General features: G+C 63.4%; 217 protein-coding genes, 1 tRNA gene, 2 pseudogenes and 1 riboswitch (2 of these 221 running past the window's edge). Of the genes and pseudogenes, 109 read left to right on the forward strand and 111 right to left on the reverse strand.

The features are described 5' to 3' along the window. The 6 genes from AC1DYC_RS19935 to AC1DYC_RS19960 all read right to left on the reverse strand — a co-directional run. Positions 1–4971, reverse strand: the start of a protein-coding gene (locus tag AC1DYC_RS19935; protein WP_477409236.1) for an LEPR-XLL domain-containing protein. 24975 nt of this gene lie to the left of the window's left edge; 4971 of the gene's 29946 nt are visible here — the first part of the coding sequence; its start codon is at positions 4969–4971; its stop codon lies off the left edge, out of view. A gap of 108 nt (positions 4972–5079) precedes the next feature. After that, positions 5080–5862: a SapC family protein gene (locus AC1DYC_RS19940; protein WP_477409238.1), complete on the reverse strand. Its 783-nt coding sequence runs from the start codon at positions 5860–5862 to the stop codon at positions 5080–5082. Positions 5863–5961: 99 nt separating this feature from the next. Continuing rightward, positions 5962–6900: a radical SAM protein gene (locus tag AC1DYC_RS19945; protein ID WP_477409240.1), complete on the reverse strand. Its 939-nt coding sequence runs from the start codon at positions 6898–6900 to the stop codon at positions 5962–5964. 18 nt (positions 6901–6918) lie between these two features. Continuing rightward, positions 6919–7782 (reverse strand): hypothetical protein, encoded by an 864-nt coding sequence (locus tag AC1DYC_RS19950; RefSeq protein ID WP_477409242.1) that lies wholly within the window; start codon positions 7780–7782, stop codon positions 6919–6921. After that, on the reverse strand, positions 7775–9211 hold the full coding sequence (locus tag AC1DYC_RS19955; RefSeq protein ID WP_477409244.1) for a nucleoside/nucleotide kinase family protein: 1437 nt from the start codon (positions 9209–9211) through the stop codon (positions 7775–7777). The genes AC1DYC_RS19950 and AC1DYC_RS19955 overlap by 8 nt, the downstream gene beginning before the upstream one ends. Beyond that, positions 9208–10269, reverse strand: coding sequence for a methyltransferase (locus tag AC1DYC_RS19960; RefSeq protein ID WP_477409246.1), 1062 nt, complete (start codon positions 10267–10269; stop codon positions 9208–9210). The genes AC1DYC_RS19955 and AC1DYC_RS19960 overlap by 4 nt, the downstream gene beginning before the upstream one ends. A 185-nt stretch (positions 10270–10454) precedes the next feature. Between AC1DYC_RS19960 and AC1DYC_RS19965 the strand changes: the two genes are divergently transcribed. The 6 genes from AC1DYC_RS19965 to AC1DYC_RS19990 all read left to right on the forward strand — a co-directional run bounded on the left by AC1DYC_RS19965 (position 10455) and on the right by AC1DYC_RS19990 (position 19282). Continuing rightward, the gene (locus tag AC1DYC_RS19965; RefSeq protein ID WP_477409247.1) at positions 10455–11759 is read left to right on the forward strand and encodes an outer membrane protein; all 1305 of its coding nucleotides are present in this window, start codon (positions 10455–10457) and stop codon (positions 11757–11759) included. 280 nt (positions 11760–12039) lie between these two features. Continuing rightward, entirely contained in the window at positions 12040–12363 is a 324-nt protein-coding gene (locus AC1DYC_RS19970; protein ID WP_477283608.1) for a DUF3467 domain-containing protein, read from the forward strand. A gap of 11 nt (positions 12364–12374) precedes the next feature. Next, positions 12375–14258: an efflux RND transporter periplasmic adaptor subunit gene (locus AC1DYC_RS19975; protein WP_477409249.1), complete on the forward strand. Its 1884-nt coding sequence runs from the start codon at positions 12375–12377 to the stop codon at positions 14256–14258. A gap of 39 nt (positions 14259–14297) precedes the next feature. Continuing rightward, positions 14298–16451, forward strand: a complete 2154-nt coding sequence (locus AC1DYC_RS19980; RefSeq protein ID WP_477409251.1) for a PqqD family peptide modification chaperone — start codon at positions 14298–14300, stop codon at positions 16449–16451. Beyond that, a complete protein-coding gene (locus AC1DYC_RS19985; RefSeq protein WP_477409253.1) occupies positions 16444–18432 on the forward strand; it encodes a preprotein translocase subunit SecA in 1989 nt (662 codons plus the stop codon). The genes AC1DYC_RS19980 and AC1DYC_RS19985 overlap by 8 nt, the downstream gene beginning before the upstream one ends. Positions 18433–18445: 13 nt before the next feature. Continuing rightward, positions 18446–19282, forward strand: a complete 837-nt coding sequence (locus AC1DYC_RS19990) for an efflux RND transporter periplasmic adaptor subunit (protein WP_477409255.1) — start codon at positions 18446–18448, stop codon at positions 19280–19282. 1 nt (position 19283) lies between these two features. On the opposite strand, the gene AC1DYC_RS19995 is transcribed toward AC1DYC_RS19990, so the two are convergent. Next, positions 19284–19820 carry a TetR/AcrR family transcriptional regulator gene (locus AC1DYC_RS19995; RefSeq protein ID WP_477409257.1) on the reverse strand — a complete coding sequence of 179 codons (537 nt, stop codon included), beginning with the start codon at positions 19818–19820 and terminating at the stop codon, positions 19284–19286. A 150-nt stretch (positions 19821–19970) separates the two neighbouring features. Between AC1DYC_RS19995 and AC1DYC_RS20000 the strand changes: the two genes are divergently transcribed. Both AC1DYC_RS20000 and AC1DYC_RS20005 read left to right on the forward strand, forming a co-directional pair. Further along, positions 19971–21266, forward strand: a complete 1296-nt coding sequence (locus tag AC1DYC_RS20000) for an efflux RND transporter periplasmic adaptor subunit (RefSeq protein WP_477409259.1) — start codon at positions 19971–19973, stop codon at positions 21264–21266. Beyond that, the gene (locus tag AC1DYC_RS20005; RefSeq protein WP_477409261.1) at positions 21263–24346 is read left to right on the forward strand and encodes an efflux RND transporter permease subunit; all 3084 of its coding nucleotides are present in this window, start codon (positions 21263–21265) and stop codon (positions 24344–24346) included. The genes AC1DYC_RS20000 and AC1DYC_RS20005 overlap by 4 nt, the downstream gene beginning before the upstream one ends. Positions 24347–24510: 164 nt before the next feature. On the opposite strand, the gene AC1DYC_RS20010 is transcribed toward AC1DYC_RS20005, so the two are convergent. After that, entirely contained in the window at positions 24511–24972 is a 462-nt protein-coding gene (locus AC1DYC_RS20010; RefSeq protein ID WP_477305793.1) for a L,D-transpeptidase, read from the reverse strand. 345 nt (positions 24973–25317) lie between these two features. Between AC1DYC_RS20010 and AC1DYC_RS20015 the strand changes: the two genes are divergently transcribed. Together AC1DYC_RS20015 and AC1DYC_RS20020 are read left to right on the forward strand one after the other, a co-directional pair. Further along, the gene (locus tag AC1DYC_RS20015) at positions 25318–25650 is read left to right on the forward strand and encodes a hypothetical protein (RefSeq protein WP_477409263.1); all 333 of its coding nucleotides are present in this window, start codon (positions 25318–25320) and stop codon (positions 25648–25650) included. 34 nt (positions 25651–25684) lie between these two features. After that, entirely contained in the window at positions 25685–25855 is a 171-nt protein-coding gene (locus AC1DYC_RS20020) for a hypothetical protein (protein ID WP_477283625.1), read from the forward strand. Positions 25856–25926: 71 nt separating this feature from the next. On the opposite strand, the gene AC1DYC_RS20025 is transcribed toward AC1DYC_RS20020, so the two are convergent. After that, entirely contained in the window at positions 25927–26631 is a 705-nt protein-coding gene (locus AC1DYC_RS20025; RefSeq protein WP_352766275.1) for a response regulator transcription factor, read from the reverse strand. Between the two features lie 45 nt (positions 26632–26676). On the opposite strand from AC1DYC_RS20025, the gene AC1DYC_RS20030 reads away from it, so the two are divergent. After that, on the forward strand, positions 26677–27453 hold the full coding sequence (locus AC1DYC_RS20030; protein ID WP_477409265.1) for a response regulator: 777 nt from the start codon (positions 26677–26679) through the stop codon (positions 27451–27453). Positions 27454–27568: 115 nt separating this feature from the next. After that, complete coding sequence (locus AC1DYC_RS20035; protein WP_477409267.1) at positions 27569–29656, forward strand: GAF domain-containing sensor histidine kinase; 2088 nt, start codon at positions 27569–27571, stop codon at positions 29654–29656. Positions 29657–29897: 241 nt separating this feature from the next. Here AC1DYC_RS20035 and AC1DYC_RS20040 read toward each other — a convergent pair whose 3' ends face one another. Further along, on the reverse strand, positions 29898–30278 hold the full coding sequence (locus tag AC1DYC_RS20040) for a hypothetical protein (protein ID WP_477409269.1): 381 nt from the start codon (positions 30276–30278) through the stop codon (positions 29898–29900). A gap of 246 nt (positions 30279–30524) precedes the next feature. Further along, positions 30525–30785: a hypothetical protein gene (locus tag AC1DYC_RS20045; protein ID WP_477409271.1), complete on the reverse strand. Its 261-nt coding sequence runs from the start codon at positions 30783–30785 to the stop codon at positions 30525–30527. Here AC1DYC_RS20045 and AC1DYC_RS20050 point away from each other — a divergent pair. Continuing rightward, positions 30784–31986 (forward strand): aromatic ring-hydroxylating oxygenase subunit alpha, encoded by a 1203-nt coding sequence (locus AC1DYC_RS20050; protein ID WP_477409273.1) that lies wholly within the window; start codon positions 30784–30786, stop codon positions 31984–31986. The two genes, AC1DYC_RS20045 and AC1DYC_RS20050, sit on opposite strands and share 2 nt — an antisense overlap. 203 nt (positions 31987–32189) lie before the next feature. Here AC1DYC_RS20050 and AC1DYC_RS20055 read toward each other — a convergent pair whose 3' ends face one another. Continuing rightward, a complete protein-coding gene (locus AC1DYC_RS20055; RefSeq protein WP_477409275.1) occupies positions 32190–33602 on the reverse strand; it encodes an aminotransferase in 1413 nt (470 codons plus the stop codon). 315 nt (positions 33603–33917) lie between these two features. Here AC1DYC_RS20055 and AC1DYC_RS20060 point away from each other — a divergent pair, with 315 nt between their 5' ends. Genes AC1DYC_RS20060 through AC1DYC_RS20070 form a run of 3 tightly spaced genes read left to right on the forward strand, consistent with a single transcriptional unit; the run spans position 33918 to position 36782 of the window. Further along, the gene (locus tag AC1DYC_RS20060; protein WP_477409277.1) at positions 33918–34835 is read left to right on the forward strand and encodes an ABC transporter permease; all 918 of its coding nucleotides are present in this window, start codon (positions 33918–33920) and stop codon (positions 34833–34835) included. After that, positions 34832–35656 (forward strand): ABC transporter permease, encoded by an 825-nt coding sequence (locus tag AC1DYC_RS20065; RefSeq protein WP_477409279.1) that lies wholly within the window; start codon positions 34832–34834, stop codon positions 35654–35656. Before AC1DYC_RS20060 ends, AC1DYC_RS20065 begins: the two co-directional genes overlap by 4 nt. Before the next feature lie 52 nt (positions 35657–35708). Beyond that, positions 35709–36782, forward strand: coding sequence for an ABC transporter ATP-binding protein (locus tag AC1DYC_RS20070; protein ID WP_477305815.1), 1074 nt, complete (start codon positions 35709–35711; stop codon positions 36780–36782). Here AC1DYC_RS20070 and AC1DYC_RS20075 read toward each other — a convergent pair. The 5 genes from AC1DYC_RS20075 to AC1DYC_RS20095 form a co-directional block, all read right to left on the reverse strand. Beyond that, on the reverse strand, positions 36746–38056 hold the full coding sequence (locus tag AC1DYC_RS20075) for a flavin monoamine oxidase family protein (RefSeq protein WP_477409281.1): 1311 nt from the start codon (positions 38054–38056) through the stop codon (positions 36746–36748). The two genes, AC1DYC_RS20070 and AC1DYC_RS20075, sit on opposite strands and share 37 nt — an antisense overlap. Further along, positions 38053–39129 carry an extracellular solute-binding protein gene (locus tag AC1DYC_RS20080; protein WP_477409283.1) on the reverse strand — a complete coding sequence of 359 codons (1077 nt, stop codon included), beginning with the start codon at positions 39127–39129 and terminating at the stop codon, positions 38053–38055. The genes AC1DYC_RS20075 and AC1DYC_RS20080 overlap by 4 nt, the downstream gene beginning before the upstream one ends. A 114-nt stretch (positions 39130–39243) precedes the next feature. Then, the gene (locus tag AC1DYC_RS20085; protein ID WP_477409285.1) at positions 39244–40326 is read right to left on the reverse strand and encodes an ABC transporter substrate-binding protein; all 1083 of its coding nucleotides are present in this window, start codon (positions 40324–40326) and stop codon (positions 39244–39246) included. A 51-nt stretch (positions 40327–40377) separates the two neighbouring features. Next, positions 40378–41043 carry a transcriptional regulator BetI gene (gene betI, locus AC1DYC_RS20090; protein WP_477409287.1) on the reverse strand — a complete coding sequence of 222 codons (666 nt, stop codon included), beginning with the start codon at positions 41041–41043 and terminating at the stop codon, positions 40378–40380. Between the two features lie 27 nt (positions 41044–41070). Further along, on the reverse strand, positions 41071–41871 hold the full coding sequence (locus tag AC1DYC_RS20095) for a methyltransferase domain-containing protein (RefSeq protein ID WP_477409289.1): 801 nt from the start codon (positions 41869–41871) through the stop codon (positions 41071–41073). A gap of 195 nt (positions 41872–42066) precedes the next feature. On the opposite strand from AC1DYC_RS20095, the gene AC1DYC_RS20100 reads away from it, so the two are divergent. Genes AC1DYC_RS20100 through AC1DYC_RS20115 form a run of 4 tightly spaced genes read left to right on the forward strand, consistent with a single transcriptional unit; the run spans position 42067 to position 46780 of the window. Next, complete coding sequence (locus tag AC1DYC_RS20100) at positions 42067–43686, forward strand: phytoene desaturase family protein (RefSeq protein WP_477409291.1); 1620 nt, start codon at positions 42067–42069, stop codon at positions 43684–43686. Then, positions 43673–45238 (forward strand): phytoene desaturase family protein, encoded by a 1566-nt coding sequence (locus tag AC1DYC_RS20105; RefSeq protein ID WP_477409293.1) that lies wholly within the window; start codon positions 43673–43675, stop codon positions 45236–45238. Before AC1DYC_RS20100 ends, AC1DYC_RS20105 begins: the two co-directional genes overlap by 14 nt. Before the next feature lie 55 nt (positions 45239–45293). Beyond that, on the forward strand, positions 45294–46529 hold the full coding sequence (locus AC1DYC_RS20110) for an aminomethyl transferase family protein (RefSeq protein WP_477409295.1): 1236 nt from the start codon (positions 45294–45296) through the stop codon (positions 46527–46529). Positions 46530–46531: 2 nt separating this feature from the next. Continuing rightward, entirely contained in the window at positions 46532–46780 is a 249-nt protein-coding gene (locus AC1DYC_RS20115; RefSeq protein WP_477409297.1) for a hypothetical protein, read from the forward strand. Between the two features lie 3 nt (positions 46781–46783). Here AC1DYC_RS20115 and AC1DYC_RS20120 read toward each other — a convergent pair whose 3' ends face one another. From AC1DYC_RS20120 to AC1DYC_RS20135, 4 genes are all read right to left on the reverse strand, one after another. Next, positions 46784–47842: a dipeptidase gene (locus AC1DYC_RS20120; protein ID WP_477409299.1), complete on the reverse strand. Its 1059-nt coding sequence runs from the start codon at positions 47840–47842 to the stop codon at positions 46784–46786. Between the two features lie 231 nt (positions 47843–48073). Next, the gene (locus tag AC1DYC_RS20125; protein ID WP_477409301.1) at positions 48074–48373 is read right to left on the reverse strand and encodes a GNAT family N-acetyltransferase; all 300 of its coding nucleotides are present in this window, start codon (positions 48371–48373) and stop codon (positions 48074–48076) included. Beyond that, complete coding sequence (locus AC1DYC_RS20130) at positions 48366–48998, reverse strand: alpha/beta hydrolase (protein WP_477409303.1); 633 nt, start codon at positions 48996–48998, stop codon at positions 48366–48368. Before AC1DYC_RS20130 ends, AC1DYC_RS20125 begins: the two co-directional genes overlap by 8 nt. A 4-nt stretch (positions 48999–49002) precedes the next feature. After that, on the reverse strand, positions 49003–49935 hold the full coding sequence (locus tag AC1DYC_RS20135; RefSeq protein WP_477409305.1) for a VOC family protein: 933 nt from the start codon (positions 49933–49935) through the stop codon (positions 49003–49005). A gap of 221 nt (positions 49936–50156) precedes the next feature. On the opposite strand from AC1DYC_RS20135, the gene AC1DYC_RS20140 reads away from it, so the two are divergent. Beyond that, positions 50157–51713: an alkaline phosphatase family protein gene (locus tag AC1DYC_RS20140; protein WP_477409307.1), complete on the forward strand. Its 1557-nt coding sequence runs from the start codon at positions 50157–50159 to the stop codon at positions 51711–51713. Positions 51714–51812: 99 nt separating this feature from the next. Here AC1DYC_RS20140 and AC1DYC_RS20145 read toward each other — a convergent pair whose 3' ends face one another. Next, the gene (locus AC1DYC_RS20145; RefSeq protein WP_477409309.1) at positions 51813–53144 is read right to left on the reverse strand and encodes a PRC-barrel domain-containing protein; all 1332 of its coding nucleotides are present in this window, start codon (positions 53142–53144) and stop codon (positions 51813–51815) included. Between the two features lie 255 nt (positions 53145–53399). Between AC1DYC_RS20145 and AC1DYC_RS20150 the strand changes: the two genes are divergently transcribed. Beyond that, the gene (locus tag AC1DYC_RS20150; RefSeq protein ID WP_477409311.1) at positions 53400–54320 is read left to right on the forward strand and encodes a diacylglycerol/lipid kinase family protein; all 921 of its coding nucleotides are present in this window, start codon (positions 53400–53402) and stop codon (positions 54318–54320) included. Between the two features lie 26 nt (positions 54321–54346). Here AC1DYC_RS20150 and AC1DYC_RS20155 read toward each other — a convergent pair whose 3' ends face one another. After that, the gene (locus AC1DYC_RS20155) at positions 54347–54541 is read right to left on the reverse strand and encodes a hypothetical protein (RefSeq protein ID WP_352585274.1); all 195 of its coding nucleotides are present in this window, start codon (positions 54539–54541) and stop codon (positions 54347–54349) included. Between the two features lie 166 nt (positions 54542–54707). Here AC1DYC_RS20155 and AC1DYC_RS20160 point away from each other — a divergent pair, with 166 nt between their 5' ends. Continuing rightward, positions 54708–56228 carry a sensor histidine kinase gene (locus AC1DYC_RS20160; RefSeq protein WP_477409313.1) on the forward strand — a complete coding sequence of 507 codons (1521 nt, stop codon included), beginning with the start codon at positions 54708–54710 and terminating at the stop codon, positions 56226–56228. Between the two features lie 20 nt (positions 56229–56248). On the opposite strand, the gene AC1DYC_RS20165 is transcribed toward AC1DYC_RS20160, so the two are convergent. From AC1DYC_RS20165 to AC1DYC_RS20175, 3 genes are all read right to left on the reverse strand, one after another. Then, positions 56249–56710 (reverse strand): hypothetical protein, encoded by a 462-nt coding sequence (locus tag AC1DYC_RS20165; protein ID WP_477409315.1) that lies wholly within the window; start codon positions 56708–56710, stop codon positions 56249–56251. Between the two features lie 12 nt (positions 56711–56722). Beyond that, complete coding sequence (locus tag AC1DYC_RS20170; RefSeq protein ID WP_181058073.1) at positions 56723–57049, reverse strand: ElaB/YgaM/YqjD family protein; 327 nt, start codon at positions 57047–57049, stop codon at positions 56723–56725. Between the two features lie 121 nt (positions 57050–57170). Continuing rightward, positions 57171–57932, reverse strand: a complete 762-nt coding sequence (locus AC1DYC_RS20175) for a Crp/Fnr family transcriptional regulator (protein WP_477305855.1) — start codon at positions 57930–57932, stop codon at positions 57171–57173. Between the two features lie 350 nt (positions 57933–58282). Between AC1DYC_RS20175 and AC1DYC_RS20180 the strand changes: the two genes are divergently transcribed. Beyond that, positions 58283–58600, forward strand: coding sequence for a response regulator (locus tag AC1DYC_RS20180; RefSeq protein ID WP_477409630.1), 318 nt, complete (start codon positions 58283–58285; stop codon positions 58598–58600). Positions 58601–58645: 45 nt separating this feature from the next. On the opposite strand, the gene AC1DYC_RS20185 is transcribed toward AC1DYC_RS20180, so the two are convergent. Together AC1DYC_RS20185 and AC1DYC_RS20190 are read right to left on the reverse strand one after the other, a co-directional pair. Next, positions 58646–59197: an RNA polymerase sigma factor gene (locus tag AC1DYC_RS20185; RefSeq protein ID WP_477262968.1), complete on the reverse strand. Its 552-nt coding sequence runs from the start codon at positions 59195–59197 to the stop codon at positions 58646–58648. 3 nt (positions 59198–59200) lie between these two features. Further along, positions 59201–59404 (reverse strand): NepR family anti-sigma factor, encoded by a 204-nt coding sequence (locus AC1DYC_RS20190; protein ID WP_477409317.1) that lies wholly within the window; start codon positions 59402–59404, stop codon positions 59201–59203. Positions 59405–59617: 213 nt separating this feature from the next. Here AC1DYC_RS20190 and AC1DYC_RS20195 point away from each other — a divergent pair, with 213 nt between their 5' ends. From AC1DYC_RS20195 to AC1DYC_RS20220, 6 genes are all read left to right on the forward strand, one after another. Further along, on the forward strand, positions 59618–60412 hold the full coding sequence (locus AC1DYC_RS20195; RefSeq protein WP_477409318.1) for a response regulator: 795 nt from the start codon (positions 59618–59620) through the stop codon (positions 60410–60412). A gap of 225 nt (positions 60413–60637) precedes the next feature. After that, a complete protein-coding gene (locus AC1DYC_RS20200; RefSeq protein ID WP_023670098.1) occupies positions 60638–60805 on the forward strand; it encodes a DUF1328 domain-containing protein in 168 nt (55 codons plus the stop codon). 167 nt (positions 60806–60972) lie between these two features. Further along, positions 60973–62010, forward strand: coding sequence for a sensor histidine kinase (locus AC1DYC_RS20205; protein WP_477409320.1), 1038 nt, complete (start codon positions 60973–60975; stop codon positions 62008–62010). A 181-nt stretch (positions 62011–62191) separates the two neighbouring features. Further along, on the forward strand, positions 62192–62374 hold the full coding sequence (locus tag AC1DYC_RS20210; RefSeq protein ID WP_477409322.1) for a hypothetical protein: 183 nt from the start codon (positions 62192–62194) through the stop codon (positions 62372–62374). 150 nt (positions 62375–62524) lie between these two features. After that, positions 62525–62851, forward strand: a complete 327-nt coding sequence (locus AC1DYC_RS20215) for a hypothetical protein (protein WP_477409324.1) — start codon at positions 62525–62527, stop codon at positions 62849–62851. 83 nt (positions 62852–62934) lie between these two features. After that, the gene (locus tag AC1DYC_RS20220; RefSeq protein WP_112559509.1) at positions 62935–63177 is read left to right on the forward strand and encodes a YMGG-like glycine zipper-containing protein; all 243 of its coding nucleotides are present in this window, start codon (positions 62935–62937) and stop codon (positions 63175–63177) included. A 38-nt stretch (positions 63178–63215) separates the two neighbouring features. On the opposite strand, the gene AC1DYC_RS20225 is transcribed toward AC1DYC_RS20220, so the two are convergent. The 4 genes from AC1DYC_RS20225 to xylF all read right to left on the reverse strand — a co-directional run bounded on the left by AC1DYC_RS20225 (position 63216) and on the right by xylF (position 68354). Next, positions 63216–64862 carry a CHASE domain-containing protein gene (locus AC1DYC_RS20225; RefSeq protein ID WP_477409327.1) on the reverse strand — a complete coding sequence of 549 codons (1647 nt, stop codon included), beginning with the start codon at positions 64860–64862 and terminating at the stop codon, positions 63216–63218. Positions 64863–65027: 165 nt separating this feature from the next. Further along, positions 65028–65840, reverse strand: coding sequence for an ATP-binding cassette domain-containing protein (locus AC1DYC_RS20230; RefSeq protein WP_477409329.1), 813 nt, complete (start codon positions 65838–65840; stop codon positions 65028–65030). A gap of 11 nt (positions 65841–65851) precedes the next feature. Continuing rightward, positions 65852–67168: a sugar ABC transporter permease gene (locus AC1DYC_RS20235; RefSeq protein ID WP_477409331.1), complete on the reverse strand. Its 1317-nt coding sequence runs from the start codon at positions 67166–67168 to the stop codon at positions 65852–65854. Between the two features lie 145 nt (positions 67169–67313). Further along, complete coding sequence (gene xylF / locus AC1DYC_RS20240) at positions 67314–68354, reverse strand: D-xylose ABC transporter substrate-binding protein (protein WP_477409333.1); 1041 nt, start codon at positions 68352–68354, stop codon at positions 67314–67316. Between the two features lie 268 nt (positions 68355–68622). On the opposite strand from xylF, the gene AC1DYC_RS20245 reads away from it, so the two are divergent. Continuing rightward, positions 68623–69858: an ROK family protein gene (locus AC1DYC_RS20245; RefSeq protein WP_477409335.1), complete on the forward strand. Its 1236-nt coding sequence runs from the start codon at positions 68623–68625 to the stop codon at positions 69856–69858. A gap of 30 nt (positions 69859–69888) precedes the next feature. Here the strand turns inward: AC1DYC_RS20245 and phoB are convergent, their stop codons facing one another. From phoB to AC1DYC_RS20280, 7 genes are all read right to left on the reverse strand, one after another. Beyond that, positions 69889–70578 (reverse strand): phosphate regulon transcriptional regulator PhoB, encoded by a 690-nt coding sequence (gene phoB, locus AC1DYC_RS20250; protein ID WP_010911896.1) that lies wholly within the window; start codon positions 70576–70578, stop codon positions 69889–69891. A gap of 16 nt (positions 70579–70594) precedes the next feature. Next, a complete protein-coding gene (gene phoU / locus AC1DYC_RS20255; protein WP_477409337.1) occupies positions 70595–71299 on the reverse strand; it encodes a phosphate signaling complex protein PhoU in 705 nt (234 codons plus the stop codon). 41 nt (positions 71300–71340) lie between these two features. Further along, positions 71341–72165 carry a phosphate ABC transporter ATP-binding protein PstB gene (pstB, locus tag AC1DYC_RS20260; RefSeq protein ID WP_112559514.1) on the reverse strand — a complete coding sequence of 275 codons (825 nt, stop codon included), beginning with the start codon at positions 72163–72165 and terminating at the stop codon, positions 71341–71343. A gap of 17 nt (positions 72166–72182) precedes the next feature. Further along, on the reverse strand, positions 72183–73499 hold the full coding sequence (gene pstA / locus AC1DYC_RS20265; RefSeq protein ID WP_477409339.1) for a phosphate ABC transporter permease PstA: 1317 nt from the start codon (positions 73497–73499) through the stop codon (positions 72183–72185). Continuing rightward, the gene (gene pstC / locus AC1DYC_RS20270; protein ID WP_477409341.1) at positions 73496–74956 is read right to left on the reverse strand and encodes a phosphate ABC transporter permease subunit PstC; all 1461 of its coding nucleotides are present in this window, start codon (positions 74954–74956) and stop codon (positions 73496–73498) included. Before pstC ends, pstA begins: the two co-directional genes overlap by 4 nt. 96 nt (positions 74957–75052) lie before the next feature. Beyond that, positions 75053–76081, reverse strand: a complete 1029-nt coding sequence (locus AC1DYC_RS20275) for a PstS family phosphate ABC transporter substrate-binding protein (RefSeq protein WP_477409343.1) — start codon at positions 76079–76081, stop codon at positions 75053–75055. Between the two features lie 493 nt (positions 76082–76574). Continuing rightward, the gene (locus AC1DYC_RS20280) at positions 76575–81068 is read right to left on the reverse strand and encodes a PAS domain-containing protein (protein WP_477409632.1); all 4494 of its coding nucleotides are present in this window, start codon (positions 81066–81068) and stop codon (positions 76575–76577) included. Positions 81069–81326: 258 nt separating this feature from the next. Between AC1DYC_RS20280 and AC1DYC_RS20285 the strand changes: the two genes are divergently transcribed. Continuing rightward, entirely contained in the window at positions 81327–81683 is a 357-nt protein-coding gene (locus tag AC1DYC_RS20285) for a hypothetical protein (RefSeq protein ID WP_477409345.1), read from the forward strand. Positions 81684–81766: 83 nt separating this feature from the next. On the opposite strand, the gene AC1DYC_RS20290 is transcribed toward AC1DYC_RS20285, so the two are convergent. Then, entirely contained in the window at positions 81767–82666 is a 900-nt protein-coding gene (locus AC1DYC_RS20290) for a DUF2865 domain-containing protein (RefSeq protein WP_477409347.1), read from the reverse strand. A 289-nt stretch (positions 82667–82955) separates the two neighbouring features. On the opposite strand from AC1DYC_RS20290, the gene AC1DYC_RS20295 reads away from it, so the two are divergent. Further along, positions 82956–83171, forward strand: coding sequence for a hypothetical protein (locus tag AC1DYC_RS20295; protein ID WP_477409349.1), 216 nt, complete (start codon positions 82956–82958; stop codon positions 83169–83171). A gap of 9 nt (positions 83172–83180) precedes the next feature. Here the strand turns inward: AC1DYC_RS20295 and AC1DYC_RS20300 are convergent, their stop codons facing one another. From AC1DYC_RS20300 to AC1DYC_RS20310, 3 genes are all read right to left on the reverse strand, one after another. Further along, entirely contained in the window at positions 83181–83549 is a 369-nt protein-coding gene (locus tag AC1DYC_RS20300) for a hypothetical protein (protein WP_477409351.1), read from the reverse strand. A gap of 233 nt (positions 83550–83782) precedes the next feature. Then, complete coding sequence (locus AC1DYC_RS20305; RefSeq protein ID WP_477409353.1) at positions 83783–84667, reverse strand: glutathione S-transferase family protein; 885 nt, start codon at positions 84665–84667, stop codon at positions 83783–83785. Positions 84668–84692: 25 nt separating this feature from the next. Beyond that, positions 84693–85274: a VOC family protein gene (locus AC1DYC_RS20310; RefSeq protein ID WP_477409355.1), complete on the reverse strand. Its 582-nt coding sequence runs from the start codon at positions 85272–85274 to the stop codon at positions 84693–84695. A 1112-nt stretch (positions 85275–86386) separates the two neighbouring features. On the opposite strand from AC1DYC_RS20310, the gene AC1DYC_RS20315 reads away from it, so the two are divergent. After that, positions 86387–87097, forward strand: a complete 711-nt coding sequence (locus tag AC1DYC_RS20315; protein WP_477409357.1) for a pentapeptide repeat-containing protein — start codon at positions 86387–86389, stop codon at positions 87095–87097. 129 nt (positions 87098–87226) lie between these two features. Here AC1DYC_RS20315 and AC1DYC_RS20320 read toward each other — a convergent pair. From AC1DYC_RS20320 to AC1DYC_RS20330, 3 genes are all read right to left on the reverse strand, one after another. Then, positions 87227–87301, reverse strand: a tRNA-Glu gene (locus tag AC1DYC_RS20320). Positions 87302–87393: 92 nt separating this feature from the next. Beyond that, positions 87394–87801 carry a VOC family protein gene (locus tag AC1DYC_RS20325; RefSeq protein WP_477409359.1) on the reverse strand — a complete coding sequence of 136 codons (408 nt, stop codon included), beginning with the start codon at positions 87799–87801 and terminating at the stop codon, positions 87394–87396. Between the two features lie 36 nt (positions 87802–87837). Further along, entirely contained in the window at positions 87838–88221 is a 384-nt protein-coding gene (locus tag AC1DYC_RS20330; protein ID WP_477409361.1) for a fimbrial protein, read from the reverse strand. Positions 88222–88247: 26 nt separating this feature from the next. On the opposite strand from AC1DYC_RS20330, the gene AC1DYC_RS20335 reads away from it, so the two are divergent. Continuing rightward, positions 88248–89288 carry an RluA family pseudouridine synthase gene (locus AC1DYC_RS20335; RefSeq protein WP_477409363.1) on the forward strand — a complete coding sequence of 347 codons (1041 nt, stop codon included), beginning with the start codon at positions 88248–88250 and terminating at the stop codon, positions 89286–89288. A gap of 188 nt (positions 89289–89476) precedes the next feature. Continuing rightward, a complete protein-coding gene (gene rpoH, locus AC1DYC_RS20340; protein ID WP_142869964.1) occupies positions 89477–90388 on the forward strand; it encodes an RNA polymerase sigma factor RpoH in 912 nt (303 codons plus the stop codon). A gap of 288 nt (positions 90389–90676) precedes the next feature. On the opposite strand, the gene AC1DYC_RS20345 is transcribed toward rpoH, so the two are convergent. The 4 genes from AC1DYC_RS20345 to AC1DYC_RS20360 all read right to left on the reverse strand — a co-directional run bounded on the left by AC1DYC_RS20345 (position 90677) and on the right by AC1DYC_RS20360 (position 93201). Next, positions 90677–91549 (reverse strand): MBL fold metallo-hydrolase, encoded by an 873-nt coding sequence (locus AC1DYC_RS20345; RefSeq protein WP_477409365.1) that lies wholly within the window; start codon positions 91547–91549, stop codon positions 90677–90679. Between the two features lie 144 nt (positions 91550–91693). Continuing rightward, complete coding sequence (locus AC1DYC_RS20350; RefSeq protein ID WP_352556588.1) at positions 91694–92353, reverse strand: peroxiredoxin; 660 nt, start codon at positions 92351–92353, stop codon at positions 91694–91696. Between the two features lie 197 nt (positions 92354–92550). Further along, positions 92551–92916 carry a cell division protein ZapA gene (locus AC1DYC_RS20355; protein WP_023670127.1) on the reverse strand — a complete coding sequence of 122 codons (366 nt, stop codon included), beginning with the start codon at positions 92914–92916 and terminating at the stop codon, positions 92551–92553. Between the two features lie 12 nt (positions 92917–92928). After that, positions 92929–93201 (reverse strand): DUF4164 domain-containing protein, encoded by a 273-nt coding sequence (locus tag AC1DYC_RS20360; protein WP_023670128.1) that lies wholly within the window; start codon positions 93199–93201, stop codon positions 92929–92931. Between the two features lie 262 nt (positions 93202–93463). On the opposite strand from AC1DYC_RS20360, the gene tkt reads away from it, so the two are divergent. From tkt to AC1DYC_RS20410, 10 genes and pseudogenes are all read left to right on the forward strand, one after another. Beyond that, positions 93464–95455: a transketolase gene (tkt, locus tag AC1DYC_RS20365; RefSeq protein WP_477409367.1), complete on the forward strand. Its 1992-nt coding sequence runs from the start codon at positions 93464–93466 to the stop codon at positions 95453–95455. A 157-nt stretch (positions 95456–95612) separates the two neighbouring features. Then, entirely contained in the window at positions 95613–96623 is a 1011-nt protein-coding gene (gene gap / locus AC1DYC_RS20370) for a type I glyceraldehyde-3-phosphate dehydrogenase (RefSeq protein WP_477235784.1), read from the forward strand. A gap of 195 nt (positions 96624–96818) precedes the next feature. After that, positions 96819–98695 (forward strand): annotated as a pseudogene (locus AC1DYC_RS20375) (potassium/proton antiporter). 123 nt (positions 98696–98818) lie between these two features. Next, entirely contained in the window at positions 98819–100015 is a 1197-nt protein-coding gene (locus tag AC1DYC_RS20380) for a phosphoglycerate kinase (protein ID WP_477409369.1), read from the forward strand. A gap of 128 nt (positions 100016–100143) precedes the next feature. After that, positions 100144–101169: a class I fructose-bisphosphate aldolase gene (locus tag AC1DYC_RS20385; RefSeq protein WP_477409371.1), complete on the forward strand. Its 1026-nt coding sequence runs from the start codon at positions 100144–100146 to the stop codon at positions 101167–101169. A 176-nt stretch (positions 101170–101345) separates the two neighbouring features. Further along, positions 101346–102089 (forward strand): DUF899 domain-containing protein, encoded by a 744-nt coding sequence (locus AC1DYC_RS20390; protein ID WP_477409373.1) that lies wholly within the window; start codon positions 101346–101348, stop codon positions 102087–102089. Positions 102090–102149: 60 nt separating this feature from the next. Further along, a complete protein-coding gene (locus AC1DYC_RS20395; RefSeq protein WP_477409375.1) occupies positions 102150–102863 on the forward strand; it encodes an SGNH/GDSL hydrolase family protein in 714 nt (237 codons plus the stop codon). A gap of 215 nt (positions 102864–103078) precedes the next feature. Next, positions 103079–103753, forward strand: a complete 675-nt coding sequence (locus tag AC1DYC_RS20400) for a hypothetical protein (protein WP_477409377.1) — start codon at positions 103079–103081, stop codon at positions 103751–103753. Continuing rightward, positions 103740–104768 carry a hypothetical protein gene (locus AC1DYC_RS20405; protein ID WP_477409379.1) on the forward strand — a complete coding sequence of 343 codons (1029 nt, stop codon included), beginning with the start codon at positions 103740–103742 and terminating at the stop codon, positions 104766–104768. Before AC1DYC_RS20400 ends, AC1DYC_RS20405 begins: the two co-directional genes overlap by 14 nt. Beyond that, positions 104765–106399, forward strand: coding sequence for a Dyp-type peroxidase (locus AC1DYC_RS20410; RefSeq protein WP_477409381.1), 1635 nt, complete (start codon positions 104765–104767; stop codon positions 106397–106399). Before AC1DYC_RS20405 ends, AC1DYC_RS20410 begins: the two co-directional genes overlap by 4 nt. 62 nt (positions 106400–106461) lie before the next feature. On the opposite strand, the gene AC1DYC_RS20415 is transcribed toward AC1DYC_RS20410, so the two are convergent. Next, on the reverse strand, positions 106462–106623 hold the full coding sequence (locus AC1DYC_RS20415) for a hypothetical protein (protein ID WP_477409383.1): 162 nt from the start codon (positions 106621–106623) through the stop codon (positions 106462–106464). Positions 106624–106826: 203 nt separating this feature from the next. Here AC1DYC_RS20415 and AC1DYC_RS20420 point away from each other — a divergent pair, with 203 nt between their 5' ends. The 3 genes from AC1DYC_RS20420 (at position 106827) to AC1DYC_RS20430 (ending at position 108377) form a co-directional block, all read left to right on the forward strand. Then, positions 106827–106997, forward strand: coding sequence for a hypothetical protein (locus tag AC1DYC_RS20420; RefSeq protein ID WP_477283758.1), 171 nt, complete (start codon positions 106827–106829; stop codon positions 106995–106997). 183 nt (positions 106998–107180) lie between these two features. Then, a complete protein-coding gene (locus tag AC1DYC_RS20425; RefSeq protein ID WP_477409385.1) occupies positions 107181–107591 on the forward strand; it encodes a hypothetical protein in 411 nt (136 codons plus the stop codon). Positions 107592–107657: 66 nt separating this feature from the next. Beyond that, positions 107658–108377 (forward strand): helix-turn-helix transcriptional regulator, encoded by a 720-nt coding sequence (locus AC1DYC_RS20430; RefSeq protein WP_477283761.1) that lies wholly within the window; start codon positions 107658–107660, stop codon positions 108375–108377. Positions 108378–108437: 60 nt separating this feature from the next. On the opposite strand, the gene AC1DYC_RS20435 is transcribed toward AC1DYC_RS20430, so the two are convergent. The 3 genes from AC1DYC_RS20435 to AC1DYC_RS20445 form a co-directional block, all read right to left on the reverse strand. Then, on the reverse strand, positions 108438–109130 hold the full coding sequence (locus AC1DYC_RS20435; protein ID WP_032931999.1) for a DUF1013 domain-containing protein: 693 nt from the start codon (positions 109128–109130) through the stop codon (positions 108438–108440). Positions 109131–109454: 324 nt separating this feature from the next. Continuing rightward, positions 109455–109595 carry a DUF1127 domain-containing protein gene (locus AC1DYC_RS20440; RefSeq protein WP_023670143.1) on the reverse strand — a complete coding sequence of 47 codons (141 nt, stop codon included), beginning with the start codon at positions 109593–109595 and terminating at the stop codon, positions 109455–109457. 295 nt (positions 109596–109890) lie between these two features. Further along, entirely contained in the window at positions 109891–110901 is a 1011-nt protein-coding gene (locus tag AC1DYC_RS20445) for an NAD(P)H-quinone oxidoreductase (protein WP_477409387.1), read from the reverse strand. 112 nt (positions 110902–111013) lie between these two features. Here AC1DYC_RS20445 and AC1DYC_RS20450 point away from each other — a divergent pair, with 112 nt between their 5' ends. The 3 genes from AC1DYC_RS20450 (at position 111014) to AC1DYC_RS20460 (ending at position 112857) form a co-directional block, all read left to right on the forward strand. Continuing rightward, a complete protein-coding gene (locus tag AC1DYC_RS20450; RefSeq protein WP_477409634.1) occupies positions 111014–111208 on the forward strand; it encodes a DUF1192 domain-containing protein in 195 nt (64 codons plus the stop codon). A gap of 75 nt (positions 111209–111283) precedes the next feature. Then, complete coding sequence (locus AC1DYC_RS20455) at positions 111284–112561, forward strand: MFS transporter (RefSeq protein WP_477409636.1); 1278 nt, start codon at positions 111284–111286, stop codon at positions 112559–112561. Between the two features lie 32 nt (positions 112562–112593). Further along, on the forward strand, positions 112594–112857 hold the full coding sequence (locus AC1DYC_RS20460) for an ArsR/SmtB family transcription factor (protein WP_477305933.1): 264 nt from the start codon (positions 112594–112596) through the stop codon (positions 112855–112857). Between the two features lie 29 nt (positions 112858–112886). On the opposite strand, the gene AC1DYC_RS20465 is transcribed toward AC1DYC_RS20460, so the two are convergent. The 4 genes from AC1DYC_RS20465 to AC1DYC_RS20480 all read right to left on the reverse strand — a co-directional run bounded on the left by AC1DYC_RS20465 (position 112887) and on the right by AC1DYC_RS20480 (position 115314). Continuing rightward, positions 112887–113351, reverse strand: a complete 465-nt coding sequence (locus AC1DYC_RS20465) for an SRPBCC family protein (RefSeq protein WP_477409389.1) — start codon at positions 113349–113351, stop codon at positions 112887–112889. An 11-nt stretch (positions 113352–113362) separates the two neighbouring features. Further along, positions 113363–113701: an ArsR/SmtB family transcription factor gene (locus AC1DYC_RS20470; RefSeq protein WP_477409391.1), complete on the reverse strand. Its 339-nt coding sequence runs from the start codon at positions 113699–113701 to the stop codon at positions 113363–113365. A 5-nt stretch (positions 113702–113706) separates the two neighbouring features. Then, the gene (locus AC1DYC_RS20475; RefSeq protein WP_477409393.1) at positions 113707–114363 is read right to left on the reverse strand and encodes a glutathione S-transferase family protein; all 657 of its coding nucleotides are present in this window, start codon (positions 114361–114363) and stop codon (positions 113707–113709) included. Between the two features lie 117 nt (positions 114364–114480). After that, positions 114481–115314: an alpha/beta fold hydrolase gene (locus tag AC1DYC_RS20480; protein ID WP_477409395.1), complete on the reverse strand. Its 834-nt coding sequence runs from the start codon at positions 115312–115314 to the stop codon at positions 114481–114483. A 102-nt stretch (positions 115315–115416) separates the two neighbouring features. Between AC1DYC_RS20480 and AC1DYC_RS20485 the strand changes: the two genes are divergently transcribed. The 3 genes from AC1DYC_RS20485 to AC1DYC_RS20495 all read left to right on the forward strand — a co-directional run bounded on the left by AC1DYC_RS20485 (position 115417) and on the right by AC1DYC_RS20495 (position 116894). Next, on the forward strand, positions 115417–115944 hold the full coding sequence (locus tag AC1DYC_RS20485; protein WP_477308696.1) for a winged helix-turn-helix transcriptional regulator: 528 nt from the start codon (positions 115417–115419) through the stop codon (positions 115942–115944). A 79-nt stretch (positions 115945–116023) separates the two neighbouring features. Then, the gene (locus AC1DYC_RS20490; RefSeq protein ID WP_477308694.1) at positions 116024–116263 is read left to right on the forward strand and encodes a hypothetical protein; all 240 of its coding nucleotides are present in this window, start codon (positions 116024–116026) and stop codon (positions 116261–116263) included. 199 nt (positions 116264–116462) lie between these two features. After that, the gene (locus AC1DYC_RS20495; RefSeq protein ID WP_477409397.1) at positions 116463–116894 is read left to right on the forward strand and encodes a GlcG/HbpS family heme-binding protein; all 432 of its coding nucleotides are present in this window, start codon (positions 116463–116465) and stop codon (positions 116892–116894) included. A gap of 12 nt (positions 116895–116906) precedes the next feature. On the opposite strand, the gene AC1DYC_RS20500 is transcribed toward AC1DYC_RS20495, so the two are convergent. From AC1DYC_RS20500 to AC1DYC_RS20515, 4 genes are all read right to left on the reverse strand, one after another. After that, positions 116907–117308, reverse strand: a complete 402-nt coding sequence (locus AC1DYC_RS20500; RefSeq protein ID WP_477308690.1) for a hypothetical protein — start codon at positions 117306–117308, stop codon at positions 116907–116909. A 162-nt stretch (positions 117309–117470) separates the two neighbouring features. Further along, positions 117471–118418 carry an agmatinase gene (locus tag AC1DYC_RS20505; RefSeq protein WP_477409399.1) on the reverse strand — a complete coding sequence of 316 codons (948 nt, stop codon included), beginning with the start codon at positions 118416–118418 and terminating at the stop codon, positions 117471–117473. A gap of 218 nt (positions 118419–118636) precedes the next feature. After that, a complete protein-coding gene (gene rpmF, locus AC1DYC_RS20510) occupies positions 118637–118819 on the reverse strand; it encodes a 50S ribosomal protein L32 (RefSeq protein ID WP_008834724.1) in 183 nt (60 codons plus the stop codon). A gap of 141 nt (positions 118820–118960) precedes the next feature. Next, positions 118961–119668: a biosynthetic peptidoglycan transglycosylase gene (locus tag AC1DYC_RS20515; protein ID WP_477409638.1), complete on the reverse strand. Its 708-nt coding sequence runs from the start codon at positions 119666–119668 to the stop codon at positions 118961–118963. Positions 119669–119799: 131 nt separating this feature from the next. Between AC1DYC_RS20515 and AC1DYC_RS20520 the strand changes: the two genes are divergently transcribed. Further along, positions 119800–120717: a polyprenyl synthetase family protein gene (locus AC1DYC_RS20520; RefSeq protein WP_477409401.1), complete on the forward strand. Its 918-nt coding sequence runs from the start codon at positions 119800–119802 to the stop codon at positions 120715–120717. Positions 120718–120756: 39 nt separating this feature from the next. On the opposite strand, the gene AC1DYC_RS20525 is transcribed toward AC1DYC_RS20520, so the two are convergent. Beyond that, the gene (locus tag AC1DYC_RS20525; RefSeq protein ID WP_477409403.1) at positions 120757–121758 is read right to left on the reverse strand and encodes an NADP-dependent oxidoreductase; all 1002 of its coding nucleotides are present in this window, start codon (positions 121756–121758) and stop codon (positions 120757–120759) included. Between the two features lie 66 nt (positions 121759–121824). After that, on the reverse strand, positions 121825–122640 hold the full coding sequence (locus tag AC1DYC_RS20530; protein ID WP_477409405.1) for an oxidoreductase: 816 nt from the start codon (positions 122638–122640) through the stop codon (positions 121825–121827). Positions 122641–122743: 103 nt separating this feature from the next. On the opposite strand from AC1DYC_RS20530, the gene AC1DYC_RS20535 reads away from it, so the two are divergent. Next, positions 122744–123328: a TetR/AcrR family transcriptional regulator gene (locus AC1DYC_RS20535; protein WP_477409407.1), complete on the forward strand. Its 585-nt coding sequence runs from the start codon at positions 122744–122746 to the stop codon at positions 123326–123328. A gap of 109 nt (positions 123329–123437) precedes the next feature. Here AC1DYC_RS20535 and AC1DYC_RS20540 read toward each other — a convergent pair whose 3' ends face one another. From AC1DYC_RS20540 to AC1DYC_RS20555, 4 genes are all read right to left on the reverse strand, one after another. Continuing rightward, a complete protein-coding gene (locus tag AC1DYC_RS20540) occupies positions 123438–124331 on the reverse strand; it encodes an aminoglycoside phosphotransferase family protein (protein WP_477409409.1) in 894 nt (297 codons plus the stop codon). Between the two features lie 161 nt (positions 124332–124492). Next, positions 124493–125350 (reverse strand): sigma-70 family RNA polymerase sigma factor, encoded by an 858-nt coding sequence (locus AC1DYC_RS20545; protein WP_477409411.1) that lies wholly within the window; start codon positions 125348–125350, stop codon positions 124493–124495. Further along, a complete protein-coding gene (locus tag AC1DYC_RS20550) occupies positions 125350–125829 on the reverse strand; it encodes a carboxymuconolactone decarboxylase family protein (RefSeq protein ID WP_477308677.1) in 480 nt (159 codons plus the stop codon). Before AC1DYC_RS20550 ends, AC1DYC_RS20545 begins: the two co-directional genes overlap by 1 nt. 115 nt (positions 125830–125944) lie before the next feature. After that, positions 125945–126838: a LysR family transcriptional regulator gene (locus tag AC1DYC_RS20555; RefSeq protein WP_477409413.1), complete on the reverse strand. Its 894-nt coding sequence runs from the start codon at positions 126836–126838 to the stop codon at positions 125945–125947. A gap of 112 nt (positions 126839–126950) precedes the next feature. Here AC1DYC_RS20555 and AC1DYC_RS20560 point away from each other — a divergent pair, with 112 nt between their 5' ends. Further along, the gene (locus tag AC1DYC_RS20560) at positions 126951–127166 is read left to right on the forward strand and encodes a tautomerase family protein (RefSeq protein ID WP_477409415.1); all 216 of its coding nucleotides are present in this window, start codon (positions 126951–126953) and stop codon (positions 127164–127166) included. 124 nt (positions 127167–127290) lie between these two features. Further along, positions 127291–129633, forward strand: a complete 2343-nt coding sequence (locus AC1DYC_RS20565) for a response regulator (RefSeq protein WP_477409417.1) — start codon at positions 127291–127293, stop codon at positions 129631–129633. On the opposite strand, the gene AC1DYC_RS20570 is transcribed toward AC1DYC_RS20565, so the two are convergent. From AC1DYC_RS20570 to AC1DYC_RS20590, 5 genes are all read right to left on the reverse strand, one after another. Beyond that, a complete protein-coding gene (locus tag AC1DYC_RS20570; protein WP_477409419.1) occupies positions 129634–130386 on the reverse strand; it encodes a Stf0 family sulfotransferase in 753 nt (250 codons plus the stop codon). Positions 130387–130442: 56 nt separating this feature from the next. Next, entirely contained in the window at positions 130443–130994 is a 552-nt protein-coding gene (locus tag AC1DYC_RS20575) for a chloramphenicol phosphotransferase CPT family protein (protein WP_477409421.1), read from the reverse strand. A 15-nt stretch (positions 130995–131009) separates the two neighbouring features. Continuing rightward, the gene (locus AC1DYC_RS20580) at positions 131010–131870 is read right to left on the reverse strand and encodes a transglycosylase SLT domain-containing protein (RefSeq protein ID WP_477409423.1); all 861 of its coding nucleotides are present in this window, start codon (positions 131868–131870) and stop codon (positions 131010–131012) included. 4 nt (positions 131871–131874) lie between these two features. Beyond that, on the reverse strand, positions 131875–133128 hold the full coding sequence (gene ispG / locus AC1DYC_RS20585) for a flavodoxin-dependent (E)-4-hydroxy-3-methylbut-2-enyl-diphosphate synthase (RefSeq protein WP_352556619.1): 1254 nt from the start codon (positions 133126–133128) through the stop codon (positions 131875–131877). 295 nt (positions 133129–133423) lie between these two features. Continuing rightward, a complete protein-coding gene (locus AC1DYC_RS20590) occupies positions 133424–133603 on the reverse strand; it encodes a YdcH family protein (protein WP_095487303.1) in 180 nt (59 codons plus the stop codon). 239 nt (positions 133604–133842) lie between these two features. Between AC1DYC_RS20590 and AC1DYC_RS20595 the strand changes: the two genes are divergently transcribed. Beyond that, complete coding sequence (locus AC1DYC_RS20595) at positions 133843–134046, forward strand: YdcH family protein (RefSeq protein WP_112559568.1); 204 nt, start codon at positions 133843–133845, stop codon at positions 134044–134046. A 23-nt stretch (positions 134047–134069) separates the two neighbouring features. Here the strand turns inward: AC1DYC_RS20595 and AC1DYC_RS20600 are convergent, their stop codons facing one another. Continuing rightward, positions 134070–134873, reverse strand: a complete 804-nt coding sequence (locus AC1DYC_RS20600) for an IclR family transcriptional regulator (protein ID WP_477308661.1) — start codon at positions 134871–134873, stop codon at positions 134070–134072. Positions 134874–135032: 159 nt separating this feature from the next. Between AC1DYC_RS20600 and AC1DYC_RS20605 the strand changes: the two genes are divergently transcribed. From AC1DYC_RS20605 to AC1DYC_RS20630, 6 genes are all read left to right on the forward strand, one after another. Continuing rightward, positions 135033–135872 (forward strand): transporter substrate-binding domain-containing protein, encoded by an 840-nt coding sequence (locus AC1DYC_RS20605; protein WP_477308659.1) that lies wholly within the window; start codon positions 135033–135035, stop codon positions 135870–135872. 72 nt (positions 135873–135944) lie between these two features. Beyond that, entirely contained in the window at positions 135945–136610 is a 666-nt protein-coding gene (locus AC1DYC_RS20610) for an amino acid ABC transporter permease (protein ID WP_436261721.1), read from the forward strand. Position 136611: 1 nt separating this feature from the next. After that, positions 136612–137262: an amino acid ABC transporter permease gene (locus AC1DYC_RS20615; RefSeq protein ID WP_477409425.1), complete on the forward strand. Its 651-nt coding sequence runs from the start codon at positions 136612–136614 to the stop codon at positions 137260–137262. A 4-nt stretch (positions 137263–137266) separates the two neighbouring features. Next, entirely contained in the window at positions 137267–138061 is a 795-nt protein-coding gene (locus AC1DYC_RS20620) for an amino acid ABC transporter ATP-binding protein (RefSeq protein WP_477409427.1), read from the forward strand. 117 nt (positions 138062–138178) lie between these two features. After that, positions 138179–138640 (forward strand): RidA family protein, encoded by a 462-nt coding sequence (locus AC1DYC_RS20625; protein ID WP_477409429.1) that lies wholly within the window; start codon positions 138179–138181, stop codon positions 138638–138640. Positions 138641–138660: 20 nt separating this feature from the next. Then, positions 138661–139866, forward strand: a complete 1206-nt coding sequence (locus AC1DYC_RS20630; RefSeq protein ID WP_477409431.1) for an aminotransferase class V-fold PLP-dependent enzyme — start codon at positions 138661–138663, stop codon at positions 139864–139866. A 65-nt stretch (positions 139867–139931) separates the two neighbouring features. Here the strand turns inward: AC1DYC_RS20630 and AC1DYC_RS20635 are convergent, their stop codons facing one another. Then, entirely contained in the window at positions 139932–140288 is a 357-nt protein-coding gene (locus tag AC1DYC_RS20635) for a hypothetical protein (protein ID WP_477409433.1), read from the reverse strand. Positions 140289–140365: 77 nt separating this feature from the next. Between AC1DYC_RS20635 and AC1DYC_RS20640 the strand changes: the two genes are divergently transcribed. The 8 genes from AC1DYC_RS20640 to AC1DYC_RS20675 all read left to right on the forward strand — a co-directional run bounded on the left by AC1DYC_RS20640 (position 140366) and on the right by AC1DYC_RS20675 (position 146633). Continuing rightward, positions 140366–140653, forward strand: coding sequence for a hypothetical protein (locus AC1DYC_RS20640; protein WP_477409435.1), 288 nt, complete (start codon positions 140366–140368; stop codon positions 140651–140653). A 46-nt stretch (positions 140654–140699) separates the two neighbouring features. Then, positions 140700–141239, forward strand: coding sequence for a sigma-70 family RNA polymerase sigma factor (locus AC1DYC_RS20645; protein WP_477409437.1), 540 nt, complete (start codon positions 140700–140702; stop codon positions 141237–141239). After that, the gene (locus tag AC1DYC_RS20650) at positions 141236–142132 is read left to right on the forward strand and encodes an anti-sigma factor family protein (protein WP_477409439.1); all 897 of its coding nucleotides are present in this window, start codon (positions 141236–141238) and stop codon (positions 142130–142132) included. The genes AC1DYC_RS20645 and AC1DYC_RS20650 overlap by 4 nt, the downstream gene beginning before the upstream one ends. A 78-nt stretch (positions 142133–142210) precedes the next feature. After that, positions 142211–143200 (forward strand): TIM barrel protein, encoded by a 990-nt coding sequence (locus tag AC1DYC_RS20655; protein WP_477409441.1) that lies wholly within the window; start codon positions 142211–142213, stop codon positions 143198–143200. After that, entirely contained in the window at positions 143197–144072 is an 876-nt protein-coding gene (locus tag AC1DYC_RS20660; protein WP_477409443.1) for a MurR/RpiR family transcriptional regulator, read from the forward strand. Before AC1DYC_RS20655 ends, AC1DYC_RS20660 begins: the two co-directional genes overlap by 4 nt. Next, positions 144069–144962, forward strand: coding sequence for a ribokinase (locus tag AC1DYC_RS20665; RefSeq protein ID WP_477409445.1), 894 nt, complete (start codon positions 144069–144071; stop codon positions 144960–144962). Before AC1DYC_RS20660 ends, AC1DYC_RS20665 begins: the two co-directional genes overlap by 4 nt. Positions 144963–145062: 100 nt before the next feature. Next, complete coding sequence (gene purE, locus AC1DYC_RS20670) at positions 145063–145560, forward strand: 5-(carboxyamino)imidazole ribonucleotide mutase (RefSeq protein WP_181057916.1); 498 nt, start codon at positions 145063–145065, stop codon at positions 145558–145560. Then, complete coding sequence (locus tag AC1DYC_RS20675; protein WP_477409447.1) at positions 145557–146633, forward strand: 5-(carboxyamino)imidazole ribonucleotide synthase; 1077 nt, start codon at positions 145557–145559, stop codon at positions 146631–146633. The genes purE and AC1DYC_RS20675 overlap by 4 nt, the downstream gene beginning before the upstream one ends. Positions 146634–146680: 47 nt before the next feature. Here the strand turns inward: AC1DYC_RS20675 and AC1DYC_RS20680 are convergent, their stop codons facing one another. Next, positions 146681–147109: a lysozyme inhibitor LprI family protein gene (locus tag AC1DYC_RS20680; RefSeq protein WP_477409449.1), complete on the reverse strand. Its 429-nt coding sequence runs from the start codon at positions 147107–147109 to the stop codon at positions 146681–146683. Between the two features lie 239 nt (positions 147110–147348). Between AC1DYC_RS20680 and ykgO the strand changes: the two genes are divergently transcribed. From ykgO to AC1DYC_RS20700, 4 genes are all read left to right on the forward strand, one after another. Next, positions 147349–147474 carry a type B 50S ribosomal protein L36 gene (gene ykgO / locus AC1DYC_RS20685; RefSeq protein WP_006327841.1) on the forward strand — a complete coding sequence of 42 codons (126 nt, stop codon included), beginning with the start codon at positions 147349–147351 and terminating at the stop codon, positions 147472–147474. A gap of 113 nt (positions 147475–147587) precedes the next feature. Continuing rightward, complete coding sequence (locus tag AC1DYC_RS20690; protein ID WP_477409451.1) at positions 147588–148175, forward strand: tetratricopeptide repeat protein; 588 nt, start codon at positions 147588–147590, stop codon at positions 148173–148175. A gap of 140 nt (positions 148176–148315) precedes the next feature. Beyond that, positions 148316–149383, forward strand: a complete 1068-nt coding sequence (locus tag AC1DYC_RS20695; protein WP_477409453.1) for an alpha/beta fold hydrolase — start codon at positions 148316–148318, stop codon at positions 149381–149383. A gap of 7 nt (positions 149384–149390) precedes the next feature. Further along, entirely contained in the window at positions 149391–149855 is a 465-nt protein-coding gene (locus AC1DYC_RS20700) for a hypothetical protein (protein ID WP_477409455.1), read from the forward strand. Between the two features lie 4 nt (positions 149856–149859). Here the strand turns inward: AC1DYC_RS20700 and pyk are convergent, their stop codons facing one another. Together pyk and AC1DYC_RS20710 are read right to left on the reverse strand one after the other, a co-directional pair. After that, complete coding sequence (pyk, locus tag AC1DYC_RS20705; RefSeq protein WP_477409457.1) at positions 149860–151305, reverse strand: pyruvate kinase; 1446 nt, start codon at positions 151303–151305, stop codon at positions 149860–149862. Further along, complete coding sequence (locus AC1DYC_RS20710; protein WP_112559583.1) at positions 151302–151790, reverse strand: DUF1036 domain-containing protein; 489 nt, start codon at positions 151788–151790, stop codon at positions 151302–151304. The genes pyk and AC1DYC_RS20710 overlap by 4 nt, the downstream gene beginning before the upstream one ends. A 245-nt stretch (positions 151791–152035) precedes the next feature. Between AC1DYC_RS20710 and AC1DYC_RS20715 the strand changes: the two genes are divergently transcribed. The 3 genes from AC1DYC_RS20715 to AC1DYC_RS20725 all read left to right on the forward strand — a co-directional run bounded on the left by AC1DYC_RS20715 (position 152036) and on the right by AC1DYC_RS20725 (position 154762). Continuing rightward, positions 152036–152833 carry an N-formylglutamate amidohydrolase gene (locus tag AC1DYC_RS20715; protein WP_477409459.1) on the forward strand — a complete coding sequence of 266 codons (798 nt, stop codon included), beginning with the start codon at positions 152036–152038 and terminating at the stop codon, positions 152831–152833. A 10-nt stretch (positions 152834–152843) separates the two neighbouring features. Beyond that, a complete protein-coding gene (locus AC1DYC_RS20720) occupies positions 152844–153152 on the forward strand; it encodes a DUF1244 domain-containing protein (protein WP_477409461.1) in 309 nt (102 codons plus the stop codon). A gap of 434 nt (positions 153153–153586) precedes the next feature. After that, a complete protein-coding gene (locus AC1DYC_RS20725; protein WP_477409463.1) occupies positions 153587–154762 on the forward strand; it encodes an MFS transporter in 1176 nt (391 codons plus the stop codon). Here AC1DYC_RS20725 and AC1DYC_RS20730 read toward each other — a convergent pair. Next, positions 154726–155634: a LysR family transcriptional regulator gene (locus AC1DYC_RS20730; protein ID WP_477409465.1), complete on the reverse strand. Its 909-nt coding sequence runs from the start codon at positions 155632–155634 to the stop codon at positions 154726–154728. The genes AC1DYC_RS20725 and AC1DYC_RS20730 overlap by 37 nt on opposite strands. Before the next feature lie 94 nt (positions 155635–155728). Here AC1DYC_RS20730 and AC1DYC_RS20735 point away from each other — a divergent pair, with 94 nt between their 5' ends. The 5 genes from AC1DYC_RS20735 to AC1DYC_RS20755 all read left to right on the forward strand — a co-directional run bounded on the left by AC1DYC_RS20735 (position 155729) and on the right by AC1DYC_RS20755 (position 160746). Beyond that, the gene (locus AC1DYC_RS20735) at positions 155729–156685 is read left to right on the forward strand and encodes an SDR family oxidoreductase (protein WP_477409467.1); all 957 of its coding nucleotides are present in this window, start codon (positions 155729–155731) and stop codon (positions 156683–156685) included. Between the two features lie 140 nt (positions 156686–156825). Next, positions 156826–157686: an FAD binding domain-containing protein gene (locus tag AC1DYC_RS20740; protein ID WP_477409469.1), complete on the forward strand. Its 861-nt coding sequence runs from the start codon at positions 156826–156828 to the stop codon at positions 157684–157686. Continuing rightward, positions 157686–158162: a (2Fe-2S)-binding protein gene (locus AC1DYC_RS20745; RefSeq protein ID WP_477308615.1), complete on the forward strand. Its 477-nt coding sequence runs from the start codon at positions 157686–157688 to the stop codon at positions 158160–158162. The genes AC1DYC_RS20740 and AC1DYC_RS20745 overlap by 1 nt, the downstream gene beginning before the upstream one ends. Before the next feature lie 3 nt (positions 158163–158165). Beyond that, the gene (locus tag AC1DYC_RS20750; RefSeq protein WP_477409471.1) at positions 158166–160436 is read left to right on the forward strand and encodes a xanthine dehydrogenase family protein molybdopterin-binding subunit; all 2271 of its coding nucleotides are present in this window, start codon (positions 158166–158168) and stop codon (positions 160434–160436) included. Between the two features lie 64 nt (positions 160437–160500). Then, positions 160501–160746, forward strand: a complete 246-nt coding sequence (locus AC1DYC_RS20755) for a MoaD/ThiS family protein (protein WP_477409473.1) — start codon at positions 160501–160503, stop codon at positions 160744–160746. 130 nt (positions 160747–160876) lie between these two features. Here the strand turns inward: AC1DYC_RS20755 and AC1DYC_RS20760 are convergent, their stop codons facing one another. The 4 genes from AC1DYC_RS20760 to AC1DYC_RS20775 all read right to left on the reverse strand — a co-directional run bounded on the left by AC1DYC_RS20760 (position 160877) and on the right by AC1DYC_RS20775 (position 164650). Then, complete coding sequence (locus AC1DYC_RS20760) at positions 160877–162073, reverse strand: NAD(P)/FAD-dependent oxidoreductase (RefSeq protein ID WP_477409475.1); 1197 nt, start codon at positions 162071–162073, stop codon at positions 160877–160879. Positions 162074–162200: 127 nt separating this feature from the next. Next, the gene (locus AC1DYC_RS20765; protein ID WP_477409477.1) at positions 162201–162995 is read right to left on the reverse strand and encodes an amino acid ABC transporter ATP-binding protein; all 795 of its coding nucleotides are present in this window, start codon (positions 162993–162995) and stop codon (positions 162201–162203) included. A gap of 4 nt (positions 162996–162999) precedes the next feature. Further along, a complete protein-coding gene (locus tag AC1DYC_RS20770; protein ID WP_477409479.1) occupies positions 163000–163740 on the reverse strand; it encodes an amino acid ABC transporter permease in 741 nt (246 codons plus the stop codon). Positions 163741–163756: 16 nt separating this feature from the next. Next, positions 163757–164650 carry a substrate-binding periplasmic protein gene (locus tag AC1DYC_RS20775; RefSeq protein WP_477409481.1) on the reverse strand — a complete coding sequence of 298 codons (894 nt, stop codon included), beginning with the start codon at positions 164648–164650 and terminating at the stop codon, positions 163757–163759. A gap of 134 nt (positions 164651–164784) precedes the next feature. On the opposite strand from AC1DYC_RS20775, the gene AC1DYC_RS20780 reads away from it, so the two are divergent. The 4 genes and pseudogenes from AC1DYC_RS20780 to AC1DYC_RS20795 all read left to right on the forward strand — a co-directional run bounded on the left by AC1DYC_RS20780 (position 164785) and on the right by AC1DYC_RS20795 (position 168174). After that, positions 164785–165465 (forward strand): GntR family transcriptional regulator, encoded by a 681-nt coding sequence (locus AC1DYC_RS20780; RefSeq protein ID WP_477409483.1) that lies wholly within the window; start codon positions 164785–164787, stop codon positions 165463–165465. Between the two features lie 16 nt (positions 165466–165481). Beyond that, positions 165482–165886, forward strand: a pseudogene (locus AC1DYC_RS20785) (molybdopterin cofactor-binding domain-containing protein); the annotation flags it as partial. A gap of 66 nt (positions 165887–165952) precedes the next feature. Beyond that, positions 165953–166192: a MoaD/ThiS family protein gene (locus AC1DYC_RS20790; RefSeq protein ID WP_477409485.1), complete on the forward strand. Its 240-nt coding sequence runs from the start codon at positions 165953–165955 to the stop codon at positions 166190–166192. 233 nt (positions 166193–166425) lie between these two features. Continuing rightward, positions 166426–168174 (forward strand): adenylate/guanylate cyclase domain-containing protein, encoded by a 1749-nt coding sequence (locus tag AC1DYC_RS20795; RefSeq protein WP_477409487.1) that lies wholly within the window; start codon positions 166426–166428, stop codon positions 168172–168174. A 51-nt stretch (positions 168175–168225) separates the two neighbouring features. Here the strand turns inward: AC1DYC_RS20795 and AC1DYC_RS20800 are convergent, their stop codons facing one another. Together AC1DYC_RS20800 and AC1DYC_RS20805 are read right to left on the reverse strand one after the other, a co-directional pair. Continuing rightward, positions 168226–169323 carry a polyamine ABC transporter substrate-binding protein gene (locus AC1DYC_RS20800; protein ID WP_477409489.1) on the reverse strand — a complete coding sequence of 366 codons (1098 nt, stop codon included), beginning with the start codon at positions 169321–169323 and terminating at the stop codon, positions 168226–168228. A 375-nt stretch (positions 169324–169698) separates the two neighbouring features. Next, on the reverse strand, positions 169699–170661 hold the full coding sequence (locus tag AC1DYC_RS20805; protein ID WP_477409491.1) for a cupin domain-containing protein: 963 nt from the start codon (positions 170659–170661) through the stop codon (positions 169699–169701). Positions 170662–170872: 211 nt separating this feature from the next. Here AC1DYC_RS20805 and AC1DYC_RS20810 point away from each other — a divergent pair, with 211 nt between their 5' ends. Beyond that, entirely contained in the window at positions 170873–171643 is a 771-nt protein-coding gene (locus tag AC1DYC_RS20810) for an alpha/beta fold hydrolase (RefSeq protein WP_477409493.1), read from the forward strand. 75 nt (positions 171644–171718) lie between these two features. Here the strand turns inward: AC1DYC_RS20810 and AC1DYC_RS20815 are convergent, their stop codons facing one another. Both AC1DYC_RS20815 and AC1DYC_RS20820 read right to left on the reverse strand, forming a co-directional pair. Continuing rightward, positions 171719–172027 (reverse strand): EthD family reductase, encoded by a 309-nt coding sequence (locus AC1DYC_RS20815; protein WP_477409495.1) that lies wholly within the window; start codon positions 172025–172027, stop codon positions 171719–171721. A 95-nt stretch (positions 172028–172122) separates the two neighbouring features. Beyond that, positions 172123–173004, reverse strand: coding sequence for a metal-dependent phosphohydrolase (locus tag AC1DYC_RS20820; RefSeq protein WP_477310979.1), 882 nt, complete (start codon positions 173002–173004; stop codon positions 172123–172125). A gap of 179 nt (positions 173005–173183) precedes the next feature. Between AC1DYC_RS20820 and AC1DYC_RS20825 the strand changes: the two genes are divergently transcribed. Continuing rightward, a complete protein-coding gene (locus tag AC1DYC_RS20825; protein WP_477409497.1) occupies positions 173184–174251 on the forward strand; it encodes a cyclic nucleotide-gated potassium channel in 1068 nt (355 codons plus the stop codon). A 68-nt stretch (positions 174252–174319) separates the two neighbouring features. Here AC1DYC_RS20825 and AC1DYC_RS20830 read toward each other — a convergent pair whose 3' ends face one another. From AC1DYC_RS20830 to AC1DYC_RS20855, 6 genes are all read right to left on the reverse strand, one after another. Next, on the reverse strand, positions 174320–174742 hold the full coding sequence (locus AC1DYC_RS20830) for a DOPA 4,5-dioxygenase family protein (protein ID WP_477409499.1): 423 nt from the start codon (positions 174740–174742) through the stop codon (positions 174320–174322). A gap of 106 nt (positions 174743–174848) precedes the next feature. Further along, a complete protein-coding gene (locus tag AC1DYC_RS20835; protein WP_477283885.1) occupies positions 174849–175007 on the reverse strand; it encodes a DUF3309 family protein in 159 nt (52 codons plus the stop codon). A gap of 97 nt (positions 175008–175104) precedes the next feature. Continuing rightward, positions 175105–178272 (reverse strand): efflux RND transporter permease subunit, encoded by a 3168-nt coding sequence (locus AC1DYC_RS20840; protein ID WP_477409501.1) that lies wholly within the window; start codon positions 178270–178272, stop codon positions 175105–175107. A 72-nt stretch (positions 178273–178344) separates the two neighbouring features. After that, entirely contained in the window at positions 178345–179529 is a 1185-nt protein-coding gene (locus AC1DYC_RS20845) for an efflux RND transporter periplasmic adaptor subunit (protein WP_477409640.1), read from the reverse strand. 909 nt (positions 179530–180438) lie between these two features. Beyond that, complete coding sequence (locus tag AC1DYC_RS20850; protein WP_477409503.1) at positions 180439–181569, reverse strand: patatin-like phospholipase family protein; 1131 nt, start codon at positions 181567–181569, stop codon at positions 180439–180441. A 218-nt stretch (positions 181570–181787) separates the two neighbouring features. Next, positions 181788–182876, reverse strand: a complete 1089-nt coding sequence (locus AC1DYC_RS20855) for a citrate synthase/methylcitrate synthase (protein ID WP_477409505.1) — start codon at positions 182874–182876, stop codon at positions 181788–181790. A gap of 92 nt (positions 182877–182968) precedes the next feature. Between AC1DYC_RS20855 and AC1DYC_RS20860 the strand changes: the two genes are divergently transcribed. Beyond that, positions 182969–184108 carry a citrate/2-methylcitrate synthase gene (locus AC1DYC_RS20860; RefSeq protein ID WP_477409507.1) on the forward strand — a complete coding sequence of 380 codons (1140 nt, stop codon included), beginning with the start codon at positions 182969–182971 and terminating at the stop codon, positions 184106–184108. Positions 184109–184130: 22 nt separating this feature from the next. Here the strand turns inward: AC1DYC_RS20860 and ftrA are convergent, their stop codons facing one another. Further along, positions 184131–185120 (reverse strand): transcriptional regulator FtrA, encoded by a 990-nt coding sequence (gene ftrA, locus AC1DYC_RS20865; protein WP_477409509.1) that lies wholly within the window; start codon positions 185118–185120, stop codon positions 184131–184133. A 97-nt stretch (positions 185121–185217) separates the two neighbouring features. On the opposite strand from ftrA, the gene AC1DYC_RS20870 reads away from it, so the two are divergent. Further along, positions 185218–185637 carry a rhodanese-like domain-containing protein gene (locus AC1DYC_RS20870; protein ID WP_477409511.1) on the forward strand — a complete coding sequence of 140 codons (420 nt, stop codon included), beginning with the start codon at positions 185218–185220 and terminating at the stop codon, positions 185635–185637. Positions 185638–185825: 188 nt separating this feature from the next. Then, entirely contained in the window at positions 185826–186302 is a 477-nt protein-coding gene (locus tag AC1DYC_RS20875; protein ID WP_477409513.1) for an N-acetyltransferase family protein, read from the forward strand. A gap of 24 nt (positions 186303–186326) precedes the next feature. On the opposite strand, the gene phaR is transcribed toward AC1DYC_RS20875, so the two are convergent. Further along, the gene (gene phaR, locus AC1DYC_RS20880) at positions 186327–186941 is read right to left on the reverse strand and encodes a polyhydroxyalkanoate synthesis repressor PhaR (protein ID WP_477283908.1); all 615 of its coding nucleotides are present in this window, start codon (positions 186939–186941) and stop codon (positions 186327–186329) included. 300 nt (positions 186942–187241) lie between these two features. Here phaR and AC1DYC_RS20885 point away from each other — a divergent pair, with 300 nt between their 5' ends. The 6 genes from AC1DYC_RS20885 to AC1DYC_RS20910 all read left to right on the forward strand — a co-directional run bounded on the left by AC1DYC_RS20885 (position 187242) and on the right by AC1DYC_RS20910 (position 195227). Beyond that, positions 187242–188426, forward strand: a complete 1185-nt coding sequence (locus tag AC1DYC_RS20885) for an acetyl-CoA C-acetyltransferase (protein WP_477409515.1) — start codon at positions 187242–187244, stop codon at positions 188424–188426. Positions 188427–188514: 88 nt separating this feature from the next. Beyond that, positions 188515–189240 (forward strand): acetoacetyl-CoA reductase, encoded by a 726-nt coding sequence (gene phbB / locus AC1DYC_RS20890; RefSeq protein WP_477409517.1) that lies wholly within the window; start codon positions 188515–188517, stop codon positions 189238–189240. A 708-nt stretch (positions 189241–189948) separates the two neighbouring features. Further along, a complete protein-coding gene (locus AC1DYC_RS20895; RefSeq protein WP_477409519.1) occupies positions 189949–193392 on the forward strand; it encodes a helicase-related protein in 3444 nt (1147 codons plus the stop codon). Positions 193393–193408: 16 nt separating this feature from the next. Next, positions 193409–193795 (forward strand): RNA-binding S4 domain-containing protein, encoded by a 387-nt coding sequence (locus AC1DYC_RS20900; RefSeq protein ID WP_477308908.1) that lies wholly within the window; start codon positions 193409–193411, stop codon positions 193793–193795. Between the two features lie 140 nt (positions 193796–193935). Further along, positions 193936–194274, forward strand: a complete 339-nt coding sequence (gene fdxA / locus AC1DYC_RS20905) for a ferredoxin FdxA (protein WP_027031582.1) — start codon at positions 193936–193938, stop codon at positions 194272–194274. A 371-nt stretch (positions 194275–194645) separates the two neighbouring features. Then, positions 194646–195227: a CarD family transcriptional regulator gene (locus tag AC1DYC_RS20910; RefSeq protein ID WP_111544498.1), complete on the forward strand. Its 582-nt coding sequence runs from the start codon at positions 194646–194648 to the stop codon at positions 195225–195227. 209 nt (positions 195228–195436) lie between these two features. On the opposite strand, the gene AC1DYC_RS20915 is transcribed toward AC1DYC_RS20910, so the two are convergent. The 3 genes from AC1DYC_RS20915 to AC1DYC_RS20925 all read right to left on the reverse strand — a co-directional run bounded on the left by AC1DYC_RS20915 (position 195437) and on the right by AC1DYC_RS20925 (position 197789). After that, positions 195437–196198 (reverse strand): amino acid ABC transporter ATP-binding protein, encoded by a 762-nt coding sequence (locus tag AC1DYC_RS20915; RefSeq protein ID WP_477336101.1) that lies wholly within the window; start codon positions 196196–196198, stop codon positions 195437–195439. After that, entirely contained in the window at positions 196195–196875 is a 681-nt protein-coding gene (locus AC1DYC_RS20920; protein WP_477308912.1) for an amino acid ABC transporter permease, read from the reverse strand. The genes AC1DYC_RS20915 and AC1DYC_RS20920 overlap by 4 nt, the downstream gene beginning before the upstream one ends. A gap of 140 nt (positions 196876–197015) precedes the next feature. Next, positions 197016–197789: an amino acid ABC transporter substrate-binding protein gene (locus tag AC1DYC_RS20925; RefSeq protein WP_477409521.1), complete on the reverse strand. Its 774-nt coding sequence runs from the start codon at positions 197787–197789 to the stop codon at positions 197016–197018. Between the two features lie 403 nt (positions 197790–198192). Here AC1DYC_RS20925 and AC1DYC_RS20930 point away from each other — a divergent pair, with 403 nt between their 5' ends. Then, positions 198193–199056, forward strand: a complete 864-nt coding sequence (locus AC1DYC_RS20930) for an RNA polymerase factor sigma-32 (RefSeq protein WP_477409523.1) — start codon at positions 198193–198195, stop codon at positions 199054–199056. Positions 199057–199225: 169 nt separating this feature from the next. Continuing rightward, positions 199226–201514: a caspase family protein gene (locus AC1DYC_RS20935; protein ID WP_477409525.1), complete on the forward strand. Its 2289-nt coding sequence runs from the start codon at positions 199226–199228 to the stop codon at positions 201512–201514. Between the two features lie 66 nt (positions 201515–201580). On the opposite strand, the gene AC1DYC_RS20940 is transcribed toward AC1DYC_RS20935, so the two are convergent. The 4 genes from AC1DYC_RS20940 to thiB all read right to left on the reverse strand — a co-directional run bounded on the left by AC1DYC_RS20940 (position 201581) and on the right by thiB (position 206936). Then, a complete protein-coding gene (locus tag AC1DYC_RS20940; RefSeq protein ID WP_436262084.1) occupies positions 201581–202987 on the reverse strand; it encodes a M48 family metalloprotease in 1407 nt (468 codons plus the stop codon). A 336-nt stretch (positions 202988–203323) separates the two neighbouring features. After that, positions 203324–204085: a thiamine ABC transporter ATP-binding protein gene (thiQ, locus tag AC1DYC_RS20945; protein ID WP_477409527.1), complete on the reverse strand. Its 762-nt coding sequence runs from the start codon at positions 204083–204085 to the stop codon at positions 203324–203326. Then, a complete protein-coding gene (gene thiP, locus AC1DYC_RS20950; RefSeq protein WP_477409529.1) occupies positions 204082–205689 on the reverse strand; it encodes a thiamine/thiamine pyrophosphate ABC transporter permease in 1608 nt (535 codons plus the stop codon). The genes thiQ and thiP overlap by 4 nt, the downstream gene beginning before the upstream one ends. Positions 205690–205928: 239 nt before the next feature. Next, on the reverse strand, positions 205929–206936 hold the full coding sequence (gene thiB / locus AC1DYC_RS20955; RefSeq protein WP_477409531.1) for a thiamine ABC transporter substrate binding subunit: 1008 nt from the start codon (positions 206934–206936) through the stop codon (positions 205929–205931). 43 nt (positions 206937–206979) lie between these two features. Next, positions 206980–207094: riboswitch (TPP riboswitch) on the reverse strand. A 104-nt stretch (positions 207095–207198) separates the two neighbouring features. Between thiB and AC1DYC_RS20960 the strand changes: the two genes are divergently transcribed. The 3 genes from AC1DYC_RS20960 to AC1DYC_RS20970 are packed head-to-tail and all read left to right on the forward strand — an operon-like array spanning position 207199 to position 209962. Then, complete coding sequence (locus AC1DYC_RS20960) at positions 207199–207843, forward strand: thiamine diphosphokinase (RefSeq protein WP_477409533.1); 645 nt, start codon at positions 207199–207201, stop codon at positions 207841–207843. Position 207844: 1 nt separating this feature from the next. After that, positions 207845–209665, forward strand: a complete 1821-nt coding sequence (locus AC1DYC_RS20965; RefSeq protein WP_477409535.1) for an ABC-F family ATP-binding cassette domain-containing protein — start codon at positions 207845–207847, stop codon at positions 209663–209665. A gap of 60 nt (positions 209666–209725) precedes the next feature. Next, positions 209726–209962: a type II toxin-antitoxin system CcdA family antitoxin gene (locus AC1DYC_RS20970; protein WP_477409537.1), complete on the forward strand. Its 237-nt coding sequence runs from the start codon at positions 209726–209728 to the stop codon at positions 209960–209962. A 23-nt stretch (positions 209963–209985) separates the two neighbouring features. Here AC1DYC_RS20970 and AC1DYC_RS20975 read toward each other — a convergent pair whose 3' ends face one another. Both AC1DYC_RS20975 and AC1DYC_RS20980 read right to left on the reverse strand, forming a co-directional pair. Beyond that, complete coding sequence (locus AC1DYC_RS20975) at positions 209986–211671, reverse strand: hypothetical protein (RefSeq protein WP_477409539.1); 1686 nt, start codon at positions 211669–211671, stop codon at positions 209986–209988. A 76-nt stretch (positions 211672–211747) separates the two neighbouring features. Further along, entirely contained in the window at positions 211748–213046 is a 1299-nt protein-coding gene (locus tag AC1DYC_RS20980) for an adenylosuccinate synthase (protein ID WP_477409541.1), read from the reverse strand. Between the two features lie 211 nt (positions 213047–213257). On the opposite strand from AC1DYC_RS20980, the gene AC1DYC_RS20985 reads away from it, so the two are divergent. Continuing rightward, positions 213258–214160 (forward strand): DMT family transporter, encoded by a 903-nt coding sequence (locus AC1DYC_RS20985; protein WP_477409543.1) that lies wholly within the window; start codon positions 213258–213260, stop codon positions 214158–214160. 55 nt (positions 214161–214215) lie between these two features. Here the strand turns inward: AC1DYC_RS20985 and serA are convergent, their stop codons facing one another. From serA to glmM, 5 genes are all read right to left on the reverse strand, one after another. After that, a complete protein-coding gene (gene serA / locus AC1DYC_RS20990) occupies positions 214216–215817 on the reverse strand; it encodes a phosphoglycerate dehydrogenase (RefSeq protein WP_477308936.1) in 1602 nt (533 codons plus the stop codon). 59 nt (positions 215818–215876) lie between these two features. Next, the gene (locus AC1DYC_RS20995; RefSeq protein ID WP_477409545.1) at positions 215877–217052 is read right to left on the reverse strand and encodes a phosphoserine transaminase; all 1176 of its coding nucleotides are present in this window, start codon (positions 217050–217052) and stop codon (positions 215877–215879) included. A 202-nt stretch (positions 217053–217254) separates the two neighbouring features. Continuing rightward, positions 217255–218028, reverse strand: coding sequence for an outer membrane protein (locus tag AC1DYC_RS21000; RefSeq protein WP_477409547.1), 774 nt, complete (start codon positions 218026–218028; stop codon positions 217255–217257). A 227-nt stretch (positions 218029–218255) separates the two neighbouring features. Continuing rightward, positions 218256–219092: an outer membrane protein gene (locus AC1DYC_RS21005; RefSeq protein WP_477409549.1), complete on the reverse strand. Its 837-nt coding sequence runs from the start codon at positions 219090–219092 to the stop codon at positions 218256–218258. 252 nt (positions 219093–219344) lie between these two features. Continuing rightward, positions 219345–220697, reverse strand: coding sequence for a phosphoglucosamine mutase (gene glmM / locus AC1DYC_RS21010; protein WP_477286652.1), 1353 nt, complete (start codon positions 220695–220697; stop codon positions 219345–219347). Between the two features lie 372 nt (positions 220698–221069). Between glmM and AC1DYC_RS21015 the strand changes: the two genes are divergently transcribed. Together AC1DYC_RS21015 and AC1DYC_RS21020 are read left to right on the forward strand one after the other, a co-directional pair. Continuing rightward, on the forward strand, positions 221070–222068 hold the full coding sequence (locus AC1DYC_RS21015; RefSeq protein ID WP_477409551.1) for a hypothetical protein: 999 nt from the start codon (positions 221070–221072) through the stop codon (positions 222066–222068). A gap of 243 nt (positions 222069–222311) precedes the next feature. Beyond that, complete coding sequence (locus tag AC1DYC_RS21020) at positions 222312–222764, forward strand: hypothetical protein (RefSeq protein WP_477409553.1); 453 nt, start codon at positions 222312–222314, stop codon at positions 222762–222764. Between the two features lie 73 nt (positions 222765–222837). Here the strand turns inward: AC1DYC_RS21020 and ppk2 are convergent, their stop codons facing one another. Together ppk2 and ftsH are read right to left on the reverse strand one after the other, a co-directional pair. Then, complete coding sequence (ppk2, locus tag AC1DYC_RS21025; protein ID WP_477409555.1) at positions 222838–223767, reverse strand: polyphosphate kinase 2; 930 nt, start codon at positions 223765–223767, stop codon at positions 222838–222840. Positions 223768–223947: 180 nt separating this feature from the next. Beyond that, a protein-coding gene (gene ftsH, locus AC1DYC_RS21030; RefSeq protein ID WP_477409557.1) for an ATP-dependent zinc metalloprotease FtsH crosses the window boundary here: on the reverse strand, positions 223948–224561 show its end. Its footprint extends 1312 nt past the window's final position; only the last 614 of its 1926 coding nucleotides appear in the window; its start codon lies off the right edge, out of view; the stop codon is at positions 223948–223950.

Below are 224561 nucleotides of genomic sequence, written 5' to 3' on the forward strand. Positions count from 1 at the left end.
CAGTTCGGCCGGCAGCAGGGCTTCGGTGTTGATCTTCTTCCACAGGCCGAAATCGGTGAAGTTGGTCGTGCCAAGGTTCACCGCCGTACCGTCGGCGCCCATATATTCATAAACGGCGCCCGGCTCGCCCGTCGTCTTCACCCAGTTGGCATTGGTGGCGAAGTTGATGCCGGTGAGGTCAGTAAGCGTGCCGCCGCCGGTGTAGCGGTAGATGACGCCGTCCTTCTGAACACGATCGCCCGTCGTGATCTGGACGCCGGTCGCAACAGCGCCTTCTTCGTCGAGATCGACTTCCGGCGTTTCGACCCTGACGCGGTCGCCGAGGATCATGGCCGGCGTGCCGGACTTGCTCGTGTATTTGATGTCGTCGAGGACGTTGCCGGCGATGGTGTTTAGAACGTCGGTGCCAAGCGTGTTTTCCACCTTGTTGTCGGCGCCGAGATTGGTCGTCGCTTCGATCGACGCGGCATCCTGGGCATGGACGTCGACGCTAACTGCGTCCGTCGAGCCGCCGGTAATCTTCGCGGTCGCACCGCTGCTGACCTTGTTGCCGGAGATGACCAGGCCGAGCGTCGACGACGACGCTTGCGCCAGCGCCTCGAACGCCGCCGAGGCATTGGCGTCGGCTGTGGCCACGATCTTCGCGCTCGAGATCGCCTCGACGACGAGCGCGGCGTCCGAAACAATGCTGGAACTGGCGATCGAAGCCTCGACCACGAACGGGTGCTGTTCGCGCAGCTGGGTATCGCCGGCGCCGACCGGTTCGGCGATGTTGTCGACCACGTCGCCAAGCAGCGTTTCGAGCGTGTTGAACAGCAGGTTGCTGCGCTCCCAGCCGATCGTGTTGTTGGCGATCTGCAGGGCGGCCGCCTTCTTGGCGCCCTCGCCGGTCGAGACCGTCGAGTTCTCGGAATTGATGAAGGAGCTGTTCTCGGCGTGCACGATGACGGCGCCGACCTTGTCGGCAACGGTGCCGACCGTGGCATCGACGATCTTGGCCGAGGTCTCACCCCGGATAAGATTGGTGGTGACGACCGCGCTTTGCGACTTGGTTCCGCCCGCGGAAGCAAGTTTCTTGAAGATGTAGCCCTTCGCACCCTTGGGCGCGATCTGCTCCATCAGCTTGTCCTGGTCGAACGGTCCGCCGCCCTTGGCGCTGTTGTAGACGTCGGCATTGGCCTCGATCGTGCCGGCCGAATCGGCTGAAACCGTAACCGTGTCCGCAAGTACCGTCGCCTGCGTCAGCAGCGCCTTGGCGCCGCCGCGCACATCGTTGAGTACGATGGCGATGCCGGTCGAGCCGGCGCTGGCCTGACGCAGATTGTATTTGTCGGTGATCACCGAATAGTCGAGATCCGGCTTCCACAGATCCTTGTCGGTGAAATCGACCTTGGTCAGGTCGAGCGACGGATTGTCGGCGCCAAGATAGGTGTAGACATCGCCCGGCTCGCCGGGGATCTCCTCCCAGTAGGTCTCGTCCGTGAAATCGTTGGCCGGGTCGGAAACCTTGAAGTCGACATGGTGCGGTCCAACGCCGACATATTTGTAGAGATGGCCGATGCTGCCCGGCGAGGACAACAGCACGATGTCGCCGGTGTTGACGTCGAGCGGCGTCTTCTTGCCGTCGGTGACCAGATCATAGTCGAGGCCGACGGTCGTGCCGTAGGCAACAGGCTTGATGATGCCGTCGGTGACCTTGCGGTCGGATTCGAGCTGGACGCCGAGCCCGTCTTCGACAAAGCGTTCGAGGCTGTGCAGGCCGCCGTCGCTGCTGGCTTCGGCCGAGCCGGTGATCTTGATGTTCGAATGCACCGTCGAATCGTCGTTGGCCGAAACAGTGATCGCCCCACCGGCGCTGACGGACTTCTTGGTCACGCCGCCATCGATCGTCGCTGTGGCCAGACGATTGACCTGGTTGTTGGCGAGCACAGCGGCCATGTTCTTGGCGGCGGCCTTGAGAACGCCGACATCCGTCGTGTTCTTCGAGATGTTGGTGACGGTGGTGTTGGCGACGCCCTTCGACATCGCGCTGACCAGCAGCGCGCCGGCCGCCGCGACGACAGAGTCGGTGACGTTGGCGCTGACCAGCACCGGCGTTTCATTCTGGAAGAATTGCGTGCCGATCAAGGCATCGAGCGTTGCCTTCTGCAGGGCCAGCGTGTTGCCGTTGAGCGTCGGCCCGGCGCCGAGCGTGAAGCCGATGATGTTCATCGCTTCGAGGCCGGTCGTCGACTTGGTACCGCCCTTGAACAGCCTGCCGAGCTTGCCGCGGCTGTCGATGTTGACGAAGATCGTGGCGTCGATGAACGTGTCGTCGGTCGCCGAAACCTTGACGTCGGCCGCATTGCTGGTGGTCACGGTGCTTTGCGATACCGAGGCCGTGGTCGAGCCGTTGACCACATTGGCGGCGAGCACGCCGCCCATGATCTTCTTGGCGCTGAGCGGATCGGTTAGGTCGTCGGCGGCATCGTCCTCGATCGGGATCGACTGCGCATAGGCGGCGATGTTGGTGGCATTGATCGCCGCGACGCTGACCGTGCCGGACGAAGTGATGGTCGACTGCTCGATCGAAGCGGTCGTGTTCTTCAGCACTTCATTGATGACGCTGACCCTGGCGATCAGCTTCTTGGCCGGTGCATCCGCGGCCGTGATGTTGGGCTGGAACGGTTCGGCATAGGCCGCCATGGTGGAGCGGTCCGCCGCAGCGACGCTCACGCCGCCCGCGCCCGCCGTGATCACGCTTTCGTCGATCTTGGCCGATGTATCGCCGGTCACCCGGTTCTCGGCATCGAGGCTGCTCGACGTATAGGTGGTGTTGCTGTCGGCAGAGACACTGAGGCCACCCGCCAGCACGGTGACGCCGCGCACCAGCGCCTTGGTCCCTTCAGACGCTTCGTTGGTGACCGAGCCGACCGAATCGGAAACCACTTCGTTGCGCACTTCGCCGCTGTTGGCGGCGGCGATCGAGGCATTGCCGTCGGCGTCGATCACCGTCGGATGCGTCGACACCACGGCGCTTTCCGGGCCGACGATAACGCCGGTCGTGCGCTGGACGAGCGTGTCGGAATCAAGCGCCGAGAACACCACGATCGTCGACAATGTCGGCAGGAACGCGTCTTTCTCCGTCTGCAGCGAAACGCGCACGAGGCTGTTGTCGCTCGCCGCAAGCGTCACTTCGGCCGCGCCGGTCGCTGTACCGCCATTCTGGATGATCTTGGCGGCGGCATCCATCGTCACCGTGGTGACGTTGGTGACGTTGACGTCGGAATGAACTTGCGAATTGCTGAACCCGGCGACGACGTTTTTCGCCATCGTCTCGAGGTCCTGCTCCACGATCTCGCCACGCGCCAGCGCGTCGGTGAAGGCCTGCGAAGCGGTGCTGAAGGCGCCGGTGGGATTGGTCGGCGAGACCGCCTTGATCTCATTGATGAGATCGGTCGAGATGCTGGTCAGGCTGAGGACGCTGTCGGGGATGACGACTTCGGTCAGTCCGAGGAAATTGGGGATCGGCACGCGGGTGACGATGATGTCGACATCGACGCCGGTGTCGGCCGTGGCGCTTACCGTCGAACCAGTCAGAGAAGCGGTCGCCGCCAGCGACACCGTCGATGTGTCGGCCAGGGTTGCAACGATGGTGCGCAGCGTCGTCTGGGCAACGCCATGCGCCTTCACCGTATTGACGGCGAGCGATGAAACGGTGATCGCCCCGGTCGCGGTCAGCGAGCCAGCGATGTTGACGGTTGCGGCCGCGCCGACGACCGCATTCAGCGCGTTGCTGACCGTGGCCGCGTCGATCGAAGTGCGCGCCCAGTCGATGGCCTCGAAGTCGATCGACTGCGCGCTGATGACCGCCGACGCGCCGATGTTGACGTCCTCGGCGCTGAGGCCGAGGCTGCCCGCGGTCGACACGGCTGAATTGACGGCGATCTCCTCGCCGGCATCCAGCATCAGGGAGAAGCCTGCATTGCTCGGCAGCGACGACAGCGTCGTCACATTGGCGCTGTCGCCGAGGTAGAGCCAGACTTTGCCGGTCGCGGCGGAATCGTAGTTGGTCCCGTCGATGATCACGCGCAGCGAGTTCGCGCCGTTCGCCTGCACGGCGACGTTCTTGTTGGCCGCCGCCGCCACAGTCGCCGAGCGGTCGACGACAAGCACGTCGCTACTGACGGCGAAGGGCTCCATGTTCTCGAAGGCCAGCGTCGAGCCATTCGGATTGGCGAAGGTGACTTTTCCGGAGCCATTGGCGCCGAGCGTGGCGCTGCTGGCGGCCAGGCCGCCCGAATAGACGATGGTATCGTGGCCGCCAAAGCCGCCATCCATCGTGCCGCTGAGTTTGCCGGCTGCCGCGATCGTGAACGTGTCGTTGTTGCCGTCTGCGCCCTTCAGGTTCTCCGTGCTGGAGAAGTTCACGTCGACCTTCGCGCCGGTGATGCTGCCGGCATTGTTGCCGCTCAGTGTCCAGGCTGCGTTGGCGGAGCTGTCGAACACCACCTTGTCGCTGCCGCCGGCGCCATTGAATGAGATGACCGGCACCAGCGTGTGGGTGCCGAACGAATCCTCGTCGATCTTCAGCGTGTCGTTACCGGCACCGCCGGCTATCGAAATGCTGGTCATCGTGCTGAGGTCGCCGAAGGCCAGCACCTTGCCGCCCTCGGTCTGGTCGATGATCTGGACCTGCTGGATGGTGGTGGCGACGTTGTTGACCGTCTGCACCTCTTCGAGCAGCCGGACCAGGATTTCATGGTCGACGCTTGGGCCGTCGGTTGCCAGATTGACGTTGAGGTCGGCGTTGAGCAGCAGGCGCGGCTCGAGCGGGTCGAAGATCAGCCGCACGCGGTCGGCGAGTTCGCGCTGCACGCGCGAGCCCTTGGCCAGGCGCGCCAGCTTGGCTTTCAGGATTTCAGAAAGCTTCGCTCGCCTGTGCGAGATAGGCCGACCGGAAATGCCTTCCGACTTGAACGGAAACGCCATCTTGGCTCACCCCCCGTCCGCCGGCCGCTTTGCAGCCGTCGAACGCCCCTGTCCAAATGCCCAATGCCCAAGCACTAAAAAGGGCGCAACGCTGCGCCCTTCCTCAAATCATGCGTCCGCAGGTTCCGGAGCTGTTTCCGGTTCAGGCACGTCATCCTTGCCCTTGAGCGCCCCCGCACCCATTCGTTCGGCTGTCGCCGACAGATGACGCATCGACTGCAGATGCAGATAGATCAGTTCCAGGTCGTCGGACCTGGCAAGCTCCGCCAGCTGGTCGCCCGACAGCGCCTTCAGCCGCTCGCGGTTGACCGCGAAGAAACCGGACAGCGTCAGCACCTTGCCGTCACGCAAGGTGAAACGCGCCTGCATGGATTCGAAAAGGTTGAGGTCGTTGAGGCGCTTGGTCAGCGCCTGCGTGCGCTGGAACTGCACCTGGTACGCCTGCAGGAAGCCAAGCACGTTCTGCAGATAGAGTGTGCGCTCGCCATCACCATCGAACAGTCGCTCGCCGCGGCCCTTGCGGTTGCAGCCCTCGAACTCCTCATCGACGCACAGCGTGAAGTTCATGCCGTCATCGGTGGTCGAGAACACGAAGGGATAGCGGCGCAGGAACGCCGGCACGTAGTGTCCGGCCCAGGATCCATCCGGATTGACGAAGAGATTTTCGCCATCGCGCACGCCAAGCAAAACGACTGGAATGATGTTGTCGCCCTGGCCAGCGAACACCACTGAATATTCGGCGGCAGCATTGGCGAATTCGGCGGCCATCAACGGCACCGAATTGACCTCGCGCGCAAACGAAAAATTGTTGCCGGTCCTGACCGACAGGTCGCCATGGCTTCGCTGCGATACTGGTACCGCACGCTCATATATTAGTAATTGCTTAACCATTAGCCGACCTCGAAAGCATATCGCCCTGAAAAAGGAATGCCATCAAGCGCCCCCGCCTGATTCATTTCTCCTGCGATTCAGGAAATTCTTAATTAGAATTTAGACTATGGTTTCCCCGAGGGCAACACCCTGTTTTGAACTATCGTTCAACGGAAACAGGCGATCGGCATGGTCGCCATGTCTTTTGACATAGGCGGTGTTGAGCCCAAGGCATTGAGTAGAGGCGCAATTGTCCCTGTAGGGGCACTGATAAAAGCCGTTCTTGGCAAATTCGTCCCAGAACGCCGGATCGATGTAAAGTTGCGGTTGATCGTTAACCAGAAGTAAAGAATCTTCGCCGAGCAAGCATTCGGGGAAGTTCTTTATTTCCACCGAACGGCCGAGTGCCTGGGCCCGACGCACCGCTTCCTTAAGGAACGGCAGCACATCCAAGTAGTTGGCAGCCAAGCCTTTTTCGTCGGTTTCGGCCATCGGCCAGTACAGCCAGAACTCCATCTGCGTCAGCCGCTTCAGATGCGCCAGCCTGTCGACGACGGCCGGCAAAAGTCGATAGCTGGCTTCGGTCACGACAGTGTTTGTAATGGTCGCGACATCTGGATACTCGTCGAGAATCTCGAGTCCAAGTACGGTCTTGTCGAATGATCCTTTGACCGTCGTAATTGTGTCATGGCTTATAGCGTCGCTTCCGGCGACGCTCACGAAAAATTCATCGACCCCGGCTTCGACGAGGCTGTGGCTGTAAGCCCGCCGTCCCAGATGCATGCCGTGAGTCTGAATCCGGACATGTTCGAAGCCCGCCGCGCGTGCCTGGCGGGCAAGATCAGGAAGGTCACGGCGAAGCGTGATTTCGGAGCCGGTGAGGATCAGGCCGGTCCATTGCCGCGTGCGTCTGTTGTGGGCGAGCAGATCGTGAAAACTTTCGTCGCTTTCGGGCGCCAGGCGATCCATCGTGCCCTCGATCATGCAATGCACGCATTTGAGGTTGCAGCGGAACTCCATCGTCAGCGAGACGTATTTGCTGTGGTCGTAGATCGACATCAAGCGCCCATCGGAAATCTACACCACGCCGTAATAGGCGCTTTTGAGGATTTCCACCCTGCCGTCGATCATACGATAATCGATGCCGACATCATAGAGCATGTGGTCGAGCCGCGTCCTGTGAGCGACGAGGAAGGCGCGGATGGCCTCGGGATAGCCCAGCCTTTCGACGAACCAGATCAGCTGGTCGATGCGGATACGGGAGAAGTAGACGCCGTCATTATACTTCTTGTTGGCGACGACGATGATGCCGCAATCCGTCAGTTCCGGCCACAGCACCTGCGAGACGTCGAGACCGTCGAGATCGAGATGCGCCGATGCCGCCACCTTGCCGACAATGTCATCCCAATCGTCCTTCGCATCGAAGAAATAATAGAGATTGTCGAAGCGCAGGCCGGCGGCGCTGAGCTGGTAGCAGAGGCCGGACGACACCATGCCGCTTGGGTTGCCGAGATAGACGCTGATCTCCTCGATGCTCCGCCTGCGTTCGCCAAGGGCCGCATCGAGATCGATCGAGAACATGAAATAGGGCCGCTTCGGGGAGAGACCAAGCGTCGACGGGGCATAGGGCTCCAGGGCACCCATCACCCGCTCGATCGAGACCTCGCGTTCCAGCCGCTCATAGTCGTAGAAATAGAGCTCCCAGCTGAAATCGGCGCCCTTCTGCTTGACGCCCCAGACAGTCTTGAACGGACCGATCTCGGTGCCGATCGCATTCACCATCTCGGCAAGCAGCGGCGGCGCGCCGAGCACGTCGAACGACTGCCAGAGCAGGGTCGAGGAGCGCAGCTTGCCGGCAGTGGCGGCCACCGGCTTGTAAGGCCACAGGCAGTAGTCGAAGAGCGGGTCGTCCGGCAGGGCCCAGTCGAGACGGTCAGCCACGGGCGGCCCCCTTCCTGGCTGCGGCGCCGAAATAGAGCGTGGCGAAATCCTGGCCGTTTCGGCCCAGGCCTCCTGACAGATGGCCGAGCGGCTGGCGAGCGATGCGCGACAGGAACGCGTCCAACTTGGCCGGCTCGATATCGTAGGCGCTGCCCATGCGCCTGATCGCCGGCTCAACCGCCTCGACCTCGAGGCCGGCAGAATAGAAGTTGATGTCGAAGGACTGCCGCGGCGAGCCGTCCTCGCGCACCTCCATGAAGAAGATCCGGTCTTCCGGACAGTGTGGAAGCGCCGCCTCGATCATGTGGAACGCCGCATCGACGGAAGGCGGCGTGCCGCCGTCCGGATGCAGCTTGCCGAGCCGGCTCCTGATCGCCGCGACGCCGCGCGCCTCCGCCGGCCAGAAATAGCGCGAAACCCGCGCCGATTGCGGATCGTCGGGCCGCCATTTGACGGCGACATGGACCAGTTCGGTGGCAGTCACGGCGCCTTTCGCCAGGCCGCGCCGGACCCGTCCGGAAAACTCCACATAGATCTTGTAGAGGCCGGCCTTGCCGCCCTCATAGCCGAAATGCACGATCTCGGCCTCGCCCAGGTGCTCGCTCAACATGGCAAGCATGGCTTCCGGCAGCGCCAGCGCGCGGGCGATGCGGGCAAGCCCGGCCTTGGCATCGGGGCCGAGCGAATCCTTGTGCACGATGGCAAGGAAGCGGTCTTCGTTGATCTCGCCATCGCCGAATTTGGCCGAGCGCTCCAGCCCGAACGGGCAGTTCAGCGCCTCGATCAGCGACAGCATGCGCCTGCCCGGCGCCTCGATCGGCGTCTGCTTCGGATCCCCCGCCTTGGCGAACAGGTCGATCCGCTGCAGGATCGCGACCATCGCCTCGTCGGCCAGTTGCTGCACCGGCGCGCGGCCGTCCAGGATGATGTCGGCGGCCGGCCGCACCCGCTCGCTCTGGACGGCATAGGTGCCGGCGATGAAGTCCGTGTAGTGCCGGAGATAGGAGTCCAGCCAGCCCATGAAGGCCGGCGCTTCGCCCGGCGTCGCGCGCGCCCTGCCGGCGGCCTCGCCGATCTTGCGGGCAAGCGCGATGTCGGGTGGCGTGTCGACCCAGATCAACGTGTCGATGAGCTTGCCGGTGGCGGCGTGCGCGCGCCCGAGCAGTGTGTCGAGCAGCACGCATTTCGGCCGCGGCGTCGCCTCGGCAAGCCGGATCAACTCCCGCACCAGCGGCTCTAGCATGATCTCGTCATAGTCCGAACCGCGCGCGATCCAGTCTCTGATCTTTTCCGGCGGCAGGCTGGTGACCATCTCGAAATCGTCATAGTGCAGCGCCGGCACGCCGAGCCGTTTCTGCAACGCCTTGGTCAGCGAGGTCTTGCCGCTGCCTGGATGGCCCGAGATCGCGACGATGGGCGCCCGGGTCATGGCTTTCTCGCGGTGATGAGGGCGAAAGGCATCTCGATGCCGATGGACTGGACGGCGATGTCGGCCAAGCCATGCCTGCCGAGTTCGCCCACGTAGAAATCCGGGCTGCGGAAGAATGGCAGGAAGACGAGGTTGGCGACCATCGAATAGGGCAGTCTGGCGCCTTTCAGCTCGATCGGCATGCGCTCGAAGATCACCATCTTGCCACCGGGATCGAGCGCATCGGCCGCCTTGCCGATGAAAGCGGCGGCATCGTCCTGCGGCCAATCATGCAGGACCGATTTGAAGCTGATGAGGTCGTGGCCAGCCGGCAGTGGATCGCGCCGGAGGTCGCCCTCGCAAAATGCGATCCGTGCCGCCTGCGGCGATGCCTGGACATGGCGGCGCCCGAGCGCGCAGACGACAGGCAGGTCGAAAACGGTCGCCTCGATTGCCGGGTTGCGCTCGCAGATCTGCCGGGCGAATTCGCCGCTGTTGCCGCCGACATCCAGGACGCGGCTGCTCTGCGCGAGATCGAGCCGGTCGAGACAGGCCGGCGCCTCGTATCGGCTGAGCGTCGTCGTGTAGCCCACCCATTGCGCCGCGGCATCAACGTTTTCCGGCGTCACCTCGAGGCAGCGATCATAGCGGAAAAGCTCGAACACTGCCGCGCGCGCCATGAACTCGGGGATGTCGGACAAAAGCTCGGCAAAAAGCCCGTGCACGTCCGGTGCGACCAGATTGGCGAACCAGAGTTTGGCCTCGAGCAGATCGCGAAGGGCGAGCGTGTCGCGGAAATCCGCGGTCAGGCGGATCGTGTCGCCGCCGCGAATCACGCCATTGCCTGCCAACAGCTGGAGAAGGAAGCTGAAAGCGTTTTCAGGCATCCCGGCCAGCCCGGCAAGCTCGCTGCGATCGACCGATTGCCGACTGGCGAGCCGGTCGATCAGCCCGCGCGAAAAGGCAAGCGCCAGAGCCCGCGCCTCGATCTCGGTTTCGAGGAAGCGGTCGACCTGCCGTATGGGATCGGAACGGCTCGCGCCCGATTCCTGCCTGATTTCGCGCCGACCAACCGTCATCCGTTTTCAGCTTTCCGTCGTCGTGTGCCAGCGGTGCTGCCAGGCAGGATAAGCAATCGTATTGTGGCAGATACGACACAGTACAAGGCAAGCTTATATTATCGGCCCGATCCCCGTGCCAATTTTTTGGCACATTTCGATATCGCGTGATACTCGCAAGATGGCGCTTATGGGGAGAGACTTGAATGGTTCGCAGTCTGTTTGCAGCATCGGTCGCGGTCGCTGCGCTTCTTAGTGCCACTTCACTGTCGCAGGCTGCCGACACCGTCGCGCCTGCGGCGGAGGTTAGCGGACCATCCTGGACCGGTTTTTTCATTGGCGCCCACGCCGGCGGCGCCTTCGGCAATATGGGCTACGATCAGCTTCCGGTCCTCCCCGGTGACGCCACGGTCAGCTATAATTTTGGCGCCGAGGACTTTGCTTACGGCGTGCATGGCGGTTTCGACTACCAGTTCTCCAATCGCTGGGTCGCCGGTTTCGAACTGGACTACACGCAAATCGACTCCGATTACTCGCCGTTCTCGTCCGGTGGTCTCGGAACCCTGGTCAAGGCCGACTCGATCTATTCGGCGTCGGGCCGCCTCGGCTATTTGATAACGCCCCAGACATTGATCTATGGCCGTCTCGGCTATGCCGGCATCAAGCTCGAAGCCGAACAGGGTTTTACCGGCACCGCAAGCAAGACGGTTGGCGCCACCGAAATCGGTGTCGGCGCCGAAACCTTCCTGTTCGGCAACCTGACCGGCCGCATCGAGGCGAACTACTACCAGGCGACCGACAAGTTCACCCTTGAGACCGACGGCGAATCCTTCGATCCGCACTATCTCCTGGTGACGGCCGGCCTGTCCTACCGCTTCAACGCCGACAGGGGCTCCGCCTATCCTGTGGAAGCCGCGCCCGACATGAACTGGAACGGCTTCTATGCCGGCCTCGACGGCTCCTACAATTTCGGCGCCATGCATCTCGACGTCGCCGTGGCCGGTTCGACCGCCGGCCCGTACGGTGCGCAGAGCTTCGGCGGCGGCGTCTTTGCCGGCTACAATTTCGTGCTTGGCTCTTCCTATCTGCTCGGTGTCGAAGCCGGTGCCGACTATGTCGATTTGAAGTTCGAGGATCCGGCGCAGAATTCGTCCGATCCGGCCGCGCCAAAACTGTTCGGCACCGTCCAGGGCGTCTTCGCAGTGACGGCACGCGCCGGCTACTTCGCCACACCCTCGACCCTGGTCTATGCCAAGGGCGGCTTTGCCGGCCTGACGGTCAAGGCCAATGACGAGTTCTTCGGCCTTGATGGCGGCGGCAGCAAGACATTGTCGGGCTACCAGGTCGGCGCCGGCGTCGAAGCCGCCTTGACCGACAAGCTCAGCCTGCGCGTGGAAGGCCTCTACACCAAGGCAGTCGATGGCTTCACCGTCGCCAACAGCCAGCCGAACCAGAACGAGTTGAAGCCGTCGCTGCTGACCGGCACGGTCGGTCTCGCCTATCATTTCTAGCGCGCGATCCCGGACATGCCGGGTCATGCGCAAGATCAAAATACTGCCGCGCAAGCCCGGTAACTGTAACCGCTAACTGTAGCGGCTGGTTTTGGCCCACGCGCCGCGAAGACAGCTTTCGGTCCAGTTCTATTTGAACTATTGTTTGCCCGGGCGCGCCGCCTGAAATCAGGACCGGCGCCTTTCTCGGGGCGAGAAACGATTAGAACCGGCAGTGCATGCGACAACCGTGGTTTCGGCCGCGGTTTTCAGGCAACGGCGACAAAGCGTGGGAGAACAAATGGCCAAGGCAGTATCGGCAAAGGCGGCAAAATCTGCGGCACCCGCCAAAGACGGCGGCAAGGAGCGCAAGGGCGTCCAGTGGCTGGAAGACCAGATGGCCACGCATTTCGCCAATGTCGTCAATGTTCAGGGCACGCGTGAGCAGGTCGACTTGTTCTTCGGCACCAACCGCACCTGGAACGTCGAGGACGGCGGCTCGGTTTCGGTCGAACTGTCCAACCGCATCATACTGACGCCGCTCGCGGCCAAGCGCCTGTGGACTGTGCTCGGCGGTGTGCTGCGCGAACATGAATCCCGCTACGGGTCCCTCATCGTCGAGTAGCAGCCCGGACAATGGCCAAGGTCACGCAGAGCGACGATGCAGGCATGGCGGAGGATGCCTCGTCCGCCAGCTCTTTGACGCTGCTGGCGCCCGCACTTTGGAAACGGCTTTCCGAAGCCGGCACATCTGAAGATCTCGCTACCGCGTGGCTAGCCTTGCAATGCAGCATGATCCCCGGCGCAACGAAGGGCATTGTACGCGTCGAGGCGCCGGGCGGGTTCCGGCTTTTGTCGGCATGGCCCGAAGTTGGTGACGAAGCCGCCGACCTCAAGGCCACGACCGAATTGGCGCTCACCGAACGCCGCTCCGTGGCGCGTGGCGCCACCGCCGAATCCGGCGCCAGGCCGTCGGTCGCCTTTCCGGTGCTGCTCGACGACACCATCATCGCCGTGGTCGCGGTCGGCATCGACGTCGCCAAGCAGTCGCAGGCCAAGGACGCGATGCGGGCCGCCATTCGCCAGATCCAGTGGGGCTCGGCCTGGCTGCGCGACCATCTGCGCGGCCAGCGCGCCAGCACCAATGTGCGCCAGCTCGACCGCTCGCGCGCCACGCTCGACCTGATCGCCTCGGTTCTCGATCATCAGCGCTTCGGGCCGGCTTGCATGGCGGCCGCCACCGAGTTGGCCATCCGCTTCGACTGCGCCCGCGTCAGCATCGGCTTTGTCCGGCGCGGCGCGGCCCGCGTCGCCGCCATTTCGCACACCGCGCAATTCGGCCGCCAGATGGGCCTGGTGCGCGCCATCGGCGCAGCCATGGACGAAGCCATCGACCAGCGCTGCTCGATCCTCTACCCGACCCGCGCCGACGAACCGATTGCCACCCACGCTCATGGCGAGGTCTCCCGGCTGCAACATGGCGGACAGGTTCTCACCGTACCCATGTTCGTCGTCGATGCCTTCATCGGCGCCGTCACCTTCGAGCGCCGCAACGGCCACGCCTTCGAGCCGGAGATCGTGCAGATCCTCGACATGATCGCCACCGCCATCGGGCCGATCCTCAACGAAAAACGGCTGAACGATCGCTGGCTGATCACCAAGGCCGCGGAATCGCTGTGGCAACAGATCAAGCGGCTGCTCGGGCCAGGCTATACCGGGCGCAAGCTCGCCGCGATCGCCCTGGCGGCAGCAGCCGCCTTCGGCTACTTCGCCACCGATACCTACCGCGTCAATGCCGACGCCCAGATCGAAGGTTCGGTCCGCCGCGCCGTCATCTCTTCCTATGACGGCTTCATCCAGGAGGCCAAGGCCCGCGCCGGCGATGTGGTGAAATCCGGCGACGAACTGGCAACGCTCGAGGATCGTGAACTGGCGCTCGAGCGGCTGCGCTGGGCAACCCAGCGCCAGCAATACAGCTTTGAATACGACAAGGCGCTGGCGACCCGGCAGCCGGCCACCATCAACGTCGTCAAGAGTCAGATCGACCAGGCCGACGCGCAGCTCAAGCTGATCGACGAGCAAATCGCCCGCACCCGGATCGCGGCGCCGTTCGACGGCCTCATCGTCTCCGGCGACCTCAGCCAGCGCATCGGCGGCTCGGTCAGCCGCGGCGAACTGCTTTACGAAATCGCGCCGCTGACCGACTACCGTGTTGTGATGCAAGTCGACGAGCGCCAGATCGCCGACGTCAGCGAAGGCCAGAAGGGGGAAGTCATCTTCGCCTCCCTGCCGGAAGAGCATTTCGACGTCGTCATCGCCAAGATCACGCCGGTCGCGCAAGCCAAGGACGGCAAGAACCTATTCCAGGTCGAGGGCAGCCTAACCAAGGCGTCGCCGCGGCTTCGACCCGGCATGATCGGCGTCGCCAAGATCGCGGTCGACGAGCGCCGGCTGGTCTCGATATGGATGCGGCCGGTGATCGAGTGGTGGCGCCTGGCCAGCTGGCGCTGGATGCCGTGACCATGCGACGCGACGCGCCACGATTCGCCGGGTGCTGACATGGCAAAGTCGCTGTTCAGCCCGTCCTGGTACCGCGTCGCCGAGCTGAAGCTGAGGCTGCGCCGGCACGCCGAGATCCACCGGCAGAAATTCCGCGGCGAGATCTGGTACGTCTTGCAGGACCACCAGACCGGACGTTTCCACCGCCTGTCGGCATCGGCCAATCTGATGATCTCGCTGATGGACGGCCGACGCACGCTGCACGAAATCTGGGATCTCGTCGGACGCCGCGCCGGCGACGATCCGCCGACGCAGGACGAAGCCATCCATCTGCTGGCCGAACTGCACGCGTCCGACCTTTTGCAAGGCGAACTTCCGCCCGACTTTCAGGAGCTGAGCGACCGCTCGGCCAAGCAGGCGCGCAACGAGGTGATGAACAGGCTGCGCAACCCGATGGCGCTGCGCCTGCCGCTGTTCGACCCCGACCGCTGGCTCGATCTCACCATGCCGCTGGTGCGGCCGCTGTTCACCATCTATGGGCTGCTCGCCTGGCTGGCGCTGGTCGGCACCGGCATCGCGCTGGCGGTGCTGCACTGGGCTGAGCTTACCTCCGACGCATCGGACCGTCTGCTCAGCGCCGGCAATGTCGCCCTGATCATCGCCATCTATCCGCTGGTCAAGACATTCCACGAGGCCGGCCACGCCTATGCCACCAAGGCCTGGGGCGGCGCGGTACACGAAGTCGGCATCATGCTGCTCATCTTCGTGCCGGCACCCTATGTCGACGCCACCTCGTCGACGGCGTTTCGCGAGAAATGGCGCCGCATCGTCGTCAGCAGCGCCGGCATCATGGTCGAGTTCGCGCTGGCAGCCGCCGCCATGATTTTCTGGGTCAACGCCGAGCCCGGCCTGGCGCGCGCCGCAGCCTTCAACGTCATGGTGATCGGCGGCATCTCGACTCTGTTCTTCAACGGCAATCCGCTGCTGCGCTTCGACGGCTATTACATCTTCGCCGACCTGATCGAGGTTCCCAACCTCGGCACCCGCGCCAACCGCTACTTTTGGTACCTGGTGCAGCGCTATTGCCTGGGCATCGCCAACATCGACAATCCGGCTTCGGCGCCGGGTGAGCGCAAATGGCTGTTCGGCTATGCCGTGCTGTCCTTCTGCTACCGCATCATGCTCAGCCTCACCATCGCCCTGCTGGTCGCCACCAAGTTGTTCTTCATCGGCACGTTGCTGGCGCTGTTCACCGTCTTCGGCACCGTGGTGATGCCGATTTTCAAGGGCCTCAAATTCCTGACCACGACGCCGCGCCTGCAGGGCCAGCGCGGCCGCGCCATAACACTGGTCGGCACTGCTGTCGCCGGACTGGCGACGCTGATCCTGCTCGTGCCGATGCCCTACGGGACGGTGGCGCAAGGTGTCGTCTGGATACCCGACCGCGCCGAAGTGCGGGCCGACACAGCCGGCATTGTCGCCGAGATCCTCAGCCCGCCGGATTCGATAGTGTCGGCCGGAACGCCGCTGCTGCGGCTGGAAGATCCCGGCATCAGCGGCCGCGTCGCGCTGATCGAGGCGCAGCGGCACGAATTGCAGCTGCGCTACGAGGCGGTGCGGTTTTCCGACCGCGTCGAGGCCGACGTTGTGCTCGAGCAGATCAAGAACATGGACGGCGTGCTCGCCTCGGTGAAGCAGCGCCGCGACGGGCTGGTCGTCAGCGCCCACGATGCCGGGCGCTTCATCCTGCCGAAGGCGGCGAACCTGCCCGGACGCTTCCTCAACCAGGGCGACCTGGTCGGCTATGTCGTGTCCAGCGCCACGCCGCAATTGCGGGTGATCGTGCCGCAAAGCGAAGTCGACCTGGTGCGCGCCCGCACCGACAGCGTCGACGTCCGCTATGCCGGCGAGACCGGAGCGCCGGTGCCGGCCCATATCAGCCGCGAGGTGCCGGCCGCGCAGTTCGACCTGCCGAGCCTGGCGCTTTCCGTCGAGGGCGGGGGCACCGTCGCGATGCGCTCCGGCGGCCAGGCCGGCGACAAGCCGCGCACGCTGGAAGGGCTGTTCGTGTTCGACGTAGCACCCGAGCGCGCCGAAAAGCACCTTCTGCTCGGCAGCCGCGTCTTCGTCCGCTTCGGCCATGGCAGCGAGCCGCTGATCTGGCGCTGGGTGCGCAGCGTGCGCCAGACCTTCCTGAGCCGCTTCAATGTCTGACGCCGCTTTGATCAGGCCGCCGCTGCCGGTTCTCTACGCCGAGCGCGAATATATCAAGAAAGCGCCGCTCGACGACTATGCTTCGCGCATCCTGGCTTTCGGCGTGGTGGCGGGTGCTTCGCGCCGCGCCCGCCGGCTGGCCGACATCGTGCCCAAGGCGGATGCCTTCGACGCCGAGATGCGTGCCCTGTCGGACGAGGCGCTACGCCTGCGGGCAAGACAGATATCGCTGTCGCTGAGGCGCAAGCGCGGCTTTCCCGAAGCCCTTGTCGCCGAATGCTTTGCCGTCATCCGCGAGCTTTCGGCCCGGCTGAGCGGCCGCCGCCATTATCCGGTGCAGATGATCGGCGCCTACGCGATGATCCGTGGCTATCTCGCCGAGATGGCGACCGGCGAAGGCAAGACGCTGACGGCCGCCCTTGCCGCCGGCACCGCAGCCCTTGCCGGCATGCCGGTGCATGTCGTCACCGTCAACGACTACCTCGCCAAGCGCGACGCCGAACTCACCCAGCCGATCTACGACGCGCTCGGACTGTCGGTCGGCGTCGTCATCGGCGGCCAGTCGATGCAGGAGCGGCAGGCCGCCTATCGTGCCGATATCACCTACTGCACCAACAAGGAGCTGGCTTTCGACTATCTGCGCGACCGCATCGTGTTGGGACAGCGCGATGGAAACCTGCGGCTGAAGATCGAAGGCTTGCAGGACGAGACCCCGCGGCTGACGAAACTGCGCCTGCGCGGCCTGCATTTCGCCATTGTCGACGAAGCCGACAGCGTGCTCGTCGACGAGGCGCGCACGCCGCTGGTCATCTCCGGCGAAGCCAAGGGCGAAATTTCAGCCGAGGCCGCGCAGGAGGCGCTTGAGCTTGCCGCCACGCTCGAGGCCGGCACCGACTACCACATGCTCAGCGAACAGAAGCGCGTGGTGCTGACCGACGCCGGCCGCGAGCGCATCGCCGACTTCGCCGAGGCGCATGGCAAGGAGTGGCGCGGCGTCATTGTGCGCGAGGAGTTTGCCCGCCAGGCGCTGTCGGCGCTGCATCTTTTCCATCGCGGCGAGGAATATCTAGTGCGCGACGGCAAGGTGCAGATCATCGACCAGCACACCGGCCGCCTGATGCCCGACCGCGCCTGGACCGACGGCCTGCATCAGATGATCGAGGTCAAGGAAAGCTGCAAGCCGTCGGCGCGGCGTACCACCATCGCGCGCATGACCTATCAACGCTTCTTCCGCCGCTACGGCCACCTCTCCGGCATGACCGGAACCGCGCGCCAGGTGGCGCGCGAATTCTGGAACGTCTACCGGCTGCCGGTGGTGACGATCCCGACGCACCGGCCCAGGCAGCGCAAGAACCTGGTCGACCGCGTGCTGCCTGACGAGGAGACGAAATGGCAGGTTGCCGTCAAGCGCATCGCCGAACTGCATGCCAAGGGCGTGCCGGTTCTGGTCGGCACCGGTTCGGTGGCCTGCTCGATGGTGGCCAGCGAGCATCTTGACCGCGCCGGGCTTCCGCACCTTGTGCTGAGCGCGGCGCAGGACAGCACCGAGGCCGCCGTCGTCGCCCAGGCCGGCGAACTCGGCCGCATCACCGTCGCCACCAACATGGCCGGGCGCGGTACCGACATCCATCTCGCCGACGGCGTCGAGGAACTCGGCGGATTGCACGTCATCATGATGGAGCGGCACGAGGCGCGGCGCATCGACGATCAGCTCGCCGGCCGCAGCGGCCGGCAAGGCCAGCCCGGCTGCTTCCAGGCGATCCTGTCGCTGGATGATGCGCTTGTCGATTTCGCCGCCAGCCGGTCGCTGCGGAGCTTGTGCCGTGCGGCCGCCCCCATCCTTGGCGAAGGCCCGTCGCGCTGGTTGCTGCGCCATGCGCAGCGCCGCGCCGAACGCGTTCACGCCGGCATGCGCAACGACCTCTTGCGCTCCGACGAAAAACAGAGCCGCACCCTTGCCTTCTCCGGCCGTCCGGAGTGAGCAACGTCAATCCATGAAGCATGACCCTATGAAGCCGATCGCAGCTATTGCCACCATCATTCTCTCTCTCGCCGCCTCTGCCGCGAGCGCCGAGGAGATGACGTTCGACTGCCTGGCCGAGCCGACGCAGCGCGTTCAGATCGGCAGCCCGGTCACCGGGCTGCTGGCGTCGGTCGATGTCGGCCGTGGCGCTCGCGTCAAGCCGGGCGATGTCGTGGCGCGGCTGGAATCGACGGTCGAGGAGGCCAATGTCGCACTGGCCCAGGCGCAGGCCGAAGCCGACGAAGCGATGCAGGCGCAGCAGACACGGCTGACGCTTGCCGAAGCCGATCTGGCGCGCTCGAGGAAGCTGGTCAACTCAGGCAACGTCGCCACCTCCAAGGTCGAGGAGCTGGAGGCCAATGTCGAGATCGCCAAGCGCGACCTCGACACCGAGAAGCGCAAGATGCTGCTGGCCGGGATCGAGCTTCGGCGCCAGCAGGCATTGCTCGACCGGCAAAGCATCCGCAGCCCGATCAAGGGCTTTGTCGCCGAGCAGAGCCTGCGCGCCGGCGAGTTCGTCCGCCAGGACAGCCCGATCATGACGATCGTGCAGATCGATCCGCTCTACGTCGAGGCCTATGTGCCGGTCACGCTGTGGGGAAAGATCGTCGTTGGTTCGCATGGCGGCGTCGTTCTGGACCAGCCGGACCGCAAGCGCCGCGATGCCTTCGTCACCGTGGTGGACAAGGTGTTCGATGCCGCCAGCGGCACCTTCGGCGTGCGCCTTGAACTGGCCAATCCCGACGATCTGATCCCGGCCGGCCAGCGATGCCAGCTCTCTTTCGACGCAGCGGCCACGACGCCCTGAGTTAACCCGCAATCTCGAGCAGCGCCGATACAAGCAAGCGGCGTTCGTCGGCGGAAAGCACGTCGGAATCGAACAGGCTCATGCTGCGCATCCCTTCGATGGCCAGAAAGCAGACCAGCAGCGCCTTGAGATCCGGCGTCTCGCTCTTCAGCCGCTGCAGCAGCTGCGACTTGAAGGCTTTTATCGGCGTCAGGAAATCCGGATCCTCGGCGATCGCCGAGAATATCCACGAGGCCGTCGGCTTCGGCTCCTCGCAGTCATCCGCCGAGAGCCGGATATAGGTGGCAAGCAGGCTCTCGCCGCTGGCGCCGGCGACGCGGCCCGATTCCAACGCCAGCTCGAAGGCGCGCAGGTAATTCTCCACCAGGCCCTGCATCAATTTGGCCTTGGTCGGAAAGTTGTAAAGCAGGCCGCCTTTCGACACGCCGGCGCGACTGGCGACGGCGTCCAGCGACAGGCTGCCGGGGCCGGCCTCGCGTGCTACGTCGGCGGCGGCGGCGAGTATCTTGTCGCGCGAATTTGCCCTTCGGGTTTTCATCGATCCCTTCCCCCCGCAAGAGCCTAGGCGGAATTGACAAGACCGTCCAGACGGTACAGTAAGTTCGCCGTCATTTGTAATCGGGACCCGCCCGCGGATAGGTGTCCCGATATACGGCTATTTTGCCGGACACCGCCGAGGGGACAGTTCGTGAAGCGCTTCATCACCATTACCGCAATTCTGCTTCTGCTCGCTCTGGTGTGCGCCGGCGTTGTCGGCTTCAACCTGTTCCGCGACCACATGATCAAGGAATTCTTCGCCACCATGAAGCCGCCGGCGACGACCGTGTCGACGGTTGTCGTCAAGCCTTCGGACTGGACGCCGGGCGTCGAGGCGATCGGCACGGTGCGGGCCGTGCGCGGCGTCGACCTGACAGTCGAGACCAGCGGCATCGTCAAGGACATCCTTTTCCACGCCAACCAGAAGGTGCCTGCGGATTCGGTCCTGCTGCAGCTTGACGACGCCGTCGAACGTGCCGATCTCGTGGCCGCCAAGGCACAGTCGGTGTCCGACCAGACGGCGCTGGAACGCGCGCTGGAACTGCAGCGGCGCGGCGTCGGCACGGATGCCACGCTCGATACCGCGCAAGCCGCTGCATCGGCCTCCGCCGCGCAGGTCAACAAGCTGCAGGCGGTGCTCGACCAGAAGCAGCTGACGGCGCCATTCGCCGGCACCGTCGGCATCCCCAAGATCGACCTTGGCCAGTATCTTTCGCCCGGCAACGCAGTGGTGACTTTGCAGGATCTGGACACCATGCGGGTCGACTTCTCGGTGCCCGAACAGCAACTGCCGCTGCTCAAGATCGGCCAGACGGTGCGACTCGGCCTCGGCGGCAGCGGTGGCGGCGTGGACATGCCGTTTGCCGGCGCCATTCGCGGCATCGACCCCAAGATCGATGCTTCGAGCCGCCTGGTCTCCGTACGCGGCGAAGTCGCCAACCCAGACGGCAAGCTGACGCCCGGCCAGTTCGTCCAGGTTCGCGTCGAGTTGCCGCAAGAGAAAAATGTCCTGTCCTTGCCGCAGACGGCATTGACGTCGAGCCTCTACGGCGACTTCGTCTTCGTTGTCGTTCCAGCGAAGCCGGCGGAAGGCGCCCCGGCCGCGAAACCCGAGGAAAAGCCTGCTGCAGGGGCCGACGCAGCAAAGCCGGCGGCAGATGCAAAGCCGGCCGACGCGAAACCGGCTGCCGAAGACGCCGCGGCGAAGCCCGCGGACAAGCCGGCTGTCGACCCCGCGGCAGGACCGGAGAAGCCGGCGCTCGTCCTGTCGCAGGTGTTCGTGAAGCCCGGCCGCCGCAACGACGGCATGGTCGAGATCATCGAGGGCATCAAGGCCGGCGACGAGGTCGTCACCGCCGGCCAAAACCGTCTCTTCAACGGCATGTCCGTTGCCGTCGACAACACCATTGACCCCAGCAAGTCGGCTAACCAGCAGGCTCAGCAATGAACGTTTCCGACATCTTCATTCGCCGGCCGGTGCTCTCCACCGTGCTGGCGTGCATGATCCTGCTCCTGGGTTTCCAGGGCATCTTCAACTTATCGATCCGGCAATATCCCAAGGTCGACGAGACGGCGATCACCATCACGACCGCCTATCCCGGCGCCAGTGCCGACCTGATCCAGGGCTTCATTTCGGCGCCGATCGCGCGCGCCGTCGCCTCAACCGAAAACATCGACTACGTCACCTCGTCGAGCCGGCCGTCTTCGAGCACCGTGGTCGTGCAGATGAAGCTCGGCTCCAACCCCGATGTCGCGCTGACCGAGGTGCTGTCCAAGGTGCAGGGCGTGCGCGGTACCTTGCCTGATGCCTCGAAGGACCCGGTCATCGTCAAGGGCACCGGTCAAGAATTCGCGATGATGTACATCTCGATGCAGAATCCGAACATGAGCAAGGAGCAGCTCACCGAATATATCGAGCGGGTGGTGCGGCCGCGCATATCGACGGTGGAAGGCGTTGCCGACGTGCAGATCTTCGGCGCCGAGGAATATTCGATGCGGGTCTGGATCGACCCGATCAAGCTCGCCGCGCGCGGCGTGACAGCGGCCGAAGTGCTGACCGCGATCAACAACTCCAATTTCCTGTCGGCGCCGGGCAACACCGAGAACGAATATGTCGTGTCGTCGATCACCGTGCGCTCGACATTGCAGACGCCGGAGGCCTTTGCCGAGCTGCCGTTGCGTTCGGTCGATGGCCAGGTGGTACGGTTGCGCGACGTCGCGCGCGTCGAACTCGGCGCGGAGAGCACCGACACAAGGGTGAGCTTCAACGGCAAGCCCGGCACCTTCCTCGCCATCTTCCCGACGCCAGCCGCCAACCCGCTGACCACAGCTGCGGCGATCACCAAGATCGTGCCGGTGATCCAGGACACGCTGCCGAAAGGCATGACCATCGAGGTCGTCTACGATTCCACCGAGCAGATCAGCGCTTCGATCGACGAGGTGTTCAAGACGATCGCCGAGGCGGTTGCCATCGTCATCGTGGTCATCCTGCTGTTCCTCGGTTCGTTCCGCTCGGTAATGATGCCCATCGTGACCATCCCGCTGTCGCTGGTCGGCGTCTGCTTCCTTTTGTTTGCGGTGGGATATTCGATCAATCTTCTGTCGCTGCTGGCCATGGTGCTGGCCATCGGCCTTGTCGTCGACGACGCCATCGTGGTGGTGGAGAACATCCATCGCCACATGGAGGAAGACCACATGTCGCCGATGCAAGCCGCCTTCAACGGCATGCGCGAGATTTTCTCCGCCATCGTCGCCATGACCATCACGCTGGCCGCCGTGTTCGCGCCGCTGGCCTTCACCGGCGGCCTGACCGGTGCGCTGTTCCGCGAGTTCGCGGTCACGCTGGCCGGCTCGGTGGTGCTGTCCGGCGTCATTGCCGTCACCATCACGCCGATGATGTCGGCGCGCCTGCTGAAGGCCGGCGCTCCCGGCCGCTTCCAGCGCATCGTCGACGGCACCTTCAGCCGTGTCGAGCACGTCTACGAGCGGGCGGTCACCGCCTCCTTGAGAAATCGGCCGGTGACACTGCTGATGGTCGTGGCACTGGTTGCGCTCACCGGCTTCATGTTCACCAAGACGTCGAGCGAACTGGCGCCGGAAGAGGACCAGGGCTTCCTGCTGTCGATCGTGACAGCGCCGCGCTATGCGACGTCCGACTACACCGAGACCTACGTCAACCAAATCCTCGGCCTGGTGAAGGACATTCCCGAAACCAGGGCGCAGTTCTCCGCTGTCGCCTTTGGCGGCGCGACCAACAGCGCCTTTGTCGGCTTCGCCTTCAAGGACTGGGCCGAACGCACGCGCAGCTCGAAGCAAATCCAGGAAGACATCCAGGGACGCCTCGCCAAGGTTGCCGGCGTCGAGGCCTTCGTCTTCGCGCCGCCGACGCTGCCCGGCTCCGGCGGCGGCCTGCCGATCTCCATGGTGGTGCGTTCGACCGGCGGTTCGGCCGAGGTCTACGAGGCGGCCGAGCAGATCAAGAACAAGGCGCAGGCCTCCGGCCGCTTCATCGTCGTGCAGAACTCGATGTCCTTTGACGCGCCACAGGTGACGGTGACCATCGACCGCGACCGTGCCGCCGCTCTCAACCTGCCGATAGCCGACATCGGCCAGACGCTGACGCTGCTGGTCGGCGGCGCCGAAGTGGCGCAGTTCGACCGTGACTCCAACAGCTACGACATCATCCCGCAGGTGCCGAAGGAATTCCGCGCCAATCCCGAAAAGCTCGGCGAGTATTTCGTGCGCAGCGTGACCGGCGAGATGGTGCCGCTTTCGGCCGTGGTGAAGATTTCGACCAACGCCTCGCCGGCCGCGATCGAGCAGTTCAACCAGCTGAATTCGGCAACGATATCGGCGCTGCCGCTTCCCGGCGTCACCACGGGCGACGGGCTGCAAACCCTGGAGAACCTTGCCAAGGAGAGCCTGCCCGAAAACTTCTTCATCGATTATTCCGGCCAGTCCCGGCAGGAGAAGGAGCAGGGCAACACGATCCTGATCGCGTTCGCCGCCGCCGTTATCGTCATCTACCTGGTGCTGGCGGCGCAGTTCGAAAGCTTCCGCGATCCGCTGATCATCATGATGGCTGTGCCGCTGTCGATCTTCGGCGCCATCGTGCCGCTCAATCTGGGGCTTGGAACGCTCAACATCTACACGCAGGTCGGCCTGATCACGCTGATCGGCCTCATCACCAAGCACGGCATTCTGCTGGTCGAGTTCGCCAACCAGCAACGCGAGAAGCACAAGATGTCGCGCAGGGAGGCCATCATAGCCTCGGCCAAGGTGCGCCTGCGGCCGATCCTGATGACGACGGCGGCAATGGCGCTCGGCGTCGTGCCGCTGATCGTGTCCAGCGGTGCGGGTGCGGCGGCGCGCTATTCGATGGGTCTGGTGATCTTCACCGGCATCCTGGTCGGAACCATGTTCACTTTGTTCGTAGTGCCGATGTTCTACACCTACATCGCCAGCAAGGACCTGCCGCACCACGCCGAGAAGCCGGACCCGAAACTGATGCCGGTCCCTGTGGACTAAGCACTCGGTGGAACTGCCAAGTGCAAAAAGAAAAAAGAGGCCGGAAGTTTCCGGCCTCTTTTTTTGACTGGATTGATTACCGCAAAGCTCCTGCTGGAGCTCCAGGGAGCCTGCGGTGAAGCGCGGCGTTGGCCAGACCTCACAACCGCTCCAACCGCAGTCTGCTACTTGACGATGACGATGCTGGTGTTGGTCGGGCCAAAGGTTTCGACCAGCTGGTAGAAGTCGGCGGCATTGTCGGGATGCAGCCGCACGCAGCCATGAGACGCCGGCTGTCCCAGCCGCTTGATCGCGTTGGTCGCATGCACGGCGTAGCCGCCGCTGAAGAACACCGAATGCGGCATCGGCGCGTTGTCGTATTTCTTCGAGTACCACATCTCGTGCATGCGGGTCGGCTTGAACGAGCCGGTCGGCGTGACATGCGCCCTGTCGCCGGTCGAGACCTTCCAGGCGAAGGTCGGCCGGCCGTCGACCAGCACTTCCATGGTCTGCTGCGACAGCGAAACACGCGCCACGATCTGGCTTGCCGCGGCATGGGCCGTGCTGTTGGCGGCGCCAAGCAGGAGCGTGGCGCCGGCAGCGGCGGCGGTGACGTTGATGAGTTTGGCGGAAATGGCTTTGTACATGATGGCTCCCCTTTGCCGGCCCGGCCGGCGTCAATTCGATGACCGCCTTATCCCTGCGTCATGTTTCAGGCAGACTTCGCTTGATGCTCGTTTGTGTTTCGAATCTGTTTCCTCTGGTTAACGAGCAAGAGGTCGAGGGGAGAAGCCAAGGAGGAGCTTCCCGTCTGTCCTGGGGCACTCGGGGCTGCGACCATACCGCCAAACGAAAGTGCGAATATCCATATATGAAAGCCGTTTAGCTTCGCTCGAAACCCACCTGCAACAAAGCGCGGCCCGGGCGGCATGATCTGGTTACAGGCCAACGGCACAGTCATCCCAACGAGAACAGCCGGCGCGAAAACGAAAATGAGCATCACACCGATCACCCTGTCCTGGCTTTTCAGGATCAGCATTGCCGCACTTGTCGTCGGCGGCATCGGCACAGTCGCCGGCACCCCGATGACGAAACTGGCGGTGATGAATTCGGGTGAGGTTTCGACGCTGCATGCCGCGCTGTTCATAGCCTTGGTCTGGATCGTCTCCAGTCTGCGCATCAACCGTCTCCGGGCCTTCTGGCGGGTCGGCCTTGGGTTGAAGTGGATGCGCGGCCCCTCCGGCAACTTGCTGCCGAGAGGACCGAAGGCCCGCGCCGCAGCGGGGGGCTCCGTGGGCGGCGCGGGCACTTCGGGTTTATCCTGAAGCACCCGCGGTTTTGATTTTTGGGGAATAACCGATGAAGACGAAATCTGCTGCCACGGTGCTTTCGGCACTGCTCTACGCACAGGGCCTGCTCGGCTTTGCCGGTCTCGTCACTGTTCTCCTGAAGGATCGCGCGCAGGCCTCCAGCGAAATCGTCGTCGCCAGCGAATTGCCGCCGGGACCATCGCTTCTGGTGGTGCGCTGACGCTTATGCATGCCGCCCAAGATTGCGCAGCTTTTTTGGGCGAGCCGCGAAACAATCCAGCCTTACTGCTCTCAGTCGGCGCGCTGCGTCGGCGGGTCGAATCGGTAGCCGGCACCGCGTATGGTGATGATGGTTTCGGTGTCGAGCTTGCGGCGCAGCCGCACGATGCGCGAATCGATCGAGCGGTCGAAGGCATCGGCATTTTCAGCCGGCGCCGCCGCAATGATGTCGTCGCGCGTCAGCACCTTGCGCGGGCTGGCCAGAAACAGCCGGAGCAGCGCCACCTGACCCGGCGACAGCTGCTCTTCCGCACCCGAGCGGTGCATGACGATGGCCGACCGCAAATCGACGGTGGCATTTTCCAGCACGATCAGTTCCTGGGCGGACCTGCCGCGCCGTGTCAGCAGGCCGCCAATGCGCGCGGCAAGCTCCCGGACATTGAGCGGACTCTCGACGACGTCGGCGGCGCCAAGCTCGAGCGCCAGCACCTTGTCGACCAGATCGGCCGGCCGGCAGATCAGGATGAAATCCGGCCCGGCCTTCCCGTCCACGCTCTGGCCGCCGCCATAACGCCTGAGCAGGTCCCGCCCCTCCGCCTGACTGACGCTATCGCCGACGATGACGACATCTATGCCCCCGGCCGAGAGCAGGGATTCGGCTTCCCAGGGTTGCCGCGCCTCGCGCACGTCATGGCCGCGCCGGTCGAGATGGTCGGCGAGATCGCCGGCCACCACATCGGCGACGGAAACCAGCGCGATGACGGATCGTGCAGCCATATTTTCTTCCCCTGCCCCTGCAACCGGATATGAGTGCTGGACATCATGTTTATACCCAATCTACTTTCTGCTGAAAGCGGGAGCGAGGCCATAGTGCGGGCACGAATTGTCATCGTCGAGGACGAGCCCGATCTCAGGGATGCGGTCGCCGAGTATCTCGGCGCCAATGGTTACGATGTGACCCAGGCCGGAAGCGCTGCCGAGGCGCGCACCTTGCTGGAGACCGAAGCGTTCAACCTGGCCATTCTCGACATCGCCATGCCCGGTGAGGACGGCCTGTCGCTCGGCCGCTGGCTGCGCTCGAAAATGCCGATCGGCATCATCTATGCCACGGCAGCCGGCACCGCGCTCGACCGCATTGTCGGGCTGGAGCTTGGCGCCGACGACTATATCGTCAAGCCGTATGAGTTGCGCGAGGTGCTGGCCCGGGTCCGCTCCGTGCTGCGCCGGGTTCCGCAACCGAGCCCGCCGCAGGCCGCGAAGGCGCAAGCCGATGGCGGGCGCCGGCTGAGCTTCGGTCAATTCCAGGCCGACCTCGACGGCAGGCTTGTCACCGGCGCCAATGGCGCCGTCATCGACATGGCCAAGAGCGAGTTCGACGTGCTGGAGGTTTTCCTGACCCGCGCCAACCGGCTGTTGACGCGGGCGGCGATCTCCGAAGCGATCGGCTTTGTCGAAGACCCGGAATCGTCGCGTGCCGTCGACATCCGCATCATGCGGCTGCGCAAAAAGATCGAGGCCGACCCGGCCAATCCGAAATTTTTGCGCACGGTGCGCGGCGAAGGTTATATCTTTTCGCTGCCGACCGGCGACGGACACTAGCAATTCCAGGAAAAGTGCGTAGCGGTTTTCTGTCCGGAGTTGCGTCGGAACAAAGAGATGGAACGGTGCACCGTTCTGGAGCCCTACCACCCACGGTCCTGTACAAATGGCTGACATGACTGCTGACCCAGTACGCATGGACTTGAAGGGCGTTCGCCAGGGCGCAGCGATGGCGGCCGTGCGTGTCGTGCGCCGGCTGCGCGAAGCCGGCGACTGGCAGCGCGAGATGGATACCATCCTGGAGACGCTGTGCGTGGCCATGCACTGCCAGCGCGGCATTCTGTTCAGGCTGCGCGAATTGCCCGGCCAGGGTTTCGCCCAGTCGGTCGCCGCCTACTGGATCGACCCGCGCTTCGGTGGCGAGCTGGCCTCGCCGACCGTGATCATGCAATCGATCGTCGATAACGACCCGCTGCTGGAGCGGATTGCCGAGGACGAGCGGCAAGGCAAGATCTTCGCCGGTCACACACGCAACCTCGACGGTTTCCTCAGGGCCGATTTCGAAAAGCAGCACATCAAATCGTTCCTGTCGGTGTCGGTGTTCGCCCACGGCCATCTGTGGGGCACGCTTGCGGTTAATGACTGCGTCAGTGAGCGTGAGTGGACCGACGAGGAAGAGGCGGCGCTGCACATCATCGCGCTCGCCATCGGCGACGCCATCGAGCGGTCGCCGTCGGATGCCCATGCCAGCGAAGTCATTCGCCGCACCATGCTGCAGGCCTCGCTCGACGCCATCATCGTCATCGACGAGACCGGCTCGATCATCGAATTCAATCCGGCCGCCGAAAAGATGTTCGGCTTCCAGCGCAGCGACATCCTCGGCAAGGACCTGCTCGATACGGTGGTGCCGGAATATTATCGCAAGGGCTATGTCTCGGGGGCCGAATACATGTCCGGCCGCGGCGCGCCGATGGTCGGCCAGCGGCTGGAGACGGTGACCCAGAATGCCGCCGGCGAAGTGTTTCCGATCGAACTGACCGCAACCGAGATGCGGGTTGCCGACCGCCACCTTATCTTCGGCTCGATCCGCGACCTGCGCGACAAGCTGCGCGCCGAGGAAGAGATCAACCGCCAGCGCGAGAAACTGCATCAGAACGAGAAGATGGCGGCGATGGGTTCGCTGCTGGCCGGCGTTTCGCACGAGCTCAACAACCCGCTCGCCGTGGTCGTGGCGCAATCGACGCTGCTGCATGAATTCGCCACCGACCCGCAGACCAAGGTGCGCGCCGAAAAAGTGCGCGCCGCCGCCGAGCGCTGCGGCCGCATCGTCAAGAGCTTCCTGTCGATGGTGCGCTTGCATCCCGCGGCGCAGGCCGAGACCGATCTCAACCAGGTGATCCGTGCTGCGCTCGAAGTGACCGCCTATGGCGCGCGCTCGAGCGGCATCATCATCGACACCGATTTCGCGCCCGGCCCGCTGCTGGCGATGGCCGATGCCGACCACGTGACGCAGGTGGCCGCCAATTTTCTCATCAACTCCCAGCACGCTCTGGCCGGCATCGGCGGCGACCGCCTGATCAAGGTGCGGACATTCCGCAGCGACCGTGGCAATCCCGGCTTTTCGGTCGAGGACAATGGACCGGGCATTCCCGAGGCGATCCGCGGCCGCATCTTCGAATCCTATTTCACGACCAAGCCGGTCGGCGTCGGCACCGGCATCGGCCTGTCGATCTCGAAGTCGATCATCGAGCGGCACAATGGCAATGTCTGGTTCGAGGAGGTATTGCCGCGCGGCGCGCGCTTCGTCGTCCAGCTGCCGGCGATCACCAGCGGTGCGGCTGCGGTCGGCGACAGCCCGACCCGTTCCAGCGGCTTGCGCCATGCGCTGATCATCGACGACGAACCCGACGTCGCCGGCTCGCTCTCCGACATCCTGGAATTGATGGGCATCAAATCGCGGATCGTACCGGCCTGGACGTCCGCGGCGGCGACCTTGACCGGCCACATGCCACCCGACATCGTCTTCTCCGACCTGCGCATGCCCGGCACCAGCGGCATAGCCATCTACCGCGAGCTGTTAGCCGAGCAATCGGCGCTCGCCAAACGCTTCGTGTTGGTCACCGGCGACCTGATCGGCGCCAAGGCCGAGATCGAAGCCTTGCCGGTGCAGCAGCGGCCGCAGATCCTGGAAAAGCCGTTCTCGACGCTGGACGTCCGCGGCGTGCTCTCCGCCATCGCCGACCAGGTGGTCGCCGCCGGCTGATTTTTTCTTCCGAAGCTGAAGCCGAGGGTCTACCGAGATTCGGGTCAGGCCGAGCCGAGAACGGTGGACGCCGAGAACCGGAGCGGAGCGTACTTAAAGTACGTGAGCACCGGAAGCGCAGGCGGCCATCGTTCCCAGGCCGGCCTCACCCGAATATCGATAGGCCCGGAAAAAAAGAGGCTCCCGACCGGCAGGACCGTCGGGAGCCAAGAAAGAGCGCGGGAGGAAGCGCTCGGGAGGTTCAGAAAACGTTGGGTGTCGTGGTCAGCGGCGCAGCGTTGGCGATCATGCGGATGGCGCGCGCCTTGTGCACACCGGACTGGGCGGCGATGACGCGCAGGCACTCCACGCTCTCGGCGCTCCAGGCCTGGCCCTTGCAGGCAAAATCGATTTCCGGCTCTGGCAGCCGGGCGGTCTTGATCGTGGTCGGCGCGCCCTGGACGACATTGGCCGGCGGGTTGAGCGAAGCGAAGGCCGGGCCGGAGGCCGGCGTCAGGAACAGGACGGCAAGAGCGCAGGCGCCCAGCATAGAGAACATCGCGACCGGATGGTCGCTGGCGCGCTTGCGCAGCGCCAGTTTGGCGCGCCGTTCATTGCTGGCGATCTCGGCTTTCGTATACATGTTGCTCCCCTTCGCTTTCTTATGAAACGAACTTAAACGCGCCTGGTAACGGGCGAATGATGCGCTTGGCTTGCCCGCGTAACAGGTTTGAAACAAGAAATTCGGGCATGTCCGGGCAGATCCGGTCATGTGCCGACGGCAGGGTTCGTTTGCGGTGCTGTTTCATGCGCGCAATCAAAACGTTGACGACAGGCGGGCCGTGAACGCAGCAAAGCCTATTGCTGGCCAGTCGAACTATGAACAAGCTCACACTGCGGATTGAATTTGCGACGGCAGGCACTTTTTCGTCCCCGGGCGGGGCCGCTTTTGCACGCCCAGCGGGGCCAAATCCACATGCCGAACAGCGATTTCACGACCTCGGGTAACGCCCGGATTTTCCGGGATTTTCCGGCTTCCGATTGGCTCATTTATGCCATCATGAATATTCCGATTTTCCACAAACCATTGCATTTCAAAGCAAAATATGATTTTATTGAATGAGTATTCAACAAAAGAAGAGCTTTCCATGAACCCGCACCTCCGTGACGTGGCGATCCCCAATGATTGGGACCGGCGAGGCCTGCCGGGCTGGAGTTATCACTCCGACGCGCTTCTCAAACTCGAGAAGGAATACGTCTTCCGCAACCATTGGCAGATCGCCGGACACGTCTCCGACGTGCCTGATACCGGCGACTATCTGACCATGGACGTGGTCGGCGAGCGGGCGCTAATCGTGCGCGGCAAGGACGGCGTCGTGCGCGCCTTCAACAACATGTGCCGGCATCGCGGCAGCCGCGTCGTCGCAGACAGCCAGGGCAGCTGCAAGAACGCGCTGGTCTGCCCGTTCCATGGCTGGGTCTACAATCTCGACGGCACGCTGCGCGGCGCTGCCCGCCCGCGCTCTTTCCCCGAACTCGACAAGACCGAATTCGGCCTGATGCCGCTCGACCTCGAGATATGGATGGGCTTCATCTTCATCCGCTTCCGCAAGGGCGGACCTCAAGCCTCGGTGGCCGAACTGTTGAAGCCGATCGAGGCCGAGATGGCACACTACAATGTCGCAGAGATGGTGCCGTCCTGGGGTATCTGGACGCAGAAGTCGCCGGTCAACTGGAAGTCGGTGCGCGACGTCGACAATGAAGGCTACCACGTCGCCATGGCGCATCCGGCGCTGCAGGATCTCTACGGCGCTACCTATTTCGACGAGCCGTTCATCAATGGCGTGTCTCGCTCCTTCGCCACCTACAATCCGCATGCCGGCCGGCGCTGGAGCGTGCGCGAATACATCAAGCTCACGCCCGACGCGTCGCATCTGCCGGAGCATCTGCGCAGGGCCTGGATCTATTACGGCATCTTCCCCAACAACGCCCTGTCGATCATGCCGGAATCGGTCCAGTTCTATCAGGAGTTCCCGCTGTCGACCGGGCAGACGCTGCTGCGCGGCGCCATCTACCGCTACCCCGACGAAACCAGGGAACAGGCCGCGGCGCGCTACCTCGCCTACCGCATCGACCGCGACACCATGAACGAGGATGTGCAGCTTTCCGTGTGGTCGAACGAGTCGATGATTTCAGACGCCTTCGAGGGTTTTTATCTCTCCGACCTCGAATATGGCGTGCGCACCCACCACGACCATCTGCGCAAGCAGATCCCGGTTCTGGGCCTGGAAACAGCGCCTGAGGAAAAGGACATGTGGAACCTCAACGAGGCGATGCGGTCTCAGGTGTAGGGCGGCGGCGGTGATCGCCCCTCTCCCCGTTCTACGGGGAGAGGATGCCGGCAGGCAGGTGAGGGGCAGCGCCGGCTTGTGAGATTGTCGCATCAACAGATGACAGTGAACGGCGGAGACATGGCCAACCGCCGATGTCGGCGCCGCCCCTCATCCGCCCTTCGGGCACCTTCTCCCCGTGAAACGGGGAGAAGGGAGAAGCTTCACCCCTGCCAGACCCCTTCCTTCCGCAGATCGTCCATGGTCCGCGAAATCCCCTCGCGCAGGATCGCCACCATGTCGTCGATCTGCTCGCGCGTAATGATCAGCGGCGGCGACATCACGCACATGTTGATCAGCGGCCGCACCAGCAGGCCAAGCTCGTGGCAGTGCGCGTCGATGCGCTTTCCGACATCCTTGTCCAGTTGCAGCGGGTCCTTGCTCTCGCGGTCGGCGACGCATTCGACGCAGCCCATCAGACCCATGCCGCGGACTTCGCCGACCAGCGGCAGTTCCTCCAGCGTCTTCAGCTGCGCCTGGAAATAGGGCGCGACGTCGCGCGTATGGGCAAGCACGCGGTCTTCGAGGATGTCGAGGTTCTTCAGCGCCACCGCGCAGCCGATCGGATGGCTGGTGTAGGTTAGGCCATGGCCGAACAGCGCGTCGGGATGGTTGGAGCGGCGCATATCCTGAAGCAGCCGCTCCGAGATGATGACGCCGCCGAGCGGGAAATAGCCTGAGGTGACGCCCTTGGCGAAGGTGATCATGTCGGGGTCGATGCCGAACACGTCGCCGGAGGCGAAGACATGGCCGAGCCGGCCGAAGCCGGTCACCACCTCGTCGGAGATATAGAGGATGTCGTTGTCCCTGCAGAGCTCGCGGATGCGCTTGAGATAGCCATCCGGCGGCACGACGACGCCACCCGAGGCCTGCACCGGCTCGCCGACAAAAGCGCCGATCTTCTCAGGCCCGACGCGGGCGACCGTGTCACGGAACTGATCGACCAGGAAATCGGTGAAGGCAGCTATGCTCATGCCTTTCGGCCGCCGGAACGGGTCGGGCGAGGACAGCTTGACCACCAGCTCGTCAGCGCCGTCCATCCAGTCGCGGTCGCGCGGCCGGCCATTGAGCGAGGCCGACAGATAGGTCGAGCCGTGATAGGCGCCGCCGCGGCTGAGGATCAGCTTCTTTTCCGGGCGTCCGCGCACATTGTTGTAGAACTGCATGAAACGCAGCGCCGTCTCGACAGCCGAAGAACCGCCGGTGGTGAAGAAGGTGTGGCTGAGATCGCCCGGTGCATGATCGGCAATGCGCTTGGCGAGTTCGGCCGAAGGCGCGTTCATCGTGTACCAGGGCGTGTTATAGGACAGCATCATGGCCTGGTCGTACATCACCCTGGCCAGCTCCTCGCTGCGGTGGCCGACATTGATGCACCACATGCCGGCCGGACCGTCGATCAGCCGCTTGCCCGTAACGTCGGTGATGTAGATGCCATCGCCTTCGCCGATCAGCGCGCGTGCTTCATTGCCGACAGAGCCGGCATAGGGCCAGGGCTGAACAAGATGGCGCTTGGCCAGCTCGATCGAATCGGCGTCGCCATCCAGTTCCATCGCTCTTAAGTCTCTTGCAGCCGCCATCATTGCCTCGCAGGTCTGGAACGTATTTTCGCCGGACACGAAACGAAGCGCCAAGCCTTGAAAAGCGGGCTTTCTTCACTTCATTTTGAATGTCTGTTCAATCAATATTACAGAAATAGCGCTTGATTTCAATCCACGGATGCGCTCATGATGAAAGAAAGCCGGCAAGCTTGGAGCGCGACCAGCAAAAGCGGTCATCGGTTTGGTTCGATCGCGCTCCGCAAAAAATTGGGAACAGGCAGCCGGCCCGGTCAATGGGAGCATCATGGCGGGACAGTTCGAGCCAGCAACCGAGATCACGCCCGGAGCGCTGCAATGACGGCGGCGGCCGAAGGGTCGCCCGTATTCGGCATGACGCGGGCCAGGCGAAACGCCCTTATGCAGTCCGAATCCGTCCAGGGCCTTGCCCTGATCAGCCCGACCTTAATCTATGCTTTGATCCTGCTGCTGGTGCCGATCCTGGTGGTGTTCGCCCACTCGTTCTGGACGCAGAACTACCTCACCATCGACCACACGTTCACGCTGGAAAATTACCGCATCGCGCTGACCGAGCCGATCTATCGCGATCTGCTCTGGCGCTCGCTCTACATCTCGCTGACGGTGAGCTTCTTCACCGTCATCCTCGCCTATCCCATCGCCTATTTCATTTCCTTCCACGGTGGCCGCCACAAGAGCCTGTGGCTGTTCCTGATCACCATCCCGTTCTGGACCAGCTATCTGCTGCGCGTGATGTCGTGGAAGGTGATCCTCGGCTATAATGGCGTGCTGAATTCCGGTCTGATGGGCCTCGGCATCATCGACGAACCGTCGACAGCACTGCTCTACAATTCGAGCGCCGTCATCATCACGCTCACGCACGCCTGGGCCGCCTTCGCCATCCTGCCGATCTTCGTCTCGCTGGAAAAGGTCGACCGCACTCTGGTCGAAGCTGCCACCGATCTCGGCGACGGCCCGCTGCGCTCCTTCCTGCGCGTGACGCTGCCGCTGTCGGCGCCGGGCGTCATTTCGGCCGCGCTCATCGTCATGATCCCGACCGTCGGCGACTACGTCACCCCGAGGCTGGTCGGCGGCAAGGATGGCGTGATGATAGCCAATGCCATCGAATCGCAGTTTCACAAAGCTTCCAACTGGCCGCTCGGGGCGGCACTGTCGGTGACCACCATGCTGGTCGTGACGCTGATGGCTGGCGCCACGGTGCTCATCATCCGCACCGCGCAGAGGCTGGCGCGATGACGGCGATGCGGCGCTTCCTTGGCGGCGGCTGGCTGTCCGCCTACGCCTTCCTCTACGTCGTCTTTCTCTATCTGCCCGTGATCTTCCTGCCGATCTTCTCGATCAACACCGCGCCGACGCCGAAGTTTCCCCTCACAGGCTATACGCTGAGATGGTACGAGGACCTGCCAAAGACGCCGGCACTGCTCGACGCCGCGTGGAACAGCCTGATCGTCGGCGTCTCTGCATCGGTGCTGGCGACGCTGCTCGGCGTCCTCGCTGCCCGTTCCATCACACGCTACCGCTATCCCGGCCGCCGCACCATCAACGGCCTGATCATGGCGCCGCTGGTGCTGCCGGAAATCATCCTCGCCATCTCCATGCTGCTGGTCATGCTGCAGCTCGGCCTCAGCCTGTCGCTGTTCACGGTCGTGCTGGGCCACGTCCTGATCTGCATCCCCTATTCGATGACGGTGCTGACCGCGGGCTTCGAAGGTTTCGACCGCAGCCTCGAAGAAGCCTCCGCCGATCTCGGCGAGAGCGCCTTCGGCACCTTCCGGCGGGTGACGCTGCCGATGGTGGCGCCGGCGATCATTTCCAGCCTGCTGGTCTGCTTCACCATCTCGCTCGACGAGTTTGTCATCGCCTTCTTCCTGACCGGAACCGAGACGACGCTGCCGATCTACATCTGGGGCCAGCTGCGCTTTGCCGCCAAGCTGCCGGGCGTGCTGGCGCTGGGCACGCTGCTGCTGGTTGCCTCCTTTGTCTTGATGACCGTTGCCGAGATCCTGCGCCGCCGTGCGGCCAGGCGCACCCAAAACGAGGGAGGCCTCTATGCCTGAGCCAACCCAGGCCGAACGGCCCCAATCTGATCGATCCCAAACTGACCGAGCGATGATCGAGATTCGCAGCGTCACCCGCAGCTACGGCGCCTTCAAGGCGCTCGACGACGCGACACTGACCATCAGGGAAGGCGAGTTCTTTTCGCTGCTCGGCCCCTCCGGCTGCGGCAAGACCACACTGCTGCGCATGATTGCCGGCTTCGACAACCCGACCAGCGGTTCGATCTCGGTCGGCGGCCAGTCGATGGAAGGCATCCCGGCCAACCGCCGGCCGACCAACATGGTGTTCCAGAGCTACGCCATCTTCCCGCATCTCAACGTCGAGCAGAATGTCGCCTATGGGCTGAAGCGGCTTAAACTGGGCGCGGTGGAAGAAAAGCGCCGCGTCGAGGAGGCGCTGGCGCAGGTGTCGCTGACCGGCCTGGGCAAGCGCCTCGCCACCGAGCTTTCCGGCGGCCAGCGCCAGCGCGTGGCGCTCGCCCGCGCTTTGGTGATGCGGCCCAAGGTGCTGCTGCTCGACGAGCCGCTGTCGGCGCTGGACAAGAAATTGCGCGAGCAGATGCAGGTCGAGCTGCGCCGCCTGCAGCAGGCGGTCGGCATCACCTTCGTGCTGGTCACCCACGACCAGTATGAGGCGCTGGCAATGTCCGACCGCATCGCCGTGATGTTCGGCGGCAAGATCGCCCAGGTCGCCTCGCCCAAGGAAATCTATCAGCGGCCGGTCAACCGTCAGGTCGCCGACTTCCTCGGCGGCATGAATTTCGTCAAGGCTCAGATCGTCGAGGAGAATGCCGCCTCGCTGGTCGTCGACACGCTGGGCTTCGGCCGTGTCAGGACCGACAAGCCGAAGGCCTTCGTGCGCAATGGCGGCGCCGCCACGCTAGGCATCCGACCGGAGCGCCTGCGTGTGCTGTGGGACAATACGACGGCCAAATTCGAGGTCGCCGGCAAGGTGGTCGAGCGCCACTATTTCGGCGAGATCACCCATCTGATCGTCGAGATACCGGGGCTGGAGAAGCCGCTGTCGGTGACCGAGACCAATGATTTCGGCGCCGATGATATCCCGGTCGGCACCTCCATCCGCCTCGCCTACGATCCCGAGGCCCTGGTGGCTATGGCGGACTGAAGCTCGGCTACGATCTCTTTGGCAGCGATGCGCCCCATCACGATCGCACCTTCCACATAGCCCGGAAAGGACGGCGACAGTTCCGATGATGCGAAATGGACAGGAGCCGCGCCGGCACGGATCGTGCGTTCGGCATCCCGTGCCGTCACATCGACAATGAGGTCGCTGTAGGCGCCGCCGCTCCAGTGGTCTTGGATCCAGTCGCGCTGGCTGAAATCGATAATGTCGACCGCGTCCGGACCAAGGGCGCTCACCAGCCTTGCCGTCACTTCCGCGCGCAGCTCAGCATCGTCGAGTGGGCGCCAGCGCAGTGCCAGCGGTCCGCCGACGAAGACGACCAGCGCAGCGTGGTCGATATCCTTGCTGGCGTCACAGGCGAACAGGCCCGGCAAATCGCGCCACATCACCATGCCGCACAGGTCGCGCTCGCGCCAAAACGGCGTGGAATAGCGCACCAGAATCTTGATCACCGCGCCGCTTTCCCAGACACCAAGCGCCTTCTCGAGGACCGCCGGCAAGGCCGGTGCGAAATCGAGCTTCGCGGCCGTCGCCGGTGGCAGCGCGACGAGCACTTTTCGCGCTTCGATGGCGCCGCTTGCCGAGACGACGCGAACCCCATGCGGCCCGTGCTCGATGCGCGTCACCGGTTCGTTCAACCGCACCCGGTCACCGAGATCGCCGGCCAGATCCTCGGCCAGCGACTGCATAGTGTCACGCAAGGAATACTGCAGCTCCGGCACCTCATTGGTGATGCGGCGGTCATTGTCGATCAGGTGCCACAGCGGCACTCTGTCCATCGCCAGGCACCACAGGCCTTCGATCATCGACCGGAAAGCCGTCTTAGCATCGGTGGGATCAGGCTGGCGTTCGAGCCAGGTGGCAACGCTCATGCCGGCGATCGAAGGGTCGTCCGGCTCGATCGCATTCATGCGCTCGCGGATCGCCATCGCGCCGTAATAGGTCCGCTCGGCCTGCTCGACCGACAGTGACGGATGGGTGATGAAATCGCCATCCACATAGGTCTCGACGAAGGCCTTGCCGCGGGCCGCTGCCAGCGCCGTCACCTCCGGCATGTCTTCACAGAAAAACTGGCCGCCGCTGTCGATCCATTCGCCAAGCCCGTTGCGAACCGCTTCGACCCTGCCGCCGACACGGTCGCGCGCTTCGAGCAGCACGACATCGATGCCGGCCTTTCTCAGCGCAAGCGCCGCCGACAGGCCGGTGAAGCCGGCGCCGACGATGACGACGTCGGTTCTTTCGATCTTGTCGCTCAATAGCCGGCCTTGATCTTCTCGAACTCCGTGACCATGCGCTGCTTGAGCTCGGGCGGCACCGGCTGCTGGAACAGGGTTTTGTCGAGGAACTTGTCGAGATTGTCGAAGCCGCGGTCGGTCAGCACCTGATGGTCGATCGCCGCCATGCCGGCGCTGTTGCCGTGACCGTAGCCGAAGGTCTTGACCAGATAGTCGGACACAGTATGCGCGTTGACCGCGCTGAGGAAATCATAGGCCTGATCAAGCTTGCCCGGCGCGTCCTTCATCAGGACATAGCCGCACACCCAGGTCGAAATGCCTTCCTTGGTGTCGCGGTTCATGGCGATAGGCATGCCTTGACCCTTGAGCGTCACGAAGGTCTCGTTCCAGCCCCAGACGAGGTCGACCTCATTGCCGGTAAAGGCCTGGTTGAGATCGGTGTCGTCGGTCCAGTAGAAGCGGATATTCTTGTGCACGTCGCGCAAGAAGGCGGACGCTTCCTGGAACTGCGCGTCGGTCATCTTGGTCCAGTCCTTGAGGCCGATGACCAGGCTTGCCAGCGCGTAGGCGTCGTCGACATTGTCGCCTATGGTGACGCGGCCCTTGAACTTAGGGTCGGCGAATATTCTCAGCGACTGCGCCTCTTGCGCCGTCACCTTGTCGGTGCGGTAGAGCAGCGATGTGTTGCCCCAGTCGAACGGCATGAACCACGCCTTGCCGTCGGCGGTGGTGGCAAGGTTCTTCATCGCCATGATGCCGGGATTGAGATCCTTCCAGCCGGCAATGCGGCTGGTGTCGAGCGGCTGCAGAATGCCGGCCTCGCGCCACTTGACCACGCTCTGCGAACAGGGATGCGCGATGTCGGCCTTGAAGCCGGCCCGCATCTTCTGGAAGGCTTCTTCCTCGTCGCCGAAGAAAGCGAAGGTCGGCTCGGCGCCGTATTTGGCAGTGTAGTCGGGATGCAGTAGCGGATCCTCATAGCCCGACCAGTCGAACACGACGAGGTCGCCACCACCTTCGGCATAAGCCAGCACGGCGCCGGCGCCGAGCGAAAAGGCGGCGGCAAGGGCAAGGCGGCGAAGCATGGAATTCATGGTGCGAAACTCCTCATCGCTAAAAGCAGCCGGGCGACGTTACGGAATTTCAGCGACCTTGGCGAGACCGTCTGCCCGCCTGAGTGACGGGCAGACGGGTCAGGCCGGAGGGGTTCAATAGCCCGCTTTGATCTTCTCGAACTCGGCGATCATCTTGAGCTTGAGCGCAGACGGGACCGGCGATTGGAACAGGGTCTTGTCGACGAATTTTTGCACGTCGTCATAGCCCTTTTCCTTCAGGATCGCCTGGTCGACACCGGCCATACCCTTGGCGTTGGCCTGGCCATAGCCCCAGTCCTTGACCAGCACCTTGGCGGTTTCCGGATCGTTGATGGCGTTCAGATAGTCATAGGCCTTATCGATGTTGCCGGGCGCGTCCTTGAACAGGACGTAACCGCAAACCCAGGTCGAGATGCCTTCGTCAGTGTCTTTCTTGGCCTTGATCGGCACACCGGCAGCGACCGACTGCACCGTCGCGTCGTTCCACGCCCAGGCGAGATCGACCTCGCCGCCGCTCAATAGCTGGACGACGTCGGTGGTGTCGGTCCAGTAGGAGCGAACATTCTTGTGCACCTGGCGCAGGAAGTCGGATGCCTGCTTGAATTGGTCGTCGGTCATCTTGGTCCAGTCCTTCAGGCCGATGGCGAGGCTGGCCAGCGCATAGGCGTCGTCGACATTGTCGCCGATCGAGACCCGGCCCTTGAATTTGGGATCGGCGAAGGCCTTTAGCGACTGCACATCCTTGGCGTCGATCTTGTCGGCGTTATAGGTGAGCTGGGTGTTGCCCCAGTCCCAGGGCATGAACCACGCCTTGCCGTCCGAGGTGGTGGCCAGATCCTTCATCGCCATGATGCCGGGATTGAGGTCCTTCCAGCCGGTGATCTTCGACGTGTCGAGCGGCTGCAGCAGTCCGGCTTCGCGCCATTTGGTCACGCTCTGCGAACAGGGATGGCCGAGATCGGCCTTGAAGCCGGAGCGCACCTTCTCGAAGGCTTCGTCCTCGTCGCCGAAGAAGGCGAAGGTCGGCGAGTCGCCGTTCTTCTCGACATATTTCGGGTGGAAGCTCGGGTCCTCATAGCCGGACCAGTCGAACACGATCAGATCCTTGTCGGCGGCTACCGCCAGCGCTGCGGCCGAAGCCGCCAGCGTTGCAGTCAGCGCCAATGTCAGTGTCAGGCGTCGGGCTATTCTTTTCATGCTGTTCCATCCTCTTTGTCGTTGTTGCCGGCTCGACTGGCCGGCTTCTGGTTATCCGTAGTGCTTGGGAAAGGCCGCCGCGAGGAAGGCATTCGCCGCTTGCAGCGCGGTTTCGCGCGTGGTGTCTTCGGTTCCCATCATCAGCCGCAGCCACAGCCCTTCCAGCATGGCCGACAGCGCCAGCGCCATGACCTGTGGCTCATAGCCATAGCCGCCGCTCTCTTTGAGCGTCGCACAAAGATCGATGAAGACCTGCTGGTAGTAAGCGTCGCGAGAACTGCTCAGCGCCTGATAGACCGGCCGCGACTTGGCCTCGCCCCAGAAAGCGAGCCAGGCGGCGAGCTTGCGTTTGTTGCAGATCGAGCGGTCGAAGTCGGCCCACACCAGCACCTGCAACTGGCGGGCCGGATCATCACCGGCTTTCTGGAGAGACGCACGCCAATGCGCCGAATACTCGTCATACATATGCTGCAGCGTGGCGATCAGCAGCTTCTCCTTGCTCTCGAAATGAAAGTTGACGATGCCGCGCGACAGGCCGGCGCCATCGGCGACATCGGCCATCGTCGTCTCCGCGTAGCCGCGCTTGGCCAGCGAATCGATGGTCGCCTCGATCAGTTGCAGCTGCCTCACCTCCTTCGACGCCTTGCGGCCGCGTTTTTCCGGTTCGGTTTTTCCGGGCGTGTCGGAGGATCGCTCGTCGCGCGCTGCAGCTTTCATCGGTGCCGTCATGCTCCACATTGCCGGCTACCCCACCATAGCCGGCTTCCACCCGCGAAGATGAGTGGGACGGTGCTCGCCACTGTCAAGCACCTTCTGCATGGCTTCCCAGGTTCGTATATTCTTGTCGACATAGGCCGCCCCAACCGCGGCCGCCGCGGTCCGGTAGAGTGGGCCTTTCAGCCTCTCCAGCTCACCGCGCGCGACCTCGCGATACCAGGGGTTGCGATCCCTTACGGTGACATCGGCAAAGCCGGCGCGGCGCATCGCCTGCGCATAGCGCGCCGGCGACGCCATGGCGAACGACAGGCCTTCCGCCGCGACATAGGCCTTCATGTCCGGTGACGGTTCGCCGTCATGGCCAATCAACCAGTCGGAGGCGGCAAAGACACCGCCCGGCTTCAGCACGCGAAAGATCTCGGCAAACAGCGCGCCCTTGTCGGGCACGTGCAGCAGCGCATCCTTGGAGAAGACGACATCGAACGAAGCGTCGGTAAAAGGCAGCGGCCCTGGCGGCGCCTGGATGAAGTTGGCTCGGTCTGAAAGCTCGCGCGCGGCGGCGCGTTTCATGGCCGCCTCGATCACCGGACGCTCGATGTCGAAGCCGGTAGCGTGGGCGGCGCCATGGCGCTCAACCAGATGCAGGGTGATGCCGCCGGAACCGCAGCCTATGTCGAGGATGATCTTGCCCTTCAACGAGAGCCCTTCGATCACCCGGTCGACTTCGTCCGGCCCGCCCGGCGACAGATAACCCTCGCCCCACAACGCCTCGAGGAAGCGGATGGCGGTGTCGTCATATTCCGGCTCGGCATCTGCCGCTTCGATCATCGAACCTCGGTCCCGTCAGCCGAATTCATCCCGTTCGATTGCCGGCAAAACGTAGCGCATATCAGAGAAAACGCAACACCATTTGTTGAACATTCATTCAATATGGCTGGACAAAATGCCGGCAGCCATGCCAAATTCCGCGCATTCGGGGACAAGATCACGCAAAAATGAACGCGGATCGCAAGGGAACACTGAATGAAAGCTTGGGATGCAATCATCATCGGCGGCGGACACAATGGCCTGGTCAACGCCTGCTACCTGCAGCGCGCCGGTCTTGATGTGCTGGTGGTGGAAAAGAACGACTGGGTCGGCGGCGCAGCCACCAGCCGCGAGCTGACGCCGGGTTTCCTCTACTCCAACTGCTCCTATGTCTGCTCGTTGTTCCGCCCAGAGATCATGCGCGACCTCGAACTGCCGCGCTTCGGCCTGCAGGTCATCTCCTATGAGGGCGGCGCTGTGTTCACCCGCGACGGCGACTACCTCGCCAACTACCGCGACCATGATGCCCACCGGCGCGAATTCGCCCGCTTCTCCAGGCGCGACGCCGAAGCCTATGACCGCTATTCGCGCGACGTGACGCGGCAGTGCCGCTTCATCCAGCCGCTGCTGATGCGCACCGCCCCCGACCCGACCAGTTTTCGGCCACGCGACCTCGGTGAGTTGCTCTATCTCGGCAAGAAGTTCGCCGGCCTGTCGGCTGAGGAAATGGCGCTGACCTTGCGCTTCTGGACCATGTCGATCTCGGAATTCCTCGACGAATATTTCGAGACCGACGTCATCAAGGCGAACTTCGCCCTGTCCGGTATCATCGGCACCGCGCTTGGGCCGATGTCGCCCGGCACGGCTTACGTGCTACTGCACCACTATATGGGCGAGGTCGATGGTTCCGTCGGCGCCTGGGGCTATGCGCGCGGCGGCATGGGCGCCGTCACCAAGGCACTCGCCGCCTCGTTCAAGGCCAGTGGCGGCACCATCCGCACCGGCGCCGAGGTCGACCATGTGCTGGTTGGCAGGGGCAAGGCCAAGGGCGTGGTGCTGGCCGGCGGCGAGGAGATTTACGGCAAGCTCGTCGTCTCCAACGCCGACGTCAAACGCACCTTCCTGAAACTGGTGGAGGAAAAGGACCTGCCCGACATTTTCCTGCGCCGGGTCAAGAACTTCAAGATTCGCGGCTCCTCCGGCAAGGTCAACATCGCGCTGGACTCCCTACCTGAGTTCCCGGCTTTGCCGAAGGACTCGCCGGTCTATCGCGGCGATATGCATTTCACCGATTCGATGGAGCGCATGGAACGCGCCTATGACGACTGGAAGGCCGGGCGCTGGTCGACGGACCCGTTCCTCGACATGGTCATCCCGACGACGCTCGACCCGACCATGGCGCCGCCGGGCAAACACTTCATGAGTTGCTTCGTGCAATACGCACCGCCCAAGGTGAACGGCCGCGACTGGACCGATGCCGATCGCGACGGTTTCGCCGAGAGCGTGGTCGCGCAGATTGCCGAATACTCGCCGGGTTTCCGCGACCGCATCGTCCATATGGAGGTGCGCACACCACGCGAAATCGAGGCCGAGGTCGGCCTCACCGAAGGCAATATTTTCCAGGGCGAACTGACCTTCGACCAATTGCTGTTCAACCGTCCGGTGCCGGGCTACGCGCAATACCGCTCGCCAGTCGGCGGCCTCTATATGTGCGGCTCCTCGACCCATCCCGGCGGCGGCGTCATGGGCGCACCCGGCCGCAATGCAGCCGCTGAAATCCTGCGCGACCTCGCCAAATCGACCTCGCATATGAGCCCGGCCCATGACGTCATTTGATGCAATCGTCATCGGCGGCGGCCACAACGGCCTTGTCGCTGCCGCCACGTTGGCGAAGGCCGGCCGCAAGGTGCTGGTGCTGGAAGCAGCAGTCGACGTCGGTGGCGCGGCGCGCACCGGAGAGTTTGCGCCTGGCTTTCGCGTCTCCTCGATCGCCCATGTGCTGAATCGCCTGCATCCCGATGTGGTGAAAACATTGGAGCTGGAAAAGCACGGGCTGCAAATCGCGCGCACCGACTTCATACCGTCGGTCGCCTTGTCGAAGGACGGCCCGCCGCTTGTCCTGCACGGCGCCTATGGCGAAGTGCTGACCGGCTCCACTCCGTCCGAGCAGTCCGCCTGGAAGGAATTGCGTGCCCAATTGCTGCGCTACGCCGGCATACTGAAGCCGTTCCTGTCGCGGCGCCCGCCTGATCTCGGCGGCATGTCGCTGCTTGAAACCGTAGGGCTTGGCCAAACCGCACTGGCGCTGAAAAAGCTCGGCAAGGAAGACATGCGCGACTTCCTGCGCGTTCTCCTGATGAACGTCGCCGACCTGCTCGATGAGCAGCTTGCCGATATCAGGCTGAAAGGCCTGCTCGCCTTCGACGCGACGCTCGGCAGCCATCTCGGCCCGCGCTCGCCGACCTCGCTGCTCGGCCTCTACTATCGGCTGGCCGGCGAGACCGGCGGTGCCGCCGGCGCGCAGATGCTGCCGAAGGGTGGTATGGGCGCGGTCGTCACCGCCATCCGCGCGGCGGCGGGAAAAGCCGGCGTCACCATCCGCACGGCCGCACCGGTGGCCAGGATCATCGTCGAGAAAGGCCGCGCCGTCGGCGTCGCCCTCGACAGCGGCGAAGTGCTGCGCGCCAGAACGATTGTCTCCGCCATCAATCCGGCGGCCACCATGATTGACCTCGTCGGGCCACGCGAGATCGACACCGGCTTCGTACGCAAGGTGAAAAACATCCGCATGAAGGGCGATGCGGCCAAGCTCCATCTGGCGCTCGACCGGCCGCCGCAATTTTCCGGCGTCGACGCCGCCAGCCATAAGGGCCGTCTGGTCATCGCGCCCTCGCCCGACCATGTCGAACGCGCCTTCAACCCGTCCAAATATGGCGAGTTCTCAGCCGAGCCGGTGATGGAGATCACGCTGCCCTCGCTTGCCGATCCGTCGCTCGCGCCAAACGGCGCCTGCGTGTTGTCGGCGGTGGTGCAATATGCGCCCTATGCGCTGAAAGAGGGCTGGGACGCAGGCCGGCCGAAATTCCTGAAGGCGATCATGACGCAGCTTGAGACCTACGCGCCGGGCATCGGGAAATCAGTGCTGTATACAGAGCTTTTGACACCGGCCGACATCGAGGCGCGCTACCGCATGCCGGGCGGCCACTGGCACCATGGCGAATTGCAGGCCGACCAGATGCTGATGTCACGACCGGTCTCCGGCTGGTCGGGTTATGGCACGCCGGTCGAAGGGCTGTTCCTCGCCGGGGCCGGCTCGCATCCGGGCGGCGGCGTTTCGGGTGCGCCAGGATTGAATGCCGCGAAGCGCATCATCGCGATGAAGGGGTGAGCATGATTTTGCAATTCGTTACCGCCGCACTCTACGGGCGCGAAGGATCGCTGTCATGAACCATCAGCCCACCATCAAATCATCGAAGGCCCGCAGCATCGCGCAGGGTCATTTCCGCACGCTACGCCTCGGCACGCCGTTCCAGGCGCGCATCGATGCGCTGGCGAAGACCCAGGACTGGTACAACTGGGCCGGCTACCGCGCGCCGCATTCGCTGTGGGACGAGGAGCTCGAATATTTCGCCATCCGCAGCCAGGCGGCGTTGTACGACATCTCGCCGATGACGAAATATCGCGTCGAAGGGCTGGATGCCGAAGCCTTCCTCGATCGCGTCACGCTACGCGATGTGACGAAGCTGAAACCCGGCCGCGTGCATTACACGGCTTGGTGTGACGATGAAGGTTTTGTGCTCGATGACGGCACGCTGTTTCGCCTGTCGCCGACGCGTTTCCGCCTGTGCTCGCAGGAGCGGCATCTGCCCTGGCTGCTCGACAGCGCGATTGGGTTCAATGTCGCAGTCGAGGAAGAGACCGAAGCCGTCGCGGGTCTCGCACTGCAGGGACCAACCTCCTTCGCCGTGCTGCGCGATGCCGGTTTCGCCGACGTCGAGAAATTGAAAATCTTCGACCTCGCCGAGTTCCCGCATGATGGCGGCGCGGTGACCATCTCGCGCACCGGCTTCACCGGCGATCTCGGCTACGAACTGTTCGTGCCGTCGGAAAAAGCGCTGAGCCTGTGGGACCGGCTGATGACCGCAGGCGAACTGCGTGGCATCCGCGCCATTGGCTACACCGCCCTGAACCGCGCCCGCCTCGAGGCCGGCCTGATCGTCGCCAACGCCGACTTCACCACCGCCGAGCATGCCATCCGCGCCGACCGCCTGCGCATGCCGGACGAGATCGGTCTCGGCTTCATGATCGACCTGGAAAAAGGCCATTTCAACGGCCGCCGCGCCATCCTCGAAACCCGCGCCAAGCGCAAGCTGCGCCATGTGCTGGTCGGGTTGGAGATCGAGGGCAATATCCCGGCCGAACATGCCATCGTCTACTACAAGAAAAGCCAGGAGGTCGGTCTGGTCAGCGCCGCCATGTGGTCGCCGATGGCCAAACGCAACATCGCCATCGCCTCGCTGGCGCGGCCCTACGGTGATACGATGGTGGAAGACCTCTGGGTCGAGATCTACGCCATGCGCGAGCTGCAGTATCAGAAGCTGATGAAGCGAGCCAAGGTGGTGGCGCGGCCCTTCATCAAACTCGACCGCCGCACCGCCAATCCGCCGGCGGATTTCTGATCATGGCCGACGAACCGGATGACGAGGCGGAAGCCGCCGAACAGTGGCAATTGGTCAACACGCCGCTCGGAGAAAAATGGTCCGGCCGCACCCGCTACGCCGCCGCCATGTTTTTCTACAAGCGCGGCGAGATGAGCGCCGAGACACTGGAGGTCTACCGCATCTGCGCGCGGCTGGATTCGGAAAACCCGCTGCCCATCATCAAGGATCGTGGCACCGGCCAGGATTGGCTGAAGCGCATGGGCGCTTAAGCCTCAGCCTATGGTTCTTTCGAGAACACTCAACCAATTGCGGTAGGCGATCTTCTCGATCAGCGCGCGGCCGAAGCCGCGTGCAGCGAGCGCATCGATCAGCTTCGGCAGGCCGGCGACGTCGCCGATGACCGCCGGGATCATCGCCCCGTCGAAATCCGAACCAAGCCCGACACCGTCCTCGCCGAGCGCCTGCAGCAGCGAATCGACATGGCGCACCATGATGTCGAGGCTGGTGTCCGAGTTCATCCTGCCGTCGTCGCGCAGGAAGCCGGTGGCGAAATTCAGCCCGACCATGCCGCCGGTCTCGCGGATGGCGCCGAGCTGCCAGTCGGTCAGGTTGCGCGAATGGGTGCAGAGTGCATGCACATTCGAATGGGTGGCGACCAGCGGCGCGTCGCTGAGTGCTGCGACATCGCGAAAGCCTTTCTCGTTGAGATGCGAGAGGTCGATCATGATCTTCAGCTGGTTGCAGGCCTTGACCAGTGCCTTGCCTGCATCGGTCAGTCCCGGACCAGTGTCGGGCGATGAGGGAAATCGGAACGGCACGCCATGGCCGAAAGCGTTGGGACGGCTCCAGACGATGCCGAGCGAGCGCAGGCCGGCTTCATAGAGCACGTCGAGCAACGTAAGCTCGGGGTCGATCGCCTCGACGCCCTCGATGTGGAACACGGCCGCGATCGAATCCTTTGCCATCGCCGCACGAATGTCGCCGGCACTGCGGCAGACAGTCAGAGCGCCTGCCCGCTCCAGGCGAAACAGGATCGAAGCCATGGCGATGGTGGAGTTCAGCGCGTCAGCGCGCGGCAGCTCGGGCGGCAAGGGCTCGTTGTCGCTCGGCGCCGGCGGCACCGCTGAGCGCTTGGCCTTCTCGACCGGAGGCGGGAAGATCGCGAACATGCCGCCGGCGAAGCCGCCCTTCTTGGCGCGCGGCAGATCGATGTGACCGCCCTGCGTCCCCTCGATGAACAGCTTTTCGACGTCCTTGTCTTTCGACTGGTACAGTCGCAGCAGCGTGTCGTTGTGGCCGTCGAAGACGGGGACGAGATCGGATTCGGTCATCAGGAAGCCATTCGATTGAGGAGCTGCAGGCGCAAACCGCGCCTGCGGGCGACACCTCTATCTAGGCAAGATGGGCCAAGCGCGCAAATGCCAGACGCGTGTTCGTTTTGTGGCTGAGCGGCTCCGATCCACCTGCCGGGTCCCCGCTGCTTCGCAGCGTCCCGGCGTTCGCCGACCTTTCATCGTGCCCCTGGCACGATGAATTCGCCTGCGGCGAACCGGCCGCTCACCCTATTGCTTCAGCACATCGGCCCATTCCGGATGGCGGCGGAACTGGGCGTTGGCGAACGGGCAGAGCGGAATGATCTTCTTGCCCACGGCCCGCGCGTCCTCGACGGCGCGGGTGACGAGCCGAAGCCCGGCACCCTGGCCACGAAACACGTCCGGCACTTCGGTATGGTCGATGATGAGCTGGTGCTCGCCGACCTTGGTGAAGGTCATCTCGGCCTCGGCGCCGCCCGGTCCGCGCAGGACATAACGGCCCTTCGAGCCGCGGTCCTCCAGTTCGATTTCAGGCAGTTGGTCAGGCATTGCTTGCTCCTTCAACCGGCGCGCCAGCGAAAAGCCGCCTTGCCGCTTCGATCTCGTTCGGCCGCACCTCGTGGCCACCATCGTGCCATTCCACTGTGACATCGGCGCCATCGGCGCGCAAATAGGCTTCCAGCCGCGACGTCAGATTGGGCGGGCAGATCGGGTCGCGCTCGCCGGCGGTCACCAGAATGCGACGGCCGGCAAGGCTGCCTTTCACCTCAGGTTCGAATGGAATCAGCGGATGCATCAGCACCGCGGCATCGAACAGGTCAGGCGCAGCGAACATCACGGAAGCCAGTATGTTGGCGCCGTTGGAGTAGCCGAGGCCCAGCACCGATGACGGCTTTGCCGCTTCCACCTGCGCCTTGATGAAACCGGCCATCTTGCCGGTCGCCCGCGCGAGGTCGTCCATGTCGTAGACGCCCTCGCCGGTGCGGCGGAAGAAGCGCGCCGCGCCATGTTCGGAGACATCGCCGCGCGGCGAGATGATAGTCGCCTGGGGCGCGAGGTCGCGCCCCAGCGACAGCAGCTGGGTCTCGTCCGCCCCGGTGCCGTGGAAGACGAAGAGCAGCGGGCCGCCGGGCGAACCCGGCAGCGCCTTGTGGATGTAAGCGTCCTTGCTCATCGTCTCAGCCTTCCAGCTTCTGCAGATGCTCTTCGAGATAGGGCCTCAGATGCTGATGCTGCGTCGGCAGTTTCAGCGCCTCGCCGAGATGGGCGGTGTCCTCGTCACGGTCGAAGCCCGGCTCGTTGGTGGCGACTTCGAACAGCACGCCGCCCGGCGTGCGGAAGTAGATCGCCCAGAAATAGTCGCGGTCGATCACCGGCGTCACGCCATAGCCCGTATCGATCAGCGCCTTGCGCACTTCGAGCTGTTTGGCGCGGTTCTCCACCGCGAAGGCGACATGGTGGACAGAACCGGCGCCGAGATTGGCGAAGCCAGCCGTCGGCAGCGATTCGATGTCGACGACATCGGCGCCGTTGCCGTTCTTGATGGCGAGACGGCTGACATTGCCTGATTTGTCGACCTCCTCGTAACCCATGAACTTCAACAGCTCTTCGGTGGCGCCGCCATCCTTGAGGCGCAGCGACACCGAGTGGAAGCCGCGGATCGCCTCATCGGCGGGAACACCGCCCTTCAGCCACGGCGCGCGGCAGTCGGCCTTGTCTTCTACCAGCGCGAAGCCGTCACCGTCGGGACCGGCGAAGGCGAGCCTTTTCTCGCCGAACGAATCGTCGCGGGAGAGACCCGTAACGCCTTCATCGGCGAAGCGCTTTTCCCAATAGCCGAGCGTACCCGCCGGCACCGAATAGGCCGTGGTGCCGACCTCGCCGACGCCGTGGCGGCCCCTGGCAATGTCCGGGAACGGAAAATACGTCATCACCGAACCCGGCGTGCCGTGCTCGTCGCCATAATAGAGGTGATAGACATCGGGCGCGTCGAAATTGACGGTCTTTTTGACCCGGCGCAGGCCGAGCTTGTGGGTGAAGAAATCATTGTTCTGGCGCGCATCGCCGGCCATTGAGGTCACGTGATGCAGGCCCTTGATCTGGTCGAGCATTGTCTTGCTCCTTCCCTTGGCGTTTTGCGGCCCTTGCCGCTGTCCACGCCTATATGAGGGGTCGCCCGGCAGCGGCAAAGGCGGCAAACTCAGAATGGAGTGTATCCTAATAGTGAACAGCAGAAAATTTACGTTCACCATTTCAGCAATGTCAACGGGCTTGCGCCACCGCCAAAATTCGGCTCACTGGAGCCTCTTCCCAGCATGAAGGATAGCGCAATTTGGCCGCGGAAAGCAGACGTCCGAACATCCTCCTGATCTCCTGCGACCAATGGCGCGGCGACTGTCTTTCGGCTGCCGGCCATCCCACGGTGAAGACGCCGAATACCGATGCGCTCGCCGCCGAGGGCGTCCTTTTCAAGCGGCATTACGGCGGCGCGGCGCCCTGCTCTCCGGCCCGCGCCTGCCTATACACCGGCCTCTACCAGATGAACAACCGCGTCTGCCGCAACGGCACGCCGCTTGACGCCCGCCACGGCAACATCGCGCTGTCGGCCCGCGCGCTCGGCTACGATCCGACGTTGTTCGGCTACACCGACGTGTCGTCCGATCCGCGTACGATGGCGCCGGGCGATCCCCGGCTGAAAAGCTACGAGGGCGTGCTGCCGGGCTTCAGCGTGCGCCAGTTCCTGCCCGAGCATCAGAAGCCGTGGCTGTCATGGCTGAAGGCGCGTGGCGTCGATGCCAGCGCGGGCTCTCCCGGCATCCATCGCCCCGTGGGTGAAACAACGGGCGACGCCGTCACCAACGCGCCGCCGGTCTATTCCAGGGACGAGACGCCGACGGCTTTCCTCGCCGGTGAATTCATCCGCTGGCTGGGCGAACAGGATGCGCCCTGGTTCGCGCATGTCTCCTTCATCAGCCCACATCCGCCCTTCATCGTGCCCGAGCCGTACAACACGCTGTATGATCCTGCGGACGGCCCTACCTTCCGTCGCCAAGAAAGCTGGCAGGCGGAAGCGGAAAGCCACCCCTATCTGGCCTACGACCTCGGCAGGCAAAAGCGGAGAGGTTTCCGCCCCGGCGTTGACGGCAAGGTGTGCGACTGGGGCGACGACAATCTCCGCGCCATCCGCGCTATCTATTATGGCATGATCTCGGAGGTCGACGCGCAACTCGGCCGCATCTGGCAAGCGGTCCAGGCTGCGAATGCCTGGGACAACACGATCATCGTGCTGACCTCGGACCATGCCGAGATGATGGGCGACCATTTCATGCTGGGCAAGGGCGGCTTCTTCGACGGCAGCTATCACATCCCGCTGATCGTGCGCGACCCGCGTCGCGGCAAGACAGCCGGATCGGTTGTCGATCGCTTCACCGAGGCCGTCGACATCTTCCCGACCTTGCTCGATCTGCTGGATGCCGACGCCCAGCCGCATCTCGATGGCCGCTCGCTGAAACCGTTCCTGGACGGCGAGGCATCAGGGGATTGGCGTGACGCGGCGCATTGGGAATTCGATTTCCGCTCGATTGCCGACGGCGAAGCCGAACGGCATTTCGACATCGGCTCGCGCCAGTGCAGCCTCGCCGTCATCCGCACGGAAAAATTCAAATACGTGCACTTCGGCGGCGGCTTGCCATCCTTGCTGTTCGATTTGGAGAAGGATCCGGGCGAGCTAGCCAATGTCGCCACCGACGCAGCGTATCTCAGCGTGCGGATTGAATTTGCGGAGCGGCTGCTCGCCTGGCGCGCCGAACATCTCGACCAGTCGCTGGCGCTGGCGGAGCTGACTGAGGATGGGGTCGCTGGGTATGTGGGTAGGGCAGTAGGGCAGTAGGGCAGTAGGGCAGTAGGAAAAGTATGGATAGGCAGTGCTGTCGCGCTCCCTAATTTTTATCCCTACTGCCTTACTACCGTACTGCCCTATTCCCTTCCTTCACTGCACCATCAACCGCTGCTGATCCCGCTTCTCGGCATAGCTGCCCTTGTCGTAGGCAGCCTGCGCTTGCAGTTGGTCCTTGGTGAAGTTGGTGTAGAGGTACTTCTTGCCGTCCTTGTCGGTCATGAATTTGAGCTTGTCCATGCCGATCGCGACCTCCTTGGCGCCGATGCCGAGGAAGCCGCCGACATCGACGATGACGGCATCCGGCTTGCTGTCGGGCGCCAGCACGACGTCGCCGATCTCACCAACCTTTTCGTCGTTGGCGCCATAGACGGTCGTGCCTTTCAGATCGTCGCCCCTGATCTCACCGACCGGCATTTCGGTCAGCATCGACTTGTCGATGGCCGCCGTCTGCGTCGGGTCAGTGGCCTTCATGTCAGGCGACTCGGCCGCCGGAGCCTCCGCCGTCTTGTCCATTGGCGCAGCCGTCTCAGCCGGAGCGGTCGCCGCAGGGGCCATGGCGGCCGGAGCAGCCGGCGCCCCGGCGTCGGACATCGTCGTCACCGGCACCGGATCATAGACCTTGCGGTCGAAATCCGGCTGCGCCTGCAGTTCTTCCTTGGTCGTCTGGGCCACCAGCCAGCGATCGCCATTCTTCTCGGCCCATGCGGCCTTGGCGAAATCATAGGTGACGTTCTTGGCGCCCATGCCGAGGAAGCCGCCGACGCCGATGACCAGCGACTGGGCCTTGCCGTCCTTGGTCAGCACGATGTCGTTGACGTCACCGATCTTCTCGGCATCGTCGGCGGTGCCGTTGTAGACGGTCTCGCCGATAATGTTGGTGGCGAGATTGCCATCAGCGCGCTTCACCGCGGGTTCCGACGGCGCCGCGTTCAAGTCGACGGGCTTCTGAGGGTCATTCTGAGCGCTGTCGGTAACGGCGGGCGCTGACGGCACCGGATCATAAGGTTTGCGGTCGAAGTCCGGCAGCGCCGTCAGCGCTTCCTTCGTCGTATCGGCAACCAGCCAGCGATCGCCGTTCTTCTCGACCCATTGCAGCTTGCCGTAGTCGAAGGCGACGTTCTTGCTGCCGATGCCGAGGAAGCCGCCTACGCCGATGACAGCGGATTTGACTTGGCCGTTTTCATCGAAGACGACATCGCTGATATCACCGATCTTCTGCGCATCGTCGGCGGTGCCGTTATAAACGGATTCGCCGATGATATTGGTCATCAGGGCGCCCTCGGCCTGCTGCGCTGCCGGCGCGATGGTGGCAGGGGCTTCAGCCGGTGCTGGGGTTGTCGCCGGCGCTGTCGTTGACTGCGCAAAAGCACCGGTGGCGATTAGCGTTGCAAGCGCGGTCGTCGCGAACAAAGTGCGGATCATGATTAAGTCTCCTCTTGCGTGATCTCGTGCGCGCCGCAACCGGCAGCCATTGCCGGGAGACCGAAAGCGGCGCCTCCAATGCGTTCACAACGTTGTGACAAGGCGCTTGTTCCGAAAAAACGGGGTTGTTGCCGCACCTCGGACAAGTCCGTGGAATCGCCCGACATTTCGGGCCGACCTATGGAACCTTTGTAAGGCTTGCCCGTTCCAGCCTGTGGCTGGGCATTCCGGCCCTAAGAAGAATACGGAGCGGGCATGCGATTTGCGGCGGTGCTGAACCGGGACGGCGGCACCTTGCGGACGACTGATCTTTCCGCGTTTTCGGACCGGATGCGCCAGACGCTTGAGGCGGCCGGCCATACCATCGATATCGACATCGTCGAAGGCAAGGACATTGTCGCGGCGCTCGACAAGGTCGCCTCGCGGCGCGCCATCGACGTGGTGCTGGCCGGCGGCGGTGACGGTACCATTTCAGCCGCTGCGGCGCGGCTGATGAACACCAAGAAGGCGCTGGCTGTCCTGCCAGCCGGGACGATGAACCTTTTCGCCCGCGGCCTGGGCATACCGCAGACCCTCGATGCGGCGCTGAAGTCCTTCGCCGACGGCGAAGTGAACGCGATCGACATCGCCAGCGCCAATGGCCGGCCTTTCGTTCATCAGTTCTCGATCGGCCTGCATGCCAGGATGGTGAAGCTGCGCGACGCCATGGAGTTTGCTTCGCGCCTGGGAAAGATCCGCGCTTCGGCAAAGGCCGCCTGGACGACGATCAACAATCCGCCCGCCATGAAGGTGACGTTGACGGTCGGCGACGCCGAGATCGTCACCCGTATCAGCGGCATCGGAATCTCCAACAATCTGTTCGGCGAGGGCCACCTGCCTTATGCCGACAATCCTGCCGGCGGCGTGCTCGGCATCTATGTCACCGTGGCGCGGCAGCGCGGCGAACTGGCCAGGGCCCTTTTCGATATGGTGCGCGGCCGGTGGCGCGACAGCGACCATGTCGAAATCCATCAGGCCGATAAGGCAGTCGTGAAAATCCACACCGGAAGCAAGAAATTCGGCGCCGTCATCGACGGTGAACTGGTCAAGCTGGAGCGCGAAACAACTGTGCAGATTCACCCCGGCGCGTTGAATGTTCTGGTTCCGGCGCGGGCTGCGCAGGCAAAGGCCGCCTGATGCGAGCGCCGAAGACGACGAGCGCTTCAGCCGCCGGCTGGCTGGTCCTGGCCAGCGGGCGCGCTCTGGTTGGCCGGAGCCCTGTTGTCGATCTTCTCGCCATAAATCTCGGCAGCGCCCCAGGCGATGAAGGCCAGCAGCAGCGCGGCGATCAGGATGCGCAGCCCATGCCAACCCCAGCGCCCCTGACGGGCTTTGTTCTCAGGGATGATCTTGGTCATTGGCGGCGTTCCCGTGGTGCAACTGCAAGCGTGGACAAAACCATGGCTGGCGAAACATGGTCGGGTAACGATTGCTTGCTACAAAAGTTCCGGGTCGCGAGGGCTGAGCAAGACGCGCGCCACTGCGGATGGGGCCTGCAAGCGAGGGGGCTTGGTGGATAGCAAGGTGGCGAAGCAGGCTGGTCTGCCGGTCGAGGTCCGCCGCGCCGTGGCGGCGCCGGAGCGGCTTGCCGTGCTGCACGGGCTTGAGGCGATCGACACCGCCGCGGATCCCGACTTCGACCGCATCACCGTTCTTGCCGCCGCGGTGATGCAGGCGCCCATCGCCCTAGTCACGCTGCTCGATACCGAACGACAATGGTTCAAGTCCTGTGTCGGTCTGGACGAGACCGAGACCGCCACCGACATCTCGTTCTGCGCCCACGCCATTGCCGCCGGCGACGAGCCTATGGTGGTGACCGATGCCAGCATCGATCCCCGCTTCGCCGCCAATCCGCTCGTGACCGGCGAGCATCATCTGCGCTTTTATGTCGGCGCGCCCATGGTGGTGGCCGGTGCTCGCATTGGCACCGTCTGCGTACTCGACCGAAAGCCGCATGACTTTCCCTCCGCGGCCGCACTCGCTCAGCTGAAGGCGCTGGCCGGCCTCGCCGCCAGCCTGTTTACGCTCAAGGACGCCACCCGTAGCGGCGCCATTGCCGCCGCGGCTTTGGCGCAGGAGGAAAAGCGCCGCGCCATTGCGCTCGATGCCGCCTCGCTTGCCAGCTGGGCCTGGGATATCCGCACCGACATGATCGAATGCGATGTGCGCCTGTCGGAGCTGTTCAACCTGCCACGCTCGAACCGGTTGCGGGCGCGCGACATACTGGGCGCCATCGACCCGCGCGACGTCTACCAGACCGAGACGCGCTTCCGCGACGCCTTGACCGGCAGCGACGATTATTTCGGCGAATACCGGGTCAAGGGCTTCGATCCGCCGCGCTGGATAGCCACCCGCGGCCGCGTCATCGAGCGCGACGGCGAAGGCAAACCGACGCTGATCTTCGGCGTCAATTACGACATCTCGGAACGCAAGCTCGGTGAGGAGCGGCAACGGTTGTTGCTGCGCGAGCTCAACCACCGGGTCAAGAACACGTTGGCGACGGTGCAGGCGCTGGCGACGCAGACCGTTCGCCACGCCCGCCGCCCAAGCGAATTCCTCGAAGCCTTCGGCGCCAGGCTGCAGGCGCTGGGCGCTGCCCATAACCTCTTGTCCGATCGCGAATGGCGCGGCATCGGCATCCGCGAACTGATGCAGATCGAGGTCAAGCCTTTCGATTCGGCCGAACAGCCGCGCATCGCGATCTCCGGCCCCGATCTGCTGCTTTCGCCCGACCAGGCGGTGGGCCTCGGCCTGATCATGCACGAACTGGCCAGCAACGCGCTGCAATACGGATCGCTGTCGGTGGGCTCGGGAAAGGTCGACGTCGACTGGAAAGCGCTCGGCAAGAAAGGCGCACGCCGCCTTGTGCTGACCTGGCGCGAAAGCGGTGGGCCCAAGGTCGATCAGCCCGAACGTCAAGGCTTCGGCTCGATCCTGATCCGCCGTAGCCTCGCCAAGGTTTTGTCCAGCGAGGTGGTCCACGAATTCCGTCGGGAAGGCGTATTCGCAGAAATATCGATGCCGCTGGAAGATCTGCCGAGCTGAAGCGTCGGGGGAGTTCGGGCCTACTCGGCCTCGTCGTCCGGATCGCCCGGTGGCGGTTTGACGTTTTCCTTGTAGATGGCATAGGCCACCAGCGCGATGATCGGTCCAAGGACAAGTTCCTTGCCGCCTTTCCCCTTGAGCAGCGACGGCAGTAAGGCAAGGGCCGCCGTGATGCCGAGCGCCTTCAGGTCGGCATTGCGCCTTCGTGCACGGCGACGGGCGCGCGTGCCGGCCGCCAGTTGATGGATGAGCAGGATGAGCCCGGCCAGCACCAGGAAGCCGGCCGCGAATCCCAGACATGCCGCCATCGGCCCATAGCGGTCGGCGGCCCAGATATAGGCCGCCCCCAAGAGAAACCCGAGACCGCACAGAGCCGCAACCGCGGCGAGCCCATAGACGACTGCCGCCGTGCGCGCGCGGCGCATGGCGGCAATGGCCTCACCCGAGGCCAAAGCCGAAATCAGCGATGCCAGCGTCCCCATGTCTAGCGAAAACTAGCGCCGGGCGAGAAGCGCAAACAGGAAGCCGACGCCGGCTGCAATGGCCAGCGAGGTCACCGGCTTTTCGCGCACATTGGCGGTGATCTGGGCCTCCAGATCCTTGGCGTTGCCGCGCAGGCTGTCGAAGGCGGCTTCGCCCTGGGCGCGCAACTGCTCGACGCCTTCGGCAGCAGCGCGCCGGGCTGTCCCGTAACCGTGCTCGCCGGTCTTGGCCAATTGCTTGGTGAGCTTTTCGATATCGGCCTTCAACTGCCTGATATCGGCTTCGAGGTCGGCATTCGTCTGGCTTTCGCCAGCGGTTTTTCCTGCAGCAGTTGCCATTCCCATAACTCCTTGCGTTTGCTTGGTTTCAAACGCCCCACACACGTCAAGGTTCCGAAGTCGGAGACCCTATCTATGAAAGGGCGTTTGCTTCTGTGAGTCCAGCCCAGCTGATCCCAGGTCAGATCAACGGCCGGCGACCTTCACCCAGCCCTTCCCAGCGCGCGAGGTCCTTCAGCGCGTCCCTGTCGATCACTTCGCAACCGCCGTCGCGCCAGGCGATGAGCTTGCGGTCGATCAGCTTGCGGATCGTCTTGTTGGTGTGGACCAGCGACAGGCCGAGCGTATCGGCGATGTGCTGCTGGGTGATCGGGATTTGCACCGGCGCCTTGCCGTTGAGCCCGACTACCGCCGCGCGGCTGGCGATAAAGGCGATGAGATAGGCCGCGCGCTCGATCGCCGTGCGCCTGCCGATGCTGAGCAAATTCTCGTCCAGCATGCGCTCCTCGCGCGATGCCATCCAGGTAATGTCGTAGGCAAGGCCCGGATGGTTGCGGTAGAGCTCGTGCAGGTTTTCGCGTTCGAAGACGCATAACAGCATCGGCGACAGCGCCTCGATTGAGTGTTGCATCTCACCAAGCAGGCTGCCCTGCAGGCCTATGAGATCGCCGGGCATGGAATAGTTCAGGATCTGGCGCCTGCCGTCCGATAGCAATTTATAGCGGAAGGCCCAGCCCGAAAGCACCGTATACAGATGAGCGCTGTGACTGCCTTCGACCAGCACCGTGGCGCCCTTGTCGACGGCCAGTTCGCCCTTCTTGAACGTGCTGACGAAGGCAAGCTCCTGCTTCTCAAAGTCCCGGAACACCTGCAACGGCCGGAGCGGGCACTTCTCGCACGGATATTGGCGGCTGGAAAAGGAACGACCGTTCTGGCCAGACATTTCGACCCCTCTTCGAACGCCCCTTCGACAGAGACTCTCTGCAACGCCTTTGTAAGGTCCGCGGTTCCGCCGCCGGCGATGGGCATGTCTTTTTTAAATGACAGGATGGCAAATAGCGATCATGACTCACTGCACTCCAGTGAGGCGAATTCGAAGCTCGCCTGGCGTTGGAGCAGACCCGGCGAGCGAATTTTTCGGATTAAGGCCACTGGCCATTCCCCCAAGGTCCGCGATGCGGTTGACTGGAGTCACTGAACCCGATGCCGCAAGAATTAAGGAGAGAATGCCAGGTGCCCCCATTGCTTGAGGGATTGCGAATTCTTGTCCTGGAGGATGAATTCCTGATCGCCATGGATGTCGAGCAGCTTTGCCGCGACCATGGCGCCGGCGACGTGGTGATTGCCCGCGATCTGGCCGAGATCGACGAGCAGACGGTCGCCGACAGGTTCGACGGCGTTATCGTCGACCTCATGCTGAGTGGAACGTCGACGCTCGACTTCGCCGCGCAACTGCAACAGGCGGGCACACCCTTCGTCTTTGCCTCCGGCTATTCGGACGCGGACGAGATCAAGGCGTCTTTCCCGGGCGTCCGACTGGTGACCAAGCCATATTCGGGAGACGACCTCGTCGAGGCGCTGGCCGTGGCCTGCGGCCGCGCGCCAGTCTGAAATGCCGTCGATGGGGACTTAGGAACCCGCAAACGGGCTCCGTTGTCAGGCGGCGTTCGAGCCGGTGACCTGGGACGAGATGGCATCCGGCCCGTATTCGTCTTCGCCGGAGATTTTCAGGATCTCCTGCAACCGCGTGCGGGCCCGGCTGACCCGGCTCTTGATCGTTCCGACCGCGCAGCCGCAGATCTCGGCAGCCTCTTCATACGAAAAGCCGGAAGCGCCGATCAGGATGATGGCCTCACGCTGGTCCTCGGGCAATTGCTCGAGCGCGCTGCGAAAATCCTTGAGGTCGAGCTGGCCGTGCTGGGCCGGATGAACGGCGAGCCTGGCGGTCATGATGCCGTCACTGTCCTGCACTTCGCGGCCGCGCTTGCGCATCTGCGAATAGAACTCATTGCGCAGGATGGTGAACAGCCATGCCTTGAGATTGGTGCCCGGCTGGAAGCTCTCATGCTTGTCCCAGGCCTTGACCAGCGTCTCCTGCACCAGATCGTCGGCCTTGTCGGCATTCTGCGTCAGCGACACGGCAAAGGCCCGCAGGCTCGGGATCGAGCCGAGCAAATCGGTCTTGAACCCTTGTGAGACAGCTGCCATGCCTCAGTCCTTCTTCTGTGCGGGTTCGGCCTGTTCCAGCTGGCTGAGCAACTGGGCGAAGCGATCCGGCACATTGTCGGAGACCAGCTCGTCATAATATTGTTTGAGTTTGCGGCCGATTTCCGAATTCGCCCCGAGCGGGTCGCCGGAATTGGCCCGGCGCCTGTCAGCGACGCCAGCCAGTGTTTCTTTATTCATGTCCTTCATTTCGCCCTTAAAATCCAGCGTCCCGAGCCGCCCTATTACACAACGCAAAGCGGCCCCCTCGTCTGGTTGCCCATCGCACCACAAACGTGGTCCCTGGAGATTCGTTCCACAACCCTCGGAACTTTTTCGCAAAACCCGCGTTTGTTTGCCGGGGCTTGCAATCAGCTTGACCTGGAATCTATGCAATCACGTCATCTGAGGGAGACGTCTATCATGAGCCTTTCCGCAACCATTGCTCCGCACCTGCCGTTCCTGCGCCGCTTTTCGCGCGCCGTTTCGGGATCGCAGGAGAGTGGCGATGCGCTGGTCGCCGCGATGCTCGAAGCTATCATCGCCGACGTCGACATCTTCCCCGAAGCGTCGAACGACCGCATCGCGATCTACAAGGTTTTCGCCAAATTGTTCACCTCCATTGCCATTCGCGTTCCGCAGGAGCAGGCGCAATCGGCATGGGAGCAGCGAGCCGCCGCCAATCTGAACGCCATTGCGCCACGGCCACGCCAAGCCTTCCTGCTGGTTGCGGTCGAAGGCTTTAGCGAAGACGAGGCGGCTGAAGTTCTCGATGTCGACGCCGGGGAATTCTCCGAACTGCTTGCCCAGGCGAGCAACGAGATTTCCCGCCAGGTGGCGACCGACGTGCTGATCATCGAGGACGAGCCGCTGATCGCCATGGACATCGAGGAAATGGTCGAGAGCCTCGGTCACCGTGTGGTCGGCACCGCCCGCACCCATGCCGAGGCGGTGGCGATGTTCGGCAAGACAAGGCCGAAGATGGTGCTGGCCGACATCCAGCTTGCCGACGGCAGCTCGGGCATCGATGCCGTTAACGAGATCCTGTCGTCGACCTCGGTGCCCGTGATCTTCATCACCGCCTTCCCCGAGCGTCTGCTGACCGGCGAGCGGCCCGAACCCGCTTTCCTCGTCACCAAGCCGTTCAATCCCGACATGGTCAAGGCGCTGATCAGCCAGGCGCTGTTCTTCGACCGGCAGGCCAAGGCCGCCGCCTGACATAATCTCCAACGTTCGCCGCATCCCGCGGCGTAGCCAGGCACTGGCGATCGTCCACCGGCGATCGCCAGTCGTCGTTCGTTGCATGCCGCGCTTGCATGGTCGCACTCGCGTGCCTGAATCAATTCGCGTCCGGGGCCCTTCCAAAGGCTGCCTTTTTCGGCAAAGGGTGGAACAAACACCAACCACCCACGTTCTTATCTCAGCATCGGAAGGAGACAGATCATGCTCTACTGGGCGCTCGTATTTCTGGTTGTGGCGATCATCGCCGGCGCGCTTGGTTTCGGCGGTATCGCCGGTACCTCCGCCGGCATCGCGCAAATCCTGTTCTTCATCTTCCTCGCCTTCCTCGTCATCTCGCTTCTGGCCGGCCTGTTCAGGCGGGCGTCGTAAGACCGGCAGCGAGCCAACACTGGAAGCCGCACCCCTCAAACGGTTTCCAGCCACCGCCGGGCGGTGTCCTCCCAAAGGGACACCGTCCGGCGGACCTGTTTCAGGGCTTACTTCAGGAACTGATTTCTGCGTGGATCGTTCAGCTTGAGTGGGTGGACAGGTGACTGATGCGTGCCAGAGGCGAGACAGGCGAAAGCGGGCGGAGTGACGAAGTCATAGCCCTGCATCCCGCTGAAAGCGGGATACAACTCGGCCGTGCCTTGCTCCACGCTCTGCACAATGCCGGCATTTCCGTTCTGTATCAGGACCGCGAGATGAAGACCGTGTGGGCGCGCAACATGCGAGAGCCATGGGATTCCGACACTGCGGACAGCAACGGCATCCTGCCGCCGGCCCAGGTCGAACACATCGACGCCGTGAAACGCCACGTCATCGCTTCCGGCAATCCCGAACGCCTCGAGCTCAGCGTTCCCACCGCCGAAGGCATCCGCTGGTTCCAGGTGTGGGTCGATGCCGATCGCGGCGATGGCGGCGATGTTCAGGGTGTTGTCACCACAATGGTGGAGACAACCGAGCAGAAACGCCGCGAACAGACGCTGAAGACGCTGTTGCGCGAGGTCAGCCACCGCTCGAAAAACCTGTTGGCCATCATCCAGAGCATTGCCACCCAGACCGGCCGCTATTCCGAGACATCGGACGATTTCCTGACGCGCTTTCGCGGCCGGTTGCAGTCACTGGCCTCCTCTCAGGATCTGGTGACGTCGTCGAACTGGCGGGGTGCTGCACTACGCGAGCTTGTCCGTGGCCAGGTCGTGCGCTACGGCGCCGATCCCGCACAGAGCCTGCGCTTCAATGGCGTCAACCCATACCTCAATCCCAACGCCGCGCTTCATATCGGCCTGGCCATGCACGAGCTCGCCGTCAATTCATTCAGCTACGGTGCCCTCGCGCGGCCGGATGGCTTTGTCGAGGTTACCGCCAATCTGTCGAACCTCACGGAGGCCGTTGATAAGCCGGCTTTGTCGCTGACCTGGGTCGAGGCCATCGTCGCCAATGACAATAGGCGCACCGAGAAACGCTTCGGCAGCGTTGCTCTCGAACGCGTCGTGCCGGCATCGCTGAACGGCACGGCGACACTGGAAATCACTGGCGACCGTCTCGAATATCGGCTTGTCGTTCCGCACGGCAATTTCGAAACCGAGTGATGGGCCGAATTTGCCTCAGAGCAATTCCGTCCTGAATTGCGTCAAGCAGAGAGCCCAGAGCGCCGGATTCCTTAACCCGCTGTTCACCATAAAGTCCGATGCTGAGGCTCCCAGAGATTGCCGGCTCTCGGCCGATTCAACCAACGCTTCGGCCGCGGCCTGCAACGCAAGTATGGGAGGAATGATCTTGACGGTTGCCGACATGAACAGGCTGGAACAGGCCGCCCGCGTCTCGATGAGCGGCTTTCAGGATCCGGACGCTTCCGCCACGCCTGCGCCGCACCCCTGGCATCCCTTGCTTCGCTTCGCCGCTGTCGCGTTCGTCGCCGCCATCGTGCTGATCTTGGCGTCGCAACTGGGCTGAGCCAGGGTCGCTCAAGTTCACACTGCTCCAAGTCAGGCTGAGCTGAGAGTCCGGTCTGGCTCCCTGGCCAGCCAATTATTAACGTCCCCAGCTTTCATCACAGGAACTTTGACGGCTGCAGACCGTTCTTATGGCGAGAGGATCCTCGCCGTGGAACACATCGCCGCTTTGCTTCTGGTTATCGGCTGTTCGAACAGCATGACGGAATGCCGCGAACTGCCGGTGCCGGTCAGCGTGTTCGAGACCGCGCAGGCATGCACCGCCGAGCGGCCTTTCGCCATGGGTGACGTGCAGGGTCAGGCTGAGCACGTCGTTGCCAAATGTCTTGCCGTCGATCCTGCCCTGGAGGACGACTACGACCAGATCGTCTGGAACGTGCGCCCTGACGGTTCGCTCGACGCATCCTTGCAGATTTCCAACGTCGTGGTTGCGTCGGATTTGACGCGCCCCGAAAAAGACTATCTTCGCCAACAATAAAATCGAGCGGGCAAAAGCCGTCATTTCATGCTAAATGGCGGCTGGAGCTTATTAAAGTGAGGACGAAAGTGAGGAGAGACTCAATGCGGAAATTGATTATTGCCATGGTTGCCGTGGTCGCCGTCAGCGGCTGCAGCACGACCGAACAGGACGTGGGTGTCGGTACGTTGGTTGGCGCCGGCGTCGGCGGCCTGGTTGGCGGCGGCAAGGGTGCGCTCATCGGCGCAGCCGTTGGTGCCGGTTCCGGTCTGCTGGTGCGCAACCTGCGCAATGGCTATTGCCAGTATCGCGACAATCGCGGCCGGCTTTACACCGCTCGCTGCTGATCCGCTTCAAAGCGTCAAACAATCGAGACGGAGACCGGCTAGCCGGTCTCCGTTTTTTTGCCTGTATCGGGCGGCGGGATCCTGATTTCCACCGTAAGTCCGTCAGCGCGAAAATCTCTGGCGATCGTGCCGCGCAATTCGCGCGTGACATTGAGATCGATCAGCTTGGTGCCGAAGCCGGTCTTGGCCGGCGCTTCTAGTTGCTTCTGCCCCGCCTCGCGCCAGTTCAGAACCAGCATCCTGCCGGATCCGCGCCCCTCGAACGACCAATCCACCTTCAGCGCGCCGACGGAATTGCCGGCCTCGCCATATTTCAGCGCATTGGTCGCCAGTTCGTGGAAGGTAAGGCCAAGCGCCTGCGTCGTCGTCTCGTCGAGCAGCACCTGAGGCCCTGACAATATCCCGTCCGGAAGCTCCTTGCCGAACACCTGGCCAAGCTCGATGCGAAGGAGATCGCCAAGGTCGGCCTTCTGCCAGCGCGAGCGCGTCAGCATGTCCTGAGACGCCGCCATCGCCTGCAGGCGGGCCGAGAAGGAGGAGGAGAATTCCTTTACGTCGGTGGCGTGTGCTGCCGTCTGGCGCGCGATCGCCAGCACCCGTGTGATCGAATTCTTGATCCGATGCTTCATCTCCTGCAGCATCAGATCCTTTTCGAGCAGGCTCTTTTCCGTCGTCTCGTGCAACAGCGACTTGGCGTCATAGGCGCGCTCCTGGTAGCGGGCCACCAGCGCTATGGCGCCGGCCAGGAGCAGCCCGAACAGGCCGAGCATCACCGGAATGGCGCGCGACGACGGCTGCGAGAAAGCGCTGGTCGGCCGAAACAGCACCGTCCACGGCCGGCCGGCGACGATGATCTTGCGCGTCACCAGCAGCCTGTCGCCAAAGCTCGAAACCGGCGGCGTTTCCGACTGGAACAGAAGATTGCCGGCGTCGACCTTGCCGTCATAGACCTCAGTGTTGACCGGCAGCAGCGGTGAGCGGCTGAGCGCGGTCTGGAACAGATCGCGGGCGCGGAAAGCGGCGTAGAGAAAGCCTGAAGTCGACGATCTGGACGCGTTGATGCCATCCGGCGCGGTTTCGACATTGAGCCTGACGAAGACCAGGAAGCCGGTAAAAGTCTGCGCCGCACCCGTGCCCTGGCCGAGTTGAACCAGACCGCTTGCATGCTGCGCGTCATCGGCCATCGCTTTTTCGATCGCTTCGCGCCGCACCGGTTCGGTGAACATGTCGTAGCCGATGGTCGACTCGTTGGAGGGGTCGAGCGGTTCGAACAGCACGATAGGCGTGCGCCAGGACTGTGACGAGTCCGGATAGACAGCGTGTGGCACGCCACGGTCGCGCAACATGTCGCGCTCGACCGCCGCTTCGTCGCCGGCTTTGGCCAGCCTGAGATAGCCGATGCCGCGCAGGCCGGCAAAATTGCTGTCGACATCGAGCGCACTGAAGAAGGCCTCGAATTCGCTTCGCGAAATCTCGCCATTGCGGGCGTCGAACAGTGCCTGCGTCGAGCGCAGCAGCGACAGATGCAGGTCGATGCGGCTTTCGATGCGGTTGAGCGCATCGTCGGCCGTCGCCTCGAATTTGATCCGTGCCGCCTCCTGGGTGGCGAAGTAGGCGAAGCCTGCCATCGTCAGGCTGATAAGCGCGACGGCAATGAAGGCGACGATCGGGAAAAACTTCTTCAAAGGATGCTGCGGCCCATGTCTCTGGGACCTTTATGGCACGTCACCGCGCCAACACAATGGCGAGGCCAAACCATCGTGACAGCTGGCACATCACGTTCCAGATGTTAGCCGGCTTATCGATCGCGCATCGGAGAAGATGACCGTCAGCCGATAATAGTGTTTGTCTCAGGCGGCGATCTTCAGCGCGCCCGGACCCGGAATGGCGCCGGGCGGACACTTGCCGAGGATGATCATGCCGAGCACCTCGTCCTGGGTGACGTCGGTGGTGCGCGCGGTACCGACGACCTGGCCGTTCTTCATCACGCAGACGCGGTCGGCAAGTTCGAACACGTCGTGGATGTCATGGCTGATCAGGAAGATGCCGATGCCGTCGGCCTTGAGTTGCTTGACCAGCTCGCCGACCTGCGCCGTTTCCTGCGGACCAAGAGCCGCCGTCGGTTCGTCCATGATCAGGATGCGCGCGTTGAACAGGATGGCGCGGGCAATCGCCACCGACTGGCGCTGGCCGCCCGACAGCTTGATCACCGGGTCTTTGAAGCGCTGGAAGCGCGGATTGAGCCGGCCCATCACCTTGCGTGCTTCGGCCTCCATGGCGACATCGTCGAGCGTGCCCCAGGCCGTCATGATTTCGCGGCCGAGGAACAGATTGGCGGCGGCGTCGACATTGTCGGCCAACGCCAGCGTCTGGTAGATGGTTTCGATGCCGTATTTCTTGGCATCGCGCGGGTTGGAAATCGAAGCCTCCTGGCCGTTGACGAAAATCTGGCCGGCATCGCGCTTGTAGGCGCCGGACAGGATCTTGATCAGCGTCGATTTGCCGGCGCCGTTGTGGCCAAGCAGCGCCATCACTTCGCCAGGGAACAGATCGACCGAGGCATCGTCAACGGCGCGGATGCCGCCGAAAGCGATCGAGACGTTGCGCATGTCGACCAGTGGCGTGCCCGCGGGAGCAGCGGAGGGAGCGGTTTTCTCAGTCATGATCGTTCTCCCTAAACCCGCTTGCGGTAGACGGTGTCGAGAAACACCGCGATGACGAGCACGGCGCCGACGACGATGCTCTGCAGCGGCGAGTCGACACCGAGCAGCACCATGCCGGACTGAAGCGACTGCATCAAAAGCGCGCCGAGCATGGCACCGATGATGGTTCCCGAACCGCCGGCGAGCGAGGTACCGCCGATGACGGCGGCGGCAATCACCAGCAGCTCGTCCAGCGTGCCAAGCGCATTGGTGGCCGAATTCAGCCGGGCCGATGAGATCGCCGCGGCGATCGTTGCCAGCACGCCCATGATCATGAACACCTTCATGGTGATCCAGCGCGTGTTGATGCCCGCCAGATTGGCGGCTTCCGGATTGCCGCCTATGGCAAAGACGTAGCGGCCGAAGCGCGTCCGGTTGGTGATGAACGTCATGACAACGCCGACCGCGATTGCCATGAGCACAGGAATGGCGATGCCATGCGCAATGAACAGTCCGCCATCGGGCACGGTGATGTTGTGGGCGGCCGCATAGCGGTTCACGATGCCGACCGGCCATGGATAGGAATTGGCCACCCACACCGCGCCCAGGATGATTGCGCAGGCAACGGTGCCCATCAGGGTTTCGGCCCAGACCGGGCGCAGCGGGAAGCGGAAGCGCTTGCGCTGCACGCGCCCGTTGAACAACGCAAACACCACGGCAAGGCAGGCGACGACGCCCACAACCCAGCTCCAGGTCGCGCCGATCGACCCGGCGGGACCACCGCCCATCAGCTGGAAAGTGGCGTCGAGCGGCGCCACGGTCTGGCCGCTGGTCACCCACCACGCTGCGCCGCGCCAGACCAACAGGCCGCCCAGCGTGACGATGAAGGCCGGCACTTCGAGATAGGCGATTATGAAGCCCTGGAAGGCACCGATGAGAAGACCGAGCGCCAGGCCGATGACCAAAGCCAGAACCCAGATCCACGGATTGCCGAGTTCCAGCCCGATGAAGCGCACCAGAAAGTGCACCTGGGCAAAGCCCATCACCATGCCTATCACCCCTTCGGCCGAGCCAATGGATAGGTCGATGTTGCGCATGACGATGACCAGCACCATGCCGCAAGCCATGATGGCGACGGCTGATGTCTGCACCGACAGGTTCCACAAATTGCGCGGCGTCAGAAAGAGACCACCCGACAGGATATGCAGGCCGATCCAGATGATCACCAGCGCGCCGATCATGCCGAGCATGCGGGTGTCGATCTCGGTCGCCTTCAGGAACCGGGCGACCGGGCCGAGTTCCGACGCACGCGCTGTGTCGGCCTGCGAAGGCGAGGTTGTGTCGGTCATGATGTCCTCCCAGCGGCTTGCCGTCTGACGCGGATGCCGGACCACAGCCTAGAAGTTAGCCGCCTCTGGCGGAAACACAAATCTTGTTGAGAAAACGCCGCGGCTTTGGGCCGCGGCGTCGATATCGAATGGAAACAGACCAAGCTTAGTTGCAGGCTGCGACGCTGCCGGCGGCGACGCCGGTGCAGACTTCGTCCTTCTTGATCCAGCCGGCGTCGATGACGACGTTGAGGTTGTCCTTGGTGATCGCGACGGGGGTCAAGAACAGCGACTTGACGGTGTTGCCGCCAGGCGTGGTGAAATCCTTGGCGCCGGCGATATCGCTCGTCTTCTTGCCGTCGGCGAGCTGCGAGGCGATCTCGGCGGCGTTCTTGCCGAGCTCGCGCGCGTCTTTCCACACCGATACGGTCTGGGTCCCGAGCGCGATGCGGTTCAGAGCGGCATGGTCGCCGTCCTGGCCCGAGACGGGAACCGTTCCGGCAAGGCCCTGCGCCGTCAGCGCGGCGACAACGCCGCCGGCGGTGCCGTCATTGGCCGCGACCACGGCATCGACCTTGTTGTCGTTGGCGGTCAGGAACTGTTCCATGTTCTTCTGCGCGTTGGCCGGCAGCCAGCCGTCCGTATAGGCTTCGCCGACATTCTTGATCTTTCCCGAGTCAATGGCTTCCTTGAGCACTTCCATCGAGCCCGCGAACAGGAAATCCGCATTCGGATCGGAGCCCGAGCCCTTGATGAAGACATAGTTGCCTTCCGGCTTGGCCTTGAACACTTCACGAGCCTGCATGCGGCCGACTTCCTTGTTGTCGAAGGTCAGGTAGAAGACGTCCTTGTTCTCGATCAGGCGGTCATAGCCGACCACCGGAATGCCTTCGTCCAGCGCCTTCTGCACCGCCGGGCCAATGGCGGAGGCATCCTGCGCCAGGATGATCAGCGAATTGGCGCCCTGCGAGATCAGGCTTTCGACGTCAGTCAGCTGCTTGCCGGGATTGGACTGCGCGTCGGCGGAAATATACTTGTCGCCGGCAGCCTCGATCGCCGCCTTCATCGCCGCTTCGTCGGTCTTCCAGCGCTCTTCCTGGAAGTTCGACCACGACACGCCGATGACCTTGTCCTTCGCCTGCGCGACCGACACCAGCGTCAGCGACATGGCGACACCCGCCAGCATGGCGGCTGCAAATCTGTTCATGTTAATCCTCCCTGCGCCGCGCGCGGCGCGACAAAACTGGCCCGAAGGCCGGCACACAGAGGCTCTATTTTTTCGAGCCTCGAAAAAATACTGGTCCAACGGCGAGGCGCTGTCAACATCGATTCTGATGGAATCTGATGGCCTCCGCGAATTTTTTCGAGACTCGCAATAAACAATGACAGCGCCGCCGGCTTCTGCCAATATTTGCGTAGCGCCCCTGACCGCCTTCATTATCATGAGGCGCGAGGAGGACCGGGAGGAAACAAAAATGTCGGTTGGAATCCGCCACGACGATTTGCGCCGTCGCAACCGTGCGATGGTGATTTCGGCCGTGCGCCGTGCCGGCCAACCGTCGCGGACCGAGATCGCGGCGACCACCGGCCTCAGCCATTCGACCATATCGGCGATCTCGTCGGATTTGATTGCGGAAGGCATCCTGGCCGAAAGCAAGCCCGGCGAGACCGGCGCGCTGAAACGCGGCCGGCCGCAGGTCGGCCTTGGCCTCAACCCGGAAGCGGCGGCGGTGATGACCGTGGTGCTGTCGCTGAACTTCCTCTCCGTCACCGTCATTGACTATGCCGGCCAGGTGGTCGCCGAGGAACAGCGCCGGCTCGACACGCTGACCATTTCGCGCGACGAACTGATCGGCGAATGCACTGCCATTGTCAGACGCCGGCTCGAGGATCCCGACCTCGACGTCCAGAGCGTCGCCCGCATTGCCATGGGCATTCAGGGCATCACCGATTCGCATGCGCGCGCCATGCTGTGGTCGCCGATCACACCGCTGACCGACATTGCCTTCGCCGACATACTGGAAGCGGAATTCGGCATTCCGGCCACCATGGAAAACGACTGCAACATGATGGCGGTGGCGCTGCAATGGCGCCAGCCTGACCGCTATCGCGACGATTTCATCGCCATCCTGCTCTCGCATGGCATCGGCATGGGGCTGGTGCTGAAGGGCGAACTGTTCACCGGCACCCATTCGTCCGGCGGCGAGTTCGGCCACATGATCCACCGGCCCGGCGGCGCGCTGTGCCGTTGCGGGCGGCGCGGCTGCGTCGAGGCCTATGCCGGCAACTACGCTATCTGGCGCAGCGCAAAGATGATGAGCGAGGATGCCGAACCGGTCGATGTCGGCGACGCCGACATGCGGGCGCTGGCCGCACGCGCCCGCGAGACGGATGGCCCGGAGCGCGAAGCCTATCGCAAGGCGGGCGAGGCGCTCGGCTTCGGCCTTGGCAGCCTGTTCGCGCTGATCGACCCCGCCCCTGTCGCCATGGTCGGTGTCAGCGCCGCCGCCTTCGACCTGATCGAGCCGGCATTGCGCGAGGCGATCGCCCAGACCGCCGGCGGCCAGCACTCGAAGTCGATCTCCTTCGACACCGAGCCCAACGAACTGCCGTTGATCCGCGAGGGCTGCGCCATGCGGGCGCTAAGCTTCGTCGACCAGGAGATTTTCGCGCCCGGCATTCAAGCGAAGACCGGCAAGCACGTCGCCTGAGAGGCCGGCGACGGCCCGGCGCGCCGGGCTCTAGTCTTCGCGGATGGCGTAGCCGGCGCCGCGGATGGTGCGGATGACGTCCGGCATGCGGCCATTGTTGACCGCCTTGCGCAAGCGACCGACATGCACGTCGACCGTGCGTTCGTCGATGTAGATCGTCTCGCCCCAGACATTGTCGAGCAGCTGGCTGCGTGAGAACACACGGCCGGGGTGGCGCATCATAAATTCGAGCAGGCGGAACTCGGTCGGCCCCAGTCGGATCTCGCTCTTCTTGCGGTAGACTCGGTGCGATTCACGGTCGAGCACGATGTCGCCGACCTTGAGCACGCTGGACAGGACTTCCGGCTTGGCGCGGCGCAGCAGCGCCTTCACGCGCGCCATGAATTCCGGCGTCGAGAACGGCTTGACCAGATAATCGTCGGCGCCGGTCGAAAGCCCGCGCACGCGGTCGCTCTCCTCGCCACGCGCGGTCAGCATGATGATCGGCAATCGCTCGGTCTCGGGCCGCATCCTGAGCCGCCGGCAAAGCTCGATGCCGGACACCGCCGGCACCATCCAGTCGAGCACCAGAAGGTCGGGCACATTTTCCTGCAGCCGGATTTCGGCCTCGTCGCCGCGCGTTACCACTTCGACCTGGTAGCCTTCGGATTCGAGGTTGTAGCGGAGGAGCACGCCCAGCGGCTCCTCATCCTCCACGACCATGATGCGTGGCGCAATCATCAGCAGTTCACCCTTGTCAGGCCGACGTGGCCATCGCCGTCTCGTCCTGCTTCGGGCGATTGGCAGGCAATTGCTGGCCGGTCAGCACATAATACGCATTTTCAGCGATGTTGGTGACATGATCGCCGATGCGCTCCAGATTCTTGGCGCAGAACAGAAGATGCGTGCAGGCAGTGATGTTGCGCGGGTCTTCCATCATGTAGGTCAAGAGTTCACGAAACACCGACGTGTATTTGACGTCGATGCGCTCGTCCTCATTCCTGAGCTTCGCCAGCGCGGCCGCATCGGCGGCGGCATATTCCTCGACCACCCCTTGCACCTGGATCAGCACCAGTTGTGCCATCGCATCGATGGAATGCGAGAGGTCGCGCGGCGTGACGCTCAAGCCCACAGTGCCGACGCGCTTGGCGATGTTCTTGGCGAGATCGCCGATGCGCTCGAGGTCGCCGGCCATGCGGATCGAACCGACCACGGCGCGCAGATCGTTGGCCATCGGCTGGCGCTTGGCGATGAGCGTGATGGCGCGGTCGTCGAGTTCACGCTGGCGCGCGTCCATGATGGCATCATCGGAAACCACACGCTGCGCCAGCGCGTTGTCCGACGTGAGCAGCGCTTTGGTCGAGCCGCTGACCATCGACCCGGCCAGATCGCCCATGTCGCGGATCAGCTTGCTGATCTGGCCCAACTCTTCATCGAAGGAGGCGACGGTATGTTCACCCATGATCCTGGTCCTCGTGCCTGAAAATTCAACCGCTGGACGGCTCAGCCGAAGCGGCCGGTAATGTAGTCCTGGGTGCGCTTGTCGTCGGGATTGGTGAACATCTTGTCGGTGGCGCCCTCCTCGACCAGGTAGCCGAGGTGGAACATCGCCGTGCGTTGCGACACGCGCGCTGCCTGCTGCATCGAGTGGGTGACGATGACGATAGTGTAGTTCTGGCGCAGTTCGTCGATCAGCTCCTCGACGCGGGCGGTGGCGATCGGGTCGAGCGCCGAGCAGGGCTCATCCATCAGGATCACTTCCGGCGAGACCGCGATGGCGCGCGCGATGCACAGGCGCTGCTGCTGGCCGCCGGACAGGCCAGTGCCGGGTTCCTGCAGGCGGTCCTTGACCTCGTTCCAGATCGCCGCCTTCTTCAGGCTCGACTCGACGATCTGGTCCATGTCGGACTTGCGCTTGGCCAGGCCATGGATGCGCGGGCCGTAGGCGACGTTCTCGTAGATCGACTTCGGGAACGGATTGGGCTTCTGGAACACCATGCCGACGCGAGCCCTGAGTTCGACGACGTCGATGTTCTTGTCGTAGATGTCGTCCTCATCGAGCGTGATCTTGCCGGTCACCCGCGCTGAATCGATGGTGTCGTTCATGCGGTTGAGGCAGCGCAGGAAGGTCGACTTGCCGCAGCCGGACGGGCCGATCAGCGCGGTCACCTGGTTTTGGCGGACGTCGAGATTGACGTCGAACAGCGCCTGCTTCTCGCCGTAGAACACGCCGACCTTGTCGCCGCGCATCTTGATCACTTCGTTCGACTTGGCGTTCATTTTGTCGCCCACTGCGTTTTCAAGGGACTGTTCGGTCATGATGTTCATACCAAATTGCCTTTTTTCTACCAGCGCCGCTCGAACCGGCGCCGAAGCACGATCGCGGTGATGTTCATGGCCATGAGGAAGACCAGCAGGATGATGATGGCGCCGGACATGCGCTCGACAAAAGCGCGTTCGGCCTCGTTTGCCCACATGTAGATCTGCACCGGTAGCGCGGTTGCCGGGTCGAAAGGTGTCTTCGGATAGTCGGCGACAAAGGCGACCATGCCGATCAGAAGCAGTGGTGCGGTCTCACCCAACGCGCGCGCCAGGCCGATGATGGTGCCGGTCAGGATGCCGGGCGCGGCCAGCGGCAGGATGTGCTGGAACACCATCTGCATCTTGGAGGCGCCAAGCCCAAGCGCTGCCGAGCGGATCGACGGCGGCACCGCCGCAAGGGCGGCGCGCGTGGCAATGATGATGGTCGGCAGCGTCATCAATGTCAGCACCAGGCCGCCGACGAAGGCGGCCGAGCGCGGCATGCCGAGGAAGTTGATGAACACGGCAAGCCCGAGCAGGCCGAAGACGATCGACGGCACCGCCGCCAGATTATTGATGTTGACTTCGATCAGGTCGGTGAAGCGGTTCTTCTTGGCGAATTCCTCAAGATAGATCGAGGCGGCGACGCCGATCGGCAGCGCCAGCAACAGCACGATCACCATCATGTAGAACGAGCCGATGATCGCCACGCCCATGCCCGACGTCTCAGGCCGGCTGGAGGCGCCATAGGTGAACAGGCCCGTATTGAAATGCTCGGCCATCACGCCATCGGCCTTGAGCTTGTTCATCCAATCGATCTGCTGGTTGGACACCTTGCGGCGGGCTTCATCGACACTGAGGTCGATCTGGCCCTTGAAGGCGGAGTCGAGATTGGCGGCGGCCAGGATGTTGACGTCACGCGTCGTGCCGATCACCGAGGGATCGGCGGCGACGATGTCGCGCAGCTGGACGCGGGCGCCCTCCGACAGGAAGCCCTTGAGCTTCAGCATCATCGGCTTGTTGGCGGGATCGATGCCGAGTTTGGCGACCAGTGCGTTTTCGGCGAGCTTGGGATAGTTCGCCTTGATCAGCACGTTCGGATCGGTGGCGCGCTTGCCGGAGGGATCGATCACCTTCTCGTCGAAGGTTATCGGCAGCGTCACCGTCGTCTGCCAGAAGGCGGTGTAGCCTTTCGAGACGATGGTGATCAGCATGATGGCCAGGAACGCCAGGCCGACCGAGATCGCAATCACACCATAGATGCGGAAGCGGCGTTCGGCGGCGTAGCGCGCCTTCAGCCCGATGTCGCGGCGCGGGCGCGCGACAGCACCCGCCATCGTGTCCAGGGGGATGTCGGTCATTCGTACTGCTCCCGGTACTTGCGCACGATGTAGAGGGCGACAATGTTCATCACCAGCGTCAGCGCGAACAGCGTCAGGCCGAGCGCGAAGGCGACCAGCGTCTGCGGTGAGTTGAACTCGAGATCGCCGGTCAGCTGGTTGACGATCTTGACGGTGATGGTCGTCATCGCCTCGAATGGATTGGCGGTGAGATTGGCGGCGACGCCGGCCGCCAGCACGACGATCATCGTTTCGCCGATGGCGCGCGACGCAGTTAGCAGGATGGCACCGACGATGCCGGGCAGTGCCGCCGGCAGGATCACCCGCTTGATCGTCTCCGAGCGCGTGGCGCCCAGGCCGAGCGAGCCGTCACGCATGGCGCGAGGCACCGCGGTGATGATGTCGTCGGACAGCGACGACACGACCGGGATCAGCATCACGCCCATCACCAGGCCAGCGGTGAAGATGCTCTGGCCCTGGATGAACGGCGAGCCGCCGGTGAGTGCCGCCGACAGGTCGCGCATGAATGGCCCGAGCGTGACCACGGCGAAGATGCCGTAGACGATGGTCGGGATGCCAGCCAGCAATTCCAGCGCCGGCTTGACCACCGAGCGCACGCTGCGCGAGGCATATTCGGACATGTAGACCGCCGACATCAACCCGACCGGCACGGCCACCAGCAGCGCGACGGCGGCAATGTAGAGCGTGCCGGCGAGAAGCGGGATCAGGCCGAACTGGCCCTGGCTGCCGCCCGAACCGGCGGCGGCGAAGCGCGGATCCCACACTGTGCCGAAGAAGAAGCTCATCGGCGACACGCTTTCGAAGAAGGTGATGGTCTGGAACAGCATCGACAGCACGATGCCGACCGTGGTCAGGATGGCGATGGTCGAGGCCGCAAGCAGCCCCCACAGCATCAGCCTCTCGACATTGTTGCGCGCCCTGGCGCGCGGCGCGATCTGCCGCAGCGCATAGAAGGCGCCGGCGATCGACAGTGCAAGTGTGATCACCGCGCCAAACAGGCCGAGCCTGTCCTGGACCTTGTTGGCCTCGACGGCGATCGGAATCATGTAGTCCTGCGTGTCGGTGGCCAGCGCCACGCCCTTGGCGATGAGCAACGGCTGCAATTCAGCGAAGGTGGCGGGAAGCGGCGTAGCGGCATCGAGCCGGCGCAAACCCTTGGCGAGGCTCTTCACCAGGCTGGCGTCGAGCGCTTCGCTGGCGACCTTGGAGTCGACAGTGCGTTCGGGCAAGGCGGCGTGGATGTGCCGGTCGAGATAGAAGGACGAGCCAATGTCCCAGACGGCGAGCAGCAGGACGGCAGGCAGGACGGCGAGCAGAAAGGCCCACCAGCCGTGGTAGTGGGCGCGCGAATGCGGCTTGACCTTGCCGGTATCCTGCGCCGCGGCGCGCTGGCGGCCGATCACGAAGGCGACCACGCCGATGGCAATGACTATGGCGAGTACGAGCAAGGACGACATCACCCACCCCAGGGAAAATTCAGATCGCCGCCGCCGTTGCGGCAAGCGGCAAAATCAGGGCGCGGATTTGGTCCGCGCCCTGATCCGGTCAGTTGATTACATCGTCTTTCCGGCGGCGAAGGCGTCGCGCTGGCTCTGACGCTCGGCGTCGGGAGCCGAAACCAGGCCGTACTGGGCGAGCGGGCTTTCCGGGCCGATCATCTGGTCGTCAAGGAAGAACTCGACATATTCCTTGAGGCCGGGAACGACACCGAGATGCGCCTTCTTGACGTAGAAGAACAGCGGGCGCGAAACCGGATACTTGCCGGTTGCGATCGTCTCGGTCGAAGGCACGATGCCTTCCACGGTGGCGACCTTCAGCTTGTCGGCATTGTTCTCGTAGAAGGCGAGGCCGAACACGCCGACGCCGGTCTTGTTGGAGTCGATGCGGGCGAGCGTCTCGGTGTAGTCGCCGTCGATGTCGACAGCCTTGCCGTCCTTGCGGATGGCGATGCAGGTCTTGCCGATTTCCTTGTCGTCGGCAATGCCGGCGGCCTTCAGGGCGGCCTTGTCGCAGCCGGCGTCGAGAAGCTTGGTCTCGAACACTTCGCGGGTGCCGTGCTTTTCACCGGGGATGTAGGCAGCGATATCCCAGTCGGGCAGCTTCGGGTTGACCTGGTTCCACTTGGTGTTCGGATTGGCGACGAGCTTGCCGTCAACCACCAGCTTGGCGGCGAGCGCCTTGTAGATGTCGGCGGGAACCAGCGCCCAATCCGGGCCCTTGATGTCGGTGGCGAAAACGATGCCGTCATAGCCGATGCGGACTTCCTGGACTTCCTTCACGCCGGCGTCGGCGCAGGACTTCAGCTCGTCCTTCTTGATCGGACGCGAGGAGTTGGCGATGTCGATGGTGTCTTCGCCGACGCCCTTGCAGAATTCCTTGATGCCGGCGCCGCTGCCGCCGGACTCGACAACCGGGGTCTTGAAGTTGGTGAAGGTTTCGCCGAACTGCTCGGCGACGATCTTGGCGTAAGGCAGCACGGTCGACGAACCGGCGACCTGGATCTGGTCACGCGCAGCGGCGACACCGGACGATGCGGCGAACGCTACCGCCACGGCCGATGCCGTAACGAGGAATTTCTTCATGTGGCCTGCTCCTGTTCGGAAGATGGTCTCTCGGCGCCCTCTTCAGCCGGCGCCCGCTGAGGCCAATAGCCTTCGATTATTACAGTCGCATGACAGTTTCGTGTCAGCCCGGTAACGTCGGATGGACGCACAGAAAGCCGCAGCCGGCCTGCCTCGCCGGCAGAGCCGCAGTTTGCCGCTGGAATCATAAGCTTGCGGGATTTTGCGTCGGCATTTGTCCCGGCGGATCGCAGGCCGCGATGCCGAGAAAGAAAAACCGGACGGAAGCGCGTTGCCCGTGGCCAGAGCGTATCTTGGCTGAGCCATCGCCAAAAACAGGTCCGTTGGGGTAGATTTCGACGCTGTTTCTTGTCGGCGGTCGCTTGCTCCCGCCCGTAACTGAATGAGCGGTTTGTTGCGGCCATTTTCCCGAATGGGCGCAAGCTTTGATATGGTGCGATCGCACCATACCGCTGGACGCCGCTGATCTGCCGAATCCCGGTACTGATACCAGTTAGCCGGCGTCGCGTTTGGCTTCGCTCGCGATGCCGGCCCAGCGTTCGACCTTTTCGAGCAGCGCCTTGGGACTGATCGGCTTGGGCAGATAGTCGTCCATGCCGGCTTCCAGGCAGCGCTCGCGGTCGCCCTTCAAGGCATGCGCGGTGACACCGACGATCGGGATATGCGTGCCGCTCTCTTCCTCCAGCCGGCGAATCGCGGCCGTGGCTTCGAGCCCGTTCATCTCCGGCATCGAGACATCCATCAGGATCATGCGCGGATTGAGCCGGCCGAAAGCATCGAGCGCCTTGCGGCCGTTGCCGACGATCTCGAAGCTGAAGCCGGTTTCACCGAGGATCTGGGTGAACACCATCTGGTTCACCTCATTGTCCTCGGCAACGAGGATATCGAGCCCGCGTTCGTTGCCGCCTGCCCGGGCGCGGGCACGCAGCGGCGGCGGGTGCAGTTGCGATCGCTCGGACGCGCCCCGTGCCGTCGCTGTCGACGTCGGCTGTACCATCGCTTCGCCGGAACCGCCGCTTGCGGCCTCCGGCGCAGGGTCTGTTGTGCCGTGGCGATGGCGCTGGATGGTGGCGACCAGCGTCTCCAGCAGCACCGAGGAGCGCGCCGGCTTGATCAGCTGCGCATCGATGCCGAGATCGCGGTAGCTGGTGTTGGCGAGCGACTGGTCGACCGAAGTCAGCATGATGATCGGTGTGTCGGCGAGCCCCGCGGTGTTGCGCACGACGCGCGCCATTTCGGCACCGCTCATCCCCGGCATCTGGTAGTCGAGCACGACACAGTCGACCGGCACGCCATAGGCGGCCGCGGCAACCAGCACCTTCAGCCCTTCGGCACCGCTTTCGGCAGCGCAGGAATCGAAAGTCCACGACACCATCTGCTCGGTCAGGATCGAGCGGTTGACGGCGTTGTCGTCGACGATCAGCACCCTTGCACCGGTGACGTCGACGGGCATGATGCGCTGCCCTGTCTGCTGCCCGGCCCTGGGCAGCGTGACGGTGAACCAGAAGGTCGAGCCCTTGCCCTCGGCGCTCTCGACGCCGATCTCGCCGCCCATCAGCTCGACCAGCCGCGAGGTGATGGCAAGGCCGAGCCCGGTGCCTTCATGGCGCCTGGTCGACGAGGTATCGACCTGATTGAACTTTTCGAAGACGGCCTTCAGCTTGTCCTCCGGAATGCCTATGCCGGTGTCGGTGACCGAGATGGTGAGCCTGGTTCCGGCCACAACCCTCTCGCCGGTGACATCGACCAGCACATGGCCTTCGTCGGTGAATTTTACCGCATTGCCGAGCAGATTGGTGACGATCTGCCTGATGCGGCCGACATCGCCGATGAACAGGCTTTCCAGGCCCGGCTCGACGCGCACGATCAGTTCGAGGTCTTTCTCCTTGGCGCGTGTCGACACCAATGTCGCAACATCCTCGATCGCCTCGGGCAGGTTGAACGGCGCCGGGTCGAGCACGAGCTGGCCGGCATCGATCTTGGAGAAGTCCAATATGTCGTTGATGATCGTAAGCAGCGCGTTGCCCGACTTGACGATGATGTCGGTGAACGTCTTCTGCTTGGGGTCGAGGTCGGATTTGGCGAGCAGCTCGGCCATGCCGAGCACGCCGTTCATCGGCGTGCGGATTTCGTGGCTCATATTGGCCAAAAATTCCGACTTGGCGCGGTCGGCGAGCACGGCGCGCTGGCGCGCCTCGCGCAGTTCGGCCTCGCGCATTTTCAACTCGGTGATGTCGGTGGTCGATCCGATCAGATAGAGCGAACCGTCCGACGCGATCATCGCGCCCTTGCGCGCGAACTGGTGACGCACATTGCCGTCGGCAAGCGTCACCGTCTCCTCGATCTCCTGCGTCTCGCCGGTGCGCAGCACGGCCATATCGCCGGCGACGAAGGCCTCACCGTCCGCGCCGAAGATCTCGACGTCGGTCTTGCCGATCGCCTCCTCCTTGCTGAGGCCGGTCAAGTCGCACCAGCCCTTGTTGACGTAGAATTGGCGCAGGTCCGAGCGCTTGGCGTAGATCGACACCGGCACATTGTCGATGAGATTGCGGAACACCTCGTTCTCGCGCATGCTCTCTTCCAGCGCCTGCTCGCGCGCCTTGACGTCGGTGATGTCGGTGCTGGAGCCGACCAGATGCACCGAGCCGTCAAGCGCCACCAGGCGGCTCTTGCGCGTCATCAACTGCCGCACCGTGCCGTCGCGATGTGTGACGGGCTCCTCGACCTCGCGCACTGCCCCGGTGACGACCACTTCGGTGTCGTCATGGCTGTAGCTTTCGGCATCGTCGGCGCCGAACAGCTGGCGATCGGTGCGGCCGATGACATCTTCCTTGGCGATGCCGGTCATGGCGCACCAGGCCTTGTTGACGAATTCGATGCTGAGATCCTGCGCCTTGATGAACGCAGCGACCGGCAGTTCGTCCATGACGTGGCGGAACAAGTCGATCTGGCGCATCGAATCCTGCAGCGCCTTTTCGCGGCTCTTGATCTCGGAAATGTCGACACGCACGCCGATGAAGGTGCCGTCCTCGGTCCGCATATCGTAGACCTGGTACCAGCGGCCGTCCGGATTGAGACGCTCGTAGGAGGTGTTCGGCAAGTGGTAGCGGGCGAGGATTGCGTTGAGCCAGACGTCGCGGTCGCCGTCATAGAGCCTGTCGATCTCTGGATCCCCGCTCAGTCGGAAATAGCCGACCGAGTGTCCCAGTTCCAGCGCGTCGCGGAAGCTGCTGCCGGGCTGCCAGGCCGGCACCAGTGCCGGCAGCGTGTCCTGCAGCTTGCGGTTGGCGAAGACAAACTTGTCGTCGCGGTCGTAGATGATGACGGCGGCGGGGAGCGATTCCAGCACCGTGGCGAGGGTCTTGCGCGCGTCTTCGGCTTCCGTCTCGCGGCGCTTCATGTCGGAGATGTCGAACAGGAAACCGGCGACATAGTTGCGGCCACTTGGCATGCCGACGCGGTTCTTGCGCACGATGCGCGAGCGCCTGGCGCCCTCGACCTCGAAATTCTCCTCGATCTCGTAAGGCGTGCCGGTCGCCAGCACGGCGCGTTCGCTATCTTCGAACAGCGCGGCGTCCTTGCCCGGCATGAAGTCGCCGCCGGGCCTGCCCAGCATCGCTTGCGGCGTCTGTCCGAACAGCGCCGAGAACGCCTCGTTGACGAACACGAAGCGCAGATTGTCGTCCTTGACGAAAATCGGGTCCTCGACGGCGTTGATCACCGCCTCGGCCAGGCGCGATTTTTCCAGCGCCTCGGCGAGTTCGGCCTGGCGATCCTTCATGTCGGTGACGTCGACATAGGAGATCAGCCTTTTGCCGCCGGCGAGCGGCGCAAGCGATGCAATCAGCGTACGGCCGTCATTGCGCGGCAATTGCCTGGAGCCCACCACACCGGCCGTGATTTCCGCTTCGCGCTCGGCGATGTGGCCCTGCCATTCGGCGTCGTCCGCGCCGTAGGGGTCCATATCGCGGCTGGCCTGCATCAGCTCGCGGAAGTCGCAGCCGATCCCGGCGCGTCGGGGATTGATTTCCCAGAAATCATAGAAGGCGCGGTTGATCACCTCGGCGCGCATGTCCGCATCGAGCACAAGCACGCCGATCGGCATCTGGTCGACCATCGTGCGAAGATTGGCGAAGGTCTCGGTGATTTTGGCGTTGGCACTCTCGATCTCGGCGTCGCGACGCTTGAGCTCGGAGACATCGTAGTAGGTCAATAGCCGCTTGCCGCCGGACAATGGCGTCACCGAGAACATCATCGTCCTGCCATTGGCATGGAGAAATTCGCGCGGCGCAACCGAGCCGGCGCGGATCTCCTCGATGCGGGTGGCGAGGTAATGCTGCCACTGCTGTTCATCGAGATCGCCATAGATGCCGTTGCGGCGGTTGAGCTCCATCAGCAGGCTGAACGGCGCGCCGACAGTGATGGCTCCGTCGGGAATCCTGGAAAGGTCGCGATAGGCCTTGTTGACGATGAGCGTGTCGAGCTTCGCGTCGAGCAGCACGACGCCCATATGCATGGCATCCATCGTCCGCTCGAGATCGGCAAGATGCTGCGTGCTTTCGTCTGCCGCGGGCTGACCACTCTGTGCCTGCCGAAGGTCGTCCAATGCACTGGCCAGCGCCGTGACGTTGCGGCCAATGCCGCGATAGCCGGTAAATTCGCCCTCTCCGTCGAAGCGTGGGGAGCCGCTGATCGAAACCCAGCGGCAGCCGGGGCGGCCGCCCTTCAATTCATAGACGAAATGGCGAAACGGCCGATGCGCCTGCAGATCCTCCAGATGCGCGGCGGCCTGTCGATTGCCATGCGACATCTGCTTGAGGAAATCGAAGCGGAAACGGCCAAGAATGCTGGCGGGATCGATGCCGGTAGCGGCCTGGTAATTCTCCGAGAGCCAGGAAAAGCGCAGTTCGGCGTCGGTCTCCCAGATCCAGTCGGCGTCCGCCTCGACGAGTTCGTTCCGCGCTTCGGGTAACGCCACGACGGACATGTCCTCGCGGTTCACAGCCCCTTTTCCGGAACCGCGTCCGCCGCGTGTTCCAACAGTCCCGTCAGCCATCCCGTTCCCACCCCGAAAGCCAAGGCCGAACCCCCTCAGCGGTTCGCCGGCGGAATGTGCCCGAGAAGCATTAATGATCCGCTAACCATAATGCATCGAGACTGCGGCCAGAGCCCACATTGCCCTGCGGTATTCCGCCGGTTGTCGGCGGAACCCCGGCCGGGCTATAAGTCGGCAGGGGTATTGCGGATGACTGGTTGGATCGTGCCTTGTTTCCTGGGGCTGGCGCTGCTTGCGAGCAGCGGCTGCGCGCGCAGCTATGACGGCACGGTGGTGATCCCGAGGCCGCTCGATATCAGGCGGGTCTGGGATCGCGACCCGTCGCAGACCGAGGCCAGCAAGATGCAGGCACAAGCAGGCGTGTTTCCGACGCCGCCGCCGCAGGAGCCGTACCGGCCGGCGGTACGCCGGCACACGACAACGATTGCTTCGCCGAGACGGCACGTCAGATCCAGCCCGCCCGCGATGGCTTCCGAACCGGCCGACCCGCTCACCTGCAAGAATGTCAGCGAGCCCGGCAAGCGCTACAGAATGGTCTGCGAATAGGCTCCCGATGCATGTCGCCTGAAGTGACCCGGTTTTTGGGATCACGACATGCATAAAAAAAAAGGGAATTTTGGCGGCGCGCGTCAGTCCGCCGGGAAGAATGCCGGCCCAACCATCCTGACCGGCCGCGAGAAAGCTTCGACCGATTGCTGCTGGGCAGCGCCGATAGCCTGCGGGGCATCGGCTTCGGTCGGGGGGACTTGCGAAACCGTGCCGAGATCCGGCTTAGCCGACGGCAAGGGAATGATGGCGTTGCTCATATTGGCTGGCGTCACCGTGCGCGCCCTCAGCTCGGCGACACGCCTGGAGTAGCGCTTGACGTCGCATGCCCGGAACGTCGCGTCGTCGCGGTATTTGAAGGCCGCCGGGAGGTCCTTGTAGGGTTTGCGCGTATCGAGCGCGACCATCTCTTCGGTTTCAAGGCTTGGATCACTGAGCGTGTACAGGTCGACGCCGGCATCATCGCAGATGTAGCGGCACTGATCGACCATCTGCTTGACATCGTCGCCTTGCACGAACTGCGATTTCGGCGCCGGGAAAAAATAGCCGTCGGACAGGCGAACGCAAAACAACATCGAATTCCTGCCGATCGTGGCGCCCGCCGGACGCTGTTTCTGTTGCCCGGCAACGGGCGCGCAGCCGAGCGCGACGAGCCTGGCCTGCGGCCCCGACGTATCCCGGCCCGACATCGCGGCGCCGGCGATCTGGCGTTGCACCTGTGTGCGGCTTTTGGCGAGATCGGCGCAAGCGTTGAAGAAGCCGCCCGAAGCACTTTGCGCCGTGCAGCGACGTTGCCTCTCCAGGCCCTGGATCGCCGCAAGCTGGCGGCGCAGCTGTGCAAGCTCGGGGCTGATCCCGCCGCCGGACGAGGCCATCTGGCCCCTGAGCGCCGCGCATGGATCGGCCAGGCAAGCCGAGCTTGCGAGCACAGTCGCCGTCATCGACACCAGTGCGAAGATCACGACCAGCCACAAACGCATCATCGGCGACCCTGGTCCTTGTACCTGTGGAGCCGGCAGCCGCTCTGGCCGATTGAGTCTCCATATATGAGGCAAGTCTAATTAAGATAAAGCCAGCAACGGTCAGGTATTTTACATCGCGTGTATTATGCCTGCTCTTGTAAATTCGCTATTACACTTTTGTTTCAAGATTGAGACGAAGCCAGGCATCGGCGATGGCCGGGGGCCGCCGCGATCAATCTCGCGTTATCGGCCCTTGCGGTTGAAACCTTTCCCCGGCGTCTCGCGTTGTGTCGGTCAAAGGAGACCGAAGATGTCTATTCACTTCACTGTCTCTGGCCTGACCAGGAACCTGTTCCACTCGCTGGGACTGGATCATCAATGGGCGCTGAGACCGCTCGATGCCGAACAGAACCTGTTGCTGGAGTGCTATCTGGCCGGGCAGATTCCGGAATCCGCCTGGGCCGACTACGTCTTCGAGATGCCGGAGCTTCAGCGTCACGTGGACCTCCGGCGCCGGCACCACTGATTGGCGCAGCTATTTCTTGGGCGAGTCGAATCGCAAGGTGAAGACATTGCCGGCGACGCCTTGCGCCAGCTTCGGCGAGAAGCTCAGCGGCAGGCATTTTTGCAGCGCAGCCACTGCGGCGTCGACAAAGGACTTCTTGGCTAGCGCGTCGCCATCGACCTTGATTGCCGTCGGTCGCGGCGGGCCGATCAGCGTGCCGTCGCGCTTGAAGCTGAAACTCAAGGTGACGCTGGCATTTCCTGCATCGGCCGGCGGCGTCCAGCACGCCTGAATCGCGTCGCCGACATCGCCCATTGTATCGAGCGGCGCGGCATTGGACGGGTAGCCTCCGGCCAACACAACACCAACCACCGCAAACAATCTCGCCACGCCTTTCATTGCAAAGCTCCTCGTACCTCGGCCGCCATGGATGGATGGTAGGGTCGACGCCAGCAATGGCAATATGGCTGATGTCAGACTTTGTGGCAGAGCGCGGGAACGTGTCTGACGGCGCATCGGCGAAAAGCAAAAAGGCCGGCATTGCGCCGACCTTTCCTTCCACTTCGGCGCCAGTACATCCGTGGTCGCGGGGTGGATTGCCCTCAATAGACAGGGCTTTGGTTAACGAATCCTTAGCTTTGCGCGCCGGCCTGTGATTTCACATAGGCGATATAGCCTCTGACATCGCCTGCCGGCTCGGCATAGGCCTTGCCGAGTTTCTTCTCGATTGCCGCGACATACTCCTTCGCCCATTTGGGCAGTGGGTAGTCGATGACGGCCAGGAATTCGAGCGTCGATGCCAGGCGGATGTCGGCGATCGACGGGTGCTTGCCGCCGATGAACGGCTTGCCGTCCCGGAAGAAGGAATGAAACACCTCCAGCGGCTCGGCAATCGCCTCCATCGCGGCCTTCTGCGCTTCGGACTTCTTGTCGGGATGCGCATCGCTGTGGCCGACTTCGCCGGCATACTGCGGGAAGTTGAGTGCCGGATAGGTGGCCCGCGCCACATAGGGGTAGAGCGTGCCGATCAGGTAGAACATGGCGCTGTCGACCATCGCCCGCTTCGCCGGCGCCTTCGGATAAAATTTCTCCAGCCCGTGCTTGTTGGCGAGATACTGCATGATGGCGCAGCTCTCCCAGAGCACGCCGCGCGGCAGCCCCTTGTCCTCGATCATCGGCGTCAGATGCGCGGGGTTGCGCGCCATATATTCGGGCGAGCGCGTGTGGCCCCAAGCGTCGGTTTCGGCGGCGTCGAACCCGGCCGCACGCGCAAACACCCGGACCGTCATGTTGTTGACGCTGGGCTTCAACATGCTGATCTTCAATGCCGGCTTCTTCGACTTGGCCGTCTTCGGCGCCGACTTCTTGGCTGCCGGCTTCGCCGCGGCTTTCGCAGCCGACTTTGCCGATGCCTTTGCCGCAGGCTTGGCAGCCGCTTTTGCCGTTGGCTTGGCGGCGGCTTTCGGCGCTGCCTTGGCCCCAGATTTCCCAGCGCTCTTGGTCACTGTCTTTGCCATTGTGGTCCTCCCCTTTTGTTGGCCGTCAGTATGGATTTTTCGGCATCCGGTCGTCCGACAAGGTCGCGCGCGACCATTCGACCAGCGTCTGGATCGCGTCGGCGAGATGCACTTCAGCAATGTTATAGTCGCCGCGCGCGACGCGCAGCTTGTGTGCCTGCATCAAGACGTCGGCATGGGTGAAGCCCGTCGGCGGCTCGAAGCGGTAGGACGCAAGTTCGATCAAAAGGCCGAGCGGATCCTCGAAATAGATCGAATCCATGAAGCCGCGATCCTTGACGCCGCTGTGCTTGATGGCGCGCTCGTCGAGCCGGGCGACCGCCTGCAGGAAGGTGACGCGCGATACCGAGAAAGCGATGTGGTGGACGCAGCCCGGCTCTGTCGGCGTGCGCCGCGCCACCGCCGTGCGGCTCTCGTCGGTGAAGATGGTGATCAGTCTGCCGTCGCCCGGATCGAAATAGAGGTGGCTTTCCCTGGGCTTGTCGAGATTCGGCTGCTCGAAGATGAACGGCATGCCGAGCACGCCCTCCCAGAAATCGATCGAGGTCTGTCGCCCGGCGCCGACCAGCGTGATGTGATGGACGCCCTGCGATTGCAGTTTCTGCATCGGTCTCCTCCTCGCCGGCCTCTCGCCTTGTGGGGCGAGCTTGGATTCAGCCATCGCCGCACGCCATGCGCGCAGCGGATGTGCATGCCTGGCGGCTTTTCCCGATCCGTTCCCCGGCGTTCTGCGCGCCGCCAACGAGCCTTTGCTGCAAGGCTTCGGCCTTGATGCTAGTGCAATTGTCAGCACCACGCCAGAAGCTCGCAGAGCCTGCGGGCGCTCGACGGTGAAAAAGGCTTAAGGCTGCAGGATATTGGCTAAGCGACAGCTCTGAACTCGGCCTCCGCCGGCGCGCCGAGACCCGCGCATTCGGCGCACACCATGGTCTGCCCGGGGCAACCGGCCCGATGCGTGCCTTGCGGGCAGCAATGGCCTTTCGACTCACGCCATTTCAAGCAATCGAAAACCTTGCCGCTGCCGTAACAGCGCGGGCACATCATTTTGACCGAGGTCATTACCTACTCTACCCAACCCATATCCGCGTTGCCGCAGACGCTATCCCCGCACCGCAAGTAACAGAGATTGCTACGCTTTCAAGCGTCGCGGCCTGACTTAAATTGGGTGCATCGGGCAGACGGTCTTGCCGGGTTTTGCTGATGCCGCCGACCCTCGCGGTCAAACGCGATCCGCACGACTGCTTGCCCGAAAATTGTCGAGGGGAGAAACGGCGAGCCGTTGCTTGGTACGCCCAAGGGGAATCGACCCCTGTTCCCACCGTGAGAGGGCGGATGCCTTGGCGGCACCTCTTCGCCATTGCCCGCTTTGTTTTTATCTGTTCCCAGTGCCATGGCGCCCGCGTTCGACCCGCTTCGGGCGAGCATTTACGACGGGGCTCATACCGACGGGTCGCCGTAGCTATGTACCAGCAGGCTCAATTTCTCTGACCGATCTGCTACGCCGCTATGACGCTGCGCAGGACCACACGATGAGCCGGGAGGACGATATCGCCGGCTACGCCGCGTAACTTTTGAAGGACAATGGCTCGCTGCCTCATGGTGGCGGGCTTTTCATTTGGCGGTGGGGACTAGCGGGATTAGCGGGCAAACGCCGTCGCTTTCGAGTGTCAGCAGATGTGGTAAGGTCGATTGTCGGCGAGCAGCAGAGGTCCAGCAACAATGACTTTGAGACGAACCAGAGCTTACGGCGCATCCGGCTTGGTTCTAGCGGTTTGCATTGTATTTGCTTGGCAGAACGCCGCTGCCGCGCAAAATTGCGACGCAGCCGCGACGCCTGGCATCAATTGGCAGGACTGTGACAAAAAGCTTCTCATCCTAAAAGGACAGGACCTGAGCGGGGCGAACCTGGTCAGTGTCGATTTCACTTCGACCGACCTCAGGAACAGCAATCTCCTTGCGGCAAATTTTGAGAAGGCAACGCTTGTGCGTGCTTCCCTGGCCGACTCGACCGCCAAAGGCGCCCGGTTCGACAAAATCGAGGCCTACAGGACCGACTTCAGCCATATGGACGCGCAGGGCGCTGTGTTTACGGGCGCGGAAGTGCAGCGCTCGAATTTCCAGGACGCCAATCTGACCAATGTTGATTTCACAAAGGCGGAAATGGGGCGAGCGCAGTTCCATGGCGCCGATATCAGCGGCAGCCGCTTTTCGTTTGCCAATCTCGCGCGGGCGGACTTCCGAGGAGCGACGTTCACCGCGCCGATAGACTTTGACCGCGCTTTTTTCTTTCAGACCCGTATCGAGGGCCTCGATCTTTCCAAGTCGGCGGGTCTGTCCCAGTGGCAGCTCAACATGGCTTGCGGAGACGCCCAGACCGAGTTGCCTTCTGGCTTGACGAGGCCTGAAGATTGGCCCTGTAGCGAGCCATAGGCCCGGCGCCGAGTCCATTGACGGTGGCGGGCTCTTTTGTTCCCCCCGTCCCACTCATTGGGTCGCGCGGATTTATTCGACCGTTATTTGACGGTTTTGGCTGAGCCGCAACTGGATGATTGAAATCCTTGGTACGCCCAAGGGGAATCGAACCCCTGTTCCCGCCGTGAGAGGGCGGTGTCCTGACCGCTAGACGATGGGCGCGTTCAAGAACCGGCGATATAGGCTGACGGTTTGGAAAAAGCAACTGGGCTTCGAACGGCCGGACCGCTTCTGTGGAATGTCGGTTTGCCGACCTAGCGTTTCGGCTCGATCAGGTCCCACAGATTGCCGTAGAGATCAGCGAACACCGCCACCGTGCCGTAGGGCTCATGGCGTGGCGTTTCGTGGAAGTCGACGCCGTTTTCGAGCATCGCCGTGTGGTCCCTGGCAAAATCATCGGTTTCGAGGAAGAAAGCCACCCGGCCGCCGGTCTGGTCGCCGATGCGGCTTTTCTGCATTTCGTCCGACGCTTCGGCCAGAAGCAGCCGCGGGCCTTGCCCAGTGGCCGGCGTCACCGTCACCCATCGCTTGCCGTCACCGAGATCGATGTCGTCGATGAGCGCAAAGCCAAGCTTGCCGACATACCACGCAATCGCCTCGTCATAATCGGCGACGACGAGCGTGACGGTGGCGATGCGGCGGCTTTCGGCAAACCCGGTCATATCGGCTGCAAACTTGTCTGCTGCATTTGCAGCCAGTTATTTGTTGCGGATGGCAAAGCGCCCGATCATGCGGCGCTCTGCGATGTCGTAGACGAAGATGGTGCGGCTGCCGTCGGCAAGCTCGGTGTCGATCGAGATACGGTTGCCCGACAGCGACTGGCTGATCACCTTGGCCCCGACCGGCAGCACGATGTCCTCTGCCAGTGGCTCGCCACCCGGCACCTGGATGTCGCTGGCCAGCGGCGGGTTCGCAGGCGGCGCTTTGCGCGATTTGTAGACAATGGCCGCGATCACCACCATAAGGGCCAGCAAAAGCAGGCCGAGATTGATGGCCATGAAGCGGATGAGCCTGCCGCGCACCTTTTCGATCTCGGGGTCGAGCGGCTTTTCCTGATCTTCGTCGTCGGCGGGCCGGGCCATGGCAGAACATTCCGGAACTTTTTTCGATGAGCGCTCATAACGAAGAGACCAGACAATTCATAGAGGCGGAACCAACCGTGCTCGAGGCCGGCACCGATGCCGCCGGACAGCGCCTCGACCAGTGGCTTGCGGCGAGCCTCGGCCCCGACATGTCGCGCAGCCGCGTGCAGATGCTGATCAAACAGGGCGCTGTCACAATCGACGGCAAACCGGTCGACGAGACCAAGCGCAAGATGAGTGCTGGCGAGCGCGTATCGATCGTCATGCCCGAACCCGAACCGGCCGAACCGCAAGGCGAGGCCATCGCGCTCGAGGTGCTTTATGAGGACGACGAGCTGATCGTCATCAACAAGCCGGCCGGCCTCGTCGTCCATCCCGGCGCCGGCAACTGGACCGGCACGCTGGTCAACGCCCTGATCCACCATTGCGGCGACAGTCTTTCAGGCATTGGCGGCGTCAGGCGCCCGGGCATCGTCCATCGCCTCGACAAGGAGACCAGCGGCGTCATGGTGGTGGCCAAGACCGACCGTGCCCACAAGGCGCTGTCGGAAGCCTTTGCCGACCATGGCCGCACCGGTGACCTCGAACGCGCCTATCTGGCGCTGGTCTGGGGCATCCCGCCCCGGCCGGCCGGAACGGTCGACGCGCCGCTCGGCCGCGCCGCCGACCGCGTGCGCCGCGCCGTGGTGCCGGAAGGGCGCGACGACGCCCGCCACGCCGTCACCCATTTCACCGTGAAGGAGCGGTTCGGCGAGGACCAGCAGGCGTTCGCCACCGCCAGCCTGGTCGAATGCCGGCTCGAAACCGGCCGCACCCACCAGATCCGCGTCCACATGGCTCATATCGGCCATCCCGTCATCGGCGACCCCGATTATGGCCAGGCCTTCCGCACCAAGGCCAACCGGCTGCCCGAACCGCTGAAAAGCCAGGTCAAGGCATTTTCCAGGCAGGCCTTGCATGCCTGGCTCCTTGCATTTCGACACCCGACTACCCATTTATCGATGAGGTTCGAGGCGCCGATACCGGGGGACATGGAGGAACTCGTCGGCGGCTTTCGCAAGCTCTGAACCCGCCATCTAAAACCTGAGCGGCATTGTTCACTTTGGCGTGACACACTGTTTCGTGTTGAACAAATGTCTGTCTTTTCTGGTTTTGTTCCTATATAAATCGATTGTCGCGGGCGAGCCTTTTGGTGCTCGCGTCACATGCCCGCCGCGTTTCGGGGGCATCACTCCAATAGAGAGGGGGCGCTATCATGGCCCAGTCATTACCCAGTATCGTTTCCGGCGAAGGCGGCCTCAGCCGCTACCTGGAAGAAATCCGCCGCTTTCCCATGCTTCAGCCGCAGGAAGAGTACATGCTCGCCAAGCGTTACGCCGAGCATGAAGACACTTCCGCTGCGCACAAGCTCGTCACCAGCCACCTTCGGCTCGTCGCCAAGATCGCCATGGGCTATCGCGGCTACGGCCTGCCGATCGGCGAAGTGATCTCGGAAGGCAATGTCGGCCTGATGCAGGCCGTCAAGAAATTCGAACCCGAGCGCGGCTTCCGCCTCGCGACATACGCCATGTGGTGGATCAAGGCCTCGATCCAGGAGTACATCCTGCGCTCGTGGAGCCTGGTCAAGATGGGCACGACCGCCAACCAGAAGCGTCTGTTCTTCAACCTGCGCAAGGTGAAGGGCAAGATCCAGGCGCTGGACGATGGCGACTTGAAGCCTGACCAGATCACCGAGATCGCCACCAGGCTGAACGTCTCCGAAGCTGAAGTCGTGTCGATGAACCGCCGCCTGTCGGGCGATGCATCGCTCAACGCGCCGATCCGCGCCAGCGAAGGCGAATCCGGCGAATGGCAGGACTGGCTGGTCGACGACCACGAAAGCCAGGAAGACATGCTGATCGAGCAGGACGAACTGGAAAACCGGCGCGGCATGCTGTCGGGTGCTCTTGCTGTGCTCAACGATCGCGAGCGGCGCATCTTCGAGGCCCGTCGCCTCGCCGAAGAGCCGCTGACCCTGGAAGAGCTGTCGGCCGAGTTCGACATTAGCCGCGAGCGCGTGCGCCAGATCGAGGTGCGCGCCTTCGAGAAGGTGCAGGACGCCGTCAAGGCCGCCGCCAAGCGCCAGATGCAGGCCCTGCGCACGATCGAGGCACAGCCCGCGGCTTAAGGCCGGGTTCGGCAAGGAACAAAAGGCGGCGTCGGGAAACCGGCGCCGCCTTTTTGTGTTTGCTGGCGAAAGCATTCGTGAGATCCAATCTCCCCCCTTGCGGGGGAGATGTCCGGCAGGACAGAGGGGGGTGTGAAGGAACGCCAACCCTCAGATTTTAGTCATCCCGATTGGAAATTTCAGGGCACAGCTACATCTGGCTGACACGCCGGAGGGACAGCACCCCCCTCTGCCCTGCCGGGCATCTCCCCCGCAAGGGGGGAGATCAGCAGTTCAAGCGCCGCGCCCTCACAGCCCATCCAGCGGAAACTTCAGATACCTTCGGCCATTAGCCTCCGGCTCCGGCAGCTTGCCGCCGTTCATGTTGACCTGCAGGGCATGCAGGATCAGCCGCGGCATCGGCAATGTCCGGTCACGCGCCTCGCGCAAGGCGACGAACTCGGCCTTGGTACGCGCCGCAGCCAGGTGAATATTCTTCGCCTTCTGCTCCGCCACCGTACTCTCCCAACGCGGCTCGCGGCCACCCTCCTGGTAGTCGTGGCCAACGAACACCCGCGTGTCGTCGGGCAATGCCAGGATACCCTGGATCGAACGCCACAGCCGCGCCGCGCTGCCACCGGGAAAATCGGCCCTCGCCGTGCCGCTGTCGGGCATGAACAGCGTATCGTGGATGAAGGCGGCATCACCAACCACATAGGTGATCGAGGCGAGCGTATGCCCGGGCGAGAACAACACCTTGACCGGAACGCTGCCGATCAGGAACGTCTCGCCTTCCCCGAACAGCCTGTCCCACTGCGAGCCGTCGGCCGGGAAATCCGGCCAGTTGTAGATCGCCTTCCACAGCTTCTGGACCTCGACGATCCTGTCGCCGATCGCCGTCGGCGCGCCGGTCTTCTCCCGGAGATAATGTGCCGCCGAGAAATGGTCCGCATGCGGATGGGTATCGAGGATCCACTCGAGTTCCAGTCCGTTTTCCCGGATGAAATCCAGCAAGGCATCGGCGCTTTTCGTCGCCGTGGCGCCGGACCTTTCGTCGAAATCGAGGATCGGGTCGATGATGGCGCAGCTTTTCGTCGCCGGGTCGGCGACGACATACTGTATGGCTCCGGTCGGCTTGTCGTAGAAGCCGCTGACCAGCGGCTTGGCCAAAGCTGCGTCCAATGTCCGGTCCCCTGCCCTTCGCTCCGGCAGGAATGATTTTCTCTGCCGGAATGAACCAGGAGCATGGTCATCCAGCAAGGCGCACCCGTCAAGCACACCCTGCCAGAACAGGACAAAAATCGATAACGCCCGGGTCGAGAAAACCTAGGCGGACGGCTGCTTGGTCTTCCTGAGATAGGGCAGGATCGTGTCAAAAGCGCCGAAGCGCTTGATCGCATCCTCGTTGGAGACGGCAGCTGTGATGATGACGTCCTCACCCTGCTTCCAGTTCGCTGGCGTCGCCACCTGGTGCTTGGCGGTCAGTTGCATGGAATCGACGGCGCGCAGGATCTCGTCGAAGTTGCGGCCGGTGGTCATCGGATAGGTCAGCACCAGCTTGATCTTCTTGTCCGGCCCGATGACATAGACCGAGCGCACTGTGGCGTTGTCGGCCGGCGTGCGGCCTTCCGACGTTTCGCCGGCGCCCGCCGGCAGCATCTCGTAGAGTTTGGCGACCTTGAGGTCCTTGTCGCCGATCAGCGGGTAGTTCACCGTCTGGCCGGTCGCGGTCTTGATGTCGGCCTGCCACTTGTCGTGGCTCGCAACCGGATCGACGGAAATGCCGATGACCTTGACGTTGCGTTTCTTGAACTCGCCAGCCAGACCCGCCATCGTGCCGAGTTCGGTGGTGCACACCGGCGTAAAATTCTTCGGGTGGCTGAACAGGATCGCCCAGCCGTCGCCGATCCAGTCATGGAAATTGATCGTCCCTTGTGTGGTTTCGGCGGTGAAGTCCGGCGCGATATCGTTGATACGAAGGCTCATGGCACATTTCCCCTGCAACAGATTTCGTTAGGAGCGGCACCAAGGTGGCGCCTACGCTCCGGCATTGCCGCATCTTAGCGCATAAATCGCGGCCGGGAGATAATAGGAAACTCTTGTCGACGGCGGAACGAGCACTTTCGTGCTACGCACCCGACGTTGAGGCCGACAATCTTTCGCTTCTGCGAGAACAGCCTGGCTCAGGCCTTGTTGACCGCCAGCGATGTCGCCAGGTCTTCCATGCGCTGGGCAAGCGCGCCGAGCGCGCTGGTCAGCACGGTGTCGTTCTTGTCGGCCTTGGTCAGCGCTTCGTCGCGCGTCTTGCGCAGCGTCTGCACCTCGGTCTCCATGCCCTTAACGCGCTTCTGCAGCTCCGACAGCTCGTCCATCACCATGATGCCGGCCATAACCGTCAGCCGCTGGTCGCCGATCTCGCCGAACGAATCCTTCAGATGCGAGACATAACGGTCGAAGCGCTCGGCGAGATCGATCAGGTGCTCTTCCTGGCCCTCGTCGCAAGCCATGCGGTACTGCTTGCCGTCGATGGAAACCGTGACCTGTGCCATGGCCTGCAGCTCCTATCTGTCCAGCACCGCGCGGATGGTTTCCATGGCGGTCACCAGGCGGCGCGACACTTCCTTGTTGGCATCTTCCAGCCGTTCGGCGCGGGCTTCGGAATTGTCGAGCTCCTGCGCCAGCCGGGAACGGTCGGCGTTCATGCGCTGCACTTCAGCCTCGGCTTCGGAATAGTCGCGCTCATGCTCGAGCTTGGCCGCGACGGCGTTTTCCAGGCCCTCGATGGCCTTGCCCAGCCTGTGGATGACTTCCTTGAGTGTGGTTTCCCCGGTCATGGCCTTCGTCCTGTGCCCTGCCCATCACCGAATCGCTCGCGTTCAGAACGCGTTATCCCGGAAACATTAGGCACCGGGTGAAGGCAACGTCAACAAAGCTCTCGCGACTGTCCCCTGCTAACACTAATGTAGGCCGGCCGCCGGCATCACAAGACCGGCAAATGTGCAGCCGATTTGTTGACTAAAAGCGCGCGCCTGCTATGTGTCGCGCACCCCTTTCCAGGGCTCTGCCAAGCCCGCAAATCCCCACCCCGGAGGTACCATGACGTCGCGTGAACAACATGACCGGATGGCCAATGCGATCCGTTTTCTCGCCATGGACGCTGTCGAAAAGGCCCAGTCCGGCCATCCCGGCCTGCCCATGGGCTGCGCCGACATCGCCACCGTGCTGTTCACGAAGTTCCTGAAATACGATCCGAAGAACCCCCATTGGCCCGACCGCGACCGCTTCATCCTGTCGGCCGGCCATGGTTCGATGCTGCTCTATTCGCTGCTGCACCTGACCGGCTACGAGGACATGACGATCGACCAGATCAAGCATTTCCGCCAGCTCGGTTCCAAGACCGCCGGCCATCCCGAATACGGCCACGCCACTGGCATCGAGACGACGACCGGCCCGCTCGGCCAGGGCCTCGCCAACTCGGTCGGCTTCGCGCTCGGCGAGCGCATCATGAACGCCGCCTTCGGCAACGACCTCGTCAACCACTACACCTATGTGCTGGCCGGCGACGGCTGCCTGATGGAAGGCGTCTCGCAGGAAGCCATCGCGCTGGCTGGCCACCTCAAGCTGAACAAGCTGATCGTCTTCTGGGACAACAACAACATCTCGATCGACGGCCCGGTCTCGCTGGCCGACAACACCGACCAGGTCGCCCGTTTCCAGGCCTCCGGCTGGAACGCCAGCCACATTGACGGCACCGATCCGGAAGCGATCGCCTATGCCATCGAAGCCGCCCGCCATTCCGACAAGCCGACGATGATCGCATGCAAGACCACCATCGGCTTCGGCGCACCGACCAAGGCCGGCACCAACAAGGCGCATGGCTCGCCGCTCGGCGCCGACGAGATCGCCGGCGCGCGCAAGTTCTTCAACTGGGACTCGCCGCCCTTCGAGGTTCCGGCCGACATCCTCGACGCCTGGCGCACAGCCGGCAAGGCCGGCGCCAAGCCGCGCACCGACTGGGAAGGCCGTCTGGCCAAGGCCGAGCCAAAGCTCAAGGCCGAGTTCGAGCGCCGCCTGGCCGGCAAACTGCCGTCAAACTTCGATGCCGTGATTGCCGACTACAAGAAGAAGCTGTCGGCCGACAAGCCGAAGGTCGCCACCCGCAAATCCTCGGAGATGGCGCTGGAAGTCATCAACGGCGCAGTGCCCGAAACCATCGGCGGCTCGGCCGACCTGACCGGCTCCAACAACACCAAGACCAGCCAGACCAAGAACATCACGCCGGACGATTACGGCCAGCGCTATGTCCATTACGGCATTCGCGAGCATGGCATGGCGGCCGCCCTCAACGGCCTGACGCTGCATGGCGGCCTCATCGCCTATGGCGGCACCTTCATGTGCTTCTCCGACTATGCCCGCCCGTCGATGCGGCTGGCTTCGCTGATGGGCATCCGCTCGATCTTCGTCATGACCCATGATTCCATCGGTCTGGGCGAAGACGGCCCGACCCACCAGCCGGTCGAGCATCTTGCAGCCCTGCGCGCCATCCCCAACCACAATGTCTTCCGTCCGGCCGACGCGGTGGAAACCGCCGAATGCTGGCAGATCGCCATTGAGACGGAGAAGACGCCGTCGACCCTGGCGCTGACCCGCCAGAACCTGCCGACGGTGCGCACCGAATTCTCGGCCAAGAACCTGAGCAGCCAGGGCGCCTATGAACTGGCCGCGGCCAGTGGTGACGCTGCGGTGACGATCTTCGCCACCGGCTCCGAGGTCGAGGTCGCTCTCGGCGCCCGCGACCTGCTTGAAAAGCACGGTCATCCGACCCGCGTCGTCTCGGTGCCTTGCTTCGAACTGTTCGACCAGCAGAGCGACGCCTACCGCAAGAAGACCATCGGCAACGCGCCGATCAAGATGGCGATCGAGGCCGGCGTCCGCCAGGGCTGGGATCACCTGATCGGCTCCGACGGCATCTTCATCGGCATGCACGGCTTCGGCGCTTCCGGCACCATCGAGCAGCTCTACCCGCATTTCGGCATCACCGCCGAAGCTGCGGCCAAGGCGGCGGAAGCCCGCCTGCACAGCAAGTAATACCAGGGTCAGTCCCGCTGACCGCTGCGGCGGTTTCGCGGGACTGGACCAACCTAATCGATTTAAATTCGGCCTTCTGCGGCTGGATTCTTGTCCCATCCGCAGCTATGAAGCTGCGGACCCATCTGCCGCCTTTCGAGCTCCCAGGGAGAGTAAAATGACCGTCAGAGTTGCCATCAACGGATTTGGCCGCATCGGCCGCAACATCCTGCGCGCCATCCATGAATCCGGCCGCAAGGACATCGACGTCGTCGCCGTCAACGATCTCGGCCCGGTCGAGACCAACGCGCATTTGCTGCGCTATGACAGCGTGCACGGCCGCTTCCCCCATGAAGTCTCCGTGTCCGGCGACCAGATCACCGTCGGCAAGGAGACCTTCAAGGTCACCGCCATCAAGGACCCGGCACAGTTGCCGTGGAAGGAATTGGGCGTCGACATCGCGCTCGAATGTACCGGCATCTTCACCGCCCGCGACAAGGCCGCAGCACACCTGACCGCCGGCGCGAAGCGCGTCGTCGTCTCGGCCCCTGCCGAAGGTGCTGACCTCACCGTCGTCTACGGCATCAACCACGACAAGCTGACCAAGGACCATATCGTCATCTCGAATGCGTCCTGCACCACCAACTGCCTGGCGCCGCTGGCAGCCGTCCTGCACGAGGCCGTCGGCATCGAAAAGGGCATGATGACGACGATCCATTCCTACACCGGCGACCAGCCGACGCTGGACACCATGCATAAGGATCTCTACCGCGCCCGCGCCGCAGCACTCTCGCAGATCCCGACCTCGACCGGTGCCGCCAAGGCGATCGGCCTGGTGCTGCCCGACCTCAAGGGCAAGCTCGACGGCATCTCGATCCGCGTGCCGACCCCGAACGTCTCGGTCGTCGACTTCAAGTTCATCGCCAAGCGCGCGACCACAGTGCAGGAAATCAACGAAGCGGTGATCGCTGCCTCCAACGGCAAGCTCAAGGGCATTCTCGGCGTCACCCATCACCCGAATGTCTCGATCGACTTCAACCACGATCCGCGCTCCTCGATCATGGCGCTCGACCAGACCAAGGTCATGGACGGCAACTTCGTTTCGGTGCTGTCCTGGTACGACAATGAGTGGGGCTTCTCCAACCGCATGGCCGACACCTCGGTCGCCTTCGGCAAGACCATCGCCTGATCGCAGACCCACGTCTGACAGCTTCAAACGCCCGGCTTTGCCCGGGCGTTTTTCGTCGGAGGCGCGCTGAGCCGCCAAATGCCGGAAAATCAGCGGCATAGGGCAAAAAACCATCCTCCCGCCTTGCACTGGCCATGCCTTCGCCCCACTCTCCCGTAAATCGGGAGAAAGAGGAATTCGAGGGGCAAGTCACGGATGGAGCATGCGATCTATCTCGTCACGCTGGTCGGCACAGCGCTCGTCGTCGCCGCCGCGTTTTCGAGCCTGATCGCCTTCCGCTTCGGCGCCCCTCTGCTGCTTCTGTTCCTCTGCATCGGTCTTGCCACCGGCACTGACGGTCTTGGCATCGAATTCGACAATGCGCGTTTGGCCTATTTTGCCGGCTCACTGGCGCTGGCGGTCATCCTGTTCGATTCCGGGTTTGGCACGCCGCTCAATGCGCTGCGCCAGGCGGCCGGACCGGCGCTGTCGCTGGCGACCTTCGGCGTGCTTATCACCACCGGCCTGTTCGGCGCCGCCGCCTATTATCTGCTCGACCTCAGCTGGCTGGAATCTTTCCTGCTCGGTGCTGCCGTCGCCTCGACCGACGCGGCCGCAGTGTTCTTCCTGCTGCGTGCCGGCGAAATCAATTTGCGCGAGCGCGTACGCGCGACGCTCGAAGTCGAATCCGGCACCAACGACCCGATCGCCATCTTCCTGACCATCACCCTGGTCGAGGTCATCGCCGCCCACGCCAATCCCGAGACCCATGTGCTGGTCACCAATCTGGTCCTCGGCTTCGTGCTCAATATGGGCCTCGGCGCCATTGTCGGCGCGCTTGGCGGCCTTGCCATCGTACGCCTCGTCGACCGGCTCAATCTCGACCACGGCCTGCTGCCGATCTTCGTGCTGACCTTGTCGCTGATGGTGTTTGCCGCCGCCGGCGCCATCGGCGGCTCCGGCTTCCTGGCGGTCTATCTCGCCGGGCTGATTGCCGGCAATTCCGACATCCGTGCCGTCACAATCCTCAAGCGCTTCCAGGACGGTATGTCGTGGCTGGCGCAGATCATCATGTTCCTGATCCTCGGCCTCTTCGCGACGCCCTCGCAGTTTCCGGCCATCATGCTGCCGGCGGTGCTGCTTGGCCTGTTCCTGATGTTTGTCGCCCGCCCGGTCGCTGTCTGGCTCTGCCTGATCCCGTTCCGCCTGCCGCGCCCGGAGGTCGCTTTCGTGTCCTGGGTCGGCCTGCGCGGCGCGGTCTCCATCCTGCTTGCCATCACCCCGCTGCTCGGCGGGCTGGAGAACGGCCGCGTCATCTTCAACACCGCCTTCATCATCGTGTTGGTGTCGCTGGTGGTGCAGGGCTGGACGGTCGGCCCGCTGGCGCGCCGGCTCGGCCTGATCGTGCCTGCCAGGCTCGGGCCGCTCGACAAGGTCGAGCTCGAACTGCCGGGCTCGGCCCATCACGAGCTTCTCGCTTACCGCGTCGCGCCCGGCAGCCCGGTGGCGCGCGGCGAGCGCATCCCGCGCTGGGCCAGGCCCTCGCTGGTGCTGCGCGACGGCCGCTCGATGCGCTTCCAGGACATGGGCCGGCTCGCCGCCGGCGACCAGGTCTACATCTTCGTGCCCGACCGCTATCCGCGCCTGCTCGACAAGCTGTTCGCCAGCCGCGCCGTGGTCGACCCCGAGGATGCCGATTTCTTCGGCGCCTTCGCCGTCGATCCGGCGCGCTCGGCCGGGGAACTGGAAGCCGCCTATGCACCGGGTCTCAACGAAGCGGAGCAGAAGCTCACCGTCGGCGCGCTGGTGGCGGCAAGGCTCGGCGGCCATGCCGAATATGCCGACCGTGTGCTGATCGGGCCGATCGAGCTGATCGTCCGCGACGTCGACGACAAGGGCAAGATCACCGGGCTCGGCCTGTCCTTCGAACCAACCGCGCCGGTGGCTCGGGTGCCGGTTTTCCTGAGCGCCGGCGAGATGGGCGATCGTCTCTCCGCCTTCATCCGCAACTGGCGCCGATAGAGACAGCAACCGAAGCGCGAGCCGACAAGAAGCCGGCTCCAGAGCCGGAAAAGGCAACGACAGAGAGCTGACAAGGCAACCGTCTGCGCTACCTTCGATCAAAACTTCAAATTTTCACTGCCACCCCGGCCTAAGCCTTGCATCGTCATTGATGCGAGGTATGGTCCCGGCGATTTTCACGGAAAGGAACCAGCATGGCCGCCTTCAAGACACTCGACGATATCGGCAGTATCAGCGGCAAGCGCGTGCTGGTGCGGGTCGACCTCAATGTGCCCGTCGCCGACGGCAAGGTCACCGACGCCACCCGCATCGAGCGCATTGCGCCGACCATCGCCGAGCTGTCCGGCAAGGGCGCCAAGGTCATCCTGCTCGCCCATTTCGGCCGGCCGAAGGACGGTCCCTCGCCCGAATTCTCGCTGGAGCCGATCGCCAAGGCCACAGCCGAGGTGCTCGGCCGTCCCGTTGGCTTTGCCTCGGATTGCGTTGGCGACACGGCGGGAAGTGCAGTCGCCGCCATGAACAAGGGCGACGTGCTGCTGCTCGAAAACACTCGCTTCTACAAGACCGAGGAAAAGAACGACCCGGCCTTCACCGAGCGGCTTGCCGCCAATGGCGACATTTTCGTCAACGACGCCTTCTCCGCCGCGCACCGGGCGCACTCCTCGACCGAAGGCCTGGCGCGGCTGTTGCCTGCCTATGCCGGCCGCACCATGCAGGCCGAACTCGAGGCACTGGAGAAAGGTCTGGGCAATCCAGTCCGCCCTGTCGTTGCCATTGTCGGCGGCGCCAAGGTGTCGACCAAGATCGACCTGTTGATGAACCTGGTGAAGAAGGTCGACGCGCTGGTGATCGGCGGCGGCATGGCCAACACCTTCCTTGCCGCGCGGGGCACCGCTGTCGGCAAGTCGCTATGCGAGCACGACCTTGCCCCGACCGCCAAGCAGATCATGATCGAGGCGGCCGAAGCCGGCTGCGCCATCATCCTGCCGGTCGACGGCGTTGTCGCCAAGGAGTTCAAGGCGGGTGCGGCCTGCGAGACCGTCGCCATCTCGGATGTGCCGGCCGACGGCATGATCCTCGATGTCGGCGAAAAGACCGTGAAGGCGATCGGCGAATGGATCGACCGCGCCGCGACGCTGGTCTGGAACGGTCCGCTCGGCGCCTTCGAGATCGAGCCTTTCGACCATGCGACGGTAGCAGCGGCCAGGCATGCGGCAGCCCGCACCAACGCCGGCAAGCTGGTCTCGGTCGCCGGTGGCGGCGATACGGTGGCCGCACTCAACCATGCCGGCGTCGCCGACGATTTCACCTATGTCTCGACCGCCGGCGGCGCTTTTCTGGAATGGATGGAAGGCAAGCCGCTGCCCGGCGTCGACGTGCTGAAGCACTGAAGCGATCAACATAGAGAGGGCCTTCAGGAGGCACCTGAGACTTTCAATCGATTCGAGCTTTCCGATGCCATTCCTTTGGCGCTAGACTTCCGTTAAGCGCGGAACAACACCGTCAAGGAGAAGCTAGAATGAGCGAACGTCTCGAAGACATTGCCGCCGCGATCGTGGCCGGCGGCAAGGGCCTGCTGGCAGCCGACGAAAGCTCCGGCACCATCAAGAAGCGCTTCGACGTCATCGGCGTCGAGTCAACCGCCGACAGCCGCCGCGATTACCGCGAGATGATGTTCCGCGCCAAGGACGCGATGACGAAATACATCTCCGGCGTCATCCTCTATGACGAGACCATCCGCCAGAAGGCTGCCGACGGCACGCCGCTGGTCGACATCATCAAGGCCGCGGGCGCCATTCCCGGCATCAAGGTCGATGCCGGCGCCAAGCCGCTGGCCGGCTTTCCCGGCGACACCATCACTGAAGGCCTCGACGGCCTTCGCGAACGCCTTGCCGACTACTACAAGCTCGGCGCACGCTTCGCCAAATGGCGCGCCGTGATCGACATCGATACCGGCAAGGGCGTGCCCTCGGCCAATTCGATAGCCTCAAACACCCATGCGCTCGCCCGCTATGCCGCCCTTTGCCAGGAAGCCGGCATCGTGCCGATCGTCGAACCGGAAGTGCTGATGGACGGCGCCCACGACATCGACACCTGCTACGCTGTCTCGAAGGCGACGCTGGTGAAGCTCTATGACGAGCTCTACGCGGCCGGCGTTGTGCTGGAAGGCTCGATCCTGAAGCCCAACATGGTCATTGCAGGCAAGAAATCCGGCAAGACCAACAGCCCCGAGGAAATCGCCGAAAAGACGATCAAACTGTTCCGCGAAGTGGTGCCAGCGGCGGTGCCGGGCATCGCTTTCCTCTCCGGTGGACAGTCGGACGAGGAAGCGACCGCCAACCTCAACGCCATCAACGCCATCGGCCCGCATCCGTGGAAGCTGACCTTCTCCTATGGCCGCGCCCTGCAGGCCGCCCCGCAAAAAGCCTGGAGCGGCAAGGCATCGAACGTCGCCGCCGGCCAGGCCGCCTTCACCCATCGCGCCCACATGAACCATCTGGCGGCGCTGGGAAAATGGAAGGCGAACCTCGAACAGGCCGCCTGAGCGCGGTCCTTGCGTCTTATTCAAACCCGGGCCGATGCGCCCGGGTTTTTGTTTGTGACGTCCACGGGCTTGGGGCAAAGCCTGTCCATCCTTATCTCCCTTTCGGCAAAACCCGCTGGCGATGTCGGTTTGCGTCTATCCCGAACGTCCTTGGGTGAACAAACAGGGAGAAGTTCATGCCTCGCAACAAGGTGGTTTCGCGCGAAGACTGGTTTGACGCGCACAGGGCGCATCTGGCGCGCGAGAAGGAGCTGACACGGTTTCGCGAGCGCATCGCGGCCGAACGACGTGAACTGCCCTGGCTGAGAATCCGCAAGGACTATGTCTTCGAGTCCGAGCAAGGCCCAAAAAACCTGGCCGGACTGTTCGGCGCCAACAGCCAGTTGATCGTCTATCACTTCATGATGACGCCAGGGTCGGATCATCGCTGCGAAGGTTGCTCGTTCCTTGCCGACCACATTGACAGCGCCAACCAGCACCTGCGGCACCACGACGTGTCGCTGGTGGTGATTGCGCGCGCGCCGCTGGCCGAGCTGCTGCCCTACAAGCAGCGCATGGGCTGGAAGTTCGACTGGGTGTCGTCCTATGCTTCCGATTTCAACTTCGACATGCAGGTCTCCTTCACCGACAAGCAGATCGCGGCCGGCGACACCACCTACAATTTCGAGACGCGTCCGCGCACGTCGAAGGACCTTGCCGGCACAAGTGTTTTCTTCAAGGACGAGAACGGCGACATCTTCCTCACCTTCACGTCGCGCGGCCGCGGCGGCGAGGCACAGATCGGCACGTACGACTATCTCGACATGACGCCGAAAGGCCGTGACGAAAATGGCCCCTATCAAAGCCTGATGGACTGGGTACGGCTGCATGACGAGTATCAGGACAGGCAGGCCGACAAGCCCAGCTGCTGCGACGATTGAAGGCGTTCACCTCAGCTCGAACATGCGCTAAGCCTGCCGCCAATCTATAACGGTATCGCCATGCGCTTTCCGGCTCTTCTCACCTGGCTCGCCTACCCCGTCTATGTCTGGCAGGGGCTCGGCGTGCGCCGCCGCACCACCCGCATGCTGCCGGCACAAGGGCCGGTGATGCACGAGATATCGGGCAAGGCGCCGGCAATCTCGCTGCTGGTGCTGGGCGATTCCTCGGCAGCGTCGGTCGGCATCGGCAATTCCGAGGATGGGCTGGCCGCGCAGCTTGCCGTGATGATCGCGCAGCGCACCGGCAACGCCGTGCGCTGGCGCGCCGCCGGTTTCAACTCGGCAACGTCGGGCCAGATCCGCGACCATGTACTGCCCAATCTGTCGGCCGATCCGTGGACGCATATCGTGCTCGCCATCGGCACCAACGACACCAAGAATTTCCATTCGGTGCCGCGCTTCAAGAAAGAGTTCGGTGGCCTGCTCTACGCACTTCGGGCCAAATGGCCGGAGGCGCGCGTCGTCTGGTCGCCGGTGCTGGAATTCACCCGCGCGCCGGCCATGCCGCCGCTGCTGGGCCAAATCCTCGAGATCCGCGCCACCGCAATGAACCGCATGGGCGAGCGCCTGTGTTTCGAGCGTGGCGCCGTACCCGCCCCGCGACTGCCGATCACCAATCCGGAGGCCGGTTTTGCCTCCGATGGTTTTCATGCCTCGGAAGCAGGCTACCGGGCCTGGGCCGAACATCTGGTTGGGCAGGTCCTCGCCGATTGACCAGAGTGCGCACCGGCTCAGGCTAGCCGGTTCGGAGAACTGGATCGATTATTTTAGAAATACTGTTGATTGCAGGCTGCCCCCAGGGGATTGGCAGCAGAATATTTCAAGTCAAAACAACAGGGATGCGCCAAACAGGCGTTACTTCTGCAACACTGCCTTGCGGATTCACTACTGCTGGGTCATTCTGCCATTGGGCAAGGGGGTTGGGTGGCATGTCGAACATCGCCGGCAAAGCATATGCCATGAATGTGCTGACGCCGATGCGGCCTCGGTGGACCTGGATCCAGCACCTGATTTTCATGGTGGCGCGCGCCGGGCCTGCGCAGCTGTCAGGTTTGCTTGGACTGAAGCTCATTCATTTCGCGCGCTGGGTGATCATCCGGCGCGACCAATGGCCTGATCTCGGTCAGGGCAAGCAGGCCATTCAAAACGACTACATGCTGTTCCTGTCCAATTTCAACGGCACCTGGGACCAGTATATCGACGCCTTCGCCGACGGTATTCCGAGCGGCCTGGACATGTTCTGGTACGCCAGCACCAAATATCCCCACTCGATCCCGATCTCGAGCTTCAAGGACTATATCGGCGCCAACCAGATCCATACCAATTACTATTACAACGCCACGCCGGGCGCCGCACAGCGCGACATCAAGGCAGCGCTGCGGGTGCGCAACGAAGTGCTGACGCTTGCCAGGCTTCATGCCGGTGGCGATCCGAAGGCCTTCGCGCAGGCTTACAGGCAGGCGCTTGTGAAGGTGGCCAATTCGCTCGCGTCCCCGGGCTTTGCCCCGATCGCCTCGGTGGCGACGCGCAAGGCCGACAAGGCGCGGCACGAATTCATCGACATGCTGAACAAGAAGCATGGGGCGGCCAATGCCAAACCTTGACGGCGGCCACTATTTCCTGACGGTCCTGGCTCCCATCCGGGTCGACATGATGATCGACCCGGAAATCGGCCGTTCGCGCTCGCACCGGCAGATGCTGGCGCAGAAGCTGGCGCTGATGGCCACGGGAAAGCAGACGGCGGCATCGCCGCCGGATGCATGGCCGTCGCCCTTCTCGCGCAACACGCTGAACCATCTCGCGCGCTTCGTCATCATCAACGGGCCGGCCTTCAACGGACGCATTTCGGGCGATGCGCTGGTCGGCGCCATACGCAGCGTCAATCCGCTTGCGCCGCAGCCTGTCGACCAGCTCGGCACACCTTTTCTGCTGTTCGCGGCCGATATCGACGCACAGGCCAAGGGCGATGCGCTGCGCGCCTACACCGATCAATTGTGGGCGACGATGCAAAGCGATCTGATGGTCATCTTCGGCCACTGCGTCGGCTTTGACCGTGTCAAAACGGCCGAGGATTTTCACGCCTATATCAAACGCTGCCAGATCGAGACGACGATGCCGTTCAACGACTACTGGCCGGACGGCCTCGACGTCAAAGACAAGAAGCTGGAGATCGGCGCGCTCAAGCCGGTCGGCATCGCCGCGGCAGGCGCGATCGCAATATGGCTGGCGATCCTCCTCCTGCACGGCATCTTCGCCGTCTTCGGCGTTCACAATGCTTTTGCGCAATGGATCGCGACGGCAGCCACATGGGGCGTCGCCGTGGTTTCGCTGCTGGTCGTCGTGACGTTGCTCATGGCCTGGAGCCTGTATCGCAGGGTCTTCCAACAGGGCATGACCCCCTTTCCAACCGCACCCGGCGCCGACCTGCCTTCTGTGCTGAAGTCGCTGTTCATCCAGCAGCATTTCACCCATTTCGCCATCGAGGTGCAGGGCCTTGACGACACAACGCTTCACGCCCGCTTCGGTGCCTTTCTCGGCGCCATAAAACCGGAGGATCCGACGGGACCCACACAGCAGGCCGGTGAAATCCGGGCGCCGGCGGCGGAGTGGGCGCGATGATCGAGCTCGACCTTCCCGACATCCAGGGCAACATCCACCGCCCCTACGGCCGTTTTGGCTTTCCGCACAGCCGGCATCTGTTTTTCACCATCGCTGACGCTGCTGCCGGCCGGCTGTTCGTGCAAGGCATCCGGCCGCGCATCACCACGGCCGAGCCATGGGGCAAGTCGGAGGCTGGCGGCGCCGGACCCACACTGCTGCGCAAGCCGCCGATCACGCTCAACATCGGCTTTACGTTTCTCGGCCTGCGCGCGCTCGATCTGCCGACCCGCACGCTGCGACTGTTGCCCGACGAGTTCATCGACGGCATGGGCTGCCGCGCCGACATCCTCGGCGATGTCGAAGGCAGCGCGCCGCAGCGGTGGGACCCGGTGTGGCGCTCGCATCTCGACGGGACCGTTCGCCCGGCCCATGTCTGGGTGTCGCTCAATGTCGGCGCCAATCCCGACGGCACACCGCTGCCTGAACTCGGGCTATGGACCGCATGGCTGCAGGAGCTTGTGGCAAAGTCCAACGGCGGCGTGGCTCTCCTTGCAGGGCACGGCGCTGACGGACAAGGCCTTTGGCAGGATTCCGCCGCGCTGATGTGCCCCGGTCCCGACGGCACGATGGTCCCGCAGCCGAAGGAGCCCTTCGGCTTCACCGACGGCATCAGCGATCCGGTCTTTCGCGGCCAGTTCGAGGCCGACGCAGAGGGCCGCGCCGTGATTGGCGCCGGCAAGATCGCCGAAGGCCCCTACGATCCCAAGACCAGTTGGAAAGCGCTGGAGACCGGCGAGTTCATCCTCGGTCAGGTCGACGAGGGCCAGGAGTTTCCGGTCGCCACGCAGCCGCCCGGTTTTGCCCGCAACGGCACCTTCATGGTCTGGCGCAAGCTGCGCCAGGACGTGCCGGGGTTCGAGGCCGAGATGCAGCGGCAGGCGGCCCTGTGGAAGCAGGTCACCGGCATTGCCGACGACGTGGAGGCCTATGAGACCGTCTCGGCCAAGCTGGTCGGCCGCTGGCGGTCCGGCATTCCGCTGCTGGTCGCACCGAACTGGGCCGAACACCAGCGCCTGATGGCCGAATGGAAGGATTGCATCGACCCCGCGCTGCGCAAGCCGCGCGACGACGTCAAACACCAGGAGCGGCTCGCCGCCTTTGCCCAGCTGCTCACCGGCTTCCGTTACGGCGATGATCCCGACGGCGCCAAATGCCCGTTCGGCGCGCACATACGCCGCGCCAATCCGCGCGACATGCTCGACCCCTTACTAAGCGACACGCATGGGGCAAGCACGCTCACCAACCGCCGCCGCATCCTGCGCCGCGGGCTGCCCTATGCCGATCCCGACGGCGAACAGGGCGTCATCATGATGGCGATCTGTTCGAGCATTTTCCGGCAGTTCGAATTCATCCAGCAGCAATGGATGAGCTACGGCCTGGATTTCGAAGCCGGCAACGACACTTGCCCGCTGACCGGCAACCGGGCCGAATCCAGCAAGCACGTCATTCCGGCCGGGCCGGCCAATGCCACACCCTTCATCGCGGCGAACCTGCCTGAATTCGTGACGACGCGCGGTGGCGATTACTTCTTCGTGCCCAGCCTCACCGCAATTCGCATGATCGCCATGGGCACGGTCGATCCGACCTGACCGCGACCGGCTGAGGGGAGGAGTGCCTGGCTCCGCTGCCCGCAAGTGGACAGCGAAGCGCTCTATGTCCAGTGCCCCAGCGCGCCGGCCAGCGCGATGGCAGCCATGGCGAGCAGCGCCAGCTTCCAGAAATCGCCGCGCCGCCTCAAGCCAGGCCAGCCGAGCGGCTTGATGATCTGGATGAGCATGATGCCGATGATGACAAGGGCGAGCAGTTTCGACATGCTGCCTTTGACCAGCATCGCGGACGGCTGTCAAAGCGCTTCTTGCATGGTCTTTGCCAATCCGGCCATTCCTGACAATCGGCTCGTTTCCGGGCGGGTCGCAAGGCACCTCGCAGCTTTCTTCAGCGACCTGACAGGCTCCTGACAGACTGCTGTCAGGAGGGGTGTGCGATAGTGTCTCCATCAGAGAAGAGGAGACGGTCATGAACAGCTTTGGTATTTTGAACAGCGTACAGCACTATGTCGGCAAGATCCGCACGATGCGCAATGAAGTCCGTACCCAGCGCTTCATGAACTCCTTGCCGGCGGACATCCGCAAGGACATTGGCTGGCCCGATATGTATGAAGGTCACCGGCGCATGCGTGAGATCTGAGGCTTTTTTTCATGGCAATGCTTGGATACGGCCCCCGCCACGCCCAGATCATTGACATGAAGCTCGGGCAGCGATGCCTGGTGGCTGGCGAAAAGCCTTTCGACGGTCGCCACGCAAAATGCTGAAAGCTCCTGACAGAATGCTGTCAGGAGCACCATGCCATAAACGTGTCAGGAGACATGAATGGTGAAAAGCTGGAACGACAGGCTGAACACGCCGGGCATCAATGGCGTGAAACCGACGCCGCGTACGATGGGTGACGTCGTCGAGGGCCAGCCGATGCTGGTGCCGACGGCACGCCAGGTCGATGATTTCATCCGCTCCATACCCAAAGGCGTCGAGATGGACGTCCGCGCCTTGCGCTCCGCGCTCGCCATCGAGCACGGGGCACAAGTGACATGTCCGGTCACCATCGGCTATCATCTGCGCACTGTTGCAGAGGCCGCCAACGAGGATCTCGAGCGCGGCATGACGTTGAGCGATATCGCACCGTTCTGGCGCGTGCTCGACACCAACGCGCCGACGACGAGGAAACTGTCCTTCGGCGCGGAATTCGTCGCCGCGCAGCGTAAGCGCGAAGGATTGAAACCATAGTGGATGTCGCCCGGACCCGGTTCAGGGACCACGACATTCATAGAAACGCAGCCGAGGGACCATACGATGCGCCGTGCCGACAGGCTCTTCCAGATCGTGCAGCATCTGCGCGGTGGCAGATTGGTCACCGCCCAGAAGCTGGGCACCTGGCTCGAGGTTTCCGAACGAACCATCTACCGCGATATCGCCGATTTGCAGTCGACCGGGGTGCCGATCGATGGCGAGGCGGGCGTTGGCTACATGATGAGGGAGGGTTTCGACCTTCCGCCGCTGATGTTCACGCGTGACGAGATCGTGGCGCTGGTCGCCGGCGCCCGCATGGTGCGCGCCTTTGGCGGCGCTGCCATGGCGCGCGCCGCCGACGAGGCGCTGGTCAAGATCGGCGCCGTGCTGCCCGACGCCGAAAAGGACCGCATCGCCCGCACCGAGATCCATACGCCGATGTGGGTGGTGAGCGACGCTGCCCGCGAGGCGATCGACCTGATCGAGCGCGCCGTCGAGAAGCGCCAGGTGCTGACCATCGACTATCGCGACGAGGCCGGCCGCAGCACCGGGCGCGATATCCGCCCGCTCGGCCTGTGGTTCTGGGGCAAGGTGTGGACGTTGATCGCCTGGTGCGAGATGCGCGAAGATTTCCGCGCCTTCCGCATCGACCGCATCGCCTCGGTGGTCATCGCCGGTCGCATCTTCAAGCCGGAGCGGGGCAAACAGCTCGCCGATTTCTACCGCGCGGTCGAACGCTCGGAGGATTACGGCATGACGCCGGACCGTGCAGCCCGCAGCTGAGACCTACCTCCAACAAAAAAAGCCCGCACGAAGCGGGCTTTTTTGTTGATGTGGCGAAGCCTACTCGTCGTCGGTATCTTCGTTCTTGGACTTGAGCGCCGAGAGCTTGGCGAACACGGCGTTGGCGTCGAGCTCGGCATCTTCGTCCTTCGGCTTCTCCGGCGCCGGCACCAGCCGCTCGGTCAAGGCTGCCGGCAGCAGCGTGTCGCCGACAGGCTGCGCCTGTTCGCGGCCGCGCGAGGCGCGGTTGACTTCCATGTCGAGGTCGATCTGCGAGGCGAGACCCAGCGTCACCGGATCCATCGGCTGCAGATTGGCCGAGTTCCAGTGCTTGCGCTCGCGGATCTGTTCGATCGTCGACTTGGTGGTGCCAACCAGGCGCGAAATCTGCGCGTCCTTCAATTCCGGGTGGTTGCGCACCAGCCACAGGATGGCATTGGGCCGGTCCTGACGCTTCGAAAGCGGGGTGTAGCGCGGGCCTTTGCGCTTGGATTCCGGCACCCGCACCTTGGGGTCGGACAGCTTCAGGCGCTGGTTCGGATCCTTCTCGGCGCGCGCGATCTCGTCGCGGGTCAGCTGTCCCGTCATGATCGGGTCCATGCCCTTGATGCCTTGCGCCGATTCGCCGTCGGCGATCGCCTTGACCTCGAGTGGATGCAACCCGCAGAACTGCGCGATCTGCTCGAAGGAGAGCGCGGTGTTGTCGACCAGCCAGACGGCAGTCGCCTTGGGCATCAGCAGCGTATTGGCCATTTCAAAAATCCTTCTCGTTCGCCCGCGTTCCCGCGCGGGCGGTGGTTTAGAGCCACCAAAATGGGAAATTCGCGGCCTGTATAACCGCTCCGCTGCCGTTTCGCAATGTTTTTGGGAGGAGGGCGCAGCCGCCGGGCGCCAGACCGCGTGGAGGCCGAAAGGCCTCGGCCTCGGCAGTCGTTGATGCCAAGTCGTAAAAGGCGGTCCAAAACGACAAAACCCGCCGGACGGGGTCCAGCGGGCTCGGAACCGGCGACGGCAAACGTCTGCTGCGGCTCTTGCTTCTAGCACATGGCCAGGCCTTACGGCCGGCCATGCTTCGAATTAGATGGCCTTGCGGGCAATCCGCTCGATGTCGCCGCGGCTGATGCCGAGGTCGCTGAGCTGACGTGCGTTGAGCTTGTTCAACTCGCGCACGGTTTCGTTGTACATACGCCAGTTACGGAAAGCGCGGATCGGGTTCATGGTATTCCTCCATTTGTTGGATCAATTCGTTTCGATGACGCTTAGATAGGCAGTGCTGCCCACGAATTGAACAGACGTCTTTGCATAGCCGCAATGCAAATGCTGCATTGCACCATTAAGCCTATGTTCATCTTGCTGGCAGGCTGAGCGCGGAGGATGGGGCAAGATTCAGGTCAGGCCGCGCCGAGAATGGTGGCTTGCGTGAACCGGAGCGGAGCGTACTTTTTGTACGTGAGCACCGGAAGCGCAGGAAGCCTCCGTTCGCAGGCCGGCCTCACCTGAATATCGACCCATCCTAGCCGACGTCGAGAACGATCTTGCCGATATGCTCGCCCTCTTCCATGCGCTCATGCGCGCGCCAGGCGTCGGCCAGCGGGAAGATCATGTCCATGACCGGCGACACCTTGCGGGTGCCAAGCAGCGGCCACACCTGAGCTTCCAGCGCCGCGGCGATCGCTGCCTTGAACTCGACCGTGCGGGGCCGCAGTGTCGAGCCGGTATGCGTCAGCCGCTTGACCATGATTTTTGAAAAATCGGCGCTCGCCACCGCGCCGGCCTGGACGGCGATCTGGACGATCCTGCCCTCGACCGCCGCCGCCTCGTAGTTGCGCGCGACATAGTCGCCGCCGACCATGTCGAGGATGACGTCGGCGCCCTTGCCGCCCGTGGCGTCCTTGACCGCGGCGACAAAATCCTCCTCGCGGTAGTTGATTGCCCGGTCGGCGCCGAGTTTCAGGCAGGCGTCGCATTTCTCCTTGGAGCCGGCGGTGGTGACGACATAGGCGCCGAAGGCCGACGCCAACTGGATCGCCGTGGTGCCGATGCCGGATGAGCCGCCATGGACGAGCAGCGTCTCGCCCTTCTTCAGGCCGCCGCGCTCGAACACATTGTGCCAGACGGTGAAATAGTTCTCCGGCACGGCGGCCGCTTCCGTATGGGTGAAGCCGGCGGGCAGCGGCAGCACGCTGCCGGCATGAACCTTGACATATTCGGCATAGCCGCCGCCGGGGGTGAGCGCGCAGACCCGGTCACCGATGCGCCAGCGCGATATCTCGTCGCCAAGCGCTGCCACTTCGCCCGATGCCTCGAGGCCCGGCAGGTCCGACGCGCCGGGCGGTGGCGGATAGGCGCCCTTGCGCTGCTGCACGTCGGGCCGGTTGACCCCGGCGGCGCGCACCCGGATCAGGATTTCGCCGGGGCCGGGCACCGGCACGTCGCGCGTTTCCGGTTTCAGCACCCGCGGCCCGCCGGGCTGCGAAATTGCGATGGCCGTCATCCTGGCCGGAATTTTATGTCCGCTTGCCATGAAATTTCCCGTCTTGCCGCGCCGGCTTGCCGCCGGCTGTTTGCATCAGCGCCCCTGCCCTATGTATGCTGATTGCCGGATCAGGCAAATGCTGAATGAGCGAGGAGCGACGATGGCGATCTTCGACGACGAACCAAAAAAGAAAGCCCGGCCGCATGAGATCGGGCAGGATCTGTCGCTGCTTTCGGTCGGTGACCTGACCGAGCGGATCGGCATATTGCGCGACGAAATTGCCCGGCTGGAAGCCGAACTGCAGACCAAGGGCAGCACCAAATCGGCGGCCGAGGCCCTATTTCGCCGCGGCTAGTTTTTGCGCTAGTTTTCAACGCCGAAGCATTCGCCGCCGAAAAGCCCGAATGCGCCTGTCATCAGAGCTGCTCCCATCTTCAGAACTGACAAGCCCCTCCAGCCGGATCAAAACATGTTCGCAAGTTACAGACCGATCCTCTCGCTGCTTCGCGGCACTGCTTTCCTGCTCGCGGCTTCGGGATTGCACGGCCTGCTGCTGCCGTTGCGCGGCCAGCTCGAAGGGTTTTCCACCGCATCGCTCGGCCTGATGGGCACTGCCTGGGCCGGTGGCTTCGTCACCGGCTGCTTCTTCGCTCCGCGCCTCGTGCGCCGCGCTGGCCATGTCAGGGCGTTCGGCGCCTTTGCCGCGTCGGGCGCCATCGTGGCGCTGCTCACCGGCTTGATCATCGACGAATATGTCTGGATCCTGTTGCGCGCCTTCACCGGTTTCACCATGGCCGGCGCCTTCATGGTCATCGAAAGCTGGCTGAACGAGAAGGCCACCAACGAGAACCGCGGCACCGTCTTCGGCCTTTACATGATGGTCACCTATGCCTCGATCATGGGCGGCCAGATGATCGTTGCCGGCGGCGACGTCAAATCGGCGTCGCTGTTCATGATCACCGGCATATTGTTCTGCCTGTCGCTGATTCCGACCGCCGTGTCGTCGGCTTCGTCTCCCAAGCCGTTGCAGGACGTCAAGCTCGACGTCAAAGGGCTTTATGCCAACTCACCGGTGTCGGCGATCGCTTGTCTGTTGATCGGCATCGCCAATGGCGCCTGGGGCACGCTGGGTGCGGTCTACGGCGCCCGTATCGGCATTCCCACGGCTGAGATCGCACTGATGATGAGCCTTGTCGTCGTTGCCGGCGCGGCCATGCAGCTTCCGGCCGGGCGCCTCTCCGACAAGACCGACCGCCGTTTCGTGCTGGCGGGTGCGGCTTTCGGCGCGGCACTGTTCGCCATCCTGATCTTCCTGTTCGAACCCCATTCCGCCGTTCTCGTCATCGTGCTGACGGCCGCCTATGGCGCCTTCGCTTACACGCTCTATTCGATCGCGGTGGCGCATGCCAACGACCACGCGCGCGCAGAAGATTTCGTCAAGGTCTCGGGCGGCCTGCTGCTTCTGTACGGGTTCGGCACCATGATCGGGCCCTTGCTGGCCGCCGCTTTGATGGGCTGGTTCCGGCCCGAGGGCCTTTTCCTGGCCACCGCGCTGGCGCATCTGTGCCTCGCCGCCTACACGCTGCTGCGCATCAGCCGCCGCGCGCCGGTGCCGATCGAAGACCGCGACGCCTTCAAGACCCAGCCGGCCGATCGCTCGGTCACCCCTGAAGCATTGCGGCTCAGAAAAGCGGAAGCTGACGGTTGAGATTTGAAAAACTTTGCCCCACAAGTATAGGCATGATCTTTTCTGACGCCTTCATGGCGATTGCCGATCCCAACCGGCGCTATCTCCTGGAAGAGCTCCGGCGCGGCCCGAAAACCGTCAACGAACTGGCTTCGGGCCTGCCAGTCTCCCGCCCGGCCGTGTCCCAGCACTTGAAAGTGTTGCTGGACGCTGGTCTGGTTCAGGCCAAGGCCGAAGGCACGAGGCGGGTCTATACGGTCAGCAATGCCGGCTTCCTCAGGCTCAATATTTGGCTTGATCAGTTCTGGGAAGCATAGGCCGAGACATCAACCGTTTCTCCCGAGTTTCAGGCGTCCGCGGCAAGCGCCTTGCCCAGCGCATCGAGCAGAAACCCGGTTCCATGCTCGCGCGACGAAGACGTGTCGTGGCCATCAAGAAACGCGCCCTGTTCGGTCAGCACCAGCCGCGTGCCCGTGCCCTCCGGGCGGAGCTCCATTGTCGCCAGCGAAACCGAGATTCTGACATCGCCGGCCAGCATGTCGTAGCTGTAGACGATGCGCTCATTGGGCACGATGTCCAGATAGGTGGCAGCGAAGGTATAGAGCGGTCCCTCCTTGGGCCCGCCGACATTGATCTCCTTGCCGCCGATGCGGAAATCCATCTCGTAGCGGCTGGGTCGTGGGCTGTCCGGATCGGCAAACCAGCGCCGCTTGGCGGCCGCATCGCTCAGCGCGAAATAGACTTTCGCCGGCGCCGCCGGATAGACGCGCTCAAGCACGAAGGTGGAATGGACGACGGATCGTTCGGTCAAAATGGCCTCCTTCAGTTTTCTGAGTCTTCGGTTTCGGCAAGAAAATCGCCCAGCCGGTCGAGCCGGCGTTCCCATGTCAGCCGCCGTTCGTTGATCCAGTGTTCGGCGCTGCGCAGCGCCTGCGGCGCGATCTGGCAGGTGCGCACGCGACCTAGCTTTTCCGAGTGCACCAGGCCGCTTGCCTCGAGTACGTTCAGATGCTGGACGACGGCCGACAGCGACATCGCCAGCGGTTCGGCCAGCTGGCTGACCGAGGCCGGGCCGCGCGACAGCCGTTCGACCATGCTGCGGCGGGCCGGATCGGCAAGCGCCTGGAACATCAGGTCGAGCTGGGCGGGATCGTGCAGCATCGCGATCAGCCGTTGTTGTAGGGGAAGAACTTGAAATAGGGCTGCGCCTCCTCGATCACCCTGGCGAAGGACGGCCGCTTGAGCAGGCGGTCGTGATAGCGTTTCACCGCCGGATATTTGTCGCCGAACGGCTCGACCTTGTTGGCGTAGAACAGCGCCGGCGAGGCCGCGCAGTCGGCCATGGTGAAGGTGTGGCCGGCCGCCCAGATTTTCGAGCGCATCTCCTCTTCCACAATCGCATAGGCGTTGCGCAGTTGCGCGCGCGCCTCCTCGACCCCGAACGCATCGGTCTTGTCCTGCGGCCGCAACCTGTCGCCGACGATCTTCTGCATCGGCGCCTGCACATAGAAATCGTAGAAACGATCGGCCTGCCGGACCTGGAGAGCGAGGTCAGCCTCTGCCGGGATGAGCTCGACCGGCCCTGGATAATGCGCGGCCAGATATTCGATGACGATGGTGGATTCCAGCACCGTGCGGTTGCGCGCGTCGTCGCGCAGCGCCGGCATCTTGCCGGTCGGCGACACCTTCAGGAACGCCGCGCGCGACTGCTCGTCGCCGAGATCGACGATGACCGGCGTGAACGGCGTGGCGTTCTCGTAAAACGCAATCAGCGGTTTCCAGCAGAACGATGCCAGCGGATGAAAATGGAACGTCAGGGACATTTTTTGCTCGTCTGTTTGTGGTTCGTCGCTGCTGGAGCCATGCCAGTCAGCGCCAACACTGAAGCATTTACTTAACTATTGCCGTGAGGCGACTGTGTCAAGGTTCTGGCCTGCCCGTCAGGGTTTGGTATGCGCGACGAGGGCGGCGACAATGATCGGCCAATCCTGAGGATGCAGTTCGTGGCCACCGCCTTCGATGCGGACAAGCCGTGCGCCGGCAAAAGCGTCGGCAAGGGCAGCGCCATGCTCGACCGGAAAGATCGGATCCGATGTCCCATGAATGACGAGCAGCGGCGCCTTGATCTCGTGCAGGCGCCCTTTCACATCCACGCCGCCTTTCAGCATGAAATGGTTGGTCGCGCTCAAAAAGCCGCCGGATCGATCATAGTCCCGTTCGATGAAGGCCCTCATCGCCTTTTCGTCGAACGGATGCGCGGTGCTTGCAATGGCGTGCGCGTCCTTGACGACGAAGCCGACCACCTGTTCGCGGTCCGACCAGTCGACTTTTGCGCCGTCGGCCGAGTGCTCCATATAGGCCTCGGTCGTCCCCGGCAGATGCGATGTGTCGATGCCCACCGGCGAACTGCTGATCACCGTCAGCGAGATGACACGCGAGGGGTGTTTCAGGACCAACCGTTGCGCGATCATGCCGCCCATCGACATCCCGACCACATGCGCCTTGCCGATGCCGTAGCTGTCGAGGACGCGCACGGCATCGTCCGCCATGTCATCGAATGTGTAGGGCGGCTCGCCCGGCGCATATTTGGTCGACAGGCCGGTGTCGCGATTGTCGTAGCGGATCACGAAACGGCCTTCGCCGGCGAGTTTCTCGCACAGAGCCTCCGGCCACCACAGCATCGAGGCCATGGCGCCCATGATCAGCAGCATGGCGGGATCGCCGGGATCGCCAAACGTCTGGGAGACGATTTCGGGTGCTGCGGCCTTTGTCATGGGAATCTCCTCGCTCATGCTTCAAACTGATTGCGTTTTGCAATCGGTTGCACGATAATAAAACTGATACGATAATGCAACTGGTTTTTTTGGGAGAGTCGGATGAAAACCGAACACCGCTCGGGATGCCCTATCAATCTGTCGCTGGAAGTGTTTGGCGACCGCTGGAGCCTGATCATCCTGCGCGACATGATCTTTGGCGGCAAACGCCACTTTCGCGAGCTGCTCAACGGCTCGATCGAGGGCATTGCTTCCAACATCCTGGCCGACCGGCTGAAGCGGCTGATGGAACTTGGCATGCTGACCAAGGCCGATGACCCCTCGCACAAGCAGAAGGCGATCTACAGCCTGACCGAGATGGCCATCACGCTGGTGCCGATCATGGCGCATCTCGGCGCCTGGGGCCGCGTCTGGCTGCCGGTCAGCGAGGAGCTATCGATCCGCGCTGAGCTCCTGGAAAAGGGCGGGCCGGCGATGTGGGAGCAGTTCATGGACGAGCTGCGCCACGACCATCTGGGTGCGCCTGCCATTGCGCCGGGGCGGCCTTCCGTCCGCGCCACATTGCAGGCCGGATACGAGGCTGTGGTGGCTCGCAAGGCGTCGAGCGCTGGCCAACCCCCGGCCTCCTGACCAACTTATTTTCCCATTTATGGGGCGGCTCTGCTATCAAGGGGCTGAAAAACATAATTTATGGGATTGGATAACGCTCTTGGTTGAGAACTCTAAGGATACTGCCCGCGCCCGGGCAGATATGCGCTTCAAGAAGCAGGAAGAAGCAGCCACGGTGCGGCAAAAGGCGATGGCGGAGTATGTCGCCGAGGCCGACGCCCGCCAGGCCAAGACCAACAAGCTCAGGGCTCTGCGCCTTGCCAAGGAAGCCGAAGACCTCGCCAACGCCCCTGCCGCCCCGATCAAGAAGCCGGCCCGGGCCAAGAAGAAAATCGCCTGAATACCCCCATAAGTCGACGATCCCCATAGTCGATGGCAGACTGGAGCGGCCGAGCATATCGGCCGGATGCTGGTCAACGGCACGCCGCTAGAGCCGTCCGCCATTCCGCTTTCCCACGCGAAGCAATTTCAACCGCAACCGGGATTTCGCATCTCGCATGTCAGGTCGATGATCGACGCGTTTTGAACAGGAGACCGCCATGACCGCACTGACTCTCGAAAAGGCCAAGCACATCATCGACGCAGCTTTCGCCAAGGGCGCCGAGTTGAAGCTCAAGCCGCTCGGTGTCTCCGTCCTCGATGCCGGGGCTCATCTCGTCGCCTTCCAGCGCCAGGACGGCGCCTCGTTCCTGCGCCCGCAAATGTCGGCCGGCAAGGCCTATGGCGCGCTCGCCGTCGGCATGGGCTCGCGCCGCGTCGAGGCCTTTGCCAAGGAGCGCCCGCACCTCGTCGCCGGCATTTCCGACGTCTCGGGCGGACGCGTCCTGCCGGTTGTTGGCGGCGTTCTGATCCGCGACCAGTCAGGCGCCGTCATCGGCGCCGTCGGCATTTCGGGCGATACGTCGGACAATGACGAGGCCGCCGCCATCGCCGGCATCGAAGCCGCCGGCTTCACCGCCGATCCGGGCTGACCGACCCTTCGGCTAGTTGAGGTTGATATCCCGGCTGGCCGACCGCATCGACACCGAGAAGCCGGCCAGCACGTCGAACAGGGCGATCACCATCAGCGTGAAGAAGACGGAGTGCGCCGCACCCTTCACCAGCAGGAACTCGACCAGGAACGCCACGAAGACCAGTGTCGACAACAGATGGTCCATGATCGAGGCGTTTGTCGTCCGCACCGATTTCACCATCTCCAGGAACAGGAAGATCAGCCCGATCACCACCATCAGGTCGCCGAGCGTCATCGAAAACACCCCGCCCGACATCATGTGAAACGAGAATATCTCGGTCGCCCACGGATCGTCGCCGCTGCCGAATATTCCGAGGAGTCCGAGATTGTAGGCCACGAAGGGCACGATCAGCAGCGGAATAGCACCGAACATCAGGCGTCTCCTCTTGCAATTCCAGGAAAGCGGTTTCCCACAGGAATTGCGTAAACGATGGGGGCACCTTCTGTAGAATGCTCCGCAGGCACGCCGTCAAGATTTTTCGCTAGCGCGTGTGAACACGGTCGAAGACCGGATGCAACAACCGTGTCACCCGACTCAGCGCCTGAACTGCCCTGCCCGCACCGCAGCGCCGATGGCGTTGAGGATGAAAAGGCCGGCGGTCATCGATGTGATCTCGTTGACGTCGCGCGCCGGCGCGATCTCGACGATATCCATGCCGACAACGCGCCCCTTGGCGAACAGCCCTTTGATCAGATCGATCGTCTGCCGGTAGCTGACGCCGCCAGGTGCCGGCCCCTCGACCGCCGGCATGACCGCGGGATCGAGACCGTCGGCGTCGATGGTGAGGTAGTAGCGGCCGCCATCCGGGATGCGATTGAGCAGCGCCGCCGTGCCGATGTCCTGCCATTCACTGGCGGTGATGATGTTGGAGCCGTAGGCGCGGGCCGCATCGACCTCCTCAAGCCGGGCGCTGCCCTGGCCACGGATGCCGAGCTGGAAAATCTCGGCGATATGCGCCATCTCCGAGGCGCGGCGGATGGGGCTGGAATAGCCCTCCCTGACGCCGTTGACGTTGTCGCGCCAGTCGAGATGGGCGTCGATCTGCACCAGCGTGATCGGTCCTTCACCGTCGAGCGCCCGGAAGATCGGGATCGGAATGCCGTGATCGCCGCCGATGGTAATCGGCAAGGCGCCGGCGGCGCGGATCTTGCGGATCGCCGCTTCGGCCAGCCCGTAATGGCCGCCGGCGGCGTCGCCGGGGACATCGCCGACATCGACCACTTTGACGTCCTGTCCGTCGAACAGGGTTCCGCCAATGTCGAAATCATAACGGTCGAGCCCGAGGCTGATGCGCTGCGAGGCGCGCCGCACCGCAGTCGGCGCGTTGGTTTGGTCGTTGATCAGCTCGTCGATCGTGTAGGGCCTGCCGTAAGGCATGCCGATGATGGCGACATCGGCCTTCAGCGCATAGAGATCCTCGACCAGCGGGAAATTCATGAAGGTCTGGAAGACATCGCGCGGTGCTGTGGTGAGCTTGGTCATGCGGTTTCCTCTGTCGCCGCACCAACGGTGCCGGCACGTGCTTCAGCCGCAATCGCGGCGACGCAACGCAATACAGCACCGCGATGGCGGCGTGTATCGCCAGCGACGGTTCGGCCTTTGGCATGGAGGACGGCGTGAGGCAGCCGGGCGACCACCAAACGCAAAAAGACCGGCCAATGGCCGGTCTTTTTGGTATTCAAACCGTCGAAAAGCTGGTCTCAGCTTTCCTTGGGCGTCAAAACCTGGCGGCCGCGATACATGCCGGTCTTCAGGTCGATGTGGTGCGGGCGGCGCATTTCGCCGGAATTCTTGTCCTCGACATAGGTCGGGGCCTTGAGAGCGTCGGCCGAGCGGCGCATGCCGCGCTTGGACGGAGAGGTTTTTCGTTTCGGAACGGCCATGGATATGCTCCACTACATGGTCAAAATGCCCCGATAGCCCTCGTGAAAGGGCCGCGTCAGGGCCATAATCTGAGAAAGTCGGGTGCCTATACACGCCCTACGCCGTTTTGGCCAGCGTTGAGGCAAATTTTTTTGAGCTGGCTAGTCTAAGCACCCCACATATGCGCCGGAGCGCCCGGCGCGCCGCTCGATCAGTGACGCCAGCCGCCGCAGGCCCGGGCCGGGCTTGGCCGGATTGCGGGCGATCGGGTTGGGTAGCGAGACAGCGAGCAGGGCCGCCTGCCGCCGCGACAGCTGCTTGGCCGAAACGCCGAAATGATGCTGCGCCGCCGCCTCGATGCCGTAAATGCCCGGCCCCCACTCGGCGATATTGAGATAAATCTCCATGATCCGTCGTTTCGACATCACCGCGTCGAAATAGACGGCCAGCGGCAGTTCGACCACCTTGCGCACCGAGCCCAGCGGCCGCGACCACAGGAAAAGGTTCTTCACCGTCTGCATGGTGATGGTCGAGGCGCCGCGCGTTGCCTCGCCGGCCAGCGCATCGTCGACGACGCCGCGCAATTCGCCGAGGTCGACGCCGCGATGGAAGCAGAACTGCCCGTCCTCCGACATGATCACGGAATTGGCCAGCACCGGCGAAACATCGTCGATCGAAACCCAGCGCCGGTCGTAGCCGGAAAACGTCGCCAGATCTTTGACCATCAAGGTCGATATCGGATGCACGAACGACGGCAGGTAGAGGAAGGTCAGCACAATGGGTATCGCCGCCAGCACGGCGGCAACGACCAGGCAGCGCCGACCCAGGCGCTTCAGACCGGCGCGGTTCACGCGCCTCGGTCGCGCCATGTCCAGCCCTTCGGTTTCATGATCGACGATAGGTTCCGTCAAGCCGCCCCACCCGCGCCATTCTCCCGCCTCCGGCATAATGGCGTGAGGCTTCTTGCGCAACGTCTGAGTGTCGGCTACCGCTCCCGGCCATGACGAAAGACGAGCAAATGGCCTTTGAAGCCGCACTTTTGGTGCGGGCGGCGGCAATCGAGACCGAACTCCGGCTGTTGCTCGACGGGCGCACGCTTGCCGGCGAGATCGCCCGGCCGGAGCGCCTGATGGCTGCCATGCGCCATGGCGTGCTGAACGGCGGCAAGCGGCTGCGCCCCTTCCTGGTCATGGAAAGTGCCGGCCTTTTTGGGGCCGATGGCGAGGCCGCATCGCGCGTGGCAGCCGCGCTCGAATGCGTGCATTGCTATTCGCTGATCCATGACGATCTGCCGTCCATGGACGACGACGATCTGCGCCGCGGCCAGCCGACGGTGCACAAGGCTTTCGATGAGGCCACCGCGATCCTAGCCGGCGACGCGCTGTTGACGCTTGCCTTCGATATCCTCGCCGACGAGGCGACGGCCTTGCCGGCGGAGCGCCGAGCAGCGCTTGTGCTGGCGCTGGCCCGTGCTGCCGGCGCCGGCGGCATGGTCGGCGGCCAGACGCTCGATCTTGAAGCCGAGCGCAACAGGCCGGACGAGGCCGGCATCATCCGATTGCAGGCGATGAAGACCGGCGCGCTGATCCGCTTCGCCTGCGAAGCCGGCGCGATCATCGCCGGCGCCGCCCCGCAGGACCGTGACCGGCTGGCCGAATTCGGCTCGGCGGTCGGCCTTGCCTTCCAGCTTGCCGACGATCTGCTCGACCTGACCGCCGATGCCAGCCAGATGGGCAAGGCGACCGGCAAGGACGCCGCCGCCGGCAAGGCGACGCTGGTGGCGCTGCATGGAACGAATTGGGCGCGCAGCCAGCTCCATGGGCTGGTCAAGCAGGCCCATGAATTGCTCGAGCCTTACGGCGAAGAGGCAGCCCCGCTGAAGGCAGCGGCGAGTTTCGTGGCAATCCGCAACAGCTGAGGTTTTGGCTGTTGGCAGATGGGCGCTTCCGTGGGCTCGCTATCTGACCTTGACGACGACCTTGCCCTTGGCACGTCCTGTTTCGACGTAAGCCAAAGCCTCATTGGTCGCTTCGAATGGAAAGACCCTGTCGACAACCGGGCGGATTGCCCCATCTTCGATGAGGGAAGTGATTTTGCTCAGCTGCTCACCTTGCGCCCACATGAAGAGGAACGAAAATCCCACGCCTCGGCGCTTGGCTTTGCTCCGAATACCGCGGCTCAGCAGGCGCAGCAGCAGCCTTAGCACCACGTTCAGTTCCTGCTTCCTGGCAAATTCGGGATCCGGCGGACCGGAAATGGAGATGAGCTTGCCGCCCGGCTTCAGCACATTCAGAGATTTTTCAAGCGTCTTGGCGTCCTGGCTGTTCAGGACGACGTCGTAACCCGACAAGACTTTCTCGAAGTCGTCTTTCTTGTAGTCGACGACGACGTTGGCGCCGAGACCCTTGACCAGACCGGCACTCGCCGCGCTCGCCGTTGTCGCAACGGTCGCGCCGAGGTGCTTTGCGAGTTGGATGGCGAATGTCCCGACGCCGCCGGAGCCGGCCTGGATGAAGATCTTCTGGCCTTTCTTCAGGCCTGCCCTTTCAACGAGCGCCTGCCAGGCGGTCAGACCGACCAGGGGGATTGAAGCCGCTTCTTCCATACTGAGGTTCGCGGGCTTCAGGGCCACGTCGGCTTCATCAATCGCGATGAATTCGGCGAATGTCCCGATCCGGCCGTCGCGCGGCCGCGCATAGACAGCGTCGCCGGGTTTGAATTTGCGGACTTTCGAGCCCACCCTGACAACCCTCCCAGCCACGTCGTGACCCAGGATGAAGGGCCGGCGATAGGGCAGGATGAGCTTGAATTCGCCGGTTCTGATTTTGGAATCCAGCAGGTTCACTCCTGCAGCATGGACCTCGACCAGGACATCATTGTCCTGCAGCTCCGGCTCCGGCATCTCGGCCAGCCGCAGAATGCCTTTCTTGTTATATTTATCGACAACGAATGCTTTCATGGCAGTGACTTTCTGAAAGTGTCTGTTGGTATGCCGTTGTGCGTGAATTCTCGGTCTCACCGTTGCTCAGACCGGCAAGCGGAACTGCTTGCGCAAGGTCTTGTCGAACATCTCCGCGGGGGCAAAGCGGCGCAGCAGGCTGACCTGGCGCGCTGCCTTGCCGGCGGTGTAGCGCCGTCGCGGACGGACATCGGTTGCCGCCTTGACGACCACATCCGCCACCACTTCCGGTCGATCGGCTTTGGGCATCACATCGGCAAGCAGCGCCTTGAGCCCGGCTCGCGCCTGATCATATTCCTCCAACAGGGAATCCGGCTCGATTCCGTTCTGGTCGAAGACGGTGCGCACGAATGCCGGCTCGATGACCGAGACACGAATATTGAAGGCACGAACCTCGTGATCGAGCGATTCCGAATAGCCCTCGAGTGCGTGCTTGACCGCCGAGTAATGTGCTGAGTATGGCGCGGGTACCAATCCCAGAATCGAGCCAATGTTGACGATGCGCCCTTGGCCGCGCCGCCGCATCGACGGCAACACGGCGTTGGTCATGCGCATGACGCCGAACAGATTGACGTCGAACAGGGCCTGCACCTGTGCGACCGAGGATTCCTCGGCGCCGCCAAGCAGGCCGACACCGGCATTGTTGACCAGCAGGTCGATGCGGCCGGTTTGAGCCAGCACGGTTGAAACGAGGGCGCTGACCGACTCCCCATCGGTAACGTCGCACATCAGCATGGACACCTGCGTCGGGCCGTTGCGGGCCTTGCTGCGACTTGTCCCGAAGACGGTATATCCCGCCCGCGCCAAGGCTTCGGCACTGGCGCGGCCGATGCCCGAGGAGGCTCCGGTCACAACAGCGGTTCTTCCTGAAAATGCACTCATTTGATACTCCGGAGACATGAGGGCTAGCTTTTTGCTACTGTTTGGATTACGATCGTAATATCACATTACGAGCATAATGCAATAGCACAGAGGAATAGCAGCCATGCGCTACGAAAAGGGCCGAAAGGATGCATCACGCGATCGGATCGTGGAGGTCGCAGCCCAGCGTTTTCGCGGTGACGGCATAGCCGCATCCGGACTGGCAGCCATCATGGGCGACGCCGGGCTGACAAACGGAGCGTTCTATCCGCATTTCCGATCCAAGGCGGAGCTTGTACGTGAAAGCCTGGTAGCGGCTATGGAGACCCAGTCGCAGCAACTGCAGGAGGCGTTGGCCGCTGGTGGTCCGAAGATGGGCATAGCGGCGTATCTGTCAGCTGAGCACCGGGACAATCCGGGAACGGGCTGCGCGTCTGCCGCGCTGTTGCCGGAACTGGCACGTCAGCCACCCGAAACGCGCGAAGCCTATACCGAGCGCTTGCTGGTTTTGGCGCGCCAGTTGTCAGCCGCATTTCCGCGGGCCAAAGATCCGGAAGGCGATGCGCTGGGTGTCTTTGCGACCCTCATCGGAGCGCTCCAACTGGCCCGCGCGGTGGCAGGAACGGAATTGTCGGATCGCATCCTTGCGGCAGGAGCAGATGCGGCGCGGAGGCTGATCCAGACACCTGAGGGTGGGAAGGCATCCTAGACTAGGCCGTGAACCCATAAACGCGAACAACTGAGATTGGCGGGGAGCGGTCGGTCAGCTTGCGAGCGAACCGCCCGGATGCCGCTATACTGATACCGAATTTCGCGGACTAGACCGCGAGATCCTCAAGCAGACGCGAGATCGTGCTTCGCCCCAGAGCACTCATGGTCGGATTGGTCACCCGATAGTACCAAACGAGACCCATCGCCTGCTGGAAAGCCCATGCGGCGCCGCGCCTCCATTCCAATTCACCGGCCTGAATAGCTTCGCGAAAGGCTGCCCGACGGGCACGGTCGAGTAGGTGCCATGCAACGACCAGATCGAGCGCCGGATCGGCTGGGCCGAAGCTGCCACCGTCAAGAACTCCGACCAGACTTTCCCTTTGTACCAAGAGGTTTGCCGGGATGAGGTCCTTATGGCTCATTACCTCGGAACCTGCAGGAGGCAGTTTGCGCAGGACAGCCCATAGGTGCCGGAGACGCGCGACGTCGAGAAGGTCTTCACTATTGGAGAAGCAGACCTCCATCCAATCATCATGATCTGAGAGGTTCCCGCCTCGCCCTCGCCCATCGAAACGTCGCCCCTTCACGTCTCCCCTGCGAAGCGAGGTTACGAGACGAGCAAGATCGAGTGAGAAGGCTGTTGAGCCGCTCAGCCCGTTGGGCGTCGCCGTTTCGCCCTCTATCCAACTCTGTACGAGCCAGGGCATGGGATAGGCTGGGCTCGGCCTGCCTAGCCCAATCGGTTGAGGAGTTGGAAACGGGCAATATTCCTTCAGTTCGTTCATCGCAGCCGCTTCCGCCCTCAGCAGGATGGTGCATTGGGTTTGGTCCATCATTCGCAAGGGGAAGCGTGCGGCGTATTTTGAGCCGATGCGGAAAATTGCGTTGACGGTACCTGCTGTTACGAGCGGCACGATCTTCTGATCTTCGTACTGAGGGAACTGATCGCGGATCAGGTCTCGTGCAAGGTCGATTTCGATGCGCACCTGGTCGCTATGCATGAGCTGCCGCTCTCCCGACTGGTTTGACCGCATATGCAGCGATTGTCTGTCCTCTGGTTGCCCTGTTGGCACGGATGACCAATAGCCGGAATGAGGTCGTTTGCCGACTGGCTGCTTTCACATTGCGCCGGATTCCGATTCAGGGCTGATGAGTCTACGAGCTAGTGCAGATGCCTGAGCTTGTCGGGATTGCGCATGACATAGATGGCCGAGATCTTGCCGTCCTCGATGTCAAGCGCGGTGGTCTGCAGTTCGCCATCGGCTTCCAGCGTGATGAACCCCGGCAATCCATTGATGAAACCGACGCGAACCAGTGTCGACCCCTTCTCGCGCAGCCAGACCGCCACCTGCTCGTACTGCTTCATGACGGCATCGAACCCCAGCAGCGGTTGCATGGCCGCCGGACGCTTGCCGCCGCCATCGGCATGGGCGCTGACGTCGGCCGTCAGCAGCGCGCCGAGCGCCCGCATGTCGCCGCTGCGCGATGCCGCGAAGAAGGCTTCGGCGATTTCAAGGCCGCGTTGCTTCTCCACCTTGAAGCGTGGCCGCGCCTCACGGACATGGCCGCGTGCGCGGGCCGCAAGCTGGCGACAAGCGGCTGCGTCGCGCTCGAGGGCGGTCGCGACCTCCTCGAATTCCAGCCCGAACACATCGTGCAACAGAAAGGCTGCCCGCTCGAGCGGCGAAAGCCGTTCCAAAGCCAGCATCAGCGGCAAGGTGACGTCTTCCAGATCGTCCTCTTCGACGATCGGCTCGGGCAGCCAGGGGCCGATATAGGTTTCGCGCTGGCGCCGCGCGGATTTGAGCTGGTCGAGGCAAAGCCGCGTCACCGTGCGGCGCAGAAACGCTTCGGGTTCGCGCACCTGCGACCGGTCCGTCCCCATCCAGCGGATGAAGGCCTCCTGCACGACATCCTCGGCGTCGCTCACCGAACCCAGCATGCGGTAGGCGACCCGCATCAGCTTTGGCCGCAGCGGGCCGAAGCCCGCTGCCGCATCCCCGGTTTCAGCCTCCGTCATCAGGCGGCCGCCGCCTTGGCGCTGGATCGGATCGCTGCCGCGTCGGTGTAGAGGCCGAAGCCGACGGCGATGCGGTTCCAGCTATTGATGATGTTGATCAACACAGTGAGCTTGACCTGCTCTTCGTCGGTGAAGTGCACCTTCAGATCGGCATAAGCGCGTTCGCGGTCCTGTCCTTCCGAGAGGCGCGTGAGCGCATCGGTCCAGCCGAGCGCGGCACGCTCGCGATCGCTGTAGCAGGGCGCCTCGCGCCAGGCCGGCAGCAGATAGATGCGCTGCTCGGTCTCGCCATTCTCGCGGGCTTCGGTGGCATGCAGGTTGATGCAGTTGGCGCAGCCATTGATTTGCGACGCCCGAAGCTTGACCAACTCGTTGAGGCTGTGCTCGAGCCCGGCGGCGACAGAGAGTTCCGTCGATGCGCGCTGCCATTGCTTGATCAGCGCAGGAGCGGCGGCGAAGAGGTCAATTTTGGCAGTCATGATTGCAGTCCTTGTTGTTGGGTACGCTCTCATGACGAGACAACATCGGCTGGTGTGACATCAGGCCCGATTTTTTTGCCCAACAGCTGGGATTGGCGCAGGGGTGACGCCGGCATCACAGCCTTGCCTCGGCGAAGATGCGGGACGCCCATTCCAGGAAAGCACGTAGCCGGGGAGCAAGCTGCCGGTTCTGCGGATAGAGCGCCGATAATGGCGTCGGCATCGGCGGAAAATCCTGCAGCACCTCGACCAGCGCCCCGTCCGCCAGATCTTTTTCGAGCCGATAGCGTGGTGCCTGGAGAAGCCCGAAGCCCAGGCGCGCCAACGCGGCCGCGGTGTCCGAATTGTTGACCTTTACCCGGCCGGGCAGCGTGACCCGATGCACCCTTGTGCCGATCGTGAACTCCAGCGGCAGGACTTCGCCGGTACGCGAGGAAACGAAGCCGATGGCCTGGTGGCCTTCCAGGGCGTCAGGCGATGCAGGCATCCCCTGGCGCTTCAGATAGGCCGGGCTGGCGACGGTGATTTCGCCGATCATCGCCAGCCGTCGCATGATCATGCCGCTGTCCTGTGGTTCGCCTGCACGGATGACGCAATCGACACCTTCGCGCACCAGATCGACCAGCCGGTCGCCCTGGCCGATATGGAGATCGATCTGGGGATAGCGTTCGAGGAATGCAGGCAACTCCGGCAACAAGTATCTCTGCGTGAGCAGCGGATGCGCGTCGATGCGCAACAAGCCGCGCGGCTCAGTGCTGCGGAATCCCGCCTCGGCATCCTCCACTTCACCCAGGATCGAGAGGCAACGCTCGTAGTAGGCCTGTCCGTCAAGCGTCGTGGCGACGTGGCGCGTGGTCCTGTCCAACAGCCTCGTCCCGAGATGGTCCTCCAATTGCTTGATTGCTTCGGTCGCGGTCGAACGCGGCAGGCCGAGGTCGGCAGCCGCCGCTGTGAAATTGCGCCGCTCCACCACGCGAACGAACAGCCGCATCCTGTCGAGTCGATCCATGGCTCTAGTGTTCGCTCTGCCCGAATACTGCTGTCAATAGGAGGCCCATTATTCGGATGACGTGGCAAGCTATATCCACTCCTGCAGCATTCAACCTGGAAGGAAACTGAAAATGCCGTTTGCCAACTTCAAGACACCGAAGGCCGCTCTGACGAAGGCACAAAAGGAAGAACTCGTTCACAGGACCACGCAAATGTTCGTCGAGTATTTCGGTGAAGGCGTTCGCCCCTACACAATGGTGCTGATCGAGGAAGTTGCCGATGGAGGCTACGGCCGCGCCGACGAAGTCTTCGTCATTCCTGATGCCTACCGGGCCAAGGACGCCTGAGTTCGAGATATCCAGTCGGTGCCTTGGCACATATGAATGCAATGGATCCGGCGCGAACGAAATTTTAATGTAAATCAAGCGTAATCCCGACCATTAAAATGATGCGTATGTGTTGGGGTTGCGCATGCCGGAATACTCTTCCTTCATCCGTTCGATCCGGATCCGCTATATCTCGGGATTGCTGATCTTCGCGCTGGCCTCCGCCGCCGTGATGTTTGCGCTCAATCGCGTCAATTCCTTCCGTCACGACATCGACGCGCTGAGCAGCAATCTCGTCGTCTTCACCCGCGACCTGCGCAACGCCTCCAGTTTTGCCGAAACCGCCAGCACAGCCTGGCGCACGGAAACCCGTGACGGACTTGCCGCCGCCGCGCGCGGCCATTCGCAGCGCCTGACCGGTGAGATCGAAACGCTGTCGGCCCAGCTTGCAGCGATCAAGCCGAGCCTGTCGGCCAGGACCCTCAGCGAACTCTCCTCCGCTTCCGTCAACGGCGACCTGTTCTGGTCGTCGCGCGATATTGTGCGCAACTTCAACCTGATGTCGGCGGCGCAGAAGACCGACGAATGGAGTTCGCGCGAAATCGTCAACCAGAACGATCTGTTCGTCCAGCCGATGCTGGTGCGGGTGCGCACCGCCATGGACAGTGAACGCCATCTGGCCGACGCCTCCAGCGACCGCCTGCTTCTGTGGGCGAGCGGCCTTTTGTTTGCGGTTCTTGCCATTGCCGCCTTGTGGATCTTCCGGCCGATGGAAAAGGCGATCCGCCGCGCTTTCACTGAATCCGCCGCATCCTTGTTCAAGGCCGAAGCGGCCGATCGCGCCAAATCGGAGTTCCTGGCCAATATGAGCCACGAGATCCGCACGCCGATGAACGGCGTGCTGGGCATGGCAGAACTGCTGGCCAAGACCGACCTGACCGCGCGCCAGAAGACCTTCACCGACGTCATCGTCAAATCCGGCAATGCGCTGCTCACCATCATCAACGACATTCTCGATTTCTCAAAAATCAATGCCGGCCAGCTGACGCTCGATCCCGCACCTTTCCGGCTTGCCGAAGCGGTCGAGGACGTTGCGACGCTGGTGTCGGCGCGCGTCGCCGAAAAGAACCTCGAGCTGATCGTGCGTGTCGACCCGCGTTTGCCGGCCCATGTCGTCGGTGACGCCGGCCGCTTCCGCCAGATCGTCACCAATCTGCTCGGCAATGCGGTGAAGTTCACCGAAAAGGGCCATGTGCTGATCGATGTCGGCGGCGAGGTGGTCGACGGTATGGTCCAGCTCAAGGTTCGCGTCGAGGACACCGGCATCGGCATTCCGGCCGAGAAGCTGGAGAACGTGTTCGAGAAATTCGCCCAGGTCGACGGCTCGTCGACGCGCCGCCATGAAGGCACGGGCCTCGGCCTTGCGATCGCCGCCCGCCTCGTCGACCTGATGGGCGGCAAGATCGGCGTCGAAAGCGAGATCGGCCGCGGCTCGGTGTTCTGGTTCGCCGTGCCGCTGCCGGCGCATCAGCAGGACTCGCGCGACGAGATCGTGCCGGTCGACGTCACCGGCGCCCGCGTGCTGGTCATCGACGACAACCCGGTCAACCGCGAGATCCTGCTGGAGCAGCTCAGAAGTTGGAGCTTCGACTGCGCGGCTGCCGAAAGCGGCGCTGTCGGCCTCGCCTTCCTCGACCGCGCCAGCCAGCTCGGTGCCGCGGTCGATTGCATCATCCTCGACTACCAGATGCCGGGCATGAACGGCGCCGATGTCGCCAAGGCGATTTCCGCCGACAGCCGTCTCTCCGCCATCCCGATGGTGCTGCTGACGTCGGTCGATCAGGTCGATTTCGGCAAGATGGTCATCGATTTCGGCATTGCCGCGCACCTGACCAAGCCGGCGCGCTCGGCCATCTTGCTTGGCACCGTCATCTCGGTCATCCAGAAGGCCCGCGCCCAGATCGGCAAAGCCCACTTCGTTCGCGAGCCGGTTGTCGCGCAGGCAGCGCCCGTGGCGCCGCCGGCCTTCACCGTCATTCGCGGCCCGGTGATGCCTGCGGCCACGGTTCCCGAATCGATGACCACGCCGAACGGCCCGATCGATATTCTGATCGCCGAAGACAATGACGTGAACCAGTTGGTCTTCGGCCAGATCCTCAATGGGCTGGGGCTCAGCTACCGCATCGCCGGCAATGGCCGCACCGCCGTCGAAATGTACCGGGCGCTGCGGCCGAAGCTGATCCTGATGGACGTTTCCATGCCGGAGATGAACGGCTACGAGGCGACCCGCGCCATCCGGGCGGCGGAGGCGGCAACCGGCAACCACACGCCGATCATCGGCGTCACCGCGCACGCGCTGAAGGGCGATCGCGACAAATGCATCGAGGCCGGCATGGACGACTATTTGCCCAAGCCCGTCTCGCCCGATCGACTCGGCAGCAAGATCGGCACCTGGCTCAGCGAGACGGTGGCGGCGAAGACGGCTTGATCAAATCGCCGTGTCCAGACGATAGCGGCGCATCCAGTTGAGACTTGTCGCGTCCGAGAGCCTTGCGACGCCCGGCTTCACATCCTCCGCGTTCGGCGCCTGAACGCCGAGCGCTGCGCAGATGGCCGTCAACGTAGCCGCCTGATCGCTTGAAAGCCGCTCATAGCCAATCCGCAGCGGCATTATCCCCTGCTCCGCAAACCATGTGTTCCAGGCCGCGTCATAGGCTTCGAGTTTGGCGAGCTCATGCTGGATTCGCTCGAAATCGTATCGGGGTTCCTGCGGCGGCGCGACCCGTTCGATCTCGGTTCCGTCGGGCGCGATATGCCAAAGCCCGGTCTGCTCCGCCTTGATCAGCGAGACCGCCTGCGCCAGCTTGTTTTCGCGCGAAAGGTGGATGTAGAGGACACGGCCGAAGGCCCTTTCGAAACGCGCTTTGTCCGATGGCAGTGCCGGGAAAATCCGGTCGAGGATCGCCGAAAGCTCAGCCAGATTTTCCCGCATCAGCCGCAGGCCGAAAACGCTTGTTCCGCCCTTCCCGGCCCTGATTGCCGCCTGGAGATAGGCGAAATCGAACTCATGCTCACTCATCGTCCCGGGACCTTGCAAATGCCATTCTTCGGCCCACTCCGCTATGTCCTGCCGCCGGTAGAACGAGTGCGGATCGCCTGCCATCTTCGTCGATGCCAGCAGGCCGCACAGCAAAGTGCTTCCGGTTCTCGGCGTGCCGCAGATTATGTAGCCGTCTAACATGCGCTACCCTTGTTGCTCACGAGAGCCAGAGCAAGCCCGGCCGCTTCAGCGCCGGCCTATAGCCGAAATTCCTGCTGGATGCGACGGGCGCATTCGAGCGGCGTGAGTTGGCTGGTGTCAATTTCGAGGTCGTAATCCGTGCCGTTGTGGACGCGCGGATATTGCCAGCGCGCCAGCCCGGGCATCCTGTCGCCGCGCGCGGCTTCGCGCGCTTCCAGCACCTCTAGCGGCGCCGTCACGCCGACCAGATGCAGATCGAAGCCCGACAGCAATGCGCGATACTCTGCTATTTCGTCATTGAAGATCACGTCGTCGACGATGAGATTGTTGCCTTGCCCGGCCATGGCCGCGATGGCGTGGCGCATGCCGCGCATGGTGCGCGCGCCGACCGGCCCACTCCTGATCACCACCGATGGCTTGCCGTCGTCCAGCATCGTCTCAAAGGAAAACCCATCGGCATGGTTCTGCAGCGCCTCCGGTAACATATCGAGGAAGGCGTCCATCTGGACATGCAGAAAGGGTTCGGCGGTGATTGTCTGCAGGGCTCTCGCGATTGAACTCTTGCCGGCACTGCCGACGCCGTTGAGCAGGACGATTTTGGCCGTCATGTCGCCCCCTCGCGCCTACCGGTTCCGCACGACGATACAGGCACCGCCGACGCTCTGCAGTTTTTGGCAGATGACATTGGCGGCGGCGCGGTCGTCGACACCGATCCTGACGGCATAGATGCCGCGCCGGCCGATCGGCGTGCGCACCCGGCTGACCACCGGATCATGGCTGGCGAGCAGGGCCGGAAACCGGCTCCGGACCCGTAGCCATTGATTGATCGCGGCACCCCGGCGGAAATTTCCGGCCACCTGCACGCCCCATGGCTTCACATTGATCGACGCCATGGCGACCGTTCTCGACATGATCACCGGCAGCTTGCGGCAGGCGACGGCAAAGCTGGTCTTGGCATCGAGCGGCGCGACCGTTCCGGCGTAGGCGCTGTCGGAGAATTTGTCGACCGGCTCGCCCATGACGTCGAAGACATAGCTTTCGGTTTCCATCGGCAGGAAGCCGCCGGAGCCGAGCCAACGCGACACCCGGTTCTCACCGGCATTGTAGGCGGCCGCCGCCAGGCCGAGATTGCCGTAGCTGACCTTCATCTCGGCGAGATACTTCGCCGAGGCCGGGATCGCCTGGTCGATGTCGAAGGGATCGGCAAGGCCACGCATCTTGGCCGTACCCGGCATGAACTGGGCGATGCCTTCAGCGCCGACCGGGCTCACCGCATTGGGATCGAACCGGCTTTCCTTCCAGATCAGCCGGGCGAAGTAGTCTTTGGGCAGACCATTCTGCTCGGCATGCGCCTCGATCAGGTCGCAAACGCGGCCGATCAGTCGTTTCGCCGCAGAGCGCGATTGTGGTGGATCGGCGAGTGCCTGTCCGGCAGAGCCCAGCCCGCAGAGCAGGATCACACCGGCTTTGAGCAACGCGCGCATCGGCCTATTCGGCCGCGGCCTTGCCGTGCTGTCCAAACCGCTGCTCGATATAGTCGGCGACCATCTTCTCGAAATCGGCGGCGATCGACGGCCCGCGCAGCGTCGCCGCCTTCTTGCCGTCGACGAAGACAGGCGCCGTCGGCGTCTCGCCGGTGCCGGGCAGCGAGATGCCGATATCGGCATGCTTGGATTCGCCGGGGCCGTTGACGATGCAGCCCATCACCGCGACTTTGAGGTTTTCCACGCCCGGGTATTTCTCGCGCCAGACCGGCATGTTCTTGCGCAGATCCGCCTGGATGTTCTGCGCCAACTCCTGGAACACGGTTGACGTCGTGCGACCGCAGCCGGGACAAGCGGCGACGATCGGCACGAACTGCCGGAAGCCCATGGTCTGCAAGAGTTCCTGCGAGACCTGCACCTCGCGCGTGCGGTCGCCATTCGGCTCCGGCGTCAGCGAGATGCGGATGGTGTCACCAATGCCTTGCTGCAGAAGGATGCCCATGGCGGCCGACGAGGCGACAATGCCCTTGGAGCCCATGCCGGCTTCGGTGAGGCCGAGATGCAGCGCATGGTTGGAGCGTGTGGCAAGCTCGGTATAGACGGCAATCAAATCCTGCACGCCGCTGACCTTGGCCGACAGGATGATCTTTTCGCGGGCCAAGCCGATTTCTTCGGCCATTTCGGCCGACAGGATCGCCGACTGCACGATCGCCTCGCGGGTGACCTCCTGCGCCGTCAGCGGAAAGCCTCGGCGCTGGTTCTCGTCCATCAGCCGGGTGAGGAGCTCCTGATCGAGCGAGCCCCAATTGACGCCGATGCGCACCGGCTTGTCGTGCTTGATCGCCATTTCGACGATCGCCGCGAACTGGCGGTCCTTCTTGTCCTTGAAGCCAACATTGCCGGGATTGATGCGGTATTTGGCCAGCGCCTCGGCGCAGGCCGGATGATCGGCGAGCAGCTTGTGGCCGATATAATGGAAATCGCCGACCAGCGGCACATTGATGCCGAGCCGTTCGAGCCGCTCACGGATGCGCGGCACGGCGGCAGCGCTCTCGTCGCGGTCGACGGTGATGCGCACGATCTCCGAGCCGGCGCGATGCAGGGCAGCAACCTGCGCGACGGTCTGGTCGATATCGGCGGTGTCGGTGTTGGTCATCGACTGCACGACGACCGGCGCGCCGCCGCCGACGGTCACACCGCCGACATCGACGCCGACCGAGGTGCGGCGTGGAAAGGGGGAGGAAAAATATCCGGTCATGCCGGCAGCCTCTTGTCTCCGGAGCGACGTGCGCCCGCATTGACGCGCAAACTACGCTCAAACAGTTGCCAGCGCGTTGCGCTGAGGTCCGGGCATGAGGTGGAGGAGCAAAGATGGCTTGTCAATGGCGACAGGCCGGCAGGGTCGCCAAATCGCAGTGGCGCGGCGACCCGTCACAGACGGTGTCGACCGGCCAACAGTGTCGGAATCGGTAACAAGAACAAGTCTCCAGCGGCGTGTAGCCACCGGAGCGATGGATACGCGCCCGAACGGCGCGTCTAATCCAGGAAGGGCGTCAGTGTGTCGTCGGTTTCGCCTTCAGTTTTTCAATCTCGTCCTTGAGTGCCAGCTTGCGTCGCTTGAGATTCACGATTTCGAGGTCGTCGACCGATGGATGGTTCATGGCATCGTCGATCTCGCGTTCGATATCACCGTGTTTCCGCTGCAACTCATCAAGATGGGATGCAAGAGACATGATTGGTTCTCCCTTTCATGGTTTCCTCGATTGCAGCCGTCAAAGGCACGTCCACCGCAGGTCGTTCTGTGACGGCACCATGACACTCTGCCACCATCCAGCGGCGATGTCGAATGCTGCGTGGTAGCATTCCACGACAATGTGAAATGTGGTATTGGCTGCGCGCCGGCTACAAAACCCCGCCGGTCCCGCCCAATCAGGCCCATCATTGGGCGCCGCAGACGTGCAGACGGTAGATAATGTCCGAACAGGAACAGGCTGATATCCGCCTCGAATTTTCTCGGCTGAAACAAGAGCATGCCGATTTCGACGCGGCCATCAATGCGATGATCGCCATGGGTTGTGATCCTTTGCAGATCCAACGCATGAAGAAGAAAAAACTGTTCCTCAAGGACCGGCTGATGGCGCTGGAAGACAAGATCATTCCGGACATCATCGCCTGAGCGATAGCCTCAGAGCCTTACCCTTACCCCGGGATCGAAAGCCTTGCGGCGCGTTCACGTAATAGCGCAACAAGCTCGTCGGTTTTTTCCTTCGCGGTGTCGATCGGAACCACCAGGCACATCGTTGCCTCGACCTTGCCTGTGACGGAAAACACCGGGGCGGCCAGGCATTTGGTATAGGCGTCGACCAGCCCCGACGTGATGCAATAGCCCGTCGTCCTGGCCGTCGCGATATCGGCGATGAAATCGTCGAGCTGCAGCCTGCGGCCATCGGGCAGCAAAAGGTCGTCTTCCGACACCATGTCCTGAATGGTGTCCCTTTCCAACCCGGCCAGAAGCAGCCGCCCGGATGCCGTCCATGGCAGCGGAATCTGCAGGCCAGTGGCGGAGCTGATGCGGAACGGCCTGGTGCCTGGGCTGGAATGGACGATGGTGTAGCGGCCGCTTTGCAGCATGCACAATTCGGAGGTCTCGCCGGTCTCGCGTGACAGATTGTCGACCTCCTGCCGGCCCCGCCTGAGCAGGTCGTTGCCCCGGACATAGTCCATTCCGTAGAGGTAGAGCTTCTTGCCGAAATAGACCCTGTTGCCGTCGCCCTCCATCTCCAGGAGACCCGCATCGACCAGCGAGCGCACCAGCGTATAGGTCGTCGAACGCGGCGCGTTGACCCCCTTGGCGAGGTCGCCAATGCCGATCGCACGCTGCGTGGTGTGCAGGAACTCAAATATCTCGAGCACCCGGTTGAGACCCTTCTCGCGAGAGCCGGGGGTCTTGTCCTCGGTCGGGCTGACGTCGGGCCGATCTTTAACGCCAATGTCGTCTTGCATTACTGATTCCTGATGTTAGTATCTGTCTTGTACAAGGTACATGTGTCTTTTGTAAGAGACAAATTGCAAAAAAGAGCATGGACCTGAAAAAGGGGTACACACGAAAAGGAGGTCGCAGTGAACGACACATCCAAGAGACGTGATTTTCTGAAATTAGGAATGGCCGGGCTCGCCACGGCCGGAGTGATAGGCGCAGCCGCGTCGGTCGACGTTCAGAAGGCGGCGGCACAGGCCGCACCGGACAGCCTGCTGCGCACCGTTCTGGAGCGTGGCAAGCTGATCGTCGGCACCGGCAGCACCAACGCACCCTGGCATTTCGAGAACGATGCCGGCGAACTCGTCGGCATGGACATCACCATGGGCCATATCCTGGCCAAGGGTCTTTTCGACGACCCGACCAAGGTCGAGTTCGTCATGCAGGACCCGGCGCAGCGCATTCCCAATGTCACCACCAACAAGGTCGACATCACCATCCAGTTCATGACCATGACTGCCCAGCGCTCGCAGTTGATCAACTTCTCCAGGCCGTACTACGTCGAAGGTGTCGCGCTGCTGACGCTTCCGACAGCCGAGAACAAGACATTCGACAAGCTGCTCGCCGGCGGTTCGGCGACACGGATTTCCATCCTGCAGAACGTCGATGCCGAGCAGAATGTCCATCTCGTCCTGCCGCAGTCGCAGGTGATGCAGATCGACACCCAGGCCAACGTGCTCCAGGCGCTGGAATCGAAGCGCGTCGACGCGGCCGCCGTCGACCTCTCGACGGTCCGCTGGCTCGCCTCGCGCAATCCCGACAAGTATTTCGATGCCGGCAAGAGCTGGTTCTCGATGCTTTACGGCGCCGCGCTCCGGCAAGGCGATCTCGACTGGCTGACCTTCGTCAACACGACCTTCGCGACCGCAATGTTCGGTCATGAAACGGCGCTCTACGACGCGGCATTCAAGGATTATTTCGGGTTGGAGCCGCCGGCGCGGCATCCAGGTTTCCCGGTCATCTGACGCAGCCTGTGGAAGGGTGCCCGGCACCCTTCCACCCTCTTCTTTGACGTTCCTCGGCATTGCGGGAGACGCATGGGCTATACGCTCAACTTCAACCTGATCTGGCGGCATTTCGACAAGCTCTGGGGCGGCCTGCTGCTCAGCCTTGAGCTTGCCGTCATCTCGATCGCCATCGGTATCGTCATCGGCCTGGTGCTGGCGGTCTGGTACGTCTCGGCCGGACGCGTGGTGCGCGCCATCATCGCGGCTTACGTCGAGTTCATCCGCAACGTGCCGCTGATCCTGCTGGTCTATCTCGTCTTCTACGGCGTGCCGACCGTGGTTGATCTCGCCTACGATGCGCCGACCTCGTTCGTGCTGACGCTGTCGGTCTACAGCGGCGCCTACCTGGTCGAGGTGTTCCGCTCAGGCCTCGAAGCCGTGCCACGCGGGCAGCTCGATGCCGGCAAGGCGATCGGGCTGACACCCTGGCAGCGGCTGGTCCACGTGCGCCTGCCGACCATGCTGCGCATCACGCTGCCGGCGCTGTCCAACACCTTCATCTCGCTGTTCAAGGACACGTCCATCGCCTCGGTCATCTCGGTGCCCGAACTGACTTATGGCGCCCAGTGGATCAACTTCAACACCTTCCGCATCGTCGAGGTCTATCTGGTGACGACGGCGATGTATCTGGTGACCGGCTACGCGCTGCTCTTCGGGCTGCGGCTGGTCGAGCGACGGTTCAGGACGGCGCGCTGACATGCTTGGCCAGATCCTCTACGCATTGCCGTTCCTCGCCCAGGGTTTCGCCGTGACCCTGTGGGTATCGCTGCTGGTCGTGGTGCTGTCGCTGATTGCAGGCGTCGCGCTCGGCGTCGGCCTGGTCTACGGCCCGGCGCCGCTGCGCTGGGCTGTGCGCATCTTCTCGGACACCATCCGCGGCATCCCGATCCTGGTGCTGATGTTCTTCGTCTATTACGGCCTGCCCGCGGCCGGTCTGCATCTGCAATCCTTCTGGGCCGCGGTGCTGGCGCTGACCTTGTTCAAGACGGCGCAGGTCGTCGAATATGTACGCGGCGCCGTCGGCTCCATTCCCAAGGGCCAGTCCGAGGCGGCGATGGCGATCGGCCTGACCTTTCGCCAGCGGCTCACCTCCGTCATCTTTCCCCAAGCCTTCCGCCGCTTCCTGCCGCCGTGGATCAACGGCGTCACCGATGCGGTCAAGGGCAGCGCGCTGGTTTCGCTGCTCGGCATCACCGACCTGATGCAGGCGATCAACCAGGTGATCGGCCGCACCTATGAGGCGATGCCGCTCTATATCCTCGGCGCCTTGATCTATTTCGCCGTTAATTATTCGCTTTCCTACGCCAGCCGGCGGCTGGAACGGCGCTTCGCCTTCATCCGGGACTAGCACGATGGCCACAAGCTTGAACGACACTACAGCGCTTCTCGATATTGCCGGGGTCTCGAAAGCCTTCGGTTCGGTCGAGGTGCTGCGCTCGGTCAGCCTCAAGGTTGAGAAGGGCGAGGTGGTCAACGTCATCGGGCCTTCGGGCAGCGGCAAGACGACCCTTTTGCGCTGCGTCAACTTCCTCGAAAGCTATGACTCAGGCTCGATCCGCATCGACGGCAAGGAGGTCGGTTTTCGCGAGGCTGGCGCGCGCCAGCGGCGCAGCGAGCGCGACCTGGCCTCCATGCGCGCCGAGACCGGCATGGTGTTCCAGAGCTTCAACCTGTTTCCGCACCTCACCGCCGCCGGCAACATCATGCTCGGCCTCATCAAGGTGCGCGGCAAGAGCAAGGCCGAGGCGCGCCAGATCGCCGAGCACTGGCTGGGCCGCGTCGGTCTCGCCCACAAGGCCGACAGCCTGCCGGCGGAACTTTCCGGCGGCCAGCAGCAGCGCGTCGGCATAGCGCGCGCCGTCGCCATGGAACCGAAGATCCTGCTGCTCGACGAGATCACCTCGGCGCTCGACCCCGAACTGGTCGGCGAGGTGCTGGCCGTTGTGCGCAGCCTCGCCGAAGACGGCATGACCATGGTGATGGTCACCCACGAGATGGCCTTTGCCCGCGACGCGTCAAGCCGCATCGTCTTCATGGCCGATGGCGGCGTCAGCGCCGTCGGCCCGCCGAAGGAGATCCTCGCCCAAGAGACCACCAACGAGCGCCTGCGCTCTTTCCTGGCGCGGTTCCGCGCCTCGCATTTCTGACATGGGCGGCCCAAAGCAATTCCAGGAAAAGTGTAAGCGGTTTTCCCGGGAAGAGCGCGAAGCGCTTTCCCTTGGGAGTTGCTTAAAACAACAAGACGCCCCAAGGAGAATTCTTCCATGACGCCTTACATCCGGCTCGCCGAGCTCGGCCTGATGCTGCCCGAGCCGCCGACACCGATCGCCAATTTCGTCACCCATGCCGAAAGCGGCCGGTTGATCTTTCTCTCGGGCCAGGGGCCGCTGCGCGCCGACGGCACGCTGTGCACCGGCAAGGTCGGCGACGACGTCACCGTTGAGCAGGCCTATGAGCATGCGCAACTCACGGGCCTCAACCTGCTGGCGGTCATGCATGCCGCCGCCGGCGATCTCGGCCGCATCGTGCGCGTCGTCAAATTGCTCGGCTTCGTCAACGCGACGCCAACCTTCAGCGACCATCCGAAAGTCGTCAATGGCTGCTCGGACCTGTTCGCCAACGTCTTCGACAAGATCGGCGGCCATGCCCGCTCGGCGATCGGCGTCGGGTCGCTGCCTGGAAACATCACCGTCGAAATCGAAGCGGTCGTCGAGATCGCCGTCTGACAGTCAAGGGATTGCTGAACATGAAAACCTATTCCGACACCGGCTCCAACACCACGATCCGCGAACGGTTGGGACTGCGGCCGATCATCAATGTCTCCGGCACGATGACGACGCTCGGCGCCTCGATCATCGTTCCCGAGGCGATCAGCGCCATGGCCGAGATCGCCTCGCAATGGGTGGAGATGGACGATCTGCAGCGGGCTGCAAGCGTGATCACCGCCCGCCTGACCGGCGGCGAGGCCGGCTTCATCACCGCCTGCTGCGCCTCAGGCATCACCATGGCGATCGCCGGGGCGATGACCGGCACAAATTTGCTGGCGATCGAACGGCTGCCCGACGACACCGAAGGACTGAAGTCCGAAGTCGTCATCCAGCTTGGCCACATCGTCAATTACGGCGCCCCGATCGACCAGTCGATCCGTGTCGCCGGCGCCAAGGTCATTCCGGCGGGCACCGTCAGCGTCACCCAGGATTATCACGTGCGCGAGGCGATCAACGAGCGCACGGCGGCGGCGCTCTACGTCGTGGCGCACCACACCGTGCAATACGGCATGCTGTCCCTCGAGGAATTCTGCGAGATCTGCCACGCCAGAGGCGTGCCGGTGATCGTCGACGCGGCTTCCGAATACGATCTGCGCAGTTTTCTGGCGCGCGGCGCCGACATCGTCGTCTACAGCGGTCACAAATTCCTCTCCGGGCCGACCAGCGGCATCGTCACCGGTCGCAAGGATCTTGTCCGCGCCGCCTATCTGCAGAACCGCGGCGTCGCCCGCGCCATGAAGGTCGGCAAGGAAAGCATCGCCGGCACCATGGCGGCACTCGAAGCCTGGGAGAAGCGCGACCATGCCGGCATCCGCCGGCGCGAGGAAGCGGCGCTCAATCTGTGGAAGGGCGCGCTGCAAGGCATTCCGGGCATCGCCGCCCACATTATTCCCGACCCGACCGCCAACCCGCTCGACCGGCTGCAGATCTTCGTCTCGCCCGAAAGCCGCTTCACCGCCGCCGGCCTCGCCGCGGCATTGGCGGCCGGCTCGCCACCGATCATCGTGCGCAACCATGAGGTCGAACGCGGCCATTTCTTCCTCGACCCGTGCAATCTCCACCCCGGCGAGGCCGAGATCGTCGCCGAACGCCTGCGCGCCGTGCTGACCGCGGCCGAGCGGCCGGCGGATGCGATGAAACAGCCGCGAAAGGATTCGTCCGGCGCTTTGCGCTGGCCGGATTGAGCGGGCGCCATGCAAGGCTAAGGCCAGGTCTCGCCAGAGTAGTCGCCGTCGGATCGCGATGCGTGTCAGTCGGTCCTGGCGACAATCCTGACGACATCCATCGGATCCAGCCCAAGCTTCTGTGCACAGGTCAGCGCGTTCGGCACGATCCAGTATGGTGAGTCGGGATCGAATGGTGCAGTGCTATGGGTATAATTGAACAGCGTTTTGGCGCAGGCCTCTTCAAACATGAATTGCGCTTCGGCCTGACTGTCGTGCCCGCGAAGTGCACGTAGCGTCTTGTGTCGCATATCACGAAAAAGGTGATGTGCCTTCGGCCAGGAGCCACGGTCGTCGATCATCCGGAGCAGGCGTTCCAAGGTCTCTGTATCGCGGACATGCGAGATGAAGAACTCAATTAGTTCTCGCATTTCTCGCAACATATGCGACTCCCTTGATCGCCAGAGGATGTGTTCGCTCTATCTTCGTCTGGGCGCGAGACACCTGAGATCACGACTCCGTGATCTCCGACCGCGATACAAGCGGGAATAAATCGCTGCCGCAACAGGTCTCCAACACATACGCCTTTGCAGGCGTTGAGGAGAACGGCATGCCGCATCATTTTGAGGGCAGCGAACAGGGCCACGGCATTAGCCGTGGTCATGCGTTGGACCGTATGATCGTCATCAGCGTCTCCTGCCTGGCGCTTGACACTGGTGACGCAGATGACTTCACTTTCGCCGCAGCAGGCGGCCTTGCCTGTTCCCGCGGGGTTCGCCCGCAGGGCGAGATCGCCGTCGCTGCCTGACAGCGCACGGCCTGTCCGCCCCGGAGTATCGGATCATGGTGCTGCTTTGAGCGAGAGGGCCTTGGCCGAACGCTTCAACGAGGTGGTGCTGCCGCATCTCGGCGACGCGCTTGCGCTTGCTCGCTGGCTGACCGGCAATGCCGCCGATGCCGAGGACGTCGTGCAGGATGCCTGCATCAAGGCGCATGCCGGTATCGCCGGCTATGCTGGTGGTAATCCACGCGCGTGGCTGCTGACCATCGTGCGCAACACCGCCTGCACCTGGATGTCGCGCAACCGGCCGCGCGCCATGATGGCCGTCGGCGACCTCGGCGATCTCGACGAAATGGCGGCGGCACACGGCACGAGCGTACCGGACGAGAACGGCCCGGAGGCGAGCCTGATCGCCAAGGCCGATACGGCGGCACTGGAAGCCGCGATCGCCGCGCTGCCGCAGCCGTTCCGCGAAACGCTGGTGCTGCGCGACATCAACGGCCTTAGCTACCGCGACATATCGGTGATGCTCAGCGTGCCGATCGGCACGGTGATGTCACGGCTGGCACGGGCCCGCGGGCTGCTAGCGTCTGAACTGGGGAGAGCGCCATGACCGTGCATGACGACGGACTGCCCAACGACCCCGAAGGCATCAGGCTGATGATCCACGCTCTGGTTGATGGCGAACTCGACGCGGCGGCCGCACTCGCGGTGGAGCGGCGTATCGCGGCCGATCCCGCGCTTGCCGCCGAACACGCCCGCATCCTTGCCTTGCAACGCGCGGTCGGCCGCTTGCCGCGCCCCGATGTCAGCGATGCCTTTCGGGCCCGCATCGCGGCAATCGGTACGGTATCGTCAGAACAGAAGACGCAAGACGAGGAGCGGAGCGCACCGCCGGCGCTGCCGGGATTGACCGCCGCTGCAGCCCAGCAACGGCGAGCGACGGATACGCGGCTGTCCCAGGCAAGGCCATCGCCAAGGGCGCGCCGCTTCGGTTCGTTCGACTGGCGCGCCATGGCGGCGTCGATCGTCATGACCGCAGTGCTGGCCAGCGGCGCCACGCAATGGGTGATGTTCAACAGCGCCTCCGACAGCATTGCTTCGGAGATCGCCGGCGACCATCGCCGTAGCCTGCTCGACGCCAGCCCGATCGACATCGTCTCGTCCGACCGCCACACGGTAAAGCCATGGCTCGATGCCCGCATCGGGGTGTCGCCGCCGGCTCCCGATCTTGCGACGGACGGCTTCGCGTTGATCGGCGGCCGGGTCGAGGTCGTCTCGGGCCGTCCCGTGCCGGCGCTGGTCTACCGCCACCGCGAGCACCTGATCACGCTGGTGGCCGAACCGCAGCAAGGCGGCCCTGTCACCGAGCCGAAAGACGTTTCTTCGGGCGGCTTCTCCATGGTGCACTGGAGCGACGGCGCCTTCTCCTACTGGGCGATCTCCGACATGGAACGACCCGAGCTCGACGATTTCGTCGCCGGCTTCCGCAAGGCGGCGGTGTAACGCCACTGCTGCCCCTCAAATCGGAACTTTACAAAATTCTTCATTTGTGTGAAGTCACGGTCGCCAAAAGGGTCGACCATGACAGCCAGTCGTTTCGCCACGCGCCTGAATTCCTTTGCTTCGCGCCCACAGGCGGAGTGGCCCGGTCTCACCGGAAAGCCATCCCTGATGCAGATGGCGGCGCGCGCCGCGAAGGTTGCCGGGCTGACCGACGTCGATCTGAATTTTCCCGACCACGTCGGCGAAAAGCCTGCCGAAATTGCCCGCAGACTTGGCGAGCTTGGCCTTGGCATCAATGGTTTTGCCATGCGCTACTACTCCAATCCGGCTTTCAAGCTCGGCGCCTTCACCAATCCTGATCCGGCGGTGCGCCGCGAGGCCATCGACATGACAAAGGCCGGCATCGATGCTGCGCGCGAGGCCGGCGCCAGGCTGATGACTCTGTGGCTTGGCCAGGATGGTTTCGACTATGCCTTCCAGGCGGACTATGCGGTGATGTGGGAACACGAGATTGATGGAATTCGTGAAGTCGCCGCGCATGATCCGGATTGCCAGATCAGCCTGGAATACAAACCCAATGAACCCCGCTCCTACAGCCTGATGCCGGATGCGGCGACGACACTGCTGGCGATCCGCGATGTCGGCCTTCCCAATCTCGGCGTTACGCTCGACTTCGCCCATGTGCTCTATGCCGACGAGCAACCGGCCTTTGCCGCCGCTCTGGTGGCGCGTCATAGCAAGCTGCTCGGCGTGCATCTCAATGACGGCTACGCCAAGCGCGACGATGGGCTGATGGTCGGCGCCGTGCATACGCTGCAGACCATCGAACTGCTGAGGCAGATCCGCCGCGACGGCTACGTCGGCGCAATCTATTTCGACACGTTCCCCGACATGACGGGGCTCGATCCGGTTCACGAATGCGAAGTCAACATCGCCACCGTCAAACGCATGCTGCACATCGTCGACCGGATCGACCGCGACAACCGTCTGTCCGCCGCGATAAGCAGCCAGGATGCGGTGACATCGCAAGCCATCATCCAGGAAATCATGCTCGGACCGGACACATGAGCCTGAGCGGGCTGGACCTGAAAGCGGTAGGTCCGCGCATCCGCATGATGATGCCGAACCTCACTCCGCTGGAAGCGAAGGTGGTGGAGACCGTCTTCGGCCGGCGCCGCTTCGACGAGAGCATTCCCCTGAAGGAGATTGCCGGGGAGTCGGGCGTGTCCGAGGCGATGGTGGTCAAGATCGCCAAAAAGCTGGGCTTCTCCGGTTATCGCGAGTTCCGCACCGCCGTCTATGAATACAGCCGCCTGCCGACGGCGGAGATGCACCGGGAGCTATCGTTCGACGACGGCCCTGCGGAAATCGTGCAAAAAGTGTTCCGCACCTCCATCCAGGCTCTGGAAGAGACGCTGGCGATCCTCGATATCGCAGAGTTCGATCGCGCTGCTGATTTGCTCTACAGGGCAAGGAATCGTGACTTCTATGGGGTCGGCGGTTCGGCGCAGATCGCGCGCGACGTCTCGCACAAATTCCTGCGCATCGGCATTCGCGCGTCCGTCTATGACGATTCGCATATGATGCTGATGTCGGCCTCGCTGCTCGGCGCCGACGATATCGCCGTCGGTTTCTCGCATTCCGGCAACACGTCGGCTGTCATCGACGCCATCCAGTTGGCCCGCAGCAACGGCGCACGCACGCTGGCCATCACCAATTACGACAGGTCCCCACTCGCTGAGCTGGCCGACATCGTGCTGTGCTCGACCGCGCAGGGCTCGCCATTGATGGGAGAGAATGCGGCGGCACGCATTGCACAGCTCAATATTCTCGACGCGCTGTTCATGGCGGTGGCGCAGCGCGATTACCAGGCGGCGGAGCGCAATCTTGGCCGCACCATGTCGGCGGTGAAATCAAAACGAAAAGACCGCGGCTCATGAGCAATCCGCCCCTGGTCACCGTGTTTGGCAGCCTGCATTACGACATCATGGTCGATGCACCTGACCGGCCACGCAAGGGCGAGACGGTAACCGGCCATGCCTGGCACCCGAAATGTGGCGGCAAGGGCGGCAATCAAGCGATTTCGGCGGCGCGCGCCGGCGTACGTGCGGCGATGATAGGAGCCGTCGGCGACGATGATTTCGGCACGGCTCTGCTGGCCAATCTCACGCGCGCCGGCGTCAACCACAGCTGTGTGCGGGTGGCGCGGAATACAGGCTCCGGCATGAGCGTCGCGATCTTCGACGCAGAAGGCGACTACGGCGCAGTGATCGTCTCGGGCAGCAACCTCACTCTGGGTGAGGCCGACATTGCCTCGGCGTCCGAGTTGGTGACCCAGACGACGGTGCTGCTGTTGCAGAACGAAGTGCCTGAGGCCGCCAACATCGCCGCCGCGCGCGCCGTAAAGGCGAGGGGCGGCCGGGTCGTGCTCAACGCGGCTCCGGCCCGCAAACTCTCCGATGATCTGATCGCGTTGGTCGACATCCTCATCGTCAACGCCATCGAGGCCGAATACCTGGCCGGCATGGCGGTGGTCGAAACGCTCGACGGTGCGGCGCAAGCCGCGCGGCAGCTGGTCGATCTTTGCCCCGTCGCAATCGTCACGGCGGGCGGCGAAGGTGTCGCCTGTTGTGATCGGGGCGGTGAGGCCTTCGCGCTCCCGGCCGTCCCGGTCAAGGTTGTCAGCACGCATGGCGCGGGCGACGAATTCGTCGGTGCGCTGGCCGCAGCCCTTGCCAGGGGACAGGCCATGCGGGCGGCCGTCGCCGCCGCCAACGCCGCTTCGGCCGTGCTGGTCTCGGCGCCGCAGGCCGGACGTTCCGGTCGCTAACGGCCGGTTTTGATATCACCAAAAGACACCAAGCGCCGCGCATCCTTGCCGTCGATGCCGAATTCCGCTAAGGCGCGCCTTTGCCGCCGGGAGCATGCGCTTGACCGATCACCGCGCCGACGTCGCCATCATCATGGGCAGCCAGTCCGACTGGGCGACGATGCGCCACGCCGCCGAAACGCTTGAGGCGCTTGGCATCCCGCACAAGCGCCTGATCGTCTCCGCCCACCGCACCCCCGACCGGCTCTACGATTTCGCCAAGGGCGCCAAGGCGGCCGGCTACAAGGTGATCATTGCCGGCGCCGGCGGTGCCGCGCATTTGCCCGGCATGACGGCGGCAATGACGCCGCTGCCGGTGTTCGGCGTGCCGGTCGAATCGAAGGCGCTGTCCGGTCAGGATTCGCTGCTCTCCATCGTCCAGATGCCGGCCGGCATTCCGGTCGGCACGCTGGCCATCGGCAAGGCGGGTGCGGCCAACGCCGCCCTTCTGGCGGCTGCCGTGCTGGCGCTCAACGACGAGCGGCTCGCCGCCCGGCTCGATGCCTGGCGCGCCGCCCAGACCGCAAAGGTTGCCGCCGAACCAACGGACGCGCCGTGAGCCTGCAGGCGGGATCGACCATCGGCATCATCGGGGGCGGCCAGCTCGGCCGCATGCTGGCTGTTGCCACCGCGCGCCTCGGTTACCGCACCGTGATCCTTGAGCCGCAGGCCGACTGCCCGGCGGCACAGGTCGCCAATCGCCAGATCACGGCCGCCTATGACGATGCCGCCGCGCTTGCCGAATTGGCCGCGGTCAGCGCCGTTGTCACCTATGAATTCGAGAACGTGCCGGTGGCCGCCGCCAGCGCGCTTGCTGCCAAGGTTCCGGTCTATCCGCCGCCACGGGCGCTGGAAGTGGCGCAGGACAGGATGGCGGAAAAGCAATTCCTCAACGGCATTGGCATCAAGACCGCGGATTTCCGCGCCGTCGGCAATGACGACGAACTGACGGCGGCGCTGAGAGAGTTCGGCGGCAGCGGCATCTTGAAGACGCGCCGCATGGGCTATGACGGCAAGGGCCAGCGTGTCTTCCGCAACATGGAGACCGGCGGCTTTGCCGGCACCTGCGAGGCCATGGGCAATGTGCCGCTGATTCTGGAATCGTTCGTCACTTTCGAGCGCGAGATTTCGGTGATCGCCGCACGCGGGCTGGACGGCGCGGTCGCCGCCTACGATCCGGCCGAGAATGTCCACCGCGACGGCATCCTGCACACCTCGACCCTGCCGGCGCAAATCAGGCCGGACACGGCGGCCGCGGCACAAGCGGCGGCGGCAAAAATCGTGTCGGCCCTCGACTATGTCGGCGTCATCGGCGTCGAGTTCTTCGCCCTTGCCGACGGCACGCTGCTGGCCAACGAGATGGCGCCACGGGTGCACAATTCCGGCCACTGGACGGAAGCCGCCTGTGTCGTTTCGCAGTTCGAGCAGCATATCCGCGCCATTGCCGGCCTGCCGCTGGGCAACCCGGGCCGGCATTCCAACTGCGTCATGGAGAATTTGATCGGTGACGACGTCCTGCGCGTGCCCGCTCTGCTCGCCGAGCCTGATCTGATGCTGCATCTCTATGGCAAGGCGGAAGCCCGCCCGGGCCGCAAGATGGGCCATTTCACGCGCATCAGCCGTCGCGGCTAAGCAATTCCGGGAAAGAGCGCAGCGCTTTGCCTGAGGGGTGTGGACCCCTATTGCAACTCGTCGTTCAGATCCCCGTCCTCGTCAGGGTTGGCGCAGCTCGCGTCGCCTTCCTGGCATTTGGCGCCGGACGTCAGCTGCCTGGTGCGCTGCTCCGTCAGTTCGGTCAGGCATTGCGAAACTTCCATCGGATGGATGGAGCCGCCTTCGCTGTCTGTCGTCGTATAGGCGCATTCGGCATCGCGGAAGGCGATCCAGGCGTGTTGCGCGACCTGCAGCAGCTTCCTGCTCTTGTCGTCGTTGCGGCCGACCAGATCCTTGTAAGCCTGGTTGAGCTTGGCATCGGCCGCCTGGTAGTCCTCGCCCGCACAGATATTCATCATCTGCTGGCTGTCGTCGTTGCGGTCGCACTCCTGCGCCTGTGCGGTGGAGGCCGCGGCCAGAACGGCAAAGCAGGCGGACAGAAACAACAGGCGCATGGACGTCTCCAAATCAACTTGCAGGCGCCGCACCATTCCAGCCCGCCTTCGGCGGCGCAATGGCGGGGAGTGGAGATGGCGGATATTTGATGGCCAAAGCCGTTCTCAGCCACTATGCGGCACGCTTGCGGTTGACACGGGCAAGGCTCCTCGTTTATGAGCCACGCAAGTTCAAAGGCGCGTCTTCTGGCGCGCCTTAATAATTCGGCCCGAACCGGGCCCAGACCACGGGCAAGACCATGAAGATCAAGAATTCGCTCAAGGCGCTGAAGGCGCGTCACCGCGACAACCAGCTGGTTCGCCGCAAGGGCCGCGTTTACATCATCAACAAGACCGCTCCGCGCTACAAGGCGCGCCAGGGCTGAGTTTTCGGCCGGAGGCTCGTTGCCTCCGTCCCTGTGATGTTATTTGCCGGAGATCCGGCACCTTCACGCTAATTTCAGTTTGACGATCCGCCGTCCGGGGTTAGATTCCGGCGATGCGGATTCTTTTTGCATTTTTCGCGACCCTCTTCCTGTTCAGCGCCACAGCGGTGCGAGCGGATGATCCACCGGCCGCCACGACGCCGCCGGTTGCCGTGACCAAGGAAGCCCGGCTCGACCAGCTGTTTGCCGACCTGAAGCGCGAGCGCAACGAAAAGGCGGCCGAGCGCATCGCCGGGCGCATCTGGGGCGAATGGTTCCAGTCGGGCAGCGCCTCGATCGACCTGATGATGCAATGGTCGCAAAAGGCGATGGACGACCAGAAGTTCGACGTCGCTCTCGACTTCCTCGACCAGGTCGTCATCCTGCAGCCGAAATATGCCGAAGGCTGGAACCGGCGCGCCACCGTCCACTACATGATGAAGAATTTCGGGAAGTCGATGTCCGACATCGACCAGACGCTGCAGCTGGAACCACGCCATTTCGGCGCGCTTTCCGGCCTGGCGCAGATCATGGCTGCCACCGGCCACAAGCAATCGGCGCTCGAAGCCTGGCAGAAGGTGCTCGCCATCTATCCGATGATGCGCAGCGCCCAGGACCAGGTCGCAACGCTCTCGGAAGAGCTTGCCGGCGAAGGAATTTGAGTTAGGCAGTAGGGAATAGGGCTTAGGCAGTAGGGCGGCGGTTGAAACCCATGCCTACTGCCTACTGCCTACTGCCTACTGCCTACTGCCTACTGCCTACTGCCTAGAACTATTCCCCCTCCACCCCCGTATCTCCGCGCATGAACCTCCTTTACGCCACCTGTGCCTTCCTCCTCGCGCTCGTCTTTGCCCTTGCCGGCGTCACCCGCGCCGGGGCGTGGCTGATCGAGTGGCGCAATCCGCCGGCCGGCGAATTTGCCGACATCGACGGCGCCCGCATCCACTATGTCCATGTGCCGGCGCCGCAAAATGCCGAGCTGCCGGCGATCGTCTTTATCCATGGCGCCAGCGCCAACCTTAGAGATCAGATGCTGCCGATCCGGCCTTTGCTTGAAGGCCGCGCCGAGATGGTCTTTCTCGACCGGCCAGGCTTCGGCTGGTCGGGGCGCGGCCCCGGCAACAATGAGAGCCCGTCGGCGCAGGCCAACACCATTGCCAAGCTGATGGACCGTCTCGGCATCCAGAAGGCGATCGTCGTCGGCCATTCCTTCGGCGGTGTGATCACCGCTGCCTTTGGCCGCGAGCACCCGGACAAGACGCTCGGCCTGGTCTTCCTGTCGCCGGTCAGCCACCCCTGGCCGGGCGGCGCGACCGCCTGGTACTACAAGCTGACCGCCATGCCGGTGGTCGGCTGGCTGTTTTCGGAGACGCTGACCTACCCGGCCGGCACGCTGCAGATGGATGACGCGACGGCCTGCGTGTTTTCTCCCAACAAGGTGCCGGACTTCTATGTCGGCAACGCCTCGATCCCGCTGGTGCTGCGTCCCGACGCTTTCCGCGCCAACGCCATCGATGTCGCCGGCCTTTACGACTATGCGCTCAAGGCCGCGCCGCATTACCGCGACATCAAGGCGCCGACGATCGTCATCTCAGGCGATCGCGACAAGGTGGTTTATGCCTCGATCCATTCGGTCGGCCTTGTCAGGGATATCCCCGGCGCTGAGCTGATCTGGGTCCACAATCTCGGCCACAAGCCGGACTGGATCGCGCCAGACCTCGTTGTCGGCGCCATCGAGAAGGTCGCCGGCAAGGACGTCGACCTGCAGACAATGGCGAAAACCGTGGAGGCGCGGATCGCCGGCGATGCCTATTACGACGCACAATGCCCCGACATCACCGTGCCCGACGCGGAACTCGCCCCGACCTGATCGCCGCATGTATGTCCTGAAGCACGGCATCAAGAAAAACCCCGAAGCATTCTGGGCGCTACCGGACCGCATCTTCTTCGGCTACGGTGCCTGTCACATCCTTGCGGGCACCTTCCTCAGCCATCCTCCCCTGGACGGATTCTACGGCGAACGGATCATTCCGGGCGAGGATTTCTACGGCAACCATATCTATATGACGAACGGCGTGATCGCCTTCGACTACCACGGCTATTCCAGCCGCGAGCGGCTTCTGCAGCACCACAAAAGGGGATGGGCTTCGCACAGCGCCGGCTGGCACTGCACGCTGGAAAGGGTCGATTTCGACCTGCTCGACACCGCCGACCTCAACCGGCGAAAGATGCGCGGCCCGGATCAGTATCTCTATGACCCAATCCCTCGCGCTCTCCGATTCCTTCGGCGCATCGATCACGCCGAAGCTGCGGCAAGAGCGCTGCGAACTGTGACGCGTTGAAGCCTCAACCTATGTTGCGGGTGGCTTGCACGTCAGATCCGACATAGGCGATGCGCAGCATGTTGGTCGAACCCGGCGTCCGCAGCGGCACGCCCGCCGTGATGATGACACGGTCGCCCGGTTGGCCAAACCCCTCTTCGAAAGCTATCCGGCAGGCGCGGTCGACCATGTCGTCGAGATCAACGGCATCGGGCGAGACGACGCAATGCGTGCCCCACAGCAGCGACAGCCGCCGCGCCGTGTTGAGGATCGGCGACAGCGCGATGATCGGCACTTGCGGCCGCTCGCGCGCGGCGCGCAGGCCCGTGGTGCCCGACGCCGTATAGGTGATGATCGCCGACAGTTTCAGCGTCTCGGCGATCTCGCGCGCGGCGAGCGAAATGGCGTCGGCGCCGGTCGCTTCCGGCTCCGAGCGCTGCGCGTTGATGATGCCGGCATAGGTCGGGTCGGTTTCGACCTTGGTGGCGATGCGGTTCATCATCGCCACCGCCTCGACCGGATAGGCGCCGGCCGCCGACTCGGCTGAAAGCATGATGGCATCGGCGCCTTCGAACACAGCGATCGACACGTCGGAGACTTCGGCGCGGGTCGGCACCGGGGCGGTGATCATCGATTCCAGCATCTGCGTGGCGACGACCACCGGCTTGCCGGCGCGGCGCGCCGCGCGCGTGATCTGCTTCTGGATGCCGGGCACCGCTTCCAGCGGCATTTCGACACCGAGATCGCCGCGGGCGACCATCAGCGCGTCGGACAGTTCGATGATTTCGGCCAGCCGGGCGACGGCTTGCGGCTTTTCGATCTTGGCCATGATCAGCGCCCGGCCGCGCGCGATCTTGCGGGCTTCGGCGAGATCCTCCGGCCGCTGCACGAAGGACAGCGCCACCCAGTCGACGCTTGCCGCCAGCACCGCATCGAGGTCCTTGCGGTCCTTCTCGGTCAGCGCACCGACCGGCAGGTCGGTGTCGGGCAGGCTGACGCCCTTCTTGTCGGAGATCGTCGTGCCGGCGACGACCGTGCAGGTGATCGACTTGCCGTCGCTCCTCAGAGCCTTGAGCTCCAGCTTGCCGTCGTCGATCAACAGACGGTGGCCGGCCTCGACCGAGCTCAGGATTTCGGGATGCGGCAGGTAGACCCTAGTCGAATTGCCGGGCTCGGGATTGTTGTCGAGCGTGAAGGTCTGGCCAGCGGTCAGCACCTCCTTGCCGTTGGCGAACTTGCCGACGCGCAGCTTCGGCCCCTGCAGATCGGCCAGGATGCCGATCGGACGGCCGACCTTTTCCTCGACGGCGCGGATGCGGGCGACAAGCGTGCGCATCAGCTCGTGGTCGGTGTGGCTCATATTGATGCGGAAGACATCGGCGCCGGCTTCGAACAGCTTCTGCAGCATCTCCTCGGATGAGGAGGCTGGACCGATGGTGGCGAGGATCTTGACCTTGCGGCTACGTCTCATTGACTGTTTGTTCCCGGGGCGGCTGGTGCGCCTCCCGTTGTGGACTCATCGGTCAGCTGGACCATCCAGCTTGCCTGCTCGCCCGTGTCATATTCCTGGAATCCGGCGCGCTGGAAGCCCCGGGCGACGCAATCGGTAACGCCGGCGATCTTGAACTCTTTTTCGGCCACGCACATGTTGATCGGGCCATCCCAGCGCCCGCCACGCTCGGCGTCTTCTGCATAAAGATAGTAAAACCTTGATGACAGCGGTCCTTCGATCAGCGTCTTGCAGCTCGATCCTTCGATGTGCCACCAGCCCTCGGTGATCCAGCCGGCCTTGGCGCGGTAGCCGATGCCGACGCCGACCAGGTTCTGCGTCGCGTTGCAGACGCGGAAATCGGCGCGGGCGGGCGAGGCCGCGACCAGCGCGGTAAGCCCCACGGTCAAGGTCAGGAGCGGCACGGCAAAGGCGCTGCGCGCACGCGGCCTGCCGGCGGAACCCATCCCGAAACCCCTCAACAACGTCATCTGCATCTCTCAACGCCCCTTTTCGGAAAAGTCCGGGCGCATGTCAACGCGCCGTTCTGTCCAATTCCAATCGATTTAGAAAGGCCCCCGACACGCAATCTGCCGCGCGTGACCGGATTTTCGCAGAAACCGTGGCCAAACAACGGCATTGCGCCGGCGTCCTCTTCGTGGAATGACGATACCACCCTCCCCGGACGCCAGCGAACAGACCTTTTCAGCCAATGACCCGATCCACAGTTTTCGCGCCTTTCGATCTTGTCGAGGGCGACCGCAAGCGGGGCATCGTGCTTGTCGCCGATCATGCCCGCCGCGACCTGCCGGAGGAGTATGGCAGCCTCGGCCTGCCGGCGGCGGAGCTCGCGCGTCACATCGCCTACGACATCGGCGTCGAGATGGTGACGCGCGAACTGGCGGCAGCGCTCGACGTGCCGGCGGTGATCGCCAATTTTTCGCGCCTGCTGATCGACCCCAATCGCGGCGAGGACGACCCGACGCTGATCCGCCAGCTCTATGACGGCACCGTCGTGCCGGGAAACTACCCCATCGCACCCTCAGAGCGCGAAAGGCGGCTCGACGGTTTCTATCGGCCCTATCATGACGCGGTCGGCGCCATGATCGCCTCGGTGGCGCAGGCCTCGGGCAAAGCGCCGTTCATCTTCTCCGTGCATTCCTTCACCCCGGTGATGCAAGGCGTTGCGCGGCCCTGGCATGTCGGCATTCTGTGGGACCTCGACGACCGCGTGGCGCGGCCGCTGATCGACATGCTGGCGCAGGATAAAAACCTCGTCGTCGGCGACAACGAACCCTATGACGGCGCGCTGCGCGGCGACACCATGTTCAAGCATGCCATCGTCAACGGCTTTGCCCATGCGCTGATCGAAATCCGCCAGGACCTGATCGCGGACAGCAAGGGCGCGCTGGCCTGGGCCGAACGGCTGGCGCCAATCGTTGACGCCATCGATCGTCGTGCCGATATACATCAGGTGAAGATGTTCGGCTCGCGCACCGGGCCGCTGTGAGGATCAAGGCATGACCGAACTCAGCGACGACCAGAAACGCGATTTCGAAGCCGCCGCCTTCCGCCGGCTGATCGAGCATCTGCGCGAGCGCAGCGATGTGCAAAACATCGACCTGATGAACCTCGCCGGCTTCTGCCGCAACTGCCTGTCGAACTGGTACCGCGAGGCCGCTGAGGCGCAGGGCCTTGCGTTGCCCAAGGATCAGTCGCGCGAAATCGTCTACGGTATGCCCTATGCCGAGTGGCAGGCGCTCAACCAGACCGAGGCTTCGGACGCCAAGAAGGCCGAGTTCGAGGCGAGGCGGCCGAGGGATCATTAGCGTCCGGCAAACGATGCCTGCGGGCCTTCATCCCTCCGCGATTGGCGGAGCCCTACGCGTTTCGTCATCCTAGGGTGGAGCAGTCGCGAAGCGACGTCGCGGAAGCCCTAGGATCCATGCCGTGACATCGGCCGAAGAGCGCAACGGCTCAGAATGAAGGTCCCGCTCACCAGAGCCGGTTCTGCACCGCAGCATTGCACAGGCGTCACGGAATGGATCCTCGGGTCTGCGCTGCGTCGCTACGCTCCTTGCTCCGCCCGTGGATGACGAAGGGAGGGGCGTTTTCGCCAATCTCCGAGGGCCGTAGTCCGCCTTGAACGATTCCGGTCCAGTCCTGAGACCTTTGGTCCAAGCAATTCCCGCCACCAGCGCTTGACTGACAATTGAATCGATCTAATTTGCCGTTCAAAGCCATTTTTGACCGGAATCGAACCATGAGCGCGCAAAACGCGATGCAGAGCGCCATTCGCGGGCGATGGGCGGTTGCCGCCATCTTCCTTGCCAACGGCTTCCTGACCGGCAGCTGGGCGCCGCAGATTCCGGTGTTCCTTACCCGGCTCGACATTTCGAAATTCACGCTCGGCCTGCTGATCCTGTTGTTCGGCGTCGGCGCGGTCGCGGCCATGAGCTGGTGCGGCCACCTGATCTCCAGATATGGCTCGCGCACCGTGCTGCGCTGGTTCGGCCTGTGCGGCAGCCTTGGCTTGCTGGTCGTGGCGCTAGCGCCCAACGTGCCGCTGGCGGCGATTGCCATGGTCATCTTCGGCGGCTCGATCGGCGGCATGGATGTCGCCATGAACGCCAATGCGGTGGTGGTCGAACGCCGGCTTTCCCGCGCCATCATGTCGTCGTCGCACGGCTTTTGGAGCCTTGGCGGTTTTGCCGGTGGCGGCTTGGGCGGTTACGCCATCCAGACTTACGGCCACCTCGCCCATGCGGCGGTCGTGACCGTACTTGCCTTCGCGGTCATTGCGGTCGCGGTCGGCTACCTCGTTGCCGAGGACAAGCCGCAGGCCGCCGAATACCACAAATTCGCGCTGCCCTCGAATCCGCTGGTCTATCTCGTCGGGCTGATGGCGCTGCTGACGATGATCTCCGAAGGCGCCGTGCTCGACTGGGCAGCGCTTTATCTGAGGCAGGAACTCGGCGCCGATCTCGCCATTGCCGGCCTCGCCTATGCCGCCTTCTCCGGCGTCATGGCGGTCATGCGCTTTTTCGGTGATGGCGTGCGCAACCGCTTCGGCGCGGTGGCGACGCTGCGCGGCTCGGCTGTGGTCGCCGCCGCCGGCATGCTGGTCGCCGGCCTGTCGCCTTCGCCCTGGATCGCCATCGCGGCGTTCGCCCTTTGCGGCTTCGGCATTGCCAATATGGTGCCGATCATCTTTTCGGCCGGCGGCAATCAGGAAGGCATGTCGTCCGGCACCGGCATGAGCGTCGTCACCACCATGGGCTACTCCGGCATATTGGTGGCGCCGTCGGCGATCGGCTTCGTCGCCGAGCATTCCAGCTTCGGGCCGATCTTCGTCGCCATGTCGGGGCTGCTGATCGTCGTGCTTTTGATGGCCGGGCTCGCTCACCGCGCCGAATTCGCGGCCGCCCCGGCCGAATAACGCTTCAACTCCTCGTAGAGGAAATCCGCGACGCGGCGGATGCGCACGCTGGTGCGCACGTCGCGATGCATGGCCAGCCACACCGGCAGGCTGGGCAGTGGCATTCCGGGCAGCAGCTTCTCCAGCAATGGATCGCTGTCGGCGAGCGGCTCCTGGCCGAGGCCGATGCCGTTTCCCGCCCGCAGCGCCTCCCACAGAACGATCTGGTTGTCGGTCCTGAAACGAAAATTGCTGCGGGTGACCGGGATGCCGAACTGGGTAAAGCCGCGGATCATTTCGTCGCTGCGGTCGAAGCCGATCAGCGGATGGCCGACAAGGTCGGCGGGCTTGAGCGGCCGGCCGTGCCCGTCGAGATAGGATTTTGCCGCGCAGCAGCAGAGCGGGATATCGCAGACCTTGCGCGCCGTCAGTTCGTTCTGCGCCGGCTTGACCATGCGGATGGCGATATCGGCATCGCGCCGTAGCAGGTTCTCGACCTGGTTCGAGGCGACGATCTCGACCTCGATGCCGGGCTCCTCGATGCCGAGCCGCGCCGTCATCTTCGGCAGCACATAGGCCGCCACCACCTCGCTGGCGGCAATGCGCACCGTGCCTTCGATCGCCTCGACCGAGCCCAGCGCCAGCAGCGAAAAGGCGCTCGCCTGTTCGCTCACCGCTCTGCCACGCTCGAACAGCGTGGCGCCGGCTTCCGTCAGCGCATAACCGCGCCGGCCGCGCCGGAACAGCGTAACGCCGAGCGCCTGCTCGAGCTCGCCAATGTGACGCCCAAGCGTCGGCTGGCTGGCCGACAGCTTTCGCGCGGCGGCCGAGAGGCTGCCGGTTTCCGCCACGGTGACGAAGCTTTTGATCAGGTTCCAGTCGATTTCAGCCATTCAATTATGAATATCAGAACGCCAATCTCAGTCAATTTTCATTCGAGGATGAAGCCATCATATTCGGCCTGCAAACACGAACACGGAGACGAAAATGACCAAGATCGCAATTCTGGGTGCCAATGGCCGGCTCGGCCGCGTGGTTGGCAAGGCCTTCATCGACGCCGGCTTCGACGTCCGCGCCGTCACCCGCACCGGCAAGGTGCCGTCCGAACTCAACGGCGCCACGGCCGTCGCCGGCGACGCCATGGACCGCCAGTCGCTGATCCACGCGACCGAGGGCGTCGACATTGTCTTCAACGGCCTCAACCCGATCTATACCGACTGGGGCAAATGCATGCCGATGGCCGAAAACGTCATGGCTGCCTGCCATGCCAATGGCGCGCTGCATCTCTTCCCCGGCACGGTCTACAATTACGGCTCGCCGATGCCGCAGGTCGTCACTGAGGACACGCCGTTCCGCCCGACCACCGAGAAGGGCCGCATACGCTGCGCGATGGAAGCGCTGTTTCGCCGCGAGGCCGATGCCGGCCGGGTGCGCACCATCATCCTGCGCGCCGGCGATTTCTTCGGCGGCACCGGCAGCGGCTCGTGGTTTGACCTCGTCGTCGCGGCCAAGATGAACAAGGGCGTCTACACCGCGCCCGGCCCGGCCAACCTCGTGCATGAATGGGCCTACCTGCCGGACTTCGCCGTGGCCTTCGTCGGCCTGGCGCGCAACCTCGACAAGCTCGGCTTCTACGAGGCGCTCAATTTCCCCGGCCACGCTGTCACCGACATGGACATCAAGGCTGCCGCCGAGAAGGCGCTGGGCCATCCGCTGAAACGGACCTACATGCCCTGGTGGGTGCTGCGCGCCGGCAGCCCGTTCGTGGCGATGTGGCGCGAGATCGTCTCGATGTCTTACCTCCGCTTCGAACCGCACCGGCTCGTGTCCGACCGGCTGGAAGCCATCATCGGTGAGATCCCGCACACCCCGCTGGATCAGGCTGTGGCTGAGGCGTTGAAGGACATCGGCGTCACCACCCCTCGTGCAAAAGATGCAGCGTAGGCATACAGTGTAGGGCATCAGCCACGCTTGGCATGGAACCCAACTCGCACCTGGCCCAATCGCGGAAATCAGCAACCGGATGGTCATTATGAGGAGACTGGTTATAACGGTCGGCGAGACACTGACACCAAGGGGAGACGATGCGTTACATACGTCCGCTTTCAATCGAAGATGCCGTTGGCCTGCTGGCCGGCTCTTCCGGCACATCAGCCATTCTGGCGGGAGGCAGTGACCTTCTGGTGAGGATGAAGGGCGGGTTTGTCGAACCAGACCTGATCGTCGACATCAAGGCAATCGAGGGCCTGAGCGAGATCAGGGAGACGGCCAACGGCTTTAGCATCGGCGCCGCCGTTCCGTGCGCGGTGCTGGGAGAGAACGCAGCCCTGAAGAAAGCTTGGCCTGGCGTCGTCGAAGCGGCGAAGCTGATCGGCTCGAAGCAGGTGCAGGGCCGTTGTACGATAACCGGTAATCTCTGCAACGCCTCGCCGGCCGCCGACAGCGTCCCGGCTTTGGTGGCCGCCGGCGCCAAGGCAGTGATTGCCGGTCCCTCCGGCAAGCGCACCATTGCCGTTGAGGCCGTGCCGATCGCACCGGGCAAAACATCGCTCACCAAGGGCGAGATCATCGAGGCGATCCTGCTCGACAAGCGCGCACCGCGTTCGGGCGACGCCTATCTCCGCTTCATTCCGCGCACTGAGATGGACATCGCGGTGGTCAGCGCCGGCGTCAACCTGACGCTCGACGAGCATGGCGTCATCACGGCCGCCCGCGTCGCGCTGGGCGCCGCGGCTCCGACGGTGCTTCTGGTCGAGGAGGCAGCCGAGGCTCTCATCGGCCGGAAGCTCGACGAAGCAGCCCTTGAGCGGCTAGCCAAGGTCTGCGCTGGCGCCTGCCGCCCCATCGACGACAAGCGCGGCACCATCGAGTTCAGACGAAAAGTTGCGGGCGTGCTGGCCAGACGTGCAGCGACGACCGCCTATGCACGTGCAGGAGGCAAATGATGGCCGGTATAGCGGTTTCAACGACAATCAACGGCGATCACGTCGAGTACCTTTGCCAGCCCGACGAGACCTTGCTCGACGTCCTGCGCGACCGGCTCGGCCTGACAGGCGCCAAGGAAGGCTGCGGCACCGGCGACTGCGGCGCCTGCTCGATCATCCTCGACAACCGGCTGGTCTGCTCGTGCCTGGTGCTGGGCGCCGAGGCTGAAGGGCGGCAGGTCGAGACCGTCGAGGGCATGGCGCATGGCGAGAAGCTGCACACGCTGCAGCAGAAATTCCTCGAACATGCCGCCCTACAATGCGGCATCTGCACGCCGGGTTTTTTGATCGCGGCGAAGGATCTGCTGGCCAAAAACCCCGATCCGACCGAGGAAGAAATCCGCTTCGGCCTCGCCGGCAACCTGTGCCGCTGCACCGGCTACGACAAGATCGTGCGCGCCGTCCAGGACGCGGCAATCGTGATGAAGGGAGCCTAAGCCATGAATTTCGATCCGCGCTTTTCAGGCCGCAAATTCGCATCCGTCGGCACCCGCCCCCTCCGCCCTGACGGCATCGACAAGGTGACGGGACGCGCCCGCTACGGCGCCGACTTCAACATGGCCGGACAGCTGGTCGGGCGTGTCTTGAGAAGCCCGCATGCCCACGCAAAGATCCTGAAGATCGACACCTCGAAGGCCGAAAAGCTGGCCGGCGTGAAGGCGGTGATCACCGCCGCCGACCTGCCGGACCTCACCGATGGCGATGCCGGCATGTACGACGTCCTCGACAATTGCATGGCGCGCAGCAAGGCGCTCTATGATGGCCATGCGGTGGCCGCGGTCGCCGCCGTCGATGCCAGCACGGCGCGCCAGGCTCTGAAGCTCATCGTGGTCGACTACGAACTGTTGCCGCACGTCACCGATGTCGACGAAGCGATGAAGCACACCGCTCCCTTGATCAACGACACGATCTTCACCGAAGGCCTCGAGGAAAAGCCGGTAAAGCCCTCCAACGTCACCAAGCGCAGCCAGTTCGGCCATGGCGATGTCCATCAGGGTTTCGGCCATGCCGATTTCATCGTCGAGCGCTCCTTCAAGACCGAGCAGACGCATCAGGGCTATATCGAACCGCATGCCTGCGTGGCGAACGTCTCGTCCGACGGCACCGCAGACCTCTGGGTCTGCACGCAAGGCCATTTCGTCTACCGCCAGCACTGCGCGCAATTGCTCGGGCTGGAAGCCTCGAAGCTGCGCGTCACCTCGTCGGAGATCGGCGGCGGTTTTGGCGGCAAAACCCATGTCTGGGCCGAGCCGGTGGCGCTGGCGCTGTCGCGCAAGGCAGGCCGGCCGGTGAAGCTGGTCATGACGCGCGACGAGGTGTTCCGCGCCTCGGGCCCGACCAGTGCCACCTCGATCGACGTGAAGATCGGCGCCCGCAAGGACGGCACCATCACCGCCGCGGAGGCGACGCTGCGCTATTCCAGCGGCCCCTATGCCGGCACCTGGGCCGAGATCGGCGCCATGACGGCGTTCGCCTGCTACAAGCTCGATAACGTCAAGACTGTCGGCTACGAAGTGCTGGTCAACCGGCCGAAGACCGCCGCCTACCGGGCGCCCTCCGCACCCATGGCGGCATTCGCGGTGGAAAGCGCGGTCGACGAACTGGCCAAGGAGCTCGGCATGGATCCGGTCGAGTTCCGCATCAAGAACGCCGCTCAGGAGGGCACAAGGTCGTCTTACGGCCCGGTCTACGGCCCGATCGGCATCGGCCCGACGCTGGAGGCGGCCAAGACCCATGCGCACATGAAGGCGCCGCTCAAGCAAAACCAGGGGCGCGGCATGGCTTGCGGCTTCTGGTTCAATTTCGGTGGCCAGACCTGCGTGGACCTGAACATCGGCATGGACGGCTCGGTGTCGCTGGCCGTCGGAACGGTGGACGTAGGCGGTTCGCGCGCATCGCTGTCGCTGGTGGCGGCGGAGGAGCTCGGCATCGACTATGCCCAGCTCAAGGCGGTGGTCGCCGACACGTCCTCGCTCGGCTACAACGACATGACCGACGGCAGCCGCGGCACTTTCTCGTCATCGATGGCGACGATCTCGGCCGCCCGCAACGCGATCAAGATCCTGCGCGACCGCGCCGCGCAGATGTGGGACATCCCGGTCGACGACGTGATCTGGGAAAACGGCCACGCCATCGCCAAGGGCGAGAAATACGGCAACCTCGCAGCCCTGTCGCTGAAGGAGATCGCCGCCGCGTCCGGCAAGACCGGCGGGCCGATCGCCGGCCACAGCGAGCTCGTCGCCGACGGCGCCGGCGTCTCCTTCGCCACCCACATCTGTGACATCGAGGTCGATCCCGAGACGGGTGCCGCGCGCGTGATCCGCTACACGGTGATCCAGGATGCCGGCAAGGCGGTGCACCCGACCTATGTCGAGGGCCAGTACCAGGGCGGCGCAGCACAAGGCATCGGTTGGGCGCTCAACGAGGAATATATCTACGGCAAGGACGGTCGCCTGCAGAACGCCGGCTTCCTCGACTACCGCATCCCGGTCTGCTCGGACCTGCCGATGATCGACACGCAGATCCTCGAGATCCCCAACCCCAACCACCCCTATGGCGTGCGCGGCGTCGGCGAAACCTCGATCGTGCCGCCGCTGGCGGCGATCGCCAACGCGATGTCGAATGCCGCCGGCGTGCGCATGACCCACATCCCGATGTCGCCGCCACGCGTCCTCGCCGCGATCGAGGCGGAACGGGAAGGCAGGGCATGATGCCGAAAAGTGCGCAGCGGTTTTCGGATAACATCACGCTCGGTCAAGAATAGGGGTCCGGCAAATGGTCGAAGTCACCCTCTGGGGTGCGCTGGGCCAGCTCGCCGGCGGCCGGAGCAAGGTCGAGGTCGAAGCCAAGGACATCAGGGAGCTGTTCAGGAAGCTGGCTGAACAGTATCCCGGCATCGAGCCCTGGATCGAAAAGGGCATCGCCGTCGCCATCGACGGGACGATCTATCGCGATACGTGGTCGAAGGAATTGCCACAGGGCGCGGAGATTTTTCTGCTGCCGAGACTGGCGGGCGGGTAGCTGGGGGAGCTGCCTCCGCCATCGCCTAGCATCGAGGCCTCGAACGTCTTGGATGGGCCGCTAGCAGACGGGCAGCTTCCCACCGCAGATATTCAAGAGCGGACATTCAGGTTGGCGTCACGATACGCGACTAGGAGTCGAGAATCTTACTCACCAGTCGGGCAGTGCGCGGCGCGAGTGTCAACCCTATGTGTCCATGGCCGAAGGCAAGGATCACATCCCGCCCCCCTCTCGATGGCCTGATAACGGGCACAGAATTGGGCATCGAAGGCCGGAATCCGAGCCATGTGCGGCTGGGCTCCCCCAGGTCTGGAAAAACCCGACGCGAATTTGCCATCAGTGCCGCAACTAGATGCGCATTGGCGGGAGCCCCCAACCCGCCGAGTTCTACAAGGCCCGCAACGCGCAACCGGCCCCGCATCGGGCAGAGATAGAAGCCGAGCGCTGTAGGGCAGACTGGCCGTTCAATCGGCGGGTGGGCCATGTCAAATTCAATGTGATAGCCACGTTCGGTATCGAGTCTGACCGGGTCACCGATTTGGGCGGCGAGCGTTTGCGAGCGGGCGCCCGCGGAGATGACAGCGGTCCGGGCGCGGATATCGAAGGTGCCCGCAACGATCCGGATCCCATTCGCTTCCCGGGCGATGGTTTGTGCAGAGGCCTTGACGAATTGCACACCCGCCCGTCGGACTGTTGCGGTCAACCGCGCCATCGCTTCGCCCGGATCACTGAGATTGATCGCGCCCGGAAAAAACAGGCCGCCGCCTTCGAAGGGCGGTAGCCGAGGTTCGAGCCGATGCACTTCATCGGCCGAAAGCAGTTCCTGACCAACGCCATAGAAGCGGCGCAGATCGATATCGGTGGCGGCCGCCCTGAAGGCCTTGGGCGTTTCGTAGAGATAGAGACAGCCCTTCGCGGAGAGCAGGTCCGATGCCGATATTTCGGCCGCGAACTCTCTCCATGCCGACGATGCGTCCGATACGAGTTCGGCGATCGCCCGGGTGTTTTCCCTGAAACGGTGCGGCAGGGATTCGTAGGCGAACCGCGCCAGCCAGGGGAACAGGGCCGGCAAGGCGGAAGCACGGATCGACAACGGACTGCGCGCGTTGAGCAGCAGGGAAGGCAAATTCCTCAGAACCGCCGGCGTCCCGACGGGTATTACCGCATAGTCCGCGATGGTCCCTGCGTTGCCGTATGACGCGCCACTGCCGGGTTCGTTCGGTTCGATCACGACAACATCGCGTCCGTCAGCGCGAAGCCGAAGCGCAATCGCCAAACCTATGACGCCACCGCCGATCACGGCGATGTCGGTCGAAATCCTGCTCATCTGGTCCACATGCGTTGAGGCAAAGACGGTGGCTGGCGCCAGGGACTTTGCGAAACGGCGTTGGCAGTGCCGTGCCCGGATCGCACTGCGCCAATGGGTTCTGTTAGGACTGCTTGCTGGCTGGCGTTCAGGCAGGCGCGGCGTAGCGCGCGACATAGGCAGCCGTTCGTGCTTCACGCGGGTTGTCGAGCACGTCGGCCGCCGTTCCCTGCTCGATGATCCGGCCGCCGTCAATGAAGACGACCCAGTCCGAGACTTCGCGGGCGAAAGGCAGTTCGTGGGTGACGAGGATCATTGTCATGCCGTCCTTTGCCAGTTCACGCATCACACGCAGCACCTCACCGGTCGATTCCGGATCGAGCGCGGAGGTCGGCTCGTCGAACAGAAGAACAGTCGGTCCGAGAGCCAGGGCGCGCGCGATCGCGACGCGCTGCTGCTCGCCGCCAGACATGCGTTCCGGATAGGCTGTTGCCCGATGCGCGAGACCGACGCGCGTGAGCAGGCGCACCGCGCGCTCGACCGCTTCGCGCTCCCCAATTGCGGCGGCATGCATCTGGGCGAGAACGACATTTTCCACCGCTGTCAGATGCGGGAACAGGTTGAAGCGCTGAAACACCATGCCGACGCGCTGGCGCAGCTTGGCGAGATTCCTGCACGTCACCGCACCCTTGTCGCAGATCGTCTCGCCATTGACCTCGATGACGCCGTCGTCGGGCTGCTCGAGCAGGTTAACGCAGCGCATCAGCGTCGTCTTGCCGCCGCCGCTTTGGCCGATGATGCTGATGATCCGACCAGCCGGCACGTCGAGATCTATGCCGCCGAGCACCTGCCTCCCGTCGAAGGATTTCCGCAAGCCACGGATAGTGACTGCCGGGCCGGAAGCCGTCGTGCCAAGCTCCCTATTGAGTGTCTCGTGTGCCATCGGTCTAGGCTCCGCCCGCGAGCAGCGTCTTCGCCAGCTTCAGCCGCCGCCGGCGCCCCAGCGACAGCGGTACGCCGGCCTGAATGGTCCGCTCCAACCAGAGCAGGCATTGCGAAATCGGGTAGCAGACGGCGAAATAGACAAACGCAATCACCAGATAGACTTCGAGCGCGCGAAACGTTTCGGAGGCGATCAGCTGCGCCTGGGTCATCAGTTCAACGGCCGAGATCGTCACCAGAAGCGACGTCGATTTCAGAAGGTCGACGAACATGGTGTTGGTGCCGGGCAACGCCAGCCTGAGCGCCTGGGGTAGAATGACGTGGCCAAAGGTGGTGCCGCGGCCAAGACCCAGCGCCTGGGCGGCCTCGTTCTGACCGGAATGGATGCCGGATATGGCCGCGCGGAAAATCTCGGACAGATAGGCGGCATAGAACAGCATGAGGCTCAGGACACCGGCGACGAAGACGCTGAGCTTGATGCCGACCGACGGCAGGCCGAAATAGGTGACGAAGATAATCGCGAGCAACGGGACGTTCTTGAATATCTCCGTGTAGATGGCGGCCGGCAGACGCACCAGACGCAAGCGATTGAGGCGCATCAGCGCCAGCACGAGGCCGAGGACAGCGGCACCGACAAAGCTGACGATCGTGTAGGTCAGGGTCCTGAGCAGACCCCAGCCGATATTGCTTGCGTAGTCGCTCCAGGGAACCTGGAAAAACCCGGTGAGAGCGTGGAAAAGGGACATGTGCTTGCCCCGACGCTCAAGGCGCGATCGAGGGCGGCGACCAATCCGCGGGGCGGTCCACGCCCCGGCGCTGAGCCGCCATCTCCGGCGAAGGAACCAGGAACTGCTTCGGGTCGCCGCCCCATTTGGTGACGAGCGCGGCAAGCGAACCGTCCTTGTACATCGCATCGATCTGGTCCGAGACAGCCTTCGCGAGCTTCGGCGCCTCTTTTGGCAGGTAAAAGCCGGTCATATAGGGCTGGAAATACTGGTAGTCGGGATGGGCTTTGATCTCGTCGGCGGTTGGCGGCGCCAGATATGCGACCCGGAATTTCATGTCCGGCCGTTCCTTCTGCTGATAGATGATCAGCAGCGGGTCGAGAAAGCCGACATCCAGGCGGCCTGATGACAAGTCCTGAAAGACACTATCGGCCTGCGGATAGGTGTGCGGGGTAGCGTTCGGTACCTGCGCGATCGATTTCGCCCAGACATAGCCGGTGACGGTCCCGAGATCCTTGCCTTCCAGGCTTTTGACGTCGGGATAGTCGGCAGTGCCCTGCACCGCCATCGCCGGTGGCGAATAGTAAGGCGGGTCGGTGAAGAGGCCGACCTTCTGGCGCGCGTCCGACCAGGCGATGCCGCCGATAGTGATGTCGGCACGTCGCGACTGTACCGATGCCAGCATACCGGGAAAATCGGTGACGCTGACTTCCATCTTGAGACCCAATCTATCGGCGACCGCGGCAAGGATATCGCTGTCCAGCCCGACTAGCTTCTCGTCCTTCATCGCCGTGTAGGGCATATAGGGCTCGATCGTGACCTGCATGACGCCCGGCTTCAGCGTCTCAAGCCCGTCCGCATGCGCCACCGTGGCCAGCAATCCAATTCCCAGCAAGGCGGCAACGCCGGCCTTGAATCGCGATTGAGTCAAAACACCCTTTTCCATCCCCGATACCTCCCTGTAACCGGATCAATATATGTGTGATATATTGATCAGTATATTATATGAATCCGTTGTCAAGTGATTCCTTGGCGATCGGATTCGATCCCTATGAGGTGAGTTGGATGGACGAGCGGATGCCGCAAGACGATACCGACGAGGCTGGCTCGACATTGGCCGAGCGCACCTATCTGCAGCTGAGGGAGGACATCATCACGGTCAAGCTGGCGCCGGGCACCCTGCTTCGCGAGACCGATCTCATGCGGCGGCTGGACGTCGGTCGCACGCCGGTGCGCGAGGCGCTGTTGCGGCTGCAGCGCGATGGCTTCGTCGATGTCAACGGTCGCCGCGGCACCTCGGTCAGCACGATCGACATCAGCGATCTATCGGCGATCTATGAAGCCAGGGCGAGAATTGAATCCTGGGCGACGCGACTGGCTGCCGAACGCCTGCGCGAGCCCGAACGCCGCGAAGCCCACGGCCTGATCGCCGAACTCGCCGCCTTTGCGAATCCTCCAGAACTCGAACCTCTGCTGGCGCTCGACCGACGCATCCACCGCTTTATCTATCGCGCCGCCAAGAATCCCTACCTGTTCGACACGCTCGACCACTATCACAACCTGTCACTCAGGATCTTGCATGTCGCGACGCGGCGGTTTCCGGAGCTGATGTCTGGCCTCGACAAGGTCCTGCAGGAGCAAACCCTTATGCTCGAGGCAGTTTGCCGGGGAGATGGCGAAACGGCCGAGCGCATCGCGCTGCATCACGTCCTCAGCTTTGAACAGGATGTTCGCAAGATCATCTAGCCGATTTGCCGTAACAACGGGTGCTGCGCGCGTCGTGCGGTACACGGTGATCCAGGATTCCGGCAAGGCGGTGCACCCGACCTATGTCGAGGGACAGTACCAGGGCGGCGCAGCGCAAGGCATCGGCTGGGCGCTCAACGAGGAGTATATCTACGGCAAGGACGGGCGTCTCCAGAACGCCGGCCTCCTCGACTACCGCATACCGGTCTGCTCGGACCTGCCGATGATCGACACGCAGATCCTGGAGATGCCAAACCCCAACCACCCCTATGGCGTGCGCGGCGTCGGCGAGACCTCGATCGTGCCGCCGCTGGCGGCGATTGCCAATGCGGTCTCGAACGCCGCCGGCGTGCGCATGACCCACATACCCATGTCGCCGCCAAGGGTCCTCGCCGCCATCGAGGCGGAACGGGGAGCATGATGCCGAAAAGTGTGAAGCGGTTTTCGGATAACATCATGATCCATCAAGAATAGCGAGGTCTGGCAAATGGTCGAAGTCACCCTCTGGGGTGCGCTGGGCCAGCTCGCCGGCGGCCAGAGCAAGGTCGAGGCCAAGGACATAAGGGAGCTGTTCAGGAAACTGGCTGAACAGTATCCCGGCATCGAGCCATGGATCGAGAAGGGCATCGCGGTGGCCATCGACGGCACGATCTATCGCGATACCTGGTCGAAGGAATTGCCGCAGGGGGCGGAGATTTTTCTGCTGCCACGGTTGGCGGGGGGGTGACATGGGCGCGGCATCCGCCATCGGCCAGCACAAGGCCCGAACGTCGCGGATGGAGCCGACAGCGGAATGGCGGCTTCTGGCGTCCGAAGAACGATAGCGGACGTTCAGCCCGGTGGAACCAAAGGGTCTGAAGCTGGCCGAAAGCGGCCGTTCTCTGACGGCTAGTTGCGCATAGACGCGAGTGCTACGTTCCCAGCAAACCCACGTGGCGTCTTTGGGGTCCAGGAGGCATTGTGGCGCGCCCGGAACGAAAGCTTGTGGCGGTTTTGGCAGCGGACGTAGTTGGCTACTCGCGTTTGATGGGAGCCGATGAGGCCGGGACTCTCTTCCATCTAAAGGCATTGCGCGCCGAAGTGATCGATCCAAAGATCGCGCAATTCAATGGTCGGCTGGTCGGCACTGCGGGCGACAGTCTGTTGATCGAGTTTCCCAGTGCCGTCGATGCGTTGCAGTTCGCAGTCGAGACGCAAGAACGCATAACTGCGCGCAATACGGGTCTTCCTGAAGACCGGCGCATGGCCTTCAGGATGGGTGTCAACGCCGGCGAGGTTATACTGGATGAGACGACGATCTACGGTGACTGCGTAAACGTGGCGGCCAGGCTGGAAAAGGTCAGTGAGCCCGGAGGCGTCGTCATTGGACGCAGCGTCTATGATCAAGTGAGGGGAAAGATTCCCTATACGTTCGTCGACCTGGGCGAGCATACGATGAAGAACATTGCCGGGCCTGTGCGTGCCTACCGGGTTCAAACAGAAGAGCGTGATGATCCAGAACCTTCAGCGTCAATTGCTTCAGCGGAGGATTTGCCGCTTCCGTTCAAGCCATCGGTGGCGGTTCTTCCGTTCACAAACATGTCTGCAGACCGCGAGCAGGATTATTTCTCGGATGGAATAGCTGAGGACCTGATCACCGAGCTCAGTCGCAGTCAGAGTCTGTTCGTGATCGCGCGCAATTCCTCGTTCGCTTTCAAGGGTCAATCCGTAAACATCACCGAGGTCGGAAGGAAGCTCGGTGTACGGTACGTCGTCGAGGGAAGCGTTCGAAAGGCGGCTGCACGCGTCAGGATCACTGCGCAGTTGATAGAAGCGGCTACTGGCAATCACGTCTGGGCCGAGCGCTACGATCGAGACCTCGAGGACCTTTTCGCCGTTCAGGACGAGGTGACAGAGAGGATCGCCTGGGCACTAGTCGGCAAGGTAGGCGCTGCTGAGATCGTTCGGACCAGGCAAACGCAAACGAGCCTCAGCGCATATGATGCATTCTTGCGCGGCATCGATGCAATGCACCGATTCACCGAGAAGGACACCGTCGCTGGTGTCGAGTTCTTAAAGCTGGCTCTTGGCTGGGAGCCCGATTCAGCGCGGGTGCATGCATGCCTCGCGGACGCCTACGCGACCCTCTCCGCTTTCAGAGCTGACGGAGACATGAAGGAGTTGGCCATGCAATCGGCCTTGCGGGCTATCGAACTCGGCGACGCCAGCGGACTGGCGGAGGCGGTCGTCGCCGCTCTGCATGGATGGAAAGGGCAGTTCGAGACTGCCGAGACTTATGCTCAACGCGCGCTCGCGATGGGCCAGACAAACCCGGGCGTACTCGTCTGGGTCGGGTACATCTGCCTCTGGAGTGGTCAACTCACGAAGGCCGGCGAGATCGGCGAGCGACTCAGACGGCTGAGTCCGCTCGAACACCGCGATGTCCACGAGCTACTCGCATTCGCTTACTATCTACTCGGTGACTATGAGGCTTCGATGGATTCGTTCCGCCGTTGGGACAACAACAACTATGATCGCGGGTTCGCCAATCTGGCTGCGTGTTTGGGACAGCTCGGACGCATCGACGAGGCAACACTGGCTTGGGGCAGATGCCTCGAGCGCAAGCCTGGTTTCACTCTAGGTGACTATAAACGCGGCTCTCCATATCGCCGTCAGGAGGACGTGGAGCATTGGCTAGATGGCCTGCGGAAAGCAGGCATTGCGGATTGACGGCTGACCGGTGAATAATGGGCGGTTCGCCGGAAGCGCAACTGCCGTCAACTACTGACCCGTGACGATTTTAGTCCAGGTGCGCGTTGCCACGCGCTGCGTCTTCGGGTCGTACGGAAAGACGGTGAAAAGATTCTTTAGCGTGGCATCGTCAGGATAGATCGAGCGGTCTCCGAGGACGCTTTTTTCAACGAATTTTTGTGAGGCCTTGTTGCCATTGGCAAAGAATACATAGTTTGTGTTCTTGGCGGCGACTTCAGGCTTCATGAGGTAGTTGATGAAGGCATCCGCTTCATCCACGTGCGGCGCATCTGCCGGGATTGCCAGTTGATCGAACCACATCACAGTGCCTTCCCGGGGGATCGAGTAGGCGATTGTGACGCCGTTACCGGCTTGAGCGGCACGATCGCGCGCCTTCAGGACATCCCCAGACCAGCCGATCGCCAGGCAGATGTCGCCGTCCGCCAAAGCGTTGATGTACTCGGATGACTCGATTTTGCGGATGTCGGGACGGATACGCATCAATGCCTCTTCGGCCCTACCGAAGTCTTCCGGCGAGGTGCTCTCGGGGTTCAGCCCAAGATAGTTCATCGTGATGGGCAGGATTTCGGTGGGCGAATCGACCACGTAGACTCCGCAATCGGCGAGCTTCTTCAGCTTCTCGGGATCGAAGAAGACGTCCCAACTGTCGAGTCTGTCGACGCCCAGCGCGGCCTTGATCTTCGCGGTGTTGTACCCCAAACCCACCGTGCCCCACATGTAGTTCACCGAATACTGGTTGCCCGGGTCGTACTTGGCTGTGCGCTGCTCGATGACGTCCCACATGTTGGCGATATTGGGCAACTTCGACCTGTCCAGCTTCTGGAAGACGCCCGCCGCCACCTGGCGGGCTAGGAAACTGGCGCTTGGCACGACGACGTCGTAGCCGGAGCCGCCGGTAAGCAGCTTGGTATCGAGGATCTCGTTGGAGTCAAAGACGTCGTACACGACCTTTATACCGGTGTCCTTGGTGAAGTCGTCGATGACCGAGGGATCCAAGTAGTCGGACCAGTTGTAAAGGTTGACGACCTTGCCGGCAGCGTGAGCGGACAGCGTAATGGCCCCGGTGAGCAAAGATGCAGCCGACCAAAGAAGCGCCTTGCGGATCATGTGCTCACCATTGGTTGGAGTCCCCAAGCTGCGAACGCCGTACTTTGCACACGGCCGCGCATGGTTGGCATATTAGCACATGCTGAAGGGAATGTGCCCCACCGTGACGTGCAGTGTATTAGATCGTCTGCGGAAGAAGCCGCCAACAACTTGAGAAGCTGGTTGGCAATGTCGGGGAACTGGCGCAAACGTGCCGCCTCGGATGTTCGCTCGGATGTCCGCTTTTGGGACGCGGGTGGGGTCTGCTCAACGACCTACATGAGGCGCAAAGCAGTCGATCGCCCGCCTAGGGCGAGGCTCAGACATCCCTGGTCTCGAAGAGCAAAAGCTCCGCCCCGCCGCCCAATCGCCGGACCTTCCAGAAAGCCAGCTTGGTCAATCGGCGACTTCTGCTTCCAGCGCTCCCCCTTGCCTTCGGCCACCGTCAGACCGGCGAGCTGCTCGATAACGGCCGGGCGACAGGCCATGATGTCGTTGGAACAGCTTCGAAAACGCGGCCGCGGTCTCGTAACCGACGCGGGTCGCGATCCGTGCAATCCCCTCGTCGCTTGTTTCGAGCAGAAACGCCGCCTCCGACATCCGGCGTGCGATCAGATAGCGGTACATGGACTCTCCGACGAGCTTGGTGAAGCGCGCTGAAAACGCCGAGCGACCGAGCCCCACGCGGTGCCCCAGGTCGCTGAGGGTCCAGGGTTGATCCGGTTGTTCGTGGATCAACTGAAGCGCCGGTCCTATGTGCGGGTCCGCCATCGCCCCCAGCCACCCGCCTTCTCCTGAAGCGAGAGACTTGATCCAGCTTCGCAGCACCTCGACGAAGAGCACTTCCGTCAGTCGTGAGAGGGCGACGTCCTGGCCGGGGCGCGCAAGCGCCGACTCGCTCACCATGCGTTGCAGGATCGCCTCGAGCCATCCGCCGTCTTCCGTCGGCCTCAGGAGAAGCAGGGGCGGAAGCAGCTCCAACACGCTGCCGCGCGAGGGCCGCTCCACAGTGAAATTGCCACAGATCATCGTCGAGAGCGGCTCAGCGTTGCCGCCATGACGAACGACGCCAAGACGTCCGGGCGGTCGATCGAGGTCCACAATCAGTAGCGGCGTCGTCCGGCTATCCGAATAAATCACGTGAGGCTCGCCGCGTGTGATGACGACAAAGTCGCCCGCGGTCATGTGGAGTTCTCGTCCCTCATCGAGCGCGAGGGTCGCCGAGCCCAGGCTGAGATAATGGAACAGGGCATAGGGGCGCGCCGGCAATGCCAGGTTCCATGGATGGCCGAGCTCGAAGTGGAACAGCAGGGTTCCACCGAGGCGAACGCGATCCAGCACTTGGCCGAGGATGTCCATCCGCTCGGATGCTACTACGACGGACGGTCCGACACAATATTCGGACGATTGAGGCCTAACGTCCAAATGTTCCCCGTACTACTTGGTCGCAAGTCGAGCCAACGGGTCGCGCGGTAAACCATCACGCCAACGGCGGATGGGAACCCCGACTTTTGCCGACACACCTGCCTCCCCGGACGCCCGTCGTCCGTCATCCAAACAGGAGCAATGAATGCGAAATCTTCTACTCTCAGCGGCCGCTGTCCTCATGGCCGGAGCAACGTTTGCCGCCCCCGCCCAATCAGCTCAACTGCCCAAGGGGGCGGCGCACAATATCGTGCTCGTCCATGGCGCTTTCGTCGATCAGACCAGCTGGCAGCCGGTTGCCGATATCCTCACGAAGAAGGGCTACAACGTAACGGTGGTCGAAAACCCGCTCACCTCGCTGGCAGCGGACGTCGATGCCACCAAGCAGGCGCTGGCGAAACAGAACGGCAAGACCGTTCTCGTTGGCCATTCCTGGGGCGGTGTGGTCATCACGCAGGCAGGCGACGATCCAAAGGTCTCGGCGCTCGTCTACGTCTCCGCATTCGCGCCCGACGTAGGCGAATCTCTGGCGAGCCTGTCCAAGAGCGGTCCGGCTACCGAAGGCGGCGCGGCGATCCATCCCGACGGAAAGGGCAACCTCTTCATCGATCCCAAAGTGTTTCCTTCGGCAGTCGCGGCCGACCTTCCCCCGGAGATCGCCGAATCCCTGGCAAACCACCAGCTGCCGTTGAACCACACGGCGTTCGAGGCTCCCGTCGACACGGCAGCCTGGCACGACAAGCCGACGTTCTATGTGATCAGCACGAAGGACAAGGTCATCGCGCCCGAGGTCCAGAAGATCTTCGCTGAGAGGATGAAGGCTGAGACGACGGAGGTCGCCGGCAGCCATGCCTCTCTCGTCGTCCACGCCAAGGAAGTCGCGGCGGTGATTGAAAAGGCCGCACTCGTGAAGTGACGATACCGCTCCCGGCACTTTCGTGCCGGGAGCGCCACGCCTGCCCGGCGGACAAACCGCTTGAAGGGGCGAGGCTCAGACTTCCCTGGTCTCGAACAGCAAAAGCTCCACGCCGCCATCTGCGAAATTGCCAAGATCGGCCGCCGTGGCCTGTCCCTCGGGAGAGGCAAAGGCGGCTTGAATGTCGGTGAGGGAATCGAAGTGGAGGATAGCCATCAGATGATAGGCAGAAGGTCCATCCGGGGAATGGACCCCGCCATCGCTGACCTCGTATTTCGTCAAGCCGGGAATGGTTTTGGCCAGCGGAATGTGCGTCGAAAAATAGTATCTGTCGAATGCGGCGAGGTCCTTCGGCGTCTTGTAGAGTGCGACAAGTCTGGCCATGCGTCCCCCCTTTTGAAACGGCACCCACCGCCGGCTACGTGGGCAAAAATCTACCCGTCAGCGAAGATGGCGCGGGCGGCAAACAATCTCCGCTCTCAGGTCACCACCGAAAGGCTCGCCGGCTGCAACACGCCGGGGAAGGGCCCGATCCTGGCCGGGCGCAGCCCGGACTGGAAGAGGTTGCTGTGCAGGTTGGCGACCCACTGCTTGCCTTCGGTCGTCAGCTCGAGATAGCGGATCGCGTCGCCGATATAGGGCTCGACCTTCAGCGTGAAGAAATCGGCGAAGCAGGCGCCGAGATCGGCGGCGGTCTTGCAGCCGAGCTTTTCCACCATCCCGGTCTCGGAGAACTCGGCAAACAGCGCCGGCAGCTTGCGGTGGTAGAAGGGATCGGCGAGCTGGCCGATCAGATCCGCGGCCCTGACCAGCGCCGGCTCGGTGTTGGTGGCCTGGTAGGCCGGATCGCTCGGTACCGGAAAGCGCGTCATCTCGATCGCCGCGATAATGCGCTCCTCGTCGATGAACTTCGAGGACCCAAAGCGTTGGCGCGCATAGATCTTGGCGCGCTCGATATGATAGGGCGCAAGCACCGCGTCGGAGGCGCCCCGCGGTGGCGTATGGCGCTCGCCGGCTTCGTTGATGACGAAGCTGTCGTCGCTGTCGCCCGGGCACACGCCGTGCACCATGCCGATGTCGTGGACAAGCAGCGCGCAGGTGTAATGCAGCCAGTCATCGGGGGTCAGCGATTCCGAAAGCAGCCGGCCGCGGATGATCTGCTGGCCGGCGAGCGTGACCATCAGCGTGTGCTCGATGTTGTGATAGAGAGCGTTCGAATTGCCGATGCGCTCCAGGACAAGGCGGGCCGCGCCGCCTATGTAGGCCGCATACTCCGAATTGCGATGCGAGAAATACTGCAGGTAGAGTTCCGACAGATGGTCGCCGAGCCGGTCGGCCATGATGGAAATCGGATTGAGCATGACAATCGTTCCTGGCCAATTTGAAGCACGACAGATCGCGTGCGGCAGGCATCCTAGCACGGTTCCGGCGCGGATTTTATCACAGCGTCGGTGATGCACATCGCGGCGACGGCAAGCATCTTTGCGCTTGCCTTGAAGCCATCCTATTCTGCAGGGTAGTCGCCGGTTGTGGGCATAGAATGTCGGTACTGCCTTTCCTGAGAATTTACGCGCCGCTGAACGCGGTGCTGGCTGCGCCCGGTCTCCTGGCGGTGGCTGCGCTCACGTCACCGAGCATTTCGGGACGAAGCAGGCTGGCTCTGGTTGCCCTGCTCGCCGTCATTTGGGGCGCCTATCTTGTGCAGATGGTCGCGACACTGCTCAAGCGCCGTGCGGGAGACCTTCACGACAGGACGCCGGCAATCACCATCGATGTGCTCGCGGTCCTGGTTCCATTCGCGGCATTTCTGCTCGTCGGCACGCCCGACTGGAGCCTCTACTGTGCCGTCTGGCTGCTGAAACCGCTGCGCGACTCGACCTTCTTCCCGGTGCTGGGCAGGGTGCTGGCCAACGAAGCGCGCAACCTGATCGGCGTCACCACGCTCTTCGGCGTCGTTCTGTTCGGTGTCGCGCTCGCGGGCTATGTCATCGAGCGCGACATCCAACCGGACAAGTTCGGCAGCATCCCCCAGGCCATGTGGTGGGCTGTGGTCACGCTGTCCACCACCGGCTATGGCGACGAAATTCCGCAAAGCTTCGCCGGCCGCGTCCTTGCCGGGGCGGTCATGATGAGCGGGATCGGCATCTTCGCGCTCTGGGCCGGCATTCTTGCCACCGGTTTCTCTCAGGAAGTTCGCCGCGGAGAATTCGTCCGCAATTGGCAATTGGTCGCCGGCGTGCCGTTGTTTCAGAAGCTCGGCCCGGCCGTGCTGGTCGAGATCGTGCGCGCGTTAAGACCTCGCACGGTGCCGGCGGGCGCCGTGATCTGCCGCAGAGGCGAGCCCGGTGATCAGATGTTCTTCGTCGTGGAGGGGCGCGTCACCGTCGCGACGCCGAACCCCGTGGAGCTTGGACCTGGCGCCTTCTTTGGCGAGATGGCGCTGATCAGCGGCGAACCGCGTATGGCGACCGTCAGCGCCGCAACCGCGGTCTCACTCCTGTCGCTGCACGTGGTGGACTTCCAGATGCTATGCAGCAGCAGCCCGGAGATCGCGGACATCATCCGCAAGACCGCACTCGAGCGGCGCAGCGCAGCACCGACGGCTTGACCCCGGAGAAGCGAGCGCCAAATAAGGGTGCGGCGTGAATGACGGCCATCCGCCGTCGACTCGTACCCCTAGGCCTCCAGCGTCGGCTCCGTATTCACCTCCAGCGCCTCTTCCGCCTCATCCTCCTCGCCGAGCACTTCGCCGTGCACCCCCAACGGGCGGCCTATCCAGAGGGGATCGACCAGGTGGTCGCGCTTGGGATTTGTCGTGTTCGGGTGGATGAGGATGCTGAGGCCGCCGTGGTTCAGCATCAGCCATGGAACGAGAGTGGCGAAAATCTCGGTGGCGAAGGAGACCTGGTACATGGCCTGCTCATGCGGGCCGACCGGCTCGTCGCGCCAATTGCCCAGGCGCACGCGAAAACGTTCGCCGATGCACAGGCGCAGCCATTCGGCATGCTGCCGCTCGGCCTGCCCGCCATAATAGATATGGGCGTGATAGCTGGCGATCTCGGCGAGCGGCCTTGGCGGGCTGGCGATGTCTGCGTTCACCTCGATGATTCCCCTCGATGATTGTCGTTCGGGCAGCGTATACGCAAGGGAGCGACGCGGCCAAGGGCCATAGCGTGTGCGTGCCCCGATACCGCGGTGGGCCTGGTCAAATCCTGCCCATCAGCACCAGGATCAGCAGCACCACCAGAACAACGCCGGCGATGCCTGAGGGGCCGTAGCCCCAGGAGCGCGAGTGCGGCCATGCCGGCACAGCGCCGATCAGGATCAGGATCAAAACGATGATCAGGATGGTGGTGACGGTCATTCAGAATCCCTCGGCTTGCACGTCAGATACGAGGGGACAATGCAAAAGGCCGCCCGGTTGTTCCGGGCGGCCTTTTGTCTGAGAGATGAAAACTGCTCTATTCGGCGGCTTTCGGGAAGGCGATCGGCGGCTCGTCGCCGGCGTCCATGTCAGGCGCGGTCATAGCCTTTTTCCTCATGTCGCCGCCGAATTGGCCGCGGAAGAACGCGTAGAAGCGGCTGTTCTTGCTGCGGGTGAAGATCATCAGCATGGACGGCGTCACCACCAGCGTCAGCAGGGTGGCGAAGGACAGGCCGAAGACGATGGCCGAGGACAGCGAAATCCACCACTGCGTCGACGGCGCGTTGATCGTCGTCTCGTGATGGAAGATTTCCAACCCAAGGCCAAAGGCGATCGGCAGCACGCCGAGGATCGCCGACACCGCCGTCAGCACGACGGGGCGGGCACGCTCGCGGCAGGTCTGCAGCACCGCTTCCATCTTGTCCCAGCCTTCTTCACGCAGCCGGTCATAGGTGTCGATCAAGACGATGTTGTTGTTCACCACCACGCCGGCCAGCGCAATCACGCCGATGCCCGACATGACGATGCCGAACGCCTCGCCTGTCAGAAGCAGGCCCAGGAACACGCCGATCGTCGCCATGACCACGCAGGACAGCACCAGAAGCACGCTGGTGAACTTGTTGAACTGCATCAACAGCACCAGGAAGATCAGGAAGATCGCCGCGCCGAAGGCCTTGCCGAGGAAGGCGCTGGCTTCGGCGCTGTCCTCGTTGGAGCCGGCGAGCTTCCAGCGTATGCCGTTGTCGAGCTTCATGTCGGTGACCGCCTTGGTCACCTCCGCCTGCACCGCCGCGACCTGGGCGCCGGCGCTGACATTGGCCTGGACGACCACGGTGCGCGCACCGTCGATGCGGTTGAGGATGCCGACCGTCGGTTCGGGCTTGCGCACGACGAAATTCGAGATCGGCACGGAACCTTGCGAGGTCTGCACCCTGAGCTCGTCGAGCGTCGACAGCGTACGGCGGTCCTCCGGCAGGCGCAGCCTGATGTCAACCGCATCGTCGGCGCCGGCTGGCCGGTATTCCGACAGCTTCAACCCGTTGGTCACCAATTGCACCACCGTGCCCACAGCAGTCGGGCTGATGCCGTACTGCGCCGCCTTGGCTCGGTCGACCTCGAGCGCCCAGTCAACGCCGGGCGGCGGCAGGCCGTCGGAGATGTCGATGACGCCGGGCACCTTGGCGATGCGGGCCGCAACGGCGCGGGCCTGGTCGTCGAGCCCCTTGGGATCGACGGCCGAAAGCCGAAGCTGGATCGCCTTGCCGGTGGGCGGACCGGCCTCCGGCACGCGCACCTCGACATCGACGCCGGGAATGCCGGCCATGACGGCGCGCAACTCATCCAGAATCTGGTTCGCCGATTTGCGCTCGCGCCAGTCGATGAACTCATACTGGATGACGCCGACGACATCTTCCGGCACATCCTGGCCGCCGCCTTGCGTCTTGCCGACGCGAGTGTAGACCGACTTCACGCCGGGCCAGCCGAGCAGCCGGTCTTCCGCGATCTTGGTTGCGGTGTCCATTTCGTCCAGCGAGAGATTGCCGCGGGCGTGCACATAGAGCAGTCCGTAATCGGGCTCGACGCTGGGGAAGAACTCGACGCCGGCGCCATATTTCGAATAGGCGAAGACGATGCCGGTCAAAAGCACGGCGGTGAGCACCAGCACGGTGACGGGGAAGCGCACCGCTTGCTTGACCAGCGCCATATACCAGCCGTCGCGGTTTTCCTCATGATGCTCAGGCGCCTTGGCGAAGAGCGCGCCTAGCGTCGGCGCGAACACCAGCGCATAGAGCATCGAGGCCGACAGCGTGACGATCAGCGTGATCGGCATGTATTTCATGAAGTCGCCGATAATGCCGGGCCAGAACAAGAGGGGCGAGAAGGCCGCGATGCGGGTCATGGTCGCGGCGATGACCGGACCGGCCATGCGCTTGGCGGCCAGCGCGAAGGCTTCCGCCTTGGGCATGCCTTCGCCCATGCGCCGTTCGGCGAATTCGGTGACGATGATGGCGTCGTCCACCAGCATGCCAACCGCCAGGATGAGGCTGAACAGCACGATCATGTTGATCGTGTAGCCCATCATCGCAAGCAACAGGATGCCGATCAGGAAGGATGACGGAATGGCAAGTCCGATCAGCAGCGAGGCGCGACCGGACAGCGCATAGAGGATGACGATGAACACCAGGATGACGGCGATCATCACATGGTTCTGCAGGTCACCCAGAAGCTGGTTGACGAAGACCGACTTGTCCTGCGTGTAGGTGACGTTCATGCCTTCCGGCATCGTCTTGACGAAGGCGTCGGATACCTCCCGCACCTTGCCCAGCGTGTCGATCAGATTGGCGCCGATGCGCTTCTTGACTTCGATAGCGATGGCCGGCTTGCCGTTAAGGCGGGTGATCGTCGTGGCATCGGCGAAGGTCGAACGCACCGTGGCGATGTCCTTGGCCTGCACCACGGCATTGGGTCCGGCGACCACCGGCAGCGACGCCACATCCTCGGGCGTCTCGATCAGCGACGGCACCTTGACCGCGTATTTGCCTTCCGAGCCCTCTATGTTGCCGGCGGCGACCAGGCTGTTGGAAGCCCCTACCGCGCCGATCAGCTGATCGAGCTGCAGGCCGTAGGACGACAGTTTCATCGGATCGATGACGACTTCGACGAGATCGTCGCGCGAGCCCTGCAGCGAGCCCTCCAGTACACCGGGCACTTCTTCGATGCGGTCGCGCAGTTCGCGCGCGGCAGCCGTCAGCACGCGCTCGGGCAGTTCGCCCGACAGCGTCACCACCAGCACCGGGAATTCGGAGATGTTGACCTCGGTGACGACAGGCTCTTCGGCCGCCTGCGGCAGGTCGGCCTTGCCGTCCTGCACCTTGGAGCGCGTGTCCTGCAGTGCGGTCGCCAGATTGGTCTGCGGCTGGAACTCGACCAGCACATAGCCGCCGCCCTGGAAGGCGGCCGAGCGCATTTCCTTGAGGCCCTTCAGGCTCTTCAGCTTGCTTTCCATCGGCCGCAGCAGAAGGCGCTCGGAATCCTCAGGCGAAATGCCCTGATAGATCAGGCTGACATACATCATCGGAATCGGAACGTCGGGTTCCGCTTCCTTCGGTGTCGACTGATACGCGACCCACCCGGCGACCAGCAGGAAGAGCAGGGCCGAAATGGTCAACCGGGCATTGTTGATCGCGAGTTTGACGATATCCATGGCTAACGCCTGTTCTCAAGATTTCAGGAGCCGCATTGCGGCCGGCTGTCCCCGCCCGGGGCCGCCCCGGCGCTACTGCGTTGTCGCTTCGCCCAACAGTTTCTGTATGATCGCCTGGTCGGCCTCGACGGGCTTGACGACATCGCCTTCCTTGACCAGTTCCTGGCCGGCGACGATGACGCGGGCATCGGCGGGGATGCCGCCAAGCACCAGGCCTCTCGGCGAGTCGTCGACCAGGTCGATCGGGAAGAACACCACCTTGTTGTCCTTGTCGACGGCGCGGATGCCGAGGTCGCCCTTGTCGCTCAGCGTCACCACCGAGCGCGGCAACATGACGGCGTCGGTCGGCTGCGCACTGAGCGAAATCTCGGCCGTCATGCCGGCCGGTACCGAGCCGTCGCCATTCGGGATGGCGATCTCGATACGGAAGGTGCGGGTTGCCGACGAGGCGTCGCGGCTGATGTAGCGCACGGTGCCTTCGACGGTCTGGCCGCTGACGAGGCGCACGGCGGCCTTGTCGCCGAGCTTGAGGTAGCCAAGATCGCGCTCGCTGATTTCGCCGCGCGCAATGACCGGATCGAGCTTGAGGATGGTGGCGACTTCGCCGCCCTGCATGACGGAACTGCCGAGTTCCACCGGCACCCGGTCAATGACGCCATCGAAAGGCGCCTTGACCAGATTGCGGTCGAGTTCGGCCTGCGCCGTCTCCAGCTGCGACTGCGCTGCGGTCAGGTTCGAGCGCGCGGTGTCGAGCTGCAGCTTGGGCAAGTTGCCGGTCTTCATCAGCTTCAGCGATGCCTCTAATTCAGCCTGGCGCTGCACGACCAACTGCTTGGCGTTGTCGACCATCGAGATCTTTTCTTCCGCCGCCAGCATCAGCACCAGGTCGCCGGTCTTGACGTGATCGCCCTGCTTCACCGGCAGCTTTTCGATGACGCCGGCGACGCGTGTCGCCAGCACTGCGCGCTTGTCGGCCTCGGTCAGGCCGGAAATGCGGATGGCGCGGGCATAGGTCTTGCGCGGCGGCGTCACCACCGCAACGGTGCGCAGCGGCGCTTTGGGCTCTGCCTCTGCGGTTTTAGGCTTGGCTGCATCCGGCGCCTTGGCCTGATCGCCCGGCTTCGCCGGATCGCCTGCCTTGGCTGCACCTTCGACAGCGGCGCTGCCGACGGACGAGAACGCACCCGTTCCCATCCAGGCGGCAAAGCCGATGAGCACGACAATAGCAGCAAGCTTGTGAAACCTGATTTTCGGCATCATCGTTTTTCCACTGTGGGGTTCGGCCAAACCGTCTTGTAGGAGCTTCCGTGTCTTCCAACTCGGGCGCGTCGCCGATATGGGTGCGCGCTAGGCCGTCTTCAATTTGCCGTGAACGGCGAAGCCGCGCTTCTACATCAAAGTTGCACCGCAATACAGTCGAAAAGTTGCAGGAGCATTGCGCAAGCAGGACGGAGTGTGGCTAGCGGGAAAAGATTTGTCAGCGTCCTGTCACGCGGTCGGACCGCAGCCGGCTTACGATCTTTCCGTGATAGCCTGATCTTCCCTGATGGCCCTATCGGCGAGCCATATCCCCCGGCGGAAAGCAGCACAGCGCCTTGGCCAACAGTTGCGCCAGATTTCTGACCCGGACACAGGCCTCGGCCGAGAAGCCGTACCAATTCCTGTTGGCGAAAGACCAACACCTCCGGCTACGTTCAATTTAAGTAATGCCTTGGAATTGCTTGCAAAGTGGCAAGGCATGCGACTCAAGTCCGGATTGCCAAAGCGTCGATCGTCCGGACAGAACAAATGCCGAAAGCGCCGGCAGGTTCTGCAACGGATGTGAACCGAACAGCCTGCTACCTTGCGATACGCCGACACAATGTCCAGCGCTGCGTGGATGCGAGAGGCCAGCCTGTTTTCAAAGGCGTTTTGAGCGCCGACACCATCCTGCGTCAGCACTAGTTTTTCGCGCTCAGATGTAGGCGCGCCCTCAGCCGCTGCCCAGCAGATGGCAGCAGGCGTCAGTATGATTTTGTATACCGTCGCACGCAAAGGTTGCGCTACACCGGGAAACCGACTGGCGACTGGCGACTGGCGCCGAGAGCTGAGCCGAGGGACGTTGCCGACGCCTGATGTCCGCATCAGACAGGGTGTGCGAGCACACCCCGTCTTCGGCGGAAAAGCTTAGGCCCGCCGGCGCTCCGCTTCCGGCTTCTTGCGCGCCGCGAGAAATTCCTTGACCCGCCGTCCCGGCGCCGGGCCGCGCACCGGCTTGAAGCCGTCGTCGAGCTCGCCGGAAAGATCGAGCGTCGGGCGCTTGCCGACGGCGTCGTAATTCTCCTCCAGCCAGTCGCTGGCGGCCGTGCGGCCAAGGTCTCTGAGATAGCTCAGGAACGCCCATTCGGCATTGACCTTCGACGATGCCGACAGATCCTTGAACGCCTCGTCGGCGTCGATGCGGTGCATGCGAATGTCGCGGTATTCGCCACGCGGCAGGCGGCCGGCGGCGATCAGTTCCTTGACGAAGGCGATCGAGCGGAATTCGTTGAGCAGCCCGGCATTGAAGGTGATCTCGTCGATGCGGTTCTGGATTTCATTGGCGCTTTTCGGCGTGCCTTCGCGCACCACCGGATTGATCTGCACCAGCAGCACGTCCTCGGTCGCCGCCGTCTTGAAGAACGGGTACAGCGCCGGATTGCCGCCATAGCCGCCATCCCAGTAGGGCACGCCCTTGATCTCGACGGCGCGGAACAGTTGCGGCAGGCAGGCCGAGGCCATCACCGTGTCAAGGTCGATCTCGCCGTCGGAAAAGACCCGCAGCTGTCCGGTCTCGACATTGGTCGCCGAGATGAACAGCTCCATCGACTTGCAGGCGTGGACATTGGCGAAATCGATCTCCTGCTCGACCACGTCGCGCAGCGGGTTCAGCCCGAGCGGGTTGGCGACATAGGGCGAAAACACCCGCGACATGGTGTCGAAGAAGAAATAGCCCGGCGTGTTTTCGATCGACCAGTTGCCCCAGGCGACGTCCCACGGCATGCGCTGCACCGGACTGAAGCGGCCCTTCGCCGCCACCGCACGCCAGAAATCGTCGAGCTTCTTGCGTGCTCCTTCAACGCCGCCGCGCACGAAGCCGTCGGCCAGCGCCACCGCGTTCATGGCGCCGGCGCTGGTGCCGGAAACCGCCGAAATATCGAGCCTGCCATCCTCCAGCAGCCGGTCGAGCACGCCCCAGGAGAAAGCCCCGTGCGAACCGCCGCCCTGCAGCGCGATGTTGATCTTCTTCGTTTCCTCCGCCTTGCCGTTTTTCGTCATGGCGTTCCTGTATCGGTTTGGTCGCTGCTGCCTCATCCCGCCCGGGGAATCGCGCGGGTTCGACTGCAGCGGACTTATGTTGCAGTGCAGCATATAAGTGATGACCGAGGCAAGAACACGAACACGGTCGCGTGATCACATGAAATTTTGGTCATAAAGAAAAAGCCCCTCCGCCGTGAGGCGGAGAGGCCATGTTCTTCCGAAACAGCCCTGGAACCTCAGGCAACAAGCTTCGGCACTGGCCCGACATAGCGCGACTGCGGACGGATCAGCCGTCCTGTCGTCTGCTGTTCGCGCGCATGCGCGATCCAGCCGGCGACGCGCCCGGCGGCAAAGACATTGCTGAAGGCCTGCGGCGGAAAACCCGCCGCTTCCAGCACCAGCGCGGTGTAGAACTCGACATTGGTCTGCAGCGAGCGCTGTGGCTTTGCGATGCGCAGCACCTCGAGCGCCGTCTGCTCGACCTTCTCGGCGAAAGCCAGCCGTTGGCCGGTCTCGCCCTCGCTGCCGAGCTGCCGCACGACAGTTTTCAGCACATCGGCGCGCGGATCGCGCACGCGGTAGACGCGATGGCCAAAGCCCATGATGCGCTTGCCATGCTGGATTTCATCGCGCAGCCAGGCGGCGGCATCGCCATGCGCCTGGATGGCATCGAGCATCTCGATCACCGGACCCGGCGCGCCGCCGTGCAGCGGCCCCTTGAGCGCGCCGAGCCCGGCCAGGATAGAAGATGTCAGCCCGGCCTGCGTCGAAGCGACGACGCGGGTAGCGAAGGTCGAGGCGTTGAGACCGTGGTCGCAGACGGTGACTAGGTAGGTGTCGAGCGCTTTCGCCAAAGCCGGCGACGGGACCGACCCCTTGAGCATCCGCAGCATGTCGGCGGCATGATCGGCCTTGGCTTCGGGCGTGATCGGCTGCTCGCCGCGCTTGAAGCGCAGCAGGGCTGGCGTCAGCACCGCGGGCGCCGCGATCAGCCGTAACGCGTCCGTCAGGCTCTCGCCGTCCGGCAGCAGCGCCATGCCGGCGCGCATGGCGCTGTAGATCTCGAGCGGCGCCAAAAGCGGCAGCGAAGGCTTGAGCCGCTCGAACACCTCGACGCGCGCCTCGCCCAGTCTTGCCGCCAGTTCGGCATCTCCGGGAAGGTCGTTGAAGAAGCCATCCAGCAGCAGGCGGACCACCTGCGCGTAGCGCCAGCGCCCCGCCAGTTCCGGCAAGGCGTAACCGCGGATCGTCAGATGGCCGCCAAGGCCATCGACATCGGAGAGCACGGTCTCCGCAGCCACCACATCATCGAGCCCGTTTGCCATGTCTCATCTCCTTGCAGCTTTCCTCCACAAGAGATAAGGGTCGAACCGCGCCCTAATCAATCTTGATCAATATAATCAATATCAGGCTCAAAATGTCCGAATGGTTGTCGCGGGAAGAGGCGTTGGAAAGGCTGAAAGTCCGGCCACAAACCCTCTACGCCTATGTCAGCCGTGGCCGCATCGGCATGCGGCCGGACGAGACCGATCCGCGCCGCAGCCAGTACCGCGCCGACGACATTGCAGCTTTGGCTACACGCCGGGCGCGCGGACGCAGTCCGTCGGCCATCGCCGAGAGCGCGATCGCCTGGGGCGAACCGTCGATCGCAACGGCGATTTCGACCGTTCTGCATGGTCGCCTCATCTATCGCGGTCAGGATGCCGTTGCGCTCGCCAAATCGGCGACGTTGGAGGAAACCGCCGCCGTGCTCTGGGCTTCAGCTGAACCGGTGGCGTTCAAGGCTCCGTCGTCTGAGCCACCTCATTCAGCCGGTCGCGCTGCCGCTTTTGCACAGCTTTCCATGCTGGCGGGCCAAGGACGGCCTTCGCTTGGACGCAACGCCGCCTCGCTGTGCACTGAGGCTGCGCACACAATAGGGGCGCTGGCGCAGGCACTGGGCGCCGCGGGCGGCACAGCACCTGTCCATCGGCGTCTGGCGCAGGGCTGGTCGGTGGGTGATGCCGGCGCGGAGGCGATCCGCAGCGCCCTCGTCCTGCTCGCCGATCATGAACTCAACGCGTCGACCTTCACTGCCCGGGTCGCGGCCTCGACCGGGGCTTCGCCTGCCGCCTGCCTGTTGGCGGGCCTGGCGACGCTGACCGGCCCGCGCCACGGCGGCGCCGGCGAAGCGGTGATGCAACTGGCGGAGGATGCGGCTCGGCACGGCGCCGAGGCGGCGGTCCGGCGCTGGCTTGGCCATGACCGGCCCTTGCCGGCATTCGGCCACCCGCTCTATCCCGAAGGCGACCCGCGAGCCGCAGCACTTCTGGCAGTCATCCCTGTCGACGAGACGCTGCAACAGTTGGAAAAGGCCGCGATCGCCGCGACCGGCACGCACCCGAACATCGACTTCGCCCTGGCTGCGCTGACACGCAGTTTTGGCTTGCCGCGCGATGCACCATTCCAGCTGTTCGCGCTTGGCCGCAGCGTCGGCTGGGCCGCGCATATGGTCGAGCAGATCATGAGCGGCAGCATCATCAGGCCGCGCGGCCGCTATGAGGGGTCGTTGACCTGATTGCGCATTGGTTTGACCGGCGTCAGGCCGACTTGGCATTGGTCCCGAACCGCGCGCGATACGCGACGGGGGTCGTGGAAAACTGCTGGCGGAAATGATGCCGCAACGTGCCGGCCGCGCCAAAGCCGGCGGTCTCGGCGATCAGCTCGATCGGCATGGCGGTGTCTTCCAGCAGCGTGCGTGCCCGTGACAGCCGTTCCGAAAGCAGCCAGCGTGCCGGCGTGACGCCGGTCGCGGCGGCGAACCGACGCAGAAATGTCCGCTCGCTCATCCCGGCCAGTTCGGCCAGAGTTGCGACGGAATAGTCGGCGGAAATATTGGCACGCATTCTGTCGATCAGCGGTCCAAGCCGGCTGCGCTCGTGTGGCTCGGGAACGGAACTCTCGACATACTGCGCCTGGCCGCCGTCGCGGTGCGGCGGCACGACCAGACGACGCGCCACCATGTTTGCCGCTTTGGTGCCGAAGTCGCGCCGCACCAGATGCAGACAAAGGTCGATGCCCGCGGCACTGCCAGCCGATGTCAGAACATTTCCCTCATCGATGTAGAGGACGTCAGGAACCACAGTGATGTCGGGGTACAGCTCTGCCAGCTTCTCGCTGTAGCGCCAATGCGTGGTCGCCCTTTTGCCGGCAAGCAGGCCTGCGGCGGCAAGCACGAACACGCCCGAGCAGATCGAAAGAATTCGGGCGCCTCTCTCGTGCGCTTTCAGAAGCGCCTCGATCAGCGCCGGCGGCACCGGCGCCTCCGAGCCGCGCCATCCAGGCACGATCACCGTGCCGGCCTGGCCGATCAGCTCGACCCCGCCATCGGCGACGATGCGCACACCACCCAGGGCCCGCATTTCACCCGCGTCGATTCCGGCAACGGCAAAGCGGTACCAATCCTCGCCCATTTCCGGCCGGGGCAAGGCAAAGACTTCAACCGCCACGCCGAACTCGAACGTGCACAAGCCGTCATAGGCAACGGCAACGACGAGCGGGTTGGCAGGACGCGGATGGACGGCAGGCATATTTGGCACGATCTTGACGATATATGGCAAAGCTGCCAGCTGCAATCACCCTATCAGGTGCTTTATCTCTCCATCGCATCAGCAATGGAGATCAGACATGAGCTATGTGACAGACATTCCGGCGGCATCGTCGGACATCGCCCGGGACCATTTCCTGCGCCGGCTTTCCGTCGAGACCGATTGCTCGGACGTCGCAGCGGCGCTGCGCAGCGGCGAGCAGGATTTTGTCCTCCTGCATGTGGTCGGTTCGCCGGACGCCTATGAACGCCGCCATGTGCCGGGCGCGCTGCATCTGCCGCACCGCGAAATATCGGCCGAGCGGATGGCGCAGTGGCCGGCAGAGACGCTGTTCGTCGTCTATTGCGCGGGACCCCATTGCAATGGCGCGGATCAGGCAGCCTTCAAGCTGGCCAGCCTCGGCCGTCCCGTGAAGATCATGATCGGCGGCATCACCGGCTGGCAGGACGAAGGCAGCCCCTTCGCGTCGGGCAAGGAGCCCGGTGTTCTGCAGGCATGATCAAGCAATTCCAGGAAAAGTGTGCCGCGGTTTTCCCGGGAAAAGCGCGCAGCGCTTTCCCTTAGGGAATTGCGTCAAGAAAAGACCGAGAACAGTTCGGCGTGATACGCCGAACTGTTCTCGGCTGGCGCGGGAGCGCGCACGCTATATGGTCGACATTGAAGACAACGGGAAGCATGCAGAAGGCGATGGCTACAGTTCGTCCGTTCGAGCGGCAGGATGTCGGCGAGGTGCTCATTCTCATGCGGGCGCTGGCCATCTTCGAGGGCTATGACGACAAGTTCCGCCTCACCGAAGCGGACCTCATCGAGCACGGGCTGGGGCCGTCGCCCCGGTTCGGCGTGTTCGTGGCGGAGCGAGAGGACGTCATCGCCGGCATCGCCGTCCACTACATCATCCCCTGGACTTACGATCTGAAGCCGGTTGTCTGGCTGAAGGAACTCTACGTCACTGAACCGGCACGCGGCATGGCGGTCGGCCATGCGCTTGTAGAACACCTGCGCCAATACGCCGCCGACATTGGCGCCTCGGCCATCAAGTGGACGGTGCTGAAATCCAACCTGCCGGCGAAGGCATTCTACCGCTCGCTCGGCGGGCAGCCCGACGAAATCTGGGAACCCTGGCAGCTGAAAATCGACCGTGACGGCAAGGCCCAACCGGGTTGAACCGGTCAGGCCATACGGCCGCCGCTACGACATGGTGTCGAGCTTGCGTTGCATGGCGGCGATCTGTTCCTTCAACTCCTGAAGGTCGTCACCGCCCTTTTCCGGCGCTTCCTTGCGGGCCGGCTCGGGTGCGGCCGCGGCAGCGCCGTTCGAGGTGGCTGACGGGAACGGCGTGAACAGGCGCATGGCGTTCTGGAACATTTCCATGTTGCGCCGCGTCTGCTCTTCCAGCGCCTTGATCGGCGTGGCGATCTTCATCACATCCAGCGGCGACTTGCCGATCGCGCCCTTCATCTGCTCGCGGAAGCGTTCCTGTTCCTTGGAGAAGGCGATCATCGACTGTTCGAGGAAGCTCGGCACGATCATCTGCATCTGGTCGCCATAGAAGGCGATCAGCTGGCGCAGGAACGGGATCGGCAGCATGTTCTGCCCGTCCTTGTTCTCCAGCTCGAAGATGATCTGGGTCAGCACCGGATGGGTGATGTCGTCGCCGGTCTTGGCGTCCTGGACGGTGAACTCTTCGCCCTTCTTGACCATCTCGGCCAGATCCTCGAGCGTCACATAGGTGCTGGTGCCGGTGTTGTAGAGACGGCGGTTGGCATATTTCTTGATAATGATTGGGTCGTCTTTCGCGGCCATCAGCATCCTCCCGGGGACACCGGCGTGCCTGAGTAAGCCGCCGGTAACGATTGCGCCATTTTTAAGGATATGCGCAAAAGCTCCATAATTCCAAGCGCTTTGTGCAGTGCGGCATCATTTATTGCTGCATGGCGGGCTAAATATGCTGCGCAGCAAAGCCCAGGCGATCGCGCCGAGCGCGCGTGCCCTGCTTGCGGCGCATGGCCGGCATGCCCATTTCCGGTTTGACTTGGGGTGTGGAACGGGCAAGAAAAGTCCAACAAACACCCAAGAATACGACCTCGAAGTCTGGAGAGAAACATGTCCGCTGCCAATTCAATCGTCGTCGCCAGCGCCGCACGCACCGCTGTCGGCTCCTTCAACGGCGCCTTCGCCGCCACGCCGGCGCATGAGCTTGGCGCCATCGTCATCAAGGAGCTTTTGTCGCGCGCCGGTGTCGCGCCGGGCGAAGTCGACGAGGTCATTCTTGGCCAGGTGCTGACGGCAGCCCAGGGCCAGAACCCCGCCCGCCAGGCGTCGATCAATGCCGGCCTGCCCAAGGAGACCACCGCCTGGGGCCTCAACCAGGTTTGCGGATCGGGCCTGCGCGCCATCGCGCTCGGCATGCAGCAGATCGCCACCGGCGACGCCAAGGTGATCATCGCCGGCGGCCAGGAATCGATGTCGCTGTCGCCGCACGCCGAGCACCTGCGCGCCGGCGTCAAGATGGGCGACTACAAGATGATCGACACCATGATCAAGGACGGCCTGTGGGACGCCTTCAACGGCTACCACATGGGCAACACCGCCGAGAACGTCGCCCGCCAGTTCCAGATCACCCGCGACGACCAGGACCAGTTCGCGCTGGCATCGCAAAACAAGGCCGAGGCCGCGCAGAAGGCCGGCAAGTTCAAGGACGAGATCGTCGCCGTCACCATCAAGGGCAGGAAAGGCGACACCATTGTCGACCAGGATGAATACATCCGCCACGGCGCCACCATCGACGCCATGACCAAGCTGAAGCCGGCCTTCGACAAGGACGGCACGGTGACCGCCGCCAACGCGTCCGGCATCAATGACGGCGCGGCCGGCGCGCTGCTGATGACCGAGGCCGAAGCGTCGCGGCGCGGCATCACCCCGCTGGTGCGCATCGCCTCATGGGCGACCGCCGGCGTCGATCCGGCGATCATGGGCACCGGACCTATTCCCGCTTCGAAGCGGGCTCTGGAAAAGGCCGGCTGGTCGGTCAAGGACCTCGACCTCGTCGAGGCCAACGAAGCCTTCGCCGCCCAGGCCTGTGCGGTCAACAAGGGGATGGGCTGGGATACCTCGATCGTCAACGTCAATGGCGGCGCGATCGCCATCGGCCATCCGATCGGTGCGTCGGGCGCGCGCGTCTTCAACACGCTGGTTTTCGAGATGCGCCGCCGCGGCGCCAAGAAGGGCCTCGCCACGCTCTGCATCGGCGGCGGCATGGGCGTCGCCTTGTGCGTGGAAGCGCTGTAAGAACGACAACTAGGTACCAACGGAAGCGGGTGGGGAAAGAGGAATTACCCACTCGTTCATGCGACAACTTTAATGCCTGGGAGGACACATGACCAAAGTAGCGCTCGTCACTGGCGGATCACGCGGCATCGGCGCCGCGATTTCGATCGGCCTGAAGAATGCGGGTTACACCGTTGCCGCCAACTATGCCGGCAATGACGAGGCTGCGGCGAAATTCAGCGCCGAGACCGGCATAAAGACCTACAAATGGTCCGTCGCCGACTACGACGCCTGTGCTTCCGGGATCAAACAGGTCGAGGCCGATCTCGGCCCCGTCTCGGTGCTGGTCAACAATGCCGGCATCACCCGCGACGCCATGTTCCACAAGCTCACGCGCGAGCAGTGGAAAGAGGTCATCGACACCAACCTCTCCGGCGTCTTCAACATGACGCATCCGTTGTGGGGCGGCATGCGCGACCGCAAGTTCGGCCGCGTCATCACCATCTCCTCGATCAACGGTCAGAAAGGCCAGGCCGGCCAGGTCAACTACTCCGCCGCCAAGGCCGGCGACATCGGCTTCTCCAAGGCGCTGGCGCAGGAAGGTGCCCGCGCGGGCATCACGGTCAACGTCATCTGCCCCGGCTACATCGCCACCGAGATGGTCAAGGCGATCGACGAGAAAGTGCTCAACGAACGCATCATCCCGCAGATCCCGGTCGGCCGGCTCGGCGAACCGGAAGAGATCGCGCGCTGCGTCGTCTTCCTCGCTTCCGAAGACGCCGGCTTCATCACCGGCTCGACCATCACCGCCAATGGCGGCCAGTACTTCGTTTGAGACCAATATTTCGGCTGAGAGAAAAACGGGCCCTTGAACGGACCCGTTTTTCCATCGCCGGCCGGCATGCTCGGAGAGCCTGGGGGTGAGGCGCTGCCCCATTCCGGCACGCAAAGATTAACTGCCTCCGCTCGGTCTGTGCGAAACCCGCTTCACAAGCTGTGAATTGTCGGTGGACAAGCTGTGGATAACACAACATGTTGGGGTGAACAAAACGGGAAAGTCCCGGCATCGCTGATTCGTCGCCGATTCGTTCCGGCTTTGACCGAAACGTTAATGACGAAGGCCGAAATGCCCGGCCAAATGGTTAAGGCTTGTTAAGAAAACTCAATAATTTCATAATCTTGACTGAGGCCGAGCGAGCCACGACGACGCTTCACCGGCAAAGGTTAATGCCAAAGCTCGCCCTGCATGAATCGGGCCAGTTTCGGCGATTCAGCATGTGGTGCGACTCCCAGTCGCAAAACCCACATGTAGCCGTGAACAAAAGCTGAATCTGCAGGAGTCACTGATTCGTCGCCGATTCGTTCCAGACTCGTTCCAACTGTTAATCGGGAGCGAATCCGGAATGCGAAGAAGACTCCGCAACTGACGACCGGAACATTCCGCTTTCGCTTCGCGGTTGAAATCCCTATGTGTCGCCTGTCATACGCGCCAGTTAAGGTGCGCTCCCGACAACACGATGCAGAAAGCCTCATTTCCAGGCCGATGAACATCCAGCCGAAACATACCGAGCCGCTGATCCTGTCGGGCCGCGACGTGACCGCCGTGCTTGGGCCGACCAACACCGGCAAGACCCATCTCGCCATCGAGCGCATGGTCGCGCATGAGAGCGGCATCATCGGCCTGCCGCTCCGCCTTCTGGCGCGAGAAGTCTACGCCCGCGTCTGCGAAAAGGTCGGCGCCCACAAGGTGGCGCTGATCACCGGTGAGGAAAAGATCCAGCCGCCCGGCGCGAAATATTCGGTCTGCACCGTCGAGGCCATGCCGCGCGAGACGGATGCCGCCTTCGTCGCCATCGACGAGGTGCAACTCGCCGGCGATCTCGAACGCGGCCATATCTTCACCGACCGCATCCTGCACCTGCGCGGCCGCCAGGAAACGCTGCTGCTCGGCGCTGCCACCATGCATGGCATTCTGCAGCGCCTGCTGAAGGGCGTCTCGGTGGTGACGCGGCCACGGCTGTCGCATCTCGCCTATGCCGGTTCGAAGAAGCTGACCCGTTTGCCGCGTCGCACCGCCATCGTCGCCTTCTCCGCCGACGAGGTCTACGCCATCGGCGAACTGATCCGCCGACAGCAAGGCGGCGCTGCCGTCGTGCTCGGCGCGCTGTCGCCCCGCACCCGCAACGCCCAGGTGGCAATGTTCCAGGCGGGCGATGTCGACTATCTCGTTGCCACCGATGCCATCGGCATGGGTCTCAACCTCGATCTCGATCATGTTGCCTTCGCCCAGAACCGCAAATTCGACGGCTACCAGTACCGCAATCTGACGGCCGCCGAACTCGGCCAGATCGCGGGCCGTGCCGGACGCCATCTGCGCGACGGCACTTTCGGCGTCACCGGCCAAGTCGATCCGCTGGACGAGGAACTGGTCAAGCGCATCGAAGGCCATGAATTCGATCCGGTGAAGGTGCTGCAGTGGCGCACCGCGCATTTCGATTTCGCCAGCCTCGATGCGCTGAAACGCTCGATCGAGGCCAACGCGCCGGTCGAAGGCCTGACGCGGGCGCTGCCGGCGGTCGATGCGCAGGCGCTCGAACATCTCTCCCGCGACGAGGATATCCGCGCTCTCGCCACCAACCCCAAACGCGTGGCGCTGCTGTGGGAAGCTTGCGCGCTGCCCGACTACCGCAAGATCGCGCCGGCCCAGCACTCCGACCTGATCGCCTCGATCTACACCGACCTCGCCAAACACGGCCATGTCGACGAGAACTACATGGCTGAGCAGGTGCGCCGGGCCGACACCACCGAAGGCGATATCGATACGCTGTCGCATCGCATTGCCCAGATCCGCACCTGGACATTCGTGTCCAACCGACCGGGATGGCTGGCCGATCAGGCACACTGGCAGGAAAAGACGCGCGAAATCGAAGACAGATTGTCGGATGCGCTGCATGAGCGGTTGACGAAACGGTTTGTAGACCGCAGGACTTCCGTCCTCATGCGGCGCCTTAGAGAAAATACAATGCCTGAAGCCGAAATCAGTCCTACCGGAACCGTCCTTGTCGAAGGCCATCATGTCGGCGAGTTGCAAGGGTTCCGCTTCACCGCCGACCAGAGTGCCGGCGGCGAAGACGCCAAGGCCGTGCGCACGGCAGCCCAAAAAGCACTGGCCGCCGAGTTCGAAGCGCGCGCCGAACGCTTCGGCGCCTGCGCCAATGGCGACCTGGCGCTGGGCTCCGACGGCACGCTGCGCTGGATCGGCGCGCCGATCGGCACGCTGGTTGCCGGCGAGGACGCGCTGAAGCCGCGCCTGGTGCTTTTGGCCGACGAGCAGCTGACCGGGCCCGCCCGCGACAAGGTGGCCGCGCGCGCCGAGCGCTTCGTCAATTTCCAGATCGAGTCATTGCTGAAGCCGCTGGTCGACTTGAAGAATGCCGAGCAGATCACCGGCATCGGCCGCGGCATCGCCTTCCAGCTCGTCGAGCATTTCGGCCTCATCAACCGCCGCGATATCGCCGAAGAGATGAAGTCGCTCGACCAGGAGGGACGCGCTGCCTTACGCCGGCTGGGCGTCCGCTTCGGCGCCTACCATGTCTTCGTGCCGGCGCTGATCAAGCCGGCGCCCGCCGGACTGATCACGCTTTTATGGGCGCTGAAGAACGACGGCAAGGACAAGCCCGGCTTTGGCGACGTGGTCCACGCGCTGGCCTCCGGCCGCACCTCGGTGGTTATCGATCCGGCCTTCGACAAGACTTTTTACAAGCTCGCCGGCTACCGCAATCTCGGCCGCCGCGCCGTGCGCATCGACATTCTGGAGCGGCTGGCCGACCTGATTCGGCCGGCGACCAACTGGAAGCCCGGCCTCGGTCAGCGCCCGGACGGCGCCTATGACGGCCAGTCCTTCATGGTGACGCCGCCGATGATGTCGATCCTCGGCGCCACCGCCGACGACATGGAAGAGATCCTCAAAGGCCTCGGCTACCGCGCCGAGCCGAAGCCGCCCGCGGAAGTGAAGGCGCGGCTGGAGGCGCAGGACAATGCCGCGCGGGAAGCGGCTGCGGCCAAGCTGGCAGCGGACGCGGCTGCAAAGGCAGCGGCGGAAGCCGCGGCAGCGAATGTGACAGCCGAAGCGCCGGCCGAGGGCACAGAGCCGGATGCGGCCGTTGAAGCTACCGCCGCAGAGGTCACGTCAGAGGATACCGCAGAGCCCGCCGCCGAAGCGGCAGCGGAGGCTGTTTCGGAAATGCAGGTCGAAGCTCCGGCAGAAGTCGCGGAAGAAGCTTCGCCCGTCGCAGAAGATATTGCCGTAACCGACGCCACCGTCACCGAAAGCGCCGACCCCCTTACCTCCCCCTCGATGGGGGAGGTCGCGGCGCGAAGCGACGCGGGTGGGGGTGATGGCGCTGACGATGCGGACACCACCAACGCTGTAGCCGCAACCGGCGACGCCGGCGCTGCCACCGCCCCGGCGCTGCGCGCCGACCCTCCCCACGAGGGGGAGGGTGAAGCAAGCCAAGCCGCGCCAGAGGCTGAAGAGCCGAAGCCGATATTGTTGTGGCGCCAGGGTCGTTTCGAGCAGCGCCCGCGCCATCGTCACGAAAACCGCAATCGCCCGCGCAATGGCCAGGCCGCGCGCACCGATGCGCCTGCCGATGCAGCCGGCGGACAGCCGGCGACGGGTGAGCGGCCGGCCTATCAGGGCCGCCGCGACCAGCGCGACGGTGCCGCCAAGCCGCGCTTCGACCGCTCGAAGTTCAAGCCCAAGCCGCTGGCCGAAGGCGAACAGCGCCGCGAGGGCAAGCCGCAAGGCGAGCGCTCGCGCGAAGGCCGCCCCGACTGGAAAGGCGGCAGGCCGGAAGGCAAAGGCGGCCCACAAGGCGGCAAGCCGGCATTCCAGGCCAAGCCGCGCGAGGAACGCCCGGTGCGCTTCGACCCGGATTCGCCTTTCGCCAAGCTCGCCGCCTTGCGCGACCAGCTGAAGAAGTAGGCTTAGGCTCGGTTCGATGGTTGCCGAGGGTCGCCAGCGCATCGACAAATGGCTGTTCTTCTCGCGCGCGGTGAAATCGCGCTCGCTGGCGGCCAAGCTGGTGGTCGCCGGACGCGTCCGCATCAACAGCGACAAAGCAGCGCAGGCCTCGGATCTGGTGAAGCCTGGCGACGTTTTGACCATCACACTTGATCGCCGCATCTCCGTCTGGAAGGTGCTGGCTACAGGCGTGCGGCGTGGCCCGGCCGAAGAAGCCCGCACGCTCTACGAGGACATGTCCCCGCCGCCGGCGCCGAAAGGCGAGGCTGTTCCCGATGCCATTCCCGCGTTGCGCGAGGCCGGCAGCGGCCGGCCGACCAAGAAAGAACGCAGGCAAACCGACCGGCTGTTTGGCGAGGACTGAGAAGATCGCCACGCCGGCGTTTCGGAATTCCATTTCGGAAGCGCCGGTCCCGCCAGGCATGGCCGCCCTTGCAAGCGGCGGGCAAAGGCGTTACCTCACCAAAAAAGCCTGACAAGAACGGGACGTCCCGGAGCCGACCAATGACCTATGTCGTGACCGACAACTGCATCAAATGCAAGTACATGGACTGCATCGAGGTCTGTCCGGTCGACTGTTTCTACGAAGGCGAGAACATGCTCGTCATACATCCCGACGAGTGCATCGACTGCGGCGTCTGCGAACCGGAATGCCCGGCCGATGCAATAAAGCCCGACACTGAGCCGGGTCTCGACAAATGGCTGCAGGTCAACACCGAATACGCCGAGAAGTGGCCCAACATCACCGCCAAGAAGGAGCCTCCGGCAGACGCCAAGACCTTCGACGGCGAGGCCGGCAAGTTCGAGAAATATTTCTCCGCCGAACCCGGCGAAGGCGACTGACTGAGAGGGCCGATCGGCCGTCATAACGCTGCGTAACGCCGATGATACATTAACTGCCTTGACAGGCGGCGACGGCGCTCGACCTTCGCGTTTGCAGCAAAACCTTGATTCTTCCGACTTTTTGTGTTACACAGACTGAAACATGCCGGTGACACAACGTCGATTTATGGCGCAAGCGCCCAAAATCATCGAAAGGTGAAATCCCCAATCGGACCAGAGCAATCTGGGCCAGGCAGTCGCTATGCAGGCGGTGTGCCGGTCCCGGCTTTTTCCGATGGGTTCATCTGTTGTGCGGCTAACGATCGGAGTCCCCGGTCGCAGGCGTTCGGACCGGCAGGCCGCCGGTACCACAACAAGGAGTTCAGGGCGTAATGGCAACGATCACCCCGCAGAAGAAGTCCAGCGCGGCACGTCACGGTTTCAAGACCGGCGAGTACATCGTCTATCCGGCGCACGGCGTCGGCCAGATCGTCTCGATCGACGAGCAGGAAGTAGCTGGCCACAAGCTGGAACTGTTCGTCATCGACTTCCAGAAGGACAAGATGCGGCTGAAAGTGCCGGTCGCCAAGGCGACCTCCATCGGCATGCGCAAGCTGTCGGAAGAGGATTATGTCGAGCGCGCGCTGAAGGTCGTGCAGGGCCGCGCCCGCGTCAAGCGCACCATGTGGTCGCGCCGCGCCCAGGAGTATGATGCCAAGATCAATTCGGGCGATCTGATCTCGATCTCGGAAGTCGTGCGTGACCTCTACCGTGCTGACAACCAGCCGGAGCAGTCCTATTCCGAGCGTCAACTCTATGAGGCGGCACTCGATCGCATGGCTCGTGAGATCGCCGCGGTCAACCGCATGTCGGAAACCGAAGCCGTGCGCCTGATCGAGGTCAACCTCAACAAGGGCCCTAAGCGCGGCGCCAAGGCCGATAATGAGGAAGCCGAACAGGAAGAAGCTGCCTGATCGCTTTCACCGTCGAATTCATGAAAAACCCGGCCTTGTGCCGGGTTTTTTGTTTGGGTTTACCCTCCCCCTTGTGGGGGTCCGAAGGACGGGCGAGACCCGTGGCTCGCCCAGGCAGGTCGCTGTGAAGCAGCGGGGTTGAGGGCAGCGCCGACCTCCACCCGGACCTACGGTCCGACCTCCCCACAAGGGGGTGGTAGGGAGCTCGCCTAAGCCTCTTTCTCGGCTTCCTGCTTCAGCGTCGCGATAAAACGTTTCGTCCGTTCGCGCTCCGGGTTGGAGAACACCACAGCGGACGGCCCCTTCTCGACGACGACTCCGGCGTCGAGGAATACCACCTCCTGCGCGATCTTGGAGGCCAGCCTGAGGTCGTGTGTGGCCATCACCATGGTCGTGCCTTCGCTGGCGAGTTTTCCCAGCACGTCGACCACTTCCTGCGCCAGTTCCGGATCTAGCGCCGAGGTCGGTTCGTCGCACAGCAGCACCTTCGGCGACGGCGCCAGCGCGCGGGCGATCGCCACGCGCTGCTGCTGGCCGCCCGACAGCGTCGCCGGCCAGGCATCGGCCTTGTGCGCCATGCCGACCTTCTCGAGCAGCGCCAACGCCCGTTCGCGCGCCTTTGCCGTTGGCCATTTCAGCACCGTCACCAGCCCCTCCATGACGTTCTCGATGGCGGTGCGGTGCGGGAACAGCTGGAAATTCTGGAAAACCATGCCGGTCTGCAGCCGCAAGCGCTGGATATCTCGGCTGGGGATCTTGATGCCGGGGCGGAATTCCAGCGTCTCGTCGCCGATGCGCACCGTGCCGGAGGTCGGGATTTCCAGGAGGTTGATGCAGCGCAGCAGCGTGCTCTTGCCGCCACCGGAGGGGCCGACCAGCGCGGTGACGCTGCCCTCGGCGATGGTGACCGTCACACCCTTCAGCACGAGATTGTCGCCGAAGCGCTTTTCGATGTCGGTGAGGCCGATCATGAGCGCGCCTCCAGGAAGCCGCCATAGCGGTTGAGCCGCGTTTCAAGCCGCGTCTGCAATGCCGACAGCACCGAGCTCATCGCCAGATAGAGGATTGCTGCCTCGACATAGAGGATCAGCGGCTCATAGGTGGTGGCGACGATGCGCTGCGCCGCCTGGAACATCTCCGGCACGGTGATGGCCGCGGCCAACGACGTATCCTTGACCAGCGAGATGAAGGTGTTGGACAGCGGCGGCACCGCGACGCGGCCGGCTTGCGGCAGGATGGTGCGCCGCATCGCCTGGCTCCAGGTCATGCCGATCGAATAGGCGGCTTCCCACTGTCCCTTCGGCACCGAGCCGATCACGGCGCGGATGATTTCCGAACTGTAGGCGCCGATGTTGAGGGTGAAGCCGATCAGCGCCGCCGGAAACGCATCGAGCAATATGCCGACCGAGGGCAGGCCGTAGAAGATCAGGAACAGCTGCACCAGAAGCGGCGTGCCGCGAAAGATCCAGACATAGAAGCGGACGACGGCGACCAGCGGCTTCGGCCCGAACAGCCGCACCAGCGCAACAACCAGGCCGACGAACAGGCCGAGCGCGAACGACAGAAGCGTCAGCGGTACGGTGAAGATCAGCGCCGCCCACAGCAGCGTCGGCAACGAGTCCAGCATCAGGTATAGCCAGTGCGGCACGAACGGCTCCTTCGCTCACGGACCGCCGGCAGGACCGGCAGTGCGATTGTGCGGCTGTCATATCATGCGAAAAACGGCGAACCGTCAAAGACGGCCCGCCGCTCTTGTGTCATTGCCGGCAAACCGCCGGGAGGCCTTCGTTACTGCGAAACGTCCTGACCGAAATAGGTGTCGGCGATCTTCTTGTAGGTGCCGTCGGCCTTGATGTCGGCCAGCGCCTTGTTGATCGCCGCCACCAGTTCCGGATCGCCCTTGCGCACGATGACGCCGGAATAGTCGGCGTTTTCTTCCTGCGCGGCGATCTTCACATTGGCGTCTGGCTTGTGCTTCTTGAAGTCGAGGAAGGACAGGCTGTCATTGATGGTGGCGTCGGCGCGGCCGGTGAGCAAAAGCTGGATCGACTGGTCGAAGCCGTCGGTGCCGACCAGTTCGGCGCCGTTGGTCTCGGCGAGCTTGCCGAAATTCGAGGTCAGCGACTGCGCCGCCTTCTTCCCCTTGAGGTCGGCAAAGGTCTTGATGGCAGTGTCGTCGCCGCGCACGATCAGCACCGCCTTGGAGGCGATGTAGGGGTCGGAGAAGTCGTACTTGGCCTTGCGTGCGTCGGTGATGCCGACCTCGTTGATGACAGCGTCATAGCGGTTGGCGTCGAGACCGGCGATCAGACCGTCCCATTTGCCTTCGAGAAACTCGACTTTCACGCCGAGCTTGTCGCCGATCGCCTTGGCGATCTCGACGTCGAAGCCGACCAGCGCGCCGGATTCGTCATGATAGGTGAAGGGCGCGTAGGTGCCTTCCGTGCCGACCTTGATGGTGCCAGCCTGCTTGATCTGGTCGAAATTGGCGCCGGCATGGCCGGATGTGACGGCCAGAACCTGCAGCGTTCCGGCGACGATGAGCGAATTGAGCCATTTCATTTTTCTGTGATCCCGTCCTTGGCCGGTGTCCGGCGCTTGTGAGAGCCGGAAACTGACAGATAGAGAGCCGCAAAATAAGGAACCAGGTTTCAAAAATACGGCGATCCAGAAATCAGATTCTCAAAGCAGCTCTGATTCATGCTAATCGCCTCACTCCGCGGCGGTGTCGGCGCGCCCTTCGGACAGCACAAAACAACCGCCATCGGCGGCGGAACCAATCCCCGGTGTGGCACGTTCATGCCGTGTTGTAGGGCGCTGCGTTGCCATTTCAAGAACCCCGGCTGCGCCAGACCCGAAGCAATTCTCAGGAAAAGTGGGAAACCGGTTTTCCGACCGGAATTGCGTCAGACCAGAGCTAGCGGCCGCCAGGCCGTCCGAAAATGTCCGGGAGCAGGAGCGCGGCATGATCGAAGACACGGCAGGACGGACCATGGTCCGCGCGGCGATGAGAGCCCCTTATCTCGAGCGCGACGAGGAACATCTTCTGGCCTTGCGCTGGAAGGAAGACCAGGACCAGCAGGCGCTGCACCAGATCACCGTCGCGCATATGCGGCTCGTCATCTCGATGGCTTCGAAATTCCGTCATTACGGCCTGCCGCTCGGCGATCTGGTCCAGGAGGGCCATGTCGGGCTGCTGGAAGCGGCGGCGCGCTTCGAGCCGGAGCGCGAGGTGCGCTTCTCGACCTATGCGACCTGGTGGATCCGTGCCTCGATGCAGGATTACATCCTGCGCAACTGGTCGATCGTGCGCGGCGGCACCTCGTCGGCGCAAAAGGCGCTGTTCTTCAATCTGCGGCGCTTGCGCGCCCGGCTGGCCAATGGCGCCGAGCCGATCTCCAACGCCACGCTCTACCGCGAAGTGTCGGTAGCGCTCGGCGTCTCTGAGGCCGATGTGGCAATGATGGATTCCAGGCTGTCCGCACCTGACTCCTCGCTCAACGCGCCACTCGCCGACGATACCGGCACCACCGAGCGCATGGACTTCCTCGTCTCGGACGATCCCCTGCCGGACGAAGTCGCCAGCGACACCATCGATTTCGAACGCCGCCTGCTCTGGTTGAAGGCAGCGCTCGGCGCGCTCAATGCCCGCGAACTCAGGATCATCGAGGAACGCCGGCTGAGCGACGATGGCGCGACACTGGAAGCGCTCGGCGAGACACTCGGCATTTCCAAGGAGCGTGTCCGCCAGATCGAAGCGCGCGCGATGGAAAAGCTCAAGGTCGCGCTGGTCAAGCAGAATCCGGAGTTTCAGACGCAGGCAGCCTGAACGCACCTGCGATGTTCCTGAAAGGTGATAAGTAAGAATTTGATTAAGTAATAATGTATCGCCGTCATGGCGGCATTCCTCTACAATATATTTGTAGATTGTGACCCGTTTTACAGACCGGCCGCTGCGTTCCTGCGACCGAACAGGTCATAGCGGATGGAGGTTTGTCATGTTGCGATGCTATGCGATCCTTGCGGCCTTGGTCCTCGTGGGCCTGACGACATTCGATGCTCGCGCCGATCGGCGGGTTGCCTTTGTCATCGGCAATTCCGCGTACCGGAACATTCCCGCTCTCAAGAATCCTGACAACGACGTCGACGATGTGTCGAACACTTTTCGGCAGGCTGGCTTCAATGTATTCCTTGCCAAGGACGTCACCAGACTTCAGTTCGAGGAGCAGTTCCGCAACTATCTCGCGGCTGCGGACGACGCCGATCTGGCCGTCGTCTACTACTCCGGCCACGGCTTCCAGATCGGCGGCGAGAATTTTCTGATCCCGGTCGATGCCTCGCTCAAGGATGCAGCCGACATCGAGGTCCAGGCCGTCAAGCTGGATGATGTGCTTGAGCAGCTGCGCTCGAAATCCAAGATCCAGGTGATCATTCTCGATGCCTGCCGCAACAATCCGTTTCCACGCAAGGACTATTGGCTGCGCGACCAATTGATCGCCACCGGCGGCACCGGCCTCGCGCAAGTCAAAAGCTCGCAGAACACGTTGATCGCCTTTGCCACGGAACCTGGAGCAATCGCCTATGACGGGTCCGGCGATCTCGGCCCTTTCTCGTCGGCATTCTCGCGCCGGGCGCTGGCGCCGAACCAGGAGATACGGACGGTCATGGCCGCGGTGCGCCGTGATGTCGTCAAGGCCACGGATGGCAAGCAGGTTCCGTGGGAAAACTCCTCGCTGATCGACGACGTCGTGCTGATGCGTCGTGTGACCCGGCCCTCGCTGCCGCCAGTGCTGGAGAAAATCGTGCCGTCCGGCGTCGGTCCTGTCGCGCTGGACCTGCCGCAGCCTGTCGACGTGGAAGGCGGCGCGGTTACCGTCAGCATTGAAAGCCCGCCGACGCTCGGCCGGCTGACGCTGGATGGCAAAGCTGTCGAAGTGGGGCAGCCGATCCAGAGCAAGGATCTGCCGCGTCTGAAGATGGAAGTCCCCAAGGGCGTCGGCGCGCAGGAACAAGTGGACACGCTGGCCTACGCCACGCATGACGACTGGGGCGGAGAATCCAAAGGCGTTCTGGTGCTGCGGGTCAAAAGCGATGAGGGCGCCGACGGCAAGCAGATCATCGCCTCGCTCAAGGATGAGCAGAAGCAGCGGGTGCTGGAGCGCGGCATCCATATTTCCGGCGCCGCCGAGGCGATCGGGGATCGCGATGTCAAGGTTCCGGTCGGAATAGGCCCGGTGCCGCTGAAGCTGGATCTGCCGGCAAAGGATCCAGGCATCAGCCTGAAGCTCGCCAGCTATCCGGCAACGGGAACGCTGTCGCTGCCGGACCGCATCCTGTCGCCGCAATCGAGCCTGATGGCCAATGAAGTCGGTGATCTGCGTTATGAGCCGCAGGTCGGCTCGACAGCTGCCATCAAGATCGGCTTCGAAATCCGAGCCAACAATTCGTCGAAACGAGCGACGATGACGCTGTCGCCAGAGGTCGACCCTTGCGACCAGGCGGCAGGCGAACCCCTCGACCTGCAAGGCGTGGTCCCAGGACTGCTGCCCAACGAGATCGGCGGCAACGCGGTCAAGCTTTGCCAGGCGGCGGTGAAGGCCTACCCCGACATCGCCCGCTTCCACTACGAGTTGGGGCGTGCCTTGCTGGCGTCAGGCAAGGTCGACGAAGCCAGCAAGGCGATCCAGTTGGCTGCCGACAGGGGACATGTCAGGGCCGTCTTCGAACTCGGCCGCATCGCCTCGTCCGGAATAGGAACGACTGCGGATTCCACGAAAGCCAATGGCCTCTATTCAGAAGCGTCCGCCAAGGGCGACCCTTACGCGATGACGGCGTGGGGACGAGCCTTGTTCAATGGCCTCGGCGTGAAGCGCGATACCGGCAAGGGATTGGACCTGCTGCTCAAGGCGGCGGCGATGGGGCATAGCAATGCCATGAACGATCTCGCCGTGATCTTCAAGGACGGTCGCAATGGCGTGCCCGCCGACTCGGCCCGTGCCGTGGCCTTCCTCAGGGCCGGTATCGAACGCCAGAACATCTATACGATGAGCATTCTCGGTCCTGCTGGGCGCAATGCCTTGGCGATCGCAGCCTGCAAGCCCGAAACGCAAACGATCATCAAAACCAAGGTCATTCGCACGAAGCCGCCCAAGGTCGCCAGGCCGAGAAGGGAGCCCCTCCCGAAACTGCTCGGACCGGTGCCGAGCGAAACCGGTCCATTCATTGCGCCCTGGCGGGGCGGCGGCGGCGGTAGTGGTGGACAAGGCGGCGGCGGCAGCCCTGGCTGACGGCGGCGGTCATCAGTGGCCGACCAGACCGGCTGCGAGCTGTAGCGCCGCCTGCCGGCCCGATTCTTACTTGTCGGTGACGATCTTGACCTTGTCGCCGGCCGAAACCGAGGCGCCCGGCGACATCGCGTTGAGCACCCTGAACAGATCGAGCTTGCGGTCGACGCCGACCATCTGGGCTGAAAGCGATCCCATGGTCTGGCCGGCCTGAACGGTGACGACGCGGATATGCAGCGGCTTCAGCGCTGCTTTCTCGGCCGCACTCAGGATGCGGAACGAGCCGCTGACCGAGCGCGCCACCGGGTCGAGTGTCGTGCTGGCCGAGGGCGCCGCCGTCAACAGCCGGTAGACCTGACCGCCGGCACGGATCACCGCAATGTCGAACTGCCAGCCGTCGGCGCCGGCATGCGCGGTCGCCGCCTCATTGCCGTTGATCGTCTCCTGGCGCACGCTGGTCTCGTCGAGACCGGCCACCCAGCCGCTTTTGATATAGTCGGTCAGCGCGCGGTCCTTGTCGATCGACACGCCGTCGAAGCGGACCGCCATGTCGCCCGGGCCGGTCGCCGTCACCGCCGCAGCCGTATTGTCGATGATGAAACCGTCCGGCACGGTGAACGATACACCGAGCCCCGGATGCAGGAAGGTCTGGCCGCGCACATAGCCTTCTTCCGGCGTGTCGCCGTAGAGCAGGCCGTCAATGCCGGCCAGGAAGGAGTCACGGTCGCGCGTGCCGACGCCCGGCGCGCCGAACTGGCGGGCGTGGCGCTGCGCCAGGTCGATGCGCTGCGGCGTGTTGGGGTGCGTGGCCAGGAAGTCGAGGCTGGCATCGGTGGCGCCTGATATCGAGCGGAAATCCGTATAGGCCGACATCGACTGCAGGAAGCGGCCGGCGGCATAGGGATCGTAGCCGGCTTCGCCGATCGACTTGATGCCGATGGCATCGGCCTCCAGCTCCTGGTTGCGCGAGAACTGCGCCAGTCTGAGCTTGCCGCGGATCAAGGCCGCCTTGGCGGTCGGGCTGTCGCCGAGCACATCGGAGACCACCTTGGTCGCCAGGCCTTCCTCGGCCTCGAGCTGCTGGCGCTGCAGGCCATGGTTGGCGGTTACGTGGCCCATCTCATGCGCGATGACGGCGGCGAGCTCGGCCGAATCATTGGCCAGCGCCAGCAGGCCGCGAGTGACGTAAAGATAGCCGCCCGGCAGCGCGAAGGCGTTGACGTTGGGCGAATTGAGGATGGTGATGCGATAGGTCTGGGTCGGATTGGCCGACACCACGGTCAGGCTGCCGACGACCTTGGCCACCATGCGCTCGAGCTTGGGATCGGAATATTCGCCGCCATAGGTGGCAAGGATGCGCGGATGCTGCGCCTTCGCCAGTTCGGCGAGCTTGCTGTTGGCGGCGACATTGTCGACCGTGATCGGCTTGTCGGACGGCTGGAAGCCGGATTCCTGCACTTCCGGAGGCGTGAACATCTGGCAGCTGGCCAGCGCCACGGCAAGGCCGGCCAGCGCCAGGAAGCGCGCCAGCGGTCTGCGTCTCAAAGTGTCAGTGCCGGTCGACAGCACGGCGTCCCTTCAGCTCTCGGCGCATGACCTGGACCCAAGGGTCCGCGCCAGCGAAAAATCGAATTTTCGGTGGCAATCCTGCACAAATCAAAAAACCTACAGCGTTTTTGCGCATCCGGATGGATGCGGCGCTGTAGGGGGCAAATCACGGCTCGTGCCGGACCAGTACTGGGCGGACCTAGCCACATCAGCTGGACCATGGCAAGCAAGCGCCACATCACCTGTAGCCGGTTTGGTCGTAAATTATGTCCGCTTCCGGGCAATATCGCGTGATCCGCCCGAACTTGCGCCGATATAGCGCCGAAACGCTTCAGGGCCAGTGCCCTCGAAAAAATCGGCGGCAGATCCCGTGGCGGCAACCCTCCCATTGTCCAGAAAAACCATCTGCTCGCCGATGCGACGCGCGTCTTCCGGCTGATGGGTGACGAACAGCACCGTCATCGCGCGCTCGGCATGGACGCCGGCCACTAGGTCGAGCATGTCGTCGCGCAGCGCGGGTCCGAGCGAAGCGAACGGCTCGTCGAGCAACAGCACCGGCCGGTCGCGCACCAGCACGCGGGCGAGCGCCACGCGCTGCCTTTCGCCGCCGGAGAGCTCGCGCGGCAGCCGCTTTTCCTTGCCGGCGAGGCCGACACGCTCGAGCGCCTCGGCGATTGCCGCGCGATCGGTTTGCGTCAGGCTAAGCGACGGTGAGCGGCCGAGCCCGACGTTCTTTTCCACCGAGAGATGGGCAAAGAGGTTGTTCTCCTGGAACACCATCGAGACCGGCCGCGCCGAAGGCGCGGAAGCGCCAACATCGACGCCGCCGATCAGCACGCTGCCGGATTGCGGCGTCTCGAAGCCGGCCACCAGATTGAGGAGCGTCGATTTTCCCGAACCGCTGGCGCCCATGATGGCGGTGATCTTCGAGGCAGTGAATTCGACATCGAACAGGAACGGCGTCTCGCCATAGCTGAAGGCGACCTGGTCCAGCCGCACGGCTGCGCCTTTGTTGACGGAATTCACGATCTTTCTCCTCGTCCCAACCAGTCCGCGGCGACCACCAGGGCGAGGCAGACCGCCCCGAGCAGCAAGGCCAGTCCGGCGGCGTCGGCTGTGCGGTAGCTGCCCATGCGCGCCAGCAAGAGATAAGGCAATGTCTGCACCGAATCGCTGCCGAACAGCGCGATGACGCCGAGATCGCCGAGCGACAGCGCCATGGCGAAGGCAAAGCCGGTGGCCAGTGGCCGCCGCAGCGACGGCCAGTCTATCAGCCGCAGCCGGCTCCAGCCCGAAATGCCGAGCTGTGCGCACAGCTTTTCGTGGCGTTCGCTCGCCGCGTCATAGGCGGGGCGCATGGCGCGGATGGCAAAGGGCATCGCCATCACCGCGTTGACGGTGACGACCATGATGGGCGCGATGGCAAAGACATCGCTGACGGTGCGCAGCAAGAGAAACCAGCCGGCACCGATGACGATGGGCGGCACGACGAGGACAAAACCGGCGCCGGTGTCCATGGCGTGCTCGAGAAGCGGGCGAGCGCCGCCATGGCGGCGCAGGGACAGCGCCCGGCGCGCCATGATCAGCGACAGCGACAGCGCCACCGAAAGCAGCGCCGCGAGCAGGCCCAGGACGGCACTGGTCAGCGTCGCCTGGCGCACCGCGCTCTCGCCTGCCAGCCGCCCGAGATCGGCGCCAAGGCCCGAAGTGACGGTCGCCGCCATCGGCCCGGCGACGAACAGCAAGGCGAGCACGATCAATATTGCGTTGAGCGCCGTTTCGACCGGGCCGGCCGAGAGATAGCGGCGCGGCGCCACCGGCAGGTTGGCATCGCCGGTCATATTGGCGCCAAGCCGCGTCAGTGCCAGTACGACGGCGAAGGTCAGCGCAATCTGCAGCAATGTCAGTGTGACAGCCCGCGCCGGATCGAAATCGAAGCGCAGCGCTTGGTAGATGGCGACCTCCAGCGTCGTCGCCGCCGGCCCCCCGCCCAGGATGAGGACGATCGTGAATGAGGTGATGCAAAGCATGAAGACAAGGCCGGCGACTCCCGGCAGAGCCGACCGTAGCACCGGCCATTCGATCAGCCGGAAGGCTGGCCTGGCCCCCATGCCGAGCTGGCTCGCCAGCCGCCATTGATCGGCCGGCACTGTCCCGAGCGCCTCAAGGAACAGCCGCGTCGCCAGCGGCAGGTTGAAGAAGACATGCGCGACGAGGATGCCCGACAGGCCATAGATATCGGGCCAGCTTTGGCCACCGATCGCGGCGAAGTAGCCGGCCCGGCCATAGAGCGCCAGTATGCCCAGCGCCGCGACGATGGTCGGCAAGGCAAGGGGCACGGTGAACAGTTGCAGGATGAAGCCACGGCCAAAGAAGCGCGGATGCCGTGACAAAGCGCGCGCGACGAACAGCGCCGGTACGATGGAAAGCAGCGTCGAGAGGACCGCCTGCCAGAGCGTGAAGCGGACGACGCGCAGGAGGTAGAGATCGAAGGCGGACACAGCGCCGGCGAGGTCATGCGCGCCTTCGCGGATGAGCCCGGCAAAGGCGCCGCCGATCAGCAGCGCGATAGCCGCGAGCGCGACAATGCCGGCGGTGACGCGGGGGTCAGAAGAGTAGTGCGAGCGCATTTTGCACTATCCGACGCTGCGATAGGCTGACGAGCGATTTTCGTGAAGGTCGAGTTCCCGCCCACCCCCCTCTGGCCTGCCGGCCATCTCCCCCGCAAGGGGGGAGATTAGCAGCCTCGCTCCTCGCCCTACCCTTGCAGCGTTGGAGATTGGCGAAAGCGGTCGAGCGCTTGATCTCCCCCCTTGCGGGGGAGATGTCCGGCAGGACAGAGGGGGGTGTTCAAGCGCCATCCTAAGTCCTACTTGCTCATCACCGCCAGCCACTCATCCACCCAGGCTTTGCGATTGGCCGCAACCTCTTCCGGGGAAAACAGCAGCGTCTTCGCCGGCTTCACCAGCTTATCAAACGCCGGGTTGAGCGGCTTGTCGGTCTTGCCTGCCGGGAACATCCAGTTGGTCTCGGGAATGACGTCCTGGAATTTCGGCCCGGTCATGAAGGCCAGGAACTTTGCCGCCAGCGGGTTTTTCGCGCCCGTGGTGGTGATGCCGGCGACCTCGATCTGCAGATACTCGCCTTCCTCGAAGGACGCCGCCTGATAGCGCTCGGTGTTCTCGGCCACCATGTGGTAGGCCGGCGACGTCGTGTAGGACAGCACCATCGGCGCCTCGCCCTTGGTGAACAGGCCATAGGCCTCGCTCCAGCCCGGCGTCACCGTCAGTACCTTAGGCTTGAGCTTCGCCCATGCCTCTGGCGACTTGTCGCCATAGACCGACTTGACCCACAGCAGCAGGCCAAGACCCGGTGTCGACGTGCGCGGATCCTGGATGACGATCTTGTCGGCAGCAGCGCCTTCGACCAATTCCTTCAGGCTCTTCGGCGGGGTCTTCAGCTTCTCAGTGTCGTAGACGACGGCGAAATAGCCATAGTCGAAGGGGACGAAAACATCGTCGCTCCAGCCGCCCGGCACGCTGTTTTCAGCCACCGCGCCATGCGGGACAAACAGGCCGGAGGCCTTGGCCTCGGCGGTGAGGTTGGTGTCGAGACCAAGCACAATATCGGCCTTGGTCGAGGCCCCTTCGAGCTTGACGCGGTTGAGCAGCGCGACGCCGTCGGCGACCGAGACGAAGTCGACGCTGCAGCCGCATTCGGCCTCGAAGCCTTTCTTCACAGCAGGACCTGGCCCCCAGTCGGCGGTGAAGCTCTCGTAGGTGTAGATGGTGAGTTTGTCCTGCGCGGACGCAGGGCTTGCCAAAAGCGAAACAGCAACACCCAGGGCTGGGACAAGACGGGACAAAATCATGCGCATCGGCGCCTCCTTCATTCGTGTTGAAAGGAATTGAGGCGTCGGTCTATCCGAAGCGTCTAATCCCTCCGCCGGTACAAACCGGATCAGGTTCAGCGGGTTGGCGAGACTGCCTCTCAGCCGGTCCGCGAAGATCGCGTCCGGCACCCCGTTAGAGCGCCTCGACACATAGGCCTGGCCAAGGAGCCACGCAAGCGGAACTTTGCCGGCGGTGGTGGCTCTCGGCCTTCCGTTTCGCCGGCGGGGCTGGTAAGGGCCACCGGATATGAGCACATTCACCATCCTGCTAGGCGGCGATCTCGTCCGCACGCCGCGGCTCGACCGCCAGGTCGAGGGTTCGCGTATCATCGCCGCCGACGCCGGCATCGGTCATGCCCGGATGCTCGGCCTGATGCCGGAGCTATGGGTGGGCGATTTCGATTCTGTGCCGGCGGACCTGCCCGCCGATCTCGCCGCCGTGCCGCGCCAGATATTTCCGCCGGAAAAGGACAAGACCGACGGCGAACTGGCCATCGCCGCCGCACTGGAACGCGGCGCCACCAGCCTGGTTCTGGCCGGGGCTTTCGGCGGCAAACGCGCCGACCACGCCTTCTTGCATCTGGCGCTCAGCCTGCGTCTGGCCGAGGCCGGCACAAAAGTGCTGTTGACCAGTGGCGCGCAGGAAGGCATCCCCCTCCTGCCCGGCAAGGCCGGCTTCGACTATGCCGACGGCACGCTGTTTTCGGTGCTCGGCTTCTCCGATCTCTCGGGCCTGACCGTTTCCGGCGCCAAATGGCCGCTCGACCATGTCGAGGTCACCTTCGGCTCGTCGCTGACCATCTCCAACCAAGTGAAAGGCCGGCTCGAAATCGCGCTCGGCCACGGCCGCGCGCTGCTGCTCGCTCACCCCTTCCCCTTGCCTGAAAGCTGATATGGCCCCGCCCCTTCTCAATCTCGACGGGATAAGACTGACCTTCGGCGGCGCACCGTTGCTCGACGGCGCTGAACTCACGGCATCAGCCGGCGACAAGATTGCACTCGTTGGTCGCAACGGTTCCGGCAAGTCGACGCTGCTGAAGATTGCCGCCGGGCTGATCGAGCCGCAGGACGGCGAGGTCTTCCGCCAGCCTTCGGCGACGGTGCGTTATCTCCCGCAGATGCCCGACATGGAGGGCTTTGCCAATGTGCGCGCCTATGTCGAGGCGGGGCTCGGGCCGGCCGACGATCCCTACCGCGCCACCTATCTGATGGAGCATCTCGGCCTTGCCGGCACGGAAAGCCCCAACGACCTCTCCGGCGGCGAGGCGCGGCGCGCAGCACTTGCCCGCGTCATGGCGCCGGAGCCTGATATTCTGCTGCTTGATGAGCCGACCAACCATCTCGATCTGTCCGTCATCGAATGGCTGGAAGAGGAGCTTGTCCGCACCTCGTCGGCGCTGATCGTCATCTCGCATGACCGCCGCTTCCTCGAACGCGTCTCGCGCGCCACCGTCTGGCTCGACCGCGGCCAGACCCGCCGCCTCGACAAGGGCTTTGGCCATTTCGAGGAATGGCGCGACCTGGTGCTGGAAGAGGAAGAACGCGAGCAGCACAAGCTCGGCCGCCAGATCGTGCGCGAGGAGCACTGGCTGCGCTACGGCGTGACGGCGCGGCGCAAGCGCAACATGCGCCGGCTCGGCGAATTGCAGACCATGCGCCAGCGTTTTCGCGGCCATCGCGGCGCCGAAGGCTCGGCCACCATGGTGGCCAGCGACGCCGCCGAATCCGGCAAGCTGGTGATCGAGGCGAAAAACATCGAGAAGAGCTTTAGCAACCTCACCGTCGTCAAGGGCTTTTCGAGCCGTATCCAGCGTGGCGACCGCGTCGGCCTGGTCGGGCCGAACGGCGCCGGCAAGACGACGCTGCTGAAGATGCTGACCGGCGAGATGAAGCCGGATGCCGGTTCGGTGCGGCTCGGCACCAATCTGGAAATCGCCACGCTCGACCAGAAGCGCGAGGCGGTCGACCCGGCCGAGACCCTGGCGCAATATCTCACCGACGGGCGCGGCGAGAACCTCGTCATCAATGGCGAGCAGCGCCATGTCGTCTCCTACATGAAGGATTTCCTGTTCAAGCCCGAACAGGCGCGCACGCCGGTGCGCGAACTGTCCGGCGGCGAGCGGGCGCGGCTGATCCTGGCCCGTGTGCTGGCCCGGCCGGCGAACCTCCTGGTGCTTGATGAGCCGACCAACGATCTCGACATGGAGACGCTGGAACTGCTGCAGGAACTCGTCGCCGGTTTTGCCGGCACGGTCATCCTGGTCAGCCATGATCGCGATTTCCTCGACCGCACCGTAACCAGCATCATCGCGCCGGACGGTGGCGGCCGCTGGATCGAATATGCCGGCGGCTATTCCGACATGCTGGCGCAGCGCGGCGGCACAAGGCTCGACGACCGCAAGGCCCGCGCCAAGGCCGAAGCCGGCGACACGCCGGTTGCACCCAGAGCCGAAACGGCAGCACCTAAAGGGCCTGCAAAGAAACTGTCGTTCAAGCAGAAATTCGCGCTGGAATCGCTGCCCAAGAAAATCGAGGCGGTGACGGCCTCGATTTCACGGCTGGAGAACAACATCGCCGACCCCGCCTACTACGAGCGCGACCCGGCCTCGTTCCAGAAGACCATCGCCGCTCTCGACAAGGAACGCGCCACGCTGGCCGCGCTGGAGGAGGAGTGGCTGGAACTGGAAATGCTGCGCGAGGAGATGGAAGGCTAAGCTTGCAGCCTTGCAAGCGCGCTGCCATGCTCTTGTCCGTAGGTATGGATAGCCGTTCGAATGGCCGATGCTCAGTCTTCGCGACAATCGCTCAAACTTTCCATTAACCTTCGATTGATCGACGAGGCGAGGGCCTTGGGGATGGACATCGCTCGCGCCGCCAAGACGGGCCTCGCCAAGGCGATCGCTGCGGAAAAGGCACGTCGATGGCAAGAAGAAAACAAAGACGCCATCGAGAGCTCGAACGACTACGTCAGGCGCAACGGGCTGCCGCTGGCCAAATATCGTCCATTTTAACTCAGCCTACTTGAACGCCGGTCTCAGCCCGCCGTCTTCGCCTGCCAGGCCTTCAGCGCCTCATCGAACACCTTCTCGCCCGGGATGCCCTTTTCCATGGTCAGCAGCGCCCGGCGTCCGGTCTTGTAGACCACCGGCACGTCGATCCAGTCCTGGCCCCTGAGCAAGGTCAGATTGGCATCCTCGTCGGCTTTGGTGTCGTTGAGCGCCACCAGGAAGAACCCGTCGGCGATTTTAGCCGGGATGCCGATCAACGGGCTGCCGGCGTCCTGTTCCGAGCTCTTCATGGCAACGCGCAGGATGTTGTCGACGCCACCGCCGTCAAAGCCTTCCGGCGTCAGGAAGATCATCTCGATGATGTGGCTGGCCGGCAGCGTCTGGTCGGTGTTGCGGCGGATGGTCATGCGCAGCTGGATGTCCTTGCCGGGAATGGTCGCCTCGGCGCGGATTGCCGGTTCGGGCGGCAGGTCGCCGCCGGGCGATTCCTGCACCAGCGACCAGACGATGCTGCCGGGTTCGGCCGAGCCCTGCGCGGTCGAGGTGCGTTCTTCATAGAAGATCGCCTTCTGGCCGACCGCAACGGTCGGCTCGGGCGTTGCGGCCGTCGATGCCGCCGGCGGCGTGCCGGTCGCGGGCGCAGGCGGCGTGGCGGCGGCATCAGCCGGTGCCGTGCCATTGGCCGGCGGGGCGGCGCCATCGGCGGGCGGTGTTGCCGGCGGCGTGGCCGCAGCATCAGGCGCCGGCGTAGCGGGCGCCGCCGTGGCTGCGGTATCGCCGGGCGCCGGGGCTGCAGGCGCTGGCGCGGCCGCAGGGGCGGGAGCGGCCGCAGGGGCGGGAGCCGGAGGCGGCGGCGTGGTCAGCGCCGCGACGGACTCGCCCTCGCCAATGCCGCTTTGACCGGCCGCGGGACCGGGGTCGGTCTCGCCGCCTTCGGGCGTCAGGCGCTGCGTGAATTTCGTTCCCTCGCCGGCGGCAGCCGGTGCGGGCGCTTCGGCCGCGGGCTTTGCCGGTGCCGGCTTGACCAGCGGTTCGGTCGAGACAGTCTTGGTGCCGCCAAAACCGAGCATCGAGCCAAACGCATCCTTGTTCAGCCAGATGCCATAGCCGCCGCCGGCGACCACCAGCAGCGCGACGACAGCGGCGATCAGCCCGCCATAGCTGCGCTTGCGCTCGGCCGGGCGCAGGCGCTGGAAGGTGTCCGCAGCCGGCTGCTCGTCATTGGCGAACACATCGGCGCTATCGTCGTCGGCGTCCAGCTCCGCGGCCGACTCGTTGACGGTTTCGGCACGCGCAGCAGGCGGCGGCGGTGTCGGCGCAGGCCGCTGCCAGCTCGGCTCCGTCCGGGCAACCGGCGCCGACGGCGCAGGTTTTGCTGGCTGCCATGCCGGCGCGGGTGCAGGCGTAGCGGGCGGCTTTACATGGCTGGACTGGTTCTTGTTGCGGTCGATGGAGGAGAAGATGTGCTCGAGCTCGGCCAGCGGATCGGAAGCCGGCGTCGCCTTGGCATAGTCCCGCTCGACACTTGAGATGGCGTCTTCCAGGGAGCGTTTCTGCTTGGCAATGACGTCGGCGGACAGCGGCGGCGAAAAATCCGCAAGCTTTTTGACCAGCGCCGCACGGGCGCCGTCATAGGTCCGCGTGCGCACGTCGAGCGCCGGCTCGCCATATTTGTCGAGCGCCTTTTTCAGAACAGCAACGAAATCTGCCATGCTTCAGTCGACCTGTAGTTTGTTTCCGCGCCGGCCCCCGCAAATCGGCCGCGATGCCCGGAAAGGCTTCAGAAAACTAGTCTTGAAACGGATCGGTCACAAGTATTGTGTCGTCCCGTTCCGGGCTGGTGGAAAGGAGCGCGACGGGTGCGCCGATGAGCTCCTCGATGTAACGGACATATTTGACGGCCTGCGCCGGGAGGTCGTTCCAGCTGCGTGCGCCGGCGGTGGTGCCTTTCCAGCCTTCCAGCGTCTCGTAGACCGGTTCGACGCGCGCCTGCGCGCCCTGGCTCGCCGGCAGATAGTCGATCGCCTCGCCGTCGAGCCGGTAACCGGTGCAGACCTTGATTTCATCCAGCCCGTCGAGCACGTCGAGCTTGGTCAGCGCGATGCCCTTGATGCCGTTGACGGTGACGGCCTGGCGCACCAGCACGGCGTCGAACCAGCCGCAACGGCGCTTGCGGCCGGTGACGACGCCGAATTCGTGGCCACGCGTGCCGAGGAATTCGCCGATTTCGTTCTTCTGCTCGGTCGGGAACGGGCCTTCGCCGACGCGCGTCGTATAGGCCTTGGTGATGCCCAGCACATAGCCGATGGCGCCCGGGCCGACGCCCGAGCCGGCCGCGGCTTGGCCGGCGACGGTGTTGGACGAGGTGACGAACGGATAAGTGCCGTGGTCGATGTCGAGCAGCGTGCCTTGCGCGCCCTCGAACAGGATGCGCTCACCGGCACGGCGCTTGTCATCGAGTATTTTCCAGACGCGGTCCATATAGGGCAGGATCTCGTCGGCGACCGAGGTCAGTTCGGTCATGATCGCTTCATGCGTGACTTCACCATGGCCAAGCCCGCGACGCAGCGCATTGTGATGCGTCAGCAGCCTGTCGACCTTTACGGGAAGCGTTTCCAAATCCGCCAGATCCATCACCCGAACCGCGCGCCGGCCCACCTTGTCCTCATAGGCGGGGCCGATGCCACGACGGGTCGTGCCAATTTTCGTCCCGGAATTGGAGGCGGCGTCCTCGCGGAATCCGTCCAGCTCCCGGTGCAGCGACAGGATAAGCGCGGTGTTTTCGGCTATTTTCAGGCGGTCCGGCGTCACCTCGACGCCTTGCGCCTTGAGTTTCGCCACTTCAGCGACAAAGGCGTGCGGGTCGAAGACGACGCCATTGCCGATGATCGACAGCTTGCCTTGCCGCACCACGCCCGACGGCAGCAGCGACAGTTTGTAGACCTTGCCGTCGACGACCAGCGTGTGGCCAGCATTGTGGCCACCCTGGAAGCGCACGACCACGTCGGCGCGCTCCGACAACCAGTCGACGATCTTGCCCTTGCCTTCGTCGCCCCATTGCGAGCCGACGACCACCACATTGGCCATGTTTCTTTTCCCTTGAGATGCCGCCCTGGCGGCCTGGATATGGTTCGAAACGACAGGCCTCTATAGCGTCAAGACCTCGCAAGCGCGACCTTTCTTTGCCGCCGAAAATGCCCTGAGGCACAACAATTTTCGGCTTTGTCATCATTTACTTGGGTGGGCGGGGGCAATAGGCCGGCAAAGCCGCAGCTCCTGCGGCGGCCGGAATCCCGCGATGCACCGACGCGCCTACCTGTTCCTGCTGGTCACCACCTTGCTGTGGGGCGGCAATTCCGTCGCCGGCAAGCTGGCGGTCGACCATGTCTCGCCGATGATGCTGGTCTTCCTGCGCTGGGTGCTGGCGGTGGCGATCCTGCTGCCGATCGGCTGGCGCACGATCAAGGAGGACTGGCCGGTGGTGCGCAAACACTGGTTCGTCCTGGCGGCACTTGGGGCCAGCGGCTTCACCTTGTTCAACACCATTTTCTACACGGCGCTCAACTATACGACGGCGATCAACGTCTCAATCGAACAGGCGGCGATGCCGGTTCTGATCATGACAGCCAATTTCATCTTTTTCCGCTTGCGCGTGAGCTGGGCGCAGATTGCCGGAGTGGTGTTGACCATCTTCGGTGTCATCTTGACTGCCTGCCACGGCGATCCGCGCCGGCTGCTGACGCTGGAACTCAACTTCGGCGATGCCATCATGCTGATCGCCGTCATCCTCTACAGCGGCTATTCGGTCGGGTTGCGGCTGAAGCCGGCGATGCGCTGGCAGAGCCTGATGCTGTCCCTTGCGGTTGCGGCGCTCATCACCTCGCTGCCCTTCGTCCTGTGGGAGGTCGCGTCCGGCAAGGTCATCGTCCCCGATATCAAGGGCTGGTCCGTCATCGTCTACACCGCGATCGGCGCTTCGGTCATCTCGCAAGTGACGTACATCAGGGGCAACGAGCTGATCGGCGCCAACCGCGCCGGCCTGTTCATCAATTTGGTGCCGATCTTCGGCACGCTGCTTTCGGTGATCATCGTCGGCGAGACATTCCAGCTCTACCAGGCGTTGTCGCTCGTCCTGGTGTTGGGCGGAATCTCGCTCGCCGAATATCGCGGGCGCAAGACGGTGACCTTGCCGGCGGCTTAAACGAAAAAAGGCGCGGCCTGGGCCGCGCCTTTCGATCTGTCGCGAGAAGTGCGGATCACATCGCGTTGACGTCGAACTGCAGCCGCTTGGCCGAGTCGATCGACTTGTGCGCCTTGACCTGTTCCAGCACATTCTCCGGGAACGGGGCATCGAGATAGAGCAGCGCGATGGCATCGCCGCCTGGCCGGTTGCGGCCAAGCTGGAAGTTGGCGATGTTGACGCCGTTCTCGCCGCACACCGTGCCGAGCAGGCCGATAATGCCAGGCGCATCGGCATTGGTGGTGTAGAGCATGTGCTGGCCGACCTCGGCGTCGAGATTGATGCCCTTGATCTGGATGAAACGCGGCTTGCCGTCGGAGAAGCAGGTGCCGGCTATCGAGCGCGTCATGTGCTCGGTCTTCACCGTCAGCTTGATGTAGCCGTCGAACACGCCCGACTTGTCGCGCTTGACCTCGGCAACGATGATGCCGCGTTCCTTCACCATGATCGGCGCCGACACCATGTTGACGTCGGCGACCTGCGGCCGGATCAGTCCGGCGAGCGTCGCACTTATCAGCGCGCGCGTGTTCATCGTCGCGGTCGAGCCGTCGAACAGGATCTCGACCTCCTTGATCGGATCTTCGGTGACCTGGCCGACAAAGGCGCCGAGCACTTCGGCGAGCTTCACGAACGGCTTCAGCCGCGGCGCTTCTTCCGCCGTGATCGAGGGCATGTTGATGGCGTTGGACACCGCGCCCTTGATCAGATAGTCGGCCATCTGCTCGGCCACCTGCAGCGCGACATTTTCCTGCGCCTCCGCCGTGGAGGCGCCGAGATGCGGTGTCGCCACCACATTCTCCATGCCGAACAGCGCATTGTTCTCCGCCGGTTCGACCTCGAATACGTCGACGCCGGCGCCGGCCACCTTGCCGCTCTTCAGCGCCGCGACCAGATCGGCCTCGACGATCAGCCCGCCGCGGGCGCAGTTGATGATGCGCACGCCGTTCTTCATCTTGGCGATCGCCGCCGCGTCGATGATGTTGCGCGTCTTGTCGGTCAGCGGCGTGTGCAGTGTGATGAAGTCAGCACGAGCGAACAGCTCGTCGAGCTCGACCTTCTCGACACCGAGTTCCTCGGCGCGGCTGTCCGACAGGAACGGGTCGAAGGCAACGACATGCATCTTCAAGCCGACGCCGCGCGTGGCGACGATCGAACCGATATTGCCGCAGCCGACGACGCCCAGCGTCTTGCCGGTGATCTCGACGCCCATGAAGCGGTTCTTTTCCCACTTGCCGGCATGGGTCGAGGCATTGGCTTCGGGAATCTGGCGGGCAAGCGCGAAGATCATCGCCACAGCATGCTCGGCCGTGGTGATCGAATTGCCGAAGGGCGTGTTCATCACGATGATGCCCTTGCGGCTTGCCGCCGGGATGTCGACATTGTCGACACCGATACCGGCGCGACCGACGACCTTGAGCTTTGTCGCGGCGTTGATCAGCTTTTCCGTGACCTTGGTCGCCGAACGGATGGCAAGACCATCATACTGGTCGATGACTTCGAGCAGCTTTTCCTTGTCCTTGCCGAGATCGGGCAAATAGTCGACCTCGATGCCGCGATCCCTAAAGATCTGCACGGCGGTGGTGGAGAGTTTATCCGAGACGAGAACGCGGGGCGCCATGGCGGCCTCCTTCAATTGGATTGTCGGGGAAATGGCGGCCCGCGGGCCGCCATGCAATCTCAGGCCGCTGCCTTCAGCGACGCCTTCTGCGTGGCGAAGGCCCAGTCGAGCCAGGGCAGCAGCGCTTCGAGATCGGACGTCTCGACAGTCGCGCCGCACCAGATGCGCAGGCCGGGCGGTGCGTCGCGATAGGAGCCGATGTCATAGGCGACGCCTTCCTTGTCGAGCACCGAGACGATCGCCTTGGCGAAAGCCGCCTGCCCGTCGGCATCGAGCGCGGCAACTTGGCTATCGGTGAAGGACAGACACACAGAGGTGTTGGACCGTGTCGCCGCATCGACGGCGAGATGGCCGAGCCATGATGATCTGTCGACAAAGCCGTCGAGCACCGCGGCATTGGCATCCGCCCTGGCAATCAACGCATCGAGACCGCCGATCGATTTCGCCCAATGAAGCGCATCGAGATAATCCTCGACGCACAGCATCGACGGCGTGTTGATGGTCTCGCCTTTGAAGATGCCTTCGATCAGCTTGCCGCCCGAGGTCAGGCGGAAGATCTTCGGCAGCGGCCACGCCGGCTTGTAGGTTTCCAGCCGCTCGACGGCGCGCGGGCTGAGGATCAGCATGCCATGCGCACCCTCGCCGCCCAGCACTTTCTGCCAGGAGAAGGTGACGACATCCAGCTTTTGGAAATCGAGCCTCTGGGCGAAGGCGGCCGAGGTCGCGTCGCAGATGGTCAAGCCTTTGCGGTCGGCCGGAATGAAATCGCCATTCGGCACCCGCACGCCTGAAGTCGTGCCGTTCCAGGTAAAGACTACGTCGCGGTCGAAATCGATCTTGGCCAGATCAGGCAACTCGCCATAACCCGCTTCGATCTTTCTGGTATCGGCGAGCTTCAGCTGCTTGACGACATCGGTCACCCAGCCGGAGCCAAAGCTTTCCCAGGCGACCATGTCCACGCCGCGCTCGCCAAGCAGCGACCACAGCGCCATCTCGACGGCGCCGGTGTCCGACGCCGGCACAATGCCGATGCGGTAGTCCGCCGGAACCTGGAGAATTTCCCGCGTCAGCTCGATCGCCTGTTCGAGCTTGGTCTTGCCGATCTTGGCGCGGTGCGAACGGCCGAGCGCGGCATTCTTCAGCGCCTCGACCGACCAGCCGGGGCGCTTTGCGCAGGGACCTGAGGAGAAATTGGGGTTTGCCGGACGGAGTCCGGGCTTCGTATGCGTCGTCATCGTGGTCTATCCTTCCAGATAGTGGCCCCTCGTTGGGGAGGGGTGGCCCACGGACGGCGATATGCGTTCAGCCATCAGGCGTCAAGAGGAAAGTTTTTGTCGCTGACAAGATACTGGCAAATCCGCGATCAGGATGTCGTGAGCTCAAACGCAAACGGCGGATCGAGAGGATCCGCCGTCAGGCTTGGGTCTGTAGCCAGCCCTACCAGAGGTCGTAGCGCAGCCCGAGTTTGACCTGATGATTGCTGATCCCCTTGCGGACCGGATAGGAGTTCAGGCTTGCGGCCGTGACATATTCGGCATCCGGCGCCGAAAAGTACTGATAGCCGAGATCGACGGAAACATTCTTGGTCACCTGATAGGCCAGGCCCGCATCCAGCGTATAGGCCAAGGCATATTGAGTCTTGTTGTCGCTCCGCTCGAAGTCATCCGTAGGGTCGAGATTGTCGGTGAAGTAGCTCGCCGACAGCTTGTATTTGCTCCGGACCAGCCCGATGCCGGCGCCCAGATAGGGCGTGATCCCGACATAGGTGCCAAGATCGACATAGCCATTGACCATCCCTGACAGGGAATAATTCTCCAGGGATGCCGACGCCACCGTCGCCGTGGCCGGCACTACCACGATCGCGCTATCGTCGTAGTGGATGCCAACCTTGTTGCCCGGCAGATAGCCGAGATTGAGGTCGGCGCGCAGATAGTCGTTGAAATGATAGCCGAAGCCGATGCTGGCAAAGGCCGGATCCTGCTTTTCGCTGAAGCTCGCCGGGGCGAAGGTGAAATCCTGATCCTGGTAGCTCTTCTGCGCCAGATAGGAGACGTCGCCGCGCAGATACCAGCCCGAGCCGACCTCGACCGGTTGATAGTCCGGCGCCTGATCGACATAGACCGGCGGATCGTAGTCGGCGGCCTGCGCCGGTGTCAGCGGAGCAAGCACGAGTGCGGCGAGCGCCGGCACTGTCAGCAGTTTGAAATTCATGGTCCCCGGCTCCTGAAATTGGCGCACGTCATTTGATTGCAAGCGCCGTTTCAGTAGGCATTGTTAACCATAGTGGTTAAGTGTGGGTTAAGGATAACGCGGCGTTACCGAATTGATTTCGATAGGCTTTCTTCAGCGCACGCGGCCGATTGAAATGCACCGCAATCCGCAAACGAAAACCGCCCGGCTTTGCCGGGCGGTTCGCGAATTCCAGGATTTCGAAGTGACTACTTGGTGTAGATCGGCTCCGGCTCGGGCTGATAGGCCACCACGGGCGCGGCGCACCCATTGTTGCCGCCGAACTGGTAGCGCAAGCCACCGCGCACTTCGTGCGTATTGAAGCCACGATCGTGGCCTGGGCCGGAACTGCTTGCATCCCATTCGAACATGCGGCCGCCCTGGATATGGGAGAAGCGATAGCCCGCATCGAGGATGATTTTGTCGGTAAGGCAATAGGAAGCGCCGGCCATGAGCGCATAGGCGAAGCGCCAGTTGGACGAGCCGGGATTGGTCTCGGTGGTATTCGGATCGTGGACCGTATCCCACTTGATATGCGCGCCGCCGATACCGGCGCCGACATAGGGCGTCACGCCGTGCCAAGTGCCGATATCGACATAGGCGTTGGCGAGCAGCAGCAAGGCGCTCATCTTCGACACCTCGACCGAAGTCCCGCTGATATCCGAGGTTGAGCCGTTGAATTTCGACTTGAACCAGTAGTCGGCCGTCAGATCGGTACGGAAGTGTTCGTTGATCTTGTAACCGACGCCGGCGCCGAGCGAGAAACCGGCCTTGAGCTTGGCGGAATCAAAACTTCTTTCGCCAGGCGTGATAAGGTTGGTCACGGGATCGATGGTATAAGTGGTGTAGTTGACGCCGCGCAGATCCGACTTGTGGTAATCGAGATCGCCACGGATGTACCAGCCACCGACCTCTGCCGGCTGCTCGTAGACTGCCTGCGGCGGTGCTTCTTCAACTTGCGGCTCCGCCAGATCAGCGGCGAATACCGGCCCGGCCACGCCTGCGAGCAGTGCGGCAAGAAGAGCCTTCTTTCCTGTATTGAACATGCTTGTCACCCCTGAGAACCGTCGGGAAAGTCCAACCCGCCCGAATATGATTGACCTCAGTTGTGGATAATGAATTGCAAAAGTTAAAAGGCGTTTAACCCTGTCGATTAACCACGAATTCTCGATATTTTAGCAAACGGCTCTGCCGGCATCACGTCGGGACCGCACTAGTCGAAACAAAAAGCCCGCCTGGAGGCGGGCCTTGAAAGTCTTTGAGCCGGCAGGTCGCACCTGCCGCTGGAGGCAGCGCGGTCAGGCGGCGCTGCGCGTTTCCGAAATGATGTCGACGATGTCGTTGACCACGGCTTCGACCAGTTGCGGGTCATCGCCTTCGGCCATGACGCGGATCAGCGGCTCGGTGCCGGAGGGCCGGATGACCAGTCGCCCGGCCTTGCCGAGACGGTTGCGCGCATCTTCGATCGCCGCCTTGACCGGGGCTTCCTCGAGCGGCTTGCCGCCGGCGATGCGGACATTCTTCAACAGCTGCGGCACCGGCTCGAACTTCTTCGACAATTCGCTGACCGGCCGGTTCTGCCGCTTGATGCAGGCCAGAACCTGCAGCGCTGAGACAAGCCCGTCGCCGGTGGTCGAGAAATCGGACAGCACGATGTGGCCCGATTGCTCGCCGCCGACATTCAAGCCATGCGCACGCATATGCTCGACGACATAGCGGTCGCCGACCTTGGTGCGGTGCAACTGCAGCTTGATGTCGCCGAGAAAGCGTTCGAGGCCGAGATTGGACATCACCGTCGAGACGACGCCGCCGCCGGCGAGCCGCCCGCTCTGGTGCCAGGACTCGGCAATCAGCGCCATGATCTGGTCGCCGTCGACGATCGTGCCGTTCTCGTCGACAATGACGACGCGATCGGCATCGCCATCGAGCGCGATGCCGATATCGGCGCGCACTTCATGGACTTTCTTCTGCAGACCGGCCGGATGGGTCGAGCCGCATTCCTTGTTGATGTTGAAGCCGTTCGGCTCGACATTGATGGCGATGACCTCGGCGCCCAATTCCCAAAGGGCGGCCGGCGCCACTTTGTAGGCGGCGCCGTTGGCGCAATCGACGACGATCCTGAGACCCGACAGCGACATCGAGCGCGGCAGCGTGCGTTTGGCGAATTCGATGTAGCGGTCATGCACGCCGTCAACACGCTTGGCGCGGCCAAGCCCGTCGGAATCGGCCAGCGCCAGTTCGATGTCCTTGTCGAGCATGCTCTCGATGCGCTCCTCGATCTCGTCGGAGAGCTTGTAGCCGTCAGGCCCAAACAGCTTGATGCCGTTGTCGAAGTAAGGATTGTGCGAGGCCGAGATCATGACGCCGATATCGGCGCGCAGCGAGCGCACCAGCATGGCCACCGCCGGCGTCGGAATCGGGCCGAGCAGGAACACATCCATGCCTGCGGCACAAAGGCCGGCCACCATCGCATTCTCGATCATGTAGCCGGACAGCCGCGTGTCCTTGCCGAGCACAACGCGGTGGCGGTGGCTGCCGCGCTGGAACGACAGGCCGGCGGCCATCCCGACCCGCATCGCGATCTCAGCCGTCATCGGAAATTTGTTGGCGCGCCCGCGAATGCCGTCGGTGCCGAAATATCGTCCTGCCATGTTAGCCAGAATCCCCGTCGGTTTTTCAGCCGGCTTCTAATGCCACAATTGGGCCGAGCCTTACGATCACATTGTGTGATTGTATATTACGAATTCTTAGAAAATCATTGTAGCGGGCTGTCTAGGTCCGTTCGCTGCGCAGCACGATGACACGGTCTTGCCGCAATATACCAGTCACACTGGACCGCTCGGCGCAGTTTGATCCGGCAAACCCTGCTGTTGGAGGCCGCAGATCGCAATGATTTCATCACCTTGTCGAGAGGACGCGCTTTCCGGGGGTATCGGCGCGGGTTAGCATCTGGCGCAGCCTAGCGTTGAGAGCTATTGATTCACCAAAGGGACACCATCGGCGGCAGCAACGGGAGAAACGCCATGCTCATCCATAAACTTGCAACCTTGACGGGTCTCGCCGTCGCAACCTTGTTCATGGCCGCGCCTGCCAACGCGCTGACCATGGCCGAGTGCAGTACCAAATATAATGCCGCCAAGGACGGCGGCACGCTGAACGGACAGACCTGGAACCAATTCCGTAAGGCCGAATGCGGTACTGACGCGGCCGCCACCACCGAGACCGCCAAGCCCGCCAAGAAGGCCGCCGCCGCCAAGGCGGACACGACCAAGGCCGCCGCTGCCGCCGACGGCGCCAAAGGCCTGACGGCCAAGGAATGCAGCGCCAAATACCAGGCGGCAAAGGCCGCCGGCACGCTCAACGGCGCGAAGTGGAACGACTTCCGCAAGACCGAATGCGCCGCCGGCGCATCCGCGGCGGTAGAACCCGCCAAGGCCACGACCAAGGCAGCAGCCGCAGCCGACGATGGCGCCAAGGGCCTGACGGCCAAGGAATGCAGCGCCAAGTACCAGGCCGCCAAAGCTGCCGGCACGCTCAACGGCGCGAAATGGAACGACTTCCGCAAGACCGAATGCGCCGCCGGCGCATCCGCGGCAGTACAACCGGCCAAGGCAACCACCAAGGCGGCTGCCGACAGCAGCGGCAAGGGCCTGAGCATGGCCGATTGCAGCGCCAAGTATCAAGCGGCCAAGTCTGCCAACACGCTGGGCGGCAAGAAGTGGAACGACTTCCGCAAGGCCGAATGCGGCGCAGGCGCAGATGACGACGACACCGTGCCGGCTCCGAGCGAGGCGAGCTACAAGGCCGATCCGGAAGCCCCGACCGTCGTTGCTCCCAAGGGCGTGAAGTTCCCGACCGCGATCTCCAAGAAATATGCCAGCGAAACCCCCGGCAAGGCCCGCATGCATACCTGCCTCGAGCAGTACTATGCTCTCAAGGACGCCAATGCGTTGAAAGGCCTGAAGTGGATCCAGAAAGGCGGCGGCTTCTACAGCCTCTGCAACGCCAAGCTGAAGAGCTGATCGCGTAGCCATATTCTCGAGACAAGGGCCCGCGCATCGCAACATGCGCGGGCCTTTTTGTTGCGCTCGAAGACGCCCGGCTTTGCTCGCGTCTACATATGGCGGAAGCTGTCGGCATCATCTATTCGCCCACACTGCCCACCGCCAGACTTATCGGTGGTTTGCAAAGATTCCAGTTGAACATATACGGAACAAACAGTATACAAAAGGGCATCGAACTTTTTTGTCAACCGGGAGGGTCTTATGTCCAGATTGAAATTGGCGGCATTGGCTGTGACGGCATGGGTTGCTTGGAGCGTCGCCCCTGCAAGCGCACTGACGATGAAGGAATGCGGCGAGGCCTATCGCACAGCCAAGGAAGGCGGCACTTTGAACGGCATGGATTGGAGCGCTTTCCGCACGGAGAAGTGCGCGACGTCAGCTGCGGAGAGTGCCAGCGCGGATACGGTCAAAACCGAGCCGCAGCCGAAGAAGGAAACCAGCGCGGCGGTCGCCCCCGCTGTAGCCCCGGCGGGCGTGACATTCCCGACCACCCTCGCCGCCGAGTTCAAGACCGAAAAGCCCGCGAAGGCGCGGATGAAGACCTGCCTGCAGGGTTACCACGGCAACAAGGACGCAGGTACGTTGAACGGCCTTCGCTGGATCCAGAAGGGCGGGGGCTATTACAGCCTCTGCAACGCCAAGCTGAAGAGCTGATTTCCCAAGCTTCGAGCTGATAAGGGACCCCGCGGACCCTGCCCAGGTTCGCGGGGTTTTTCTTTGTGCAGGATCAGTAGACGGTCGGTACCCAGTGCTGACTGGTCTTGGGCGGGCGGACATAGCCGTCGTCTTTTTGACGCGGGCTCAGCTTTATCTTTGCCGGGCGGATCTCGTTATACGGAATCCGCGTCAGCAGATGACTGATGCAATTGAGCCTTGCCTTCTTCTTGTTGTCGGCATCGACAATGTTCCACGGCGACTGATCGGTATCGGTGAATTTCTGCATCATGTCCTTGGCCCGGGAATACTCGACCCAGTGTTCGCGCGACTTGAGGTCCATGGGCGACAGCTTCCAGCGCTTGATCGGATTGTCGATACGCTCCTTGAAGCGGCGTTCCTGTTCGTCGTCCCCAACCGAGAACCAGTATTTGATCAGGATGATACCGGACTTGATCAGCATTTCCTCGAACAGGGGGCAGGAGCGCAGGAACTCGCTGTATTCGTCGTCGGTGCAGAAGCCCATGACGCGCTCAACACCGGCGCGGTTGTACCAGGAGCGGTCGAACAGCACGATCTCACCCTTGCCGGGCAGGTGCTGGACATAGCGCTGGAAATACCATTGGCTGCGTTCGCGCTCGGTCGGCGTGCCCAATGCCACGACGCGGCAGATGCGCGGATTGAGGCTTTCGGTGATGCGTTTGATGACACCGCCCTTGCCGGCCGCGTCGCGGCCTTCAAAAATCACGACGACCTTCAACCCTTCCTTCTGGACCCAGTCCTGCAACTTGATCAGTTCGAATTGCAGCCGGACAAGTTCGTCGACGTAGCGGTAGGATTTTTTGGCGTCGGCGTGCTTGGCCTTCTTCCTCTTTTTCTTGCCCGTGCCGGCATCGCCGTTCGGCAATTTCCAGGCTGCTTCCTTTGCCTCGCCCTCAACCGCGTCGAGATGGACCTCGCCTCCGACCGGCGCATTTCTGGCCCGCTTGTCCTTCTTGCCCATGATAACCTCCCACGCACCCGCGTCGGTTGACCCGACGACAGCCGGCTAAATCAATACCGACTGTGAAAGGAGTCAAGCGAATGGATGCGGACGTCTGCCCGGCCGGGAACTCTTGCGCCAAAAACCAAAAACGCCGCGGCCAGACCGCGGCGTTTTCTCAATCAGTCTCCAGGCCGGACCTCAGCTCGAAGGCTGAGGCTCCATGCCGCCTTCGGGCTCCGGGCCCTTCTTGCGGCGGCCGGACTTCGGCACGGCCGAGCCACGGCTTGGCGGGGTATCATCCCCCAGATCACGCGCCGGCTTCTGCCCGGCGATCAGCTGCTTGATCTCCTCGCCAGAAAGCGTCTCGTATTCGAGCAGGCCTTGCGCCAGGGCGATCCATTCCTTCTTCTTTTTGGTCAGGATGGACTTGGCCGAGACATAGGCCTCGTCGATCAGCCGGCGCACTTCGGCGTCGATGATCTGCGCGGTCTCTTCCGAGATGTTCTGCGTGCGCGCCACCGAATGGCCGAGGAAGACCTCTTCCTGGTTGTCACCATAGGCGACATGGCCGAGCTTGTCGGAGAAGCCCCAGCGCGTGACCATGGCGCGCGCCAGCTTGGTCGCCTGCTCGATGTCGGAGGAGGCGCCCGACGTGATGTTCTCCTTGCCGAACTTGAACTCCTCGGCGACGCGGCCGCCCATCATGATGGCAAGCCGCGAGACCATGTACTTGTAGCTCATCGAATAGCGGTCGCCTTCCGGCAGCTGCATGACCATGCCGAGCGCACGGCCGCGCGGGATGATGGTCGCCT

Source organism: Mesorhizobium sp. P2_E7 (assembly GCF_056403855.1).

Bases quoted from the DNA above. Each gene is read 5' to 3' on its own strand.
- AC1DYC_RS19940 (WP_477409238.1), bottom strand. From the start codon at position 5,862: ATGGTTAAGCAATTACTAATATATGAGCGTGCGGTACCAGTATCGCAG.
- AC1DYC_RS19945 (WP_477409240.1), bottom strand. From the start codon at position 6,900: ATGTCGATCTACGACCACAGCAAATACGTCTCGCTGACGATGGAGTTC.
- AC1DYC_RS19955 (WP_477409244.1), bottom strand. From the start codon at position 9,211: ATGACCCGGGCGCCCATCGTCGCGATCTCGGGCCATCCAGGCAGCGGC.
- AC1DYC_RS19960 (WP_477409246.1), bottom strand. From the start codon at position 10,269: ATGACGGTTGGTCGGCGCGAAATCAGGCAGGAATCGGGCGCGAGCCGT.
- AC1DYC_RS19965 (WP_477409247.1), top strand. From the start codon at position 10,455: ATGGTTCGCAGTCTGTTTGCAGCATCGGTCGCGGTCGCTGCGCTTCTT.
- AC1DYC_RS19970 (WP_477283608.1), top strand. From the start codon at position 12,040: ATGGCCAAGGCAGTATCGGCAAAGGCGGCAAAATCTGCGGCACCCGCC.
- AC1DYC_RS19975 (WP_477409249.1), top strand. From the start codon at position 12,375: ATGGCCAAGGTCACGCAGAGCGACGATGCAGGCATGGCGGAGGATGCC.
- AC1DYC_RS19980 (WP_477409251.1), top strand. From the start codon at position 14,298: ATGGCAAAGTCGCTGTTCAGCCCGTCCTGGTACCGCGTCGCCGAGCTG.
- AC1DYC_RS19985 (WP_477409253.1), top strand. From the start codon at position 16,444: ATGTCTGACGCCGCTTTGATCAGGCCGCCGCTGCCGGTTCTCTACGCC.
- AC1DYC_RS19990 (WP_477409255.1), top strand. From the start codon at position 18,446: ATGAAGCATGACCCTATGAAGCCGATCGCAGCTATTGCCACCATCATT.
- AC1DYC_RS19995 (WP_477409257.1), bottom strand. From the start codon at position 19,820: ATGAAAACCCGAAGGGCAAATTCGCGCGACAAGATACTCGCCGCCGCC.
- AC1DYC_RS20005 (WP_477409261.1), top strand. From the start codon at position 21,263: ATGAACGTTTCCGACATCTTCATTCGCCGGCCGGTGCTCTCCACCGTG.
- AC1DYC_RS20010 (WP_477305793.1), bottom strand. From the start codon at position 24,972: ATGTACAAAGCCATTTCCGCCAAACTCATCAACGTCACCGCCGCCGCT.
- AC1DYC_RS20015 (WP_477409263.1), top strand. From the start codon at position 25,318: ATGAGCATCACACCGATCACCCTGTCCTGGCTTTTCAGGATCAGCATT.
- AC1DYC_RS20020 (WP_477283625.1), top strand. From the start codon at position 25,685: ATGAAGACGAAATCTGCTGCCACGGTGCTTTCGGCACTGCTCTACGCA.
- AC1DYC_RS20025 (WP_352766275.1), bottom strand. From the start codon at position 26,631: ATGGCTGCACGATCCGTCATCGCGCTGGTTTCCGTCGCCGATGTGGTG.
- AC1DYC_RS20030 (WP_477409265.1), top strand. From the start codon at position 26,677: ATGTTTATACCCAATCTACTTTCTGCTGAAAGCGGGAGCGAGGCCATA.
- AC1DYC_RS20035 (WP_477409267.1), top strand. From the start codon at position 27,569: ATGACTGCTGACCCAGTACGCATGGACTTGAAGGGCGTTCGCCAGGGC.
- AC1DYC_RS20040 (WP_477409269.1), bottom strand. From the start codon at position 30,278: ATGTATACGAAAGCCGAGATCGCCAGCAATGAACGGCGCGCCAAACTG.
- AC1DYC_RS20050 (WP_477409273.1), top strand. From the start codon at position 30,784: ATGAACCCGCACCTCCGTGACGTGGCGATCCCCAATGATTGGGACCGG.
- AC1DYC_RS20045 (WP_477409271.1), bottom strand. From the start codon at position 30,785: ATGGAAAGCTCTTCTTTTGTTGAATACTCATTCAATAAAATCATATTT.
- AC1DYC_RS20055 (WP_477409275.1), bottom strand. From the start codon at position 33,602: ATGGCGGCTGCAAGAGACTTAAGAGCGATGGAACTGGATGGCGACGCC.
- AC1DYC_RS20060 (WP_477409277.1), top strand. From the start codon at position 33,918: ATGACGGCGGCGGCCGAAGGGTCGCCCGTATTCGGCATGACGCGGGCC.
- AC1DYC_RS20065 (WP_477409279.1), top strand. From the start codon at position 34,832: ATGACGGCGATGCGGCGCTTCCTTGGCGGCGGCTGGCTGTCCGCCTAC.
- AC1DYC_RS20070 (WP_477305815.1), top strand. From the start codon at position 35,709: ATGATCGAGATTCGCAGCGTCACCCGCAGCTACGGCGCCTTCAAGGCG.
- AC1DYC_RS20080 (WP_477409283.1), bottom strand. From the start codon at position 39,129: ATGAATTCCATGCTTCGCCGCCTTGCCCTTGCCGCCGCCTTTTCGCTC.
- AC1DYC_RS20085 (WP_477409285.1), bottom strand. From the start codon at position 40,326: ATGAAAAGAATAGCCCGACGCCTGACACTGACATTGGCGCTGACTGCA.
- betI (WP_477409287.1), bottom strand. From the start codon at position 41,043: ATGAAAGCTGCAGCGCGCGACGAGCGATCCTCCGACACGCCCGGAAAA.
- AC1DYC_RS20095 (WP_477409289.1), bottom strand. From the start codon at position 41,871: ATGATCGAAGCGGCAGATGCCGAGCCGGAATATGACGACACCGCCATC.
- AC1DYC_RS20100 (WP_477409291.1), top strand. From the start codon at position 42,067: ATGAAAGCTTGGGATGCAATCATCATCGGCGGCGGACACAATGGCCTG.
- AC1DYC_RS20105 (WP_477409293.1), top strand. From the start codon at position 43,673: ATGACGTCATTTGATGCAATCGTCATCGGCGGCGGCCACAACGGCCTT.
- AC1DYC_RS20110 (WP_477409295.1), top strand. From the start codon at position 45,294: ATGAACCATCAGCCCACCATCAAATCATCGAAGGCCCGCAGCATCGCG.
- AC1DYC_RS20115 (WP_477409297.1), top strand. From the start codon at position 46,532: ATGGCCGACGAACCGGATGACGAGGCGGAAGCCGCCGAACAGTGGCAA.
- AC1DYC_RS20120 (WP_477409299.1), bottom strand. From the start codon at position 47,842: ATGACCGAATCCGATCTCGTCCCCGTCTTCGACGGCCACAACGACACG.
- AC1DYC_RS20125 (WP_477409301.1), bottom strand. From the start codon at position 48,373: ATGCCTGACCAACTGCCTGAAATCGAACTGGAGGACCGCGGCTCGAAG.
- AC1DYC_RS20130 (WP_477409303.1), bottom strand. From the start codon at position 48,998: ATGAGCAAGGACGCTTACATCCACAAGGCGCTGCCGGGTTCGCCCGGC.
- AC1DYC_RS20135 (WP_477409305.1), bottom strand. From the start codon at position 49,935: ATGCTCGACCAGATCAAGGGCCTGCATCACGTGACCTCAATGGCCGGC.
- AC1DYC_RS20145 (WP_477409309.1), bottom strand. From the start codon at position 53,144: ATGATCCGCACTTTGTTCGCGACGACCGCGCTTGCAACGCTAATCGCC.
- AC1DYC_RS20150 (WP_477409311.1), top strand. From the start codon at position 53,400: ATGCGATTTGCGGCGGTGCTGAACCGGGACGGCGGCACCTTGCGGACG.
- AC1DYC_RS20155 (WP_352585274.1), bottom strand. From the start codon at position 54,541: ATGACCAAGATCATCCCTGAGAACAAAGCCCGTCAGGGGCGCTGGGGT.
- AC1DYC_RS20165 (WP_477409315.1), bottom strand. From the start codon at position 56,710: ATGGGGACGCTGGCATCGCTGATTTCGGCTTTGGCCTCGGGTGAGGCC.
- AC1DYC_RS20170 (WP_181058073.1), bottom strand. From the start codon at position 57,049: ATGGCAACTGCTGCAGGAAAAACCGCTGGCGAAAGCCAGACGAATGCC.
- AC1DYC_RS20175 (WP_477305855.1), bottom strand. From the start codon at position 57,932: ATGTCTGGCCAGAACGGTCGTTCCTTTTCCAGCCGCCAATATCCGTGC.
- AC1DYC_RS20180 (WP_477409630.1), top strand. From the start codon at position 58,283: ATGGATGTCGAGCAGCTTTGCCGCGACCATGGCGCCGGCGACGTGGTG.
- AC1DYC_RS20185 (WP_477262968.1), bottom strand. From the start codon at position 59,197: ATGGCAGCTGTCTCACAAGGGTTCAAGACCGATTTGCTCGGCTCGATC.
- AC1DYC_RS20190 (WP_477409317.1), bottom strand. From the start codon at position 59,404: ATGAAGGACATGAATAAAGAAACACTGGCTGGCGTCGCTGACAGGCGC.
- AC1DYC_RS20195 (WP_477409318.1), top strand. From the start codon at position 59,618: ATGAGCCTTTCCGCAACCATTGCTCCGCACCTGCCGTTCCTGCGCCGC.
- AC1DYC_RS20200 (WP_023670098.1), top strand. From the start codon at position 60,638: ATGCTCTACTGGGCGCTCGTATTTCTGGTTGTGGCGATCATCGCCGGC.
- AC1DYC_RS20205 (WP_477409320.1), top strand. From the start codon at position 60,973: ATGCGTGCCAGAGGCGAGACAGGCGAAAGCGGGCGGAGTGACGAAGTC.
- AC1DYC_RS20210 (WP_477409322.1), top strand. From the start codon at position 62,192: ATGATCTTGACGGTTGCCGACATGAACAGGCTGGAACAGGCCGCCCGC.
- AC1DYC_RS20220 (WP_112559509.1), top strand. From the start codon at position 62,935: ATGCGGAAATTGATTATTGCCATGGTTGCCGTGGTCGCCGTCAGCGGC.
- AC1DYC_RS20230 (WP_477409329.1), bottom strand. From the start codon at position 65,840: ATGACTGAGAAAACCGCTCCCTCCGCTGCTCCCGCGGGCACGCCACTG.
- AC1DYC_RS20235 (WP_477409331.1), bottom strand. From the start codon at position 67,168: ATGACCGACACAACCTCGCCTTCGCAGGCCGACACAGCGCGTGCGTCG.
- xylF (WP_477409333.1), bottom strand. From the start codon at position 68,354: ATGAACAGATTTGCAGCCGCCATGCTGGCGGGTGTCGCCATGTCGCTG.
- AC1DYC_RS20245 (WP_477409335.1), top strand. From the start codon at position 68,623: ATGTCGGTTGGAATCCGCCACGACGATTTGCGCCGTCGCAACCGTGCG.
- phoB (WP_010911896.1), bottom strand. From the start codon at position 70,578: ATGATTGCGCCACGCATCATGGTCGTGGAGGATGAGGAGCCGCTGGGC.
- phoU (WP_477409337.1), bottom strand. From the start codon at position 71,299: ATGGGTGAACATACCGTCGCCTCCTTCGATGAAGAGTTGGGCCAGATC.
- pstB (WP_112559514.1), bottom strand. From the start codon at position 72,165: ATGAACATCATGACCGAACAGTCCCTTGAAAACGCAGTGGGCGACAAA.
- pstA (WP_477409339.1), bottom strand. From the start codon at position 73,499: ATGACCGACATCCCCCTGGACACGATGGCGGGTGCTGTCGCGCGCCCG.
- pstC (WP_477409341.1), bottom strand. From the start codon at position 74,956: ATGTCGTCCTTGCTCGTACTCGCCATAGTCATTGCCATCGGCGTGGTC.
- AC1DYC_RS20275 (WP_477409343.1), bottom strand. From the start codon at position 76,081: ATGAAGAAATTCCTCGTTACGGCATCGGCCGTGGCGGTAGCGTTCGCC.
- AC1DYC_RS20280 (WP_477409632.1), bottom strand. From the start codon at position 81,068: ATGTCCGTCGTGGCGTTACCCGAAGCGCGGAACGAACTCGTCGAGGCG.
- AC1DYC_RS20285 (WP_477409345.1), top strand. From the start codon at position 81,327: ATGACTGGTTGGATCGTGCCTTGTTTCCTGGGGCTGGCGCTGCTTGCG.
- AC1DYC_RS20290 (WP_477409347.1), bottom strand. From the start codon at position 82,666: ATGATGCGTTTGTGGCTGGTCGTGATCTTCGCACTGGTGTCGATGACG.
- AC1DYC_RS20295 (WP_477409349.1), top strand. From the start codon at position 82,956: ATGTCTATTCACTTCACTGTCTCTGGCCTGACCAGGAACCTGTTCCAC.
- AC1DYC_RS20300 (WP_477409351.1), bottom strand. From the start codon at position 83,549: ATGAAAGGCGTGGCGAGATTGTTTGCGGTGGTTGGTGTTGTGTTGGCC.
- AC1DYC_RS20305 (WP_477409353.1), bottom strand. From the start codon at position 84,667: ATGGCAAAGACAGTGACCAAGAGCGCTGGGAAATCTGGGGCCAAGGCA.
- AC1DYC_RS20310 (WP_477409355.1), bottom strand. From the start codon at position 85,274: ATGCAGAAACTGCAATCGCAGGGCGTCCATCACATCACGCTGGTCGGC.
- AC1DYC_RS20315 (WP_477409357.1), top strand. From the start codon at position 86,387: ATGACTTTGAGACGAACCAGAGCTTACGGCGCATCCGGCTTGGTTCTA.
- AC1DYC_RS20325 (WP_477409359.1), bottom strand. From the start codon at position 87,801: ATGACCGGGTTTGCCGAAAGCCGCCGCATCGCCACCGTCACGCTCGTC.
- AC1DYC_RS20330 (WP_477409361.1), bottom strand. From the start codon at position 88,221: ATGGCCCGGCCCGCCGACGACGAAGATCAGGAAAAGCCGCTCGACCCC.
- AC1DYC_RS20335 (WP_477409363.1), top strand. From the start codon at position 88,248: ATGAGCGCTCATAACGAAGAGACCAGACAATTCATAGAGGCGGAACCA.
- rpoH (WP_142869964.1), top strand. From the start codon at position 89,477: ATGGCCCAGTCATTACCCAGTATCGTTTCCGGCGAAGGCGGCCTCAGC.
- AC1DYC_RS20350 (WP_352556588.1), bottom strand. From the start codon at position 92,353: ATGAGCCTTCGTATCAACGATATCGCGCCGGACTTCACCGCCGAAACC.
- AC1DYC_RS20355 (WP_023670127.1), bottom strand. From the start codon at position 92,916: ATGGCACAGGTCACGGTTTCCATCGACGGCAAGCAGTACCGCATGGCT.
- AC1DYC_RS20360 (WP_023670128.1), bottom strand. From the start codon at position 93,201: ATGACCGGGGAAACCACACTCAAGGAAGTCATCCACAGGCTGGGCAAG.
- tkt (WP_477409367.1), top strand. From the start codon at position 93,464: ATGACGTCGCGTGAACAACATGACCGGATGGCCAATGCGATCCGTTTT.
- gap (WP_477235784.1), top strand. From the start codon at position 95,613: ATGACCGTCAGAGTTGCCATCAACGGATTTGGCCGCATCGGCCGCAAC.
- AC1DYC_RS20380 (WP_477409369.1), top strand. From the start codon at position 98,819: ATGGCCGCCTTCAAGACACTCGACGATATCGGCAGTATCAGCGGCAAG.
- AC1DYC_RS20385 (WP_477409371.1), top strand. From the start codon at position 100,144: ATGAGCGAACGTCTCGAAGACATTGCCGCCGCGATCGTGGCCGGCGGC.
- AC1DYC_RS20390 (WP_477409373.1), top strand. From the start codon at position 101,346: ATGCCTCGCAACAAGGTGGTTTCGCGCGAAGACTGGTTTGACGCGCAC.
- AC1DYC_RS20395 (WP_477409375.1), top strand. From the start codon at position 102,150: ATGCGCTTTCCGGCTCTTCTCACCTGGCTCGCCTACCCCGTCTATGTC.
- AC1DYC_RS20400 (WP_477409377.1), top strand. From the start codon at position 103,079: ATGTCGAACATCGCCGGCAAAGCATATGCCATGAATGTGCTGACGCCG.
- AC1DYC_RS20405 (WP_477409379.1), top strand. From the start codon at position 103,740: ATGCCAAACCTTGACGGCGGCCACTATTTCCTGACGGTCCTGGCTCCC.
- AC1DYC_RS20410 (WP_477409381.1), top strand. From the start codon at position 104,765: ATGATCGAGCTCGACCTTCCCGACATCCAGGGCAACATCCACCGCCCC.
- AC1DYC_RS20415 (WP_477409383.1), bottom strand. From the start codon at position 106,623: ATGTCGAAACTGCTCGCCCTTGTCATCATCGGCATCATGCTCATCCAG.
- AC1DYC_RS20420 (WP_477283758.1), top strand. From the start codon at position 106,827: ATGAACAGCTTTGGTATTTTGAACAGCGTACAGCACTATGTCGGCAAG.
- AC1DYC_RS20425 (WP_477409385.1), top strand. From the start codon at position 107,181: ATGGTGAAAAGCTGGAACGACAGGCTGAACACGCCGGGCATCAATGGC.
- AC1DYC_RS20430 (WP_477283761.1), top strand. From the start codon at position 107,658: ATGCGCCGTGCCGACAGGCTCTTCCAGATCGTGCAGCATCTGCGCGGT.
- AC1DYC_RS20435 (WP_032931999.1), bottom strand. From the start codon at position 109,130: ATGGCCAATACGCTGCTGATGCCCAAGGCGACTGCCGTCTGGCTGGTC.
- AC1DYC_RS20440 (WP_023670143.1), bottom strand. From the start codon at position 109,595: ATGAACCCGATCCGCGCTTTCCGTAACTGGCGTATGTACAACGAAACC.
- AC1DYC_RS20445 (WP_477409387.1), bottom strand. From the start codon at position 110,901: ATGGCAAGCGGACATAAAATTCCGGCCAGGATGACGGCCATCGCAATT.
- AC1DYC_RS20450 (WP_477409634.1), top strand. From the start codon at position 111,014: ATGGCGATCTTCGACGACGAACCAAAAAAGAAAGCCCGGCCGCATGAG.
- AC1DYC_RS20460 (WP_477305933.1), top strand. From the start codon at position 112,594: ATGATCTTTTCTGACGCCTTCATGGCGATTGCCGATCCCAACCGGCGC.
- AC1DYC_RS20470 (WP_477409391.1), bottom strand. From the start codon at position 113,701: ATGCTGCACGATCCCGCCCAGCTCGACCTGATGTTCCAGGCGCTTGCC.
- AC1DYC_RS20475 (WP_477409393.1), bottom strand. From the start codon at position 114,363: ATGTCCCTGACGTTCCATTTTCATCCGCTGGCATCGTTCTGCTGGAAA.
- AC1DYC_RS20480 (WP_477409395.1), bottom strand. From the start codon at position 115,314: ATGACAAAGGCCGCAGCACCCGAAATCGTCTCCCAGACGTTTGGCGAT.
- AC1DYC_RS20485 (WP_477308696.1), top strand. From the start codon at position 115,417: ATGAAAACCGAACACCGCTCGGGATGCCCTATCAATCTGTCGCTGGAA.
- AC1DYC_RS20495 (WP_477409397.1), top strand. From the start codon at position 116,463: ATGACCGCACTGACTCTCGAAAAGGCCAAGCACATCATCGACGCAGCT.
- AC1DYC_RS20500 (WP_477308690.1), bottom strand. From the start codon at position 117,308: ATGTTCGGTGCTATTCCGCTGCTGATCGTGCCCTTCGTGGCCTACAAT.
- AC1DYC_RS20505 (WP_477409399.1), bottom strand. From the start codon at position 118,418: ATGACCAAGCTCACCACAGCACCGCGCGATGTCTTCCAGACCTTCATG.
- rpmF (WP_008834724.1), bottom strand. From the start codon at position 118,819: ATGGCCGTTCCGAAACGAAAAACCTCTCCGTCCAAGCGCGGCATGCGC.
- AC1DYC_RS20515 (WP_477409638.1), bottom strand. From the start codon at position 119,668: ATGGCGCGACCGAGGCGCGTGAACCGCGCCGGTCTGAAGCGCCTGGGT.
- AC1DYC_RS20520 (WP_477409401.1), top strand. From the start codon at position 119,800: ATGACGAAAGACGAGCAAATGGCCTTTGAAGCCGCACTTTTGGTGCGG.
- AC1DYC_RS20525 (WP_477409403.1), bottom strand. From the start codon at position 121,758: ATGAAAGCATTCGTTGTCGATAAATATAACAAGAAAGGCATTCTGCGG.
- AC1DYC_RS20530 (WP_477409405.1), bottom strand. From the start codon at position 122,640: ATGAGTGCATTTTCAGGAAGAACCGCTGTTGTGACCGGAGCCTCCTCG.
- AC1DYC_RS20535 (WP_477409407.1), top strand. From the start codon at position 122,744: ATGCGCTACGAAAAGGGCCGAAAGGATGCATCACGCGATCGGATCGTG.
- AC1DYC_RS20540 (WP_477409409.1), bottom strand. From the start codon at position 124,331: ATGCATAGCGACCAGGTGCGCATCGAAATCGACCTTGCACGAGACCTG.
- AC1DYC_RS20545 (WP_477409411.1), bottom strand. From the start codon at position 125,350: ATGACGGAGGCTGAAACCGGGGATGCGGCAGCGGGCTTCGGCCCGCTG.
- AC1DYC_RS20550 (WP_477308677.1), bottom strand. From the start codon at position 125,829: ATGACTGCCAAAATTGACCTCTTCGCCGCCGCTCCTGCGCTGATCAAG.
- AC1DYC_RS20555 (WP_477409413.1), bottom strand. From the start codon at position 126,838: ATGGATCGACTCGACAGGATGCGGCTGTTCGTTCGCGTGGTGGAGCGG.
- AC1DYC_RS20560 (WP_477409415.1), top strand. From the start codon at position 126,951: ATGCCGTTTGCCAACTTCAAGACACCGAAGGCCGCTCTGACGAAGGCA.
- AC1DYC_RS20565 (WP_477409417.1), top strand. From the start codon at position 127,291: ATGCCGGAATACTCTTCCTTCATCCGTTCGATCCGGATCCGCTATATC.
- AC1DYC_RS20570 (WP_477409419.1), bottom strand. From the start codon at position 130,386: ATGTTAGACGGCTACATAATCTGCGGCACGCCGAGAACCGGAAGCACT.
- AC1DYC_RS20575 (WP_477409421.1), bottom strand. From the start codon at position 130,994: ATGACGGCCAAAATCGTCCTGCTCAACGGCGTCGGCAGTGCCGGCAAG.
- AC1DYC_RS20580 (WP_477409423.1), bottom strand. From the start codon at position 131,870: ATGCGCGCGTTGCTCAAAGCCGGTGTGATCCTGCTCTGCGGGCTGGGC.
- ispG (WP_352556619.1), bottom strand. From the start codon at position 133,128: ATGACCGGATATTTTTCCTCCCCCTTTCCACGCCGCACCTCGGTCGGC.
- AC1DYC_RS20590 (WP_095487303.1), bottom strand. From the start codon at position 133,603: ATGTCTCTTGCATCCCATCTTGATGAGTTGCAGCGGAAACACGGTGAT.
- AC1DYC_RS20595 (WP_112559568.1), top strand. From the start codon at position 133,843: ATGTCCGAACAGGAACAGGCTGATATCCGCCTCGAATTTTCTCGGCTG.
- AC1DYC_RS20600 (WP_477308661.1), bottom strand. From the start codon at position 134,873: ATGCAAGACGACATTGGCGTTAAAGATCGGCCCGACGTCAGCCCGACC.
- AC1DYC_RS20605 (WP_477308659.1), top strand. From the start codon at position 135,033: ATGGCCGGGCTCGCCACGGCCGGAGTGATAGGCGCAGCCGCGTCGGTC.
- AC1DYC_RS20610 (WP_436261721.1), top strand. From the start codon at position 135,945: ATGGGCTATACGCTCAACTTCAACCTGATCTGGCGGCATTTCGACAAG.
- AC1DYC_RS20615 (WP_477409425.1), top strand. From the start codon at position 136,612: ATGCTTGGCCAGATCCTCTACGCATTGCCGTTCCTCGCCCAGGGTTTC.
- AC1DYC_RS20620 (WP_477409427.1), top strand. From the start codon at position 137,267: ATGGCCACAAGCTTGAACGACACTACAGCGCTTCTCGATATTGCCGGG.
- AC1DYC_RS20625 (WP_477409429.1), top strand. From the start codon at position 138,179: ATGACGCCTTACATCCGGCTCGCCGAGCTCGGCCTGATGCTGCCCGAG.
- AC1DYC_RS20630 (WP_477409431.1), top strand. From the start codon at position 138,661: ATGAAAACCTATTCCGACACCGGCTCCAACACCACGATCCGCGAACGG.
- AC1DYC_RS20635 (WP_477409433.1), bottom strand. From the start codon at position 140,288: ATGTTGCGAGAAATGCGAGAACTAATTGAGTTCTTCATCTCGCATGTC.
- AC1DYC_RS20650 (WP_477409439.1), top strand. From the start codon at position 141,236: ATGACCGTGCATGACGACGGACTGCCCAACGACCCCGAAGGCATCAGG.
- AC1DYC_RS20655 (WP_477409441.1), top strand. From the start codon at position 142,211: ATGACAGCCAGTCGTTTCGCCACGCGCCTGAATTCCTTTGCTTCGCGC.
- AC1DYC_RS20660 (WP_477409443.1), top strand. From the start codon at position 143,197: ATGAGCCTGAGCGGGCTGGACCTGAAAGCGGTAGGTCCGCGCATCCGC.
- AC1DYC_RS20665 (WP_477409445.1), top strand. From the start codon at position 144,069: ATGAGCAATCCGCCCCTGGTCACCGTGTTTGGCAGCCTGCATTACGAC.
- AC1DYC_RS20680 (WP_477409449.1), bottom strand. From the start codon at position 147,109: ATGCGCCTGTTGTTTCTGTCCGCCTGCTTTGCCGTTCTGGCCGCGGCC.
- ykgO (WP_006327841.1), top strand. From the start codon at position 147,349: ATGAAGATCAAGAATTCGCTCAAGGCGCTGAAGGCGCGTCACCGCGAC.
- AC1DYC_RS20690 (WP_477409451.1), top strand. From the start codon at position 147,588: ATGCGGATTCTTTTTGCATTTTTCGCGACCCTCTTCCTGTTCAGCGCC.
- AC1DYC_RS20695 (WP_477409453.1), top strand. From the start codon at position 148,316: ATGAACCTCCTTTACGCCACCTGTGCCTTCCTCCTCGCGCTCGTCTTT.
- AC1DYC_RS20700 (WP_477409455.1), top strand. From the start codon at position 149,391: ATGTATGTCCTGAAGCACGGCATCAAGAAAAACCCCGAAGCATTCTGG.
- pyk (WP_477409457.1), bottom strand. From the start codon at position 151,305: ATGAGACGTAGCCGCAAGGTCAAGATCCTCGCCACCATCGGTCCAGCC.
- AC1DYC_RS20710 (WP_112559583.1), bottom strand. From the start codon at position 151,790: ATGGGTTCCGCCGGCAGGCCGCGTGCGCGCAGCGCCTTTGCCGTGCCG.
- AC1DYC_RS20715 (WP_477409459.1), top strand. From the start codon at position 152,036: ATGACCCGATCCACAGTTTTCGCGCCTTTCGATCTTGTCGAGGGCGAC.
- AC1DYC_RS20720 (WP_477409461.1), top strand. From the start codon at position 152,844: ATGACCGAACTCAGCGACGACCAGAAACGCGATTTCGAAGCCGCCGCC.
- AC1DYC_RS20725 (WP_477409463.1), top strand. From the start codon at position 153,587: ATGAGCGCGCAAAACGCGATGCAGAGCGCCATTCGCGGGCGATGGGCG.
- AC1DYC_RS20730 (WP_477409465.1), bottom strand. From the start codon at position 155,634: ATGGCTGAAATCGACTGGAACCTGATCAAAAGCTTCGTCACCGTGGCG.
- AC1DYC_RS20735 (WP_477409467.1), top strand. From the start codon at position 155,729: ATGACCAAGATCGCAATTCTGGGTGCCAATGGCCGGCTCGGCCGCGTG.
- AC1DYC_RS20740 (WP_477409469.1), top strand. From the start codon at position 156,826: ATGCGTTACATACGTCCGCTTTCAATCGAAGATGCCGTTGGCCTGCTG.
- AC1DYC_RS20745 (WP_477308615.1), top strand. From the start codon at position 157,686: ATGGCCGGTATAGCGGTTTCAACGACAATCAACGGCGATCACGTCGAG.
- AC1DYC_RS20750 (WP_477409471.1), top strand. From the start codon at position 158,166: ATGAATTTCGATCCGCGCTTTTCAGGCCGCAAATTCGCATCCGTCGGC.
- AC1DYC_RS20755 (WP_477409473.1), top strand. From the start codon at position 160,501: ATGGTCGAAGTCACCCTCTGGGGTGCGCTGGGCCAGCTCGCCGGCGGC.
- AC1DYC_RS20760 (WP_477409475.1), bottom strand. From the start codon at position 162,073: ATGAGCAGGATTTCGACCGACATCGCCGTGATCGGCGGTGGCGTCATA.
- AC1DYC_RS20765 (WP_477409477.1), bottom strand. From the start codon at position 162,995: ATGGCACACGAGACACTCAATAGGGAGCTTGGCACGACGGCTTCCGGC.
- AC1DYC_RS20770 (WP_477409479.1), bottom strand. From the start codon at position 163,740: ATGTCCCTTTTCCACGCTCTCACCGGGTTTTTCCAGGTTCCCTGGAGC.
- AC1DYC_RS20780 (WP_477409483.1), top strand. From the start codon at position 164,785: ATGGACGAGCGGATGCCGCAAGACGATACCGACGAGGCTGGCTCGACA.
- AC1DYC_RS20790 (WP_477409485.1), top strand. From the start codon at position 165,953: ATGGTCGAAGTCACCCTCTGGGGTGCGCTGGGCCAGCTCGCCGGCGGC.
- AC1DYC_RS20800 (WP_477409489.1), bottom strand. From the start codon at position 169,323: ATGATCCGCAAGGCGCTTCTTTGGTCGGCTGCATCTTTGCTCACCGGG.
- AC1DYC_RS20805 (WP_477409491.1), bottom strand. From the start codon at position 170,661: ATGGACATCCTCGGCCAAGTGCTGGATCGCGTTCGCCTCGGTGGAACC.
- AC1DYC_RS20810 (WP_477409493.1), top strand. From the start codon at position 170,873: ATGCGAAATCTTCTACTCTCAGCGGCCGCTGTCCTCATGGCCGGAGCA.
- AC1DYC_RS20815 (WP_477409495.1), bottom strand. From the start codon at position 172,027: ATGGCCAGACTTGTCGCACTCTACAAGACGCCGAAGGACCTCGCCGCA.
- AC1DYC_RS20820 (WP_477310979.1), bottom strand. From the start codon at position 173,004: ATGCTCAATCCGATTTCCATCATGGCCGACCGGCTCGGCGACCATCTG.
- AC1DYC_RS20825 (WP_477409497.1), top strand. From the start codon at position 173,184: ATGTCGGTACTGCCTTTCCTGAGAATTTACGCGCCGCTGAACGCGGTG.
- AC1DYC_RS20835 (WP_477283885.1), bottom strand. From the start codon at position 175,007: ATGACCGTCACCACCATCCTGATCATCGTTTTGATCCTGATCCTGATC.
- AC1DYC_RS20840 (WP_477409501.1), bottom strand. From the start codon at position 178,272: ATGGATATCGTCAAACTCGCGATCAACAATGCCCGGTTGACCATTTCG.
- AC1DYC_RS20845 (WP_477409640.1), bottom strand. From the start codon at position 179,529: ATGCCGAAAATCAGGTTTCACAAGCTTGCTGCTATTGTCGTGCTCATC.
- AC1DYC_RS20850 (WP_477409503.1), bottom strand. From the start codon at position 181,569: ATGACGAAAAACGGCAAGGCGGAGGAAACGAAGAAGATCAACATCGCG.
- AC1DYC_RS20855 (WP_477409505.1), bottom strand. From the start codon at position 182,876: ATGGCAAACGGGCTCGATGATGTGGTGGCTGCGGAGACCGTGCTCTCC.
- AC1DYC_RS20860 (WP_477409507.1), top strand. From the start codon at position 182,969: ATGTCCGAATGGTTGTCGCGGGAAGAGGCGTTGGAAAGGCTGAAAGTC.
- ftrA (WP_477409509.1), bottom strand. From the start codon at position 185,120: ATGCCTGCCGTCCATCCGCGTCCTGCCAACCCGCTCGTCGTTGCCGTT.
- AC1DYC_RS20870 (WP_477409511.1), top strand. From the start codon at position 185,218: ATGAGCTATGTGACAGACATTCCGGCGGCATCGTCGGACATCGCCCGG.
- AC1DYC_RS20875 (WP_477409513.1), top strand. From the start codon at position 185,826: ATGGCTACAGTTCGTCCGTTCGAGCGGCAGGATGTCGGCGAGGTGCTC.
- phaR (WP_477283908.1), bottom strand. From the start codon at position 186,941: ATGGCCGCGAAAGACGACCCAATCATTATCAAGAAATATGCCAACCGC.
- AC1DYC_RS20885 (WP_477409515.1), top strand. From the start codon at position 187,242: ATGTCCGCTGCCAATTCAATCGTCGTCGCCAGCGCCGCACGCACCGCT.
- phbB (WP_477409517.1), top strand. From the start codon at position 188,515: ATGACCAAAGTAGCGCTCGTCACTGGCGGATCACGCGGCATCGGCGCC.
- AC1DYC_RS20895 (WP_477409519.1), top strand. From the start codon at position 189,949: ATGAACATCCAGCCGAAACATACCGAGCCGCTGATCCTGTCGGGCCGC.
- AC1DYC_RS20900 (WP_477308908.1), top strand. From the start codon at position 193,409: ATGGTTGCCGAGGGTCGCCAGCGCATCGACAAATGGCTGTTCTTCTCG.
- fdxA (WP_027031582.1), top strand. From the start codon at position 193,936: ATGACCTATGTCGTGACCGACAACTGCATCAAATGCAAGTACATGGAC.
- AC1DYC_RS20910 (WP_111544498.1), top strand. From the start codon at position 194,646: ATGGCAACGATCACCCCGCAGAAGAAGTCCAGCGCGGCACGTCACGGT.
- AC1DYC_RS20915 (WP_477336101.1), bottom strand. From the start codon at position 196,198: ATGATCGGCCTCACCGACATCGAAAAGCGCTTCGGCGACAATCTCGTG.
- AC1DYC_RS20925 (WP_477409521.1), bottom strand. From the start codon at position 197,789: ATGAAATGGCTCAATTCGCTCATCGTCGCCGGAACGCTGCAGGTTCTG.
- AC1DYC_RS20930 (WP_477409523.1), top strand. From the start codon at position 198,193: ATGATCGAAGACACGGCAGGACGGACCATGGTCCGCGCGGCGATGAGA.
- AC1DYC_RS20935 (WP_477409525.1), top strand. From the start codon at position 199,226: ATGTTGCGATGCTATGCGATCCTTGCGGCCTTGGTCCTCGTGGGCCTG.
- AC1DYC_RS20940 (WP_436262084.1), bottom strand. From the start codon at position 202,987: ATGTTCACGCCTCCGGAAGTGCAGGAATCCGGCTTCCAGCCGTCCGAC.
- thiP (WP_477409529.1), bottom strand. From the start codon at position 205,689: ATGCGCTCGCACTACTCTTCTGACCCCCGCGTCACCGCCGGCATTGTC.
- thiB (WP_477409531.1), bottom strand. From the start codon at position 206,936: ATGCGCATGATTTTGTCCCGTCTTGTCCCAGCCCTGGGTGTTGCTGTT.
- AC1DYC_RS20960 (WP_477409533.1), top strand. From the start codon at position 207,199: ATGAGCACATTCACCATCCTGCTAGGCGGCGATCTCGTCCGCACGCCG.
- AC1DYC_RS20965 (WP_477409535.1), top strand. From the start codon at position 207,845: ATGGCCCCGCCCCTTCTCAATCTCGACGGGATAAGACTGACCTTCGGC.
- AC1DYC_RS20970 (WP_477409537.1), top strand. From the start codon at position 209,726: ATGGCCGATGCTCAGTCTTCGCGACAATCGCTCAAACTTTCCATTAAC.
- AC1DYC_RS20975 (WP_477409539.1), bottom strand. From the start codon at position 211,671: ATGGCAGATTTCGTTGCTGTTCTGAAAAAGGCGCTCGACAAATATGGC.
- AC1DYC_RS20980 (WP_477409541.1), bottom strand. From the start codon at position 213,046: ATGGCCAATGTGGTGGTCGTCGGCTCGCAATGGGGCGACGAAGGCAAG.
- AC1DYC_RS20985 (WP_477409543.1), top strand. From the start codon at position 213,258: ATGCACCGACGCGCCTACCTGTTCCTGCTGGTCACCACCTTGCTGTGG.
- serA (WP_477308936.1), bottom strand. From the start codon at position 215,817: ATGGCGCCCCGCGTTCTCGTCTCGGATAAACTCTCCACCACCGCCGTG.
- AC1DYC_RS20995 (WP_477409545.1), bottom strand. From the start codon at position 217,052: ATGACGACGCATACGAAGCCCGGACTCCGTCCGGCAAACCCCAATTTC.
- AC1DYC_RS21000 (WP_477409547.1), bottom strand. From the start codon at position 218,028: ATGAATTTCAAACTGCTGACAGTGCCGGCGCTCGCCGCACTCGTGCTT.
- AC1DYC_RS21005 (WP_477409549.1), bottom strand. From the start codon at position 219,092: ATGTTCAATACAGGAAAGAAGGCTCTTCTTGCCGCACTGCTCGCAGGC.
- glmM (WP_477286652.1), bottom strand. From the start codon at position 220,697: ATGGCAGGACGATATTTCGGCACCGACGGCATTCGCGGGCGCGCCAAC.
- AC1DYC_RS21015 (WP_477409551.1), top strand. From the start codon at position 221,070: ATGCTCATCCATAAACTTGCAACCTTGACGGGTCTCGCCGTCGCAACC.
- AC1DYC_RS21020 (WP_477409553.1), top strand. From the start codon at position 222,312: ATGTCCAGATTGAAATTGGCGGCATTGGCTGTGACGGCATGGGTTGCT.
- ppk2 (WP_477409555.1), bottom strand. From the start codon at position 223,767: ATGGGCAAGAAGGACAAGCGGGCCAGAAATGCGCCGGTCGGAGGCGAG.